Here is a 230686-nt window from a genome sequence, read left to right as displayed (position 1 = left end):
GGACAGCTTCAGGGGGCGTAGCGCTCGACGTGCGGGCTCACTAGGATCGCAAACGTGGTTTTAGGAGCACCATCACTGGATGTCGAGGGGGACCTTACGGCTCGGTGCGGGCCAGGCCTTGTCAATGAGCGCGAGGTCCTCGGTATCAAGCTGGATGTTTGCCGCTGCCGCGTTCTCGCGTGCGTGCTCAGGCGTGCAGCTCTTGGGAATGGCGACGGTATGTCCGTCGCGCACGTCCCAGGCGAGAATGACCTGGGGCACGGTGGCTTCATGCCGCTGTGCCACCGCGGTGAGCTCCGGGCTCGAGAAGAGGCCGCGACGAAGCGACCCCGCCTGCGCGAGGGGGCAGTACGCCATGAGAGCCACGTCGTGGCTGCGCATCCAGGGAAGCAGGTTAAATTCGATGCCGCGCGAGGCGGGGTGGTAGAGCACCTGGTTCACCTGGCAGTGTTGGCCGTCGGGTATGCGCCAGAGCTCCTCCATGTCGTCCACGTCGAAGTTGGAGACGCCCCATGCGCCGATCTTGCCGTGCTCGACGAGCTCCTCCATGCAGGCGACGGTCTACGTCTACGGGCCCCAGAAGGGCTTCGGACAGGGTGAGCTCAAGGAGCTCGACAACTGGATGGCCAGCTACGCCCGTATAGTAGAGCAGACCATCGGACGAGACGTCGCCTCCCTTCCGGGGTCGGGCGCAGCGGGCGGCCTCGGTGCCGCGCTTGCCGCCTTCTGTGACGCCCGAATCGTGCAAGGAGCGGACTTCGTGCTCGACGCCATTGGCCTTGCTCGGTCCATGGGTGATGCAGACCTCGTCATCACCGGGGAGGGTCGTATGGACGCGCAATCCTCCTTTGGCAAGGCTCCCGTGGGCGTTGCGCGTCTCGCCAAGCTCTACGGTGTCCCTGTGGTGGCCGTCGTGGGCAGCCGTGCGGATGACGTGGGCGCGGTCTACGAGGCCGGAATCGATCTTGTGGTTCCCTCCCTGACGGAGCCCTGTTCGCTTGACGAGTGCATCGCGCGAGTGAACAAAAGCCTGCCCATAGCGGGCGAGACGGCAATCCGGGCGTTTCTCTTGGGATGCCCCGATCCTGCATAGTCACTAAACGTTCGAGTAAAAGGAGACAGCATGAACGTTGGTTTCATCGGTCTTGGCATCATGGGCAAGCCCATGTCCCTGAACGTCCAGAAGGCCGGCAACACGGTCTACGCCTACGATTACCACATGGAGCGCGCCGAGGAGCTCATCGCCGCGGGCGGAGTTACCTGCAGCAGCGGCAAGGAGGTCGCCGAGCGCGCGGACGTCATCATCACCATGCTCCAGAACTCACCCAACGTCGAGGGTGCTCTGTTTGACGAGGGCGGTGTGGCGGAGGGCCTCAGTGCCGGCAAGGCCGTCATCGACATGAGCTCCATCGCGCCCCTCGCCAGCCGCGACTTCGCCGAGCGTCTCGAGAAGCTCGGCGTCGACTTTCTCGACGCTCCTGTTTCCGGTGGCGAGCCCAAGGCCATCGACGGCACCATCGCCGTCATGGTGGGTGGCAAGCCGGAGGTCTTTGCCAAGTACGAGGAGCTTCTCAAGACGATGTCCTCCACCGTCACCCTCGTGGGGGGCGTGGGCGCGGGCAACATCACCAAGCTCGCCAACCAGATGATCGTCGCCATCAACATCGCGGCCATCTCCGAGGCCTACTCGCTCGCCAAGAAGGCCGGCGTGGACCCCGAGAACGTCTATCAGGCCATTCGCAGCGGCCTCGCGGGCTCTACGGTCATGGACCAGAAGTCCGAGAAGATCTTCAAGGGAGACTTCACCCCGGGCTTTCGCATCGAGCTCCACATCAAGGACCTCCAGAATGCCCTCGACACCTCTCACGGCGTCAACGTGAGCGCGCCGTTCACGTCGCTTGCCATGGAGGTCATGCAGTCCCTCAAGGTCAACGGCCACGCGAAGGACGACCACTCCGGCATCGCCGAGTGGTACGAGATGGTCAACAACTTCAAGTTGCAGTAGTTGAGCGAGTCGCCGCGAGAGATGAAAACTCTCGCGGCGACTCGCTAAATCAGGCGGTATGGCGAGACCGTCCGAGACTCTTTGTCGCTCACTTCTAAAGTTCGCGCACGGCACCTATGCCTATCTCAAGACACCCATGTGGTGGATGAGCATACTCATCGCCGCTAAACGCCCGCCTTCTCGCGCATGATCGACAGAATCTCGTGGTCGGTCTCGCTCATGCCGGGGCTGCTAATGCGTGCGATGTTGCGGATGCAGTCCTCGGGTGTCTCGGCGCAGACTCCGTCCGTCGCGCGCAGGCTCACGCCGTTCACGGCAAGGAGCGCGCTCGTGAGGGCCGCCGACGTCGCCGCGCTCAGCTTGAGAGCACAACCGACCTTGCCACCGTCGCAGATCATGCCGGTGATGGTACCGGTCATGTTGCGAATCGCCCACCCGATCTGCTCGTCCGTTCCGCCCAGAAGCCAGGTTATAGCGGCGCTCGCCGCGGTCGAGGAGGCCGTGGCGCAGGCGCAGATCGCAGAGAGCTTCCCGATGCGAGCGTTTATGTACTCGTTCATCAGGTGGGCGAAGGCCAGGGCCCGCACAGTTGTCTCGCGATCGGAGCCCAGGGCGCGAGCGACCTGCGCCACGGGCAGGGTGACCGCAATGCCCTTGCTCCCGCTTCCCGCGCTGCTCATCGTCGCCCGAGGGCAGCCCTCCAGCCGCGCCTCGGTCGCGGCGGCCACCTGCAGCGTGATCTGGGCCATGAGGCCGTCTCCGAGCAATTGCTCCCGCAGGTCGCTCTGGAGCGCGCCCGCGATGCCGATTCCTGGATCTCTCTCGACGCCGTAGGCGGCAAGCTCCTCGTTCATCTCAACGCCGTCGATCATGAAGGCAAGCTCATCCTCGCTGGCCGAAGATGCCAGCGCTCTGATCTGAGAGACGCTCATCTCCTTGAGCCTCTCGACGAGAGGGTCCTGGGCAGCATTTGCTGCCTCGCGGCCACCCCCTTTTTGATGAAGTATCGTCCCGTTGGCCTGGGTCAGCACGATGTTGGTGTGCGAGCCACGGATGAGGCTCTCTCCCTCGCCGGTAGAGGTCGTAACCTTGGCACGGACGTAAAGGCCCTCCTCTTCGTCGGCGACTCTTATGGCGACGCGTCCCGCATCGACACACCCTCGCGCCGCATCGGCCCTGTCTGGTGTGATGGCTCCCATGATTTGCAGGCCTAGGCCAGGATCGGCTATGAGCGCGCCCAGCGCGGCCGCGTATTCCAGTCCCACGCGGTCGAAGCCGGCGATTCCCACGGACATGCCGTTCTTGTAGATGTTGGGACCCACCTCGACTTCTATTCGGCTGACAATCCCACCCGCGGCACGCGCCGCGTCCGCGCAGGCCATGGCCACGCTCACGGGCTCGGTGCACCCCAGGGCCGGGGTCACGTCTTGATGGAGGAGGTCGAGCATCTCGGTCTTGGTCATCATTGGTCCTGCGCCCCCCGAAGTAGCGTCTGCGTCCTGCTCAGGGTATCAGGAACGCCACGGACGCGGCGTCTAACCAGCAACGTCATAAAGAGCTTTCTCAATCGAAACAGTCCTGACATATTCAGAGCTCCCTCCGACCTATGATAGTTCGAACGGAAATCGTTCCGTTACGATGCATTGGAGGGCGACATGGCACGTGTGTACAACTTCTCCGCCGGTCCTGCCGTACTTCCCGAGGAGGTCCTCGAGAAGGCCGCAGACGAGATGCTCGACTATGCCGGGTGCGGCATGAGCGTCATGGAGATGAGTCACCGATCGTCCGCCTTCAAGGACATCATCGAGTCTGCCGAAGCTGACCTGCGCGACCTCATGGACATCCCCGATAGCTACAAGGTCCTCTTCCTGCAGGGCGGGGACTCGCTGATCTTCGCGTCCCTCTTCATGAACCTGGCGACCAACGGCAAGGCAGACTACGTCCTCACGGGCAACTGGTCCAAGAAGGCCTACGCCGAGGCGCAGATCCTGGGCGACCCCAAGGTGCTCGCCAGCTCCGCAGACAAGAACTTCACCTACATCCCCGACTGCTCCGATCTCCCCGTCCGCGATGACGCGAGCTTCGTCTACATCTGCGAGAACAACACGATCTACGGCACGACCTACCCCGAGCTGCCCGACACGAAGGGGCACCCCCTCGTGGCCGACCAGAGCTCGATGTTTCTCTCCAAGCCCGTCGACGTCACCCGCTACGGCCTCATCCATGCCGGCGCACAGAAGAACGTGGGCCCCGCCGGCGTCCAGATCGTGATCGTGCGCGAGGACCTCGTCCCCGACGACCTGCCGGGCGTCCCCACGATGCTCCGCTTCAAGACCCAGGCCGACGCCGGCTCGCTCTACAACACGCCCAACTGCTGGGGCATCTACGTCTGCGGCCTCGTCTTCAAGTGGATTCGCGAGCGTGGCGGGCTCGTGGCCCTGGAGGAGGCCAACGCCGAGAAGGCAGGCGTGCTCTACGACTTCCTCGACGCCTCCGCGCTCTTCTCGTCGCCGGTGAACCCGCGCGACCGCTCGCTCATGAACGTGCCGTTCGTGACCGGGGACAGCGCGCTCGACGCCGCGTTCGTCAGCCAGGCCGCCGCCCAGGGCCTCGTGAACCTCAAGGGACACCGCAGCGTGGGCGGCATGCGTGCCTCGCTCTACAATGCCATGCCGCGCGAGGGTGTCGAGGCGCTCGTTAGCTTCATGAAGGACTTCGAGGCGCGCCACGCACGTGACGCGCGCTAGGGGAGAGCCATGTATCGTATTCACTGCATGAACAACATCGCCCGCGTGGGCACCGAGCGCCTCGGGGCGGGATACTCCTTCGTCGACGAGGCCGACCAGGCGGACGCCTGGGTGGTGCGCAGCGCCAACCTCCACGAGCTCGCGCTCCCCGAGGGGCTCCTCGCCATCGCGCGGGCCGGCGCCGGCGTCAACAACATCCCGCTCGACGCCTGCGCCGCGCGCGGCATCGTGGTCTTCAACACGCCCGGCGCCAACGCCAACGCCGTCAAGGAGCTCGTCATCTGCGGCATGCTCCTGTCCTGCCGTGACATTCTTGGCGGGGCGGTCTGGGTCCAGGAGAACGCCGACGACCCCGAGGTGTCCAAGCGCGCCGAGAAGGCCAAGAAGCAGTTCGGAGGCCGCGAGCTCGCGGGCAAGACCGTGGGTGTCATCGGACTCGGCGCAATCGGCGCGGCCGTGGCCAACGCGGTCATCGACCTGGGCGCCGAGGTCATGGGCTACGACCCATTCCTCTCGCTCGACAGCGCCTGGGGCCTCGACCGCAGAATCGAGCATGTCACGAACCTGGACGCCCTCCTCTCCAAGAGCGACTTCGTGACGATCCACGTACCGGTGACGAACGTCACGCGAGGCATGCTCGGTGCCGACCAGATCGCCCTGATGAAGCCGGGCGCCGTGCTGCTCAACTTCGCGCGCGACGCGCTCGTGGACGAGCAGGCGCTCGCCGAGGCCCTCGGCGACGGTCGCGTGGCCCGCTACGTCAGCGACTTCGCCAACCCCGCAAGCGCCAACATGAAGAACGCCCTCGTCCTGCCGCACCTGGGTGCCTCCACGGGCGAGGCGGAGGACAACTGCGCCGTCATGGCCGCGACCGAGCTGCGTGATTACCTCGAGAACGGCAACATCGTGAACTCGGTGAACTACGGCCGGGTCGACCTGGGCCCGCTCGAGACCGGCGAGAGGGTCGCCCTGTTCCACGAGAACTCCCAGGGCGTCATCGGCGAGGTTACGCACGCAGTGGCCGCGCGCGGCCTCAACATCGAGAACATGAGCAACGTGAGCCGGGGCCCCAACGCCTACACGCTGCTCGAGGTCACCGGCAGCGTGGACGAGGACGTCATCGGCGAGCTCCGCGCGCTCGGCTCGATCAGGCGGGCGCGCGTGCTTCACGCCACGAAGTAGGCGAGGCGCGGTAGGGCACCGCTCGCATGGCGGCACCCTACCGCTCGTCCATCACTTCTCCAAGGTTTCTCGCGGATGCATAGAGTGGGGATAGATCGCGGCCGGACACGCGAATGTGGCCGGCCGCAGAGGCTCACGTGCCGATTGGAGAGGTCAGCATGAAGAATCCCTACCAGAAGCTCTTTCAGCCCATCACCATCAACAAGCTCAGGGTCAAGAACCGCATCTCGCTGGCGCCGCTCGGCATGGTGTGCATGTCCGACCCCCGCGGCGGCTTCACCCAGGAGGCGCAGGACTACTACGTCGAGCGCGCCCGTGGCGGCACGGGGCTGGTCATGAGCGGCGTCACCTTGGCCAACTACGACGAGATGCACGACTTCTCCGTCCCGTGCGCGTCCTATGACCCGGTCTGGTTCGCCAAGACCACGCGTCCCATGAACGAGCGCATCCACGCGTTCGGCGCGGTCATGTTCCTGCAGATCTCCGCCGGCTTCGGGCGCGCCGTGATGCCGCCCATGGCCAAGAAGCTCTACGCACCCTCCGACCAGGAGAACCGCTGGGACCCCAGCCTGCACCAGAGGGCCATGAGCGTCGACGAGATCCACAAGCTCGAGCACGACATGATCGCCTGCGCGGCGAGCGCCCGCCACGCCGGATTCGACGGCGTCGAGATCCACGCGGTCCACGAGGGCTACCTGCTCGACCAGTTCGCCATCGCGCTTTACAACCACCGCGACGACGAGTACGGCGGAAGCCTCGAGAACCGCCTGCGCCCCGCCGTCAACATCGTGCGCGGCATCAAGGAGGCCTGCGGCGAGGACTATCCCGTCTCCTTGCGCTACAGCCTCAAGAGCTTCGTCAAGGCGATTCGCCAGGGCGCCCTTCCCGGCGAGGAGTTCGAGGAGCAGGGCAAGGACGTCGAGGAGGGCCTCGAGGCGGCGCGCATCCTCGAGCGGGCAGGCTATGACATGTTCAACGTGGACGCGGGCACCTACGACTCCTGGTACTGGAACCACCCGCCCATGTACTTCGAGCCGGGCATGTACCGCGAGTTCGGGCGCCTCATGAAAAAGACCGTGTCGGTCCCCGTCATCCTCGCGGGTCGCATGGACGACCCCCAGATGGCCTGCGAGAGCCTCGGGCGAGACTGCGATCTCATCGGCCTGGGCCGGCCCCTTCTCGCCGACGCCTTCTGGCCCAACAAGGTTCAGACCGGAGACGTCGAGGACATCCGTCCCTGTCTCTCCTGCCAGCAGGGATGCCTCGCGCGGCTCGCGGAGGGGCTGCCCCTGTCCTGCGCCGTGAACCCCGCCTGCGGCCGCGAGCGCGACTTCGCCCTAGTCCCCACCGCCACGCCCAAGCGCGTCCTGGTGGTGGGCGGCGGCCTCGCCGGCATGGAGGCGGCCCGCGTGTGCGCCATCCGTGGGCACGAGGTCGAGCTCTGGGAGCGCTCGGAAAGCCTCGGCGGAGAGATCAGACTCGGTGACGTCCCCGACTTCAAGGCCGACGACCGCGCGCTTCTCGCCTGGTACGAGCGGCAGATGCAGGCCGAGCCCATCGAGCTCAAGATGGGCGTGGAGGCCACCAAGGAATCCGTCGAGGCCTCAGGCGCCCAGGTCGTGATCGTGGCCACCGGGGCCACGCCCGTGCGCCTCGACCTCGGCGAGAAGAACCACGTCTGCCTGGCCGATGACATCCTGGCGGGCACCCAGGAGGCGGGCCATGAGGTCATCGTCGTGGGCGGCGGGCTGGTGGGCTGCGAGACGGGCCTGTGGCTCGCCCAGCAGGGCCACCACGTCTCAATCGTCGAGGCCCAGGACAAGATCCTCTCCGCCGGCGAGGGCATGTGCTTCGCCAACTACGACATGCTCAAAGACGAGCTCGCCTTCAACGGCGTCCACGTCTACGAAGGGTCTCGGGTTGCGGCCGTCGACGATGCGAGCGTGAGGGTGGACACCCCGGCAGGCGACAAGGACCTCCCCGCCGACACCGTCATGGTCTCCGTGGGGTACCGCTCCGACACGGCCCTCTACGAGAGCCTCGAGGGCGGCTCCCAGCTCGTCTACAACATCGGTGACTCGCGCCACGTCCACAACATCATGCAGGCCATTTGGGACGGCTACCAGCTGGCCATGGACCTGTAGGCAGACGGAGAGCCAGACAGAGGGGGCGGGCCGTTTTCAGCGGCCCGCCCCCTCGTGCTCACGTACATGTTCGCAGGATCTAGTCCTCGTCCTCCATGAGGCTCTCGTAGGCCGCGGAGACGGCCTCAAACTCGTCATCGTCGTCAATGTCGACGAGCGAGAAGCTCCCGTCGTCGTGCTCGTCGTAGCCGTAGAGGTAGACGGAGTCGTCGTTGGAGGCCGGGACGAGCGCGACGTACCCGCGCTCCCCGCACTCGAAGATGCCCAGGACCTCGCAGCGCTCGGAGGTCCCGTCCTCGTAGTCGAGGGTGATGAACTCGGGTGACTCGACCTCGTCGAGGTTCTCGTCGTAGTCGTCGACGATGGGGGTTTCCTCGTCAGCCATGCTTCCTCCTCATATCAGGTTGGTCGCGCGCGCAGATGCCTGCGCGCGGTTCCGCACAGTGTACCCCGAGCGCCGCTCGCGTATCGTCTTCGCGACGAGCGGTGGGTGCCCGCCCATAGAAGAAGCTGACCTCCCTCGGCCGCATGCGGACACGTCCGCATGCTAGAGGTTGTGCGAAGGGTCCTCAAGGGGGCTCGTAGACCCGATTCATGTGCGCTACCATGGATGACTTGGACGAGGGCAGCACGAGAGAGCACCTACATCGAGAGGCGGACCGTGTCAGAGAGAACCGAGCGCATCACATCAGAGATTCGCGGCATTGCCGACGCCGACGCCGAGGAGCGTCAACGGACCGGCAGGCCGAGCGCCCCGGTAGGCTCCTCCGGCAACCCCTCCACCCGGATTCTCACGCTCGCCAACGTGATCACGTTCTGTCGCCTCGGGCTCACCATAGCCTTTCTCGTGCTCTTCTCCACGGGCCAGCATCGCCGAGCGGCCCTGGTCTGCTACGTGGTGGCCGCCGTCACCGACTTCCTGGACGGCCAGATAGCCCGCCGCACTCAGACGGTGAGCTGGCTCGGCAAGATCATGGACCCGATCATGGACCGCGTGCTGCTCTTCACGGGCGTCATCGGGCTGCTGATCGTAGGCGAGCTGCCCGTCTGGGTGCCCGCCTTCGTCATCGGTCGCGACGCCTACCTCGGCTGCGGCGGCCTCGTCCTGCAGCGCTATCGCAGGCGCCCCGTCGACGTGATCTACGTGGGCAAGACCGCCACCGCGCTGCTCATGTTCGGCTTCTGCGACCTCCTGCTCGGCTGGCCCGCGGTCAGCGGCCTCTCCCTCGTCGGGGCGAGCTGGCTTCCCGGCCTCAATGCGCAGGCCAGCGCCATGGGCATCTACTTCGTCTACGCCGGTGTCATCTGCTCCACCATCGCCGCCGTCGACTACACGCGCAAGGGCGTGGCCATCGTTCGCGCCGGGTGCCCCAAGCAGGGGAGGACGCATGACGAGTGACAAGCCCCGCATGGGCGTCCTCTACGACGAGCACGCGCTTCTCCATGCGCGCTTCTCCACGTCCGAGGAGGCGGGTCCCCGACGGGTCCTGTCATACGATGCCGAGAAGGGCCCCGCGCACGCGCGCGAGGGGGCGCTCCTGGCCGACCTGACGGGCTGCGCCTACCTTCTGGCGCACGGCCCCTCCGCTCCCGACTTCGCGCGCGCGGCCCTCGCGGGCAGGCGCCTCGCGGTCGGCGAGGCCGACTTCGAGGCCGCGCTCACCGGGGACGGGTCCCTGGTGTCGGTGCCGCTCGCCGCGCGCTGCGGCGACGAGGAGTACGTCTTGCTGGACCCCTCGCCGCACGGTGACGTCCTCGACTCCTGGCTCGGCTTTCTCCATGGCGTCGAGCAGGACGGGTTTACCCCCTACGCGAATATCACCATCGAGGACGCGACCGACATGCTCGTGCCGCTCCTGCTCGTCGGGGCCGCCGCGCGCTCGGTGCTCGCGGACTACGTGAGGGACCCCCAGGCGCTTCCTGCTCCTGGTCACGTGACGAGCCTGCAGCTCGATCGCATCGCCGCGCTCGTCACCCGCCTTGGGGCGCCCGCGCTTGACGAGGTAGCCTGCTACCTGGCCCTCGTTCCCGTGGCCTTTGCCCGCACGCTCTGGAGGAGCCTCCTGTCCTTTGGCGAGGTCGCCCCGGCCGGACTCCAGACGGTGTGCGAGCTGAGCCGGCGCGCGCTGCCCTGGGGCGAGCTGCTCTCGTCGCCCGACCGCGTGAGCCCCTCGCGCCGCGTCCTCGCCTCGTGGGGGCTCCTGCGAGACGAGGACGACTTCGTGGGCGCCCGAGGCCTCGGAGCCCAGACGCCGGTGCCCGTTCGCGCGACCGACCCGGGGCCGCGCCCCGAGGGGGGAGCTTCATGAAGTATTCCATCAACGCGCGAGGCGTGCCCGACGCCTTCGGTCCGTACTCGCAGGGCACCACGGCGGGCCGGCTCGTCTTTGCCTCCGGCCAGCTGCCCATCTCGCCCGCCGACCCCCGCGCGCTCGTGGGCGGGGGCATCGCCGCGCAGACCGAGCGCGTGATCGACCTCATCGAGTCGATCTTGGGCGAGGTGGGCTGCACGCTCGCCGACGTCGCTCAGACGACGGTCTACCTCGCGAGCCTCGAGGACATGGATACCATGAACGAGGTCTACGCGCGTCGCTTCACCACGCCCGCCCCGGCAAGGGCCGTGGTGGGCGTCCACGAGCTGCCACTCGGGGCGCTTATCGAGATGGACTGTGTCGCCTGCCGCTAAGGCGCGCTATTATGGATGGTTGAGACGACCCGAGGGGAGAGACATGCCCAACTCCAATACCGACGCGACCGAGATCTTTCGGATGCCCGCCGCCGATTCCACCGTTCCCGACCTCATGGGAGGCGCCCGTCCCGCGCATCCCACGCTGACCATCGTCAAGGGACCTCAGATAGGGGAGACCTTCGAGCTCGACGCCGCCGAGATAACGCTCGGGCGAGACCCCAAGAACAGCGTCTTCCTCAACGACATGACCGTGTCGCGCCACCATGCCCGGATGGACCTCTCCAACCTCGTGCTCGGCGCCTCCTCCATCGAGGACCTCGGCTCGCTCAACGGCACCTGGGTCGACGGCGCCATCGTGAGCAAGGCGAGCCTCAAGGACGGCTCGACCATCCAGATCGGAACCTTCCGCATGGTCTTCCACACCAACGCGCGCACGCGCAGGATCGATACCGAGGCGTAAGCGGCATGCCCGACGCCGGATACCTGACCATCGGGAAGGTCGTCAAGAAGCTGCAGCCGCAGTACCCCGACCTCTCGGTCTCCAAGGTCCGCTACCTCCAGGACGAGGGGCTCCTCAACCCCTCGCGCACCCCGAGTGGCTACCGGCTCTACTCCCAGAAGGACGTGCACCGTCTGGAGACCATTCTCTACCTGCAGAAGAACCGCTTCCTGCCCCTTTCCGTCATCAAGGAGGAGCTCGAGCACACGGACTCCGGGCAGCCGCGCGCGACGGGAGAGGAGCCGGGCGCCATCAGGCTGCCCGTCGACGACGAGGAGGTGGCGAAGAGGCTGCACCCCATCGACCGCATGCCCGAGCTCGTGGGCACCACGGTGAGCTTCGTACGCCAGCTCTCCGAGGCGGGCGTCATTGAGCTCAGGCGCTCGCCGCACGGCCGCGACCTCGTTGACGGCCGCGACTTCCCGCTGGTTCGCGTCTGCGACGAGCTGCGCCACTTTGGCATCGGGCCCAAGAATCTGCGCCAGTACGTCATCGCCGCCAACCGCGAGTCCGCCATGTTCGAGCAGGCGCTCGTCGTCTTTGCCAAGAAGGGCGGCGGCGTTGAGCTCGAGAGGACCGAAGAGACGCGCCAGCGCTTCGACCAAGCCTTCTCGCGCATGCTCGGCCTCACCAACGCCGTGCGCGACGAGCTCATCGCACGTCGCATCAAAGAACCGTTCAAGGACGCTGACGACTAGCGCCCGCCGGGCCCCGGGGCCCGCCAAAAAAGAAAGAGGGACCGCACGTGCCAGACTTCGACTTTGAGAGCCGCATTATCGACATCCCCGACTACCCCGAGCCGGGCGTCGTCTTCAAGGACATCACGCCCCTGTTCGACGACGCCGAGGCACTCGCAGCCGTGGTCGACCACATTGCCAGCCACTTCGCCAACAGGGGCGTGACCAAGGTCGTGGGTGCCGAGGCGCGCGGCTTTCTGGTGGGGGTTCCCGTGGCCTACAAGCTCGGCTGTGGGTTCGTGCCGGCGCGCAAGCCCGGGAAGCTGCCCCGCGAGGTCTACTCGCAGTCCTACGCCCTCGAGTACGGGACCGACGAGCTGCAGATCCACAAAGACGCGCTCGTCCACGACGACCGTGTGCTCGTCGTGGACGACCTCATCGCCACGGGCGGCACGGCCGTGGCCTGCGCCCAGCTGGTTGAGCAGGCCGGGGCCACGCTCGAGGGCTTCTCGTTCATCCTCGAGCTCGCCTTCCTCCATGCGCGCGAGGTCGTCGCCCGCGAGTTCGACCAGGAGATGTTCACGCTCGTCCAAGTGGACTAGACATCAGCTGGCACTCTGCTTCGCGCGCTGGCATTGTTACCATGAATTTGGTAACGTGACTATAGTATGGACGTCTTGGCGCGCTGCAAAGGGCAGCCTAGAATGGGACTCATGCCTATCGAAGGGAACTCGCTTATGACTTTCAGGCACAAGATCGTCTCCGCGGGCCTTGTCGTCGCACTCGCGGGTCCCGCAGCCTTCGCCGTGGCCCCCGCGGGCGTCGCCCTGGCCGACCCGGCCTCCGACCTCGCAAGCGCCTCGACACAGCTCGACTCCCTCGGTTCTGAGCTCGCGAGCTACCAGTCCCAGCTCTCCGACGCCACCGAGACCCTCGAGAGCACCGACTACGACATCGCCGAGAAGCAGGCCCAGATCGAGCAGACCCAGCAGGAGCTCGAGGACAAGCAGGCGGAGCTGGGCGGCAACATGCGCAGCTCCTACAAGTCCGGCTCGCAAACCACGCTCGACTTCGTCCTGGGCTCCACGAGCCCCGAGGACCTCGTGAGCCGCATCTACTACCTTGACAAGGTCTCCGAGCAGCAGGCCTCCAACATCGCCGACGTCCGCCAGATCGAGGACCAGCTCGAGCAGGAGATGGGGGAGCTCGAGGACCAGCAGGCCTCTCAGCAGGCGCAGGTCGACGCCATGCAGACGCAGGTCAGTGAGTACCAGTCCCGTGTCGCCGAGGCCACGAGCCTCTACGACTCGCTTGACGCCGAGGTCCAGGCCCAGCTCGCCGCCGAGGCGAGCTCCAACGTGGCTGCCGCGGTCGCCGCCGTCGACACCAACAACGCCGCGCTCACCGCCACGGGCGGCGCGGCGGGCACGGGGGGTTCCACTACGACGCAGACTGCTACGAGTACTGGCACGAGTTCGAATTCAGGCACCACAAATACGAACTCCAACACGAATAGCAATACAAGCGGCGGGGGAAGCTCCTCGGGTTCAGGCTCCTCCGGATCAACCGCGCCGGTTGGCGGAGGCGTTTCTACCGCCCTTGCCCAGGTCGGCAAGCCCTATGTATGGGGTGCCACAGGCCCCAGCTCTTTTGATTGCTCCGGGCTTGTCTGCTATAGCTATGGCTACGCACGCGGTCGTGACACCTACTCCATGATTGCCTCCGTTAAGGCATCCGGCGGATGGAAGTCCTCCCAGGACCAGCTGAGCTATGGTGACCTCGTCTTCACGAATGGTGGTGCCCACGTGGGCATCTACGTAGGCGGCGGCCAGATGGTCCATGCGCCCAGTCCGGGTACCAATGTCAAGGTGGGCAACATCTACGGCTTCTATGGCGGCGGGTCGTATTACTAGGGAGCACGCCCCACAGCATGAGGTCTCACGGCGCCTCTCTCGTCGCTTCCAGGTGAGCCTGGTTGGCGAGGGGGCGCTCGTGGGCCTTGTCGCAGGGGCGCTTGTCACCCTCTACCGTCTCTCCCTGTCCGGTGCCGAGAGACTGCTGCGGGGGCTCACGGGAGCGGCGGCGGGAAGCCCCCTGCTCATGGCGGCGTGGTTCGCCGTGCTCGTGGTGATTCTCGTCGTGGTCTCGCGCCTCCTGCTCTGGGAGCCGTTCACCTCGGGCTCGGGCATCCCGCAGGTCGACGCCGAGGTCATCGGGCGGATTGACATGCCCTGGCACCGCGTCATCCCGGCCAAGTTCGCCGAGGGGACGCTCCTGGCCCTCGCAGGTCTCTCCCTGGGCCGCGAGGGTCCGTCCGTACAGCTGGGGGCCATGGCGGGCAAGGCCCTCTCGCGCGGGCTCGGGCGCAAGAGGGGGGAGGAGCGCCTTCTCGTGACCTGCGGCGCGGCGGCGGGCATGTCGGCTGCCTTCCACGCCCCTCTCACGGGCGTCCTGTTTGCCCTAGAGGAGATTCACAAGCAGTTCAGCGCCCCGCTCATCATCTCGGTCATGTGCTCGGCGGTTGCGTCTGACTTTCTCGTCTCCCAGGTGCTCGGGGTTGCCCCCGTCCTGAGCCTCGCCCTGGTGAGCGACCTCCCGCACATCGACTATGCCCTCGTCATCCTCCTCGGGGTGCTCTGCGGGGCGCTTGGCGCCGCTCACAACCGCGGGATGTTTGCCTGCCAGCAGGGCTTTTCGCGCATAGGGGGCCACCTGCCGTACTCCCGCCTCGCCGTTCCCTTTGCGCTCTCGGGCGTCGCGGCCTTCGCCTGGCCCGATCTCATGTGCGGGGGAGACGCCATCCTCGAGCAGATTCTCTCGCCCCAGGCGCTCACGATCGGCGCAATCGCGGCGCTGCTGGTGGGGAAGTATGTGTTCACCACGATGAGCTTCAGCTCGGGGGCACCGGGGGGGACCCTCTTTCCCCTCGTCGTCATGGGGGCCCTCGTGGGCGGGCTGTTCTCGAGCCTTTCCACGAATCTCGTGGGCCTCTCTCCGGCCTTCTTTCCCAACTTCGTCGCCCTGGGCATCGCAGGGCTCTTTGCGGGCGTCGTGCGGGCCCCGATCACGGCCGTCGTCCTTGTCTTCGAGCTGACGGGGTCCTTCGACGCGTTGCTCGCGGTGTCGATCGTCTCCATCCTCGCCTACGTGACGGCGAACCTGCTGCGCACCGATGCCTTCTACGATCATCTACTGGCCGCGCTTCTGGGTACCGATCCTGACGACCCCCAGGTCAGCGGACTCGCAGACGGTGGCGAGAAGGTTCTCAGGACCGTCCACGTGGCCGCGGCGAGCCATCTAGAGGGCAAGCTCGTGCGCGAGGTGGCCTGGCCGGACAACGTGCGCGTCATGACGATCGAGCGCGCCGGAACGGAGATCGTGGCCACGGGGGACACGCGCCTGTACGCCCTGGACGAGCTGCTCTTCATCGTGGACGCCGATGCCGCAGAGGACGCCTCGCTCAAGCTCGGCCTCATGTGCGGGACCCATCTGAGGGAGTAGGGGCCCTTGCAACCTCTCCGTGGCTGTTTGTTGTCTTTACTTTACATAAGATATATTATCACGGTTTTATAAACCAGTATAAAGAGAGGGACTCGGAGGGTGTTAAGACTCCCCGAGGCCCTCTCCCTAGAAACCCTTACTCGAACGAGCCCCTTCAGCCCTCGACGGGCTGGCCGAGGAAGGCCGCGGCGCTGGTGGCTGCCGATGCCCCGTCTGCGGCCGCCGTGACGATCTGCCTGAGCGGCTTCTGGCGCGCGTCTCCGGCCACGAACAGACCGGGCGTCCTGGTGGCCATGCGCTCGTCCGTAATCGCATAGCCCGCGCGGTCGCGCTCGATGAGGTCGGCCACGAGCTCGGTCTCCGGCACACGCCCCACGAGGACGAACACGCCGAACGACCCTTCCTCGTAGGTCTCGACGTGCGTCTCGCCGGTCGCGTTGTCACGGAAGGTCAGCATGGTCGGAAGCTCGTTGCCCTCGACCTTGAGGATGCTCGTGAGCAGCCGGACCTCAATCTTCTCGTTCTTGTCGAGCTGCTCTATGACGGAGGCCTGCGCGCGCAGGTGGTCCTTGCGCACGATGAGCGTGACCTTGTTGGCAAATCGCGTCAGGAAGATGGCCTCCTCCGCTGCGGAGTTTCCTCCCCCGATTACGAACACCTGTTTGTTTCTGTAGAACATGCCATCGCAGGTGGCGCAGTACGAGACTCCGTGCCCGGAATAATGTTCCTCGCCCTCGAACCCGGCGAGGCGCGGATGGGCCCCGGCCGCCAGAATGACCGAGGACGCGTCGTAGGTGCCCTGGGATCCCTTGACGGCGAAGCGTCCCGTGGTCTCGTCATGGGCGATGCTGCTCACGGGATCCATCACGATGGTGGCACCGAGGTCCTCGGCTTGCGCACGCATGGCGTCCGTCAGCGTGAAGCCGTCCGTGTGAGGGGTGCCGGGATAGTTGTCCACCTCGTTCGTGAGGATCATCTGGCCGCCGAGCGCCTCGCGCTCGAGGGTCACGGTGTCGAGGAGGGCTCGCTCGGCATAGATGGCAGCCGTGAGGCCGGCGGGGCCGCCGCCCACGATGACAAGGTCGTGCCTCTGAGTGGTGCTATCGGACATGTCTGTCCCCTTTCGTCTCATGTTGTAAGTAGAGATACCCGCGCGACCCTCGTTCTAACTTCACGTGGGGCGGGCCCGCATGAGGTGGGACTCCCCCGTGGGAAGCATTCTCTTAGGGGCCTAAGGAGGCCTGACGGCTTGGGGGACCCTCGAATGCGCAAAAGGGCGACCCAAGGCACGGAGGACCGCCATAGAGTTAGGTGTCAGGCACATGGAACGAGACTGACGGAGCCTCCTACCTAGGCCTTGGACCCGTCTGCGCCTGGTGCCGGCTGGGGGACCGGCAGGATGAGGTTCAAGACGATGCCCACGAGCGTGGAGGTGGCCATGCCGGGCAGCATGTAGCCACCAAGGGGAATCGAGATGCCGGCCGTCTCCATGCCCACGCCCAAGATGATGACAACCGAGGCGATCATGAGGTTTCGATTGGCATCGAAGTCCACCTTGTTGCTGACGAGCATGCGCAGACCATTCGAGGCGATGAGGCCAAAGAGCAGCAGGCACACGCCTCCCATGACGGGGCTCGGGATGGAGCGGATGAGAGCGGCGAGCTTGGGGCAGAAGCCACCCACGAGCAGCGCGAAGCCGCCCGCATACCAGAAGATCTGCGTCGAGTAGACGCGCGTGACGCTCATGACGCCGATGTTCTCAGCATAGGTGGTCGTCGGGGGGCCGCCGAGAAAGCCCGAGATGACCGTCGAGATGCCGTCGCCCGCAAGCGAGCGAGGTAGCATCGGGCGATAGTCCTTGCCCACGATCTCGCCGACGGCGAGAAGATGACCGATGTGCTCGATGACCGTGACCAGGGCCACCGGTGCGACGAGCGCGATGGCGCCCACGTCGAAACGAGGGGCGGAGATGCTGGGAAGACCGATCCACGCCGCCTGCTCCACGGGGCCGAGGTCCACGAGTCCCAGCGAAATGGCCACCAAATAGCCGACGATAATGGCCAGGAGGATGGGGATGGTCCCGAGCACGCCGCCCATGCCCGAGAAGACAACCGCGGCGCACAGCGTGAGGGCCGCAACGAGGGCTCCTGTGGCAAAGAACACGGAGTCTCCGTCGGCCGTGCTCGTCATAAGAGCCATCTTGGCGGCGGTGGCAGAGAGCCCCACACCGATGACGATCATGACGGAGGCCACGAGCACGGGGGGCAGGACGCGCTCGAGCCAGCCGGTTCCCACGAGCCTGATGATGCCGGCTATGACGAGAAACACCACGCCGGCGACGATGACGCCCGACATGGCGGCGCCGAGGCCACGCGTGGCTCCCACCGCCAGGATGGGGCTGATAAAGGCGAAGGAGCTGCCCAGATAGCTGGGAATCTTATTGCCCGTCACCAGGAGGTAGCAGATCGTGCCTATGCCCGAGCACATGATCGCGACGTTGGGGTCGAGCCCCGTGAGAACAGGCACGAGCACCGTCGAGCCGAACATGCTCATCATGTGCTGGATGCCCAATGGGATGGCGCGCCCCACCGAGACACGCTCATCGACGCCGATGATGCGACGCTCCTTTGAACCCATGTGTCACTCCCCTTTCGAGTGAGGGTGGACAGCAAAAGGGGCCCGGACGAATCCGGGCCCCTGACGCGAAGCGTTTTCCTACGCGATGAGGAAGTAGACGAGGAAGGCGGCGGTCGCGACCCACATGAGCGGCTTGACCTTCTTGATCTGGCCGGTGACGACCGCCACGATGACGTAGGCGATGAAGCCGAAGCCGATGCCGTTGGAGATCGAGTAGGTCATGGGCACGCCGATGACGATCATGAACGCCGGGAAGCCCTGGAGCAGGTCGGACCAGTCGATCTCGACGACCTCGCTCATCATGAGGAAGCCCACGAGCACGAGGGCCCCGCACGTGGCCGCCGAGCTCACGATCGAGATGATCGGCGTAAAGAACGCCGCGAGGATGAACAGGACGCCCGTGGTGACGGAGGTGAGGCCGGTGCGACCGCCGTCGGCGGCACCGGCGGTGGACTCGACGAAGGTGGTGATCGACGAGGCACCCATCAGGCCGCCCACCGCAGCGGCGGCCGAGTCGACGATGAGGATCTGCTTGATGTCCTCGACGTTGCCGTCGTCAGTCAAAAACTCGCCCTGCTTGGCGACGGCCATGGCGGTGCCCATGGTGTCGAAGAAGTCGGACATCATGAGCGAGAACGCGAAGATGAGCAGCGTCGGGTTGGTGACGACCTTCGCGATGCCCATCACGCCGCTCTCGTCCGGGAGGAAGGGCGCGCCGACGGAGGAGAAGTCGAGGCCGGACACGATGCCGGCAGGTACCTGCGTGATGCCGAGGGGGATCCCCGCGACGACGGCGATGGCGATGGCGATGAGCAGGGCGCCCTTGACGTTCATGGAGTAGACGACGACGGTCGCGACGATGGAGATGAGACCTACGAGGAAGGTGGGGCTGAAGACGTCACCGAGGGCCACCATGGTGGAGTCGTTGGCCGTGATGATGCCGCCGTCCTTGAGCCCGATCATGGCGATGAACAGGCCCAGGCCCACCGATATGGCGTGGCGCAGGGACACGGGGATGGCATCCATGATGGCCCCGCGCAGGCCGCACAGGACGAGGACGAGGATGGCGACGCCCTCGATGAAGATGACCGCGTTGGCCGCGTGCCAGTCTCCGCCGGCGACGGCGGTCAACGTGAAGGCCACGACCGCGTTGACGCCCATGCCCGAGGCGCAGGCGAGCGGTCGGTTGGAGAACAGCCCCATGCAGATGGTCATGACGCCGGCACCGATGCAGGTGGCGGTGACGGCTGCCGTCACGGGAACCCCAGCCTGAGACAGCAAAGACGGGTTCACCGCGATGATGTACGCCATCGCAAGGAAGGTCGTCAGACCGGCGCGCAGCTCCTGTCCGACGCTTGAGCCCCTCTCCTGTGTCTTGAAGAACTTGTCCATGTAAAAGCCCATCCCTTTCTGTTGCGTACATACACTACGTTGTGCGATGTCCACGCCGGATCCCAAGGACGCCGGCGGATGAACTGAGCGAGGGCTAGACGCCGCTCGATCCGAAGCCACCGGCGCCGCGGTCCGTCTCGTCGAGCTCGTCGACCTCGACGAGACTCACGACGGGGACCCGCTGGATAACGAGCTGGGCGATCCGTTCCCCGCGCTCGACGTGGATGTCCTTCTCGTCGTCCAGGTTGACGGCGCAGACCTTGAGCTCCCCGCGATAGTGGGCGTCGATGAGGCCGGGGGTGTTGGCCATGGAGAGCCCCTCGCGCAGGGCGAGCCCGCTGCGAGGCTGGACGAAGCCCGCGTAGCCCTCGGGGATGGCGACGGCCAAGCCCGTGGGGATGAGCGCGCGCTCGTGGGGACGGAGCGTGACGTCTGCGTTGGCGCGCAGGTCGAGACCCGCGTCCCCCTCGTAGGCATAGCTCGGGAGCTCGACCGTGGGGTCGAGGCGTTTGATCGGGAGGCGAATCTCGTGGTCAGTCATTCAGGCTCCTCAGCTCCTCGCTGAACTCGTCGACGTCCTTGAAGTCGCGGTAGACGGAGGCAAAGCGGACGTAGGCGACCTTGTCCACCGAGACGAGCCGCTTGAGCACCATGCTCCCCAGGTCCACGGAGGAGATCTCGGTCGTACCCCCGTCGCGCAGGGTTGACTCGATGCCATCTATGAGAGCCGTGAGGGTCTCGACGGAGACGTCGCGCTTAACGGTGGCCGTGACGAGGCCCCTCATGAGCTTCTGACGGTCGAAGGGCTCCTTGCGACCGTCGCGCTTGATGACGAGCAGGGGCACCTCCTCGCAGCGCTCGTAGGTGGTGAAGCGAAAGCCGCAGCGCGTGCACTCGCGCCGCCGGCGGATGGCATCGTTACTTTCTGAGGGCCGCGAGTCGACGACCTTCGACTCCTCGCAACCGCATTTGGGACAGCGCATGTAACCTCCTAGGAAAACAGCACCTAGAAAATTTATCACACAACCTTCAGATAACGTCCGCGCAGTCCCCAGAGGAAACGTTTTGGAAAGAGTGCTCGGACGCTATGAGGCCATGGGTACCACGAGCTGCTGCCCGGGGACGATGGTGGCCGCGGAGAGGCTGTTCGCGTCCTCGATCCATGCGACCAGATCGGCGGTGGCGTAGCCCTCGCGCCCGTGCTGCTCCGCGATCCTCCAGAGGGAGTCTCCCGTGCGTACCGTGACGGTCTGCGAGGGAAGCTCTGAGAGCGCGTCCGCACGTCGCGCCGAGATTATCGAGTCAGAGAAAAAGGACGCCAGGCACAGGGCACCGATCACGGCGAAGCCGGCGAGCATAAAGAGCATGGAGTCTCGTCTGCTCAGCGACGGGGCCTTCACGCGCCTGGCAGAAGTATTGCCTGGGACGTGGCCCCCCTCGAGAAGAACAAGGGTACGCGGGCGCGGGCTCAGTGCGGAGGTGCCGTCGCAGACGCAGGCGGCTCCGGAGGTGTGGCAGGTCATCATGGTCCCCTTTCGTTCGGCTCACAGGGACGTTTATACCGGCGGTACCGGACAACAATTAGTCCCCATGAAAAAACAGAACGCCTGTACCCTAGTATGGAAGTACATTTGTTCGTGTCAAGAGATAAACGAACAAATGTTTGCTTCTCGGGCCAAAACAGTCTATCATGAGGACACGCGAAGAGGAGGCACTCATGGCAAGAGGAAAGCTCGGCAAGCGTCAGCTCGCGATCTACGACTTCATCCGCTCGTACACGGGCGAGCACGGATACCCGCCCTCGGTGCGCGAGATAGGGGCCGCCGTCGGCCTCGCCTCCCCCTCGACCGTGCACATGCACCTCAAGGTCCTCGAGGAGCAGGGCCTCATTCGCAGGGACTCCAAGAAGCCGCGTACCATAGAGGTCGTGGATAAGCGGGAGGGCGAGGGCGGCGATTCCGTCGCGAGCGTCTCCCAGGACGTGGACCGGGGCCTCATCACGCTCCCCCTCGTCGGACGCGTGGCGGCCGGCATGCCCATCCTCGCCGAGCAGAACGTCGAGGAGACCCTGAGCCTTCCCACCTCCATCGTGGGGGACTCCAGCTCCTTCATCCTGCGTGTGCGCGGGGAGTCCATGGTCAACGCGGGAATCTTCAATGGCGACTATATCGTGGTCAAGGAGCAGCGAGACGCCCACGACGGCGAGATCGTGGTCGCCCTCATCGACGACTCCGCCACCGTCAAGACCTTCTATCGCGAGAGGGGCCGCATTCGCCTTCAGCCCGAGAACGATCACATGGACCCCATCTACGCGGAGAACCCCACCATCCTGGGCAAGGTCACGGCGCTTATCCGCTCGATTTCGTAGGCATCGTGCCAGACGTCAAGGAGCACACGGCGGCTCACCAGCGCATCGGCATCTTCGACGTCGTCCGAGGGTTCTCGGTCGTCTCGATGGTGCTCTTCCACCTCTGCTACGACCTGAGGTTCCTTGTGGGTGCGCCGCTCGACTGGTTCGCCCCTCCCCTGCAGGACGTGTGGCGTGCGAGCATCTCCTGGACCTTCCTGTTCGTGGCTGGGTGCATGTGCCCGCTCTCGCGCTCAAACCTCAGGCGCGGCCTTCAGTACGCGGGCGTCGCGCTCGCCATCTGGGCGGTCACGACCGTGGCGGCGGTCGACACGCCCATCTCCTTCGGCATCATCTACTGCATGTCCGCCTGCACCCTCGTCGCCTGGGCGCTCGGTCGACTCCACGCGCTCCCACGAGGGCCCGCCGCAGCGGTCGTGCTGCTCGTAACGTTCTTTGCCCTGCTCGGCCTCGCCTCGGGCACCGTGGGCCTCGGGCCCGCACAGGCTGCGGTTCCCGCGGGACTCTATGCCTCGGGCTGGCTCTCCTGGCTGGGGCTGCCGGGGCCGGCCTTTGCGTCAGGCGACTACTATCCGCTTCTCCCCTATCTCATGCTCTATCTCGCCGGATGCGCCCTGGGAGGCTCTTGGGCCCAGCATGGCTATCCTGCCTGGGCGCAGAGGGCGCGCGTTTCGCCGCTCAGCTTCCTCGGACGTCGCGCGCTGACCGTCTACGTGATTCACCAGCCCGTGCTCCTGCTCATGTGCGAGCTCCTGGGCTAGCAGCCCCCGACGTCCCCGCCTCGTCGAATTGCTGGCTTCCGCGAGAGCCGCCTGAGGTTTTATGCGCCTGCGGCAGAAACCTAGCTGAAGAGGGTGCCGTTGTAGCGAACGATCGCCGCGGCCGTCTCCACGAGCGCGGCGACTATGATGGCCGTGCCCACCACCGGAAGCGCCGAGGAGCCCGTCCAAGCTGGTAGCGCGCCGGCGTCGGCACCCAGGGGCAGGGATACGACGACTCCCCCGAAACCCACGAGCAGCGGGCCGAGGCCGCTCCACCATGCGAGCTTGGGCAGGTTGCACGCAGGGGTCGTGGCACGATGGTAGCTATGGAGGGACAAAGGGTTGCGGTGACCATCATGCAGACGCCGAGCACCCCCACGAGGACGCACCCCATGAACATGCCTATGAAGTTTGACATATGCCACCAGCCCCTTTTTTCACGATCAGTATCGTGCGGGCGCATCTCGCAGAACCGCTCCATCCGCGAACAGTGACGGAGTGTCCGCGAGCGACTCCGTGCGGCCGCAAAGATTGAAAAGGGGCCACATCGACGTAAGAGTTCCGCGTATGTGCAGGTAAACAAGTCGTGGGTTCTTGTCAGTCGAGAAGTCCTGTCTTTTGCGGCCGCACGGGCGGAGGCTGGCCCCCTACCCCTTGTCTTCGATGGCGTAGGGGGCCAGGGTCTGGGCCATGCGCTCGTCGGCCTTCACGGTAGCGACGAGCCCCTCCTGCGCGTAGCGCTCGCGAATGACCTGGCAGCGCTCGTGCACCATCTTGAGGAGGAGTCCCTTGTCGAATGGGATGCTCACAGTCATCGTGACGTCGCCGGCGGAGGCCTCCTGCGCGATGCGGAAGAGCAGGTCGCGCAGCCCCTTCCCCTCGCTCGCCGACGCGGCCACGGCGCCGGGATGCGCGCGCAGGAGGTCTCGCGTGCGCTCCTCGCTCACGAGGTCGCACTTGTTGAGCACAGTCACGCGGCGTATGCTCTGCGCGCCGATGCCCTCGAGCACCCCGCGCACGGCCTTGACCTGGAGCTCGAGGCGCTCGTCGGAGGCGTCGACCACGAGCAGGATGAGGTCGGCGGCCCTAACCTCGGCGAGGGTCGACTTGAAGGACTCCACGAGCATCGTCGGCAGCTTCTGGATGAAGCCGACCGTGTCGGTGATCGTGACCTTGCGCCCCTCCTCGAGGTCCAGGGCGCGCGTCGTGGGGTCGAGCGTGGCGAAGAGCTCGTCTCGCACGTAGACGTCCGAGCCCGTGAGGCGGTTGAGCAGCGTGGACTTGCCCGCGTTGGTGTAGCCCACGAGCGCCACGCGCCAGACGCCCGAGTCCCAGCGGGTCTTGCTCTGCACGCCGCGGCGCACCTCGAGGCGATTGAGCTCTCGGCGCAGGGTCGAGATGCGGGAGCGCACGAGCCGGCGGTCCACCTCGAGTTGGCTCTCGCCCTGGCCGAAGCGGCTGCCGATGCCGCCGCGGGTCTGCTCGCCCACGAGGTGGCTCCACATGCCGCGCAGGCGGGGCAGGACGTACTGGAGCTGCGCGAGCTGGACCTGGAGGCGCCCCTCGTGGGTGGTGGCGTGGGCTCCGAAGATGTCGAGGATGAGGGCCGTGCGGTCGATGATCTTGGTCGGCTCGCCCACGATCTTCTCGAGGTTGGCCTGCTGGGAGGGGGTGAGCTCGTCGTCGAAGATGACCACGTTGGCGTCGAGGTTGCGCGCGTAGGAGCAGAGCTCCTCAACCTTGCCCTTGCCGATGAACGTCTTGGGCACGGGGGCGTCGAGGCGCTGGATCAGGGTCATGACCACGTCGGCACCGTCCGTCTGGGCCAGGCGCGCGAGCTCGGCGAGGGACTCCTCGACCGACCAGTCCGCGTGTCCCCGGTCGACGCCCACCAGGATTGCCCGTTCCCGGGCGGGTGCGGTCGAAATCGGGCTAAAGCGCCCCATGCGTGTTCTCCTTCTCCGCAAGCGAGCCCACGACGAGCGCGCAGGCCCCCTCGAGGTCCGTCTCGTCGAGGTCGATCCAGCGCACGCGGGCGTCGCGCCTGAACCAGGAGAGCTGGCGCTTGGCGTAGCGGCGCGACCTCAGCCTGACCTGGTCGAGCGCCTCGTCGAGAGTGCACCTCCCCGCGAGCGCGCCGAGCACCTCCTTATAGCCGATGGCCTGCCCCGCGGTGCTCTCGGCCGTGAGGCCCACCTGGGCGAGCCGGGCGACCTCCTCGACGAGGCCGTGCGCGACCATCTGGTCGACGCGCTCGTCAATGCGAGCGTAGAGGCGCTCGCGGGCCATGGTAAGCCCCCAGATGCGTGTGCCGTAGTGGGAAGCGCGCTCGTGGAGCCCCTCGTGGTGCCGGGCGTAGGAGACCCCCTCGTCGAGCATCTCGAGGGCCCTCACGACACGCCGGACGTTGTGAGGGTGGATGAGGGCGGCGCTGGCGGGGTCGCGCTCGGCGAGAAGGGCGTGCAGGGCGTCCGGACCGCGCTCAGCGGCCAGCGCCTCGTAGCGGGCGCGCCGAGCGTCTCCCACCTCCCCCGCGGGAAAGGCCATCTCGTCGACGACCGCGTTCAGGTAGAGGCCCGTCCCCCCGCACAACACCGGCACCCTCCCGGCACAAAGCAGGTCGTCCACGCAGGAGCGCGCCGCCTTCTGGAAGAGGCGCGCCGAGTAGCTCTGGGCGGGGTCGCAGACGTCAACCATGAGCAGGGGGCGGGTCCTGTCCGAGGCGGGGGTCTTGGCGGTGCCCACGTCCATCCCGCGGTAGACCTGCATCGCGTCGACGGAGACGATCGAGGTCTGGAGCCGCTCGGCCACAAGCCGGGCGAGCGCGCTCTTGCCCGACGCCGTGGGCCCGACGATCGCGACGACGGGACCGGCCGCGCTCATCGGGGGTCGCCGACCAGGGTCCCGCGCAGATACCACGTGCGCGCCTCGTCGACGTGCACGTCGCAGATCTTGCCCACCAGGTTGCCCGCGCCCTCGTGCGCGGGCAGGTGGAGGTGGACCGTCTGGTTCTTCTCGCTGTGGCCCACGACCACGTCATCGCCCTTCTTGGACGCGCCCTCCACGAGGACGCTCACGACGCCGTTGAGGTCGGCCTGGTTCGCGTCGCGTGCCTGAAGGGCCACCTGCTGCGCGAGCCGGTCGAAGCGCTCCTGTATGACCTCGTGCGGCGTGTCGTCGGCGATCCTGGCCGCCGGGGTCCCGGGGCGTGGCGAGTAGATGAAGGTGTAGGCCGAGGAGAACGCGGCCTCGCGCACGAGGGAGAGCGTGTCCTCGAAGTCGGCCTCGGTCTCGCCGGGAAAGCCCACGATGACGTCGGTGGAAAGGGCCAGGCCGTCCACACCGGCGTTGAGGCGCCCCACGAGGGCGAGGTACTCCTCGCGCGTGTAGGCGCGCCTCATGGCATGCAGGACGCGGTCGGAGCCGGACTGCACGGCGAGGTGCAGGTGCGGCATCACGGCATCGACCTCCGCCATGGCGCGGATCGTCTCGTCGGAGAGGTCCTTGGGGTTCGACGAGGTGAAGCGGATGCGCTCGATGCCAGTGGCCCCCACGCGCCTCAGGAGCTCGGCAAAGTGCGGCTCCCCGTAGAGGCTGCGCCCGTAGGAGTTGACGTTCTGGCCGAGCAGGGTGACCTCGCGCACGCCGTCCGCCACGAGTCGCTCGCACTCGGCCACGACGCTCTCCATGGTGCGGCTCTTCTCGCGGCCGCGCACGTAAGGGACGATACAGAAGCTGCAGAAGTTGTTGCAGCCGGTCATGATGGGCACCCAGGCGTGGAAGCTCTGGGCCCGGCGGCTCGGCAGGTCGGTCGAGAAGGGCCGGCCCTTCTCGATGGTGTCGACCTCGACCTCATGGCCGTCCTCTGCGAAGGCCTCGGCGAGAAGGTCGGGAAGGCTCGCGAGCGCGCTCGTCCCGAAGACCACGTCGGCCACCGGGATGTGCGCGCGGATGCGCTCGCCGTCGCGCTGCGCGATGCAGCCCCCGATGGCCACGACACGCCTGCCCGAGGGGGGCGTGGGCGCGCTCACCATGGCGGACGCCTGGCCGTAGAGGCGCTGGTCGGCGTTCTCGCGCACGCAGCAGGTCATGAAGACGACGACGTCGGCCTCGTCGGAGTCGGACACCGAGATGCAGCCGCACTCGTCGAGCAGCCCCGAGACGCGCTCGGAATCGTGCAGGTTCATCTGGCAGCCGAACGTCTTGACCCAGTAGGTCTTGCCGACGAGCGCGGAGGGCCGGTCCATCACGACACCAACTTCGGGGACATCTCGCCCGTCGTCTGCGCGGGCGATCCCGCGGGGGGCACGAGGCGGTGCACGTAGACCGCGATGCGAATCGCCGTGCGCGTCTCGCCCCCAATCTCGATGTCCGAGAAGGTGGGCGCGCAGGAGATGTCCACCCCCGTGGGAATCAGGAAGCCGCGCGCGATGGCGATGGCCTTCACCGCCTGGTTGACAGCGCCCGCGCCGACGCACTGGAGGTTCACGGCGACCCCGTCCTTGACGAGGCCGGCGATGGCGCCGGCGACCGAGGCCGGCGACGACTTGCTCGACACCTTGAGAAAATCCATGTTCCTCTCCTGCTGCGGCCCTGCGAGCCGCCTGTCCGTGCGTGTGGCCTGACGCGTGCCCCTCTAGTCCTTCTCCTCGAGGTCGAAGGTTACCGTGATCTTGCGGTGCCCGACCCTGACCCTGGGGTCCGAGGCGAGCGAGAGATAGTAGCGCTCGCCGAGAAGGGCGAAGTCGCGCTCCATGACGCGCGAGAACTCCTGGGCGTCGGAGCTCGAGAGCCTGAGGCCGCGACGGTCGCGCGCGAGGTCCACCGTACGGTCCTGCCCGGCCGCGGAGCCGCCCGCGTGCGTCAGACGTGCGACGACGCTGCGCAGGGGGTTTATCTGGCCGATCACGATGCGGTGCGCGGTGCGCTCCGACATCTCCAGGCCGAGGGCCGCGGCCTGCGCGCGCAGATCGCTCGCGTCAGCCGCCGCGCGCAGGCGCTCGAGGACCGGAAGGCTGGCAAGCGAGTCAATGAAGAGCAGGTCGGAGCCATCGACCGAGGGCGTCGTGCGCGCGCGAGCCGTGGCCGCGACCTCGGCGGGCGAGCCCAGGTAGACCTCGCAGGACCCCCGCTCCTCAAGGGCGAACTCGCAGCAGGTGCGCACGATGTTGTGCGGGCCGCGGACGCAGCTCTGCGCGCCCTCGTCATCGGTCCCCAGGCTGGGCCAGCTGGACTGGTCGGCTCGCTCGGGAAGCTCCGCGACGTCCGTGACCACGCGAATCGAGGAGCCCTTGCCCTCGCCCGAGGAGATCACCTCAGCCGAGACCGCGTTCTCGCGCACGGAGAAGAGGGCCATGCCCCGCCCGTGGACGCCCCAGCGATCCATGTGGACGCTCTCCAGCTTGGAGGTCACGCGCGCCTCGAACACGCGCTCCTGCATGTCCGAGGGGATACCGGAGCCGTCGTCCAGCATCGTGGTGGTGCGCAGGCCCCCCTCGCGCGCCGTCGCCACGTAGATGTGGCGCGCGCCCGCGTCGCGGGCATTGCGCAGAAGCTCGATGACCATGTCCTCGACGCAGCGGATGTCGTGCTTCGCCTGCCGACGCTCGGCCTCGGCGACGCGCAGGCGCACGTAGCCCTCCCCGAGGCTCTCCTCGACGCGAAGGGAGCGCTCCCCTCCCATCGAGGAGACGAAGCTCACGAGGTCTGAGGCGGGCTCAGCCATGCGCTACTTGGCGACGTCGACGGCGCGCGACTCGCGGATGACCACGACGCGGACCTGGCCGGGATACTGCATCTCGTCCTCGATCTGCTTGGCGATGTCATGGGCGAGGACCGTGGCCTGGGCGTCGGAGATCCTCTCCGGCTCGACCATGACGTGGAGCTCCCGGCCGGCCTGCATCGCGTAGGTGCGCTCGACGCCCTCGTGGGCGTTGGAGATCTCCTCGAGCTTCTCGAGGCGCTTGATGTAGTTCTCCGCGGACTCGCGGCGAGCGCCCGGACGCGCCGCGGAGATGGCGTCAGCGGCCTGGACCAGGACGTCGAGGACCGTGTTGGGCTCTACGTCGGCGTGGTGCGCCTCGATGGCGTGCACGATCTCGGGGCGCTCGCCGTAGCGCCGCGCGAGGTCGGCGCCGATCACGGCGTGGGGGCCCTCGACCTCGTGGTCGATGGCCTTGCCGATGTCGTGCAGAAGGCCGGCGCGCTTGGCCGGTACCTCGTCCATGCCCAGCTCGGAGGCCATGATGCCGCAGAGCACGGAGACCTGCTCGGAGTGCGCCAGGACGTTCTGCCCGAACGACGTGCGGTAGCGCAGGGCGCCCAGGGTCTTCATGAGCTCGGGGTGCAGGTCGTGGATGCCCGCATCGAAGGCCGCCTGCTCGCCCGCCTCGCGCACGCGCTCGGCGACGAGGCTCTCGGCCTTCTTGTAGAGCTCCTCGATGCGGGCCGGGTGGATGCGGCCATCGGCGATGAGGTTCTCGAGGGCGACGCGGGCGGTCTCACGGCGCACCGGGTCGAAGCTCGAGAGGACTACCGTCTCGGGCGTGTCGTCAATCACGAGGGAGACGCCGGAGATCTGCTCGAAGGTGCGGATGTTGCGCCCCTCGCGCCCGATGATACGGCCCTTAACGTCGTCGGAGGGGATGTGGACGGTGGTGACGGTAATCTCGCCGGCCTGGTCAGCGGCGCAGCGCTGGATGGCGGTGGAGATGATCTCGCGCGCGGTCTTGTCGGCCTGGGCGCGGACGGACTGCTCGGACTCGCGCAGGATCTGTGCCTCCTCGCGGACCGACTCGGCGCGAACGCGGGTCAAAAGCTCGTCATGGGCGGCGTCGCTCGAGAGCCCGGCGACGCGCTCGAGCTCGCTGCGCTGCTTGACCTCCAGCGCGTCGAGCTCCCCCTTGCGATGGTCGAGCTGGCCCTGGGTGCTCGAGAGCTGGTGCTCCCTCTGGTCGAGGGCGTCGTTTCTGTGGTCGAGCGACTCCTCGCGCTGCATGATGCGGTTCTCGAGTGCCTGAAGCTCGCCCTTGCGCTTCTTCTCCTCGCTGTCAGAGTTCTGCTTGAGCTGGAGGATCTCCTCCTTGGCCTCGAGCAGGGCCTCCTTCTTGGCCCGCTCGGCCTGGTGCGCGGCCTCGGAGGCTATGCGCTCGGCCTCGGTGTGCGCCGAGGCGACCTGCGACTCGGCGGCCTTGATCTTGGAGTTGCTGCTCCCGGAGAGGACGAAGTAGACGGCTGCCGCGCCCACCACAAGGCAGACGAGGCCGATGATGATTTCCATGTGTGCTCCTCAGATGACGTGCGTGTCTCATACGATTGGTTCAGGAGACCATGGCAAGACGCCATGGAACCCGCCATCGGAGGCGCAGCCGTGCCAGGCACCCGTCCCGTCCGGGGCAAGGCGGCTAACCATGGTGCTCAGAGAAGAAAGACATCAGCTGGCTCGCCAGCGTGAGAATGCGCTCCAATAGCCTCTCAATCCTATGGCCGCGCCGACGTTATGTCAAATGCGCAGGTGGCCGAGGACGGCCTAGCGGGCGTCGTCGAGGACCTCGCGGGCAACGTCGCAGGACATCCCCAGGGCGAAGCCCCTGCCGCACAGGAAGCGCACGAGCTTCTGGTAGTCGTTCTTGCCCGTGAGCCTGTGCCGGCGGGCGAGCCCGAGGGCGCGGGAGCGCTCGTCCGCCTCGCTGAAGAACTCGTCGGGCCATCCCTCGACCTCGTCGACCGAGATGCCCCGGAGCTCGAGCTCGCGGGAGATCTTGGCCCTCCCCCACCCGGCGAGGACCTTGGAGCGCACGAAGGCACCGGCGAAGCGAGCATCGTCGACCAGGCCGCACTCCCGCGCCCGGTCGACGAGCGCCTCGACGGTAACGCTCGCGTAGCCGTCCTGAGCGAGCTTCTGCGCGAGCTCCTGCTCGGCGTAGTCGCGCCGTCCCACGAGGTCCTCGACGCGGGCCCGGCCGCAGGAGCGGGAGAGCTGGCCCACGAGGTAGACGAGTTCGGCGCGCGAGCCGGGGGCGGCCTCGCCCGAGCGCTGGGCAGCTGAGAGGCGCCTTCCCACCGCGACGGGAACCGAGAGCTCCTCGTCGCCGCCCGTCGCGGAGCTCATCCGCACCAGGGCCCGGGGACGCCTGCGAGCGAGCCCCTGCGCGCCGCGCTCGGGGAGCACGACCTCCCAGGACGTGAGAGAGGCGCTCACCTACCGCTCGTCCCCGGCGTTGGTGCCATCGTCGGCGGCCCCGGGGTCCACGACCTCCCCCACGCGCTCGTCGCCCAGCTCGAGGCCGCAGGCCACGCGCACCTTGTGGTCGATCTCGTCTCTGAGCTCGGGGTTGGAAGCGAGGAAGTCCTTGGCCGCCTCGCGGCCCTGGCCGAGGCGCTCGGACTCGTAGGTGAACCAGGAGCCCGACTTGCTCACGATCTCGTACTCGACGGCCATGTCCAGGATCGAGCCCTCCTTGGAGATTCCCTGGCCGTACATGATGTCGAACTCCGCCTTCTTGAACGGGGGCGCCACCTTGTTCTTGACGACCTTCACGCGCACGCGGTTGCCCACGATTTCTCCGTCGACCTTGATGGAGTCGATGCGGCGGATGTCCATGCGCACCGAGGAGAAGAACTTGAGGGCGCGGCCTCCCGGGGTGGTCTCGGGGTTGCCGAACATCACGCCGATCTTCTCGCGCAGCTGGTTGATGAAGATGCAGGTGGTGTTGGACTTGGAGAGCGAGCCGGCGAGCTTGCGCAGGGCCTGGCTCATGAGGCGGGCCTGCAGGCCCACCGTGGAGTCGCCGATCTCCCCCTCGAGCTCGGCGCGCGGCGTGAGCGCGGCGACGGAGTCCACGACCACGACGTCGATGGCGCTGGAGCGCACGAGCATGTCGCAAATCTCGAGCGCCTGCTCGCCGGTGTCCGGCTGGGAGATGAGGACCTCGTCTATGTCCACGCCGATGCGCGCCGCGTAGCCCGGGTCGAGGGCGTGCTCGGCGTCGATGAAGGCCACGACGCCGCCGAGGGCCTGGGCCTCGGCGAGGATCTCGAGGGAGAGCGTGGTCTTGCCCGAGGACTCGGGCCCGTAGATCTCCACGATGCGGCCGCGCGGGACCCCCCCTATGCCGAGCGCGGCGTCGAGCGCGATGGAGCCCGTGGGGATGGCCTCGATCTCGTAGTTGGGTCCGTCGTCGCCGAAGCGCATGATCGAGCCCTTGCCGAACTTCTTCTCTATCTCCGAGGTGGTAGCCTCTATGACCTTGTCGCGCGCATCGCCGGTGGTGCGCTCGCGAATCTCCTTGGTGGTGCCCTTGGTCTTGGCCATTGCTTCTCCCTTTTGCTCGTCTCGAAGTGATGATATACGAACAACCGTTCTATGTCAACGTTCGTGAGGGAAGCTTAGCGCACGGGGCCTGCACGACGCTGACCCGGGTCTTCCCGGTGCCTGACGCGCCGCGCGAGGTCCTCTGACACGGGCCGCCGCATGCCAGCGCCAGGGTCGCGAGACGAAAGGGACGCGCGAGCACCGGCGCTCACCCGAGGCGCGAAGCCTCCACGACACCTCCACAGAGGAGCTCGACGGCGCGGGCCACGGCCGCATGGCGCACCTCGGCGCGGTCGCCGGAGAACAGGTGGGGGAACGTCCGCGTGCCGACCGGCGTGGCCAGGCCCATCCAGACGGTCCCCACGGGCTTGCCGGGCTCGGCGCCGCCGGGTCCGGCGATGCCCGTGATCGAGACGGCCACGTCGCAGCCGAGGGCGCCCCGGGCCCCCTCTGCCATCTGGGCGGCGCACTCAGGGGAGACGGCCCCCACGCCGGGCGCGTCGAGGACCTCGTCGCAGACGCCCAGAAGGTGGCGCTTGACCTCGATCGCGTAGCTCACGACGCCGCCCCTGACCACGGCCGACGAGCCGGGTACGGCCGTGAGGCACCCCGCCACGAGCCCTCCCGTGCACGACTCCGCGCAGCCCAGGGTGACGCGTGCGGCCGCCGCGCGCCGCACGAGCCCGGCGCACGCGTCAAAGAGCTCCGGGTCTTCCGCCAGAAGGGTCTTCTCGGCCATTTGCTTCTCCCTACGCCCTGAAGACGACGTGACGGGCGTTCCAGAAGTACTGGACGCCCGAGGCCACGGTGAGCGCGACCGCGACGATCATAAGCGCGTCCGCGGCACCCAGGAGCCACGTCGTGGGGGTCCCCAGGAGCAGCGACGCGGACAGGAGCGTCGCGTAGTAGCACGAGATCGACACCAGCGTGACCGCCGTCTTGGCCTTGCCCAGGTTGCCGGCGGCGATGACCTCGCCCTGGACGCCGGCGAGCATGCGCAGGGCGCTCACCAAAAACTCGCGCGCGAGGATCGCGAAGACCGCCCACACGCCCACGAGCTGCTGCTCGAGCAGGAGGAGCAGGGCCGAGAAGACCAGGAGCTTGTCGGCGATGGGGTCGAGGAACTTGCCGAAGTCGGTCACCTCCCCGCGCGAGCGCGCGAGGTGACCGTCGAGCTTGTCGGTGAGGGCGAGCGCGACGTAGAGCGCGAAGGACGCGGCGGCCAGGACAGGGTCGGACGACGTCCCGGCGTCCGCGCGCGCGGCCGTGGCGAGGACCATGAACAGCGGGATGAGCGCTACGCGCACGCAGGTGACGACGTTGGCCGCCGTCCAGATGCCTCCTCTTCGCGCCATGCTACGCCTCGCCCCCCGCGAGCTCGCCTATGAGCTCGTAGCAGAAGGAGTCCACGAGGTCGACCTCCACGACGTCGCCCACGGCAGCCTCGCCGGCCGCGAGGTGCACCGCGCCGTCCGAGTCGGGCGCCTGGAACCACGCGTGGCCGATGAGCTCGGGGCCGTCCGCGCCCTCCTCGACCCCGTCGACGATCACGCGCACGCGCTCGCCCACGTGCGACGACGTCGCGGAGAAGCCGAGCTGCTCGGTGAGGTCCACAAGTCGCTGGGTGCGCTCGAGCTTGACCCCCTCGTCCACCTGGTCGCCCATGGCCGCCGCGCGGGTGCCCTCCTCCTGCGAGTAGGAGAAGACGGAGGTGTAGTCGAACTCCTCCTCCTGGATGAAGTCGTAGAGCTCGGCCGCCTCCTCGTCCGTCTCGCCGGGAAAGCCCGCCATGCCGGTCGTGCGCAGCACCATGCCCGGGATCTCCTTGCGCAGGCGCGCGAACAGGGCCCGCAGCTCCTCGGGCGAGCCCGAGCGCCCCATGGAGGAGAGCACGCGCGCCGAGCAGTGCTGGATGGGGATGTCGATGTAGGGCAGGACCTCGTCGACGTCGCGGATCGTGGCGATGAGCTCGTCGGTCATCCCCTCGGGCTGCAGGTACAGGACGCGGATCCAGCCCCCGTACGGGCGGACGGCCCGCGCGACCCGGCGCAGGAGTCCAGCGAGGGTCTGGTCCCCCTCGAGGTCGCGGCCCCAGACGCCGGTGTCCTGCCCGATGAGCACGACCTCGCGGACGCCGCCCTCCATGAGCGAGCGCACCTCGCCAACGACGTCCTCGGCGGCGCGCGAGCGGTAGCGGCCGCGGATGTAGGGGATTGCGCAGAAGGTGCAGAAGCGGTCGCAGCCCTCGGAGATCTTGACGAAGGCGCTCGCCCCCTCGACGGTGCGCAGCACCCCCTCGTCCTGCGGCGCCACGATGACGTCCTCGAGCCCCAGGACCGAGCTCACCACGCCCACGATGCCGTCCTCGTCCTCGGCGCGTACGAAGGCGCTGACCTCGGGCAGCTCGGAGGGCAGGTCGTCGCCGTAGCGCGACGGCACGCAGCCGCACATCACGATCGGCCGCGACCTGACCCCCTCGGAGCTGGCCTCGGCGAGCTCGAGGGTGACCTCCACGGACTCCTGGGTCGCCGACGCCAGAAACGAGCAGGTGTTCACGATGGCGACATCGGCATCGGGCGCGTCCTCGGCCGCCGAGAAGCCCGCGCGCAGAAGGCGTGCGCGCATGCGGTCGGTGTCGACCTCGTTCTTGGCGCAGCCGAGCGTGACGAACAGGACGCGCGGGGCGCCCGCACTAGCGATAGTTGACGAACTGCAGCGGCTGGCCATAGTCGTGCTCCTTGACGTGTGCGATGACGGACTGGAGGACGTCGCGCGAGGCGGAGCTCACGCGCAACTTGTCCTTCTCGACGGTGACCTTGGCCTTGACCTTGAGGTCGCGGACGTCCTTGGCGATTTGCCTGGCCGTGTCCTGGCCGATCCCCTGGACGAGCGCACCCGCCTGGCGCACCGTCATGTTGCCGGCCGGCGCGGGCTCGTCCCAGCGCACGGCGGCGAGGTCGATCCCGCGGCGGGTGAGCTTGCTCGCGAGTACGTCGCGCACCTGGGAGGCCACGAACTCCGAGGGTGCCACGATCTTGAAGGCGCCGTCCGCGCGGGCGAGCTCGAGCGTGGCGCCCGTCTGCTTGAGGTCGTAGCGCTGCGTGAGCTCCCGCGACGCCTGCTGGTAGGCGTTGTCGACCTCCTGCATGTCCACGACGGACACGATGTCGAAGCTCGCTTCCTTTGCCATGCTTGCTCCCTTCGGGCGCGTCGCGCCCAGCCAGACCGGATGATGAGGGCCTTTTTCGCCTACTGCGTGGTGCGCGCGGTCGTTTGCGTCGCGGCCGTGGACGAGGAGGCCGCCGCAGTGGAGCTCGTGCCCGCCGAGGTCGGCGAGGCCCCCGTGGTGGCGTCCGTGGAGTCGCCGGTCGTCGTAGCGTCCTCGGCCTTGGGGGTCCCCTTGATCGTGAGCGACCCGATGCCCGAGGCCTTGGAGTTGAACTCCTGGGGCTCCCCGTTCACGGTGACCGTCACGGAGCCGGGGGTGCCCGTCTGCACGGTGATCGAGTCGTAGACCGTGTAGCTGGCACTCCACGGGCCGGTCACACTGTCGGCGATCTCGCTCGTGCCGTCGCAGGTGATCTCGAGCCACGAGAAGCTCCCGTCGGCCACCGTGACATCGACGACCGTCTCGGTGGGCGTCGAGGTGGCGCTGTCCGAGGCATCCGTCGTCGCGGCCTCGTCGGCGGCGTCGGTCGAGGTCGCGTCCGTCGTCGACGCGTCGTCGGTCGAGGTTGCATCCGTCGTCGACGCGTCCTGGTCGACGCTGTTCACCGCGACGTTCTGCCCGCTCGTGGCCCCCTGGTTCTTCGCGCTCACGCACGCGCCCACCGAGAGGACCAGGATGGCCGTGAGCACCGCGGTGAGCAGCACGATGATCAGGGCCAGGGCGCGGCGGGAGTCCGAGAGGAACCACCGCACGGACCCCAGGGGTCCCCGGGGGCGCGCCGGGCGTCGACCGCGACGCGCCGAGGTGCCCCCGCGTCCGGAAGGGGCGCCCCTGCGACGGACGTTGGGCCGCTCGACCTGGGCGATGTTGCGAGACGAGCGCCTGCCCGAGATCGTCGAGGCCGGCGCGTAGGGGTTCGCGGGGTCGTCGTAGCGCATGTCGTCGGTGTACTCGCTCGGCAAGACCCGCCTCGTGCTCACGTCGTCGCGGCGATAGGAGCGCGCAGAGCGCGCAGTCTCGTCGAGGTCACGACCCTCGCGAGGGCGGCGGCCCGTCTGAGCGTCCGCGCGACGCCGCTGGGTCCCCGCGCGCCGGCGGGCCGTGCTGGGGGCGCTGCGCTGCGAGGGGTCGGCCCCGTTGTAGGGGCGCGGCGCGGAGGCGCCCTCCTGGTAGATGCGGCGGACGGGCGCGCCGGCGCCCCGTGAGCCCGCGAGCGGCACCGAGGTGCGCGGGCGCGCGGGAGCCGTCGTCGCGAAGTCCCCCATGTCGCCGGCGGGTCCCCCCGCAGTGGGCAGCAGGGGCCGATACTCAACGTAGGCCTTGGGGCGCGAGCCCTCCTCGTTCACGATGTCGTAGCCGGAGATGCCCCGGCCCGCCTGGGTCTCGCGCGTGCGCCGGCGCAGCTCGTGCGAGGAGGTGCCCGTGTGGTGCTCGTAGAGCTCCTCCTGGAAGAGGTCTACGACCTCGCGCGCGTTGAGCCCGAGGTAGCGGGCGTAGCTCGAGAGCATGCCCTGGGCGTAGCCGCTCTGGGGCATGTGCTCGTAGTCGCCCTCCTCGAAGGCCACGAGGACGTCCTCGCGCAGCTTCAAGATCTTGGAGGCCTGGGAGACGGTGAGCCCGAGCTCGTGGCGACGGGCGAGCAGCATCTCGCTGAAGCGCGAGCGCGCCATGCTCACTGCACCTCCCTATAGGCTTCCTCGGCGACCCTCAGGTCCTCGAGGCCGTCCTTGTCCATGAGGACGTCACGCGGCTTGGAGCCGTTGGCGGGCCCCACCACGCCCTTCGCCTCGAGCATGTCCATGATCCTTCCCGCCCGCGCGTAGCCCACCGACAGCGCGCGCTGCAGCCCCGAGGTGGAGCCGAGCTGGGAGTCCACGACGATGTGGGCCGCCTCCCAGACGAGTGGGTCGTCGTCCTTGGGGGCCCCTGGCTCGCTCGCCCCGGGGGCGTTGGGGACCACGGCGGTGAGGATGTCCTCGTGGTAGTCGGCCGTGACCTGGTCGCGCACGAACGCGACGGTCTGCTCGATCTCCTCGTCGGAGACCCAGCAGCCCTGGGCGCGACGGGGCTTCTTGCCGCGAAGCTTGACGAGCATGTCCCCCCTGCCCAAGAGCTGCTCGGCGCCCTTCTGGTCGAGGATGATGCGAGAGTTGATCGAGTTGTCGACCGAGAGGGCCACGCGGTTGTCGATGTTGGCGCGGATGAGGCCCGTGACCACGTCGGCCGAGGGGCGCTGGGTGGCCACGATCAGGTGGATGCCGGCGGCGCGGCCCAGCTGGGCAATGCGCACGATCGAGGACTCGACGTCCTTGCCGGCCACCATCATGAGGTCCGCGAGCTCGTCGATCACGATGACGAAGTACGGCATGTGCGCAGGCGGGTTCTCCATCTCGACGTACTTGTCGCCGTCGACGTTGCCGTTGTAGGTCTTGATGTCGCGGACCTTGTAGTGCTCGAAGACCTTAAGGCGGCGCTCCATCTCGGTCACGCCCCACTGCAGGGCGCTCGCGGCCTGGCGGGGCTCCGTGACGACGGGCACGTAGAGGTGGGGCAGGCCCGCGTAGCCCGTGAACTCGACGCGCTTGGGGTCGACCATGATCAGGCGCACCTGATCGGGGGTGGCGCGCATGAGGATCGACATGATGATGGCGTTGAGCAGGACCGACTTGCCCGAGCCCGTGGTGCCAGCGACGAGCAGGTGCGGCAGGCCCGCGAGGTCGACGACGATCGGCCTTCCCTCGGAGTCGCGGCCGAAGGCGCAGTCGAGGGGCCCTCCCTTGGCGTATGGGAGCACGTCGGAGAGAAAGACCGGCTGGGGCTTCTCGTTGGGGATCTCGATGCCCACGAGAGAGGTGCCGGGGATGGGGGCAAAGATGCGAACCGACTTGGCGGCTAGGGACAGGGCGATGTCGTCCTCGAGGTTGACGATCTTGCTCACGCGCTCGCCCTCACCCATCGAGATCTTGAACGTGGTGACCGAGGGGCCGGCGATCCAGCCCTCGACCCGGGAGGTGAGCCCGAACTCCTCGAGGGTGCCCTGGAGCTTCTCCGCGGTTCGGCGGAGCTCCGCGTCGTCGGCGTAGGAGCCCTTGAACTCCGCGTTCTTGCGCAGGATCGAGAGGGGCGGCAGCTCGTAGGACTCGTCGGCGTCGCCGGGGCGCGAGACCTCGTGCGGCGGCTCGATGACGGCCGCCTTGGAGGACTTGGGGGCCTTGCGCGTCTTGGGGGCGCTGTCATCCCCCCCCGCCTTTGCGGCGCCCCCGCGCAGAAACGCCGGGAGGCTGCCCGCGTCGCCCTTGCCCCCGTCCGCGATGGGCTCGCCCACGTCGAGCAGCGTCGTGGGGGCCTCGTCGGCGGCGGGGGCGTCGTCCTGGGACAGGAGCTTGGCGCGGCCGCGCCTGAGCACCGTCGTCTTGCGGTCGCCGATGAAGGTCGTGGCACCCTCGCCCGCCTCGTCGAACAGGGAGCCCTGCGGGCGCGCGGCGACGGTCTGTCCGGGGGCGAGGGGCGTGTCCTCGTCCGCCGCGGCGTCGATGATGGCCTGGGAGCGGCGCTCCTCGGCACGCTCGTGGCGCGCTGAGGCTACGTGGGAGATCCGCGCGCGCGCGGAGGCCACGGCCCCCGAGATGGAGAAGCCGCAGATCACGACGCCGGCCACGATCACGCCCACGAGAAGCACGTTGCCCACGAGCTGCCCCACGGCCTCGAGCAGGGCCCAGGCGATGGCACCGCCCACGTAGCCGCCCGCGAGGGCTGCCGCCGCGGGTGTGAAGACGAGTGCGGGCGAGGCCACGGCCCCCGAGAGATTCAAGGAGAGCAGCGCGAGCACCGCGCAGACGATGAGGGTGAGCCCCAGGGCGATGCGGCCCGAGACGCCCTTCTCGTCACCCAGGAAGAACGTCATCGCAAAGGCGAACAGCGCGAGGGGCACGAGCAGGGCCGCGGCGCCGAAGGACAGCGCAAGGGCGTCGTGGACCGCGCTCGTCAGGGGCGCCGACGAGGGCGCCACGAGCGAGACGAGCAGGGCCACGGCCACGACGGCCAGGGTCACGCCGAGGATGTCGCTCTGCATCGGGGTGAGCGTGCGCGTGCGCGCGGCGGCCGAGCCCTTGGACCCGCCGCCGCGCGCCTTGTTGCGCGCGCGCCCCTGTGCTGCCTGTGCGGTGCGCTTGGAAGGCATCTAGACCTCCATCACGACCGGGATAATCATCGGGCGGGCGTGCGTCTTGCTCCAGAGCTGGTTGGACAGGGAGTTGCGCACGCCGCGCCTGAGCGCGTCGACGTTGGCAGCGCCGGAGCCCACGAGCTTGTCGACCTGGGCGCGCACGAGCCTCTGGCCCTCGGCGGCGAGCATCTCGTCGGTCGAGGCCGCGACGCCGCGGCTGGCAATCTCCACCGTGGCCGAGCGGCCGCGCTTGGAGAGCACGACCGTGCAGGTGACCACGCCGTCCTGGGCGAGCTTGTCGCGGTCGCGCAGGACCACGGGGTTGGCCTCGGTGACGGTGCCGCCGTCCACGTAGACGACGCCCGACTCCACGGCGTGGCCGCGACGGACCTTGTGCTTGACCATCTCGAGCGAGTCGCCGTTGTCGAGGATGAAGATGCGGTCCTCGGGGATGCCGGACGCGCGCCCCAGGGCGGCGTGGGCACGCAGGTGCTGGGCCTCGCCGTGGACCGGCATGAAGTAGCGCGGCTGCGCCATGGCGAGCATGAGCTTGAGCTCCTCGGAGGAGCCGTGGCCCGAGACGTGCACCAGGGCGCGGTTCTTGTCGTAGATGTCGCAGCCGATCTTGGAGAGCGCGTTCACGATCGCCTGGACGCTCTTCTCGTTGCCCGGGACGGGCGTGGCCGAGATGATCACGGTGTCGGACTCGTGGATCGAGAGGGACTTGTGCTCGCCGTTGGCCATGCGCGCGAGCGCCGAGAGGGGTTCGCCCTGAGACCCCGTGCACATGACGACGATCTTCTCGTCGGGGACGCGGTCGATGTCGTAGGCGTCGACGATGTCGTCGTCGGCGATGTTGAGGTAGCCGAGCTCGCGGGCCACCTTGGTGTTGGTGAGCATGGAGCGGCCCGTGACGACGACCTTGCGGCCCACGGCCACGCTCGCGTCGCAGATCTGCTGCAGGCGGTGGATGTGGCTCGAGAAGGAGGCCACGAAGACACGGCCGGGCGCGTTCTTGATGATGTGACGCAGGGCCGGGCCCACGGCGGACTCGGACGGCGTGAAGCCGGGCCTGGTGGCGTTGGTCGAGTCGGAGAGCAGGAGGTCGACCCCCTGCGCGCCGAACTGGTTGATGGCGTGGTAGTTGGGCTGCTGCCCGTCGATCGGCGTCTGGTCGAGCTTGAAGTCGCCCGTGTGCAGGACGGTGCCGGCGGGCGTGGACATGAACACGCCGAGCGCGGCCGGGATCGAGTGGGTCATCCTGAACAGGGAGATGGTGAAGGCCCCGAGGGTGATCGTGGAGCCGTCGGTGACCTCGCGGTACTTGGGCGCCTTGACGCTCGGGAACTCGGAGAGCTTGCCCTCGATCATGCCGAGAGTGAGCTTGCTCGAGAAGATGGGGACCTTACGGGTGAGGTCGGCGAGCAGGTACGGCAGGGCGCCGATGTGGTCCTCGTGACCGTGCGTGATGATGATGCCGCGAAGCTTGTCCTCGTTCTCGAGGACGTAGGTGTAGTCGGGCAGGATGAGGTCGATGCCGGGCTGGTCGTCGTCGGGGAACATGAGGCCGGCGTCGACGAGGACCATGTCGTCTCCGTACTCGAAGGCGGTCATGTTCTTTCCTATGCCGTCCAGGCCTCCCAGCGGGATGATCCTGAGCGCGGTGTCTTTCTTGGGCATTGCGGTATGGTTCCTTTCGTGGAGCGTGTGGTCAGAGCTATAAGACGGAAGGCGGAGCTGACCCGCCCCCGTATCCTTGCGAGACGAAGCGCCTGAGCGCATGTTTTTCTATTGTAGACGAGACGCGCCCGCGCGCGGGGCCTTCCACGAGACCCCCTCATGAAATCCTGCCGCCTGCCGCGCTCAACGCTCCCTCGCCCCGTCGCACGCAAAGAGGGCGGGGCCGGGCCCCTGAGGAAACCCGGCCCCGCCTGTCAGCGTCGCTGCGCGATGCGCGTCCTACGCGTCGTGGTGACGGCGCGGCTGACGCCTCTCGCCACCGTTGCCGTTCGAGCCGGACTCACCTCGGTCGCCCGGGCGACGGTGCGCGCGATGCTCGCGGCGGGGACGCTCGCCCTCGCCGGCGTGGCTCGCGCCGTTGCCGTGGTCGCTGCCGTGGCCGGAGCCCGCGGGGGCATCAGGCTTGTCGATGCGGTCGAGCGAGATCTTGCCCTTCTCGTCGACCTCGAGGACGCGGACGCGCACCTCGTCGCCGATGTTAAGGACGTCCTCGACTTTGTCCACGCGGCCCTTGGCGACGCGGCTGATGTGGAGCAGGCCGTCCTTGCCGGGCAGGAGCTCGACGAAGGCGCCGAAGGGCTGGATGCCCACGACGCGGCCGGCGTACTCCTCGCCCACCTCGGGGACCTTGACGATGGCCTTGATGCGCTCGGCCGCGGCCTCGCCCGCGCCGCCGACGCCGGCGATGAAGACGCTGCCGTCCTCCTGGATGTCGATCGTGGCGCCCGTGTCCTCCTGGATGCCGCGGATGACCTTGCCGCCGCTTCCGATGACGTCGCGAATCTTGTCCGTGGGGATCTGCAGGCTGATAATCTGGGGCGCGCACTCCTTGGGGCTCTCGCGCGGCGCGGAGATCTGATCGAGCATGGCGTCGAGGATGAACATGCGGCCCTCGTGCGCCTGGGCGAGCGCGCGGCGGAAGATCTCGGGCGTGAGGCCGGTGGCCTTGTTGTCCATCTGCATGGCCGTGATGCCCCTGGTGGTGCCGGTAACCTTGAAGTCCATGTCGCCGAGGAAGTCCTCGAGGCCCTGGATGTCGGTCAGGACGACAGTCTTGCCCTCCTCCTGGATGAGGCCCATAGCCACGCCGGAGACGGGCCTCTCGAGGGGCACGCCAGCGTCCATGAGAGCGAGCGTGGAACCGCAGGTCGATGCCATCGAGGAGGAGCCGTTGGACTCCATGACCTCGGAGACCACGCGAATCGTGTAGGGGAAGTCGTCGGCCGAGGGAATCACCGGGAGAAGGGCGCGCTCGGCGAGGTTGCCGTGGCCGATCTCGCGGCGCTTGGGCGTGCCCATGCGGCCGGTCTCGCCGGTGCAGTACGGCGGGAAGTTGTAGTGGTGGATGTAGCGCTTGCCGTCGACGGGCTCGATGGTGTCCAGGCGCTGCCACTCATTGAGCATGCCGAGGGTGGCCACCGACAAGACCTGGGTCTGGCCGCGCTGGAACAGGCCAGAGCCGTGGACGCGCGGCAGGTAGTCGGGCTTGACCATGAGGGGGCGCACCTCGTCGTTCGCACGCCCGTCCACGCGCTCGCCGGTCTGGACGACCATGAGGCGCATCGCGTGCTTCTCGAGGGCCTTGAGCTCCACGGGAATGGCACGGCTCCAGCGAGCCTGCTCGTCCTCGGTGAACTCGGCCTTGATAGCGTCCTTCAGGGCCTCGACCTTGGAGATGCGGCTGAGCTTGTCGGCGTCCTTGAGGGCGGCCTCCATCTCGGCGTAGTGGGCGAAGACGCGGTCGTGGAGCTCAGGCGTGGGCTCGTCGAGGACGTAGGAGCGCTGCTGGATGGGGCCGTTGGCCGCCTCGACCTTGGCGAAGAAAGCCTTCTCCTGCTCGCAGAAGGCCGCGATGGCCTCCTGGCCGAAGGACATGGCGGCGAGCATGTCATCCTCGGAGATCTCGTCGGCACCGGCCTCGAGCATGGAGATGAAGCTGGCCGAGCCGCCGAGCTCGAGGTCGAGGTCGGAGTGGTCGCGCTCCTCGTAGGTCGGGTTCACGATGAACTCGCGGGTGTCGCGGTCACGGCCGATGCGCACGCAGGCGAGCGGTCCCTCGAAGGGCACCCCTCCCACGGTGAGCGCCGCAGAGGCGGCCATGACGCAGATGGTGTCGACCGGGTTGACCTGGTCGGCCACGAGGGTGGTGGCCACGACCTGAACCTCGTTTCTGAACCCGGCCGGGAAGCTCGGGCGCAGCGGGCGGTCGATCATGCGGGCCGTGAGGGTGGCCTTCTCGGACGGGCGCGCCTCGCGCTTGAGGTAGCCGCCGGGGATGCGCCCCACGGCGTACATCTTCTCGATGAAGTCGACCGTGAGCGGGAAGAAGTCGTAGTCCTTGCGCTCCTTGGAGACCACCGCAGTGAGCAGGACGGTGGAGTCGCCGCTCCTGACGAGGACCGCCCCGGTGGCCTGCTTGGCCAGCTCGCCAGTCTCCAGGGCGTAGCGCTTTCCGTAGAGGTCGAACTCGTGTGTAACCTTTGCCATTTGTTTTCCCTTATCTCCGCCTGCCCCATTGCAGGCGGGCCGTCTGCGGGCGGATGCCCGCGGCGCGCCCTCGCTTGTCTCGGGCGCACAACAGAAGGGCGCCCGCAGGCGCCCTCCGAATGACCCGTTTACTGGATGTTGTCGCGGATGCCGAGGCTCTTGATGAGCGCGCGGTACGCCTCGATGTCGTTGCGCTTGATGTAGGAGAGCAGGCGACGACGCTTGCCGACCAGCATGAGGAGGCCGCGACGGGTGTGGAAGTCCTTGGGGTGGGACTTCATGTGCTCGGTGAGGCCCCTGATGCGCTCGGTGAGCAGGGCGACCTGAACCTCGGCCGAGCCGGAGTCCCCCTCGGCCTTGCCGTACTGGGCCATGAGCTCGGCCTTGCGCTCCTTGGTGACTGCCATGGTAGAACCACCTTTCACAGAGATTCGCCCCGAACTGGGATGGCCGTCAGGTGGTGGCGGGCCTCCAGGTACGGGGTATTGACCGATGAAGTGTAGCACACGGGCGAGAGGCGCGCGGAAAGCACACATGACGTGCTCGAACGAGGCGCGCGAGCCGGGGGCGCTCCGATGCCTCCTCGCCAATTTTACGCCAGGGGACCGTGCCTTCTCCCCTACCATGGAGAAAACCGAGACGAGAAGGGCAGTGACCATGAGAAGAAGAGACTTCCTAGCGGCGATGGCGCTCGCGACGGCCTCGCTTGCGACCGCGGGCTGCGAGGAGCCGCGAGACGACGCGACGGAGGCGGCCGACCTCATGGCCGGCGTCACGCGCGCCGCGGACGACTCCGCGGGCCCCGCGCAGGTGGCGACCAGCGTCGGTGCGCTCTGCGGCTTTGGCCTCGCCCTCGCCTGCGCGTCCGACGACGGCGCGAGCAACCTGCTCGTCTCCCCCCTCTCGGCCCAGATGGCCCTCACGCTCGCTGCCAACGGGGCCGCCGGGACCACGCTCTCTCAGATGGAGGAGGTGCTCGGAGGCCCGGCGGACGCGCTTGGGGCCAGCCTGGGCGCGCTCGCCACGTCTGTCGGCGACCAGCTGCGCCTGGCCAACTCCGTCTGGGTCCGCGAGGGCTACGAGGTCGAGCGGGAGTTCCTGCAGAAGAACGCCGACACGCTGGGCGCGGACGTCTACCAGGCACCCTTCGACGACGCCACCGTCCGGCAGATCAACGACTGGGTGAGCGAGGAGACCGACGCAATGGTCACCGACGTCCTCGACCAGATTCCCGTCCACGCCCAGCTCTACCTGGTGAACGCGCTCGCGCTCGACGCGAACTGGGCCGATCCCTACACCACGGACCAGATCGAGGACGGGACCTTCGCCGCGGCCGACGGTTCCGCGCAGAGCGCCTCGTACCTGCGCGCGGAGGAGGGCTCCTACCTCGAGCTCGCGGGAGCCACGGGATTCGTGAAGGCCTACGAGGGAGGGACGCTCGGCTTCGTGGGGCTGCTCCCCGCCGAGGGGCACGACCCCGCGGAGCTCCTCGACGCGCTCGACGCCACCGCCTGGTGCGCGGGGCTCGCGTCGGCCGAGGCCACGAGGGTCGTGGCCTCGCTGCCCAAGTTCTCCTACGACTGGGAGGCCGACCTCGCCGACCCCCTCGTCGGGATGGGGATGGGGGACGCCTTCGACGCCGAGCGCGCGGACTTCTCGGCTATGGCGCGCGCGAAGGACGGCAGCGGCCTCGCCCTGGGGCGCGTGCTGCACAAGACCCACGTCGACGTCAACGAGCGAGGCACCCGCGCGGGGGCCGCCACGGTCGTCGAGATGGTGGGGACCTCGGCCGAGGTCGACGCCACCGAGCCCCGGCGCGTGACGCTCGACCGGCCGTTCGCCTACGCGATCGTGGACCTGACGACGTCGGCGCCCCTCTTTTTCGGCATCGTGCGCTCGGTGGCGTAGGTTCCGGCGGCCCCCTCCCCCCTCTTTTCGGGTTTGGGTTCGCGGGACGCTCATTGGCCAGGGCACACGCGGGAGAAGTCCCTGATTACCTGCGAAAACGAAAATACGGAGCCGGGGAGGCTGCTCACCTCGAACCCAAACCCCGATCTGGGTTTGGGTTCACGTCGTGACCGGGTCCAGAGAATTTCCTCGGCTTTAAGTTGTGCACGCCCCGCGTGCCACCGATTTCTCAGCTCCGGCGAACCCAAACTCGAAAAAAATGAGTCCGCGCGCTTGACCCGTACGCAGCGGAGGGGCCTACGCTCCTCTCGCCATCAGAGAGGAGAGGGCTGGTCATGGGAGAAGGGGCTTATCGCATAGGCGAGCTCGCGCGTCTGGCCGGGACCACGGTGCGCGCGCTGCGCTTCTACGAGGAGAGGGGGCTTTTGTCCCCCGCCCGCGACGCGCAGAGCGCCTACCGCCGCTATGGGCCGGCCGAGGTCGACCGGCTCCAGGAGATCTTGCTGCTGCGGAGCCTGGGGGTGGCCGTGCGCGACGTCGCGCCGCTTCTGTCCTGCTCCCCCGAGGAGCGGCGCGCGGCCTTCTCCGCCCACCTCCTCGGCCTGCGGGCTGAGCGGGAGCGCCTCGATGCGCTCATAGAGACGGTCGAGCGCACGCTCGACCACGAGGAGGGGGGACGTCCCATGACGGACGAGGAGAAGTTCGAGGGGCTCAAGCACCAGCTGGTGGAGGACAACGAGAGGCGCTTTGGGGCCGAGGTGCGCGAGCGCTTCGGCGACGAGGCCGCCGAAAAGGGCGGGGGCAGGGTGCGCGACATGGGCCAGGAGGACTACCGGAGGTGGCGTGGGCTCGAGGGGCGGATCCTCGACGAGCTCGCATGCGCCGTGCGTGACGGGGCCGACCCCGCAGGCGAGGCCGGGGCGCGCCTCTGCGAGCTCCACCGCGACTGGCTCGGCTTCACCTGGCCCTCCTGCAGCGCCGAGGCGCACCGGGGCCTGGCCGAGTCCTACGTTGCCGACGAGCGCTTCCGCGCCTACTACGACCGGGCCGCGGACGGGGCGGCCACCTGGCTGCGCGACGCCATCCGCGCCCACGCGCGCTGAGCGCGGGGCCGCAGCACCACCCGCGGGCCCGCCGTCAGGCGCTCAGCATGAACTCGAGGGCGCGCAGGCGGGCGTCAAGGTGCGTGGCGGCCCAGACGTGGGAGCAGCCGAGCAGGAAGACGGCCGTCTCGGGGTCCACCTCGGCGGCGAGCAGCTCGTCGAAGGTGCACGCGATGAGGGCGCGTAGCCAGGCGAGCTGTCCGGCCCCCATCGGCTCGGCACCGGCCACCTCGCGCGCACAGCTCTCGCACAGGACCCCGCCCGCCGCGGCCGAGAAGAAGGTCGTCGCCTCGTCACCGCAGGCGCAGCACCGATCGAGCTCGGGGCGCCAGCCGCCGTGCGCGAGCACCTTCATCACGTAGGCGGACACGACGAGGTCGAGGTGGGCCTGGTCGCCCGCCTGCTCGCAGGCCTTGAGCGCGCGGGAGCACAGGGGGTACAGAAAGCCGTCCTCGGCCCCGCCGAAGCAGGTGAGACGTGCCGCCTCGGCCACAGCGCTCGCGGCGGACACGCGCTCGTAGTCGCCGCGCAGCTCTGCGTGGGGCTCGACGAGCGACGCCTCCGCCACCACGTCGAGCGAGCGGCCGGACGCCAGGAGGAAGTCCGTCTCGCAGAAGAGCTCGACGCGCGCGGCGAGGCGGCCGCCCGGCTTGCGGGCCCCCTTGGCGACGGCGCGGGCCTCGGCTCCCCCCTCGCACAGCAGAGTCAAGATGAGGTCCGTCTCGGCGAGCTTGGTGCGGCCGAGCACGATGGCGCGCGTGCGGTAGGTGTGCCGGCCGGCCACGTCTAGTCCTCCGAGGAGTAGCCGAGGCGGCGGATCTCGCGCTCGTCTCGGCGCCACTGCGGGGCCACGCGCACCTTGAGGTCCAGGTAGACCTTGCAGCCCAGGAGCCGCTCGATGTCACGGCGCGCCTGGACGCCCACGCGCTTGATCATCTGGCCGCCGTGGCCGACGACGATGGCCTTCTGACCCTCGCGCTCCACGAGGACGGTCACCTCGATGGAGGCGTGGCCGTCATCGGCGTACTCCAGGCCGTCGCAGAGCACGCCGACCGAGTGCGGCAGCTCCTGGCGCAGGTTGCAGAAGAGCTTCTCGCGCACGAACTCGGCCACGAGGTCCTCCGGCGTGGCGTCGACGTCCATGCCCTCGGGAAACCACCGGGGGCCCTCGGGCAGGTGGGCCGAGACGAGCTCGACGAAGGCGTCCACGTTGAAGCCCTCCCTCGCCGAGACCACGAGCTCGTCATTGAGCTCGACGAGGTCCCGCACGGCCGCGAGCTGGGCCGCCACCTGCTCGGGGCCCGCCACGTCGGCCTTTGTGAGCACGAGGAGCTTGTAGGGGGCCGACGAGGCCGCGACGTGCCTGGCGACCCAGGCGTCGCCGGTGCCCACGGGCTTGGTGGCGTCCACGAGAAGGGCCACGACGTCGGCGCCGGCGAGCTCGCCCAGGGCGGAGCGGTTGAGCTCGCTTCCGAGCGCGTCCTTGGGCTTGTGCAGGCCCGGCGTGTCGATGATCACGAGCTGGGAGTGGTCGGTGTTCACGACGGCGCGCATGCGGCGGCGCGTGGTCTGGGCGACGGGGCTCGTGATGGCGAGCTTCTCGCCCACGCAGGCGTTGAGCAGCGTGGACTTGCCGGCGTTGGGACGGCCCACCAGGGCCACGAACCCGCTCGCGAACACGACGTTCTTCTCGTTCATGCAAGACCCTCCCGGGGCCGGGCCCCGTTCTTCTCTTCTCGAGCGGACTTCCTAGGCGACGATGGCGTGGGCGAAGACGGCGAGGCCGACGACGCCGACGACGAGGCAGAGCACCCAGACCGCGGCGGCGGCGATGTCCTTGGCCCGGCCGGCGAGCGGGTGGAACTCGGGCGACACGAGGTCGACCACCGTCTCGATCGCCGTGTTGAGGAGCTCGGCCGAGATGACCGTCCCGCAGCACAGCAGTATGACGGCCCAGCTCAGAAGGTCTATCCGAAGCACGAGCCCGGCCACCACCGCGCAGGTGCCCACGGCGAGCATGACCTTGATGTTGCGCTCGGTGGACACGGCCGTGCGCAGGCCCTGCAGGGCGAACAGGAAGCTCCGCCTGAAGTCGGGATGGTCCCTGTTGGATCCGGGAATCACTCGTCGATCCCCTCCCGGTGGCGCGTGAGCACGACGCGGCCGATCGCCTTGTCCGTGCCCGCCTTGGCGAGAAGGGCCTCCTCGCGGACCTCCATCGCCTCGGCGCTGTCCTCGTCGAGGTGGTCGTAGCCGAGCAGGTGCAGAAGGCCGTGCACGAGCAGCAGGCGGAGCTCGTCGGCGGGTGTGGTCCCGAAGAGGGCCGCCTGACGCGCGATGTAGGCCGGTGCGAGCACGACGTCACCCAGCTCGCAGGGCTCGTCGGGGGCGAGCGCGGGATCGTCCGGCCGCTCGCACTCGAGCGAGATCACGTCGGTCGCGCGGTCGCAGCCGCGCCAGGAGGCGTTGAGCTCCCGGATGCGCTCCTCGCCCACGAGCGAGATCGAGACCATGCAGGGGCGCCGCACGCCCTCCTCGGCGAGCACGAGATCGCACAGGGAGCAGATCTGGTCGTCGGCGAGCGGGGACTCGACGCCCTCGTCACAGGAGAGGTCGTACTCGTTATCCACGCGCACCCCCCTTCCGGTCGGAGGTCGCCGCGACGGGCGTCGCGTCGGACTCCAGGCGCGCGTAGGCGTCCACGATCTGCGCGACGAGCGTGTGCCGGACGATGTCGTTGCGGTCGAGGTCGACGAAGGAGACGTCGTCGAGGCCCGCCAGCACGCGCCGCGCCGACTCCAGGCCTCCCTCGCCCGTCAGGTCGCGCTGGGAGGCGTCGCCCGTGATCACGAACTTGGATGAGAAGCCCAGGCGCGTGAGGAACATCTTCATCTGCTCGGGCGTCGTGTTCTGGGCCTCGTCCAGGATTACGAACGCATCGTTGAAGGTCCGCCCGCGCATGAAGGCGAGCGGCGCGACCTCGATGGCGCCGTCGTCGATGAGCGCGTTGGCCCGGTCGCGGTCGCACAGGTCGAACAGGGCGTCGTAGAGCGGGCGCACGTAGGGGTCGAGCTTGTCCTGGAGCGTTCCCGGCAGATACCCCAGGGATTCCCCCGCCTCGACCACCGGCCGGGCGAGCACGATGCGGCCCACCTCGCGCCGGCCGAGCGCGGAGACGGCCATGGCCATGGCCAGGTAGGTCTTGCCGGTGCCCGCGGGCCCCACGCCGAAGGTGACGGCGTTGTCCCGGATGGCCTCGACGTAGCGCTTCTGCCCGACCGTCTTGGGGCGGATCGCGCCGCCGCGATGCGACAGGAGGACGTCGCCCGTGCCCACGCCCGAGACCTCGGCCCCATGGCGCGCCTGGTCGACGAGCAGGTCGACGTCGTCTGCCGTGGGGGCCTGCCCCGCCTCGACGAGCTGTATGAGGCGCGAGAACACCGAGGTGACCCGCTCGACCTCGTCGACCGCCCCCGCGACCGTGATCTTGCTGCCTCGCACGTGTATGAGGACGTCGAAGCCCTCCTCGATGCGGCGCAGGAGGGAGTCGGCGGGGCCCATGAGCCTGGTCGGGTCGACTGAGTCCGGTATGGTGAGACGAACCTGGGTTGGCTCCATGCTCCTCCTGTGGCGACGCGCGAACCGTTCCGCTCCCTGTGATGATAGCCGCAAACGCGGCTCGTTTCACCTCGGGACGTCCACGGGGGTGACGTCCGGGCGCGCCTCGATGAGGCGAAGCTCGCGGGCAAGGGCGTGGGCCCGCCGCGCGCGTTCGGCGCAGAAGGCGCGCGAGCGCTCGAACTCTTCGTCCGTCTCGCCGGGAAAGCCCACGATGAGGTTGGTGCCCAGGACGACGTCGGGCAGGGTCTCGCGCGCCGTGGCCTCGGCCTCACCGGTGACGGCGCAGGTGTTCACGATCACGACGGCGGCCGCGACCGCGGCCACGAGGCGCACGCCCGCGCGCTCGAGCTCCTGGGCCATGAGGTCGAGCCCGACGCGGTTGACCCGACACCCGAGGTTGACGAGGGCCGCGCCGGGGGCTCGGCGGACGGACTCACCGGGCGGCCTTGCCGGCGCCCTTGAAGGGGTTCTTGGGCGCGCGCCAGCGCTCCTTGGCAAAGTGCTCCGCAGCGGCGTCGGCGGCGGCCGACTCGCCCTTGGCCTCGGCCGCGGACGCGTCCGCGGCGGGGCCATGCGCGTCGAGGGCGCGGTCGGCCACGAGCGCCGCGACGTCGAGCAGCTGCTTCTTGGTCAGGTCGCGCGGGGTCTGGACCTGGACGACCGCGACCAGGTTACCGCGGGCGATCATGCCCATGCGCGGCATGCCCCGGCGCTCCACCACGACCTGCTGGCCGAACTGGCAGCCCGCCGGCACCTCGACGGTGGCGCGCTCGCCCTCCATGATGCCGTCGATCGTGACCGTCGTGCCGACGACGGCCTGCAGGGAGTCGACCCCGACGGTGCAGTAGAGGTCATCGCCGCGGCGCTCGAAGCGCTCGTTGTCCGCGACCTCGACGCTCACGACGAGGTCGCCGCTCGCGTCCGCGCGCACGCCGGCCTCGCCCTTGCCCTCCACCGTGAGGGACTGCCCGGAGTGGACGCCCGCGGGGACCTGGACCTCGACCTTCTCGCGCGAGGGGGCGCGGCCCTGGCCGTCGCAGGTCTCGCAGGGGCGGTCGATGACCTGCCCCTGGCCGTGGCAGACCGGGCAGCTCACCTGCGTCTGCATCTGGCCGAAGATCGTCCTTTGGGCCTCCACGACGCGACCCGTGCCGTGGCAGCGCTCGCAGGTGCGCGCCCGCCCGCCCTCGGCCGCGCCCGTGCCGCCGCAGTCCTCGCAGGGGGCGAGCCGCTCGTAGGCAACGGTCTTGTGACAGCCCGCCGCGGCCTCCTCGAGGGTAATCGTGAGACGAATCCCCATGTCGCGCCCGCGGGTGCGGGCGGAGGCACCCTTGCCGGCGGAGCCGCCGCCGAAGAAGGAGTCGAAGATGTCCCCGAAGCCGAAGCCGCCTCCCCCGAAGATGTCAGAGACGTCCACGTAGTCCGACCCGAAGCCAGCGGGCCCGTTTGGGTCGCCGTAGCGGTCGTAATTGGAGCGCTTCTGATCGTCGGAGAGCACGGAGTACGCCTCGTTGACCTCCTTGAAGCGCTCCTCGGCGTCGGGGGCGTCGGAGACGTCCGGGTGCAGCTTGCGGGCCTTCTTCAGAAACGCGCGCTTGATCGTCTTGGCGTCGGCGTCGCGAGAGACCCCGAGCACCTCGTAGTAGTCATTCTTTGGTTCCACGTTCCCACTCCCGAATCGATCTGATCGTTTCACTGCGGGACCCCGCGCAGGCGTGCGGCCCCCGGTCCTCCCCTAGTAGAGGCCGTAGCCCCCATAGCCCCCGCGGCCGAGGCCCGAGGTGCACGAGAGCATGAGCACCAGGAACACGGCCAGCGCGAGGCCGTTGGAGGCGCCGTTGAGCACCGCGATGCCGGCGTTTCTCCACCAGCGCCCCTGGTGGCGTATGCCGCCGCGCAGCGCGAGGTACAGGCCGACCACGAGCGGCACGCCCACGATGAAGGTCATGGAGGACAGGGTCGAGGTGAGAAGGCCGAGCACGGCGAAGGGCACGGCGAAGCCGATGAGGTTGAAGCCGCTGGCCTGGGTGCGCTCCAGGCGCTCCTCGGGCACGCAGACGCGGCAGACGAAGTCGCCGGCCGACGAGCCGTTGGTGCCCGCGTTGCCCATGCCGGCGACGCGGACCTCGTCGCCGTCGTGCGAGCCCGCGGGCACGTCGACCACGACCTCGCTCGCCGTGAGGGTGCGCCCGGAGCCGCCGCAGGCGCGGCACGGGTCGGCCACGACGCGACCGGTGCCCTCGCACTCGGGGCAGGTCATGGCCATGACGCCGAACAGGCCCGTGTCGACGGTTATGCGCCCGGAGCCGCCGCAGGTGGGACAGGTCTCCGAGTGCTCCGCCTCGACCGAGCCGGAGCCATGGCAGACCTCGCAGGTGCCGTAGCGCTGGTAGGTGACGCCGCGCCGGACGCCCTTGGCCGCTGCGGCGGCGTCGACCGTGAGCTCGTAGGCCACGTCGGTGCCCGCGCGGGGGTTGTACGAGCGTGAGCGGCGCCTCGAGGCGGCCCCGCCGAAGCCCCCGCCGAACGGCCCCCACCCGAACGGGCTGGCCCCGCCGAACGGGTCCGATCCGTAGCCCTGCGGGCTCGTGGGGGCTCCGTAGCCGCCGAAGGGCGAGCCGGAGCGCATCGCGTCGTAGCGCTTGCGCTTGTCGGGGTCGGAGAGGACCGCGTAGGCCTCGGAGACCTCCTTGAAGCGCTCCTCGGCGTCGGGCTCCTTGTTCACGTCCGGGTGGAGCTTTCTCGCCCTGGTCTGGAACGCCTTGCGGATCTGGTCCTGCGAGGCGTCCTTCTCCACGCCGAGAAGCGCGTAGTAGTCCTTGTCGTTCATGGATGCCATGGGGTGGGTCTCCCGTTGTTGGTCGGCACAGACTCCACAAGTATATCCCGAGCGGCGCCCTCTCAAACGCTGGTCGCGGCCTTGCGAAAAGGCACACGCGACGGGGCGGGCCCTAGCCCTCGGACAGCTCCACCTGCCGGTAGCTCACCTTGCAGCGCGTGAGGATGTTCTTGGCGATGCGATTGTCCAGCGTGCCGTCATACTTGTCGTCGAGGTAGACGACCTCGCCGATGCCCGCCTGCACGAGGGTCTTGGCGCACTCGTGGCAGGGGAAGAGGGTGACGTAGACCGTGGCGTGCGCCATGTCCTTGAGAGAGCCGCGGTAGTTGAGGATCGCGTTGGCCTCGGCGTGGATCACGTAGTTGTGCTTGTCGTGCAGGGGGTCGTCGGTGGTGCCCCAGGGGAACTCGTCGTCGTCGAGGCCGCGGGGCGTGCCGTTGTAGCCCACCGACAGGATGCGCTGGTTGGTGTCGGCGATGCAGGCCCCGACCTGCGTCTTGGGATCCTTGCTGCGCTGACTCGCCGCGATGGCGGCCTTCATGAAGAACTCGTCCCAGCTTATGACCTCGGTGCGCTTGCCCGGCATGGCACCCTCCACTCGATACGTCTTTTGCTACAAGCCTTCAGAGCATGCCGCAACGCCGCCGCAGTTTCAAGCGACGACGCTGCGGGCGTGGCTGGCGAGCAAAACCCTTACACAAAGGCCGAGAAGGAGCCCTCCTGCCGCACCTTCCAGAAGTGGTCGAGGGGCCCTGAGCCGCGCCCCAGGTCGAGCCCTGCCGCGAGGGCGCCCGTGACATAGGCCTTGGCCGCGCGCACCGCGTCCTCGGCGCCCGCCCCACGCGCCAGGCCGCAGGCGATGGCCGAGGAGAGCGTGCAGCCCGTGCCGTGGGCGTTGGGGTTGTCCACGCGCGCGCCCTCAATCCACACCCGGGTGCCGTCGGCCAGACGCAGAAGGTCGCTCGCGTCGCCGGTGGCATGGCCGCCCTTCACGAGGACGGCGCCGGGCGTGAGGGAGGCGATCCTCTCGGCCGCGCGCTCGCAGGCGGCGCGGCGGTCGGCGGCGTCCTGGATGGAGACCCCGCTTAAGGCCTGCGCCTCGGCGAGGTTGGGGGTCACCACGTCCGCCAGGGGGAGGAGCTCCTCGACGAGGGCGCGCACGGCGGCCGAGTCCTCGAGCGCAGAGCCGCTCGTGGCCACCATCACGGGGTCGACCACGACGTTGGCCGCGCCGCGCCGGGCCAGCGCGCGGGCCACGGCGGAGCAGGCGGCGGCCTCCCCCACCATCCCCACCTTCACGGCCGCCGGGGGTATGTCATCGAAGACGGCGTCTATCTGGGCCTCGACGAACTCCGGGGCAACGGCCGCCACCCCCGCCACGCCGCAGGTGTTCTGCGCCGTGAGGGCCGTAAGCGCGCACATACCGTAGAGGCCCCAGGCGCCGATGGTCTTGAGGTCGGCCTGGACGCCCGCGCCCCCCGAGCAGTCCGACCCGGCCACGGACAGGACGGCCGGCAGCGAGAGGGACGCGTGCACAGAGACGTGCCCGGCCTGCCCGGCAGACGGGCCCGCGTCCTGCCCGGCGCTCATGCCCCCACCGCCCGGGCGAGCACGACGCGCAGGTCGCGCGCCGCCACCTCGACATTGGAGGCGGCAAACAAGGCGCTCACCACCGCGGCGCCGCACACGCCGGTGCCCGCGAGCCCGGTGGCGCTGCGCGCGTCGATGCCGCCAATGCCCACGACCGGTATGGAGACGGCCGCGCAGATGCGACGGAGCCCCTCGGTCGCGACGTCTGCAGCGTCGGGCTTGGTGGCGGTGGGGTGCAGCGCGCCCACGCCCAGGTAGTCGGCACCGTCACGCTCGGCGGCCAGGGCCTGGTCCACCGTCTGGGCCGAGACCCCCACGATGGCGTTTGGCCCCAGGGCGCGCCTAGCCTCGGCGCAGGACGTGTCACCCTGGCCCACGTGGACACCGTCGGCACCCGCCTCGCGGGCGAGCTCCATGTCGTCGTCGACCACGAAGGGGACGCCCGCGGCGCGGCAGACGCCCGCCAGCTCGCGGGCAAGGGCGAGGGCATCGGCGGGGGCAGCGCGCTTCTCGCGCAGCTGCACGAAGGTGGCGCCTCCCGCGAGTGCCGCGCGTACGCAGCTGGCGAGCGTGCGGCCGGCCAGCCAGGAGCGGTCCGTCACGGCATAGAGCAGCAGCGCGCGGCGGATGTCCTCGGCGCTCCAGCGACCGCGGTCCTGCGGGCCTGCGACCGCGAGCTCTGCAGCGGCCATGCTAGAGGACCTCCTCGACGAGGGCACCCGCGGCCAGCTCCGCGCCGGTCTGATTGTAGAGGGCGTCGAGCAGGTAGGTGCGAAAGCTCCCGTTGCCGTCGGAGGGCCCCATGCGCCCGGCCGCGACCTGGCCGGCCAGCCCCATGGAGGCCACGGCGGCGACCGCCGCCTCAAGCGGGTCGACGTGGGCCACGGCGTAGGCGACCGTCGTGGCCGAGAGCATGCAACCCGAACCCGTGATCTTGCCCATGAGGGCCACGCCGTTGCGGACGACGAAGGCCCGCTCGGCATCGGCGACCACGTCGATCGCGCCGGTCACGGCGATGGCACAGCCCGCCTTGGCCGCGAGCTCGCGCACCAGGGCGACGCTCGCGTCGAGGTTCTTCTCGCCCACCGCGTCGGCGGCGCCCACGTCCACGCCGCGCGTGGAGGAGCTGGCGCCGGCGAGCGCGCGCACCTCGCTCATGTTGCCCCGCACGACGCTCACGGGGAGCGTCCCCAGGAGCTCGACGGCTGTGCGCGTGCGCAGCGCGGAGGCGCCCGCACCCACGGGGTCGAGCACGATCGGGTGGCCCAGCTCGGCGGCGCGCGCACCCGCCGCGTGCATGCCCTCGACGCTGCGGACGTTCAGGGTCCCGATGTTGAGGTCGAGGCCCCCGCAGACGCTCGTGATGTCGGCCACGTCGGCGGGCTCGTCGCTCATGATCGGGCTCGCGCCCACGGCGAGAACCGCGTTGGCGCAGTCGTTGACCGTCACGTAGTTGGTGATGCAGTGGACGAGCGGGCCTGCGGCCCTGACCTCGTCGGCGGCCGTGCACAGGAAGGAAGGGGCGCTGCTCTTCATGGTCGCGCTCACCGCCCCTGGCCCGCGGCGGCGGGCTGGGTGGCGGTCGGGGCCGCGGCGTCTGCGGCAGCCGGCGCGCCCTCGTCCAGGCCCAGGTCGACCGTCAGGCCCTCCATGATGCGGTTCACCGTGCGCGCGGCGCACATCTTGCCGCACATCGTGCAGGTGCCCTCCGCCTCGGGAGGAGCCGTTGCCAGAACCTCTCGGGCACGCTCGGGGTCCAGGGCGCAGTCGAACATCTCGTCCCAGCTCACGCGCCTGCGGGCGTCGCTCATCTTGTCGTCTATGGCACGGGCACCGGGGATCCCCTTGGCGATGTCGCCTGCGTGCGCCGCGATGCGCGTGGCGATGAGGCCCTCGCGCACGTCGTTCACGTCGGGGAGCTTGAGGTGCTCGGCGGGCGTCACGTAGCACAGCCAGTCGGCCCCGGCAGCGGCCGCCGCGGCGCCGCCGATCGCGGCCGTGATGTGGTCGTAGCCCACCCCGACGTCGGTCACGAGGGGCCCCAGCACGTAGAAGGGGGCGTCGTGGCACAGGCGCTTCTCGAGCTTCATGTTGGCCGCGACCTCGTCGAGCGCCATGTGGCCTGGCCCCTCGACGACCACCTGCACGCCGGCGTCCCAGGCGCGCTGCGTGAGCTTGCCCAGCTCCACGAGCTCGGCCACCTCGGAGGCGTCCGTCGCATCATGGGTGCAGCCGCCGCGCATGGCGTCGCCCAAAGAGATGGTCACGTCATGGGCGGCGAGGATCGCGAGGAGGTCGTCGAAGCGCTCGTAGAAGGGGTTCTCGGCACCCGTGGTCATCATGAGGCCAAAGATAAGGCTGCCGCCGCGGCTCACGATGTTGGCGAGGCGCTTGGTCTCGAGGAAGGTATCGAGCACGCGCCGGTTGAAGCCCGCGTGAATGGTCATGAAGTCCACACCGTCTTCCGCGTGCGCCTCAACGACGCGCAGGACGTCGTCGCCCGTGAGCTCCACGAGCGGCTTGTCCAGGTAGCCGATGGCGTCGTAGAGGGGCACCGTGCCCACCATGAGCGGGGTCTGCTCGATGAGCTGGCGGCGAAACGCCCGGGTCTTGCCGGAGTTGGACAGGTCCATGATCGCATCGGCGCCGTGCTTCTCGGCGACGCTGACCTTCTCCCACTCCTGCGGCGCGTTGGCGATGTCTCCTGAGATCCCCAGGTTCACGTTGACCTTGGTGCGCAGGCCCGCGCCCACGCCGTGCGCGTGCAGGCCCAGCTCCACGTGGCGGGCGTTGGCCGGGATCGCGATGCGCCCGGCCGCCACGCCGGCGCGCACGAGCTCAGGCTCCACGCGCTCGTCGTCTGCGACCTGCCTCATCTGGGTGGTGACGGTCCCCGCACGTGCAGCGTCCATCTGCGTCATGATGTCTCCCTTCGTTGGCATTACCCATATCAGGTTCAAGGGTCGGGACATGGCGTGTCCCCTCTCAGCCGCCGCTGCACGCGCACGCGCTTCGCTGGCTCCCCTGCTATGCAGTTGTCGACGCGATGCTCACCCTAGCACTAACGGGTGCCGCACGGCCAGGCTTTCAGCTTCGAGTGCGCGAAAGTCGGTGACAGCTGCGTCCCATGCCAGGATGCCAACTGGGAAAACTCTGGCGAGAAGGTCGCTCTTCTCGTCGAATCGGACGGACTTTCGCGCACTCGAAGCCCGGCACCGCGGGGATGCTCATCGTGGTGTCCTCGTGGTCGGGCAGGTAGCCGTCACGGGCCGCCTGGGCAAGCGGGTAGCCGAGCTCAAGTTGCACTACGCCCACAAGAGCTTTGGCGCGAGCCTGCTGAGAAACCTCGTCAAGTTCTTGCCCTGGCAGCTGGGGCACATCGGGACAATTCGGGGCATCTATACCGACTTTGACACCGTCTCCGCCGCGCTCAGCTTCTCTGCCATGGCGCTCGGCCTCGTACTTCTCGTGATGGGGCTGGCAAGAAGGGACAAGCGCCACCTGGGCGACGTTCCCGCCGGAACGCAGACGCAGGTGCGCTAGACCGCGGGGTCGGAGATCGGGAAGCTCTCGGACTTGTAGCTCGCGTAGTAGCCGCCCTGCGTGGCGGTGAACTTGAGGACGCAGAAGTCGGGATCCGTCACGCCCCTGGAGTAGTACTGCCGGTCCCCCACCCGCCATATCATCCTCTTGGCGTCGGGGTCCTCCGGCACCTCGACGGTCCCCCTCAGCATGACGCCCCTGAAGAAGCGCCGGCCGCAGAAGTAGACGCAGGTCTTGGGGCTATCTCGGTACTGCCCCACCTTCGCAGACGAAGTGCTCGTCGAGAAGTACAGGGTCTTAATCCCGACCCGCTTGCGCGGCGGGAGCATGGCCCGGGTGTTGGGGAAGCCGTCCTCGTCCACCGAGCTGATAAAGGCAGCGCGCTGCTTGTCGATCAGGTTGCCGATCGTCTTCTCTGCGTCTCGTAGCATGGCGGCCTCCTGTATGGGGGGGTGAGAGTGCCTCTAGGGTAGGAGGCGGGGCCACCCGCACAGGCGCCGTCATCGCGCGGCGCGGATGCCGGCGCCGTTCGCGCCCCGAGGGGTCAACCGGACGGCCGGAGCCCAGAGCCCGCCTACGACGCGAGGTCCCAGAAGAGCCCGTAGAGCTCGTTGCCCATGAGCCAGCCGCGCTCGGTCGGTGCGAGGCGACCGTCCTCCCAGCGGACCAGGCCGCGCCCGGTCGCCGCCTCGACGGCCGTGTCGAGCGCAGAGGCTCCCACGGCCTCGCGCGCACGGCCGAGGAGGTCTGGCCCCACGCCGCAGGTCATGCGCAGGCCGAGCATGAGGTCCTCGGCCACGGCCTCCCGCGCGCTCAGCTGCTCCACGTCGAAGGTGAGCTCGGCGAAGCCTGCGGCCGCAGCGATCGCGCGGGTGGGGCTCGTCAGCGTGAGGCGCAGGCGCGCCGCGCCCTGCCGGGCCGCGGGCAGGAAGGGGCATGCGCGGCGGAGGGCCTCGTAGCTCGCCCGCCCAAGCATGCTCGCCGCGGCGGTGCCCAGCCCCAGGTACTCGACACCCGTCCAGTACGCCTCGTTGTGGCGGCAGCGCTGCCCCGGGAGGGCGTAGCTCGCGACCTCGTAGCGGCGAAGGCCTGCCGCACCAAGCACGCGCTCGGCGGCCTCCATGTCATCGGCCTCGGTGTCGTCCGAGGGCCACGGGAGCGCGCCCGTCTCGCAGAGGCGCTCCATCCTCGTGCCCGGCTCGATCATGAGGGGATAGCAGCTCACGTGCCCCACCCCGAGCCCCACGGCGGCCGCAAGGGAGCACTCCCAGCTGGCCGCGGTCTGGTACGGGATGCCGCACATGAGGTCGAGCGAGGTCGCAAGGCCCGCGTCCACGGCGGCGCGGACCCTCTCGCGGGCTAGCTCGGCGGTATGCACGCGCCCCAGGGCGCGGAGCTCGGTGTCATCGAAGGACTGCACGCCCACCGAGACCCGCGTGGCCCCGGCCGCGCGCGCGGCGGCGAGCACCTCGTCGGTGAGGGACTCGGGGTTGGCCTCGAAGGAGACCTCGGCAAGGTCCCCGCTCGCGCAGACGCACCCCACGAGCGCCCCCAGCGCCTCCGCGCCCAGCATCGTGGGCGTACCGCCCCCCAGGTAGGCGGTCTCAACGGAGCCGAGAAGCCCCACGTCTGCGGCCTGCCCCACGAGCCGCTCCAGCGAGTGCTCGTAGGCGCCCATGAGGGGGTTGGCATGGCCGCAGGCCTCGGAGGCAAAGTCGCAGTAGGCGCAGCGCCTGAGGCAGAACGGGAGGTGCAGGTAGAGGGCGGCCACGCCGCTCACAGCGTGGCCTCGACCTCGTCGGCCAGGGCAAGGTAGTCATCAACGCCCACGCAGTGCATGGCGCGCTCGCGCCAGGCGGCGGCGTCGGGGACGCCCCTCAGGTACCAGCCGGCGAGGCTGCGCGCGCGGGCGATGTGGGCCCCGGTGGCCACGAGCAGGCGCACGTGCAGGCGGAAGGCCGCCAGGCGCAGCGCGGCCGGGCGCGGCGCGGGGACCTCGCCTGCGAGCGCGGCCGCAGCGTCGCGGAACACCCAGGGGTTGCCATAGCTGCCCCGCGCGACGAAGCAGGCCGCAGCGCCCGTCTCGCGCAAAAGCGCGGCCGCACGCGGGGCGTCGAGCGCGTCTCCTGAGGCTATGACCGGCACGCCTACGGCCTCAGCCACGCGGCGGATCTGCCCGGCGTCTGACGACCCGCGATACATCTGCGAGGCAAAGCGCCCGTGCACCGCGACGGCCGCAGCGCCGGCCTCCTCCATCGCGCGGGCGAACGCGGGCCCCACGATCTTTTGTGGGGTGCGCCCTATGCGGATCTTCACCGTTACCGGGACGTCGAGCTCCTCCACGAGGGCCCCCACGATGGCGGCCGCGCGCGCGGGGTCGTCGAGCAGCGCCGAGCCCGCGCCGTTGCGCGTCACCTTGGGGACGGGGCAGGCCATGTTCACGTCCACGAGGGCCAGGCGGGCCCCCAGCCGCTCGCGCGCGGCGCGCGCGGCCTCGCGGAAGTGGTCCACGTCGGACCCAAAGAGCTGCACGGCGAGGTCGGGCTCGGCCGGATCGGGGTCCACGAGCTCCCAGGTCTTCTCGCTCGCATAGTGGATTCCCGTGACCGAGACCATCTCGGAGTAGGCAAGGGGCGCCCCTCCCGCGCGTGCCATCAGGCGATAGGCCGCGTCGCTCACGCCGGCCATGGGTGCCATGAGAAAGGGATGGGCGGCCAGGCGCTCCACGAGCGAAAGACCGCGCGCGCAGGCCGCGAAGGGGGCGAGCGCGGCCGAAAGGTCGGCCGCGGGCCCCAGTGAGGCCAGCAGCTCTGAGGTGCTCGGGGGCTCCGTCACTGGTCGTCCACCTTGAGGACGGCGAGGAAGGCCTCCTGCGGGACCTCGACCGAACCGATCTGCTTCATCCGCTTCTTGCCCTCCTTCTGCTTCTCCAGGAGCTTGCGCTTGCGCGAGATGTCGCCGCCGTAGCACTTGGCGAGCACGTCCTTGCGCCGCGCGCGCACGGTCGAGCGGCTGATGACCTTGTTGCCGATGGCGCCCTGGATGGGCACCTCGAAGAGCTGCTGCGGGATGATCTCCTTGAGCTTGTCGCACAGGGCGCGCCCCAGGTCGTAGGCCTTGTCGCGGTGCACGATGAAGCTGAGGGCGTCGACCTCCTCGCCGGCGAGCAGGATGTCAAGCTTCACGAGGTCGGAGGCGCGATACTCGTCGAACTCGTAGTCGAGCGAGGCGTAGCCCTTGGTGCGGCTCTTGAGCTGGTCGAAGAAGTCCAGGATGAGCTCGGCCAGGGGCACGTCGAAGCGCATCTCCACGGACTTCTCCGTGAGGTAGACCATGTCCTGCGTGACGCCGCGGTGCTCGACGGCGAGCTGCATCACGGCCCCCGTGAACGCGGGCGGCACGATGACCTTGGCCTTGAGGAAGGGCTCCTCGATGCGCTCGATGCGCGTGGGCTCGGGAAGGTCCTGGGGACTCCTCACCTCGACCATCTGACCGTCCGTCGTGAAGACGTGATAGTCGACCGAGGGGCTCGTGGCGATGAGGCCCAGGCCGAACTCGCGCTCGAGGCGCTCCTTGACGACCTCCATGTGCAAGAGGCCCAGGAAGCCCACGCGAAAACCGAAGCCCAGGGCCACGCTCGTCTCGGGGTCCCACGTGAGCGAGGGGTCATTCACGTGGAGCTTGTCGAGGGCGTCGCGCAGGTTCTCGTACTCCTTGTTGTCCAGGGGGAACAGTCCCGTGTAGACCATCGGCTTGGCCTCGCGATAGCCCGGCAGGGGCTCGGCGCACGGGCGCTCGGCACAGGTGAGGGTATCTCCTACGCGAACGGCGTCGGGGTCCTTAAGCCCGGTCACCACGAAGCCCACCTCGCCCACGCCAAGCTCGTCGACGGGGGTCTCGGCGGGGCGCCTCACGCCCACGCCGTCCACGAGGAAGTCCGCGTTTGCCTGCATCATCTTGAGACGCTCGCCGGCCCTGATCGAGCCGTCGAAGACGCGCACCGTGGCCACGACGCCGCGGTACTCGTCGAAGTAGGAGTCCAGGATGAGGGCCCTCAGGGGCGCGGCCGCCTCTCCGGCAGGCGGAGAGACCAGGTAGACGATGGCCTCGAGAAGGTCGTGGATGCCCGCGCCGGTCTTGCCCGAGACGCACACGGAGTCCTCGGCGTCAATGGCCAGCTCGTCCTCGATCTCCTGCTTGACCTCCTCGGGGTGCGCGCTCGGCAGGTCGATCTTGTTGATGGCGCACACGATGTCCAGATTGGCGTTCATGGCCAAGTTTGCGTTGGAGACGGTCTGGGCCTCGACGCCCTGGGTGGCGTCGACCACGAGCACCGCCCCCTCGCACGCGGCGAGCGAGCGGGAGACCTCGTAGGTGAAGTCGACGTGGCCCGGCGTGTCGATGAGGTTGAACTGGTAGGTCTGGCCGTCGTCGGCGTCGTACATCACACGCACGGCGTTGCTCTTGATCGTGATGCCGCGCTCGCGCTCGATGTCCATCATGTCGAGGAGCTGGGCGGTCATGTCGCGCTCCTCGACCGTGTGGGTGAGCTCGAGGATGCGGTCGGAGATCGTCGACTTGCCGTGGTCGATGTGCGCAACGATTGAGAAGTTGCGGATATGTGAGGTATCGTTCGTAGACATAGGGAGAATGATAGCGAACTCAGGAGCGTCATGCTATACTCGGCAAGTTGACCTCACCGTGTCTCAGCACCGAGGCCTCACATACCAGGACGCGAAAGGAACTGCACGTGGCTAACATTAAGTCTCAGAAGAAGCGCATCATCACGGCTGAGAAGGCTCGTCAGCGTAACAAGGCCGTCCGATCCGAGCTCAAGACCGCCGTCAAGGCCGTCCACGTCGCCGTTGAGGCCTCCGACGCCCAGGCCGCTCAGACCGCCGCCAACAAGGCGGGCCGCCTGCTCGACAAGGCTGCTTCCAAGGGCATCATCCACAAGAACCAGGCCTCCCAGCGCAAGAGCGGCGTCCAGAAGCTCGTCAACACCGTCAAGTAGCGGGCAGCCGCACAAGCGGAGACAAAGACGTTTGCATGAGCGGCGAATAACCTCTTTCGAGGTTATTCGCCGCTTCCTTTGGCGCGAGTTGTGCTATGGCTGCATCAATGAGAGCCGCTTCCCGTTGAGGTGCCTCGTCTAGCCCCTGGATGATGTAGGGGGGGGTGCCGACAAGTCGTGGAAGGCGCCATGGTCATGTCGATTCTCGTCCCCCTCATCTTCGCCGCTGCGTCAGTGGTCACGTTGGTGTGACCTCTTGGGCTGCTTCGTATTTCTTGCTCAGATCGCGGTCTCCCTCATTCCCCGCGCCGTCGTCGAGCTCCTGATCAGGGCAAGGTTCGACGAGCTGGGCGATCGCAGGTAGCGGGGCGGACGCCCTTGACCAGGCTGTTGTTCCGTGCGACTCGTCCTTCTCGCGCGAGTCTCATGCCCTCTGCCAGGGCATGCCCGTCAGATTCCTAAGCTCGGGCTACTGGGCAGTGGTGGCCCCGCAGATGAGCGCGACGAGAGGGACCATTACGGCATTGGAGTCAGCACCTGACTTGAGCGCCCGCTCGGCGTCCGCGCAGGCGCCGAGAAGCCCCTCGAGCTCCCCGTCGGAAAACCCGCGCGTCCAGCGAACGTGGTTTCTGACCTGCCAGTCGGCCTTCTTGAGCTCGCCCGCCAGGAGGTTGGGCTGGCCACGCGCCGCGAGCGAGCGGGCGCACACGAGCTCCGTGAGACGCGTGGTCACGAGCGACAGCAGCCCCAGGGCCGACCCGTCGAGCAGGTGATAGAGGGCCAGGGAGTGCCCGACGTCGCGCTCCGAGACCCTGTCGAGAAACTCCCAGGGCTTGACCTCGGCGACGCGGGCGACGTGCTCCTCCACGAAGGCGCGCGTGATGGCGCCCGAGCCGCCGAGAAGCGCCGCGAGCGAGCGAATCTGGGTGTCGAGCATGGTGGTGGACTCCCCCGCGCGTGCCACGAGCTCGCGCGCGGCGTCCGCATCGATCGAGACGCCGTGGGAGCAGGCGAGCTTCTGCACGTAGGGCGGCAGGTCGCGCCCCCTCTTGGCCGCGCAGGATATGACGGCCTTGGGGCCCATCTTGGCGACGGCCTTGTACAGGCGGGTCGTCTTGGCGAGGGTCGTCGCGAGAAGCGCCAGGGTGCAGCGGGGATTGGGGTCGGCGAGATAGGCGACGAGGGCCTCCGAGACCGCCTTGGGAAGCCTCTCGGCGCCCTCTATGACGACGACGCGCAGGGACCCCCCCATGGGCAGCGTGTTGAGCGACGAGACCACGGCGTCGGGGTCCAGGTTCGCCGAGGCCGTGAGTTCCTCGATGTCGAAGGCGGAGAACGCCTCGTCCACGCGGGCGCGCAGACGGGCCGCGACCTGTCTGCGCTTGAGCTCGTCGGGGCCCACCGCCAGGTACGCCGGAAGCAGCGCCGCGCCCTGTGCCATCTGTCCCCCCTCGCGAGTCGTGGGCCGTCGGTTCATGAATCACCATGGTAGCACCTCCCCGGGGGCCTCCCTCTCGCAGCTCACCCGCGGCCCCTCGGCCCCCGGCTCGACGCAGACGTCGCCGACATCCTTGGTGCACAGGAAGAGCGACCCCGACCGCTCGAGTGCCTCCACGCAGACGGGGTCGGGGTGACCGTAGGAGTTGCCCTCCCCCGCACTCGCAACCGCCACTTCCGCGTCGAGCGCGCAAGCCTGCTCCTGGGTGAGGGAGACCTCCGAGCCGTGATGGCCCACCTTGAGGAGGTCGATGTCACCCACGTCGCAGCGCGCGAGGGCCGCCCCCGTCTCGTCCTTCTCGGCGTCCCCGCTGAGCAGCGCCGTCAGGCTGCGCGTCCCGTCGTCGAAGGAGAGCGCGAGCTCGACCGAGTCCGCGTTGTGGGTGCCGTCCACGGGCCCCGTCGGCGAGACGACCCTGAGGCGAAAGCCCCCGACCGCGAGCGCGTCCCCATAGCCCACCTCCGAGACGGGCAGGTCCCACGCGCCGGTGGAGCCGCCCACCCCCTCGGCCACCACGAGCCGGTCGACCCCCACGACGGCGAGCAGGTCGTCGAGGCCGCCCACGTGGTCGTCGTGCAGGTGCGTGAGCAGCACGGCGTCGAGGTGGTAGACGTGGGCGCGCGCCAGCGCCTCGACCACGGAGGCGTCCGGCCCCGTGTCCACGAGCGCCGCGTGCGCGCCGTCGGTGACGAGGATGGCGTCGCCCTGCCCCACGTCGAGCACCCGCACGCACGCGGGCGCGAGGAGCCTCCAGCGCAAGAACCAGGCGAGGACGCAGGAGACCGCGACGCCCGTGAGGCCGACGAGCGCGCGGCGCGACGGCCGCGGCCACCAGACGAGCAGCAGCACCGAGGCGCCGGCGAGAAGGGCCAGGGCAGGGCCCTCCTCCACCTCCACGGGCACCGAGGCGAGCGGCAGCGCGGCCAGGGCCCGCAGGAGCCCCACGAACGCGCGGCCCACCGCGTCGCAGCACGCGAGCGCGACGCCCTGCGCGAGGGGAGCGCCCACCAGGCAGGCCGCCACGAGCCCCAGGGACAGAAGCACCGAGAAGAGCGGGGCGAGCAGGACGTTGGCGAGCGGTGCCACGAGCGACAGCTGCGCGAAGACCGCGCAGGTGAGGGGAAGCGTCACGGCCTGCGAGACGAGGGTCAGGGCGAGGGCGTCGACGGCCTCGGCCGACGCGCGCGCAAGGGCGGCCGAGGCCGGCGGCGAAATCCCACGCGGCGGGCGCGCGCGGCCGACGAGGAGGCGCACGAGAAAGCGCGCATAGGCCCCGAACAGGCAGATGCCGCACACGCAGGTGACGGAGAGCAGGTAGCCGAGCTGGCCCGAGACCCCCGGCTCGGCCAGCGCCAGGGCAATCCCCACCGCACTCGCCGACGAGAGCGGGTGGGCACGTCTGCCCACGAGCTCGGCGGCCGACGCCACGAGCGACATGGCCCAGGAGCGCACGGCCGAGACCGGCGCCCCGCAGAAGGCCACGAAGAGGGCGGAGACGACGAGCAGCGCCCCCGCGCGGGCGCCCGGAGCGAGGCTCGTGCGCGAGAGCAGCGACCCTACGAGCGCGCACACGAGCACGAGGTGGCCCCCGGAGACCGCCACGAGGTGCGCCACGCCGCAGGCCGCGAAGGCGTCGTCGAGCCCGCGCGAGCGCAGGGCTGCCGACGAGCCGCAGACGCTCCCCGCAAGCAGGGCCCGCGCGTCCGAGGAGGGCGCGTCGAAGCTCGCGAGCACCGCGCCCCGCAGCCCCTCGAGAGTCCCCAGCGGACCTCCCCGCGGACGGCGGGAGAGCACGCGCACGACCCGCACGTTCCCCGCGAGCCCCTGCATGCGCGAGGAGACGCCCCATGCGTCCTCCCCGTTCGCCGAGAAGCGCCCGACGCACGTGATCGTGGAGCCGAAGGCGAGCTCCTCGGGGGCGCTGAGCCAGACCGAGCCCGCTCGGCGGCCGTCCGTGAGCACCTCGGCGCGGCCCTGCCATCCCGAGGCCCCCTCGGACAGGTCCCCCGCGACCCTAAGCTCCCAGGAGGACACGGAGCCCGACGCGAGGGCGCGCCCGACGGACTCCTGACGCGCGAGCTCGAGGGAGCAGGCGAGCGCGCCGGCCGCCAGGGCGCAGGACAAGACCGCGAGGAGGGGGATGACCGCACGCGCCGGCGTGCGCGCGAGAAGGCCCAGCGCCCCGGCCACGAGCGCGCCGATGATGCCGGTCGCCCTCGCGAGCGCGACCGGGTCGGGGGCCAGACGCAGCGCGACCCGCTCGCAGGCAACGAGCGCCACGAGGGCCCAGAAGGCCGGTGGGATGGCCGGGCGCGAGGGCGCCGCGGCCCCCTCAGACACAGATCCTCCCCTCCAGCTTGGCGTACTTCTTCTCGCCGATGCCCGAGACCCGCATGAGGTCCTCGGGGGCCGTGAAGGGCCCGTGGGCTGCACGGTCCTCCACGATGGCCCTCGCGGTCGCCTCCCCCACCCCTGGAAGCTCCTGGAGCTCCTCGGCGCTCGCCGTGTTGAGGTTAACGGGGGCGGCGACGGCCGATTCCGCGACGCCGTCCGCGGAGCCGGTCGCGTCGGCCACTGGGGCGGCCTCCCCCTCGACGGGGACGTGGACCTTCTCCCCGTCCCGGAGCGCGGCGGCGAGGTTCAGGGAGGACACGTCGGCCCCCTCGGAGAGGCCCCCCGCCGCGACCAGGGCGTCGTTCACGCGCGGGGCGCCCGAAAGCTCGTAGACGCCCGGTGCGGCCACAGCCCCGTCCACGTACACGACGAGCGTCGGCTCGGGCTCGGCGGGCTCCTCCGACTCCACGGTCGCACCCGCCGGCTCCTCCGCGACCTCGTCCACGCGCTCCACCACGAGGCCGCGCTGGCCCGCTGCGACCCACGCGAGCGCGCCGACGCCGACCACGAGCAGCGCCACGAGCGCGACCGCCACGGCGGGGCGCCCCAGGATTCCATAGCGTCCTGCCAGCCTCCGTGCCCCTCTCGCGCGCACCTGTGCCACGAGCCCCACCTCCCGCTTCCAGCATGCGCCGCCGGGAGGGCCCGTGGACCGGCAACGTGAGCAGGCTCGCCGCGGACCTTCCCGCATTCTTTGGGGAGGCTGACACAAAAGAAGCGCGCCCCTGCTAGAGAGGGGCGCGCTCGAGGTACGCAATCCGCAAGGGGGATGCCGCTCGCCGGCGAAAGGGCTACCGCTCACCCTCCTTGCGAGCCCCGGCGAGCTCAGCGTGACGCGCGCGGTACTCGTCCGCCCGGGGGGGACGGTAGGAGGGGCACTGCGAGAAGTCGCGCCACTCGGCTCGCTCCACGAGCTCGTCGACCATGGCGGCGTGGTCGAAGCTCTCCCACGCCTCGAGGACATGCGCGATGCGCGCGTGGGTCTCGGGGCGACGGGGCATGAAGAGGGTGCAGCAGTCCGGCGCGGTCTGGCACGAGATGTCGTAGGTGCCGATCTCCTGCGCGCGACGTATGATCTCCTGCTTGTCCGACCCGATGAGCGGGCGCAGCACCGGCATGCTCACCGCCTCGTCGACCGCCGCGATGTTCTCGAGGGTCTGCGAGGCGACCTGCCCGAGCGACTCGCCCGTGACGAGGGCCTTCGCGCCCTCGAGGTGCGCTATGCGCTCGGCCACCTGAACCATGACGCGACGGTAGATGATAATGCGCAGGCTCTGCGGAACCGCGAGCGATATCTCGCGCTGACGCTCGCCGAACGGGACCACGTACAGCCGCCCCACCACGCCGGAGGGCGCGAGGGCGTCCACGATGTCCTGGCAGAGCCACTCGCTCGTGTCGGCCGTCATGGGCCGGCCCGAGAAGTGCACGGGGACGCACGTGGCGCCGCGCCGTCCCACCATCCAGGTGGCGACCGGAGAGTCGAAGCCGCTCGATAGGAGGGGCACGACCTTGCCCGCCGTGCCCACGGGGAGCCCGCCCACGCCCGGGGCGGAGGCGGCGTAGACGTAGGTCGACCCTTGGACCACGTGCACGACCACGGTCACGTCGGGATGGTGGACGTCGACCTTCTTGTCCGGGAAGGCCTCGCACAAAGCCGAGCCCACGAGACGGTTCATGTCTATGCTGTGGCGCTCGTAGGTCGTCGCGGAGCGTCGCGCGTGCACCTTGAAGCTCGCGAAGTCGCCAGACTCTCCGAGGGCGCGGATGGCGCAGGCGACGTAGTCGCCCTCGTCGAGCCCGCAACGATAGGCCAGGCTGACGCGCGCGACGCCGGGGACGCGACGGATGGCGGCCGCCATCTCCTCGCTCGCGTGCGCGTCTGCCGACTCGACGACCACGTAGCCCGAGATGCGGGCGATCGCGGCCACGTCAAACGCCTTGAGGGCGCGGCGCAGGTTCTTGACGAGCTGGTTCTCGAAGATTGCGCGGTTCTTGCCCTTGAGGCCGATCTCGTGGTAGTGGACGAGGCAGAGTCTCTGCGTCATGGCGCTCCTACAGGGGGATCGTGTTCGCGCCCTTGATGTCCTCGTCGAAGTCGTCCTTGACGAAGCCCAGGGTGCCGTCCTCGATCTCCTGCATGGCGACGGACACCGAGTCCCTGCCGGAGACGACGGTGGTGATGTCGTCGAAGTCCTGGATGGCCGTCACGCGCAGGTGCTGGCCGCGGACCATGTTGTTAATGTCGCAGGCGCGCTTGGATGCGAGCGAGCAGAGCAGAAAGGGGTTGTGCTCGGTCTTCTCGAGCAGGTTGTCGATCTCAGGCTTGATCACAGACATCTTTTGAGGGACCTCCGTTAGTCTCGTACGTTTCAATCACATGTGCCAGCTCCGTGGCCGCCCGCTCGAGGTCGTCGTTGACGATGCGGACGTCGTAGCTGCGGGCGAGCTCCATCTCCTTGCGGGCGTCGGCCAGTCGGCGCGACACGGACGCCTCGTCCTCGGTCCCGCGCCCGCGCAGGCGTCGCTCGAGCTCGGCCATGCTGGGCGGCTCGATGAAGACGAGAACCGCGTCGGGATGGGCCCGACGCACGCTGAGGCCACCCTGCACGTCAATCTCCAAGATGACGGAGCGACCCTGGGCGATGAGGCGGTCGGCCTCCCTTTTGAGGGTCCCGTAGCGGTGCCCGTGAACCCAGGCCCACTCCAGGAACTCCCCCGCCTGGACGCGCCGCTCGAACGCGGCATCGTCCATGAAGTAGTACGAGGACCCGTCGATCTCTCCGACGCGCGGGGGCCTCGTGGTCGCAGAAACCGTCAGGCCCAGGCATGAGAGGCGGGCGCGCACGCGCGCCACGAGCGTTCCCTTGCCCACGCCTGACGGCCCCGAGACGACGAAGAGTCGGGCTTCTCTGGTCACTTACTTGGAGAGGGCCTCGACGAGCTGCTCGCGCTGGCGGGCACCGAGGCCCTTGACGCGACGCGTGGCGGAGATTCCCAGCTCGTCCATAATCTTGGCAGCCTTGGCCTTGCCGTAGCCCGGCAGGGACTCGATGAGGGCGGAGACCTTCATGCGGCTGGCGATGGGATCGTCGGAGTCGAGGACGCCCTCGAGGGTGACCTTGCCGCTCTTGATCTTCTCGCGAAGCTCGGCGCGCGCGTGACGGGCCTGAGCGGCCTTCTCGAGGGCGGCCTTGCGCTGTTCGTCAGTAAGCTGGGGTAGAGCCATATGTTCCTCCAAACATCGAACGTCTCAATAAGCTGCCCCGCCGAGGCGGACGGCAAACTCGCAGTGCCTAGTGTGCCCATTTATCTCTGGTTTTGCAAGCCTCATCCATTAAAAGTGCAGGTCAGAGGCAAGCCTCCACAAGCCGGGAGGGACACAAACGTACCTGGCCCCGCATTTTCGCAGCTCAGGGGGGCGGTCGGCCACCTATGCCATGAGCTCTGCGCAGATGGCGTCGAAGGCCCCCGCCGGGTCTGCGGCCCCCGCGATGGGACGGCCGACGACCAGCTGGGAGGCCCCGGCGGCCAGCGCCTGCGACGGCGTGGCGACGCGCCTCTGGTCCGCAAAGGCCGAACCGGCGGGGCGCACGCCCGGGCACACGATGAGGGCCTCGGGGCCGAGCAGGGAGCGCATCCGGGCAGCCTCCTGCGGCGAGCAGACGAGGCCGTCGGCACCAGCCGAGTGCGAGAGGGCGGCGAGGCGGGAGACCTCCCGGGGCAGCGGGTCGAAGATGCCCACCTCCGCGAGGGCGCGGGCGCCCATGCTCGTGAGGACCGAGATCGCCAGGAGCCTCGTGCGCGCGCCGTCGCGCTCAAAGGCGGCCTCCTCGGCTCCCGCGCGGGCCGCGCGGATCATGGCCGACGCGCCCAGGCCGTGAATCGAGAGGAGGTCTGCGCCCGTGAGCGACGCCGCGCGGACCGCGCCCTGCACCTGGAACGGGATGTCGTAGATCTTGAGGTCCAGAAAGACGGACAGGCCGCGGGCACGCAGGTCATCCACGACGACAGGCCCCTCGGCGTAGAACAGCGTCATGCCCACCTTGACCCAGCGCGCCCGTCCGCTCAGGAGCTCGGCGAGCTCGAGGGCCCGCGCGCGGTCGCAGTCAAGGGCGACGATAACCTTGTCGCTCGCTTCCTCGTAGCTCAGCATTCGGCGGCTCCAATCAGATCGTTGATGGTGGTGACCCCCTGCTCCAGGGCCCATGCCGCCAAGCCGTCGACGAGACGCGAGGCGCAGGTGGGGTCGTAGAAGTTGGCGGTTCCCACGCTCACCGCGGTGGCGCCGGCCAAGATCATCTCGGCAGCGTCCTCCACGCCCGCGACGCCGCCCATGCCGTTTACGGGAATCGAGACGGCGTGCGCGGCCTCCCAGACCATGCGGACCGCGATGGCGTGGATGGCCGGGCCCGAGACGCCCCCCGTAGGACGGGAGAGGCGGCTCCTCCTCGTGTGGACGTCGAGGGACATGCCGCTGATCGTGTTGATGAGGCTGAGGGCGTCGGCCCCGGCGTCCTCGCAGGCGCGCGCGACCTCGGCCACGCGGACGGGGGCCAGCTTCACGAGGAGCGGGCGGCTCGTGCGCGGGCGCACGGCGCGGACGACCTCGGAGGCGTCCTCGGGCGTGCCGCCCACGAGCGCTCCCCCGCGTGCGAGGTTGGGGCAGGAGACGTTCAGCTCAAAGGCGCTCGCCCAGGGCGCGTGCTCCTCGGCGAGCTCGACGGCGGCCGCGTACTCCTCGACCGAGTGGCCCGCGACCTGGAAGATCACGCGGCACCCGCGCCCCTCAAGGTCCGCAAGGTAGGCCCCCTGGCCCTCGACCACGCCGCAGACGCCCGGGTTGGCCAGGCCGACCGTGTTCATCATGGCCGAGGGGACCTCGCACATGCGCGGGGCAGGGTTTCCCTGCCAGGGCTCGGCCGAGCACCCCTTGGTCGTGATCGCGCCGAGGCGCCCCACGTCGAAGAAGCCCTCGAACGCGGAGCCGAAGCCAAAGGTCCCCGAAGCCGTGCACACGGGGTTCTTCATCCTGACGCCGCCCAGGTCGACGGCCATGGAGACGCTTCGTGCGCCCATCACCATGCCACCTCCTCGGCGTCGAAGACGGTGCCGTCCTTGCAGGCGGAGGCATAGCCGCCCGACGCGAGGGCGACGTTGCAGGTCCCGCAGGCGCCGAACCCGCACGACATCATGCGCTCCATGGAGACCTGGCAGCCCACGTGCGCCTCGTGGGCGAGACGCGCCACGGCGGCCATCATGGGCTCGGGCCCACAGGCGTAGACCTCGTCGTAGGCGCGGCCGGCGAGAAGAGCCCGGAGCCCGTCGGTCGTGACCCCCCGCAGGCCGGCCGAGCCGTCGTCGGTCGTGAGGACCACCTCGGACGCGCCGAGGGAGCGCAGCTCGTCGGCCCCCCACAGGCGGCTCGCGTCGGTCGCCCCCACGACGGCGTCGAAGGGCACGCCCGCGTCCGCGAGCATTCCCGCGCAGGCCACGATCGGCGTGACGCCCACGCCCCCGGACACCAGCGCCGCGCGGAGCTGTCCCGGACGCACGCGCCAGGGATTGCCGCACGGCCCCACGACCGTGGCGGCGTCGCCGGGCACCATGCGGCTGAGCCGCCGCGTGGCGTCGCCGACGAGCGCGTAGATGATCTCGACCGAGCCCGCCTTCGCGTCGGCGCGCGAGAAGGACAGGGGCACGCGCAGGATCTGGCTCGCGTCGCCGGGGACCGCGACCTCGAGGAACTGCCCGGCCCGGAGCCCGGACGCGAGCTCGGGGGCGGACAGGACGATCCTGAAGAGCTTCTCGGCGACGCGCTCGTTGGAGGCGACCGCGACGTCGTGAAGGCCCGTCTGGCCGGTCGGCATGGGCCCTACCTCCCCTGCGACGTGACGACGCCGTCGGTGAGGGTGCGCCGCCCGTTGACGAAGACGTCAGTGGCCACGCCGGTAAGGGTGCATCCGAGGAAGGCCGAGTTCTTGGAGCGGCTCTCGAAGTAGTCGGGCGTGACCTCGATCGTGGCGGTCGGGTCGATGAGGGTGAGGTCGGCGGCCGAGCCCGCCTCGAGGCGCACCGGCTCCAGGCGCAGAATCTCGCGTGGTGCCACGGCCATGGCCTCGACGAGGCGAGACCAGCTCATCTTCTGCGGGCCGACGAGGTTCGTGAGCATGAGCGGCAGAGACGTCTCCAGCCCTATGGTTCCGAAGAAGGCGATCTCCCACTCGCAGTTCTTCTCGTGCGGGGCGTGGGGGGCGTGGTCGGTCACGAGGCAGTCGATGGAGCCGTCCACGAGGCCCTCGACGAGGGCGGCCGCGTCGGCCGCCGAGCGCAGGGGCGGGTTCATCTTGAGGTTCGTGTCGTAGGTGTCCGTGATGTCGTCCTCGCACAGGAACAGGTGGTGGGGGCAGACCTCGCAGGTCACAGGCAGGCCCTCGGCCTTGGCGGCCCGCACGAGCTCGAGGCCCCTGGCCGTGGAGATGTGCGCGATGTGCAGGGGACATCCCGTGAGCTTGCACAGCTCGATGTCGCGGTAGATCTCGAGCTCCTCGCCCAGGGCGGGCCAGCCGAACATGCCCAGGCGCGTCGAGGCGCGCCCCTCGTTGATGACCCCATGGGCGGTGAGGGACTCAACCTCGCAGTGGGCGATCGCGACGCGGCCGAACTGCGAGACGTACTCCATGCAGGTGCGCATCATGCCGGCGCCCTGCACGCCGTGGCCGTCGTCGGAGAAGGCCGCCGCGCCCTCGACGACCATGTCGCCGATCTCGGCGAGTGACTCGCCCTTCTCGGCGCGGGTGAGGGCCCCGATCGGGCGCACGTGGCACAGGCCCGCCTCATGGGCGCGGTCGATCTGGTAGCGAATCTCGGCGCCCGTGTCGCTCACGGGGTCGGTGTTGGGCATCGTGGCCACGTCGGTGAAGCCTCCATGCGTGGCCGCGCGGCTGCCCGTCTCGATGGTCTCCTTATACTCGAAGCCGGGGTCGCGGAAGTGCACATGCATGTCCACGAGGCCGGGCACGAGGTACTTGCCGCGGGCGTCTATGGCCTCTGCGCCAGCGGGACGCGCGAGGTCCTCCCCCACCGCCTGGATTCGTCCCTCGTCGATAAGGACGTCGCGAACGCAGTCGAGCGCCACCTGCGGGTCGACGACGTGGGCACCCCTAAGCAGAAACGCCATTGTTCTCTCCTCCCAGAAGCAGGTACATTGCGGCCATGCGCACGAGGACTCCAGCGTTCACCTGGGCGAGGATCCTCGAGCGGGCGCAGTCGGCCACGTCGGCGTTGATTTCCATGCCTCGGTTCATGGGGCCTGGGTGGCAGATAATGGCCTCGGGGCGCATCCGGTCGACGCGGCTCATGTCGAGGCCCCACAGGCGGTTGTACTCGCGCCGGGACGGGATCGCGGCGCCCTCCATGCGCTCGAGCTGCACGCGCAGCATGTAGACCACGTCCATGTCCGCGATCACGGAGTCCAGGTCGGAGGTCTGGGGCACGCCGAAGTAGTCGGGGTCGGCGATCTGGAAGGTCGGCGGGCCCACGAGCGTCACCTCGGCGCCCATCGTCTTGAGCGCGGGCACGAGCGAGCCGCACACGCGGCTGTGCGAGAGATCGCCGACGAGGGCCACCTTGAGGCCGTCTAGGTGGCCGAAGTTCTCGCGGATCGTGTAGAGGTCGAGCAGCGCCTGCGTGGGGTGCTGGTGCTTGCCGTCGCCGGCATTGATGACCACGGCGTCGGTGTGCTCGCAGATCTTGTGCGGGGTGCCGGCGAGCTTCGCGCGGCAGATGAACATGTCGACGCTCATGGCGTCGATCGTCTCGATGGTGTCGGCCAGGCTCTCTCCCTTGACGACCGAGGACGTGGCCCCTCCCATGGAGAGGCTGTCGGCCGACAGGCGCTTCTCGGCGAGCTCGAAAGAGCTCTTGGTGCGCGTCGACGGCTCGAGGAAGAGGTTCACGATCGTGCGGCCGCGCAGGGCCGGGACCTTCTTGATGGCGCGCTTGTTGACCTCGGAGAACGAGCGCGCCGTGTCGAGGATCTGCGTGATGTCGTCGGCGGTGAGGCTCGTCGTGTCGATCAGGTGCTTGACGGATAGCATCTAGCGGGCACCTCCCTCGTGCTGCTCGGTCGGCTTGGTCCAGATCTCGACCGAGGTCTTGTCGTCGAAGGGGCTCACGCACAGGCGCACGTCCTCCTCGTGGGAGGAGGGCACGTTCTTGCCCACGTAGTCCGCCCTGATGGGGAGCTCGCGGTGGCCGCGGTCAATCATGACCGCGAGCTGGACGGTCTTGGGGCGCCCGAGGTCGATGAGGGCGTCAAGCGCGGCGCGGATTGTGCGGCCGGTGTAGAGCACGTCGTCCACGAGGATGATGTCCGCCCCGTCAACGGCAAACGGGATGTCGGTCCTGAACATGACCGGCTGGATGGCGCGCGTGACGTCGTCGCGATAGAAGCTCACGTCGAGGGTGCCCACGGTCGGGCGGACCCCCTCGATCTTGACGATCTCGTCTGCGAGCAGGGGCGCGATGACAGCTCCGCGGCGCACGACGCCCACGAGCGCTAAATGGTCGGCCCCCTCGTTTCTCTCGATGATCTCGTGGGCGATGCGGGTGAGCGCGCGGCGCATAGCCTGCTCGTCCATGATCTGGGCCTTAAGCGTGGCCTGTTCCATGGGACTCCCTTCCTACAAAAAAGATGCCCTACCACTTGCGCGGCACGAGGCACCCGAGAAAGGCATATGAAGCGTCCGAGGACTGACCTTGAGGGTATCTCGTACCGACTTAAAGGTTCCAGAGCACTCTACGCCAAAGTTTCCCTGTCCACAAGGGCCAATTGTCCCTTTTGCGGCGTCCTCACGAGTTTGGATGCGCGTTGGGCATCTTCTGATGGCTCAACGGTGCCCGGCGAAGGCCCAAAGGGGACTTGCCAGCAGTTTTTTGAGCTCACCCCAAGTAGAGAGAAAATGGCCAACCCTCTGACCTGCTGCTTTCCTGGGCTCACCCCGACCAATACTCAACAGGTCGCGAAAAAACTGCTGACAAGTCCCCCTGAGCCTATTTTCGAGCTTTTTCATGGTGTCCCGACGCGCCCCTAGCCGAACTGCGCCCGATAGGCCTGGCACACCTCGACGACCGGGCCGTCCATGCGCTGGACGCCCTTCTCGATCCAGATGGCGCGCTGGCAGATGCGCTCGACCTGCTCGAGCGAGTGGGAGACGAACAGGACCGTGACCTTGCCGGACTCGATGAACTCGCGGATGCGGCGCTCGCACTTCTCCTGGAAGAAGACGTCACCCACCGAGAGGGTCTCGTCGACGATGAGGACGTCGGGCTCCGTGACCGTGGCGATGGAGAACGCGATGCGCGCGACCATGCCCGACGAGTAGTTCTTGAGCGGCATGTCCATGAAGTCCTGGAGCTCGGCGAAGTCGATGATGTCCTGGAGATGGGCGTCGATGAACCCCTTGGAGTAGCCCAGGAGGGCTCCGTTAAGGTAGATGTTCTCGAGGGCTGTGAGGTCGACGTCGAAGCCCGCCCCGAGCTCGATGAGGGGGGCGATGGAGCCCCGCACCCTGACGGAGCCCTCGGAGGGCTCGAGCACACCGGCAATGCACTTGAGCATCGTGGACTTGCCAGAGCCGTTGGTGCCCACGAGCCCCACGACCTCGCCGGGGCTCACCTTGAAGTCCACGTGGTCGAGGGCCCTGAACTCCTTGAAGAACAGCTCGTGCCTCATGAGCTTGATAAAGTACTCCTTGAGGTTGTTGAGCTGCTCACTCGCGATGTTGAAGATCATCGAGACGTCGTTGACCTCGATCGCGTACTCGGGGGAGGTTTCAGCCATGCGCGGATAACTCCTTGGATGCTAGATGTAGAGGATGAACTTGTGCTCGACCTTGCGAAAGACCAGGACGCCCGCAAGAAGGGCGACGAGCGCCCAGGCGACGGCCAGAACGATCACGATGGCGCCCGGGCTTGCCTGGTAGACGATGGCGCAGCGCATCATGTCGAGGTAGTTGTACATGGGGTTCGCCTTGACCACCGCGAGGACGAGCCACGGTACGTCGGGGCTGTTCGTCAGCAGGGAGAGGTCCCAGAAGATGGGAGTGAGGTAGGTCCAGGCCGTGAGCAGGACGCTCCACAGGTGGATCATGTCGCGGAAGAAGACCGCGAGGGCGCCGATGAGCATGCTCACGCCCATGCAGAAGACCATGAGCAGCAGAAGGGCCGGAATCATCCAGACGAGGTGCCAGGTGGGCGCAATCCGATAGAAGAGCATCACGATCACGACCGCGATGAGCGAGAAGGCGAAGTTGACCGCGGCGGAGAGGACCTTCTGGACCGGGAAGACCCAGCGGTCCACCTTGACCTTCTTGAGCAGCGGCGCGGCGTCGATGATGGAGCGCAGACCTGCGCTCGTGGACTCGTTCATGAGGCTGAAGGTGACGTTGCCCACGATGAGGTAGAGCGGATAGTTGGCGACCGAGGAGCCCTTGAGGAAGTAGCTGAACACGAAGCTCATGATGATCATCATCAGCAGGGGGTTCAAGACGCTCCAGACCACCCCCAGAACCGAGCGGCGGTACCGCAGCTTGAAGTCCTTGGTCACGAGCTGCTCGAGGATGAAGCGGTCCTTGTCGTTTCTCCTCGAGACGTGCGCGGGGCCGTCCGTGACGGTGATGTCTTGGCTCAAGATTCCTCCCGGTCGGGCCGAGCGGTGCTTTGGGTGATGCAACGTGACCTGCAAATCCTAGCACAGCGCATGGCGGGTCATGAAAACGGCAGAGCGGGGGCTCGTCCACGCGGGTGCCGCGAAGAAATCGGAAATTGCCCCTTGCGCCAATCTCGCGCATCGGTATACTGATTCCTTGCGTGGAAGCGTCTTCATTCCCCGGTGGCGCAGTGGTAGCGCAGCTGACTGTTAATCAGCGTGTCGCAGGTTCGAATCCTGCCCGGGGAGCCATTTAGAATTCATACGAACCAGCGATTTCTTTCGCTGGTTTTTTTATGCGAATCCTGCCCTGGCGAGAAGGACGAGACCCTAGGCCAGCACCTGATCTTGCCGACGGGCCCGCCTGAACGTCCTAGAGCGTCTCCGGCCGCACTGCGATGCCTACGAGGGCGGGGCCGGTGTGCACGACGAGGTCCGGGGAGAGCGCGCTCGGAAAGACGTCGGAGAGATTCGAGACGCACGAGCGCAGGCGGGCCATGAGCTCCGCGGTTCGGTCCTCTGTCTTGGTGCAGCACACCGAGCAGACCACGCTCCCGAACTTCTTTGCTCGTTCCCGCGCGAGCTCCAGCTCGCTCGCTAGGGCTCTCTCCCAGCCGCGTGCCTTCTTGAGGACGATCACGCGCCCCTGCTCGTCGCAGGAAAGGATGGGCTTGATGTTGAGAACGGTGCCCAGGCGATAGGTGGCCTCGTTGATGCGCCCGCCGCGACGGGTGTATGCGAGGTCCTTCATCGCAAAGAAGATGCGCGTCTCGGAGCTGAGGACTTCAAGACGGCCCTGCAGCTCGTCGAACGCGACGCCACCCTCGACGAGGCGAACGGCCTCCATGACCACGAAGCCGGCCCCGATGCCGACCGACCTGCTGTCCACCACCAAGGTGGGAAAATCGTCGCTCTGACGCGCGACGAGCTCGACCACCGAGCACGTCGAGGAGAGGCCGCTCGCCGTGGTCACGAACACGCCGCGCTCGTAGCCGTCGGTGCGGGCTCGCCCGAGCGCGGCACGGACGTCGTCGGGGCTGGGGAGGCTCGTCGTGGGAACCTCGCCCGGCATGCGATCGACGACGTCGTCCGTGGTGATGTCGACGCCCGAGCGATACGTCTTTTCCGCATAGCTCACCAGCAAGGAAACCTCGCGGACGTCATGGGCGGCCGCGAAGGAAGCCGGGACATCGGTTCCCGTGTCCGTGAGCACGGCAATGCGCTGATCGTTCATGAAGTCCTAGCCTTCCAGTTGACGCCTCGACGCGAGGATCACTCCTCCATGTAGTCTTTCAGACGTCCGCTGCGGCTGGGATGACGGAGCTTGGCCAGGGTCTTGCTCTCGATCTGGCGGATGCGCTCGCGAGTCACGCCGAACTCGCGCCCGACCTCCTCGAGGGTGCGCGGGTGGCCGTCCTCCAGGCCGAAACGGAACTTGATGACCTTGCGCTCGCGGTCCGCCAGGCCGTCGAGGACCTGGTCGAGCTGCTCGCGCAGCATCGAGTCGGAGGCCGCCTCGGGCGGTGCCACGGCGCTGGAGTCCTCGATGAAGTCCCCGAGCTGGGAGTCCTCCTCCTCGCCTATGGGCGTCTCGAGGGAGACCGGCTCCTGGCTGATCTTCTGGATCTCGCGCACGCGATCGGGCGACATGCCCATCTCGTCGCCGATCTCCTCGGGGGTGGGGTCGCGCCCAAGGTCCTGCAGGAGCTGGCGCTGCACGCGGATGAGCTTGTTGATGGTCTCGACCATGTGCACCGGAATGCGGATGGTGCGCGCCTGGTCGGCAATCGCGCGGGTGATGGCCTGGCGGATCCACCAGGTGGCATAGGTGGAGAACTTGAAGCCCTTGGTATAGTCGAACTTCTCGACGGCGCGGATGAGGCCGAGGTTGCCCTCCTGGATGAGGTCGAGGAAGAGCATGCCGCGTCCCACGTAGCGCTTGGCGATGGAGACCACCAGGCGCAGGTTGGCGCTGATGAGCTGCTGCTTGGCATCCAGGCCCACCTGCTCGATGCGCATGAGGCGCCGCTGCTCGGCGCGGGTGAGCTCGGCCTCGGCGGCCTCGAGCTTGCCCGTGGCGTCGCAGCCCGCCTCGATCTTCATGGCAAGGTGGACCTCCTCGGAGGCCGTGAGCAGGTCGACCTTGCCGATCTCCTTGAGGTACATCCGCACCGGGTCGCCCGTGAGCATGACGGTCGAGGTGTCCTGGCGCCGGGCACGGGCGCGCGAGGAGCGCCTGGGCTTGGTCGCCTTGGCCTTGGGGACGGCGCGCAGGGCCTCCTTGACGGCCTTGGCCTCGTTGGCGCTCTCGGACTCGCCCTCATCGTCGTCGGGGGACGCGTCGCGGGAGGACTCCTCCTCGTCGTCGTCATCCTCGTCGAAGTCCTCCTCAGTCGCATCGCCAGCGAGCGCGGGGTCCGCCGAGGGGGTCTCGCCGGTGCCCGTGACCTCGACGCCCTTGGCGCGCAGCGCATCGTAGAGGTCGGAGAGCTCGTCATCGTCGACGTCTATGTCGCGCAGGGCGACCTGTATGTCATCCTCGGTGAGGGCCGCGCTCTTCTTGGCGCTGCCCACGAGGTCCTTGACGACCTTGTTGAGCTCGTCGGAAAGCTTGATGTCCTCATTGGTCTTCTTACCTGCCACGTATCTCCCCTTCGACGCATTAGTGCTCGAGACTATACCCACAAACTACTCGGCAGAAACCGAGGAAAGCTTTCTCACCAGCTCGTTAACCCTTCTCTGGAGCCTCGTCGCCTCCTGGAAGAGGCGCTGCGACTCGTCGCCGGCCGCGTCGGGCTCCCCGCGCAGGCGTGCGCGTATCTGGCGCACGCGCCGACGGCACGAGAAGAGCTCGACCGTGTCGACGATGAGGTCGAGCTTCTCGGTGTCGCTGAGCTCCTCGGCGCTCATGACGCGCCCACCCGACAGGATGCGGGGCGCATCGTCGACCACGGCCTGCGCAGCGTCCACCGCCGCCGACGGGCTCGTGCCCGCAGGCGTCGAGAGGATCGCCCAGGCCATCGCCTCGTGGCGCTCGTCGGCCCACGAGAGGGAGGCTATGCGCTCCTCGTAGGGGCGCATAGCGTCCGGCCGCTGCGCCAGGGCGCAGAGGAGCTCGCGCTCCGAGGCGACCTGCATGCGCTCGTCGGACGAGAGCGCCGCGAGCGGCTCCCCCCTTGGGGCTGGCGCGGCGGCGTGGGGCGCGGCGTCCTCGTAGGCGTCGGCCAAGACGTAGTCGTCGGGCGCGGCCGTCCCCTCGTCCGGCGGCGCGGGCGTCGACGGGACCCGCGCGCGCGCAGGGGCCAGAGCCTGGCGCGAGCCGCTGCGGGGCCGCTCCTCCTCAAGCTCTGCGACGGGCGCCTCCCGGATGGCGCGCTTGGTCTGGTCGACGTCCATGCCCAGGGTGTCGGCCAGCCGGGTCGCGTAGTCGTCGAGCAGGACGGAGTGCTTGAGGGGCGCGAGCAGAGACGCCATGTCCTCGAGCGCGCGCACGCGCCGCCCAGGCGAGGACAGGTCGTGCGCGGCGAGGCGCTTCTCGAAGACGAAGTCCATGAGCGAGCGGGCGGACGCAAGGATGGGGCGCAGCGCCTCGGCGCCGTGGGCGGAGAGGAACTCCATCGGGTCCTGGCCGTCGGGCAGGATCACGCACAGGAGGGCCGCCGAGGTCTTGTCGAGGTAGCGCACCGCGCGCTCGGCGGCTCGCTGGCCCGCGGCGTCGCCGTCGAACAGGCAGATGATCTTGCTCACCCGCTGGCGCTCCATGAGGCGGACGTGGTCGAGCCTGAAGGCGGTGCCCAGGGCGGCCACGGCGTTGGTGAAGCCGGCCTCGTGCATCGCGATGACGTCCGTGTAGCCCTCGCAGACGATGGCGACGCCGGTGGCGGCCATCGTCTCCTTGGCGCGGTCGTAGGCGAAGAGGTGCTTGCCCTTGTTGAAGGCGGGCGTGTCGCGCGTGTTGACGTACTTGGCCACGTTGTCGCGCCTCTCGAGCACCCGCCCGCCAAAGGCGATCGTGCGCCCCAGCTCGTCGTGGATGGGAAACATCACACGGTCGAAGAAGCGGTCGGACAGCCGCCCCTGACGCTCCATGGCCACGTCGGCGCTCACGAGCTCGGACGCCGAGAAGCCCCTGCCGCGCAGATGGGCCACGAGCGAGCCGTGCCCCGGCGCGAAGCCGAGCGCCCAGCGGCGGCAGACGCCCGCGCCAAATCCGCGCCCGGCGAGGTAGCGCCGAGCGGCGTCCGGGCCGCCGCCGCGCCCGCGCATGAGCATCGTGTGGTAGTAGCTCTCGGCCTCCCCGAGGGCCTCCATGAGGCGGGTCTTCTTGGGCCCGCGGGCGCCCCCCCGCTCCTCGGTCAGCTCGATGCCCGCGCGGTCGGCCAGGTAGCGAATCGCGTCGGGGAACTCGAGGCCCTCGCGGCGCTGCACGTAGGAGAAGACGTCTCCCCCGTCGCCGCAGCCAAAGCAGTGCCACAGGCCCGTGGCTGGATTGACCTTGAACGAGGGGCTCTTCTCGCCGTGGAAGGGGCAGCAGCCCCAGAACTCCTGGCCGCGCTGCCGAAGCTCTACGGTCTCGGCCACGAGCCGCACGAAGTCGGTGGCCTGCCGGACCTTCTCCTTGTCCTCGTCGCTGATCACGCGCTCACCCCCGCAAGCTCCACGCCGCTCTCCCCCAGGCTGCGGCGCACCCAGTCCACGTTGGCGAGGACCGTGCGCGTGAGCTCGTCGACCGACGAGAAGCGCTCGGGCCCGCGCAGCCAGCGAACAAAGACCACGTAGACGTACTGCCCGTAGAGGTCCCCCGAGAATCCCAGGAGCGTGGCCTCGAGAAATGCCTGGCCCTCGGCGCCCGGCGCGAAGGTGCGCGGCACGCCCACGTTGATGGCGGCGGGCCAGGCCGTGAGCGCACCGGCCCCCCTGACCACGAATCCGGCGTACACCCCCTCGGCGGGCAGGCAGACGCTCCGGTCGACGCGCACGTTGGCCGTGGGAAAGCCCAGCCCCGTGCCCTCCCCGCGCCCATGCTCGACCTGTCCCCACACGAAGTGGCAGCGGCCGAGGAGGTCGGCGGCGTCCTCGACGGCCCCCGCCTCCACGAGAGCGCGGATGCGTGAGGCCGAGATGGGCGTACCGCCCACATCCACCAAGTCCATGCCGATGACGTCGAACCCATGCGCGCGGCCGAGCTCGGCCAGGGCGTCGACCGTCCCGGCGCCGCCCGCGCCCAGCCGGAAGTTCGAGCCCACGACGAGGGCGGAGACGCTCATGAGCCCACCGAGCACGTCACGGACGAAGCGCTCGTACGTGAGCGCGGCGAGCTCGCCGGTGAAGTCGACCGTCACGAGCAGGTCGATGCCGCACGCCATGAGCGCGCGGGCGCGATCGGACGTCCCAAGCAGGTTGCGGGGGGCCCAGGGGCCCTCGAGCACGCTGGCCGGGTCGGGCGAGAAGGTCACGACGGCAAGGCGTGCGGAGCGCCGCCGGGCCTCCTCTCGCGCACGGGCGATGAGGGTCCTGTGTCCCCGATGCAGGCCGTCGAAGGCCCCCAGGACGCACACAAAGGGCTGCTCGTCGGACTGGCCCTCACCGCTGGCGCGCGTGGCGGGCGGCTCGGCGCCCCAAAAGCTCAGACGTCCGGTCGCGGAGCCGTCGAGCAGGGAGAACGGATGCGTCCGTTCCTGCGACCCAGCGTGCCACAGGATCGACTCCCGCACGAGCTGGCGCTCGGCATGCGGGCCCAGCGCAAAGACGGGGCCCACCTGGGAGAGGTCCGGACGCACCCCCTCTATGGCCTGGGGAAAGTTGGCCTCGCATACGAGATGAGACCCCCGGCGCGCCCAGATGCCGACGAGCCCCCCGTCCCAGACCAGGCAGACGCGCTCGGAGGGCGCGGGCTCGTGCGCCCCGTGCTCGTCGGCCGCGACGCCGCAGGCGATGGGCCGGCCGCTGGAGACGGCGGCGAGCTCGTTCGCGACGAGCGGACGCCGCGCGAGGCCGAGGACGCGCGCCGGGTCGAGGCAGCGCGTACGAACGAGGCCAACGCCGCCGCTGACGAGCTCGCCGAGGCTCACGCAATCGGAAAGGCCCACCGGGCCCGCGAAGGTCCGCTCGAGCGCCCCCACGTGCGCGTAGCAGCCGAGTTCGCGCCCGAGGTCGCGCGCGATGCTGCGCACGTAGGTCCCCTTGGACACGTCGAGGTCGACGACCCAGGCGCGCTCGTCGGGCAGGACCTCCACGAGCGCGGCGCGAAAGACGCGAGCGGGGCGCGGGGCGAGCGCGGGGCGCTCCCCCGCGCGGGCGAGCGCATAGGCACGCCGGCCGCCCACCGAGATGGCTGAGTAGTCAGGCGGCACCTGAGTGCGCGTCTTTTCCAGGGAGCGGACGGCCCGCGCGGCGAGCTCGGAGTCGAGCAGGCGCTCGGGGACCTCCGCCGTTGCCGTAGCCTCCCCCTCAGCATCGTCGGTCGTGGTCTCGGATCCCAGGTCGATCCTCGCGCGATAGCCCTTGCGCTCGAGCGTGAGCTGGCCCAGCAGTCGCGTGGCCTGGCCGATGCCCACCACAAGCACGCCCGTGGCCGCCGGGTCGAGCGTGCCCGCGTGGCCCACGCGCCGCTCGCCCACGGCCCGGCGCACGCGCGCAACCACGTCGAAGCTCGTCATGCCCACCGGCTTGTCGACCGCTATGAGCGCCGAGAGCGCGCTCGGGCCACGGCTCAAGACCTCTCCTCGTCGTCGAAGAGGGCGCGGATCTTGGGCAGGACCGCCGAGAGCGCCTGGTCCACGTCGCCCTCCAGGGTGAAGCCCGCGGCGGCCCGGTGGCCCCCGCCGCCCATCTCGCGCGCGACGGCCGAGACGTCGCGGTCGGTCTTGGCCCTGAGGTTGCCGCGAACCTGGCCCCCGGGCACCTCCTTGAGGAAGAGCGCCACCTCGGAGCCCTCCACGCAGCGCACGAGGTCCACGAGGCCGTCGCACTCGGCCACCGGGACGCCCGTGGCCTTGAGGTCGGCAGCCGTGGCGTAGCTATAGGCGATCCTGCCGTGCGCGAAGGTGGTGATGCGGCCCATGACGGTCGCCGAGAGGTGCAGGTAGGAGAGGCGGTCGCTCTGGTACACGTTGAGCGCCACCTCCGAGGGGGACGCGCCCGCGTCCACGAGCGCGCTCGCGACCTCGAAGGCCTCCCCGTTGGCGTTCTGATACTGGAAGCGTCCCGTGTCCGTGACAAGGGCGCACAGGAGGTTCTGCGCCATCGTGGGGGTGAGGGGGCCTCCCAGGTGCTCGGCGTACTCGGTCACGATCACGCCGGCCGCGGCCGCGTCGGTGCGCACGACCCCGGCGTCCCAGAAGGGCTCGGACGAGGGATGGTGGTCGATCACGGCCACGCGGGCCGAGCGCTCGAGGACCGCGCGAGCGTCGGCGAGGCGCGCCGGCTGGGAGAGGTCAACGCAGACGAACAGGTCGGGATCCGGCTCGTAGTCGCGGGCGCGCACGAGGCGCCCCACGCCCGGCAAGAAGCGATAGGTGCGCGGCACCTCGTCCGCGTCGGCGAGCAGGCCGTCCACCCGCTTCTCGGGCCACCTGCGCTCGATCAGCTCGGCCAGGGCGAGGCCCGAGCCGAGGGCGTCGCCGTCCGGCGAGGTGTGCGCGCAGATGGCGATCGTCCGCGCGCCCTCGATGAGACGCGTGATGGCGTCGAAGCGCCCCGGCTGACCCTTGATTGCCCTGAGCACGCTCTTCCCCTACTCCCCGTCGTCCGTCGTGGGGGCGTCCCCGGTCGTGGCGTCGCCCACCGGGTAGCCCTCCTCGTCCTTCTCGACGCCGATGGTCGGCGGGACGTCCTCGAGCGCACGCGTGATGCGCTCGGCCTCGTCGGTCGTCGTGTCGATGCGAAAGTCCAGCTCGGGCGTCACGCGCCATCCCAGCGAGCGGCCCAGAAGTGCGCGTATGCGCCCCCTGGCGCGCGCCAGCGCGGCCGTGACCTCGTCGTAGCGCGCGGCGTCGCAGCTCACGAAGGCGCGCAGGAGGGACTTGTCAACCGAGACCTCCACGCCCGTGAGGGTCACGAGCGCGAGATCGGGATCGGATATCTCGAGCAGCAGGATGCTGGCGAGCTTCTCGCGGGCCAGCTCGTTTACCCTGCGTGAGTACTGATTCTGCTTCATGTCCGCCTACTCCGTACGGGCGACCCGCTCGATGCGATAGCCCTCGATCTGGTCGCCTGGCTTCACGTCCTGGAAGTTTTCGAGGCCGATACCGCACTCGAAGCCGGCCTTGACGCTCTTGACGTCATCCTTGAAGCGCCTGAGCGAGGCGATCCTGCCCTCGTAGACCACGATGCCGTCGCGCACGAGACGCACGGAGTCGTCGCGGGAGAGCTCGCCCTCCGACACCATGCAGCCGGCCGCGATGCCCACCTTGGGCACCTTGAAGGTGTCGCGAACCTCGGCGACGCCGGTCTGGACCTCGACCTCGGTGGGCTTGAGCATGCCGATGCGAGCCGCGTCGATGTCCTCGATGGCCTTGTAGATGACGCTGTAGCTGCGAATCTCGACGCCGTCGCGCTCGGCCGCGGCGCGGGCCTTGGCCTCCGGGCGCACACCGAAGCCGATGATGATGGCGTTTGAGGCGTCCGCGAGCGTGACGTCGGTCTCGGTGATGGCGCCGACGGCGGAGTGGATCGTGTTGATGCGGACCTCAGACTGGTCCATCTTGTCAAGCGAGTCCTGGAGCGCCTCGATCGAGCCCTGGACGTCGGCCTTGATGATGAGGTTGAGCTCCTTGACCTCCGCGTCGGCCATGGTGTCGAAGAGGTTCTCGAGCGTGACGTGCTTGACGCGGTTCTGCTCCTCGATGCGGGCCTTGAGGGCGCGCTGGTCGGCGAGGTCGCGGGCGTCACGGTCGTCCTGGAAGACGCGGAACTCGTCGCCGGCCATGGGAACGCTGGACAGGCCCAGGATCTCGACGGCATCGGAGGGGCCCGCCTGCGTGACGGAGTTGCCCTTGGGGTCGAGCATGGCGCGCACGTGCCCGTAGGCCTGCCCGGCCACGACGGCGTCACCGACGTGCAGGGTGCCGCGGGTCACGAGCATCGTGGCAACCGAGCCGCGGCCGCGGTCGAGGCGGGCCTCCAGGACGTTGCCTGAGGCGAAGGTGTTGGGGTTGGCCTTGAGCTCGAGGACGTCGGCCTGGAGCAGGACGGTCTCGAGCAGGTCGTCTATGCCGATCTTCTTCTTGGCCGAGATGTTGGCGAACATGTTCTGCCCGCCCCACTCCTCGGGGACGACGCCGTACTCGGTGAGCTCCTGGCGGACCTTGTCGGGGTTGGCGCCGGGCTTGTCGATCTTGTTGACGGCCACGATGATGGGCACGCCGGCGGCCTTGGCGTGGTTGATGGACTCGACGGTCTGCGGCATGACGCCGTCGTCGGCGGCCACGATCAAGATGACGATGTCGGTCACCTTGGCGCCGCGGGCGCGCATGGCCGTGAAGGTCTCGTGGCCCGGGGTATCGATGAAGGTGATGCGGCGTCCCTTGACGCTGACCTGAGAGGCGCCGATGGCCTGCGTGATACCGCCGGCCTCGCCCTCGGCGACGCCGGTGTGGCGGATCGCGTCAAGCAGGGACGTCTTGCCGTGGTCGACGTGACCCATGACCGTGACCACCGGGGCGCGCGGCACGAGGTCGGCCGGGTCGTCGTAGAACGTAAAGGAGTTCTCCTCTTCCTTGCTCATAACGTTGACGTCGCGGCCGAGGTCGTCGGCCACGAGCTCGATGAGCTCGTCGGACATGGACTCGGTGAGGGTGAGCGGGGTGCCCAGCAAAAAGAGGCGCTTGATGATGTCGTTGGCGGGGGCGCCGAGAAGCTCGGCGAGCTCGGAGACCGTCGCGCCCTGGGGGACCTTCACGGTGTCGAGCTGAGAGATGTCCTGGTCGTTGGCCAGGGCCTCCTCGATGCGCTGCTCCTTGGCGGCCTCCTCGGCCTGCTGCTGGCGACGCTCCTTGCGCCTCTTGCGGCGGCCTGAGGACTCGCGCGACGCCTCCTCGACGGCCACGCGCGCCTCCTCGACGACGTGGCTGTGCGGGTGGGTGTGACTGTAGGCCTCGGCCTCGCGGGCCATGCGGCTGTAGCGGTCCTCGCCGGCCCCCTCGCCGCGCCGTCCCTTCTTGCTGTGCTTGTGTCCGTTCGAGGCCTCGTCCGTTGACGGCGTCGCGCCGGGAGCCGCCGGCTGCGCCGCACCCTGTGCGGGGGCGGCGTGTCGCGAGCCGCGTCCGGACTCCGCGCGACGGGAGCGACCCTGCCCCGCGGCCTTCTTCTGCGCGGCCTCCTCGGACTGCTGCTTGAGGACCACCTCCTGCTGCGCGATCTGGTCGAGCAGGGACGTGAAGGAGGGAATGGACTTGGGCGCGGTGTCGTGCACGCGGTTCTTCTCGGCCTCCTCGGCGGCCTTCTTCTCGGCGGCGGCCCGCTCGGCCTCGACGCGCTCGCGCTCCTTCTCGGCGGCGGCGCGGCGGCGCTCCTCCTCGGCGCGCTCGCGCTCGCGGCGCTCCTCGGCGGCGATGCGCTCGGCCTCCGCCTTCTTGGCGGCCTTGGCCTCCTCGGCGGCCTTGGCCTCCTCGGCGGCCTTCTTCTGGGCCTCGATCTGGGCGGCACGGGCCTCGAGGATGGGTTCGAGCTGCTTGCGAACGATGGAGACGTAGGCGTCCTCGAGCGTCGAGGACGCCGACTTGGCCGGGATCTTCATGTCCAGGAGGTGCCCGAGCATCTCCTTGCTTGACATACCGTATTCCTTTGCGAGGTCGTGTACGCGCGTCTTTGCCATGTGGCCTACCTTCCGAACGTGCGGGCGCGAGGCCCGCGGAACTGATTCAGCGAAGCGAGGAGCCTAGATGAGCGAGTCGGGGTCGGACGAGACCTCGGCCGCCGCCAGCCGCTCGTGGACGCCGCAGAAGCGCGAGCCGGGCCGCGCCATGTTGCGGCACTGGATGCCGTTGGGGCCCACGTACTCGCAGCGATGGGAGCCCCCCTCGTCGAGACCTGCGCCGCCGTCCGTGGCATGCGGCAGATCGCGCAGGATCCCGGCGGCGAGCGACTCGTTCTTGATGTCGATGTGCAGCCCCGTCAGGCGGGCGGCGAGGCGGGCGTTCTGCCCCTCCTTGCCGATGGCCAGAGAGAGCTGGTCGTCGGGGACAATGACCGTCGCGTAGCCGTTCTCGTCGTCGATGATCACGCGAGAGACGCGCGCCGGGGAGAGCGCCGAGGCCACGCACCGGGCGGGGTCGTCGCTCCAGGCGACCACGTCGACGCGCTCGCCGCGCAGCTCGGAGACGACGGTGCGCACGCGGCTGCCCTTGGGGCCCACGCAGGCGCCCACGGGGTCGAGGCGATCGTCGTTGGAGGACACGGCGACCTTGGAGCGGATGCCCGGCTCGCGCGCGATGGAGCGGACCTCGACGATGCCGTCGTAGACCTCGGGGACCTCGAGCTCGAACAGGCGGCGCAGGAGATCCGGGTGGGTGCGCGAGACCACGATGGGCGGGCGCTGGCGCTCGCCGCGCACCACGGGCTGCGTGGAGTTGGGGTCGCGCACCTCGATGATGATCGCCTTGAGGCGCTGGTTGTGCATGTAGCGCTCGCCCGCGGGCCGCTCGTTGCGCTCGTCGGAGTAGCGGCGCTGGTCGAAGTGGGGCAGCTCCGCCTCGACGCCCTCGCGGATCTTGACGATCGTGAAGTCGGGCGTGGACTGCAGGACGGTCCCGGTGATGATGTCGCCGACGCGCTGCGAGAACTCCTCGTAGATCTGGACGCGCGCGGCGTTGCGCACGATCGCCTTGATCTCGGACTTGGCGTGCTGCGCGGCGATGCGGCTCGTGCCGGGCGGGGTCACGTCGACCTCGTCGAACTCGACGTACTCGTCGGTCTCGGGGTCGGGCTCGCCCTTGGGGACGAGCTCGTAGACGTAGACCTTGCCGGTGGCGCGGTCGATCGTGACGCGCGCGCCGAACGGCAGGTGGAGCACGTCCGCGTAGCTCTTGGCCAGCGACTGCTCGAGGCGGTCAAGCAGATAGAGCTGGTCGATATGCTTCTCCTGGCAGAGGAGCTCGAGGGCTTCCATCATCTCTGAGGCCATAGAAAATCCTTCCTTGCTTACTTACTTGCTCTGCGTTGCGCCCAAGGCTGAGAAGTCGGGCTTTATGGTGCACTTCTTTATGTCATCTAGGTCAAGGGCGACCTGCTCGCCCTCGCAGTCGAGGCTCACCGTGGTCCCCTCGATGCCCAGAAGGGCGCCCGTGTAGCGGCGGCGCCCCTCGACGGCCGTGGTGGTGAGGGAGACGCTCTGCCCTGCGAAGCGCGCGAAGTCGCGGGGGCGCGAGAGCGGGCGGGCGAGCCCCGGCGAGGAGACCTCGAGCGTGAAGGGCCCGGCGATGGGGTCGAGCTCGTCGAGGGCCTCCGAGATCCACGTGCTCTGGGCCGCGACCTCGTCGAGCGAGATCGTGGGCGCGTCCTCATCGGCGTGGTCGATGCGCACGCGCACGCACGGAGCCTTGCTCGCGCCGACGACCTCGACGTCCACGACGTCGACGCCGTGCTCGGCGGCGCGAGCCCCGAGCGCCTCGAGGATGGCCTTCTCGGCACCTTCCTTGGGCATGTCTCCCCTTTCCGCTTCATACAGAAAGGAAGCGGGGCGAGAAACTCCACCCCACTTCCTACGATTGCAGCTTCGAATGCCTGCTCACTATACGTGTTTGCGCAGCTCGCGTCAACGACCTCCGCCCGTGAGGCGCGCGGCGTCTCCACGAGACCCACACATGCGGAGGCGACAGGAACGTCAGCCCTCCGCTGTCACCTATTACTTTCTCAGCATCCGGCGCACTTCCACGTTCATCGCTCCTCCTATCCTCGGAAACCGACGTGCTCTGGACTCACGCTATGAAATCAGCACCGGTGTGTCTGTAGCAAATCTGAATTGCCGCACGTTGTCACAGGTCGGCGGGCATGACCAATCATAAGCGGTTTTACACGAAAACGACGAGCTCCACATAGGCATCCCAGCCGCCGCGCTCGTTGTAGCCGGCGGTGCAGCCATCCCCCCATGAGATCGAGGGGATGCCACCTGCGAGGTCGCTCAGGTCCCCCACCGGACCAACCTCGAGGATGGTCCCCGACGCAGCATCGCCCGCGCGCGGCTCGAACTCGGGACAGAAGCCAGCGCTCGCCAACGCTGAGGCAGCGCTGTCGGCGCGCATGCCCACGACGTTGGGCACGTCACCGTACTCGGATGCAATCGCTCCATGGGGCTGCACGGAATACGCATCATGTCGTGGCAGCAGAATCTTTGCCACGATTCCCGTAAAGATGACAAGCGTGCTGCAGAGCAGACAGGCAACGAACAGACACGGAAAGCTCATGGGAGGCCTGCATTGCGGTGACGCAGGATTGGACTCAACGGGAACGACGGGCTTCTTGGCCGGCACGTCGAATGCCGCGAGGGTCGACGCCCATGTCTCAGCCTCAGGGAGCCTCATGAACTCGGCGCGGGTGGAGACGCCCAGCTTGGCATAGCCGCGCTGCCGATAGCTGCCCATGGTGGAGGCGCTCACCCCCAGTGCCCCGGCTGCCTCGGCGGCCGTCTGGGACAAGACGACGGAGAGCAGCGCCTGGGCCTCGCGCTCCGATAGCCCTGTGTCCGCAAGAAGGCGCTCGAAGTCCGCGGGCCCGGGCGAGCTGAACCTCTGATCGACCATGGCGGCACCCCTTGTCCCACTGCAAGTTTGATGGTTGCCATGGTAACGAAGCCGGTGTCAGGAACTTTAAGAATTAGGTCTATGGCGCAGAGCAGTCCCCAGGCGCTCCGAGAGGCGCGCGGGGCGCTGCGTCGCTCGTGCGCTGTGCGGCTGCGTTGCGACTGATTCGGCGGAAGTGAGCGTGCCGAGACGCTCACTTCCCGAGATTTAGGTGCGCCGAGCGCTCACTTCCGCCGAATCGGTCGCAAGCTGCCCGGGTGGGACGGCCACTAGGGCGCGGCCGCGCCTACACCGCCACGATGTTGACGAGGCGGCCCTTGATCACGATGACCTTCTTGACGGTCTTGCCCGCGAGCTGGGCGGCCACGGCCTCCTGCGCCAGGCCAGCGACGTCGTCGTCGGGGGCGTCTGCAGGCACCGTCACGTGCGCGCGCACCTTGCCCTTGATCTGGACCGCGATCTGCACCTCGTCGGCGCGGGCGGCGTTGGCGTCGAACTCCGGCCACGCGGCGTCATAGACCGAGCCCTGCTGCCCGAGAGCCTCGTGCCAGAGCTCCTCGGCCCAGTGCGGGCAGATCGGCGCGAGCGTGCGCACGATCGCGCCGGCGACGCGGCGGCACAGCGCGGCGTCGCGCTCCCCCGGCTCGCTCACGTACTTGCTCGCGGCGTTCGTGATCTCCATGACCGCCGAGATGGCGGTGTTGAACTGGCCGCGGTCGAAGTCGCTCGTGCACTTGACGCCCAGCGCGTTCAAGCTGCGCCAGAGCGCCTTCGAGCGTGCGTCGAGCGACGCGACGTCCACGGGGCTCTCCCCGCCCGCCTGGGCGAGTTGCCAGACCACGCGCCAGGCGCGCTTGATGAAGCGGTTTGCGCCGGCGACGACCTCCTCGTCCCAGTTGAAGTCCTTCTCGGGGGGGGCGATGAACAGGATGGCCAGGCGCATGGTGTCCGCGCCGTAGGGGTCGATGACGCTCGAGGGCGGCACGACGTTGCCCTTGGACTTGGACATGGTCTCCCCGCGCTCGTCCTTCACCATGCCCTGGCACAGGAGGTTGGTGAACGGCTCGTCGGCGTCGATGAGCCCCAGGTCGCGCAGGACCTTGGTGAAGAAGCGCGAGTAGAGCAGGTGCAGGATCGCGTGCTCGATGCCGCCGATGTAGTTGTCAGCGGGCATCCAGCGGTCGACCGCCTCCTTGGAGAACGGCATCTCGTCGTTGTGCGGGTCGCAGTAGCGCAGGTAGTACCAGCTCGAGCAGGTGAACGTGTCCATGGTGTCCGTGATGCGACGGGCGGGTCGGCCGCACCGGGGGCAGGTGGTCTCGTAGAACGGGGCGTACTCTGCGAGCGTCTCGCCGGCCCCCAGGTCGAGGTCGTCGGGCAGCGTGACGGGCAGGTCCTCGTAGGGCACGGGCACGTCACCGCAGCAGTCGCAGTGGATCATGGGGATGGGGTTTCCCCAGTAGCGCTGGCGGCTGATGAGCCAGTCGCGCAGGCGGAACTGCACCGTCTTGCGGCCGAGGCCGCGCTCGGCGAGAAAGTCGATGATCTTGTCGACCGCCTCGGAGTGCTTGCCGCCCCTCATGCCCGTGAACGGCCCGGACTGCACGAGGTAGCCCTCGGCGGCCATCGCGCGGTCCCAGTCGACCGACCTCACCCGAAGCTCGCGCTCGTCCTTGAGCTCGTCGTAGAGGGGGTCGTCGGGCGCGCAGATGATCGGGGCGATCTCGAGGTCGTACTTCCGGGCGAAGTCGAAGTCGCGCTGGTCACCGCAGGGCACGCCCATGACGGCGCCCGTGCCGTAGTCCATGAGCACGTAGTCGGCGACCCAGATGGGGGCCGGCCGGCCGTTGACCGGGTTCAACACGTAGCGGCCCGTGAAGACGCCGTGCTTCTCGCGCTCGGAGCCCTGGCGGTCGACGGACGACACCTTCTCGGCGGCCGCCTTGAGCTCCGCGAAGGCCGGCTCGTACGCCGTGCCTGCCACGAGCTCTGCGGCCAGGGGGCTCTCGGGGGGCAGGAGGAAGAACGAGACGCCGAACAGCGTGTCCGGGCGCGTGGTGAAGACGCTGATCGTGCGGTCCGTGGGCGTGCGGCCGTCCGGGTCGGCCAGGGCGAAGTCTATCTCGGCGCCCTCGGAGCGGCCGATCCAGTTGGCCTGCATCGCCTTCACGCGCTCGGGCCAGCCGTCGAGCCTATCGAGGTCGTCCAGAAGCTCCTGGGAGTAGTCGGTGATCCTGAAGTACCACTGCGACAGCTCGCGCTTCTCGGGCACCGAGCCGCAGCGCCAGCAGACGCCGTCGGTGACCTGCTCGTTGGCGAGCACCGTCTGGCAGGTGGGGCACCAGTTCACGGGCGAGGTGTCGCGGTAGACGAGGCCCTTCTCCCACATCTTGAGAAAGATCCACTGGCCCCACTTGTAGTACTCGGGGTCGCAGGTGTTGAACATGCGGTCGTAGTCGTACGAGAAGCCCATGCGGCGCATGGTCCTGACGGCCTGGTCGATGTTCTGGTGCGTCCAGACGCTCGCCTGGGTGTGGTGCTTGATGGCGGCGTTCTCGGCCGGCAGGCCGAAGGCGTCGAAGCCCATGGGGTGCAGGACGTCGAAGCCGCGCATGCGGGCCTGGCGGGCCATGGCGTCGCCGATGGTGTAGTTGCGCGCGTGGCCCATGTGCAGGTCGCCCGAGGGGTACGGGAACATCTCGAGGATGTACTTCTTGGGCTTGGCGGGGTCCTCCTCGGTCTTGTAGAGGTCCTCGGCCTCCCACGTCGCCTGCCACTTGGTCTCGATGGCCTCGGCGTCGTAGGCCGGTATCTCGAAGCTCTTATCGCACCTCTCGGACATGCGCGACCCTTCTCCTTGTGCTTCCCGTCGTCTGGCACGTCATTCTAGCAGGTCTGGGTTGGGGCGGCACCGACAGGGCGCACCGGCGAGCCGCATGGGAGCCGCCCGGGTGGCCGCCCGCCTCTGTGCGGCCGCACGGGTCAAGACTCCTCGGCTGACAAAACACTCGACACGTCTACCTGCGACGATACCCGGCCTTTCACTTGAGAAGGCGTTGCCTCGGCTTTTGCGGCCGCAAACGCCGTCACGGCGGATCCGGGCCGCACGCCGAAGTGGACGCGACAAGAAGAGGGGCCCACGGCAGACGCCGCAGGCCCCGAGTCTCCCAGAGAACCGCCGCTACGAGCGGAAATTGATGCTCACCTGCTGGTTGGCGTCCTTGAGCACGACGTCGTGGGCGCCGCCCTCCACGAGCGAGGTGGACGAGACAAGCGTGATCTTGGCCTTCTCGCGCAGCTCGGGCAGGTCAAGCGCACCGCAGTTGCACATCGTGGACTTGACCTTGAGCAGAGACCCCTCGACACCCTCCTTGAGGGGGCCGGCGTAGGGCACGTAGGAGTCGACGCCCTCCACGAAGGAGAGGGACTTCTTGTCGCCGCCCAGGTCGTAGCGCTGCCAGTTGCGGGCGCGCGCGGAGCCCTCGCCCCAGTACTCCTTCATGTACTGGCCGTTGACGCTCACGCGGTTGGTGGGGCTCTCGTCGAAGCGCGCGAAGTAGCGCCCGAGCATCATGAAGTCGGCCCCCATGGCCAGGGCGAGCGTCATGTGATAGTCGTAGACGATGCCCCCGTCTGAGCAGACGGGCACGTAGGTGCCGGTCTCGTCGAAGTATTCGTCGCGCGCGCGGCAGACGTCTATGAGCGCGGAGGCCTGGCCGCGGCCGATGCCCTTCTGCTCGCGGGTGATGCAGATCGAGCCGCCCCCGATGCCCACCTTCACGAAGTCGGCTCCGCTGTCGGCCAGGAAGCGGAAGCCCTCTGCGTCGACCACGTTGCCGGCCCCCACGCGCATGGAGGTCCCGTAGCGCGCGCGGACCCAGGCGAGGGTGCGCCTCTGCCACTCGGAGTAGCCCTCGGACGAGTCGATGCAGAGCACGTCCGCACCGGCTTCCACGAGCGCGGAGACGCGCTCGGCGTAGTCGCGGGTGTTGATGCCCGCGCCCACGAGGTAGCGCTTGTGCTGGTCGAGAAGCTCGTTGGGCTGGGACTTGTGTGAGTCGTAGTCCTTGCGGAAGACGAGCGCGACGAGGCGTCGGCCAGCGCCGACGATGGGCAGGGCGTTGAGCTTCTTGTCCCAGATGAGGTCGTTGGCGGCCTTGAGCGAGGTCGCGTCATCGGCCACGACGAGCTTGTCGAAGGGCGTCATGAACTCGCGGACCCTGCGGTCGCGGGGATCGCGGGAGAGCCGGTAGTCACGTGAGGTCACGATGCCGCAGAGCCTGCCGTGGGGGGTCCCGTCCTCGGTGACGGGCATCGTGGAGTGGCCCGTGCGGCCGAGCAGCTCCACGACGTCGTCGAGGGTCATCTCGGGGGTGAGCGTGGAGTCGGAGACCACGAAGCCGGCCTTGTAGCTCTTGACCTCGCGGACCATGGCCGCCTCGTCGGCAATGCTCTGCGAGCCGTAGATGAATGAGAGGCCGCCCTGCTGGGCCAGGGCTACGGCGAGCTTGGGTCCGGAGACCGACTGCATGATGGCCGAGACCATGGGGACGTTGAGGGTGATCTGAGGCTCCTCGCCACGTGCAAAGCGCACGAGCGGCGTCTTCAGCGACACGTTGGCGGCAACGTTGTCCGCCGAGGAATATCCGGGAACGAGTAGGTACTCAGAAAAGGTGTGGGACTCCTCCTCGAAGAACGTTGCCATACGCGTGTGGCTCCTTCCGCCTGCCTGAGGCTCTTCAACTGGACTTGGTTGAAAGCCATTGTAGCATCCGCGCGGAGAAGCCGAGAAGATGCCGCGGAACGGTCACGCCGACTAGCCCTGGGCGCCGCCGGCCATGACGTCGTCCACGTTGACGGCGATGTCGTGCTTGGTGGGGACCCACTCGACCTTCTTGAAAAGGGCGACGACCGTGATGGGAACGTAGGTCATCATGAAGAGCGGGAACGTGAAGAGGTTGGTCACGATGCGCCAGTGCTTCTGGGCGTGGATGTGCTTGCGCTCGGAGACGGTCGTGATGACGGCCAGCACGAAGAAGACCACGTACATGGAGGCGAAGGTCATGACGAGCGATCCCAGGCACATGGCCAGCTCGCCCTGCGTGGCGATGAACCCGTGCGAGAGCGACCCCACGCCGAGGTAGGTGGCGTTCACGAAGAACGACAGCAGGGTCAAGATCATGCCCGGGGCTATGGTCATGAGCATGTCGTACGAGGCGAATCTCCCCTTGCCGACCCCCTTGACCAAGTCGCGACCGTACGAGAAGAACACCTGGTAGAAGCCCTTGGTCCAGCGCATGCGCTGAATCCAGGACGCCTTCAAGGTGACGGGCTGCTCGTCAAAGAACTCAGCCGGGGCGTAGCCGACCTGGATGTTGTTGGCGCAGCAGAACGACGAGAACTGGATGTCCTCGGTCAGGGTGTGGAAGTCCCAGCCGTGCATGCCGCGCACGATGCGCTCGGACACCATCCAGCCGGACCCCGAGATCGCGCAGCTCGTACCCACCATCATGCGCGCGTTGTTGAGGAACTTCGCCTCGCGCATGAACCACAGCGCGTAGGCCGAGCTAATCCAGCTGGAGTCGAAGTTCTTGGAGTTGCGGTAGCTCGTGCAGACGAGGTAGCCCGCGTCGAAGGCCTGGTTCATGATCGAGAGGTAGTCCGGCGAGACGAGGTTGTCGGCGTCCATGACGATGAAGGCCTCGTAGCGGTCGCCGTACTCGTCCAGGATGCGGTTGAAGCCGTAGTCCATGGCCCAGCTCTTGCCCTTGCGCGCCAGGTCGTTGCGGTCCCAGACGATCGCGCCGGCCTCCTCGGCGCGATCGTGCGTGTCGTCGGTGCAGGCGTCGCAGACCACGAAGACGTCCATGAGCTCGCGCGGGTAGTCCTGCGACAGGATCGAGCGCACGAGGTTGCCAATGACGAGCTCCTCGTTGTGGGCGGCGATGAAGAAGGCGTAGCGATGCTGCCTCTTGGTCGAGGGGAGCTTCACCGTGCCGCGCAGGAGCACGCGGATGATGTAGACCGCCTGATAGAAGTAGGCGAGCGTGAAGAACAGCCAGATGATCACGTTGAAGATAACGATCGGCGTGAGCCCGAACCTATTGAACTCCATCATGACCTGGGCATCCCTCGCAAGCGTCTGCTCCTTGGCGCCGCGCGAGCTGCGGGCAGACGAGCTCCCCCGCCTCCGTGCGACCCATGGAGGTTCCTTTCAGTGACCCCAGTATAGCGAGAAGGTCTTCGGGCAGGTGGTCGGCGCGCTCGATGGTCTCCCCCGTCACCGGATGGTCAAAGCGTATGTGCCAGGAGTGGAGGAACTGGCGGGCCAGGCCATGGTTGGCCCGCTCGTCGCCGTGGCCGTAGAGGGCGTCGCCCACGACCGCGTGGCCGATGTGGCGCATGTGCACGCGGATCTGGTGCGTGCGGCCCGTGTAGAGGTGGCACTCGAGCAGGCTGTAGCCCTCGTCGCGCCGCCCCGCCTCAAAGCGCTCGAGGGTGCGAAAGGTCGTGATGGCCTCGCGGGCGCCCGGCGCGTCCGTGACCGCCATGCGCAGGCGGTCACGGGTGGAGCGGGCGATGCCCGTCTCTATGGTGCCCTCGTCGTGGGCCACGTAGCCGTGGACGAGGGTGACGTAGCGCCGGTCGAGCACGCGCAGGCGGATGAGGTCCTGCAGGGCCCTCTGGGTCTGGTCGTCCTTGGCGGCCACCATGAGGCCCGAGGTGTCGCGGTCCAGGCGGTGCACGATGCCGGGGCGCTCCTCGCCCTGGAGCATCCCCAGGTGATCGTAGCCGCAATGCGCCACGAGGGCGTTGGCCAGCGTGTCGTCGGCGTGACCGGGGCTCGGGTGGCAGACGAGGCCCGCCTGCTTGGACAAGACGACCAGGTGGCCGTCCTCGAAGCGGATGTCCAGGGGGATGTACGGGTTGGGGGCCAGGGGCCCGCCTGCTGGCTCGAACACGTCCACCGCCGCGCGGACCCTATCGCCCAGAAGGACCTTCTCGGACTTGCTCGTGGCAAGCGTCTCGTTGATCGTGACCTGGCCCTCGTCCACGAGGCGGGCGCAGGCCGAGCGCGACGGCATGTCCGGTCCGGCGGCCAGAAAGACGTCGAGGCGGGACCCGTCGGCCTCGGGCCCCACGAGCAAGTTGACGACGCGGATGGGCATGGGACGCGGCTCCTCTCGAGGGACGGCAGATGACAGGTACGTGGCGCGCGAACGGCGCCCCATCGTAGCACGCGCGGGCGAGCGGCCTGCTTGCCTGCGGCCTGACCGTTGCCGAACGCCCCTTTTTTGAATGAATGGGGACTTGTCAACAGATTTGCGCGGACCACGCGAGTAGCCGTCCGACGGGCAGCTCCTCTACCAGCGCGTCTTTGGCCAGACTTCTTCCGCCTACTCGACGTGGCCGGAAGAATCTGCTGACAAGTCCACCCCCAAAGCTCCAGAGGACGGCACCTCGCTCAAAGTATGCGTGAGTCCGTATAAATGGCCTACTTTATGCAATGTTGCACGCAACTCATTTCCCCACCGCCCCGGCGCGCTCGCGAGCGCTGTCCCAGCGCGCCCACAAGACGAAGCTCGCCACGACGCCGCAGGTGATGAAGACGTCGGCCACGTTAAAGACGGCGAAGTCCACGAAGGTGGTGGCAAAGAAGTCCGTCACGCGGCCGGCAACCACGCGGTCGATCGCATTGCCCACGCCTCCCCCCGCCACGCAGGCGACCGAGGCCACGAGCGTCATCGGCGCGTCCGTGCGCCTCCAGGCAAGCCACAGGCCGCAGGCGCAGATGACCACGGCCACGAGCACGAAGAGGGGGCCGGCCCCCTCGCCCAGCGAGAAGGCCGCGCCCTCGTTGTAGACGAGCGAGAGGTCCAGCACACCCGGCACGAGCGCGCGCGGCTCCCCCACCACGAGCAGGGCGCGCATGGCCGCCTTCACGAGCTGGTCGAGCGCGACCACAGCCACCGCGAGGCCGCAGAACAAGGCCAGCCGCCGGCCGCGCGGGAGACCCGCTCCCTCCGCCCGGTCACCACTCGTCGCCGACAAGGCCCTACTCCCCGTCCGCGCAGGCGGCCACGGCATCGTGGCAGCGCGCGCACAGGCCGTCGGCGCCCAGCTCGCGCCAGTTCCAGCAGCGCGGGCACTTCTCGCCGTGGGCGGCCTCGACGACGCAGGAGAGCTCGGCTCCCCCCACGAGCTCGACCTCGGAGCACACGAACGGCTCGGCCAGGTCAACGCCCGAGGCGCGCAGGACCTCGAGGGTCTCTTCCGGCGCCGCGAGCGTGGCGCGCGCGGCCTGCGGGGTCTTCTCGGCCACCGTACCGTTGGCAAGGGCCTCCTCGTAGGACTTGGTGAAGGCGGCGCGGGCATCGACCATGGCCTCGTAGGCCGCGAGCAGGGGCTCGTAGTCCGCGGGGGACAGCGGGGCCTCGTACCAGTCGAGCAGGGCGGCGTAGGTCTGGCCGTCGCGCAGCGAGGCGGGCAGGTGGCTCATGACCTCGTCGGTCGTATAGACGAGAATGGGCTGCAGGTCGTGGACGAGCATCGAGAGGAGCTGCGCCCAGACGGTGAGCGCGCTCCTGCGCTCGAAGCCGTTCGCGGCGCCACAGTAGACGCGGTCCTTGGTGGCGTTGAGGTAGCCGTTGGAGAGGTCTCCGATCACGTAGTCGTAGAGCGTGCGAAAGACCACGTTGAAGCGGTAGCCCTCGTAGGCCGCGCTCACCTGGTCATGGACCTGGCACATCCGTGCGAGCGCGAGTCGGTCGAAGGGTAGCAGCTCGCTCGTAGCCACGCCGTCGGTGGCCGGGTCGAAGCGGCCCTCGACCTCCCCGAGCAGGAAGCGCAGGGTGTTGCGGAAGCGACGATACGCCTCGCCCACGTGGTCGAGGATCTCGTCGTCGCAGGGGACGTCGGTGGAGGTGTCGACCGACGAGACCCACAGGCGCACGATGTCGGCGCCGCGCGTGGCGCACTCCTCGTTAGGGTCGATGACGTTTCCGAGCGACTTGGACATCTTGCGGCCCTGGCCGTCTAGGGTGAAGCCCTGCGAAACCACGGAGCGGTAGGGAGCCACGCCGTAGGCGCCCACCGAGGTCATGAGCGAGCTCATGAACCAGCCGCGGTGCTGGTCGGAGCCCTCGAGGTACATGTCGGCGGGAAACTTCAGGTAGGGGCGGTGCCGGCAGACGGCCGTGTGCGAGACGCCGGAGTCCCACCAGACGTCCAGGATGTCGCGGTTGGGCTTGAGGTGGTGGCCTCCGCACGCGGGGCAGACGCAGGCGTCACCCAGGTAGCTCGCCGGGTCATCGGTGAACCAGCAGTCCGATCCGCGCTCGCGGAAGAGCTCTATCACGGCGTCCAGGGTGGCGTCGTTCATGACGGTCTCGCCGCAGTCGGCGCAGGTGAAGGCCGGGATGGGCACGCCCCAGTTGCGCTGGCGCGAGATGCACCAGTCGGGCCTCCCCTCCACCATGGAGCCTATGCGCCGGGCGGCGTGGGCCGGGTAGAACCTCACGCGGGAGAGCTCGCCCAGGGCGCGCTCGCGCAGGCCGGTCTTGTCCATCGAGACGAACCACTGGCTCGTGGCGCGAAAGATCACCGGATTCTTGCAGCGCCAGCAGTGCGGGTAGCTGTGGGTGATGTCCACTGCGGCTACCAGGGTCCCGCGTTCGGCGAGCCACGCGATGATCCGGGGGTTGGCCTCGTTGACCTCCATGCCCGACCACGGCCCGCCCGTGCCGATCTTCTCGCCCGCGAAGAAGCGCCCGTCGTCATCGACGGGCATGACCAGGTCGAGGCCCCACTTCATGCCGGCGTTGTAGTCGTCCACGCCGTGGCCGGGGGCCGTGTGGACCACGCCGGTGCCGTCGTCGAGGCTCACGTAGTCGGCGGTGATGAAGCGGCCCTCGTAGTCCGAGAAGACCGGCTGCTCGTAGGTGTTGTCCGCGAGCTCGGAGCCCGTCGCGCGCCAGGGCTCGCCGTCCGCGCCGCGCACGAGCTCCACGCCCCAGCCCGCGATCTCGCAGACGCGCTCCTTCAGGGCGTCGGCCATGATCTGGGCGCGCCCGTCGTGGAGCACGGCCACGTAGTCGAAGTCGGGCCCCAGGATGACGCCGGTGTCGGCCGGCAGCGTCCAGGGCGTGGTCGTCCAGATCACGACATCGGTGGCGCCGGCGTAGGCCTCCAGACCCCGAGGCACGCTCGTGAGCGCGAAGCGCACGTAGATCGATGGGCTCACCTCGTCGCCGTACTCGATCTCGGCCTCGGCGAGCGCCGTGTGGCAGTGCGTGCACCAGTGCACGGGCTTGCGGCCGCGATAGATCGCGCCGGAGTCGTAGATGGCCTTGAAGACCTCCACGTCCGTGGCGTCGTAGTCGTTGACGTAGGTGAGGTAGGGGTTGTCCCACTCGGCGAGAACGCCCAGGCGCTTGAAGCCCTGACGCTGGGTGTCGACCTGCTCGACGGCCATCTTGCGACAGAGTTCGCGGATCTTCTCGGTGGGAAGGGCGTTGAACTTCTTGGTGCCGAGCATGGTCTCGACCTTGTGCTCGATGGGCTGGCCGTGGCAGTCCCAGCCGGGGACGTACGGCGTCTGGAAGCCGCGCATGGACCAGTAGCGGTTGATGATGTCCTTGGAGATTTTGTTCTGCGCGTGGCCCAGGTGGATGGGGCCGTTGGCGTACGGGGGCCCGTCGTGCAGGACGAACTTCTCGTGGCCCTCGTTCTTCTTCAGCATGAGGTCGTAGACGTCGGCCTCCTCCCACGCCGCGAGGCGCGCGGGCTCGTTTCTGGCCAGGCTCGCCCGCATGGGGAAGCTCGTGCTCGGGAGGTTGGTCGTCTTCTTGTACTCGTTCGCCACGCTCGTTTCCCTTCGTCTTCGGGCACGAAAAAAGCGCCCGTCCCTCCTGCTGGGACGAAGCGCTCACGCCATGCTTCGCAGCCACCCAGCGAGCGGATATCCGCCGTACTCGGCTGGCCTGTCTCGGCGGCCACTCCGGCGACGCCTACTTGCCACGTATGGCTTTGGGGCCGCGGCTCGGGGGTGATTCTCGCCGGGACGCGACCGCGAGATCCCACCGTCCTCGCTCTCTTCTGACCGCGCGATCCCGACTACGCTCCCCGTCATCGCCTTGGTCGAAGATGGTAGCACTATCGTCGCAGGCGACGGCGCGCGTCACGCACCGGCAACGAAGCCGTCGCGCCGCGAGCGAGAAAGACGTGCAGAAACCGTGGACGCGCGCCGCACGCGCGGGGGACGTCAGCCGGACGCCGAGAAGGCGGTTGCGGCGCGCGCGGGGGACGCGCATGGTAGGAGGTTAGTTCAACCCAGAAGGAAGGGATTCGCCTGATGTCAGAGAAACTCTGCCCGCAGCGCAAGTACCTCGAGCTTCTGTCCGAGAAGTTCCCCACCGTGCAGTCCGTCTTCACCGAGATCATCAACCTCGAGGCCATCCTTAACCTGCCCAAGGGCACCGAGCACTTCGTCTCGGACGTCCACGGGGAGTACGAGGCCTTCGAGCACATCCTCAACAACGGCTCGGGCGTCATCCGCGAGCGCGTCGAGACCATCTTCGGCCTCGAGCTCACCCACGAGGAGCAGGCGGACCTCTGCACCCTCATCTACTATCCCGACCGCAAGCTGCGCCGCCTCGCCGACGAGGGGCGCCTCACCGAGGAGTGGTACGCCAGTGCCCTCATGCGCCTCGTGCGCCTGGCGCGCCACCTCTCCGGGTCCTACACGCGCTCCAAGGTGCGCAAGGCGATGCCGGTCGCCTACGCCTACATCATCGACGAGCTGCTCCACGCCTCGCCCGACGAGCAGAACGCACGCCTCGCCTACCACCAGCGCATCATCGACACGATCATCGACACGGGCAGCGCGGATGACTTCGTCACCTCCCTGTGCGCCCTCGTGAAGAGGCTCGCCGTCGACCACCTCCACCTGGTGGGCGACGTCTTCGACCGGGGGCCCCACGCCGACAAGATCCTCGACCGCCTTGGGTCCTACCACTCGATCGACCTCGAGTGGGGCAACCATGACATCGTCTGGATGGGCGCGGCGGCCGGCTCGGCCGCGTGTTTGGCCGCCGTGATCCGCAACAACATCCACTACGACAGTCTCAAGATCCTCGAGGGGCCCTACGGCGTGAGCCTGCGCGAGCTGGCCCTGTTCGCCGAGGCCACCTATCAGGACGACGACGTCATGGCCCCGGTCGAGAAGGCCATCTCGGTCATCCTCTTCAAGCTGGAGGGCCAGACCATCCGCCGACACCCCAACTGGCGGATGGACGACCGGCTGCTCCTGGACAAGGTCGACCCCGAGCGCGGCGTGGCCGTGGTCGGCGGGCACGCCTTCGAGCTGCGCACGCGCGACTTCCCCACCCTGGACCCGAGAGACCCCTACGCCCTTTCCGAGGACGAGGGGCGCGTGATGGGCCACCTCCTGGCGGCCGTGCGCGCATCCGACAAGCTGCGGGCCCACGTGGGCTTCCTCTACGAGCACGGCAGCGCCTACCTCGTGCACAACGACAACGTCCTCTTCCACGCCTGCGTCCCCATGAACGAGGACGGGACCTTCTGCTCGGTGCCCCACCAGGGCCGTCTCCTGTCCGGGCGGGCCTACTACGACTACGCCGATCGCATGGCCCGACGAGCCTGGCTCGAGCACGACCAGCCCTCCCTGGACTGGATGTGGTACCTGTGGTGCGGTCGTCTCTCGCCCCTCTCGGGACGCGTCGTCAAGACCTTTGAGCGCACCTACTTCACCGACCGCTCCACCTGGGTCGAGCCGCGCGACCCCTACTTCGCCCTCACCGACGACGCGGACGTCTGCCGGCGCATCCTCACGGAGTTTGGCGCGGACCCCGAGCGCGGCCACATCATCAACGGCCACACACCCGTCCACGCCTCGTCTGGCGAGCGCCCCGTGCGGGCAGGCGGCAGGCTCGTGGTCATCGACGGGGGCTTCTGCCAGGCCTATCACGCCACCACGGGCATCGCGGGCTACACGCTCATCGCCGACCCCACGGGCATGCGCATCAAGGCGCACCGACCCTTCGGCTCCATCGCGGACGTGCTCGACCTCAACGCCGACATCATGAGCGACGACGACCGCTTCGAGGTCGAACCGCGCCCGCTCACCATCGGCGACACCGACACTGGCACGGACATCCGCGACCAGATCTCGGACCTGCGCGCGCTTCTCGACGCCTATCGCGCAGGCGAGCTCCCCGAGCGCCGGGCCTGAGAACGAGTGAGGGCGTACCCCGACCCCGGGGAGCCGCACCCCGGGGCCGCACGTGGAGTTTCGCCCCCTGCGACCGCGCGCGGGTAATTTGGGTATGAGAGACCCAAGGGCTCGCGTACGGGCCCCTCACTCGGACTCGGCGCGACGCGAAAGGTTTCCTACCGATGGACATGAACGAGAACAAACGGCGGCGCTCGATGCTGCTCTACATTTTGATTGCGCTCGTCGCGTACCTTGCGATTAGCCAGACGATCGGCCCCAGCCTCACCTCGAAGCAGTCGCAGGAGGTCGCCTACAGCGACTTCCTCAACATGGTCGACGACAGCAAGGTCACGAAAGCCACGATAGACACGAGCGACGGCTCCATCACGTTCACCACGGGCTCCGGCGACGACGAGCAGCTCTACACCACCGTCGCCTTCCCCGGCGACGCCGACCTGACGAGCACCCTGCGCTCGCACGGCGTCACGATGGTGGCGGAGCTTCCCACCAGCGATAGCAACTCTTTGCTGCTCTACATGCTCATCTCCTACGGCCTGCCGCTGCTTCTGCTCTTTGGCCTCGGCTGGTGGTTCAACCGCCGCATGAAGAAGGCCATGGGCGACGACGGTCCCTCGATGAACTTCCGCGGGGGCGGTTTTGGCATGGGAGGCGGCCTTGGCAAGTCCAACGTCAAGGAGATCAAGGGCGAGGAGACCGGCGTCACGTTCAAGGACGTGGCCGGCCAGGACGAGGCCAAGGACTCCCTAGTCGAGATCGTGAGCTTCCTCAAGAACCCCGACAAGTACACCGAGATCGGTGCGCGCTGCCCTCGCGGCGCCCTGCTCGTGGGCCCTCCGGGCACGGGCAAGACGCTCCTGGCCAAGGCCGTGGCCGGCGAGGCCGACGTGCCCTTCTTCCAGATCGCTGGCTCCGAGTTCGTGGAGATGTTCGTGGGCCGCGGCGCCGCCAAGGTGCGCGACCTGTTCAAGCAGGCCAAGGAGAAGGCCCCCTGCATCATCTTCATCGACGAGATCGACGCCGTGGGCAAGAGGCGCGACGGCAGCCTTAACTCCAACGACGAGCGCGAGCAAACCCTGAACCAGCTACTGTCCGAGATGGACGGCTTCGACAACCACAAGGGCATCGTGGTCCTGGCGGCCACCAACCGGCCCGAGTCCCTCGACCAGGCGCTCCTGCGCGCCGGCCGCTTCGACCGCCGCATCCCGGTCGAGCTGCCCGACCTCGCGGGCCGCGAGGCCATCCTCAAGATCCACGCCACCGACGTCAAGATGGAGGGCTCGATCGAGCTCGGCGTCATCGCCCGCTCGACGCCGGGCGCCTCGGGCGCCGACCTCGCAAACATCATCAACGAGGCGGCCTTGCGCGCCGTGCGCTTCGGGCGCAGCCGTGTGACCCAGGAGGACCTCGTCGAGTCCGTCGACGTGGTCATCGCCGGCGAGAAGAAGAAGTCGACGGTCCTCTCCCCGCACGAGAAGGAGGTCGTCTCCTATCACGAGACCGGCCACGCCATCGTGGCGGCCACCCAGAAGGGTCGTGCGCCGGTCACCAAGATCACGATCGTGCCGCGCACCTCGGGCGCGCTCGGGTTCACCATGCAGGTCGAGGAGGACGAGCACTTCCTGACCACCCGCAAGGAGGCCAAGGACAAGATCGCCGTGCTGTGTGGCGGCCGTGCGGCCGAGGAGCTCATCTTCAACGAGATGACCACGGGCGCCTCAAACGACATCGAGAAGGCCACCCAGCTCGCACGCGCGATGGTCACCCAGTACGGCATGTCCGACAAGTTCGGCATGGTCGCCCTGGGCCAGCAGCGCAACCGCTACCTGGGCGGCGGCTCCGAGCTCACCTGCTCCGAGGGCACCGCGCAGGAGATCGACGCCGAGGTGCAGCGCCTCGTGGAGGAGGGCCACCGGACGGCCCTCGAGACGCTCAAGGCCAATCGCTTCAAGCTGCACGAGATCGCGCACTATCTCCAGAAGAAGGAGACCGTCACGGGCAAGGAATTCATGAACATCCTCACCCGCGACGACGGCTTCGCCCCCAAGATGCCGGAGCCGGTCGAGTAGCCGGTACGGGGCTGACCCCCACCTTTCCATCGCTCATCTTCGAGATCCCTCCCCCTGCTTGCAGGGGGAGGGATCTCTCAGAATGTCTCTCTTGGAAAGGCGGGGGTCAGCCAGCCAGGACATAGGACGTCTTGCGTCTTCGTGGGGCGGAGCCGTCGGTGCTGGGCTTGGAACAGGAACTTAGTGACGGAAGAGGTGCCAGAAGGCGACAGCGGAGCTGGCGGCGACGTTCAGGGAGTCGACGCCGTTGGCCATGGGAATGACCAGGCGCCGGTCGCAGGCGGCAAGGGCGCGCTCGGAGAGGCCCGGCCCCTCGCTGCCAAAGAGGAGCGCGCGCTTCTCGCCCAGCTCGAGGGTAGGGTCGTCGATGGGCACGGCGTCGGGGCCCAGGGCCATCGCCCAGCAGGAGAAGCCGCGCTCGCGCAGGTCGGAGAGAGTCTTGTCGGGCCAGGTGCCCTTCTCGGCGCGCGCCCAGGGGACCTGGAAGACCGTTCCCATGGAGACGCGCACGCTCCGGCGGTTGAGCGGGTCCGCGCAGCCCGGGGAGAGCACGACCGCGTCCGCGCCCAGGGCGGCGGCCGAGCGGAAGAGCGCTCCCACGTTGGTCACGTCCACGAGGTCCTCGAGCGCGGCGACGCGGCGGGCCCCGGCCACGACCTCGTCAAAGGGGCGCTCGGGCGGGCGGCGCATCGCGCACAGAAGGCCCCGCGTCACTTGGTAGCCGGTGAGGCGCGCCATCTCCTCGTCGGGCAGCACGTAGACGGGGACTTCGTCGCCCGCGCGCCCCAGCAGGTCGGCGCAGGCCGCGAGCTGTCGCTCGTTGGCGAGAAACGCGAGCGGGACGACCCCCGCCTCGAGCGCCACCTCCACGACGAGGCGCGACTCGGCCACGAGGATTCCCCGCTCGGCCTCGAGCGCGCCCCTCAGCTGCCGGTCGGTCAGGCGCGCGAACGCGTCGAGGCGCTCGTCGTCGAGTTCGGCCAACCGAAAGACTTGTGCCATATTCTTCTCCTTTGGCCTTGTGAAACTAATGCGACGCCCTCGAATCCCCCACCTAGAGTACGATAGCCCAGTGGCGCTCACGCGTCCTGGACACGTCCGACGAGCAAAGTACGAGGTGCAAAGCATGCCCAACCACATGAGCGCAGAGCGCGCGACCAAGCGTGCGAACAAATCTCACAGGAGGCGCTGGATCGCACCCGTCGTCATCGTCGGCGTCCTTCTGGCCGTCTACCTGGGGGGAGTCGCCGTCTTCAGCTTCGTCTTCATGCCCCACACGACACTTGACGGAGCCGACGTCTCCTTGAAGACCGCCTCCGCCGTGGGCTCGCAGAAGAGCGACGCCGTCGCCGCCCTCCAGACGCACGTCACCGGCAACGGCGTCGACCTCACCGTCTTCGGCTCCGACATCGATCTCACCTGCGACGGGGCAAGTTACGCCCGCTCGGCGCTCACGCAGGTCAGCGCCTGGGCGTGGCCGGTCGAGGTCACCCGCACCCACGACCTCTCCGCCGAGGCTGGCGTCAGCTTCGACCACGACAAGCTCGCCGCCCTTCTCGCCCCCGCCATGGACGAGAGCCGCCAGGCGGCCAGCGAGGACTCCGGCGACGTGATCTCCTACGACTCCTCCTCGGCCTCCTTCGCGCTTGACGATCGGGTCATCGCCCAGTACCTTGACGTCGACGCGGTCGCTGGCGTTCTGTCGACCGCCTTCGCCCAGCACGCGGCCTCCGTGGTCCTCGGTGACGAGTGCCTCTCCACGGGCGGCTCGATCGAGGACGCGGTCGCCCAGGCCAACGCCTACGTCCAGGCGGCCACCACCCTCACCCTCGCTGACCAGGACGTCTACAACGTCACCGCCGACCAGATCGCCGGGTGGGTCACGATCGCGGACGACCTCTCGGTGTCGCTCGACACCGACGCCATCGCGACCTGGTGCCACGGCGAGCTCTCCGAGCTGCTCGACACCGTGGGGGCCGAGCGCACCTACACGCGCCCCGACGGTGTCGTGGAGACCGTCAACGACGGCTCCGCGGCGTTCGGCGCGAGCGTCTACGGCTGGCTCATCGACGGCGAGACTGCGGCCGACGAGCTCGCGGCCGCCATCCAGGCCGGCCAGCCCACGACCCTCGCCCTGCCCACCCTGCAGGAGGCCGCCCAGGTGAACCCCGGAGGGCAGGACTGGGGCACCCGCTACATCGACGTGGACATCCCCGCGCAGCACATCTACTTCTACGACAACGGCACTCTCATCTGGGACGCCGACACGGTGACCGGCCAGCCCAGCCTGAACCGCGGCACCCCCACGGGCGTCTGGACCGTGACCAACCGCCTCTCCGGCAACATCAACCTCACGGGGCCCGTCAACGCCGAGACCAACGAGCCCGAGTGGGACAGCCACGTCCAGTTCTGGATGGGCGTCGTACGGAACATCGTCGGCTTCCACAACGCGCCGTGGCGCTCCACGTTCGGCGGCCAGATCTACACCTGGAACGGGAGCCACGGCTGTATTAACCTGAGCTACGCGGACGGCCAGTCGCTCTACGACCTCATTCAGGTCGGTGACGTCGTCGTCATACACAACTAACCCTTTCCGGGTTTGGGTTCGCTCGTCTACGCAATCGAGGTTGCACGGGCATGCCCTGACACCATACCTGCGCAGATTAGGCTTCCTGCTTGTAACGTAGCCTCGCAAGCGAACCCAAACCCAAAAAAATCGACCTAGAGAGATTTGCGGGAGGGCTCGTTTCTTGGGAAGCTGTCGACTCCCCTGCACCTGCTTGTCTCGACCGATAACGACAGTCATACATCTGACCTTGTCATCAGGCACGTCACTAAACTGAGGCCTCCCCGGCGAGCCTTCGTCCGCCTCGGCGAGGGACCGTGCGTAAGCTCCCTCGGGCTCATCGCATTTCAGATGGCACGTATCTGCACCGTCCACGAACTCGCCCTGCTCATGAGCGAGCTGTGCGGTACCTATACAATCGACCCGCGAGTCCCGGACGGCTTCTTCCGGCGCGAAAAACCTCTCGCCACTCTCCAGGACATCAGAGGACTTCTGCTCAGGATGGGAACAGGCTACGGAATCAAAAGGGTGCGCGCGGCTCTGCCTCTTGCCTGCCAGGACTCCTGGTCCCCCATGGAGAGCAAGCTTGCGCTACGCCTCAGGCTTCCTGCACAAGACGGTGGGTTCGAGGTCCCCTACCGCTCCCTCAACGAGGAGATCAGCCTACGCCCCATTGGCGAGGACCTCGAAGAGCGCAAAATACGCATTCCTGACATACTTATCCTCAACCCCGAGCGTCCGCGCCCAGGAGACCCCTTGGCGTCCATTGGTATCTCGCTCGACTACAACGGGCGCGTCCATCTCACGGACGAAACCGCCGCCGAGGGCTAGCGGCGGCCGCCCATGCCCATGTTGCGCATCATGGACTGCATCGCACGTCGACTCTTCTTGCCGACCGCGCCCTGCTGGGTGAGGCCGCGCATCTTTCCCATCATCTTGTTCATCTCGCCCCACTGCTTGATGAGCTGGTTGACCTCCTGAACGCTGCGCCCAGATCCGGCGGCGATGCGGCGGCGCCTCTGGCCGTTGATGGTCTTGGGGCGGACGCGCTCGCCCCTGGTCATGGAGTGGATAATGGCCTCGATGCGCACGAGCTGGTCCTCGTCGGCGGCCCCGGGGGCCTGGGCCATCGCGCGCTCCATGCCGGGAATCATGCCCGCGATCTTCTGGAGACCGCCCATCTTCTTGATCTGCTGCATCTGGGAGAGCAGGTCGTCCATCGTGAAGCCCTCGCGCAGCATGCGCTCGGCGTCGGCCACCTGCTGCTCGTCGGCGACCTTCTCGGCCTGCTCGATGATGCCCACGACGTCGCCCATGCCCAGGATTCGCTTGGCCATGCGGTCGGGGTGGAAGACCTCGAGCGAGTCGGGCTTCTCCCCCATCGAAACGAACTTGATCGGCTTGCCGGTGACCTCGCGCACGGAGAGCGCCCCGCCGCCGCGCGCGTCGCCGTCAAGCTTGGACATGATGACGCCGTCGAAGTCCACTCGAGTGGCGAACTCGCTGACCACGTTGACGATGTCCTGGCCGCCCATGGCGTCCAGGACCATGAGGATCTGGTCGGGCCGCACGGCCCTCTTGATGGCGACGGCCTCGTTCATCATCTCCTCGTCAATCTGGAGGCGACCGGCCGTGTCCACGATCACGAGGTCGTTCAGGTGGTCGACCGCCTCGCGAACGGCCTCGGAGGCCACGGCCACGGCGTCGACGCCGTCCCCGCGGTACACGCTCACGCCGATCTCGCCACCCAGGGTGGCGAGCTGGTCGGCGGCGGCGGGGCGATGCGTGTCGCAGGCCGCCAGAAGCGGGCTGTGGCCCTGGCCCTTGAGCAGGTAGGCCAGCTTGGCCGCGGCCGTCGTCTTGCCCGAGCCCTGCAGGCCCACGAGCATGATCACGTTGGGCGTGCGGTTCTGCGCAAGCGTGAGCTTGGAGTCCGTGGACCCCAGAAGGACCGTGAGCTCGTCGAGCACGATCTTGACGACGTTTTGCGCCGGGGTGAGCGAGTCCATGACCTCGGAGGTGAGGCACTTCTCCTTGCAGCGGGCCACGAACCCCTTGACCACGCGATAGTTGACGTCGGCCTCGAGCAGCGCCATGCGGATCTCGCGCATGGCGACGTTGATGTCGTCCTCGGTGAGGCGGCCCTTGCCGCGCAGCCGCCCGAAGGTGTCCTGGAGGCGGTCGGACAGTGAGTTGAACATGAGCTACATCCCTTCCTCGCCCACGAGGGCGCGGCAGAAGTCGAGCGCGTCGAAGATCTGGAGGTCGTCGAGCGACTCCCCCACCCCGATGCGGTAGATGGGCAGCCCCAACTGGCTGGAGATGGCCAGGGCGATGCCACCCCTGGCGGTCCCGTCGAGCTTGGTGACGATAAGGCCGTCGAGGTCGAGCGCGTCGTTGAACTCGCGCGCCTGGGCGAGGCCGTTTTGCCCCGTCGTGGCGTCGATCACGAGCACCACCGAGACCGGTGCCGCCGAGCGCTTGCGCGTGACGCCCACGAGCTTGGCAAGCTCGCGCATGAGGTCGGCCGAGGTGTGGAGCCTGCCGGCCGTGTCCACTAAAACGAGCTCGCTGCCGCGTCGCTCGGCCTCCTCCACGACGTCGTAGCAGACGCTCGCCGGGTCGGCCCCGCGCTCGCGCGTGATCACGTCGACGCCGGCGCGACGCCCCCAGACCTCGAGCTGCTCGATCGCGGCGGCCCGGAAGGTGTCGGCGCCCCCAATCAGGCAGCTCGTCCCCGCGTCCCTCGCGCGGCCCGCGAGCTTGCCCACGGTCGTCGTCTTGCCGGCCCCGTTGATGCCCACAAAGACCACGCAGCTCGGCAGGTCCTCGAAGGGGTCGCGCGCGGCTGCGGGAAACTCCGCCGCCAGGCGACGGGCGAGGGCGTCCTTAAGCTGATCGGCGCGGACGAGGTTCTCGCGGGCCGCCTGCTCGCGCAGGTCGTCGGTCACCGAGAGGGCCACCTCGGCACCCATGTCGCCCATCACGAGCGTGTCCTCAAGGTCCTCCCAGAAGTCCTCGTCGACCTCGCCGCCCATGTAGAAGATCTCGTTTATCGCCTCGCGCGAGCGCTTGAGGCCCTTCTTCAGGCTGTCCATCAGGCCCATCTATGCATCAACCACCTTTCCCGTCGTGCGGTCGAGCCTCTGGGAGACCACGTGGCTCACGCCGTCGGCCTGCATCGAGACGCCGTAGAGCACGTCGGCCTGCTCCATCGTGCGCCTCTGGTGCGAGATCACGATCAGCTGCGTGGTCTTCTTGAGCTCCTCGATCGCATCGAGCAGCTTGGAGAGGTTGGAGTCATCGAGCGCGGCCTCCACCTCGTCGAACACGTAGAACGGCACGGTGCGCACCCGGTAGACCGCGAAGAGCAGCGCGAGCGCCGTCAGGGACTTCTCGCCGCCGCTCATGAGCATCATCTTGGCGATGCGCTTGCCGCGCGGCTGTGCCACGATCTCGACGCCCGTCTCGGAGAGGTTGTCGGGGTCGGTCAGCTCGAGGTGCGCCTGGCCACCGGGGAACAGCAGCGAGAAGATCTCCGAGAAGCTCTGGTTGACCCGCTCGAAGATCACGACGAAGCGCCGGCGCATCTTGCGGTCGATGGCCGCCGTGATCTTCCTGAGCGAGCCATGGGCGCTCTCGAGGTCCGCCACCTGCTCGTCCAGGTAGTCGGCGCGGCACTTGAGGCGCAGGTACTCGTCCATGGCCACCTCGTTCACCGGGCCGATGGACGCGATCTGCGCCGTGAGATCGGCCACGCGACGCTCCGCGTCCTCGCGGTCGTCGGGCGCGGGCAGCGTGAGAGCCTCGTCGAGCACGGCGCCGGTCGCGCAGATGGCGTCGATGGCCCCCTGGACCTGCACCTCGAGCTTGGCGAGGTCGACCTTGACGTCGGAGGAGGCTCGCTTGGCGCCCTCGAGCCCCTCGCTGGCCTCGCTCACGGCCTGGCGCGCGTCGCCGATGGTGCGCTTGAGCGAGTCCGAGTCGGCCTCGGCGAGCGAGGCCCGGTCCCTGAGGCGGGCCGCCCAGTCGAGGGCGCGCTCGCGGATGGCGTCGTAGCGGTCGTGCAGGGGGTCGACGCGCAGCCTCACGACCTCCAGGGAGCGCGACCCGCTCTCGGTGGCCTCGATGCGCGCGGCCAGGGAGCGCAGGCGGGCGTCGAGGTCACGCAGGCGGGCGTCGAGGTTGCGGCGGCGCTCGGAGGCCATGGCCAGCTCGAGGCGGGCGTCGGACAGGGCGTGGCTCGCCTTGCCCTGGGTGCGGATGGCCTCCTCGTGCGCGTCCTTCTTCTCGGCGAGGCGGCCGGCAAGCTCGTCGGCGCGCGCGCGGGCGGCGCGGGCGGCGGCGCGGTGGGCGTCGATCTTGCCTTGGGACTCGGACCCGCGGGCCTGGGCGGCCTCGCGGGCCTTGGTGACCTGGGTGCGCTCGGAGGTCGCGTGAGCGAGCTGCGCCTCCAGCCGGCCCCGCTCGGAAGTGGCCGAGGAGAGCTCCGCTGCGAGCCGGGCGACCTCCCCCTTCGCCGCGACGCTCTGGTCGCGCACGGACGCGAGCTCGGCCTCGGCGCAGGCCGCGGAGGCGGCAGCTACGTCACGGGCGTCGATGAGCGCGGTCATGCCCTCGTCGAGCGCGCGGATGCGCCGCTTGCGCTCGAGGGCGCCCGTCTCGTTGGTGGGGGCCGACCCCACGTGGACGCGGCCGTCGGGCAGGACGGCCGCGCCGTCCGCGGTGACGTAGGTGAGCGCGGGGAGCTTCTCATGGGCCGCCACAGCCTCGGAGGCGCTCCCGACGAGCCGCACGTCGCCGAGAAGGGCGCAGATGAGCTCGTGCGCGTCGTCGGCGATGCGCAGGCGGTCGATGAGGGCTGTGCCCGGGGCGTCGGCCGCAGCCGCGGCCGCACGAGCCACCCGGCGCGAGACGATCGCGGCGCGCCCGTCGACGCCCTCCAGGCCGAGCGCGCGCTCGGCGAGCGAGCCCGCCGAGACAGCGTCCGCGACGACGAGGGCCGCGAGGTCATCTCCGAGCAGCTGCTCCACGAGCGCCTCGATAGCGGGGTCCGCGTCGATGAGGTCGGCAAGGCGGCACTCCACGTTGGCGGCCCGCTCGTCGGCGAGGGCCGCGGCGAGCGGGCTCGCCTGCTCCACGCCCGCGTCCACCGAGCACAGCGCATCGAGCGTGGCCTGGGCCGAGGAGAGCCTCCCGCGCGCCTCGGCCTCGGCGGCGCGCGCGGCCTCGAGCTCGGCGGCGCGCATCGAGATGGACGCCGCGAGCCCGTCGGCGCGCGTCCGGGCGCCCTCGAGCTCGGACGCGGCGCGCTCGGCGGCGTCTGCGCGCTCGGAGAGGGCCTCGGACGCCGTGCGCGTGGACTCCTCGAGCTGCGCCAGGCGCGAGGCGAACATCTGGTCCTCGAGCTTGGCGTTCGAGACCTGGTCCTCGAGCTTGGCGTAGGCGAGCGTCTCGCTGTCCGCCTCCGAGCTCGCGGCGCGCTCGTCGGCCGTGAGGCGCGCGAGCTCTGCGTCCAGGGCGCGGCGGCGCTCGACGGCGTCGTGCGAGGTCCGCGCGAGCTCGTCCGTGCTGCGCTTGAGGTCTGCCACGCGCACGGACAGGTCAGAGCGCTCCGCCTCGGCACCCTCTCGCTCGCGCGCGACGTCGGCGCGCTGCTTTTGGGTCACCGACAGCTGCATGCGCATGTCGGAGAGACGCGCGACCATGTTCTTGCCCTTCTCCTCGAGCAGGCGCATGTCGGAGTCCATGCGGCCGAGGATATCCTGCATGCGACGGCGCTGCTCACCGAGGTCACCCACGAACAGCCCCTTCTGCTCGAGCAGCGACTGGAGCTTCTCGAGCTCGCGCCCCTTCTCGTCGAAGCGGTATTGCGCGAGCTCGATCGCGGCGTCGACCTCCCGGCCGCGCGCGGAGAGGCGCTCGTAGTCCTCCTGCAGGCGGCGCAGATCGTCGACGGCCAGCTGGCGGGTGAGGCCGGCAAGCTCGTCTTGCAGGTCGTGCGCGCGCTTGGCCTTGTCGACCTGGCGCTCGAGGGGCTTGAGCTGGCGTCCCATCTCGCGCGCGAGCACCTTGGCCCGCGAGAGGTTCTCGTCCATGGAGGCGAGCTTGCGCTCGCTGCGCTCCTTGCGGCGGCGGTGCTTGGAGATGTCGGCCGCCTCCTCGATGAGGGCGCGACGCTCCTCCGGGTGGCTCGAGAGGATCGAGTCGAGCTTGCCCTGGCTGATGATCGAATGGGTGTCCTTGCCCAGGCCCGAGTCGTGCAGGATGTCCTGGACGTCCATGAGGCGCGAGGGCGCCCCGTTGATCAGGTACTCGGACTCCCCGGAGCGATACATCCGCCGCGTGACGCCCACCTCGGCAAAGTCGATCGGCAGGGTGTGGTCGGCGTTGTCGAGCACGAGGGTGACCTCGGCCACGCCCACGGCTCCCCGCGCCGACGAGCCCGAGAAGATCACGTCCTCCATGGCCTGGCCGCGCAGCATCTTGGCGCTCTGCTCTCCCAGGACCCACAGGATCGCGTCGGAGACGTTCGACTTGCCGGAGCCGTTGGGTCCCACGACCACGGTCAGGCCGGGGTCGAAGACCATCTGGGTACGGTCGGCGAACGACTTGAAACCCTTGAGCGTGAGGGACTTCAGATACACGGGGGAGGGCCTCCTTGGCGCTAGTTGGTGGTTGCCGCGCCCTCGAAGTCGCCCTCGTCGGCGTAGCCGAAGCGGACGAGGGCGTCCACGGCGGCGGCGCTCTCGGAGGACTTCTTCGAGGAGCCCGTGCCGCGCCCGATCCTGCGCCCCTCGACCAGGACGGCCGAGGTGAAGGTGGGGTCGTGCGCGGGGCCCTCCTCGGAGAGGAGCTTGTACTCGGGCCCGCAGTGCCAGTCGCGCTGCGAGACCTCCTGCAGGCGGGACTTGGGGCTGATCGGCTTCATGGCGAGCGACGCCGAGACCTGCGGCCCGAGCGTCGAGAGCACGAAGTCGTGCGTAACCTCGTAGCCCGCGTCCAGGTAGAGAGCCCCGACGATCGACTCGTAGACGTTCTCGAGCGCGGAGTGCATGCCGCGCGCGCCCGTGCCCAGCTCGGACTCGCCCATCACGATGAGCCGCCCCACGCCGAGCTCGTCGGCCACGCTCGAGAGCATCCTGCCCGAGACGAGCGCGATCTTGGCCTGCGTGAGCTCGCCCTCGTCCATCTCGGGAAAGCGCTCGAACAGGTCGGTGGCCATGATGGCGCCGAGCACGGAGTCCCCCAGGAACTCGAGGCGCTCGTAGGAGGCCGAGACGGGACGACCCTCCACCGCGGAGGGGTGCGTGAGGGCGGAGACAATGAGCTGCTGGTTTGTGAAATGGTGGCCGCAGATTCTCTCGGCCTCGGCCACCCTCTGGTGCATCTTCAACGAACGGCCCCCACCTACTGCGCGCTCTCGACGGCGTCGACGACCTCGCCGATCGTGGCGATCGTGCCCACGGCTTCGTCGTCGAGGGTCAAGGAGAACTCGTCCTCGAGCGCGGTCACGAACTCAAGGAGGTCAAACGAGTCGGCCCCGAGGTCCTTGAGGTTGGTGCCCTCGGTGAGCTCGACGCCGTCGGCGATGTCGAGCGTGTCCTGTGCGACGGATACGACCTTCTCGAGAATGGCGTCACGATCCATGCTGGTCCCTTCTGTGCGCGGGCAGCCCCGCGTCCGATGCTGTCTTGTCGTGTTGATTCTACTCGTCTGGGCGCGCGTCGGCCCGCTGGGGCTAGCGCGCGATCTCGCAGGCGTCCGCGATCTGCGCGCAGAGGCCGGAGCGCGCGAGGCTCGCGGCGAAGAGCGTGCCCTGGCAGACGGCCCGCGCGCTCGTGGCCCCGTGACCCTTGACGACGGGGGCGCGCAGGCCCAGAAGGATCGCGCCGCCGTACTCGTCACCTGAGAGGTCGGAGGCCATCTTCTTAAGCGGGTCCTTGAGCAGCGCCATGCCGATCTTGTGGGAGAGGGACTCCCCCATCGCGGCCTTGAGGCGACCGATCATGAACTTGCCCGTGCCCTCCACCGACTTCAGGGCGACATTGCCGGTGAAGCCGTCGGCCACGATCACGTCGAAGGTCCCGGCCAGAAGGTCGGTCCCCTCGGCGTTACCCGAGAATCCGCAGTTGCCTGCCGCGAGCGCCTCGTGGTAGGCGAGCGCCATCTCGGAGCCCTTGGTCTCCTCCGAGCCGTTGGTGAGAAGCCCCACCCGGGGCTCGTCCACGCCCAGGACCGTGCGCGCGTAGGCGCGTCCCATCTGAGCGAACTGCACGATGACGTCGGGCTTCACGTCCGCGTTGGCGCCCATGTCCAGGAACACGGTCGAGCGGCCCGAGGTCCCGGGAAACGAGAGCGACAGCGCCGGGCGCTTGATGCCACGCACGCGCCCCACGCCAAAGGTCGCGGCCGTGAGGACGGCGCCCGTGGAGCCGGCCGAGAACAGGCCGTCCGCCTCGCCGGCGCGCACGGCGGCGGCGGCACGCACGATGCTCGCGTCCCTCTTCTTGCGCACCGCGCTCGCGGGATGCTCAGACATCGCGATGACCTCCGTAGTGACCAGGGCCCGCGCACGGGCGTGAGCGGCGCAGAAGGGCTCCACGACGGAGGCGTCCCCGGCCACGAGGGCCTCGAGCTCGGGGTCCCCCTCCAGGGCCGCGGCCACGCCCTCGAGCAGGACGGCGGGCTCCTTGTCGGCACCCATGACGTCGACGCAGATGGTGGTCATGCTTCCTCCTCGCTAGGGCCCCTCGGCCCGATGGACTGCTCTTCCAGTATGACGCAAGGCCTGGCGCGGGGTACCTCTCGCAGTATGCTGCCCCTCGCCCAAGGGCGTTCGCGCGCGGGCCCCGTCCTTGACAGCAAAGAGGCCGACCCTGTGGGGGCCGGCCTCGAAGGCGCGCGTTGAGAGAGCCGCTACTCGGTGACGATAACCTCGCGGTCCTTGTAGTGACCACAGTTGGGGCACACGTGGTGCGGGAGCTTGGGGGCACCGCACTGAGGGCACACGGAACGAGCCGGGGCCTCGAGCTTGCTGTTGGCCGAGCGACGGGTGTGGGTGGCGCCGCGACCCTTTTTCTGCTTGGGTACTGCCATGTCAGACTCTCCTGTTCAGTTCACGAACCAACGCCTCGCGCTTACGCGCGGGCGGGGCCATCACCGGTCATGCGATGGAATACTATAGCACGCCTTCCGGAGAATAGCACCTCGCCCTATGTCTTGTCAGCATTTTTTCACGCCCACATCCCGCCGCGGCTGGGATGACGGAGCGAAGCTGACGCTTCCCTCCTCGATTTGAGCACACTTTTGATATTCGGTCGCGCTCGAGGAGACCATTATGAGAAAAAGCTCATAAAAGAGCCCCTTATGCATGTTTTTTCATAAAGAAGGACATCAGGCTTTAATGAGGATAAAGAAAGCGCCCCAATCCGATGAGGGAGAGAGGAGGAGGCAGCCAAAGCCCCAACAAGCCGGCAAGAAGACCACAGAGGCCGCGGCGAGAAGACCGTCTACTCCCCGGGCACCTCGTCCGCAGAGCCGCCCTCGCCCAGATCAAGCCCGGAGAGGGCCACGAAGGGGCTCGCCATGAGGCGGTCCTCCTCGCGCGCGGCCTCCAGGGCCGCGCCATGGCCGCAGTCGCCCTCGTTGAGGTTGGCGCCGCAGACGGGGCAGAGCCCCCTGCAGTCGGGCCGGCACAGCACCACGAACGGCGTCTCCATCACGAGCGCCGAGACGAGGGCGCCCGCGAGGTCGATCGTGTGGTCGTCGCCGACGAGCTCGTAGTCGGCCTCGTCCTCGTCGTCGGAGAGGTCCTCGGGCTCCTCGAAGAGGTAGTACTCGTCCACCTCCGAGGCCACGTCGAAGGCGGCCTCCTCCAGGCAGCGGTCGCACGCTCCCACGACGTGAGCCTTGAGCAGGCCCGTGACGAGGACGCCCTCGCCGGCGTTGGTGAGAACGACGTCGTAGTCCATGCCGTCGGGCAGCGAAAACTCGTGGTCGCCCAGGGCATAGCCATCCTGGTCAAGATGGCCCGCCACCGGCAGCGTGTCACCGGGATTGGAGAGGCGCTCGTCAAGCGAGATGATCAGAGGGCTCATCGGCTACCAGGGAACGTTGTTGGTGGTGTTGCGGGCGCCGGAGTTCTCGTCCAGGGTCTGGCGCACGCGCGAGACGGAGCCGGTGAGCGACTTGAGGTTCTCCTCGAGGTGCGCGAGGACCGTGTCGGCGTACTCCTCGGCGTTGTAGCGGGTGTCACGCTCGTACTGCGCGGCCTGGTCGCGCACGCCGTCGGCCTGCTGCTGGGCCAGGCGGACGACCTCCTGGTCGCCGGCGAGGATCATGGCCTGCTGCTGGGCGTCGGCGATGATGGAACTGGCCTGCTGCTGGGCGCGGTCGAGCGTCTCCTGCTCCTCCTTGAGGATGCGGCGCGCGTCCTGGAACTCCTGCGGGAACAGGCGGCGAATCTCGTCCAGGATCTCGTAGACGTCCTGGGCGTCGACGATCTTCTTCTGGCCATTGTCCATGAGGGGCGACTTGCCCTCGTTCACGATCTGCTCGAGCTCGTCGACCAAGCTCTCAATTTCCTCACCTGGCTGCATCCAGGGCTCCTCTCGCGTAGCTCAAAGGACGCATGGCTTGCGTGGCATGGCATGGCCCCATTTACATGCATAGTAGCAGATTGGACAGGGTTGCACGAAACGGCCTCGGCCGTCAACGAGAACCTCAAGCGCGCTCGGGCCCATCCTCGGCAGCGTAGTGCGCACGCAGGCGCGCGTTGACGTTGGCGGGAACCAGGATGCTCACGTCGGAGCCCATCGAGGCGATCTCGCGCACGATCGAGGACGAGACGTAGCCGTAGGTGGGGCTCGACATGACGAAGACGGACTCGAGGTCAGGGGCCATGTGACTGTTGAGGTCGGCCTGCTGCAGCTCGTACTCGAAGTCGGTCATGGCGCGCAGGCCCTTGACCACCCCGCCGGCCCCCAGCTCGTGGCAAAAGTCCACGAGAAGCCCGGAGAACGACTCGACCCCCACATCGTCCGGCAGTCCCTCGAGCGCGAGCGCCTCACGGATCATCTCCACGCGGTCAGCAAGCGAGAAGGCCGTGCCGTACCCGTTCTTGTTGGCCGAGGAGGCCACGGCCACGGTGACGCGGGGAAAGAGCCGCCGCGCGCGGCGGATGACGTCGACGTGCCCGAGCGTGACCGGGTCGAAGGTCCCCGGGACGACGACGTGCGTGATAGTGCTGCTCATTGCTTCCACCCATCTGCGTGTGAGACCAGAAGGTCAACGGTCGTGATGCCGTGCGTCTTGGAGCGCAGGCCGGACAGGCCGGGCCCCGCGAGCCCGTCCTGTCCGGCGGAGTGCTCGTAGACCACCAGGGCGCCGTCCGCGAGCTGTCCCGTCCGGGCCAGAGCCCTCACGAGCTCCGAGGCGCGCGTCGCCCCCACGGCGTAGGGCGGGTCGAGAAAGACCACGTCGAAGGGCGCACCCGCGAGCCCACGGGCCGCCAGGGCGAAGACGTCGCCGGCCAGGGAGAAAAACTCCTCGGGCCGCGCCCCCAGGGCCTGCGCGCTCGCGCGCACGCGGCGGGCGGCCGTCCGGTCGCGGTCCACGAAGGTGGCGCGCGCGGCCCCGCGCGAGACGAGCTCGAGGCCCATGGCCCCCGAGCCCGCGAAGGCGTCGAGCACCGAGGCACCCGAGAGGTCGAGCCCGGCCGCCGAGAGAATCATCGAGGCGATGGACTCCCGCGCGCGGTCCGTCGTGGGACGGGTGGTCTGCCGCCCCTCGGGCGCCGCCACGGACCTCCCGCGCCACTTGCCGCCCACGATTCTCATGCGTGCTCCAGCTCCTCGAAGTAGGCCCCGAACCGGTCGCGCACCTCGAGCGCCAGGGCGCGGTGCGCGGGCGCCGCGAGGCGCGGGTCGTCCTGGGCCAGGGCGCGGGCGTCGCCGTGGGCCGCCTCGACGAGGTCGCGATCCTGGTCGAGGTCGGAGATCTCCAGCGACACGCCACCGTGCTGGCGGTAGCCCAGGACCTCCCCCTCGTGGCGCAGGTGCAGGTCGAGCTCGGCGAGCTCTGAGCCGTCCGAGGTGGCCTCGAGCGCCGCCAGGCGCGCACGGGCGGCGCTGCCGCGCCTGGCGGCGCACGACAGAAAGACCACCCCCGCGGCGTCGCCGCGGCCCACGCGGCCCCTGAGCTGGTGCAGCGTCGCCAGCCCAAAGCGATCGGCGTCGAGCACGACCATGACCGTCGCGTTGGGCACGTCGACGCCCACCTCCACGACGGTCGTCGCCACGAGGACGTCCGTGGCGCCCGCGCGGAAGCGCTCCATGGCGCGGTCCTTCTCGGCGGCCGACATGCGCCCGTGGATGAGGTCCGAGGTCAGGTCCGGCAGCACGCGGGAGGAGAGGTCGTCCGCGGTCGCGGTGGCGGAGCGCAGCCGAGACGACGTCGAGCGCACGGACTCGGGGACGTCGTCGAGCTCCGAGCCGTCATCGGCGTCGTCGACGAGGGGGCACACCACGTAGGCCTGGTGGCCCCGGGCGCAGGCGTCGCGGATGGCGCCCCAGGCCAGGTCGAGGTTGTCGGGCGTCACGACCCTGGTGCTCACGCCGGCGCCCGCGTGCGGGCGCCTCCTGATCTGCGAGAGCTCTACATCGCCGTAGATTGACAGGGCCAGCGTGCGCGGGATGGGCGTGGCCGTCATGGCGAGCAGGTCGGCGCCCGCGCCCTTGCGCCGGAGGGCGGCGCGCTGGTCCACGCCGAAGCGATGCTGCTCGTCGATGACCACGAGCGACAGGGCCAAAAACTCGAGGTCCTCCGAGAGCAGCGCAGTCGTGCCGAAGCACACCGTGAGCTCGCCTCTCGCGAGCGCGTCGGAGCTGAGTGCGCGCTCGTCGGAGGGCGTGGACCCCGTGACGAGCGCCCAGCTCACGTGGGCGGCGTCGAGCACGGGGCCGAGCTTCTCGGCGTACTGGCGCGCGAGGACCGAGGTAGGGGCCATGACGGCGGCCTGGGTCCCCGTGTCGGCCACGGCCGCGAGCGCCACGGCGGCCACGGCGGTCTTGCCGGTGCCTACGTCGCCCAAAAGCAGGCGGTTCATCACGTGCGGAGCGGCCATGTCGGCCAGGATCTGGTCGGCGCAGGCGCGCTGCTCGGCGGTGAGCGTGAAGGGCAGCGCCGCGAGAAGCGCGGCGAGGTGCGGCCCGGACGTGACGTGCACCTGGGGAGTCGCCCCCGCGAGCTCGACCGTGCGGCGCGTGAGGAGGGCGAGCTGGAGGCAGAGCAGCTCGTCGTAGGCGAGCCTCCTGCGCGCGGCCTCGGCCGCGGCCGTCGTAGACGGGAAGTGGACCTCGCGCAGGGCGCGGGCGAGCGTCATGAGCCCGTGGGAGCACGCGAGGCGGACGGGCAGCCAGTCGCCCACGTCGCCCACGTCGGCCAGGGCCGCCGCTTCGATCCGACGCATCCAGGAGGCCGTGACGCCCTCCCCCACCGGGTGGACCGGGAGGACCCGCGCGTAGGAGCCGCGCCCGGAGGGCGAGTCCAGGACCTCGTGGAAGGGCGCCTTCATCTGCCTGAAGCCGTAGGCGAAGCTCACCTTGCCGGACAGGGCCACTACGTCGCCGACCTTGACCTGCTCGGCGATCCAGGGCTGGCGGAAGAACGTGGCCACGAGGACGCCCGTGTCGTCCATCACCGAGAGCTCCACGATCTGCATGCGCGGGCGGGGCCGCTTGAGCTCGACCTTGTCGACGGTGGCGACGATCGTGGCGTCCTGCCCCACGTCCGCGTGGCTTATGGGGACCTGATGGGTGAAGTCGAGGTAGCGGTGGGGCACGTGGAGCAGGAGGTCGCGCACGCGGAGGATCCCCAGGCGCTCGAGCGCCTGGGCGCGCTGGCCCGAGACGTAGCGCAGCCGCGAGACAGCGTCAGAGAGAGCACAGGTTCTCTGCACCCTCTCTGCGGCAGTCGCTATGGCAAGGCGCGTCCCCACGCGAGCGTCTACTCGATCGAGAAGATCACGGGGTAGAGGGGCTGCTCGCCGCGGTGCGGGTCGACCTCGAGGTCGGGCTGGGCGGCCTCGATGGCGTCCACGAGCGCCGAGAAGGCCGCATCGTCCAGGTCCTGGCCCGCGAGGATCGTGAGGGAGTCGCCCTCCTCGTCCGCCTGCATGCGGGCGATGAGCTCGAGCGTGACGCCGTCGAGGGAGTCACCCACGAGCTCGATCGAGCCGTCCTGGATGCCCATGACGTCGCCCGCGTGGATGGGCGTCCCGTCGGCGGCCGCGGAGTCGCGCACGGCGCGCGTGACCTCGCCGCCGCGCACCTCGGCGATGGCTTCGGTCATGGCCTCGACGTTGTCCTCGAGAGAGGCGTCCAGGTCCGTGGCGAACATGGCCGAGAAGCCCTGGGGCACGGTCTTGGTGGGGACCACGGCCACGCGCGCGGAGTCGCAGGCGGAGGCCGCGGCCTCCGCGGCCATGCGGATGTTGCCGTTGTCGGGCAAGACGATGACGGACTCGGCGTTGACCTCGTCGATGGCGGCGAGGATGTCGGCCGTGGAGGGGTTCATGGTCTGGCCTCCCGAGACGACCACGTCGACGCCGAGCGAGCGCAGGATGTCGGCCTCGCCCGAGCCGGCGGCCACGGCCACGAAGCCCAGGGGCTTCTTGGCCTGCGTGCTCGGCGCGCCCGCCTGGTCGGCCGCGATCTTGGCCGTGCGGTCCTGGGACTCCATGTCCATGTTGTGGATGAAGACCTCGAAGATCTGGCCGTACTGCAGCATGTAGGCGAGCACGAGGTTGGGCTCGTTGGAGTGCACGTGGACCTTAAAGTCGGGATAGGAACCCACGACGAGCTCGCAGTCGCCGAGCGTGGCCAGGTAGGAGAGGGCCTCGTCGGCGTCAAAGGGCTTCTCGGCGTGGAAGAGGAACTCGTTGCAGTAGCGGTACTGGGAGCCCTCCCAGTCGTCGTTGAGCTCGATGGCGACCTTGGAGGTGACGTCGGCCTTGGCGTCGACGGTGGTCTTGAAGTCGGTGAGCCCGTCGGACTTGCCCAGGGCGGCGTTGACGAAGGCCTCGAGGAAGGTGGCGAAGCCGAAGGCGCCCGAGTCCACGACACCGTTCTCCTTGAGGACGGGCAGGAGGTCGGGGGTGCGCGCCACGGACTCGTAGGCCTCCACGACGAGCGCGTCGAGCATCTCTCGCGTGGTGATCTTGGTCTTCTCGAGCTGGTCGGCGCGGGCGGAGACGTCCTTCAGGACCGTGAGGATCGTGCCCTCGACCGGCTTGCGAACGGCCTTGAAGGCCACCTTGACGCCACGCCTCCAGGCGTGCGCGATGTCGGCGGGCGTGGGGTCCTCCTGGCCCTTGGCGTCGCAGAGCCCCTCGGCGATGCCACGCAGAATCTGGCTCGTGATGACGCCCGAGTTGCCGCGCGCGCCCATGAGCGAGCCGTGGGTGATCGCCCGGGCGATGTCCTCGATCGAGGCGCCCTCGGGCAGGGCCTGGACCTCGCGCACGACGGTACCGAGCGTCAGGGACATGTTGGTGCCGGTGTCGCCGTCGGGGACGGGAAAGACGTTGAGCTTGTTGATGTCCTCGGCGCGGTCGGCCACGACCTGGGCTGCCGCGGGAAAGCACCTGCGGATGACGGTCGAAATCATCTTCGTAGAACCTCGGTTCCTTGGTCGATACGGGTATCTAGCGCGCGTTGCGCAGGCCCTCGATGTGGACGCGCACGTCAACGTTTGCGAGCTCGGCGATCTGCTTGAGCAGGAACCTGACGGAGCTCGTGAGGTTTCCCACGACCGAGGCCATGTTGACACCCTGTTCCACGATCACGTGAAGGTCAACGACGACGCGCCCGTCCTCGGCGGCGACGTCGATGCCCTTGCGCAGGCGGAAGGACGGCAGGAGACGCGCCACCCCGGCCTGCTCGTCGATTTCGGCCATGCCGACCACGCCGTAGCACTCGAGGGCGGCGTAGCCCGCGAGGTCGGCGATGCAGTCGTTGGACACCTTAAGCGTTCCCGGAACGACACCAGACATGTGTCTCCTCTCGCTGGAAAAGAAGAGTGATCATTCAGAATCCGATTCAGTATAACGTAAATGGATTCTGCCTCCCGGAATTCGCAGAGCGCACGCAACGGCAAACCGCCCGCCGGGCTGCCCTGGCCCACGATTCGTGAGCAACCCTCTGAGCGGCCCTCACGAACGGCCGGCCCGTGGCCCTCATGCGCCGCAAAAAAGGAGGCCGCTCGTGGCGGCCTCCCCTTGGACGTGCTCTGTGCGGCGCTAGCTGCGCGCGATCTTACCGGACTTAAGGCAGCGCGAACAGACGTTGGCCTTCCGACGGTGACCATCGACGACGACGGTGACCCGCTGGATGTTCGGCTTGAACGTGCGGTTCACCACGCGGTGAGAGTGGCTGATGGAATGACCGGCAACGGCGTGCTTGCCGCAGAACTCACAGACCTTCGACATGACTCGTACCTCCTCGGGGGCGCGGGACTCAGGCGCGCCCGCAACTTTCCAAAGCCGTATGAATATAGCACAGCGTCGGGCCTCTGCAACGAAAAAGCCCAACCCATTATGGACTTTTATGGCGCAGGGACACCATGCAGAGACGCCAAGGAACCACCGCGCAACGCGCTAGGCGATCAGAAACGCCGCGACGGCGCCCGCGCGGCAGCGCACGAGCGCGTCCGGACGGGTGACGACGTTCGACACGCCCAGGTCGCCCAGGAGCTCCATCGGCTTGTCGGCGAGGGGCCAGCGCATGCCCTCCTCGTCGACGCGGGTGCCCTGCTCCAGGGCCACGGCCGAGAAGGTCCTGCCCACGGCGCTGGGTCCGAGCTCCCAGACGTCCGCAGATGCCGGAGACACGACGCGCATCTCGTAGTCGTCCTCGACGAGTCGCGCCGCGGCCCCTCCCCGCGCGGCGAGGGCGAGCTGCCCCACGACCGCCAGGGCATGGTCGGGTCGACCTCCCGAGGCGCAGGTGAGGGTCAGCGAGAGGGACGCCTCTCTGCGCGCGGCCTCGTGGGCCGCGCAGTCCAGGGCGATCGCGAGGTCGGTCGCGTACTTCTCCGTAGGAAAGTCCACGGTCGTGGCAGCTGAGGAGCGGGCCCACGCCGCAGCATCCGCGGAGACCGAGTCCTCGTCGCCGCAGAAGACGTCCGGGGACACGCCCGCCGCGCGACAGGCGTCGGCGCCGCGGTCGGCGCAGATGACGTAGGCGGAGGCGCGGGCGAGCTCGGCCACGAGCGCCGGCGAGCTCGGGTCCGGCGAGCCGGCAACGACGAGCACGCCAAGCGGCTCGCGCGGCGACGCAGTGGCAACCGTCCGCTCGTAGTCGCGCAGACGCGCGAGCGAGATCTCGGCAAGGCCGTGCGCGAGGATGTCGGCGGGGGCAAAGTCCTCCTCACGGCGTCCGTCGTGGTCGTTGAGGAGGCCGACAACGGCGAAGCCCGCCTCGCGGGCCGTGCGCACGCCAAAGGGGGCGTCCTCGAAGACCCAGGTGGTCGTGGGGTCCGAGCCGAGCCTGCGCGCCGCCTCGAGGTAGACGTCGGGGCAGTCCTTGTCGCGGCCGCCCACGTCCTCGGTGCTCACGAGGGTCTCGAAGTAGCCCAGAAGGTCGTGGGCCCCCAGGGCGCTTCTCAGCTCGCGAACCGGGGTGGACGAGGCCACGGCCAAGGGCACGCCCGCAGCCGCGAGCTCGTCCAGGAGGGCGCGGACTCCTGGCATGGCCTCTACCTCGTGCTCGTAGACGTCACGCAGATGCGCGCAGACCTCCTCGTAAATGTCCTCGGCCGAGAGGTCCGCCCCGAGCTCGTCATGGAAGAGCGTGCAGGTGTCGCGCAGGGGAAGCATCTCCACGCGCGCGAAATCGACGTCGGGCACGTCGTAGCGCTCGGACATCCACGAGATGACGCTCCTCCACATGTCCATCGAGTCGACCAGGGTCCCGTCGCAGTCAAAGATCGCCCCGCTGATGTCCATTGCGCTCCCTCGCGTCCGCCCTGCGTGTCGTCACATGATAGCCCAGGATTTCGACTGGGCGCGCGCACGCTGGCGCCAGCCAGGACCGACCGAAAAAAAACCCGCGCCCCGAGGCGCGCGACATTGGGTACAGTATCAGACGTTTGCAAAGCGGTACCTTCGGAGGAAACATGGCTCGTTATGACTACCACTGCCCGGCCTGCGACGCAACGTTCGAGGTGGAGCACCCCATGAGCGCGCGGCCCAAGGTCGTCTGCCCCAGCTGCGGCCACGAAGCCGAGCGTCTCTTCGACCCCTCAAGCATCGTCTTCAGGGGATCGGGCTTCTACAACACCGACCAGCGCACCAAGGGCTCCCATGCCGAGAAGGTCTCGGGCGCGGCCTGCGACTCCTGTCCCAGCGCGTAGGCCCGCGGGCAAGCTGACCCAAGTCCCCTCAAAAACATTTATGTACGTCTGCACTCGCTAATAAATCCTTTGACCCCTGATGGCTCGCATCCGCCATCAGGGGTTTCTCAGTTGGAGAAAATCTCTATGTACGACTCCGGGCATACATAAAGATTTTCAAATTTGAATGGCTGGTTCCCACCAGGCGCGGGCCTATGCGAACTGGCTGCGGTAGAGCTCGGCATAGGCACCGCCGGCGGCCAGAAGCTCGCTGTGGGTACCCTGCTCGATGATGGTGCCGGACTCCATCACCAAGATGAGGTCGGCATCCACGATCGTGGAGAGGCGGTGCGCGATGACGAAGCTCGTGCGGTTCTCCATGACGGCCTCCATCGCACGCACAATGGCCTGCTCGGTGCGGGTGTCCACGCTCGAGGTGGCCTCGTCGAGGATAAGGATGGACGGGTCCGTGAGCATCGCGCGGGCGATGGTGAGCAGCTGCCGCTGGCCCTGCGAGACGTTCTCGGCGTCGTTGGAGAGCATGGTGTCGTAGCCGCGCGGCAGCGTGCGCACGAAGAAGTCCACGTGCGCGGCGCGGGCGGCGGCCTCGACCTCCTCGGTCGTCGCCCCGGGCTTCCCGTAGGCAATGTTCTCGGCGATGGTCCCCTCGAAGAGCCAGGCGTCCTGCAGCACCATGCCAAAGCGGCGGCGCAGATCCGCGCGCGTGAGCTCGCGCGTGTCCACGCCGTCGAGCGTAACGCGCCCGCCGTCGACCTCGTAGAAGCGCATGAGCAGGTTGATGAGGGTCGTCTTGCCGGCGCCCGTGGCCCCGACGATGGCGACCTTCTGCCCCGGCTCGGCCACGAAGGACACGTCGCGCATGAGCGGTTGGTCTGGCGCGTAGCCAAAGCACACGTGCTCGAAGGCCACGCGCCCGCCCGAGGACGCCGCAAGCTGGGCGGGCACCGGCGGGTCGGCCACGATCTCGTCCTCGTCGAGCAGCGCGAACACGCGCTCGGCGGCGGCCAGGGCGCCCTGCAGCATGTTCATGGTGAGCGAGAGCTGCATGAGCGGCTCGGACGCCTTGAGCACGTACTGGAAGAACGCCTGGAAGACTCCCACGGAGAGCTGGCCGGCCACGAGCATGCCGCCGGCGAGAAGCCCCACCGCGACCTGGCACAGGCGCATGAGGAAGCGGATGGCCGGCGCGATCGCGTTGGTGAGGAAGTCCGCCGAGGCGGAGACCTCGGCGAGGTCGTCGGCGGCCTGGCGAATCTCCTCGAGGCTCTGGGGCTCGCGACCGAAGGCCTTGATGACCGCGCGCCCGCTGTAGGCCTCCTCAACGCGCCCCGTAAGGGTGCCGAGCAGCGCCTGGCGCCTTGAGGCGACCTTGAGAGTCCGGACGCCCACGACCTTGGTCACCATGAACGAAACGAGCACGAAGCACGCGAAGACGCTCGCGAGCGTGAGGCTGTAGGTGCACATCACGGCCACGGAGCAGATCACGGTGACCACCGAGGTCATGATCTGGAGGAGGCCGCGCTGCAGGACCTCCGAGATCTTGTCGAGGTCGTTCGTGGCTCGGCTGATCGCGTCGCCGGGCTGGTGAGCGTCGTAGTAGGCAAGCGGAAGCCGCCCGAGCTTGAGAGAGATCCGGGAGCGCAGGGCGAGGTTGAGGCGCTCGGCGAAGCTCGCCATGACGAGCGTCTGGACGGTGTAGAACAGCCAGGAGCACGTCCAGAGGCCCAGAAACGTCAGGATCTGGGCACCGCCGTTGTGAAGCGTGACCACGAAGGGCTCGCCCGCGGAGAAGGACGCCTGGATGTTCTCCCAGAGCAGGTCCATCAGGTGGGCGCTGTAGGCCGTCGCGGCCACGCTTCCCGCCACGCTCGCAATCGAGCAGGCGGCGGCAACGACGAGCCTCCAGCGCTGGCCGGCGGCCGCCAGCCAGAGCCTGCCCACGGTCCTGCGGGAGCTCGCGGGGTCGGCCCCGCGCCTCTCGGCGCCCGCGCCCGTGGCCTCGAGGTCCCTATCGTCCGCCATGGTCGCCCTCCCCCCTGGTCTGGGAGTCGGCTATGGCTCGGTAGGTGGGGCAGCCGTCCATGAGCTCCTCGTGGGTTCCCCTGCCCACGACCGAGCCGTCCTTCAAGACGACGATCTGATTGGCGTCGTGGATCGTGCTCACGCGCTGGGCGATGATGAGCGTCGCCGCGCCGGAGAGCTCGGCCGAGAGCGCATGGCGCAGCGCCGCGTCGGTCTTGTAGTCGAGCGCGGAGAACGAGTCGTCGAAGACGTAGAGATCGGCCTCGCGCACAAGAGCCCGGGCGATGGCGAGCCGCTGGCGCTGCCCGCCCGAGAAGTTCGTCCCGCCCTGGGCCACGCGCGTGCCCAGCCCCTCCGGCAGCTCGCGGACGAAGGAGGCCTGGGCGACCTCGAGGGCGTGCCAGAGCCGCTCGTCGGAGGCCTCGTCGTTGCCGTGGCGCAGGTTCTGCGCGATCGTGCCCGAGAAGAGCCACGCCTTCTGGGGGACATAGGCGATGCGGGCTCGCAGGTCCGCCTGGGCGAGGTTGCGCACGTCGATGCCGCCGAAACGCAGGCTTCCCGCCGTAACGTCGTTGAAGCGCAGGAGCATCTTGGCGATCGTCGACTTGCCAGAGCCGGTGTTTCCGATGATGGCCGTCACCTGGCCGCGCCTGAGGGAGAAGCTGAGGTCGTGCAGGGTGTCCTCGTCGGCGTCCGAGAAGCGCAGGCTCACCTGGTCGAAGCGGGCCACCTCGTCGACCGCAGGGTCATCCGCCGGGGAGCACGAGGCGAGGTCGCGAATCTCAGGCGAGAGGCCCAGGACCTCGGAGGCGCGCGCCAGGCAGGCCAGCGCGCGCGGCACGGAGAGGAGGGCGAACTGAGCCATCATCATGAAGGACATGATGAGCATCGCGTACTCCACGAGCGCCGAGATCGAGCCGATCTGCATCGCATGGACCCCCACGCGGTCGGCGCCGAGCCACATGATCAGGGCCTCCACGGCGTTCATCAGGAAGAAGGTCATGGAGTCGGTGACCGCGAAGATGAGGTTCACGCTGATGGCGTTGGTGGCGTAGTCCGTGAAGGTCTCGTCAAGGCGGCCGCGCTCGTGGGCCTCCTTGCCAAACGCGCGTATCACGCGCACACCGGTCATCGCCTCGCGCAGGCGCACGTTCATCGCGTCTATGAAGCCCTGGAGACGCGTGAAGATGGGCGCGGAGTGGAGCACGGCCGCCACCGAAATCGCGAGCGAGGCAAACGTCACGACGAGCAGGACCCGTCCCATGACGGCGTCGGTCGAGAAGCCCAAGATGATTGAGATCGCGCACATCAGGGGCACCGGAACGATCATGAGTATGGTCATGAGCAGCGTCTGCTGTATGACGTTGACGTCGGAGAGCGTGCGCGTGATCATGGACCCCGTACCGAAGCGGTTGAAGTCGGAGCCCGAGAAGGCCAGCGAGGACTCGTAGACGCCCATGCGCAGGTCACGGCCCACCTTGGCGCACAGCTGCGAGGCCAGGTAGGTCGACGAGATGTAGCCTCCCGAGCCCACGAGCGCCGCGATGAGCATGGCCACGCCGTGGCGCATGAGCGCGTTGACGTCGTGCGTGGTAACGGCCACGTTGATGATGGCCGAGAGCTGGGTGGGAACGTAGAGCATGCCCGCCGTGTCGCACAGGAGCATGAGCAGCGTGCCCGCGACAAGCGCCTTGTAGGGAGAAAGGAGGCTCAGCAGAAGCCGCATCGACGTGCGCTTGCTGTAGCCTCCTGCTGCGCTCCCCTGCTCCTCATCAGCTGAAGACGCCCTCGTCAGGACCGCGTCTTCCGTCGGTGCACCGCTGCCCATCGCTTCCCTTCTCGCCCCGTGTGTGTGGGCAATCTAGCCTGAACTCGAAGTGCTGTCAAGGACGCGGAGGGGGGCGAGAAGGAGGACCGGAAACTCTGAGGGGCGTATGCGGCTTTTTTTGACTTCCATGTGACGAAAGTGCCCCGCTCTGAGCATGCAAGCTCGAACCCGCGGGGCGCTTGCGGCGTCTTCATCTGCCTCTCACCGGAAAGCCCCGGCGACCCCGCGCCCCAGTGGACATGCATAAAAAAGGAGACCCACCTGTGTGGGCCTCCTCTCAGCTCTCTATAAGTAAATAGGGCTTAGATCTTGTGTACGTGGGACGCCTGGAGCTTGCCGTTCTGACCGGTCGTGATCTCGAACTCGACGGCCTGGCCCTCGTCCAGAGTCTTGAAGCCGTCCATCTCGACCTCAGAGTAGTGGACGAACAGATCGTCACCATCCTCACGAGAGATGAAGCCGTAGCCCTTGTCCGGATTGAACCACTTAACAGTACCCTGAGCCATGTCGTGCCTTTCTTTCTTTGTCCCGCAGGACAAAAAGCTGCGCTCGCGCGCGATACCCGTGGCCGAAAGGCCACAAGAGACATAATACCCCGAAAGCCTATCTATAGCTAGAACAATCCGCTGGGAGCCAATTTAGTACCAGTCAGGGAAACTACTTCTGGGCGAGAAGACTCATCACTCGCAGGAGCTTGGACGCATAGGACGGGTCGCTCGCCCATTTTCCGCTGCCAAGATCCTCGACCAGGGGCGCGCAGCCACGAGTGACATACTGAAAGCGCGGGTCCACACAGGTGTTGTTGGGCTCGGCCGTGGAAGCATATGCCTTGAGATGCTGAGCCTGGGCACGAAGCCCCATGCGCACGCCGTCGCTCCCGTACGAGCTAAAGTCGGCACTCGAGCCGCCGTCGTCGAGAGCTCCGAGCCCACCGAAGTTGCACTGCGCCACCTTGACGGAGCCCCCGAATTGCAAGTTACCCGTCTCGACCATAGCCTGGGCAAAGAGGACCTCAGCACGAACCCCCTCGGAGTTGGCCTCCTCCAGAAGGATTGTGCAGAACTGTTTGATGGTCGAGGCGCCGTACTGCGTGTAGACAGACGAGGGATACGTGGCTCCCATGCTCTTGTAGTAAGAGACCATCTGGGAGATCGTCGTGGTCGAGGCCCCCATAATGGGTGTTTTAGCTGTGGATGTCGTGTCTATTGCATACCACGCCACGCCCTCCTGCTTCCAACCAAGGGTCTTAAGCGTTGCATACTCATTAGAATCCATAGTGTAATGATGAGTCCCGATGGTGGCATTGGGATTGTAGAGACGGTAGATCGCAACGGACTGGGAATCATCCGAATACCATGCAATACCCTCCTGCTTCCAACCATAAGACGCAAGCGTCGCATACTCATTGGCATCTTTTGTGTAGTGGTGATCGCCACTGTTGGGATTGTAGAGACGGTAGACGGGCGTATTAGACGACTCAGGCGAAGTCCACGCCACCCCCTCCTGCTTCCAACCGTAAGACGCGAGCGTCGCATACTCGTTGGAATCCGTTGTGTAATGATGGTCCCCGTCATTGGGGTTATAAAGACGATAGACAGCACAGTCTTGTTCCATCGCCTGTGCAACTGTCAGTGGAATCGCAAAAAACAGGGCTGAAGCTGCAAGGATAACCGCCGTAGTCTGAGCAATACGTCGCATGAGCATACATATTCTTCCATGTGTGTACGATTCCAACGGCGAAACTAGCCGACCGACATTCCGTACCAAGCCACGCCCTCCTGCTTCCAGCCAAGAATCTTAAGCGTCGCATACTCGTTTGAGTCCATGGTGTAGTGGTGAGTGCCAACGGTCTCGTTGGGATTAAACAGACGGTAGACGGTAACACCATGAGCATCATCGGAGTACCAAGCCACACCTTCTTGTTTCCAACCTATAGTCCCGAGCGTCTGGTACTCGTGAACGTCCATTGTATAGTGATGATCGCCGCTGTTGGGATTGTAAAGGCGATAGACAGGCGTGGTAGAAGAGTCAGGCGAAATCCACGCCACCCCTTCCTGCTTCCAGCCGATACTCCCAAGCGTGGAGTATTCGTTGGAGTCCATGGTGTAGTGATGGTCTCCGCTGTTGGGATTATAGAGACGGTAGACCGCACCCTCAACCTGACTCAGACCATAGTAGCTTGCTATGCCCGTCGCATCGGCAGCACCCAGGCGCTGGAGCTTTGAATCGCTGCTCAAATAAGCATAGTAGTCGCTCCCATTATTGATAAAGGCGTGCTCGACAATGATGGCAGGGAGATTCGACTCGCGTGCATAGCGAATGATACCGTAGTAGTCTCCGATGGTGCCATCCGGGTAGTCATACTGGGTGTAATGGCGATCGTTTGGCCTTACCTTGGTGCCGCGATTTGAGAGCCCGAGTTTCTCGAGCTCAGCAAGGATTTGATTACCTAGGGCCTCCCCAACCACATGGGTTTCATAATTATAGTCAGCAGAGTAGGGGACCCAGACTTCAGCTCCGTAGGCGGTGCCTGACGAGCCTCCCTCGCTGGTCGAGTTCAGGTGAAGGCTCACGAGGACGTCGGCACCTGCGTCGACCGCTCGCTGAACGCGCACCTTGAGCTCCGTGCTGCTGCTAAGCGCCTCGCTCTGGCTCACGGTGAGGACAACGCTCACGTTCTGATAGGTCTCGAGCTCTGCTTTGCAGTACTGAGCAATCTTCCAAGTGCACGACGCCTCGGTGGTACCGTTGACTCCCACGGCACCAGAGCTCACCGCCACATGGCCCGGATCAAGGGCGACCACGAGGTTCTTGGAGGAGACGGACCTCATGCTCATCGTAGTCACAGTCGCAGAGGTTTCTGCCGCAGAGGATGAGATGCCCTCCTCAATGGAGTCGAGCTGTATGGTCTCGCCGTCCTCGTCGGCCGAGTAGACCTCAAGCGTCGGCTCGGAGTCATCGCTGGTAGGCTCAACTTCGAGAGACATTGCCGCTATGGCCGAGGTCGCCGTAAAGGACCGATACGAGCCATCACAGTCAGAGAAGTCTACGAGACTCTGACCGTCTTCCGTGACGAGAGAGAGGCTGGACACCACGTACTCCCCCACGGTCGCGGGCGCGAAGGTAAACAGCAGGGAGACGTCCGTCGAGCCAGCCAAATCAAGGGTGAGGTCCTCAGCGGTATCGCTGTTGTGCACCTGCAACGAGGCGTCCTGAAAGGTTAGCCCCTCCTTCAGGGAAACGACGATGTTTTGAGTGTCTCCCGCCGTCAGCGTGGAGCAGTCTATGTAGAGAAAGTCGATAACGTCCGAGGAAGCGAGAAGCTCGTCCGCAAAAGCTCTGGCCGGGGCCGGGAGGGCAAGCCCGGCGGCAACAACCGAGGCAGACAGGAGGGCATTTCTGCGCGTAATGTTAGGTGACAATGGAGACATAGATGAAACCTCCGTGAGGGCAAGATGCTAATGAGCTACGTTTCATGCTCACGCTCTGAGCATGTGGCCTGCATGAACCTACCATAGTTCCCGCATGCCCATCGACCCACGGTGAAAAGTCCACACTACGTAACGGGCGGGAGCGAGAATACCAACGGCAGGGGAAGCGGTAAGCGTGAGGTTTACTCCCGAGGAACGGGAGCCAATCTGAGCATACGCAGTCTTCCTGAGGGACTAAGAGGCTATTCGCTCGGCACTGTCCTCTGTGCTCGACACCGAGCGTACGCTATTCGACACGAGAAGACCGCCCCCCAGACGCCAGTTGCGCAAACACCGTTCGTCTAAGGGCAGCCTCATGCAAAGCTGCCCGTCTACTTTTTTAACCATACCCAACCGCCTGTTTCGAGGGCGTTTTACCCTCGAAACAGGCGGTTGGGTATGGTCGAAGTTCCAGCACTCGCCACAGGGGCCTCGGGACCCCTTGCGGGTCGTCTACATGAGGCTTTCCTGGGCCAGGGGCGTCGTGCGCAGTGCCAGAGGCTCCGCCGCCTGTGCGGAGACGGTAACCTGATACGTGAGGGTAACGGTCTCACCGGCACGCGCGTGGATATGGGCGTTTATGACCTGCAGGCCGTAGACCTCGTGGTCGCTGGGGGCAACGTCTCCCACCAGGCCCCCTTCGCTCACCGAGAAGTTCGAGATGGACCCCCCAGCCGGTGCGTAGAGATACACGTAGTCGAGCATGTCAGAGACGTTTCGCTTGTTCTCGTTTCCACCCGAGATGTACGTGGGGGCCTCCGCCGCCTCCGCCGAGGTGATGGTGTTGGCCACCGTCGTGGTCACGTTGTAGGTGGTGGTCCCGTCGGCGTTGTTGGTCCCCTCGCCCAAGTCCGTCTTCGCCGACGTGTACCAGCTGATCTTGCTGATCGTATCGTCGTCGAGGTAGACGCCCAGAACGGGAGCGGAGGGGTCGCTCGCGAGGGCGCCGGAGAGACCCAGCGTGCCCATCACGCTCTCCTCGTCGTCGGAAGCCATCCAGACCTGAAGGCGTCCCTGGTCGCCGGCCTGCTCGACTGCCTTCCAGAGGTCCTTCATGTCCGCGTTGCCCAGATTGTCCATGACGTTCTGGAAGGCGAGGGCGGCCACGGACGAGAAGTAGGCGTCTTGGGCATCGCCGTCGTTTCCGAACTTCCAGTAGGTGTCGCTGAGCAGGACCGTGGCCGCGTTGGTGCCGTCGACCGTCGTGCCGTCGGGGGCCTCGAAGCCGCCCGTCAGGGCCAAAAGGCTCTGGAGAAAGACCGGGTCTATGGCGATCACGCCGTCGACCGTGCCATAGCCCGCCTGCTCCCAGTACTCGCGAGAGAGCTCGCCCACGCGCGTGAAGTCGGGGGTGAAGTTCACCTGCGCCGGGTCGGTGTGGATGGTGGCGCAGATGTAGCTGATCTCGTCGTCGGTGGCCGAGACCCTGAAGTTGTCACCGTGCAGGATCGTCTGGAAGTCGTCGCCCATGGAGATCTTGCCGTTGGTGACGGTGAGGGTGCCCCACGATCCCGGAAGGCCGCCGGTGGAGCGCAGCTCCGCGTTGTTCTGCGCGATGACGAGGTAGGTCCTCGTCTGGCCGTCCGCACCGAGCATCTGCGGGAGCACGTCCAAGATCGGCTGCATCTTGTCGATGGCGCCCTGGGCCTTGCTCAGGGGCTCCTGAATCTTGGTGAGAATGTCCGCGAGCTGGGGGATGTGCGCCTCGGGCAGGCCGGCGATCGTGTCCGCCGAGCTCTTGATCACCGGCGAGGCGTCGGACAGGGAGGTCGAGAGCGCCTGGACAAGCCCCACGTTGACGGTGCCGTCCTGCAACAGGTCGGAGAGCTTCATGCCCGAGATGCTCTTGGTGACCGGCACCAGAGCCTCGTTCACCAGGTCGGAGGCAGCGTCACCCAGGGTCTGGGCGGACCTGATGTCCTCCCCCACCACCGGGACGAGGGTGGCGAGGTTCCACAGGGGCGTATGGACCTCGGCGTCTATGGATGCCGTCTTCTCCACGATGGTGTCGACCGAGCTGGAGAGCGCGTCGGCGTCACCGTTCTTGAGGCTGTCCGTGAGCGTGGAGGTCTGTCCCATGATCTCCGACGCCTGCGCCTTGACCGACATCGCGGAGCGGTAGAGGAGAAACCCCGCTGTGCCGCCCGCTACAAGAATCACGGCGAGCACGACACCCACCACGATGGCAACGGTACGCCCGGTGTGACGCCCGCGCGGACCCGAGCCGCGCCGGGCGGCGGCGTAGGCGGCCACGTCAGAGCGAGAGTAGGCAGACGAGGACGAGGAGCTCCGCGGGGTGCTCTGAGCGTGATCATCCTGGGGGGCGAAGTGCGATGCCATAAGTTCTACCTTTATTCTCTCGACTCGTTTTGCAGGTTCCTCTACCTACGGTGATATTCTAGAGCCCATAGTACGCGCTGTCGACGTCGAGGTTCGGGTTGGTGTACGGGTCTCCCTCGACAAAGACCTCGGGCCAGCGCCGCACGAACAGCGCCTGCTCCCGCTTCCAGCGCATGAGCTTGCCCGGGTCTGCGACCTCCCTGCCCCGCGATACGAACTCGTAGTGGTAGAGCTCCGCATACGGCGTGAAGGTCACGAGCCTCCCCGTCGCACGAACGCGGAAGCAGAAGTCCACGTCGTTGAAGCCCACGGCGAAGTCCTCGTCGTAGCCGCCGACCTCCTCGAAGACCTCCCTGCGCATCATCTGGCAGGCCCCGGTGACCGCCGAGAAGTTTCCCGGGCGCACGGCACGGGAGAGATAGCCCTCTCGCTGGGGCGGGAAGTCCTGGTTGGGATGGGCCACCGCGCCATGGGGGCCCACGAGCATTCCCGCGTGCTGCGTCAGACCGTCCCTGAAGTAGAGCTTGGCCCCCACGACGCCGACCTCGGGACGCTGCAGGTACCCGAGCATCTCCTCCACGAAGTCGGTCGAGATGACCTCGGTGTCGTTGTTCAGGAGCAGCAGATAGGAGCCGCGCGCGGCGGCGGCGCCCGCGTTGACGAGGCGCGAGTAGTTGAACTCCCCCGCCTGGCTCGAGGCGTCGATCACGCGCACGATCCCAGAATGCGAGGCCTGGACGTCATGATAGTAGGCGCGCGTCTCGGGCAGCTCGCTGTTGTTCTCCACCACGACGACCTCCAGGGCGTCGTAGGCCGAGTGCTCAAGGAGCGAGCCCATGCAGGAGCGTAGCAGGTCCACGTGGTCGCGCGAGGGAATGACGACGCTCACGAGCGGGTGCGGGTCCGGCAGCTCGTAGCGCACCCGATAGACGAAGGGGCGCTCGGTAAGAGCGACCTCGGCGCCGATGCCACGCGACTCCAGGTGACGAGCGAGCGCGAGGCGCCCCGCCTCCTCGGCGTACGGCTTGCTCTGCGCGTGGTCCCCGCTCGTGGAGCCCTCGTGCTCGCGCCAGTGGTACAGGACGCGGGCAACATGGGCAAAGCGGGCTCCGCGCGCGAGAGCGCGCAGGACGAGGTCGTAGTCCTGGGCCCCCTCGACGTCGTCTGGGGAAACGCCCATCTCGTCCACGAGGCCGCGGCGGACGCACAGGAGGTGCGTCACGCAGTTGTGGCTGTAGAGCAGGTCCACGTTCAGGCGCGTCTTGAAGATGGGCTGGCGATAGGCCCCCCGCTGCGAGAAGAGGTCCTCGTCACAGAAGAGCACGTCGGGGCGCTCGGGAACGTTGAGGGCGTCCACGTAGCGAAAGAGGGCGTCCGGCTCCAGAAGGTCATCGTGGTCCAAGAAGGCCACGTAGTCCCCCCGCGCGGCGGCGATGCCCGCGTTGGTGTTCCCCACGATGCCCCTCGGCGCGCTGGTGTCCAGGACGCGCACGCGCTCGTCGGGCACGCCGGCGCTTTTGGCGGCCGCGCGGACCACGCCGTCTTGCGGCGTGGAGTCCAGGAGCAGCAGCTCCCACCTCCCGTAGCTCTGCGCGCGCACGGACGAGACGAGCTCGCCCAGATAGCCCGCGTCCGAGCGGTAACAGGGGACCACCAGACTCACGAGAGGCTCATAGGCAAGGCGCGCGTGCGCCTGGGCCTCGAGGTCACCGCCCTTGGCGCGATGCTCCTCGAACCAGCGCACGTAGTGCGCGTCGTCGGCGCGGGCGTCACGCATGTGGAGCCACGTCTCGTGCTCCTTGTCTGTCCAGAAGCGCTCGTCCGAGGAGCAGAAGCCCCCACGCGCGAGGCCGCTCTGGTCACGGGCGCGCAGGACGAAGCAGCGGAGCCCCTCGGGAAGCTCGACCGAGAAGAAGCTCCTGTTCACGGGCACGCCCGCGGGCGTGGGCACGTGCAACTGCCGCTCGAAGGGAAGGACCCTCCCCTCAAGGGGGCGGCCCTGATCATCAAGGAGCTCCAGGGCGGGGTCCGTCTCGTCGGAGCCCTGCCACGTGACGCTCACCCGCCAGACGTCGACGCCGTCACCGGCCAGAAGGCGATCCAGAGAAGGTCGCAGGCGGTCGTGGAGCCAGCTGTCCTGGACGCCGCGCAGCCGGGGGGGCAGGTCCTTGCGCAGGCGGTAGACGAGGCTCGACTCCCAGCGTGCCCGGGCGCAGTTCACGTCGAAGGAGCCGCGCTCCTCCCCCACCGCGAGCATGACCCGCAGGCGCGCCCGAGCAAGAAACGGCAGGACGACGACCCAGGCGCCGTCCTCGTAGGGATAGAGCTCCGCGGGAATCGGGCTGCCCGCGAGCGAGGCCTCGGCCGACGCCTCCGCGGCGGGAGCGCCGCCCGCTCCCTCCAGGTCAACGATGCAGTAGAGGCGACCGTCCGCTCGGCAGCACGCGCGACGTCTGATGCGCATGGGACCCCCTACCCTCTGAGCAGGCGCCTGAGCGCCGCCTTGCGCCCGTGCTGCTGCGCGTAGTAGTCCAGGGCGAGCCTCTTTCTGGCCACGTTCCCCAGGTCCGTGCGATAGCAGGCCGCAAGGGCCATGCGCCTCGTGGCCGGGGCGAGGTCCAGGCGAGCGACCTCCCCCGCGCCCCAGTGGCGGCCCAGGACCCCGGTGAGCGCCTCGGCGACAGCGCGGTAGCTCGTATCGTCCAGCTTGATCGCGTCGTAGAGCGCGAAGTCCATCGAGAAGGCCACCATCTCGGCAGGATACTGTGCCAGGAAGCCGCCCTCGTCCCAGTCGGAGAGGATGCGGTCGAGAATCTTCACGTGCTCGAGCATCTTGGCACCAAAGTCGTCCTTGAGCTGGTCCATGAGAGAGCCCGCGCGCGAGACGCGGTAGTCGTAGAGCTTGGCCGAGCTCAGAGCAGTCCTCTTTGCCCGGGGGTAGATGGCAAAGTCGAAGACCTGGTCCTCGCCAAAGCGCAGCGTCTCGTCGAAGAGGATCTTGTGGTCCACGAGAAAGTCCGTGCGACATGCCGTGCGCCACGCGAAGGGACGCGACTTCTCCTTGAAGAGGATGTTCGGGGTGAACCCCTCGAAGACGGCGTCGCGCGGGCTCAAGACGTCGACGAGCCAGGGGTAGCCCGCCTCCTCGGGGTAGCACGTGGCCCCAAAGGTCAGGACGTCCGCGCCCGTCTCGTCGAGCGAGCGCACCATCTCCTCGCAGGCCGTGGGATGGAAGCGGTCGTCGGAGTCGAGGAAGCAGACGTAGTCCGTGCGCGCGGCCGCGATGCCGGCGTTTCTGGCCGAGGAGAGGCCCCCGTTGGCCTTGTCGATGATCTTGATGCGCCCGTCACGCGCAGCCCACCTGATCAGCCCGTCGTGGGAGCCGTCCGTGGAGCCGTCGTTGACGCAGATGACGTCGATGTCCTCGAGCGTCTGCGCCTCGAGCGATCCCAGGCACCAGTCGAGGTAGTCCTCGACGTTGTAGACCGGGATGATCACGGAGATGCGGCTCACGCGGCGCCCCCCTGCTCGTTGGTCCTGCGAACGGAATGGCAGAAGGTCTTGTAGGCCATGACCTTGAGCACGAGGGACGCTCCGCCCAGGCTGAGGTAGTGCCTGAACGTGTTGAGCTTCCCCGGGGCGGTGAACTTCGAGCGCGAGGCGTCGAATTCCGCGGGATCGGCGACGAGCGCCCTGAGGTCGGCCTCGGCCCACGGCTCGAAGAGGCCCATGTCCACCTTGTCGGCGGCAAGGGCCTCGGAGAACTCCCGCGCCGCGCGCGTAATGAACTCCTCGCGCAGATCGTCGCTCAGACGGTCGTAGTTCCACATGTAGCTGTCGAACTTCATGCGCTCGAGGATACCCGTGAGAGCCTCCCGGTCCTCGCCGCGCGCGTTGACAAACGCCTCCATGGAGGCGTACTCGTCGCACACGCAGAACACCTTGGCCGCCGAGTTGACCGAGGACTTCTCGTTGTCCTGACGGTAGGACAAGATGGGGTCCGCAATGAACGTGGCACGCTGGGCCGAGGCCCAGACCTTGAAGTTGAAACCCGCGTCCTGGTAGGACGCCCCCGGCGTCTCGAGGAAGCGGATGCCCCTCTCCACCAGAAGCGAGCGACGGTAGAGGGCCGACCAGATGGACGGCTTGCGGAAGAATATCGCGGGATCCTCGAGCGGCCGCAGGGTGCGCCCGGCCTGCGCAGCGTCCACGATGTGGAAGAGCTCGCGGCGCTGTGCGGGCTCGGACCAGAAGAGCCAGAAGTCCGCCTTGACCACGTCGGAGTCGTTCTCCTGGGCAGCCGCGACCAGCTTCTGGAGGGCCTGGGGCTCGTAGAAGTCATCGGACTCCAGGATGGCGACGTAGGTGCCGCGCGCGGCGTCGAGCCCCAGGTTCATGGAGGCCCCGTAGCCGGAGTTGGGCTTGTCGATGACGCGGAAGCGCTCATCGGCGTCGAGGTAGCGCTGAATGATCGCGCGCGAGTCGTCCGTGGAGCCGTCGTTGATGCAGATGACCTCGAAGTCCGCAAACGTCTGCGCGACCAGCGAGTCGAGGCACTGGGCCAGATAGCGCTCCACGTTACAGATGGGAACGAGGACGGAGATGCGCGGGCGCGCGGCGCGCGGCTCCGAGACGCTAAGGGCTGTGGGGGCTTCTACCACGTTCGATCCAACCTACTCGAGGGTGAGACGCTCCTCATCATAGCGCACGGGCCCGGAGCAGATGAATGCCTCGGACCCGTGCACGACAAGAGCGTCGAGAGGTGCCGCCGGCTACTCCGCGAGCAGGCGGTCGAGGTACTCGTCCAGCTCGACCTGCCAGTCGCGCGGCGTGAGGCCGGTGGCCTCCAGCTTGGAGAGATCCAGGGCGGAGTGGACCGGGCGCGGGGCGACGGGGCCCTCGGCGCCGGCGTAGTAGGCGGCCGTGGAGACGGGGGCCACGGCCGACCCGTTGGCGTTGACGCGCTCGAAGACGTGCGCGGCGACGTCCGCCCAAGAGCGAACCTCACCCTCCCCCGTGGCGTCGTAGGTGCCGAAGGGCGCCGGCGCGGACGGCTCCAGATCTCCCGCGCGGTAGCCCAGCAGGTGCAGAATGGCCTCGGCCATCTGGTCGGCGAAGGTGAGGCGTCCCAGCTGGTCATCGACCACGCGCACCTCGGAGAGGGCGTCCGAGGGGTCGGCCACGCGGTCCGAGAGGGCACGCATGGTCTTGACGAAGTTGTGACCGTCTCCTATGACCCAGCTCGAGCGCACCACGTAGTGGGTGGGGCACCCCGCCACGGCGAGGTCGCCCGCCGCCTTGGACTGCCCGTAGACGGACAGCGGCGAGAGGGGCTCGGACTCGTCGTGCAGCTCGCGCGTCCCGTCGAAGACGTAGTCGGAGGAGACGTGCACGAGCGTGACGCCATGCTCGGCGCAGGTGCGGGCCAAAAGGGCCGGCCCCGTGGCGTTGGCCGCCCAGCAGATCCTGCGCCCCTCGGGCGTCTCGGCGCGGTCCACGGCGGTGTAGGCGCCGCAGTTGATCACGGTCCCGTAACCCGACCAGTCAACGCCCGCGTAGGCGGCGGGATCACTCATGTCGAAGGTGTCGATGTCGCAGTAGTCGAAGCCGGGCAGGCCGCGCCCCTCGGCGGCCGCGCGCACGGCGCGCCCCAGCTGGCCGTTGCAGCCGGTCACGAGGGTGCGCCGGGGGGTCATGGGCAGGGCCTCGGCCAGCGGGGGGTGGTGGAGGTCGGCCTCGGACAGTGTGGCCTCGGCAAGGGGGATGGGCCACTCGATGCCAAGCTCGGGGTCGGCCAGGCTCACGAAGGTGTAGGTCCTTTTGAGCTCGGCCGACCAGTGGGCGTTCACGAGATAGGTGTACGCGGTTCCGTCCTCCAGGGCCTGGTAGGCGTTGCCCACCCCGCGCGGCACGTAGATGGCCTTGGAGGGGTCGAGCGTGCAGGTGAGGACCTCCCCGAAGCTCGCCCCGGGCCTGAGGTCGACCCACGCGCCAAAAACCGAGCCCGCGGCGACCGAGATGAGCTTGTCCCAGGGCTCGGCGTGGATGCCCCGGGTCACGCCCCTGCAGTCGTTAAAGCTTATGTTGTTCTGGACGAAGCGCACGTCCGGCAGGCCAAGCGCGCGCATCTTCTCGCGCTGCCAGTTCTCCTTGAACCACCCGCGCGCGTCCCCGTGCACGCTCAGGTCGAAGACGAGCACGCCGGGGATGTTGGTCTCCTTCGCCGCGAGGTCCTTCTCGAATTCCATCGACATGCTCCCGTGACTTCCTTCCATCTACTGCCCCTGCTTGGCGTACTTGGCCTCGGTCGCCTCCTTGGCGCCCTCCCACCAGTCGCGATGGTCGGCGTACCAGGCTATGGTCTGGTCCAGACCCTCAGAGAAGTCCGTGTGGACGGGCTCCCATCCGAGCTCGTCGTGGAGCTTCGACCAGTCGATGGCGTAGCGGCGGTCGTGGCCGGGGCGGTCGCGCACCCAGTCGAAGTCGTCGGGGGACCTGCCCATGCGCTCGAGGATGGCGCGCAGGACGTCCAGGTTGGAGCGCTCCCCGTCCGCGCCGATGAGGTAGGTCTCGCCGATCCGTCCGCGCGTGAGGATCTCCCAGACCGCACGGGAGTGGTCCTCGGTGTGGATCCAGTCGCGGACGTTGGCCCCGTCGCCGTAGAGCTTGGGGCGGACCCCGCATAGGACGTTGGTGACCTGGCGCGGGATGAACTTCTCCACGTGCTGATAGGGTCCGTAGTTGTTGGAGCAGTTGGAAATCGTGGCGCGCACGCCGTAGGTGCGGTGCCAGGCGCGCACGAGCAGGTCCGAGCTGGCCTTGGTGGAGCTGTACGGGCTGGACGGACGGTAGGGGCTCTCGGGCGTGAAGCGTGCCGGGTCGTCAAGCGCGAGGTCACCGTAGACCTCGTCGGTCGAGACGTGGTGGTAGCGCACGTCGTGGGCGCGGCAGGCCTCGAGCAGCTGGTAGGTGCCCTCGACGTTGGTGCGCACGAAGGGCGAGGGGTCCAGGATCGAGTTGTCGTTGTGCGACTCCGCCGCGAAGTGCACGATGGCGTCGTGGCCCGGGACCACGCGCCCCAGGAGCTCGGCGTCGCAGACGTCGCCCACCACGAGCTCGACGCGGTCGGCGGGAAGCCCCGCTATGTTGCCCGGGTTGCCCGCGTAGGTGAGCTTGTCGAGCACCGTCACGTGAGTCTTGGGGTGCTCGCGCACCACGTGGTGGACGAAGTTGGACCCGATGAAGCCGCAGCCCCCGGTCACGATGATGTTGGTGGGCTCGAAGGCCTCTTCCATGCTGCTCTCCCTCTCCTGATTGCTAGTCTCGGTAGCACCGGTCGGGCACGATGCCGCCCTCGGCCACGATGCGCAGGTGCCTGCCGTAGTTGCTCTTTCCGTAGCGCTCCGCGCAGGCTAGGAGGCGCTCGCGGGAGACCCAGCCGTTCTCGTAGGCAATCTCCTCGGGCACGCTCACCGGCAGGTCCTGGGCGGTCTCCACGGTCCTCACGAACTGGGAGGCCTCGTAGAGCGACTCCATGGTCCCCGTGTCCAGCCACGCGTAGCCGCGCCCCAGGGTGACCACGTCCAACGAGCCGTCGGACAGGTACCTTCGGTTGAGGTCGGTGATCTCGTACTCGCCGCGCTCCGAGGGGCGCACCTCGGCCGCGTAGTCGCAGACGCGGGCGTCGTAGAAGTACAGGCCGGTGACCGCGTAGTTGCTCCTGGGACGGGCTGGCTTCTCCTCGATGGAGACGGCGTTGTAGCTCTCGTCGAACTCCACGACGCCAAAGCGCTCCGGGTCGTCCACGCGGTAGCCGAAGACGGTGGCGCGCCCGGAGGACTCGGCCGCCTCGGCGGCGCGCCTGAGGTGGCGCGAGAGGCCGTTGCCGTAGAAGATGTTGTCGCCCAGGACCAGGGCGCAGGGCTCGCCGCCCACGAAGTCGCGCCCGATGACGAAGGCCTGGGCGAGCCCGTTGGGCTCGGGCTGCTCGGCGTAGGAGAGCTCGATGCCGAAGTCCGATCCGTCGCCCAGGAGGCGCTCGAAGTTGGGCAGATCGGCCGGGGTGCTTATGACCAGGATGTCACGTATGCCCGCGAGCATGAGGGTGGACAGCGGGTAGTAGACCATCGGCTTGTCGTAGACCGGCAGCAGCTGCTTGCTCGTGACCGTGGTCAGCGGGTAGAGCCGGGTGCCGGAGCCCCCGGCCAGGATGATGCCCTTCATGGGTTGAGCCTCCCGTGTACTCTTGCGTAGCGTTCGTATAGTATAGGTATCGCTCTCTACGATAGCCCATGCGATGAAGTGTAGACGCAGGGGACCCTTTAGAAGACTCCGCACGAGACGAAGACCATATTTCGACGAAGCTGCAAGTTCTCAAAAGACCTCTCGACGCGTCCGAGAGGATCGATGCTTCATTTACCAGGAGGTACCCTATGCAACAAAAACGCAGAAGCTTGACCTTGGGCATCCTGTTCTCCGTCCTCGCATTCCTCTGTTCCTTTCTCTGGGCCTCTCCCGCCTCGGCCGACGTTATCGAGGACCAGTACGGGACGGTAATCGACAGGACGGACTTCTTTGACATGGGCGTATCGGATAGTGCGCCATCGGTTATGTCCCTCATGTCCACAAGGTCCGTGAGCAGCATCGAGCCCATGGAGCTTTCCGCAGAGATGCTCTCTCACTGCAAGTACGAAAGCGGCCAGAACTACGATCAGGGCCTGAGCTATGGGGATGGCTATCACGCACTGGGCTACTTCCAGTTCGACAACCGCCATACGCTTGGATCGTTTCTTGAGGCCGTCTATAACTACAACCCCACGACATACAGTTGCCTCAAGGTGATCGGAGACAACTACGATTGGGATGTCACGGGGGAGACCCGCAGCAACGGTGCCTACACGCAGCTGGGCAATGACCTCAACACGGCATGGCACGCGGCCTATGCTGCCAATCCCACCGAGTTCTCGCAGCTCCAGAACTACTGGGCCTACGTCCAGTACTACAGCGGCTCCACGGGAGTTCGGGGCAGCATGATCGCCATGGGCATCGACATCGACTCGCGTCCTGATTGCATAAAAGGCCTCTGCTGGGGCCTGAGCAGCCTGTTTGGTCCTGGAGGCGGAGCCAGCTATGTGAAGCAGGGATACTACTACGGTGGCAACTGGTTCATCAAGAACTCAGGGGTCAACGATTCGATGAGCGACGTGCAGTTTGTCACAACCCTTTGTAATTTCGTGGTGGATAACGTCAGGGCTCGCTACCACGCGCAATCGCAGTATTGGGCCGGCTGGGAGAATCGCTATCGCAACGAACTTGCAGACTGTCTCGGCTTTCTTTCCGAGAGCTCGGAGGTATGGACGCGCCTCTACGGCCAGGACCAGCTTGGGACCATGGAGGAAATCTCGCAGGCAGGGTTCTCCAGATCTTCCACGGTCATCATAGCCACGCAGGAAACGTACTGGGACGCCCTTTCCGCCGCGTCGCTCGCCGGTGCCTATGACGCACCGATTCTCCTTTGCAGCCAGGATTCTCTGCCTCAGGAAGCAGCAGATGAGATAGCTCGACTCGGGGCCACGACCGCCTACATCGTGGGCGGCCCCGTTGCCGTGTCGAGCTCCGTCGACTCCCAGATACGGGCGGCGGGCTGCCCGACCGTGGAGCGCGTCTACGGGCAGGACCAGCAGGGCACCGCGCGGGCGGTGGCCGAGAAGCTCTCCTCTGCCCGATCTTCGACCTGCATTATCGCAACTTCGAACGGATTTCAGGACGCGCTGTCCTCTGGCCCTTACTCCTACGTAAAGGGAGCGCCCATCTTCCTCGCCGAGACGTCCACCAACGCCTTGTCCCAGGAGACGCTCAAAGCCATCTCGTCTGGCGGTTACACCCGTGTCATCATTGCCGGCGGCCCCGTTGCAGTGTCATCGAGCGTCGAGGCCCAGCTCTCTTCGCTTGGCCTTACCGGCAGCGCGGTTAAGCGGGTCTATGGGCAGACGGGATATGAGACGAGCGCCGCACTGGCCGAGTTTTCCCTGAGCGAGGGCATGAGCGCGTCGGGCATGGGAGTGGCCACTGGCGAGACCTACTGGGATGCCCTGACCGGGTCCGCGCTCTGCGGTAGGAACAACTCCGTCCTCGTACTTGCAAGCGATGCGAACACCTCTGCCATCGATGGCTTCATAAGCACGCACGCTGCATCGATTGGAGAGGGTAACGTCTTTGGTGGGAATATCGCCGTCTCCTCCTCGGTGTGGAAGAAGCTCATACTCGCGACTTCCTAGAAATCGCCACTGAGCTTCTGACTCTCTAAGGCGAGGGGGCCGAGGATTTCCTCGGCCCCCTCGTGTCTCTACGTAAGAAATCCTAGTACAGATAGTTTCTCAGAAGGATAATCCAGCTGGCTTCAGAAACGGCAATGGGACCGCCCAGCACGTACCCCTTGTCCACCTCATTTTTCTGAGATGCGACGAAGTCCGTCAAACAGACGCGATTCGTATCGCTTGTGATCACGAGGACGGAGTTGTTCCTGCCGCAGAGTGCTCCACCCGTAAGGGCGTCATAGAACGTAACGCCTGTTGCAACGGCCATATTGGTGCTGACCATGCCCTACGCAAGCTCCCACTCGGCAATGGCCTGGCTCGTCTCGTATTCCGTTTGACCGTACACTCGTTGAACAGATGAAATGCCGGACTTTTTTAGCTGTACTTCCACCCCACTGTCAACCGCAACGGGACCACCCACAATGACCGCCTTCGAGAATCCCATGTTTCTTATCATCTGAAGCGTGGCCTCAGCAAGCGCGTTTGTGCCTGAGTCGCACAGGAAGATGGGTACCTTATATGCGTATGCATAGGGAGAGATGCTTAGGGCATCCTGGAATTTCCATGACGTGGCGATTATGCACGTGTCAGCATGGTCTTTACCGAGCTTCTCGGCCACCGCCCGCGCGGTGCCCTGCTGGTCCTGCCCGTAGACGCGCTCCACGGTCGGGCAGCCCGCCGCCCGTATCTGGGAGTCGACGGAGCTCGACACGGCAACGGGGCCGCCCACGACGTAGGCGGTCGTGGCCCCGAGCTCCTGCAGCGCCACTCTTGCCTGTGAGGAGAGCGAACTGGACGAAGTAAGAAGAAGAGGACAGTCCAACGACCCCGCCAATGAGCTGGCGCAAAGCGTATCCCAGAATGTATCCTGCGTAGCAACGACAACGGAGCTTGAGGAGGACCAGCCCGTCTCGGCAATACGCTGCATGGTGTCAAGCTGATCCTGACCGTAAAGGCGACTCCATGTCGTTTGGTTCGCATAGTCACTGCTCAGACCAACAAAGTCAAAATTAATGTCAACGCTGCCGCTGATGCCGTCGACGCTCCCCCTGCTAGTAGCCTGCCACATGTCGTAGCGTCCACCATAGTCGCAGGTGACGTTATACTGGGCAACCCAACGAGTCCAGTTACTCAGGCTCGTATCCGTAAGGTAATTGTTCCACCAGTACAGGTTCGCGTAGACCCCCGCCTGATATCCCGCGCTCTCTACGCGCTCGCAAAATGCCCTCGCAATCGCGTTTAGATCGGCTCCCAAGATGCTGTTGTCTTCCAGGTCGAGGTAGACGGGATAGGTTGGGCTGTGCCCCTTGAGCAGGCTAAGGATATAGTCTGCCTCCTTTACTGCGCCCTCCACGCTCGTGGCGTAGGAATAGATGTAGGCCCCGTAGGGAATGCCGAGGCTATCGCATTCTGTGGCGTTCTGATCCCAGCAGTAATCCTTGCCCCACCGCTTTGCGCTGCTTGAGTATCCCGCAAATGCTGCGGCGCGGATAATCACATAGTCAGTTCCATCTTGCTGAGCGGAGCTCCAGTCAACCTCCTTTTGCCACTCGCTCACGTCAATACCACGTAGCGGGGCTCCTGGAATAGGGTTACCAACGCTATTACACCAGTTTCCGTCGCTGTCTTTGCTCCAAGCGGTCGTAAGGCTTTGAGGTGAGAGGCGAGTCATCAGCGCGACGTCATCAATGGGCTGGCCGTCCTCGTAGCGCCAGCTATTTGCGACGTACTCGTCTTCCGTGTCCTCAGTCGTCTCGTCTGCGGCCGCCGTTGTGGGAACGGCACCCACCATGACGGCTCCGGCGCCCACCATGAGACCCAGGACGTCTCTTCGCGTGACGGCATGTCCTGAACGCTTGGAGGAACTCGACGCGGGCGATTTGCTTTTAAGAACCATTTCTTACTCCCTATGTGTTTAAGCTACGTTTAAGTCGCATTTATCAAGCGAGAGTATTTTAGCCGAGCATTCATCTGAGCCATAATAGAGGCATATTGCTGTAAAAGTAACGTACTGGTGGTGACATGAGTTCCATAGAGTCTGAAGGCGTTTCGGATGGATCGGGCGGCGAGAGCATCTCCTGTCCCGCCGACTTTGATAAGCTCCTCGCCGAGCATACTCCCGAAGCGGCTATTCCCCTCCTTGCACAACGCTACTGGGATAAGCCAAGTGAGCTCATACGCATTGCAAACAGCGCTCGCTCCCTGCGCACGACACGTTCAGAGATAAGAACCGTCGCCATTTTCTTTCACGCCCTAGGAATCGGGGGCGGGGAAAGGGTCACGCGTGACCTCACGAACCTGTGGCTTAACATGGGGCTCAACGTCATTCTTCTCACTAATGTCAAACCTGGAGAGGACGACTTTGAGCTTCCCGAGGGGGTGAAGAGGATCGTTCTACCCACCTTCGTCGGAATGACTAAGGACGGCTATGCACCTAGGTGCAAGAGGCTACTGGACACCCTGCAAGAGAACGCGGTTGATACCCTCGTGTTCACTCATTGGTTCTCGGACACGCTTGCCTTTGACATTATTGCCGCAAGAAGCTTAGGCATCTCAACATTCCTTTACATTCAGAGCTCGTTCACGATGTTCTTCCTTGACTCCGATATGCCAGCCAGGTACGCGGATATTCCCCTCCAATACGAGCTTGCAAGCGGCATCATCTGCCTCAGCGAGATGGACCGTCTTTTCTGGAGTAACTTCAATAGTAACGTGATGGTAACTAATAACCCAATCACCCTTGAGCCCCCCGACGAGGCAGCGGCTCTCCAAGGGCACACCATCATATGGCCTGCTCGTCTTCATGTGGACAAATGCCCAGAACGCGTCATTCCCATTATGTTCGAACTCGTCAGACGGGTTCCCGATGCGCAGCTTCTGCTCATCGGACCCGAAGATCAAGAAATCGCCGACAGGATGCGGGCAGCCCTTGTGGACACACCCCTTGAGGACCATATCGTCTTCTGTGGACCCCAAAGAGAACAGGACATGGCTGCCTTCTATCAGTCCGCAGACGCCTTTCTTCTGACCTCCGAAAGGGAGGGCTGGTCTTTGGCGCTCGGTGAGGCCCTCGCAACCGGACTCCCCTGTGTCATCTATGACCTTCCCTATCTCACGCTTGTTGCGGGAAATAAAGGAGTCGTCAGGGTTGCCCAAGGAGATTCCGAAGCGGCTGCCAATGCGCTTGCCCGCATCCTCACGGACAAGACGTACGCCCGTGGCCTGGGAACGGCGGGAAGAGCCTTCGTGGAAGGCATCATTTCCTACGACTACGAGGGCTTCTGGCACTCTTGCTTTGTCAGCTCTCTCGAACCCTATCGCCCAGCCCCGAGCAGCTCGCTCAACGCTACCATGTGGTCTGAGCTTCTCTGTGCCTATCGCTCCCATCTCGAAAACCTTGAACAAAGTCATCGTCAGGCCATCCTGAGGCAACAAACAAAGGTTGCTCAGCTTGAGGCTAAGGTCATCTCGCTCGAGGCGCAGACAGACGACCTAAGAAGCGCCTTTCGCAAGGTCACTGGATCAACCTCCCTCAAGGTGGGTCTTGTGTTCACATATGTTCCCCGCATCATAAAGGGAGCCTTTCTACGCCACAGAGCCACAAGGTTCTCTTAGGGTTTCTACGTATTTCACGTAGGATTCTAGGAAACTCCCCGAGGTCGCTATCATTGCTTGGACGCATCTTCTCCATTGAAGGAAGGCACATGAGACTAGTAGCAAGCGGAACCTGCAGAGGAAGCGGCAAGGTTTTCGTTCGCTTTGAGGCACACGATCTACCCGACTCCCGCAGCGTGTCAATCAAGGCCCAGACGAGCGGCACGGCAGCGGTTCCTTGCTCCATTCATGAGGTTCCCTCATTCCAAGAGCACGAGAGCCGTCAGTTCGTGGCCGCCTTCCCCATGCTCGACACCAGAAGCTGCCAGGTGACCCTAAGCGAGGAGGGCGAGGCAGGCTCCATTCTCTCATCTCAGTCCTACGCACTATCCTTCTCTGCGGCAAAGTGGGAGTCACGCCTCAACTATCGACTGCGCAAGTCGCTCTGCGAGGAAATCCGCGATTTCGATCGCGTCGACATGTATGACAGCGCCACCATGGAGTTCTGGGACTGCATCGAAGACGGGCCAGACTTCATCTTGCGGGGCATGCTGCGCGAGCCGTATCGCACCGACAACAAGGCGTCTCTGCGGTGTCTCACGTCGACCCTTGAGCAAATTCCCGTCAACCCCATCATTATGGGTGACGCATGCGTAAAGGTGCCCTTTTCCGATACAAAGCATCGTCGCGAGCTGCAGTTTTCTATTCGCGTTCCAGCGATTCTCCAGCGCCTCGTCTTTGACATAACCGACGAGAATCATCCCGCCTTCTCCAGCTTCGAGGTGCTGGATCGCCCCGTCCTCAGGGAGCTGAGGGACACCACCAGAAAGCACACCGAGAGTGCTCAGTTCAACCCCGACTACAATTGGTGGTTTGCCCAGAAGAAGGCGAGCATAGGCACCATTGCCAAGGAGTCAAGAATCGAGCTTCGCGACAGCCCGCGCTTTAGCATCGTGGTTCCCCTTTTCAAGACTCCGCTAAGGCTCTTTAATGAGATGGTCGAATCAGTCCTCTTCCAGAGCTATCAGAGCTGGGAACTCGTACTCGTGAACGCCAGCCCCGAGGACGAGAAGCTCTCAACCGAGGTACGAACGCGTGTAGAGTCGGACGAGCGCATCCGCCTTGTCACGCTCGAGCAGAACCTCGGCATCTCCGAGAACACCAATAGGGGAATCGAGGTGGTAACAGGTGACTTCGTCTGTTTCTTCGACCATGACGACGTCCTGGAGCCCGACATCCTCTTCGAGTACGCTCATGCCCTCAATGAGCGCAGGGACACGGATGTGCTCTACTGCGACGAGGACAAGCTATTGCCTGACGGAACGTACACGCAGCCCTTCTTCAAGCCCGACTTTGATATAGACCTCCTCAGGAACAACAACTACATCTGCCACCTCATGACCATTCGCAGATCCCTGCTAGAAACGCTCGAGCCCAACAGACCTGAGTTCGATGGTGCTCAGGACCACAACATGGTTCTTCAAGCCGTCGAGAAGGCCCGTCACGTGCACCACGTGCCCAAGGTCCTCTACCACTGGCGTATGACAAAGGGATCGACGGCCGAGAATGCCGGGAGCAAGTCCTATGCGACCAAGGCGGGCATCAGGGCCGTCCAAGCCCACCTTGGCCGGATGGGACTGCGCGCCAAGGTCTCCCCGTCCCGTCGTCCCTTCACCTATCGCGTCATCTATGACGTTCCCGAAGAGCGCCCCCTCGTCTCCATTATCATTCCCTCAAAGGATTACACGGACGTTCTCGATGTCTGCCTGCAGTCCATTCTCTCCACGTCTACCTATGAGAACTATGAGATCGTCGTCATAGAGAACAACAGCGAGATTCCCGAGACCTTCTCCTACTATGAGCGCATCCAGCAGGAACATCCCGACAAGATAAGAGTCGAACACTGGCCCGGTGAGTTTAATTTCTCCAAGCTCATGAACTTTGGGGTGCAGAAGGCTCGAGGGGAATACCTGCTCCTACTTAACAACGACACCGAGGTCATAACCCCGGACTGGATTGAGGTCATGCTCGGCCTCTGCTCCCGCGAAGACGTGGGCATAGTGGGCGTACGCCTGCTCTACCGCGACAGCACCATCCAACATGCCGGGCTCACCATCAGCTCCTCTGCCGCAGGAATGCTCGGACATGCACTTCCGCGCAACAACTGGGGCTACTTCGCCCTCCTTGACGCCCAGAGGGAGCTGAGCGCGGTCACGGCAGCCTGCATGATGACCAAACGAAGCGTCTTTGACGAGGCAGGGGGGTACACCGAGGAACTGCAGGTGGCCTTTAACGACGTCGACTACTGCCTCAAGGTCAGAGATGCCGAGAGGCTCGTCGTGTATACCCCGGAGGTGGAGCTCTACCACTACGAGTCCCTCTCGCGGGGCGATGAGAACAACGTGGAGAAGAAGGTGCGCTTCCACCGCGAGGTCTCGTACCTCAACTACCGATGGGCACGGTACTTCGTAGAGGGAGATCCCTACTTCAATCCCAATTTCACCAAGGGAGAACCGGGAAGCTGGTACTACCAGATCTAGTGAAGTATTGGAAGGACTCACTGCCTCCATACAAGCGCTCGTCCGGAACGAAAGCAGAACCCCCGCCAAAGCAGCGTCATCCCAATCCGGACGAGCGTGGGAGCTATTAGAACATAACTATAAAGGTTGCGGCGAACGTAGCCACTTCAGTCCCAAGCACAATAGAGGTGAACGCTCTTTTATTTTGTTTAAATCTACAGGTTCGACGACTGCATAAGCCCACAAGCAGAAGGGGGGCAAGGAGAGGAAGCGCATAGCGCGACTGGACCCCATTAATCGTCGACAGGGCAACAGGCGTAAAGGAGACATAGAGCGCCGAAACTATCAGCAGATATGCACAAGCAACGCCTATTGCCACGGCAATCTTGATCCTCACCGTGGCATATGCTGCATCTTCCCCTTCCCTATCGTAGAGCGTTACAAAAAGCAGCAGGCCCATCTCACAAATGGGCGCCACCAGATAGTATGAAGAAGCTGCGAGCAGATAGGGGAATCCAACGAACATATTCATCGACCCCTCGGTGCTAGCAGGCAAAAAGCGAAGGATTGTGAAGCTCACGACCATCTCCGCATAATCCAGGGGACTGGAAAGCACATGCGCAATCTGCAGGGCAGAGTTCACATCCGAACCTCCGCGTACATCTCCCCCACCAGCTCCGCCTATAACGAGGGGAACTAAGAACGACCCGAGCAAGGTCAGGGCAGTCAAGACGACGGAGAGGTGATACCACCGCATGCTCGTCTTGCGCAAGGGAAGTGTCATGAAAATAAGGGCGAGAGGGAAGAGGACTGCCTTTACAAGTGCGCCCAGAAAAAACGCGAGAAGCATTTTGGAAATATCCGAGAAACCAGCGGGATCCTTACTCTGGATTAAGGATACATACTTGGAAAAAGAATACGTGATGAGTGCAAAGCACCAGGGATCGTAGGCGAAGTTGCATGCCATCAGAAAAGGAGTTGGCAAGAGCGCTATAGACAGCACAATGAGCTTTCCGCCCCTTAGCTGCTTTATCGCACAATAGAAAACTGCACAATAGAACAGGAGATTACCCAACCTGCCAAAAAAGTATTGTCCAAGGCTGGGAAGATGGATAAGCCTCGCCAACCAGAGCCCTATGGCATTGGGAATGTATCCCACACCCGAGGGAGTGAGATAAGAACTCCCCCCAAGTGTTTCCGTCCCCTGTGTCCTCACGATTGGCTCTGTACGCTCACTCTCCAGCAGCGCTTCGTTAGCGGACACCACCGAGGAGTAATCTTGTTTGGGGTTCCATACTGCTGCTATATCGCCGCTCTTTAGCAGGTTGAGTTTTACCACTGCGTCAGCTTGAGTCATAATGCCATCCGCACCGGTGTATTGAGCGCCCTGCACATATGAGAGAGCCTGCGCTTTGTCAAAATGAATCTGACCATCCCAGCTAATCTCAGCAATTACTGGCATGCAAATGCAAAAAATCAACCCAAAGGGCAGAGCAATGTAAAGAAAGGCAAGCTCAATTTTTTGGAAGCATCTCTTACGATTCAGAAAAAGAAGGGTCACGCTTACAAACAGGGCAACCACGAAAAGCGTGGGCCTTAGATCCACGCCCTGATAGAAGGCCCTCTGTACCACAACAAAAAGACCAAGAGCTCCCGCAACTCCAGCTACGGCCGCGCTCAGTCTTTTGACTAGCTCCCGTCGAAGTAATGGGTCTTCCTTATGCAAGACCTTTGTATCCCCAGCTTCCAAAAGGAGCCGGTAAATTACGCTAACACCCAGGGACAGCAGCGCAAAGAAAATAATCCGGCGCTTTGACCAATCATCAGGATTCAAAATATCTGATGCGGGGGATCCAAAAATAGTCCCCATTTCAAGAAGAATGGCTGCAAGGACACAGCCCCCGCCCCTTAGCGCAATCCTTTTGAGTTTATCGCTCTGCTCGTGCATGCCCCTCCCCAATACTCACGTATTCCACGTTGGCACCTGAGCCGCAGCTATATTATCAGAGACCAATCCTATAGAGCCTCATGTCTCCCCTCGCGAGCACCACGGTAAACCCTGGTGTCTCGTCGCTAACGGACTCGAAGCCAAGCCATTGCTCTGGATAGTACGACCAGAAGTGGCGCCGTGCGTCTGATGCTTCCTCCCCTTGGTCCAGCAAGAGCAGATAGGTTGCCCCTGACCTCTCCACGGCGTCTTGCACGGATTGGTCCATTGCGAACTTGTCGAGCGATTCCCTCATGAGGCGGCTGTCTGCAGATTCGGAGCGCTCGTTTGAGGGCAAGTCGAACCTACGGTAGTACACGTTGGCGCCGTACAGTCCATAGAGAAAGGCGCTGCCGTCATTGGGCGAATTGAGGATAAGGGACCCTTCGGGAACAGCCAAAAGCGCCTCCTGCGAGAAAGCGATCTCGTCGGAGCTCAGTACGTTTGGAGCGCTCGTGTCATTCTGGGCATTGATGCGCTCCTCCTGGGAGCCAAATGACGTCTGGACGCTGAGGTGGTCCCCCAGTTCGTAGCTGGGCAAAAAGATGGCGGCACTGAGAGCTGCGACGAGCGCAAGGGAACAGGGCCTAAGAGATGGGTCCAGCTCGGCTGGCCTCGCGAGTGAGCGCCGCTCTAGGGGTCTTGCAGCCCATTCGAACACAACCGACATCCCCCAGGCCGCAAGGGGAATGGCCATAAGTGCCGCGTTGGCTGCCAGACGATGGGGATCCGTATACCAAAAGCCCGCGAGCAGGCGCTTGATCAGACCCTCCGAGCTCATCGCGACGACGAAGCTCACGCAGGAGAACCCAAAGGGGGCCACGAGCCACCTCGCGCCCGCCTTACGCGTCAGCGAGGCGGCCCCCGCAAGAACCAAGAAGGCAAGCACTGGCTGCGCCGTGTGCTCAAAGAAGGCGAGCGAGAGGGCGTCGGCCACAGCTTGAGGGATCGAAACGGTAGCCGGCCAGTTGAACAACACCACCGAGCGCAGGAACGGAAGCTTGTAGCACACGCACCAGATGAAGGCCACCCCAAGAGCAACCGTACACGCGAGCCCACAAGAAAACGCGGGTGACCTACCGGCCGCCCTCGAGAGCCTGTATCCCTGCCACACGCAAAAGGGGGCAAGAAGCACCGCCATGGTGAAGACGGCGCCGGAATGCGAGAGGACGAGCGCAACGCACCCCACAAAAAAGAGCGTCCCCCAACCCATCCTCCCACCTGCACCCAGGCCATCCTCAAACATCCTCATGAAGCAAACGGTTGGCAGAAAGAGGATGACGTTTCCCAGAAGGTTGGGATAGAGCGGTCCAAAGGAGAGGAAGTCCCAGGGAAACGTCGTAAACGCGAGCGTGACCATGGCCCCGGCCCAGAGGGCGCTGTGCCTCTGGGCCCCAAAAAGACGGCGCAGCAATAAAAACGTGCTCACAGGGAATACGGTACCCACGAGCGCCGCATTAGTCGCGTTGACGGCAAGCGTAAGCGGTGCCCCCAGAGTTCCCGCGACAAGAGCCACAAGAGCGTGCCACAGCGCGGGGTAGAAGCCTCCCCCCATGACGAAGGGCGACATGGTTTGATCTGCAGGCACCTGGGGATAGGGGGACGGGCTGAAGGGGGAGTAGTTACCGCTGCTCAGAAAGCTCCTGGCCTCTCCCAGATGGGCTCCGTTGTCATATTCCTGAAGAAACGACGCGGGCCCGTCGAGGTTTCCCACAAAGACAATTGCGACGGCCACCACGCCAAAGGCCACATAGGCCACCAGGGCGCACCAATCCGAACCATAAAGCATCTTGGACCAAGACGAGCGCCGCCCCGGCGCGATCCCCGTGGCGCGATCCTTGTGCACGCCCCGGGACATGAGCCATGCGCCCGCACCAACCAGAAGAAGTGGCAAGGCCACTGTGGACACGGAGGCTTGAATGCCAAGCGACGCGAGCGAGGTGCACCAGACGCCATAAAAGGACAGGCTGATAAGGGGCCCAAGGCACAGCGCCTCTATGCGAGGGAGCCGCGTCGCCAGCAAGACGAGAAAACCTGGTAGATACAGCAGGACAACCGTCAGGAGGTAGGCGACAAAAAACAGGGTCCACACGAGAAATCCTCACCTTACTGCCAGATTATTCTAGGCTCATGGACACCAAGCCAGCGACTACCAGACACCTTACTTTACTCTAAGCTCAAGATCCTCGCTTTGGGATTCAGCGCCCTTGCAGGCCCAAGGGTACCCAGCATATGCAGCCTATTCTCCCTTAGGGGGGCGCTCTGCCAGGTCCTCCCACACCCGCATCAGCGACTGTGCCGTGGCCTCCCACGAGAAGAGATCTTCGGCCCGCCTCCCGCAGTTGATCCGCTGCTCAGCGACAGCATTTGGATGGTCAAAAAGCCTGGCGATTGCCCTGGTAACACCAGCCGACGAGGCGGACTCCAGGATCGTGCCGTAGCTCTCGTCTGGGATAAGCTCTCGCGCACCCCCAACGTCAGTCACGATCGAGGGACACCCGCAGGCCGAGGCCTCAAGCAGTGTCGTAGAAAATCCCTCAGAGCGCGTCGGAAGGCACATAACGTCCGCCTGCTGCAGGAGCGCAGAGACGTCAGGGGACTCAAGCCTACCCACCCAGCGCAGTCCCTCTCCCTGGGCCATCCTTACCCCATCTGCCATAGGGCCGTCACCGGCCAGGACAAAAACAACTCCGCGAGCCCTCAGCTCGAGTGACCTGCTCGCCTCTATTAGGGCGGCAATGCCCTTCTCGGGGATAAGCCTTCCCACGCTGGCTACGACGAAGCTGTCCTCGAGGTCGAGCTCTCCCCTGAAATCCCTCACCGAGGAACTCTCCCGATAGGCTCGCGCGTCAATCGAGTTGCCTATGACACCCTTAGCCTCAATGCCAAATTTCTTGAGCCATTCGACGCTCTTGGAGGAAATGCCATAGTAGGCCGGATCGTAGCGTCTTTTCCCCCAAGCCGTGACACCACGCTCATAGACTCTTACAAACGGATCAAGAACGGGATTGCTAAACGAAAGGTATGCGGAACCATGGTCAAGTAGCACGGGCCTCACTCCTACTGAGCGCGCCAGCTTCATGCCATAGAGGGAGTGCGGGTAGAAGCGAGCGTTAGCGAGCACCCCATCCCAGCGACGCACGCGGATCTGGGCGTCCAGGTCGCGAAACACCCGATTGTGCACATGCAGGGGGAATCTTCCGCCTATGAGGGGAGCACACGGAAGTCGGATGACCTCCACTCCCCTCTCGCATGTGATTCCCGCGCCCACACCGTTGGTGTCGTTGGTCACCACCGTGACGTCAGCGCCCTGAGCCACGAGAGCCTGGGCGAGATGCTCCGTGAAGGTCTCGATACCCCCTAGGTGCGGAGGATATTGAGCCGAGAAGAGAGCGTATGACTTCTTCTGTGGCACTCCTAGCCTTCCTGCTTCCAAACGTTACCATCGCCAAAGTCCAGAAGACGCGGTAGATGCGTGTGACGGTCATCGGATTTGGGAAGGGTCTGCCAGTCCCCGTACGCAAGCTCCAGATAGCGCTTCGCCTGTCCGGGAGCAGGGAATTCATAACCCTCGAAGCTCACAGAAGAAGTTGGGAAGAGAATTTCCGGAGAAAGGGGGGGGCCAAGATGTCCAAGAGAGGTTCATCACGAGGTTCGAAAGCCTATCCTCGTCGCGAATCACAGAGTGCTCGTAGCTCCGCAGAAGCTCGGAGCGATCTTGTACGCCAAGCCCCACGAACCCATGAGCAATCTGACATCCCAGGCGCTCAGCAGCACCTAGAAGGCCCTTGTGGGGCACCGTTATGATCCCAGAGTGATAAAGATATGAAAGGCGCTGCCATTTGCGCGCGTTGTCGATCTGATCGGAGAGCTCCTTGGGATCGAACGCCGCGCGGTCCCAGCAGAACACGTCGACGAATATGCCCTGGGGGCATCCTGCCTCGCGCGTCTCGTCCGTCTCGAAGCGCGTACCATCCTTGTATACCTTGGCGAAGAAGCCTGCATAGCCCGGCGTGTTCTCAAAGGTGTGCAGAGAGTAGCCCGTGGGCAGACCCTTGGCTGCCAGCTCGAGGAAGCGATCATAGTCAGCGCGAGGCATGGCTATGTCTATGTCGTCATCCCAGGGGATGAAGCCCCCGTGGCGAACCGCCCCCAACACGGTCCCGGAGTCGAGGAGCCACATGATGCCCCGCTCGCGGCAGAAGTCTCGTATGACAAGGAGTATCTCAAGCTCGGTGTCCTGAAGTTTCTTGAGCGCGGTCTCTTGGTTCACTTCGCTTCCCCTCCGTCAGAACTCCGCTTCTCTGATGTCACAAAATGACCCTTGAGTTGAATGAGCAGACAGACCATCATGAACACAGTTCCCGCAATGCAGGAAAGTGCGTTGGTGAGCGTGACGCCATTCATACCCCACGCGCCCACGCTCGGCGCCATCACCAAAAGCGAGACCACAAGCGCAATCAGGCTCCCCACGAATGTGCACCGGAAGTTTCTAAGCGAGATAAGCAGGTCGTTCGAGAACCACATGATCCCTGTGATTGCCGCACATAGCACCAGGGGTTGGAGAAGGTAGACGTAGCCGACAATGCTCTCTCCGTAGACCAACCTCAGGAGCGGGGCACCCAGAAACTCGAGCCCTAGAGCACAGACGAGGGCCACTGTCGCAATACCTCCCAGCGTGGTGATCAGAAGCCGCATAAACTGTGCGCGATCGCGCTTGTCATACGCTTCGGAGAGATAGCCGAGGAGTGGGTTGTAAATGTATGAGGCTCCCATCTGAATAATAGCGACGGGCGCGGCAACCGAGGCATAGATACCTAGGGCGGAGTCTCCCATGCTAGTCGAGAGATACTGACGTGGAAGGGAAGGCGCCGCCGAGGCGGCTACGCCAGCAATGACAATGGGCGCACAGCGGACGAGAAGGCGTGCAGCCCTCTTTTTGGTAATGCCCAGCGTAACGGGCACAAGCAAATTGGTACGAGGGTAATCGTAAAATACACCGATTAGAACTGTTGTCACCATCATCAGGAAAATAGTAGCCTCGAGGCTTTGGGTAAGTGGGTACGCAAGGATGAATACCGCGAGCGAGGAGACTCCTTGAGCGAAGAGGGACTTTCCGATGTAATCCATACGGTGGAACTGCTGGTCGCTCGCATGGAAGACGTCAATGACAAGACCTGACAGTTTGTAGAGCGCATAGAGCAAAATCGCGGGGAGCGCATTAGGACGGCAGGTAGCCACGGCGTAGCCCATGGTCAGAACCAGTGCTCCGAGGCAGGTGATAAGCCTGAACGCAAGGTACTCCCCGACGGTGTGCTCGCCACGCACGTCAGAGATCTGATATGTGTAAGTCCGATATTGAGCAAGGGGGGCAAAGATGCCATACACCGACATGGCCAGCGAGTAGATGCCCGCAGAGTCATACGTCGTCGAAAGCCTTACGATGAGGACGGTGATGGCCCACTGACAGACAAGATTGGAAAGCGACCCCACCGAATTCCAAAGCATGTTCTGTCGAATTGACAGAGACTCCTTCTTCTCATCGCCCATGTGCACTCCGCAAGATTGCTATCCCCTCTTTGAACACTTGAATATCAAATCATACGGTATGGACTGCGGCCATCAGGCATGGCTGGCATCGCCCGCCGAAAAAGCATCACTTTCGCCAACCTCTAGCGGGAACGATACACAGTCTTTGCGAGCAAGAACGCGAGGGGGGCACAGAGCGTGGCCAAGGGCTTATTAGGAAGTCCCCGATAGGCCTCGTCGAAGCAGCCTGCAAAGTAAGCTCCCACCAGGTAGAGGCTGGTGTTCTCCGCTTTGAGGCGGAAGGTGTCCGAATAGTCCAGGAACAGGCGCTTCAGACGCATGTAGCCCCGGGGGTTCTCGCGCGTAACCTGGCGCACGTGCGATGTGTAGCCGTCGGGTAGGTACTCGCAGATCCAGATAATCTTGTCGAGCACGGCGAGCTCGTAGTGCTGATCGATCTGATGGTAGACGTACGTCTCACCGATGAACTTCTCGCTCGGCTCTACGACGTAGGGAAACGCCCGCAACAGTTCCGTTCGGTAGATTGGGGCCGTATCCCCCCTGTGATGCCACTTGTAGTAGAGATCCCACATGGTCGTCCTTGTGAGCCCCTTGGGAAACCAGGTGCCCATGGGCTCCTTTACGGAACGCCCCCTCATGGCGATGACGCCCGCAAGGGAGGAATCCTCACGACATCTGCCCCACAGCTCGAGGACATCCTGTACGGCCGAGGAAACGAGCGTATCATCCGAGTCAACGCAGAAGAACAGTTCCGTCGCACAGGCGGCTACGCCCGTGTTGTGGGCCCGCTGCTTGCCACCGTTCTCCTGGTGGAGGTACGTGATTTCCAGTCTGCCCTCTTCAATGAATCCGGAGATAACGGATGCCGTATCGTCGGTGGATCCGTCATCAACGACCAGCCAGCAGAAGTCCTGGCTGGTCTGAGCGAGAAGGCTTTGGTAGAGCTCCCCGATGATGTAGCCCCGATTGTACGTTGGGGTGAAAATCGTCATGGTCTTTGCCATCAAGCGCCCCTCGTATGATTCCGTCCTTTTTTAGGCCGTACGTTCTCCTCGATAGTACGCCTCAAAATCATGGCGGACACGGTCCTTCTCCGGGGGCAGTTCCATGTAGTCACCATAGTGCTTCTGAAGCACCTCATGATAGGCACGAGGCACCGTGAAACGCTCCCCCTCGAACTCGAGCTCCACCACATCATCCCACCATGACGATGGGAAGACGTCGGTCTCAAAACAATCGGGCCACGACAGCTGGCCCACCGCGTCTCCCGTGGACGGTGCACCCTCTACGAGTCCAATCATGCGTTGCGCCCAGTGTTCACTATCCCTGCCCACGAGTCGAAGAGCCGCGCCCGCCGCCGATGCAAAGGGATAGAGAATTTTTTGTCTGGAGCCCACGGCGTTACCGCAGACGACTAGCTCATTCATCTTCTTGTATCGATGGTGCTGCGAGAATAGCTGCGCGGATGCCTGGGCATCATCGGGGCAGTGCACGAGACAGAACACGTCCAGCCAGATACCCAGAGCATATTCTCGCTTGATGTTCTTCTCGTACGCAAGTGTGGATTCGTCCACGACCTTGACAAAAGGATAGAAATTCGGAAGCTCAGCGGGAAGCAGAATTCGATACTTCTTTTCTGTGTCAAGATAGGGTGACTCATGCGCTAGCGCCAGGAGCTGCTTGTAGTCATCTCGAAGCATGGAGACGTCAACGTCGTCATCCCAGGGGATGAAGCCCTTATGGCGCACAGCACCCAAAAGGGTCCCGTAGTCCAAGAAATAACGCAGCCCATGAGCGTTACAGTAGCGTGCAAACGCCCTTAAAACCCCAAGAAGCAAGGGCTGAATCTCTTCGGAAGGTATGGGTCTCACGCTGAAGCACTCCCTATTGGACTAATCGAATTAGTTACCTACTAAACTAGTTAACCTTACTCCTACGCACCCTTCCTTATTGTTAGCTCCATCCTCTTGTTGTGTTCATTTTTAAGATTACTTCATTATTCTTGAACACTTCTTTCAGATTACCTAAACTCTCTTCAGAAACATGAAGGGAGCCGGAACGAATCTTACCAAGAAGCAGTTCTCTGTTCTTGACGTCCTGCGCGCTTCGCCCGAAGCGCGCCAACGCAGTATTGCGAAGTGGGCGGCGCTCTCACTCGGGAGCGTGAGCGCCGCCATAGGCGAGCTCGAGGGCATGGGGCTCGTCGCCGCGGGCCGCCTCACGCCGGCGGGACTGGAGGCCCTGCTTCCCTACAAGGTGGACAACGCCGTCATACTGGCGGCGGGGCTCTCCTCTCGCTTTGCGCCTATCTCCTACGAGAAGCCCAAGGGGCTGCTCAAGGTACGCGGGGAGATTCTCATCGAGAGGCAGATCGAGCAGCTGCAGACTGCCGGGATCACAAGCATCACCCTAGTGGTGGGCTACATGAAGGAGTACTTCTTCTACCTCGAGGACAAGTACGGCGTCTCAATCGTGGTGAACGAGAAATACGCCTCGCACAACAACAACGCATCGCTATGGTGCGTGCGCAATCGGCTCCTCAACACCTACGTATGCTCCTCCGATGACTACTTCACCCAAAACCCTTTTGAGCCCTATGTCTGGAAGGCTTACTACGCGGCCCAGTGGTCCGAGGGCCAAACGGATGAATGGTGCATGGAGGCAGGCGCCCGCGGTCAGATTGTCTCCGTCAGCATGGGCGGCAGAGGCTCCTGGTATATGACCGGCCATGCCTACTTTGACCGAGCGTTCTCCAAGCGCTTCACCAAGATTCTCGATGCGGAGTGCAATCTTCCTGAGACCTTCGACAAGCTCTGGGAGGCTCTTCTCGCCGAGCACCTCACCGAGCTCGACATGGTCGTGCGCCCCTATCCGGAAGGGACCATCAACGAGTTTGACTCCCTCGACGAGCTGTGCGTATTTGACCCTCACTTCCTGCAGAACGTCGACTCCGATATCTTCGACAACATCGAAGGCGTACTCGGCTGCTCCAAGGACGAGATTCATGACGTCTACCCTCTCAAACAGGGCCTAACGAACCTCTCATGCCACTTCGCGACCGGCGAGGGGGAATACGTCTACCGCCATCCCGGTGTGGGCACGGAGCTCCTCATAGATCGAAGGGGCGAGGTCGCAGCACTCAAGACGGCAAAAAACCTGGGACTTGACGACACGTTCATCTACGAGGACCCGACGCGGGGGTGGAAGATCTCTCGGTTCGTCCCCCATGCCAGGGGCCTCGACTCGAAAGATTCCTCTCAGGTTGCCCACGCCATGAGAATGGCGCGCTCGCTCCACGAGAGCGGCGCCAAAGTCGAGAATCACTTCGACTTCTACGAGGAGGCCAAGCGCTACGAGGGTCTCCTCCTGGAGAGGGGTCCCATCGATATCCCCGGCTACGCGGAGATGGCGGCCAAGGTCGACCGACTCGAGAGATGCGTCAAGGCGGACAACGCGCCGACCTGTCTCAACCACAACGACTTCTTCGAGCTCAACTTCCTCATCGACGAGGACGACACGTACTACCTCATCGACTGGGAGTACGCCGGCATGAGCGACTACGCGAACGACTTCGGCACGTTCTGCGTCTGCTGCCAGCTCGACGAGGACGAGGTCCTCGCAGCGCTGGCTGACTACTTCGGGCGCGCCCCCACGGCCGCCGAGACCCGTCACAACCTCGCGCACGTCCAGCTGGCCGGCTGGTGCTGGTACCTCTGGTCCCTCCTCAAGGAGGCCGAGGGCGACTTCGTGGGCGAGTGGCTCTACATCTACTTCCGCTACGCCGAGCGCTATCTGGACAAGGTCCTTGCCCTGTACGAGGAGGCATGTCTTGAGTCAATCCCCCGAGAAGACGTCGTCGCAAGATTTTAATCTGTACAAAAGAAAAGAGCCTCTTGTGACCCTAACAAGAACTGAGTTTGACGTCCTGCGTATCTTCACGATGAATGAGCCTGTACTCCATGCCCCGCAGGTGGCACACGCAACGGACCTCCCGCCTGAGATGGTTGAAGAAACTCTAGACACCCTCACGCACGACGGATTTATCTCGAGTGGACGCGTCACCCAAAAGGGAGCCGAAGCGCTTGAGCCATATCGTGTGGATAGCGCCGTCATACTGGCAACAGACCTCTACCCTCGCTTTGCGCCTATCTCCTACGAGGAGCCCAAGGGACTGCTCAAGGTGCGCGGGGAGATTCTTATCGAGAGGCAGATCGAGCAGCTGCAGGCCGCCGGGATTACGAATATCACCATCGCCGTAGGATACAAGCAAGAGTGCTTCTTCTATTTGAGCGCAAAATATGAGGTAAAGCTGCTCGTCAACCATGAGTATGCCGAAAGGGACAATGGCTGGACCCTCTGGCTTGCGCGGGAGCTGCTGGGCAACACCTATCTCTGCCCATCAGATGACTACTTCGCCGCCAACCCCTTTGAACGCTACGTGTATAAGGCATATCATGCCTCTGTCTATGTCGAAGGATCCACTGATGAGTGGTGCCTCGGCACCGATGGGGGCGAACGAATCGTCTCAGCAAGCATAGGTGGGCATGACTCATGGGTGACGCAGGGGCATGCCTACTTTGATCGGGCCTTTTCAGAACGCTTTATTCCCCTTCTTGGCCAAGCCCTTATGCAGTCCGAGAACGAAAGCAAACCGTGGGAGTCTATTTATGCCGAGAACCTCTCTTCGCTTGATATGGAAATCAGACGTTACTCCTCGGACATCATCCATGAGTTCAACTCACTCGAGGAGCTCGAGGAGTTTGAGCCAGGGTTTGTCTCTCATGTAAGCTCCCCTATTCTCGACAACATCACACAGGTGCTCAGCTGCTTTCGGGCTGACATCCATGGTTTCCTCCCCGTAAGCCAGGGTCTCACGAACCTCTCGTTCCGCTTTTCGGTCAACGGCCAGGAGTACGTCTACCGTCATCCAGGAATAGGCACGGATAAGTTCATCGACCGAGATGCCGAAACGCAAGCGAACACGGTCGCTCACCGTCTTGGCGTAGACCGGACATTTCTATACGAAGATTCCAAACAGGGCTGGAAGATCTGTCGGTTCGTGCGCAACGCTCGGAATCTGGACCCCCTCGATCCCACTCAGGTGAAGCGTGCCATGGAGCTCTGCCGCAGCTTTCACGAGTCGGGAGCTCGCATCAATGCAACATTTGACTTCTTTGGAAACGGGGTCAGCTACGAGAGCCTTCTCGAGGGCCATGGTGCCATCAACATCTCTGGCTATTACGAGCTGCGCGAAAAGGTCGCCCGAATCAGCGCGCATGCATCAGGTGATGGCTACCCTCCCTGCTTTAGTCACAACGACTATCTCCCCCTCAACTTCCTCATCGACGAGCAAAACGGAATGGATGTCATCGATTGGGAGTTTGCGGGCATGTCCGATCCGGGCAATGACTTCGCCACCTTCGTCATATGCAGCCAATACGACGAAGGTAAAGCCGAGGAGGCTCTCTCCTACTACTTTGGAGGAACGCCTACCTTCCTTGAGCGTCGACACTTCTGGGCAATGGTCGTCCTTGGTGGATGGTGCTGGTACGTCTGGGCTCTCGAGAAGGACGCCGAGGGGGCTGGCGTGGGCGAGTGGGAGAGCATCTACAAAAGCTACGCGGTTGATTACGTCGACCGTGTACTGACCTGGTACGAAGAGGGGGAGTAAGCCATGCCTTACGGAATAGGAGCAGCTCTTACCTGGGCCCTTGACACGGTAATTCTAAGCATCGCTCTTTCAAGCTCGGTATTCTCATCCTCCGCGCAAGCCGTTGCGCTCGCCGCCTTTACGAGCACATTCCTGCACGATGCTTGTTCCGCACTTTTCACCCTTGCCTACATGCTTCTCAAAAGAAAGGCCTCCCAAACGCTCAGGGCGCTGCGCACGCGCGAGGGGCTTGTCATCCTTGGCGCGGCTCTCATCGGCGGACCCATAGGCATGACAGGCTACGTGATAGCCATCGACAACATCGGGGCCTCTTATACGGCGGCGATATCCTCCTTCTTTCCCGCCTTTGGAGCTCTCCTCGCCACCGTGTTCCTCAAAGAGCGCATGAAGTCCTATCAGTGGGCGGGTCTCCTCGCCTGCATTCTCGGCGTAGCCTATCTAGGCTACTCCCCTGCCCCCAACATACCAGGGGACTGGACCACGGGCATCGTGGGTGCCCTGATATGCGTCTTTGGCTGGGGGTCCGAAGCAGTCATCATAGACTGGGGACTCCACAACGCAAGCATTGACGACGAGTGCGCCATGCAGATTCGTCAGACAACCTCCTCGCTGGCCTATGCACTCGTCATTCTTCCACTGCTCGGAGGATGGGGGCGCGCTCTTGATATCGTCTTCAGCTCGGCTCTGCCTGTCATTGCGCTAGCAGCCCTTGCAGGCACCGTTTCGTATCTTCTTTATTACAAGGCAATCGCACGAATCGGAGCGTCGCGGGCCATGGCGCTCAACATCACCTACTCAGCCTGGGCCATCCCCTTCTCGCTTCTCCTCCTGGGAGTACCCCCCGAGCCACGAGGAGTCGTCTGTGCGCTGGTCATCATCCTCGGAGCCATCACGGCAGCAACGGATTTCAAAGCGCTTCTGGGAAAGAAACCAGACTAGCAGCGATTACGTGTCGCCACACCCGTCGAGTCGTCTATAAAGTGGACTCTGTGGTCACCAGTGCCCCGATCTTCACCTGGTCCGTGCCCATGCCAGATATGAGCTTCTCCAGGTAGCGAGGGCGTTCGCTAATCATGGTCAGACCTATCTAAAAAATTAATGCAATCCCTTGCGGTTTTCTACGATAGATATTCTATCGGTAGCGACATGCTCCCTCAAGTGCTGTCTAACTTTTATGCATGACATAGCACAAAAATCAGCTAGCGCGAGAGCGAACGTCCGCTGTGCCGCGGCACTGGTACAATTCATCCGCTTGCTTTGTCGTTCCCACCCATAAAAGGAGCCCCTCGCATGCTCGACGCGCTCGCTCAGCTCTTCTCGCTGGTCGTACAACCCTGCTACGACCTCACGGGAAGCTGGTGGATGGCCATCCTGCTGTTCACCGTCATTATTAAGATCGTGCTCATGCCACTTTCCCTGTGGTGCCAGTGGAACAGCATCGTGATGGTACGGCTCATGCCGGATCTCAATCGGGCTAAGGTCAAGTATTTCGGTGACACAGAGACCATAGGCGAGAAGCAAAACGAGCTCAATAAGAAGTATCACTACCACCCGCTTCTCTCGCTCATCCCCCTTGCCGCCCAGATACTCATCCTCTTCGGACTCGTCGAGGTCATCCATGGCATCACCGACGGCGGCGCGCCCGGCACCGAGTTCTTGGGTCTGATTCCCGTGGAGGACGGGGGGCTCTCGTGGGTCATGCCCCTTCTGGCAGCACTCTCTGCCGTGGTCATGGGCGTGGCGCAGAATCACATCAACCCTCTCCAGCGCGAGCAGAGCCGCGCGGAGAAGAACTCCACCAACGGCCTCTCCATCCTGCTCTCGCTCGTCCTGGGAATCTACGTGGCGGCTGGAATGGCCTTCTACTGGGTCTGCTCCAACCTCATGTCCATCGCGGTGCAGGCCCTGTGCAACCTCCTCATAAGACCCGAGCGCCACGTTGACTACGACGATCTGCATGCCAGCCAGGCCGCACTCGCCGAGCTCAACGCGCTCTCGCCACGCCGGGGTCCCTGGTGGCGTCCGGACCCGCTCGCCCGCCGGGAGAAGGCCGACTACAAGCGCTTCTTCGAGACGGTGGACAAACACCTCGTGGTCTACTCAGAGTCAAGCGGTTTCTACAAGTACTTTCAGGGCGCTCTCGAATGGCTCCTGGCAAACTCTGACGTGCGCATACATTACATAACCGGCGACCCAAACGACCAGATCTTCGGAATTGCCGAGGAGAACCCCCGCATCTTCCCCTACTACATCGGCGAGAAACGCCTCATCACCCTCATGATGAAGCTGGACGCCGACGTGGTCCTCACGACGCTCGAGGACCTGGACAACTTCTACCTCAAGCGCTCCTACGTGAGGAAGGACACAAAGTACGTCTTCACCTTCCACCACATGACGAGCACGCACCTCACGGCACTTGAGAAGTCTTACGACAACCACGACTCCCTGCTGTGCGTGGGCCCCCACCAGGTCAGGGAGATACGCAGAGCCGAAGAACTTCGGAATCTGAGGCCCAAGGAACTCGTGGAGTGCGGATACGACCTCCTCGATCGCGAGATCGCCGAATATGCCCAGCGCGCGCGCCCAAAGAGCAAACGCCCCATCGTGCTCCTCGCGCCCTCCTGGCAGGACGACTGCATTCTCGACTCCTGCGCCGACGAGGTCATCAGACCCCTCCTTGGACATGGTTACCACGTCATCGTGCGACCTCACCCCGAGTACGTGAAACGCTATCGCGCTCGCTGGGAGTCCCTAGTCGCACGCTACTCCTCCCATACGGACGAGGAGCTCACCTTCGAGCAGGACTTCAGCACGAGCGACTCCATCTTCGACGCCGACGTCCTGATCACGGACTGGTCGTCTATCTTCTGCGAGTTCTCCTTTACTACCCTGAAACCTTGCATCTGTATTAACACCCCCATGAAGGTCGGCAACCCCAACTGGGAGAGGCTCGGCATCGAGCCGACCGACATCACCCTTAGAGACGAGGTGGGCGTCTCGCTCGACCCCAAGCGACTCGACCAGCTGCCTCAGATGGTCGAGGACATGCTGAAGGACCCTCGAAAATGGAACGAGCGCATCATGCGGGCGCGCTCGAAAACTGTCTTCAACCCCGGTCGGGGCGCGGAGATAGCTGGTCACTATCTGCTCGATTCGATCCTTTCGCAGCAGACCAAAAGAGAGGGGGCGAGCATCCATGAGGCTCGCTAGACGTGTGCTGCTCGCAGGGGTCGACCTCCTGTTTGGCACGGCGATGGTCGCGCTCGCGCTCGTGGCGACCACCGAGCCCGCCTGGGGGTACGTCGACCCCTCGGTCATGACCTACACCATTCAGGCGCTCGCCGGGGTCGCCGTGGCGCTCTCCGCGCTCCTGGGCGTGGTGTGGCGGCGCGTTCGGAGCGTGCTGCTGCGCGTCCTCAGGATCGACGAGAACGCCGACAAGGTCGTCGAGCCTGCGGTGCGGGAAGTCGCCGCCAGCGACCCGCGACGCGAGGAGCTTCTCGCCGAGGCCGGTCGCCACGCCGCGCGCGATGCGACATCTCTTGGGCACCCGCGCCCCCAGAGGCTCGCCTGGAAGGCGCGCTTGGTCTTTTCCCTCGTGGCGAGCGTGCTGCTCGTCTTCACGGTGGGAGTGGTGGCCCCGCTGGAGATTGTGGCGGGAAGCTCGAGCAGCCTCTTCTTTGGCGTGGGCAACGTGGCGGGCCCCGTGGCGGTCTTTGCCGTCTGCTGCGTAATCGGCCTCTCTCTGCTCATGAGCCTCTTGCGCGGGCGCGCCTTTGACGTGGCCTTTGCCGTGGTGGTGGCCCTGGGCATCTCCTCCTACGTGCAGGTCATGCTGCTCAACGGTGGGCTCCCCCCTGCGGACGGCAACGTGGTGGACTGGTCCGCCTATACCAAGGCCACGCTGGTGAGCGGCCTTGCGTGGGTTGCTATCGTGGCGCTCTGCGTGCTGGTCTCGCTACGCAAGTCGCTCGCGTTCAAGGGCGCGGCGAGCTTTGCCGCCGTGACCCTCGTGGCGGCACAGGGGATCGGGCTGGGGATGCTCCTGTCCCAGCCCGCGGCCGACGGCAGCACCATGGGCTCCAGCAAGCCCTACGTCACCATGCAGGGCATGATGGACGTCTCCGAGAAGAGCAACGTCATCGTCTTCGTACTGGACACGTTTGACACGCGCTACCTCGATGAGGCCTTTGCGGAGGATCCCGGAGCGCTGGACCAGATGGAGGGCTTCACCTACTACCGCAACTCGGTGGGCCGGATGATTCCCACGCGCTACGCCATGGCGGGCCTCCTCACGGGCCGCTCGCTCTCCCCGGATGACAAAGCCTTCTCTAACACCCTGATTAGAAGCTGGTACGCAGAGGACAACCTGCTCGACGAGGCGGGGCGCCTGGGCTACTCCGTGGGCGTCTACGGCTCCGACCTCACCAACGGCATGACCGCGCTCTCCCAGAAGACCGTCAACGTCCACTCCATCCCCGACTTCACGGGCAACTTCTGGGACACGATAGCCATCCTGGGCCGGTGCTCCCTCTACCGGGACCTCCCCTGGGTCCTCAAGCCCGGGTTCTGGTTCTACACAGACGAGATCAACGACGCCATCATGCCCTCTGACGACAACCTCGACAACAAGCCCTGGCTTCTGGACGACGCGGAGTACTATCAGGAGCTCCGGGCGCGAGGGCTCGTGGTCGAGGACGGCGGGCAGAGCGGAGACTTGCATGTCATTCACATGACCGGTGCTCACTATCCCTTCACCATGGACGAGAACGCCGAGCGCGTGGGAGAGGACCAGACCTCGCCCGAGCAACAACGCAGGGGCTCTCTCAAGATCGTGAGCGAGTACCTGCGGCAGCTCAAGGAGCTGGGCGTCTACGACCAGTCCACCATCGTGATCACCGCAGACCATGGCGAGTGGTACCTGACTGACGAGATCGACCACGTGACGAGCCCCATACTTCTGGTCAAGCCTGCCGGTGCCCCGCGCGCGCCCGTGCAGGTGTCCGAAGTGCCCACGGGCCACGCCGACCTCTCCGCGACCCTGGTCGGCGCCATGGGCGGAGACCCCTCCACCTGGGGCACCCCCGTCTACGACGTGCCCGACGAGCCCCGCACGCGCTACTACAACGCGACCTCGGTCCTCGTGGACCAGAACTACACCTACGACTCCATCAGGCGATGGGAGATAACTGGCGACGTCCTCGACTGGAGCAACTGGCACGAGACAGGTGTGACCTGGCCCATCGTGAGCGACTAGGGGCTGGACGCAACGACGCTGTCTTTGCCCGGGAGATGACAGGGGTGGGACGCCCGGATTCCGCGCGCCCCACCCCCGTTCACACTAAAAAAATTATGTTATCCGTTGAACTCAAACGTCAGAATGCTTAAACTCCCTTCAGAATGCTTGGACGAAGGGAACTCTCATGGGACTATCTCGCAACGAGTTCAACGTGCTCGTCGCCCTGTTGGGCGAGTCCGCGCACACGCAGCGCGACCTTGCGGACAAGACGGGGCTCTCGCTCGGGCTCGTGAACAAGACGTATCGCGCGCTGTCGGACCGAAGCCTTGCAGACGGCTTCCGCGTCACGTCTGACGGGCTGGCCGCGCTTGCGCCCTACAAGGTCGACAACGCGGTCATCATGGCCGCAGGCCTCTCCACGCGCTTCGCTCCCCTCTCGTACGAGAGGCCCAAGGGCGTGCTCAAGGTGCGCGGCGAGGTCCTGATCGAGCGCCAGATACGCCAGCTCCAGGCCGCCGGCATCGCCGACATCACCGTGGTGGTCGGCTACATGAAGGAGGCCTTCTTCTACCTGGAGGACCTCCTGGGCGTGAAGATACGCGTGAACGAGGAGTACGCCGCGCGCAACAACAACTCGACGCTCATGCTTGTGCGCGAGCAGCTGGGCAACACCTACGTCTGCTCCTCGGACGACTACTTCACCCAGAACGTGTTCGAGCCCTACGTGTACGAGGCCTACTACTCCGGGACCTACTTCGCGGGACCGACCGACGAGTACTGCATGGGCACGGGCACGAACGGGCGCATCGTCAACGTCACCGTGGGCGGCTCCGACAGCTACGGGATGCTCGGGCACGTCTACTTCGACCGGAGCTTCTCCCGGCGCTTCGTTGAGATACTCGAGCAGGAGTACGACCGACCCGAGACCGCGCAGAAGCTCTGGGAGGACATCTACGTCGACCATCTCAAGGACCTCTCTATGGTGCTGCGCCCCTACGAGCCGGGCGTCATCTACGAGTTCGACTCCCTGGCCGACCTCAAGGAGTTCGACCACGACTTCCTGCAGAACGTGGACTCCGAAATCCTCGACAACATCTGCCGCACGCTCGACTGCACCCGCGACGACGTGGAGGGCATCGTCCCCATCAAGGAGGGGCTGACCAACCTCTCCTTCCGCTTCACGGTGGGCTCGACCCCCTACGTGTACCGCCACCCCGGCGCCGGAACCGAGGAGATCATCAACCGCAGGAGCGAGGCGTACTCGCAGTCGGTCGCAAAGAGGCTCGGCATCGACGACACCTTCATCTACCAGGACCCCGACAAGGGCTGGAAGATATCGCGCTTCGTGGACGGCTGCGAGCCGTTCGACTACCACGACCAGGGCCAGGTGGCCCACGCCATGGAGCTCATCAGGCGTCTTCATGCGAGCGGCGAGTCCTCCGAGTGGACGTTTGCCATCTACGAGGAGGCACAGGGGCTCGTCCGCATGCTCGGCCAGCGTCGCTACCCCTCGTTTCCCGACTTCGAGAAGCTCAAGGGACGGGCCGAGCGCCTGAGCGCGTGCGTCCGCGCCGACGGCGTCGCGGCGTGCCTGTGCCACAACGACTTCTACGGTCCCAACTTCCTGGTGCGGGGCGACGAGATGTACCTCATCGACTGGGAGTATTCCGCCATGTCGGACTATGCCTCCGACCTGGGGACCTTCATCTGCTGCTCCGACTACGACCGCGCCGAGGCGGACCAGGCGATCGCGCGGTACTTTGGCCGGGAGCCCACGGCGCAGGAGTACCGGCACTGCCTCGCCTACGTGGGGCTCTCCGCCTACTACTGGTTCGTGTGGGCCCTCTACAAGGAGTCCAAGGGAGACCCCGTGGGCGAGTGGCTGTACCTGTGGTACCGAGCCACGAAGGAGTACTCGACCGCAGCCCTGGAGCTGTATTCGCAGATGGCCCACGTGTCCTAGTCCTGTCTGTCCGAGCGAGGGGAACTCACGCATGGAGATAATCGGAACCGTCGTCGTGTACGTCATCATGGCGTGCGCGCTGGTCGGGGCGCTCGCCTCGGTCATTAGGCCGGAGAGTGAGCTGGGGCAGCAGTTCGTGGAGGGCATCGACTCGATTGGCCCCATATTCCTGCCCGTGGCCGGCATCATGGCTTCGGCCCCCTACCTGACGGCGTTCGTCTCCTCGGTCTTTGGCCCCGCCTACGCGGCGCTCGGCGCGGACCCGGCCATGGCGGCGACCACCTTCATTGCCGTTGACATGGGCGGCTACCAACTGGCCGACGCCCTCGCCCAGACACGCGAGGGCTGGATCATGGCGATGATGACCGGCTACATGGCCGGCGCGACCATCGTCTTCACCGTCCCCGTGGCCCTCAAGATGCTCGAGAAGCGCGACCGGAAGTATCTGGCCCTCGGCGTCATGAGCGGGCTTCTTGCCATTCCGGTAGGCGTGCTGGTCTCGAGCGTCATCATCGCCCTCTCCCACCCGCTGATCCGCGAGATGGTCTCCACGAACGCGCCGGCGACCTACCAGCTCGCGCTCAGCTTCGCGCAGATAGCCCACAACCTCGTCCCCCTAATCATCATCTGCGGCGCCCTGGCCCTGGGCCTGAAGTTCAAGCCCGATGCCATGATCAAGGGGTTCATCGTGTTCGGGCGCGTGATGGAGTCCGCCTTCAAGATCGTGTTCGTGCTCGTGGTCATCGAGTACTTCACCGGCTTCTTCACCACGGCGTTCGGCTCGTTCGGGTTCGAGCCCATCATCGCCGACGAGACCGACATCTTCCGTGCGCTCGAGGTCTCCGGCGCGATCGCCATGATGCTGTGCGGCGCCTTCCCCATGGTGTATCTCATCAGGCGCTACCTGGCACGCCCGCTCGCCAAGGTAGGCGGCCTCGTGGGGCTCTCCTCGGACGCCACGGCGGGGCTGCTCGCCGGCTCGGCAAACGTCTTGGCCCTGCTCTCCATGGTCAAGGACCTCAAGGCCCGCGACAAGGTGATCACCCTGGCCTTTGCCGTGTGCTCCGCGTTCCTCTTTGGCGACCACCTCTCGTTCACGGCGAACTTCCAGCCCTCGCTCATCGTCCCGGTGCTGGTGGGAAAGCTCGTCGCGGGAGTCTGCGCCGTGGCGTTCGCCAACCTGCTCGCCGTCAGGAAGGCCGAGGAGCTGGAGGCGGCGGACGAGGTCGTGGAGTAGGCGCGAGAGGCAACCCCCTGGCGGCTTTCCGTCAGCAGAATTGGCTATAGTAGGTGGGATTGACTCGCGACTTCCCGAGGAGTTCCCCGACCCCATGAACGTACTTGCGATAATCCCGGCGTACAACGAGCAGGAGTCGATCGTGCCCACGGTCGAGGAGTTCGTCTCTGCCCGCACCGGCTGCGACTACCTCATCGTGAACGACGGTTCCTCCGACGCCACCGAGGCCGTCTGCCGCGAGCATGGCTACAACCTCGTGAGCCACCCCACCAACCTCGGTCTCACAGGGGGCTTCCAGACCGGCGTCAAGTATGCCCTGGCCCACGGCTACGACGCGGTCATCCAGTTCGACGCAGACGGACAGCACGTTCCCGACCACGTGGCCCAGATGGTCGACGAGATGGACCGCGCGGGCGCGGACATCGTCATAGGCTCAAGGTTCGTGGACGAGCAGAAGTCCCTCTCGGCGCGCATGATCGGGTCCCGCCTGCTCACGGTGATCATTCGCCTGACCACCGGCCAGACCCTCACCGACCCCACGTCGGGCATGCGCCTGTACAACCGGAGGATGATGCAGGAGTTCGCGCGGCGCTTCGACTTTGGGCCCGAGCCCGACTCCGTGGCCTACCTCATGCGCCACGGGGCAAAGGTGCGCGAGGTCCAAGTGCAGATGCGCGAGCGTCAGGCCGGCGAGAGCTACCTCGGCCTCGCGCGCTCCGTCTCCTACATGGCGCGCGCCTGCACGTCCATCCTCCTCGCACAGTGGTTCAGGTGATCTCACATGACCGGTCTGCTTAGAGTCTCCCTCTTCGTCTTCTCCGTCCTCGTCCTGGTCGTTGTCATACGCAGAATCAGGAAGGCCGGGCTCGAGATCGTGGACTCCATCTTCTGGCTGGGGCTCTCCCTTGCGCTGCTTTTGGTCGCGGTCTTTCCCGGCATTGCCTATGCGGCCTCTGACCTGCTGGGATTTGGCTCTCCCTCGAACTTCATCTTCTTCTGCGGCATCATCGTTCTGCTCGTGCGCACGCTCACGCAGGATCAGAAGATCACGACGCTCAAAAAGAAGCTCACCACCCTCACGCAGACCGAGGCGCTGCGCGAGGCGGACGAGCGCGGGGGACGCGAGAACCGCCGGAGACGCTAGGCTCCCAGGCTCTCCAGCACTTCGCCAAGGGCTATGACCAGCTGCGCGTTGTCCTTCTCACTCAGGTCGCCTATGTGCGCCACCCTAAAGCATCGCTCGCCGAGCACACCGCCGCAGGGGTTCACGAAGAGCCCCTCCTCCGCGAGCGCTCTGACCGTCTCGCCCGCCACCGGCTTGGGCAAGATCACGCGCGTCAGGGCGTTCGACATCGGAAAGCTCGGCGCCCCCACGTTCAGCTCAGCGATGCGGCCGCGAAAGTCCCTGGCTAAAGTGCGGGTGCGCGCGACCTCCGTGTCAATCCCACCTGAGGCATCGATACGCCGCAGCCGCTCGAGCAGCTCGTAGACGATTCCCACGGCAGGGGTGAAGGGGGTCTGGCCCCTCGTGCCGTTGACGAGGTAGTCGGCGAAGTCGAAGTAGAGGGTCGGCGACGTGATGCGCGCCACGCGCTCCTCCAGCATGCGCGGCGAGAGCAGCACGAGGGAGATCCCCGGGGCGAGCGCGAGCGCCTTCTGCGAGCTCACGATGAGTGCGTCTATGCAGGAGGCGGCCATGTCGATCCTGTCTGCGGCAAACGAGCTGATAGCGTCCACGACGAGTGTCATCTGGTTACGCTGGCAAAAGTCTGAGAGCATGGGCAGGTCGTAGAGCTGCCCGGTCGAGGTCTCGTGGAGGTTGACCAGAAGGGCCGTGTGCCCCGCGCCCTCGAAGGCGGCTAGGCGTTCCTGCGTGAGCGCCTCCTCAGAATCCAGCTCGAGGTCGTCGTGGGCTATCCCGTGGCGCTCGCACAGCGCCGAGAAGCGTCTGCCGAAGCCGCCGCCCACGATCACGAGGGCCCGGTCGGACGCGTCGAGGCAGTTCGTGACCGTGGCCTCCATGGCACCGGTTCCGCTCGCCGTGAGGAGCACCATCCGCGAGCCCTGGGGGGCGTGCGCGAACTCCAGGACGAATCGCTCGCATTCCAGGACCACGTCAGAGAAGGCCTGGTTTCTGAAGTAGGGCACCTGACGCCCCGCACACGCGAGGGTCTGGGGGGACATCTGGGTGGGACCCACCGTGAAGAGGACCTCTGGACGCAGCGCGGTCTTGTCGGTCTTGTCGGTCCCTTGGGTCATGGCGTTCATCGCCCCTCACCGCCCGCCGTGTGGTCGAGGATGCGCTGGTAGTCCTCGATTGTGTCGACCTCGCCCCAGAAGGAGCCCTCCGCGTCCAGGACCCTGACGGGAGCCATCTCCTTGAAGCTGTAGAACGCGTCCTCCCACCACATGTCGAACTTCCCGTTCCAGATCAGGTAGTCGAGCTGGGCGATAAAGGAGGGGAGCATCTCGCTGGCCACCTTGGCTATGCCCACGTACTCGCAGGTGCGCTCGGAGACGTCGAGCCCCTTGCCGTTGCCCACGAGCATGCCCTGGTCGTTGGTCCTGAAGAAGTAGTCACCCACCTTGGTGCGCGACGAGTCACCGAACATCACGAGTCCGTCGGGGCAGAGCATGAGACGGTCGACGAGGTCCTCGCCAAAGTAGACATCCGCGTTGGCCAGAAGCACGTCCTGGCCCCTCTCCTGGGCGTGGACGAGGGCCTCGCGCGCGAACCACAGCGAGCCGATCGAGTTGGTAACGCGGTAGAAGGGGTTCTCGTAGAAGCGGACGGGCCAGTCTCGGAGCTGCACCTTGACGCTCTCCTTGCGATAGCCCACCACGACGTTGATCTTGAAGTCGCGCTCGCTGAGCTGCCGGCACGTGTGCCCGATGATTGTCTCGCCGTCCTGGTCGTCTATGCCGAGGGTGCTCTTGGGCTTGCGCGTGTGGGCCGAGAGTCGGCTGCCCACGCCCGCCGCCATGAGTATCGCCTGATACTTCTTCATCTGCGTCTCCATCCTTCGGATTGCCCCGGGGCCCGACGAGGGCGCACGGCGCGCGGGCGCGCGGCCCGAAAATCCATGCCTTCCAGCATACGCTATGTTCAATATATTTAGATTATGAAGTAATTTGAACACAGGGGTGCGGGGCAGAGCTTGCGGCCCACGGGAGGGTGGACCGTACCCTACTCCGTCCCCTGCGTGCCCACGATGCGGTACAGGCGCATGCGCCCCTGCGACAGGAGCACCTCGAAGCCGGGAGTCTCGTCGGTGACCGACTCGATGCCGATCCACTGTGCGGGCTCATAGGGCGGGAACTGTCCGCCCAGGTCCCCGTACTGGTCCAGGATCATGAGGTACTGGACGTCGTCCTGCGCGAGGGCCGAGGCGACGTCCGGTCGCGAGAGGCCGCAGAGCTTGGAGAGCGCCAGGCGAAGCGACCTGCTCTGACGGGTCTCTCCCCCCGTGCCGTAGCCGGACATGTAGCGATAGTAGGCGTTGAGACCGTTCACGCCATAGGCGTAGACGGAGCCGTCGTAGGGCTCGTTGAGCACCACCGCGTCGGGGCCCACGAGGGCGAGGACCTGGTCCACGAACGCGCTCTTCTCGGCGTTGTATCCTGCGCGCCCCCCGGCGTAGTTCTTGTTGACCATCTGCTGTGAGATCGCCGCCAGCTCGTCGGCATCGTCGTCCGCACCGGCCTGCGCGGTGCACGGCGCGGCCGCGGCGGCGGCTCCAAAGACGCCCACGACGAACAGGGCCGCGAGGACGATGGACACCACGCGCTGGGGGGCGATGCGGAACCTGCCCGCGAGGAGGCGGTCGGTCAGCGCCGAGACCACCCGTCCCGCGCCGTCGGCAGTCACCTGCAGCCCCAGGGACGCGAGCGGCACCGCGTAGATGGCCGTCATCGCCGCCACGCGGTAGGGGTCGGTGTACCAGAATCCCGCGAGGAGGTGCTTGAGCGGGACGTCGTCGCCCGAGACGGCGACCACGAACAGCACCGCGGAGAAGGCGAAGGAGGCGACCAGCCATCGGTTGCAGGGACGCACGCAGCCCGCGACGACCCCCAGGAGCAGCAGGAGGGCGAGCGCGCTCTGCGACTTGCCTCCCACGAAGGACGCGTCGAGAACGCCCTCGACGGCATCGTGGAGCCCCATCATGGGCTGCCAGAAGTACTGGACCACCGCCTGCATGAAGGGCGCCTGGTACAGCGTCACCCAGACGAGCGCCGCCAGGCCCAGGAAGAGCGCGACGTAGCCGAGCGCCCTGCGACCGCCGATGGCGGGCGCGTGGTGCTCCCAGAGCCGCCAGGCCAGGTAGGGCACCAGGAGGATGGCCACGGAGAAGACGGCGTTGGGCTGCGTCAGGAAGAGCGTCACCCCGCCGCACAGGGAGACGGACGCGGCGATGAGACGGGTGCGCGCGGAGCGAGACGGACCGATCGCAGCCATGAGCGCCGCGGCCTCGGCCGGAAGCAGCGCGAAGGACATGAGGTTGGGGTAGAGCGTCCAGCGCACGATCATGTTCCAGGGAAAGGAGGCGAAGGCGAGGCAGCACAGGGCCCCGTACGCGACGACGCGCTGGCGCCGGGGAAACGCGACCCGCAGCAGGGCGTAGGCGCTGGAGGGGTAGACGAGGGCCACGATCACCACGTTGGTCGCGTTGGCCGCGAGCGTGACCGGAACCCCCAGGGCGTCGACGAGCATGACCGCGACGAGGTGCCACGCCACCGGGTAGTAGGATCCCGTGGAGCTCGCGAAGGGGTCGATGCCCGCGGCGACGCCAGGGTAGTACGTCGTCGTGAGGGTCGACCAGACATGCGACTCGGACATGCTGCGCACGAGGTTGAAGTGGGCGACGTTGTCCCAGGCCTGAATGAACGAGGCGGGCCCGTCGAGGTTGGAGACGAGCATCACGCACGTCACGGCGACGCCCATGACCACGTAGAGGCAGAAAATGGGCAGCTCGTGGGCTCCGGAGACGAACAGCTCGGGGGCCTTCGCCGCTGTCGCGCCGACGCGGCGGTCGGGGTCGCGGCGGCGATGCGCGAGGACCGCGAGCAGCACGAGGGATGCTCCGAGCGGCGGAAGCGCGACGGTCGCGGTCGTGGCGGGAACGCCCACCCACGCGAGGATCATGCCCATGACTCCGTAGGCGGCTATCGAGAGCAGGGGCGCCAGGGCGAACGAAGGGGCGACGGAGACACGCAGCGCCCTGAGGACGACGAAGCCGGGGGCGAACAGCAGGGCGCACGCCAGGGCGCAGGCGCCCCAGAACTCAATCCACATGGCCTCGTCTCCTTGACACGTCCCCGCACGAATCGTCGACTGCCAAGCATACGCCATACGGGCGGCCTTCTGGGTGGCGTCGCTCCTTGCGCTCTTTGCCCTTCTCGCTCACTTCGCGTTCCCCTTTCTCGCCGCTTCCCCCCGCCTCGCTGCGGTATTGGGGCGCTTTTTTTTGATATTCAGAGCCCCTCAAGGCCGTTCTCGAGAAAACACTCGGACTCCTGACCTGGAAAAACGCGTCACATCGTTGGCCCGCAGACCTCCGAGCATCAAAAAAGTGCCCCAATCCCCGATAGGATGCGAATCAATCGTAGGTAAGACCAAGCAGTACGCTTGAGACACTCCTCGGACGCCCGGGCCCTCTCCGAGACCGCTCACGTCTTGAAACTGCCCTCTTGCCGAGTCAGGGGCACCGCCCACCCATAAGGAGCTGCTGCGTAAGGCTTCGGGAAGCCGGCCGTCAAACAGGGGCAATTCATCCTGCGCTACTATGCTCAGTCCCATCCGCATTACAAATGAAGACCCGCCCTTCACAACAAATTGGCCTCCAGACTAGATGCTGAAACTAAAATGACTATAGTATAAGGAGACGAGATGGGTAAACGAAGAGATCTGATAAGGGCCCTCACGTCGAATGGCTTTCAGTCAGCAGGCGGCGCGCCAACCACGAGAAGTTCACTCACCCCGACGCAGGGAGCGTGATGGTGCCTCGCCATCAAGAAATTCCAGATCTTCTCGTCAACAGAATTCTACGTGAGGCATACCTCAGATGACCACAGCGAAGGGAGCTGCGATGCTATTCGGTGCCTATGAGTTCGAGATAGTTATGAACGAGGATGGCTATCTTGCACTCCCTTATGACTTAGGGGGTGGAACGCAGGGGAAGGACTTCGACGAGCTCTGCAGGATGGTCGTCGATTGGCTCAAACTCACCCTCGAGGACCACGATATGCATCACAAGCCCCTTCCCGCACCGACCTATGGCAATGACCCCAGATACGGCGGAACGAACATGATTTTCGCCGTCCAGGCTGGTCGTGAAACCGTAGAGAGAGTCACGGCAAGCACGGCAGCGCGGATGCTTGGAGTCACCCCCGGCCGCGTCACCCAACTCATGTCCTCCTATCAGCTCGAGGGATGGCGCGAGGGGCGCAACACCTACGTCACCCTGGCATCCGTCGAGGCACGCCTTCAGGAGAGAGCACGAGATTCTCTTGATCGCTCCCAAAAGGAGGCAACAGTCTAGACGTGCGTCAAGGCGCCGCTCGCCAGCATGCACGCCTCCACCACCCCCCCCTCGCCGTCTAATCTTAGGATTGGAGAAGTTTTTGATGCTCGAGGTTCTGCAAGCCGGCAGGGCGTTGCGTTCTCCCCGCTCAGGAGCTTGGGCATCTCTTGAAAGCCTCTTCAAGATGGCCGGGGCATCAAAAAAATCTCCCCAATCCTCGAAGGGCCAAACTGCGCCGATAAGCACTCATCTGGCGAGTCACGTTATGCGCGAACCCGTGAGCCTGCCATGCTGCACGAAACGCGGCCTTCAGGGGATGCTTCCGTGCAGGATGACAGGCTCGCTGAATCCGCCGTAGTGACAGCGGAAGCCCGAATTCTACGAGAAGAGCTCCGCATCAAGCGAGGCAAGCTCGCTCGGAACGTCGGCGGGGTCGCAGGCGAACGACTCGGCGACGGCCGTCGCCTGCGCGCGACGCAGGCCGGCCAGGTCAGCGTCGCCCTGGCGCTCGTAGGCCGTGCCCAGGCGGTCCAGCGCGTAGCAGACGTAGGCGGCCACCGAGTCGCCCATGCCGGAGAGCACCATCATCGTCACGAGCGAGTCGGGCGCAAGAGAGAGCGCCGTCTCGTGGTCAAGCTCTAGGAGGTCGCCGATCTGCTGTTCGACGGCCTCGACGCCCGCCGCGCGTCCGGCCTCCTCGCCCAAGGCACGTCGAAACGCGTCCGTGATACCCTCGACGAAGTCCCCCACAATCTCCAGGATGTAGTCCCTCTGAAGCATGCCGCGAGCCCCTTTTCTGCCGACGTCTTCCGACGCACCATGCTACTCGCTTCTGAGCGCCTCGACGGGATCGCGACGGCTAGCCGCCGAGCTCGGGATCAGGCCCGCGACGAGCGTGAGCACGATCGAGATCACTATGAGCCCCACGGCAGACTCCCACGGCAGGCTCATGATGTTGGGAACACCGTGGGCGGACAGCGCCCAGGCGTTTATCGGCACCGACGCAACGAGCACGACGGCGATCGCGAACACGCCCGAGATGAGCCCCTCGATGAAGGTCTCCGCGTTGAATACGTTGGCGATGTTGAGCTTGGACGCGCCGATCGCGCGCAGGACGCCGATCTCCTTCTTGCGCTCGAGCACGCTGATGTAGGTGATGATGCCAATCATGATGGAGCTCACCACGAGCGAGATGCTCACGAAGGCAATCAGGACGAGCGAGATCATGTTCACGATGTCGGTGACGGAGCCCATGATGACGCCCACGTAGTCCGTGTAGCCCACGACCGAGTCATCGTTGCCGGCGGCGCGCTGCCGGTCGTTGTAGCCGTCGATGATGTCGAGCACGCGCTCCTTGGCGGCAAAGTCCTTGGGGTAGATCATGATGGCAGCCGGGTCGGACTCCGTGGCGTAGCCGAGCGTCGTGAGGTTGTTGTCGTAGGTGAGCTGGCTCGCGTTGGCGTAGCTCTGCATGAGGGATGAGAGGTCCTCGGCGTCCATGTTGAAGCTGATCGCGCCCGCGAGCTTGGAGGCGTCCACCGAGAAGGCGCTCTGCAGGCCGGACAGGCTCGTGGCCATCTGGTCGGCGTACTGCGTCATCACCTGGGTGAGCGACACCTGCAGCTGCGCGGATACGGTGGCGCTCACCTGGGACGACATGCTCTGCAGAAAGCTCTGCAAGTAGGGGGGGAGGCTGTCGGACACATAGGAGCGCGCAATCTGCTCCACGCGCTCGCGCACGGGTGGCCCGGCCACGACGTCGATCTGGGCCAGGAGGCCCTGCGCGTCTTCGGTCGCGAGGTACTGCTCGAAGTAGTCCGCAATCTTTTGAACAAACTCGGGGTCGGACGGGTCGAGCGCGTCGGTGGCGTTCGTGCCCCACCAGCCCACGAAGTTCTGGATGAGCTGGCCGCCGAGCTGGGTGGTCTGCTCGAGCTGGTCGGTGGTGAGGGGCGGGTCGGAGATGGCGTCGTCCACGATGGCCGAGAAGTCCGGCGACGGGACTCCGGCCACGAGCGACTCGACGTCGATCGAGGAGGTCACGCCCGAGAGGTCCACGCTCACGCCGGACAGGTCGATCGAGGAGGGGTCGATGCCGCTGGCCAGCCCGCTGGTGTCGAACGAGAAGGCCGAGCGCAGGGCGTTCTCGTCGATCGAGAAGAGGCTCGAGAGGTCGATGCCCTGCTTGGCCTCGTCCTGCAGGGTCGAGAAGCTCTTCGCCGTGAAGACGTCCGTGTCCGGGTCCGCGAGCTGCTGCTGGACGATCGCGGAGTCGGCGGAACGCTCCATGAGCTCCTTGGTGAGCCCGGAGGTGTAGGCCACGCCGGTCGTGAGGGCCTTGGCGTCACCGCCCCCGTTGGGGCGCACCACGCCAACGATGTGCAGGTCAAGACCAGAGTCCACGACACTGCGCATGAACTCGTCGTCATCGGACATGTCGGTCCAGCCACCGGTATCGTCGTTTTTGCGGTAGGTGTCCGACGGGCTCAGCACCTTGAAGCTCAAGTCGAGCGCGTCATCGTAGGTGAAGTCGACGTCGGGACTTTCCACGTCCACGTCTCCCGCCGTGGCGCTCATCGCCGAGGAGACCATCTCCTGGAGGTCCGCAGGGTCGAGCACGCCGAGGCCGTAGAGCGTGTAGTCGCTGATCTCGCCGCTCGAGGAGAGCACGAGCACGCACTCGTCGGGCTCCGTGGCCCAGCGCCCGGCCACGACGTCGTACTGCTCGTCAAGAAGAGCCTGGTCGTCGATCATCTCGTTGAAGACCGACCCCGCGCTCATGCCGGCCGTCACCGTACTCGAGGCGCCCATCGTCATGGCCTGGGAGAGCGAGTCGGGGCTGAGCTGGGTGACCTTGTCGGTCGTGTCGGAGGCGTAGACGAGCGGCGTGATGCCGTAGTCGTACTGGATCGCGTTGACGTTTTCCTCGATGCCCGAGGTCCCCGAGTCGAGATAGGCCTTGAGGCTCGCGAGGTCGTTGGAGCGCACGGACGCGAACATGTCCGTGAGCATGTTGAACTCGGGGATGGTCCCGGAGGAGTCGACGGTTGCGTCGGAGGTCGCCGCGTCGGAGGAATCCGTGGGCTCCGAGGAGGCGCCCGTCATCGCCGAGGCGTCGCCGGTCAGCATGCTCGTGAGGTCGTAGCTCTGCTTGGTGATGGACAGGGGGTAGCTCGAGAGCGTGTCCTCCTCCACCTTGGCGATGTAGTTGTTCACACCGTTCGACAGGGCGAGGATGGCGGCGATGCCGATGATGCCGATCGAGCCCGCGAAGGCCGTCATGATCGTGCGGCCCTTCTTGGTCATGAGGTTGTTGAACGACAGGCCGATCGCCGTGAGGAAGCTCATCGAGGTCCGGCGAGCGACCTTGGCGTCACGACGCGGCGCGGCCTCTACGTCGAACGGGTCGGAGTCCGCCGTGACGTGGCCGTCGGCGAGCTCCACGATGCGCGTCGCGTAGCGGTGGGCGAGCTCGGGGTTGTGCGTGACCATGATGACCAGGCGGTCCCGGGCGACCTCCTTGAGCAGGTCCATGACCTGCACGGACGTGGTCGAGTCGAGGGCGCCCGTGGGCTCGTCGGCGAGCAGGATCTCGGGGTCGTTGATGAGGGCGCGCGCGATGGCCACGCGCTGCATCTGACCTCCGGAGAGCTGGCCGGGCCTCTTGCTCACGTGATCGGCGAGGCCCACGCGCTCGAGCGCGGCCAGGGCGCGCTCGCGCCGCTCGGAGCGGCCCACGCCCGAGAGGGTGAGGGCGAGCTCCACGTTGGAGAGAATCGTCTGGTGCGGAATCAGGTTGTAGCTCTGGAAGACGAAGCCGATTCGGTTGTTGCGGTAGGCGTCCCAGTCGCGGTCGTGGTACTTCTTCGTGGAGATGCCGTCGATGAGCAGGTCGCCCTCGTCGAAGTGGTCGAGGCCGCCCACGATGTTGAGCATGGTCGTCTTGCCCGAGCCCGAGGGCCCCAGGACGGCGACGAACTCGTTGTCCCTAAACCCCACCGAGACGTGGTCGAGGGCCACCTGCGTGAACGAGGCCGTCTTATAGCGCTTGCAGATGTCGTTGAGCTCGAGCATGGGTCCTCCAGACCGGCGAGACTACCTGTCTACGGTATCCGAATGCGAGCCCTGGCACGACGTGGGGCAAAACTATTCCAGCGTCCGTTCAAATACGGAGCCAGGCGTGGTGTGCTCGAGGGTCCTGACCGCTGTTCGTAGTCGAAGGGCCACCGTTCGTTCACGATTTGATCTACTTTTTGATGGAAAATGAGTTCAAGCCAGAGCTCGGTCCCTTCTCGCTTCGCATGGGCCCTGTTGGACGTTAGCGAGAAGGGACCGAGCATCAAAAAAAGCGCCCCAATCCGAGAGAGGGGAAGAGGGGGCCCGCGACACGCGGAGACGCGGGACCCTCGGCGAGGTCCCCGCCCCCTATCCGACCATCTCGAGGACCTGCGAGAGGCCCTTCTTGCCAAAGCTCACCTGCTCGGTGCCGTCGGGCTGGCGCACCACCAGGCACGGGACGCTCATGACGTCGTAGCGGTCCTTGAGGTCGCCGAAGTGGTTGATGTCATAGACGCGGGCCGTGACGTGGGGGCTATCGGCCGCGATGCGCTGGGCCGCCACCACGACCTCCGGGCACATCGTGCAGGAGAGCCCCACGAGCACCCTGACGTCGACGTCACTGTCCACGGCCGCGATGGCCGCGCGGTCGGCGTCGTCAATCGGCTGGCCGGGGCCGGACACGTTGTAGAGCCCCAGGACGAAGCTCGTGAACTCGTGGCCGCCGGGGACGCCGTGGAACTCCAGGCCGGAGGGCATGCCATCCGCGCGACACACCTCAACGAAGGGCAGCTCGGAGGCATCGTCGGCAGACGTGTCGGCCTTCTCGACGGAGAGGAGGTCGGTGAGGGAGGCCAGCTCGCCCATGTACTCGGAGAGCTCCGCGGAGACGGGCCGCTCGTCGAGGTGCAGGCGCAGCACGAGCGGAGACGCCATGCGCGAGAAGACTGCGTCCAGCTGGGCGAGCATGGACTCGTCGAAGAGCCCCGTCGCGTCGGCGGCGCGCTCGACGCCCTCTGCGGCCGGTGCCGGCGTGGGCGCCCCGGCGACGGGGCGCGAGGTGGGCTGGGAGGGCGTGAGCCCCGCGCGCTCCTGGGCCGCCTTGAGGTAGCGCTCCATCTCGGTCGCGGTCGTGGCGGCCTGGCCCACGGCGGTGGCCACCTGGCGCAGCGGCTTCACGCAGACGTCGCCGGCGGCGAACAGCCCGTCAGCGGAGGTGGCCTGGTGGGAGTCGGTCAGGACGTAGCCGTGCTCGTCGACGTCGGCGACGCCGGACACGAGCTGGGTGGCCGGGGCGTAGCCCACGAAGACGAACACGCCGAAGGTGTCGCCCGCGACGGCCTCGTAGGTGGTGGTCTCGCCGGTGCTGCGATCGCGGTAGACGATCCGCCTCAGCGCGGTGTCGCCCGAGACCTCCACGACCTCGGCATTGCACACCACGTCGATCTTGTCGCTGCGCCGGGCCGCCTCGGCGGCGGCGGGGGCGCAGGTGAAGTCGTCACCACGCACGAGGATGGTCACGTGGCTCGCGTACTTGGTGAGAAAGACGCCCTCCTCGGCGGCCGCGAAGCCGCCGCCCACGACGAAGACCTGCTTGCCCGTGAAGAACTCGCCGTCGCAGGTGGCGCAGTAGGCGACGCCGTGGCCCTTGAACTCCTCCTCGCCCCTGAAGCCCACCTCGCGAGGTGACGCCCCGGTGGCGAGAAGCACCGCGAAGCAGAAGAGCTCGCCCTTGGTCGTCCGGACGCGTTTAATGTCGTCGGAGAGGTCGAGGCCCGTGACCTCGGCGAAGAGGAACTCGGCGCCAAAGGCCTCGGCCTGACGGCGCATCGTCTCGGTGAGCTCCCTGCCGCTCGTGGAGAAGACACCGGGGTAGTTGACCACCTCGTCGGTGATGGTGATCTGGCCGCCGAACTGGTCCTTCTCGACCACGAGCACCCGATAGCGGGCGCGGGCCAGGTAGAGCGCCGCCGTGAGGCCGGACGGGCCGCCACCGACGATGACGGCGTCGTAGAGGTTCTTCTCGTCGATCTTGTCTGACATAATTTCTCCTTTGCGAGGCAACGAGGGCCTCAAAAAAGGGGCCGTGACCGACGTGCGGCCGCGGCCCCGAGGCAGCGCGTGCGAGGTGCAAGTGCGAAAAACCCTACAGCTGGCCCACGAGGTCCAGGGAGGGCTTGAGGGTCTCGGCGCCCGGCTGCCACTTGGCGGGGCACACCTGGTCGCCGTGCTCGGCCACGAACTTGGCAGCCTGCAGGAGGCGCAGGAGCTCCTTGGCGTTGCGGCCGATGCCGCCGGCGGTCACCTCGTAGACCTGAATCTTACCCTCGGGGTCCACGAGGAAGGCGCCGCGCTCAGCGGTGCCGTCGGCGTCGATGAGGACCTCGAAGTCCTTGGTCAGGACGTGCGCCGGATCGGCGAGCATGGGATAGGTGACCTTGCCCACGCGCTCGGAGTCGTCGTGCCAGGCCTTGTGGACGAAGTGGGTGTCCGTGGAGACCGAGTAGATCTCGCAGCCCTCCTTCTGGAAGGCCTCGTGCTCCTCGGCGAGCTCCTCGAGCTCCGTGGGGCACACAAAGCTGAAGTCAGCAGGATAGAAGAAGAACAGGGCCCACTTGCCCAGCACGTCGTCCTTGCTGACCTCCTTGAACTTGCCGTCCTGGTAGGCCTGGACCTTGAAGTCGCCGATCTCCTTGCCGATGAGGGACATCTCTTGCTCCTTTTTCTCGTTGTGGCCGCGGCGTGTCGGGCTCTCCGCGGTTGCAATTATTAGTACTGAATCCTATTATTGATAAGGAATCGCGTTAGTCAAGCACTTTCTCGGGTTTTTTGGCAAAATAAGGAGAAGGGAACGTCTGAGGGGGCGTTTCTCGAAAGGGAGGGAGGAACCATGCAGCAGAGACGCAACACGCACCAGCGACAGCTCGTGCTCGAGGCGGTGCAGGGCCGCTGCGATCACCCCACCGCCGATGACATCTACCTTGAGGTGCGGGCGCGCGACCAGCGCATCAGCCGTGCGACCGTCTATCGCAACCTTCACCTGCTCGCCGAGGACGGACAGATCACCTCGGTGCGGGTGCCCGGAGGCGAGCGCTTCGACCGGCGCCGTGACGACCACACGCACGTGGTCTGCCGCGTGTGCGGCGCCGTCGCGGACGCACCTTTGCCCTACCTCGACGAGCTCGACGAGGACGCCGCACGGGCCACGGGCTACGAGGTGACCTCGCACGAGATTCTCTTCGAGGGAATCTGCCCGACGTGCCAGAAGTCGCTGCGAGACCAGGCGTCCGACGAGGGGCACGAGGCCAGGGGCGCCTGAGCAAGGGAAACGCAGAAGTCAGGGGGGCGCTCCAGGAGCGCCCCCCTACGACTAGCGGGCGAGCTGGTCGGCAACGTACGCCGCGCGACCGGCCTGAACGAGAAGCTCCTGGGAGGCCTCGCCGAGACCGAGCGCAGAAAGCGCATTGGCCAGGAACACGTCGACGACATCGTCCGTGACGCCCACGTTGAGCGCGCGCCAGGCATCCACGCCCACGCCGCGTACCGCCGCAAAGAGCAGCGCCACCTGGGCCACGCCGGGCGCGGGGAACACCGCCGTGCCCTGACGCACGCCGCGGTGGTCGGCCACGTGCTCGCTGCGCAGGCGCGCGCGCTCGGCGAGCGCAGCGAGCTCGTCGGCGTCCTGCGAGGCCGTGGCGCCGTAAAGCCCCTCGATGAGCTCACCGAACGCGTGGCCGCACGGCACGAATCCGGGATCGGCCGCCATGGCAGACGTCATCGTGTCTCCCAGGCCGCAGAGCTCGGCGGCAAGGAGAGAGCGCGCCCGCTCGACCTCGCTCGTCTCGGTCGCGCTGGTGACTGCCGTAACGGGACCGTGCTTTACCTGCGCATTGCTCTCGCTCATGCGCACTCCTTTCGGTTGGGTTCTCCGCCAGTCTACAAGACGAGGCCGCGCGAGTCCCCTGGGCCTCGAAAATGCCACCAATGAAACAGCGGGTCTACCACCTGGAGGAATCCTCCTCCTAAAAGAGCCCTTCGAGCGACCCCCCTCCCGCAAGAAAAGGGGCCGATTATAAGTTGTCGAATCTGATACCTATAATTTGCACACACGGAACCCCTATAATCTTCCACAGCGCGCGAGGCCCAAGGCCGCGAGCACGACGAGCGGCAGAAAGGACGGACGCAATGGGCGAGATACACCTAGGAATAGGGTTCGCGACGGGCCGGAGGAACTTCAGGAAGGTCCTCTCGGCCTACATACACACGTGGAGGACCACTAAGTGCGACCTGCCGGCAGGCACGGAGGTCAGACTCCACCTCTTCGTGGCCTACGACGTCGAGTATCGACACACCAAGTCTACCGACTACACGAACCTGCCCCAGGACCTCGTGGACGCCTTCGACAGCATCACCTTCGTCGGCGCAAAGAACTCCTACGGGCCCCTCGAGCGGCTGAGGGGCAGCGGGGACCTCACCCGCGCCGAGCTGAGGAGCGTCTTTGGAGCTGGATACGCGGGGAAGCGAAACGCCGCGCTCTTCGCCGCCCTGGAGAGCCGGATGGACTACTTCCTCTTCCTCGACGACGACGAGTACCCCATGGCCGTGGCGAAGACGCACGAGACCTGCATCTGGTGCGGGCAGCGCGTGCTGACCACCCACCTCAGAGAGATCGGCGAGGCGGACTACACCAACGGCCTGCACTGCGGCTACGTCTCCCCGATCCCGCAGATCAGCTTCGACGGCACCCTGGGCGAGGGGGACTTTCGGCGCTTCGTCGAGGCGATCAGCAACGACATCGTCAGCTGGGACAGCATCCGGTCCCTCATGGAGTCGGACGGTGTGACGTACGCCACACCGGAGCTGCTGATCTCGCGAGAGTCCCAAAACGTGCCCCTTGTAGGCGGCTGCAGGTTCATCTCGGGCGCAAACCTCTGCATCAACCTGCGCGACCCACACCGGACGCTCCCCTTCTTCAACCCGCCGGGCGCCCGCGGGGAGGACACCTTCCTGTCCACCCTGCTCGAGGACCGAACGGTGCGCCGGATACCGACGTACACGTTTCACGACGGCTTTGCGATCTACCAGCACCTGCTTGACGGCGTCCTGCCCATACACCTCTCCGAGATCCAGGCGGGCTCACCGTCGATAAACACGCGCTTCCTGAACGCGTGCGTGGGGTGGGTCCGCTACAAGCCCCTGCTCACCTACCTGACCGCGCCGCAGGACTACGAGAAGAAGATGCGCTCGATGCACGAGGCGCTCGACCAGACGCTGCCCGCCCTGGCAGAGTACTTCCAGGATCGCCGCTTCTTCTCCATCACCACGGAGCTGGACAAGTACGCCAAGAACGTGGAGAAGCACGCACGCCGCTTCGAGCTCTCCCAGAGCACCTGGCAAAAGATCGTGGACCACCTCTGATGGGTTCGCATGCGAGGAGCGGAGCCGCCTTCGAGCTGTGCGCCGGGGGCGTCCCCGTGGAGGTGGAGCGCACGCGCGTCCGCCGGCTCAACCTGCGCGTGCGACCGGACGGCACGGCGCACCTGAGCGTTCCCACGCGTGTGAGCCCGGCCGAGGCGCAGCTCTTCTTGGACGCCCACGCCGCCTGGCTGCGCGAGCGCGTCGAGGCACGCCTGGCCCCGGAGCCCAACGACGCCCTGGTAGCCCTGTGGGGCGCGCTTGCGGACCTGCCGGACGCGACGACCCCCGACGAGCTCTGGCGCCGTGAGCTCTCAGGCGCTCTGCCTGCGGTCGTGCGGCGCATGGAGGAGGCCACGGGCCTCTGTGCGAGCGGCTGGCAGCTGCGCGCCATGACGAGCCGCTGGGGCTCGTGCACGCCCACGAACGGGCGCATCCGCCTCAACGTGCGCCTAGCCGCCTACCCGCCGACCTGCCTCGACTACGTGGTTGCTCACGAACTCACGCACCTGGCCGAGCCCAGCCACAACGCCCGCTTCCACGAGCTTCTCGCCCGTGCCTATCCCGACGAGCGCGCCGCACGCGCCCTCCTGCGGCAGAGCGCGCGCACGCTGGCCACGGCATCACTGGAAGACATGCGCGTCTGACCTGCTGTTTGTTCTACGAACGGTCGCATCTTATCCGCAGGCGGCATCATTTTGTGCATCTGGCGAGCCGAACGCACTCGCAACAAAGCCGCGCGAGGGTGAGTTCCATCGTCACCCTCGCGAAGGGCAAAAAGATGGTCTATCTCACCCTCATCTCTTTCTGCGGCGCCGAGGCGCCTCGCGGCGCATGGTGGTGGACAAGGACCTCTCGACTTCCGGACTGACGACGGCCACCCGCGCATACACCTACCGGGCCCTCGGACACGTTCCGGGGGTCCTTTTTTGTATGCGCCTACCGCCTCTACCTCTTTGAGGACCAGATTCCCACGGCCTGGTACAACCTGCGCGCTGACATGGCCGACAAGTCCGAGCCCATGCGCCTGCCCAACGGGCAGGCGGCCACAGTCGACGACATCTCCCCCGTCTTCGCCCGCGCCCGTACAGGAGATGTATCGCGTCTACCGCCCGAGCCCCCTGTGTCGCGCCTACAACCTCGAGCGCGCCCTCGGCACGCCGGCGAAGATCTACTACCAGTTCGAGGGCAACAACACCTCGGGCTCATACAAGCTCCACTCGGCCCTGGCGCAGGCCTACCACGCGCACGCCCAGGGCCTCACCAACATCACCACCGAGACGGGTGCGGGACAGTGGGGCACCGCTCTGGCCGAGGCGGCCAAGCGCTTCGCCAAGCTGGAGACCATCCTGCCCGCGCCCGAGAGCGCCCACGCGATCTTTGTCGCCATGCGCGGGGGCGAGAGGTGCCGCGAGGCGGGCGAGGCCGAGACGATCCTATTCGGCCTCACGGGAACCGGCTACTTCGGCATGGTGGCTTACGACGCGTTCAACCGCGGCGAGCTCGAGGACCACGTTCCCACCGACGATGAGATCGAGGCTGGCTTCGCCACGATCCCGCACGTCGCAGGGTTGCAGTAGGAGAGACGGGTCCGAGGGCCGCGACGACGCGAGGCGACCCGTCGAGTTAGCATCTGCGGAGAAAAACACGCCTGAGGCGGTCGTTTTTCTCCGCAGATGCTACGTCGATGAATACGCTGCGGAAGCGTGCCACCGCCCAAAAAGAGGACCCACCGGCAAGAGCATCGCCGGTGGGTCCCGGTTACGCGCTTGCCGGCGCGCTACCTTGCCAGCTGAGTGCCCGTGAGGTCAGAGGCCGCCGCACCGCGCTCGCCAGCCGCGGCGCAGTTCTTGCGGCCGAGCTCGCTCCACTCGGGCTCCTCGTCGGGCATCGAGCCGACCCTCTTGGTGAAGAGCTCCTTCAGGCAGCTGTAGGCCACGATGAGGCCGAGCGCCACAAGCAGGATCGCAAAGACGAGCTGCAGCCCGGAGGTGGCGACGACGCCCGCCCCGCCCGCCGCGAGCGCCCTGGCGCAGTTCACGATGCTCATCACGAGCGAGGTGAACGTCGAGCACAGCAGAAGCGCCACCGGCGCGTAGAGCATGAAGCCCCTACGACCGGTGCACTTGCAGAACACGGCGAGCGTGATCATGCACATGCCGCCGAGCAGCTGGTTTGACGCGCCAAACAGTGGCCAGATCGCGAGGTAGCCGCCAAAGGCCAGGGCCACGCCCGGGATCAGCGTGACCACGGTGGCAAACCACGGGTTGCCGAGCGCCCTCATGGCACCGGTTCGCTCCCCCTTGGCAGAAGAGGTGGCCAGGGCATCGTTGGTGGAGGCGAAGAACTCGGAGAAGGACGTGCGAGCGATGCGCGCCACGGCGTCGAGCGAGGTGAGCGCAAGCGCGGAGACGTTCATGGTCATGAAGACGGTCGCGACTGCGGACGGGACGCCGAACGAGGTCATGCCGCGCGCGACGCCCGAGGCGAAGATCTGGAACGGGGTCGAGGCCACGCCATTGTTGAGGGCGCCGGTGCCGGCGGTGTTCATGTCAGAGAACATGATACCGGCTACGACGATGGCGAGGATGCCCACGAACGACTCGAGCACCATGGCGCCAAAGCCCACGGGTAGCGCGTCCTTCTCGCTGGCGACCTGCTTGGAGGAGGTGCCGGAGGACACGAGACTGTGGAATCCGGAAAGGGCGCCGCAGGCCACGGAGACGAACAGGACCGGGAAGAGGTAGTTGCCCTTGGAGGCCAGGGCGTCGAAGGCCTCGGACGAGACGACCATGGGCACCGTGATGGTGGCCTGCCCGTTGGCGCCCATGACGAAGATGCCGGCCATGGCGCAAACGATCATGGCGACCATCATGATCGTGGTGAGGTAGTCGCGCGGCTGCTTGAGCGTCTGGATGGGCATGCCGGCGGCAAAGACCACGTAGACGGTCACGATGGCGATCCAGGCGTTCATGCCGAGCGCGAGCGGAAACGCCATGCCGAGCGCGAACATGGCCACGATCAGGGCCACGGCAAGGACGAACTGGGGCGCGCCCGAGAGCTGGAAGTGACGGCACGCCCACCCGAAGAGGATGGCCACGAAGGTGAAGAGGATCGAGATGGTGCCCGCCGCGCCGGCCGCGTAGTTGGCCGACGCGCTCGCGGCGGCGGACTGTGCGAAGGTCCCGCAGACCATCGAGGTGAAGGCCGCAATCACGATGATGCAGAAGAGCCAGCTGAACAGCAGGAACAGGCGTCGACCGGTGCGTCCGATGTACTTCTCGACGAGCTGGGCGAGCGACTTTCCGTTGTTCCTCATGCTGGCATACAGGGCACCGAAGTCGTGCACGGCCCCGAAGAAGATGCCTCCCACGAGGACCCACAGGACCACGGGCAGCCAGCCGAACATCATGGCCACGATGGTGCCCGTGACGGGGCCCGCCCCGCAGATAGACGAGAACTGATGCGAGAAGACCGTGAAGCACGAGGCCGGCGAGAAGTCCTTGCCGTCCTCCATGCGACGCGCGGGGGTGAGCACGTCGGCGTCTATCCCCCACATGCGGGCGAGCCACCGGCCGTAGACCAGGTAGCCCGCGAGCAGCACCGCAGCCGCGACGAGCATCAGCACGATTCCGTTCATTCTCTCCTCCTTGTGGAGCCCGCAACAAAAAGGCGGAGGCCGTCGGGATAATCCCGGACGGCCTCCGCCACATTAGCCGCCCGCATTACCCGGGTCGGCTCTGCCAACCCGCGTCAGATAATGATGCTGCTAATAATGGATAGCTGACGTGCGTGCATGATGTTGTGAGACTTCCTCTTGGGGCGCATATGCGCCGTTATGTGACGCAATCCATGATGCTCCGCTCACCCACACGCGACGCGCACATTCTCGTTCTGATAATGAGGTGGAAATACTTTCTTCTCGCGCCTCATGAACATGAAACCGCATAGATGCGGCCCCATTGGGGGATAAGCAAGGGGAAAAGTCAGCGCTCACCTCTTATCATGAGGAGGTCCCTTGGACATCACATCCCGCCAGGGCGTTCCCCCCGAGGTCGCAGGCACGAGCGACCCCTCCTCTATCTTCCCGAACCCGCAGGTCGTCTCGTCCGTCCCTGCCGCGGACGGGCCCTTCCCCATCGAGGGGCGCCTGCGCAAGGCGCCCCTGCGCATCCCCGACAACTACGCGGGGTGCACAGGCTTCACGCTGTTCGGGCGGCGCATTCGCTCGCTCCTCTACTCGACCGACGTTGCGGTGATCAGAAACTCCAACGCGGATGCGATCTTTGCCGTCTATCCCTTCACGGCCCAGCCCTCCATCACGCAGGCGCTGCTCACGGTCTCCGAGGCCCCGCTCTTCGTGGGCGTGGGCGGCGGGACCACCACGGGCCGGCGCGCCGCCGAGCTCGCCGCCGTCTCGGAGATGCAGGGCGCCGCCGGCGTCGTGCTCAACTCCCCCGCCTCGCCAGAGATGGTATCGCAGGTCGTCTCCACCGTGGACATCCCCGTAATCGCCACCATCACCGCCTTCAACGACGAGGCCTCCGAGAAGGTCTACGCCGGCGCGCGCATCATCAACGTGGCGGCGGGCAGGCACACGGCCGAGGTCATCCGCGAGCTCAGGGCCACCTTCCCCGACCTTGCGATCATCGCCACGGGAGGTCGCAGCGACGAGGCCGCCGCCGCGACGGTGGCGGCCGGGGCCAACGCCCTCATCTGGTCCCCGCCGAGCATCGGCGAGCTCCAGAGAGACATGATGGTGCGCTACCGCGAACGCGCCGAAGCCGAGGCCTCCCAAGCCAAGGCGAGCACCGCCGAGGAACCTCCTGTCGTGGTACCCGACCTCACGGACATGCCCATCGCCGACGTCCCCACTGGCGTGGTCACCACGGTGCCCCCCGAGTCCGAGGCTCCCTCGCACGGAAACGCCAAGGAGTTCGTGAGCCCCTTCCGCGGGCGTCTGCCCCGCCTGCCCTTCTTTGGCCGCAGGAACGCAGGCAAGTAGGCGGGCACAACGGCGGGGCGCTCCACGGGGCGTATTCGGCGGTTTTCTCGCCAGAAGTGCGTCGAGTGCGTCGCGCGGTGATATGAGCCTGGCCGCGCGGGGCACTCGACGTATTTTATGGCTGGCAAGGGCCTCACGGGGCACATGCGTTGTTTTTCTCGCTAGGAAAGCCGCAAATGCCCCGGCAGCCAATCGAGTTTTAGCCGAGCGGGGCACTTGCCACGTTTTGCAATTGATAAGTGCCGCATTTGCCCCGCACGATTCTTCTCGTCACTCTTGCGCGGGGCACTTACCGCGTTTCGAAGCCGACAGGCGCCTCATGTGCCCCGCGGCGCTTTTCTCGTCACTATCAAGCGGGGCGGATGCGGCGTTCTGAGAACTCAGAAGCCGCATCCGCCCCGCTCATGAGAAGGCAATCCCTATGCAACGCCCGCCGCCCCACGCGCGCGGAGGAGCGCCTTCCAGTCCGGCATCGCATGCTCTCGCCCCTGTGCCAGCGGCGAGTCTGCGCAGGGTATCCCATAAAGTTCGAGGAGGGCGACGAGCTCCTCGGGACGACGTACCTCGTCCATGCCAAATCTCAGCAGGGGAAGCTGATAAAGGCTGATGAGAGCCTCGCGACGACGCTCGCGGCTGAGCGTCCAGAGTGCTCCTCTTCCTCGCGTCATCTTCTTATCGCGATACTTCTTGATGCCATCGAACTCGCCGAGGACTATACGCCCGTTGGAGAGGGCCCAGACGAAGTCGACGCGGAACGGGCTGCAGGCGTCCAGCGGATTGGCAATCTCAACCTGCAGCTCGGGCACCATGATGTTCTTCTCGATCATGAGGGAGCGTGCGATCGACTCGCCACCACTCTCGGAGCGCCCGTCCGCGTGCGAGAGCGTCTCAAGGGCCTGGGCAACGCCGCGGCGTCCCCTACCCGCGTCGCCAAAGTAGCGCTCGAGCGACTCGCGCCCTCCCGAACGTCCTCGAAGCGCGTAGTCCGCCACGACCATGCCCTCGCTGAAGCTCAGGCGCCGCAGGCAGTCCAGGGTCGTGCGCGCGAGCGGCGTCACCCGCACGCCGGACCGCACGACCGGCCCCTCGCCCGAATAGACACCCCATTCGACATCGCGATACGTGACAAGTTCCGTGTCGCGCAAGCGCGTGACCCGACTGCTCGCCACCTCGAGAGGCGCCTGGAGCTCATAGCTCACGTCGGCACCGAACGCGAGCGCGGCCGACGTTCCGCAGAAGACCCAGTCGGGATTTTTCCGCTGGAGGGAACGCATGACATGAAGCGTTCTCTCTGACTGATCGAGATCTTCCCAGTAGGTACCCCTCGCATAGAGTCCTCTGGCCACACGCGTGAGAGGGCCCTCCTCTCCCGCGCGACGACTCAGGGCGTCAGTCTGGCGTCGCGTGTCGGCGGCCACGCAGCGCCCCTGCTCCTGAGCCTCGTCGAGCACCCCATCCAGCTCCTCGCTCATTGCTCTACTCATCGCGCGCCTCCTCTTCGTGGAAACAGTGTCGCGCAATAAGGTGCGCACGGAGGCTGTGCAGCGGTGCTCACGCCGACGCCCTGCGGGGCAGTCGCGGCACTTTGTTGGCTCCGGGTGTCACAAGCGCCCCGCACGCGACCGAGCAGTCAGAAGAGCGGGGCGCATGCGGCGTTTTTCTCGACAGAAGCGCCGCATGCGCCCCGCCTGGCAAGAAACGCGACCGATGCGACCGCGTGCGTCAGACTCCGGGCAGACTCGCAGACGGCGCGATCGCGCCCGCAGGCGGCTCTCGCCAGAGCCCACAAAACAAGAAGAGAATTGGCGAGGGGGAGAAATTCCGGCGCGCTCACGTCATACTGTACGGGGCACACGCAACGCGAGGGGGAGGCTGCATGAGGGAGCTCGAGGATCGCATTCGTCAGGACGGGATTGTGCGCGAGGGAAACGTCCTCAAGGTGGACAACTTCCTTAACCACCAATGCGACGTGGGCCTGTACGACCGCATGGGGGCAGAGTGGGCCCGCCTGTTCGCCGGGCAGCGCGTGGACAAGATCCTCACCATCGAGTCCTCGGGTATCGGCATCGCCTGCGTCGCCGCACGCCACTTCGGGGACGTCCCCGTGGTCTTCGCGCGCAAGACCGAGTCCAAGAACCTCGACGGCGACCAGTATCGCACACAAATCAAAAGCTACACCAAGAAGCGCATCTACGAGGTCATCGTCGCCAAGCGCTTCCTGGTCCCCGGCGAGCACGTCCTTGTCATCGACGACTTTCTGGCCATGGGATGCGCCATGGACGGGTTGCTCCAGATCTGCGAGGGTGCCGGCGTGATCGTGGAGGGCATCGGCATTGCCGTCGAGAAGGGCTTCCAGCCGGGTGGCGCGAGCCTGCGCGAGCAGGGCTATCGGGTGGAGTCGCTCGCACGGGTGAGCTCGATGGACGCGCGCACGGGAGAGATCGAGTTCGCGTAGCGCGCGTCGGGGACCTCCATGTCGCCGGCGACGGTGCAGCTGGCAAGAAGCTCCTCGCGGGACATGCCGGCCGTGAGGTCGCGCTGGGCCGTGAAGCAGAACTCCACCTCCACCAGCGGCTCGTTGAGGTGACGCTAATCGAGCGTGCAGGGCGTGGGCACGAAGCGCGGCGCCACCTGCGCGCCGTAGAGCGGGCAGTCCTAGTCGAGCATGCGCTGTGTCTCCGGTGAGGTGAGCGACACCTTGTAGCCGCCCAGAGCCTCGCACTTGCGGGCCATGACCGCGTCCTGCACGGCGTAGGCGGTGGCGTCGTCGCAGACGACGCCCTCCCAATCCGACTCGTCAAGCGGCTCGTTCTTAAGGCCGTGGAGGTCGCGCCGATAGGCCTCGTAGAGCGCGTAGACCAGCTGCCGCTGGCGTTCGTCGAGCGTGACGGTGTCGTGCGTTGGGGAGGTGCTTTCTTCGCGTGCGTCTGTCATGGCGTTCCCTTCGTTGAGCGTGGGTCACGCGACCGGCCGGCCGCGCGCGTGGTACCCGCATAAAAAAGGACCGGGGCGATGGAATTGACCCAACGGCCCCGGTCCCAAGAGCCGCCCGCAGAAAGCGGGCTGGCTCGATATGCCAACCCGCTAGCTGATAATCGCGGCAATAACCTGCGTGTTGCTGAACAGGCGTCTCATGTAACGGCGTTCCTTACGTAAAGCTGACCACAAGCGCTCTCGCCCCTGGTGACGAGCATCATGCCACGTTTTTGTCGCCTGTCAAGAGAATTCCCACGTGCGCGTGGAGGGACCGGCCCCGCCAGCCACCCACGCCCCGCCAGCATGAAGTTTCCCTTGACATCTGAACATGTGCTCATATAATCGTACTCAAGAAACATATGAGTACATGTTCAGATGTTCGGATACGCATCAACAAGGGAGGTCGCATGTCCACCTGCTTCGAGGTCGGAGAGACCCCCGGCGAGATGCCCGACGAGGAGCGCCTCTACGACCTCGCAGACCTCTTCAGGGTGTTCAGCGACACGACCCGCATCAAGATCCTCTTCGCCCTCATGGGCCGCGAGCTCTGCGTGGCCTGTATTGCCGAGGAGACGGGGACCACCCAGAGCGCCGTCTCGCACCAGCTGCGCACGCTCAAGCAGGCTCATCTGGTGAAGTTCGTGCGCGACGGGCGCAACGTGGTCTACTCGCTCGCCGACGACCACGTCTACACCATGCTCAGCCAGGGGCTCACCCACGTCTGCGAGTAACGCTTATAAATGGGGCGCGTCCGCGTGCCCCTGAGGAAGGGAAGGCGCCATGCGCAAGGTCTACAAGCTCGACGAGATCGACTGCCCCACCTGTGCCCAGAAGCTCCAGGACGCCCTCGCCAAGGTCGACGGCGTCCAGTCCGTCTCCGTCAACTTCCTGGCGCAGAAGCTCACCCTCGAGGCAGAAGACGACGGCTTCGACGCCGTCCTCGGTCGCGTCGTGAAGCTCGCCGCCGACCTCGAGCCCGACTGCGAGATCGCCCGCTAGACTCGCTCGTCTCGGGTCACGGGCCACGGGTCACGGGCTCGACACGTCCTCGGCCGCCCGCAGCACGGGCGGCCCCTCTCACCCCTATCATATGCAGAGATGTTCATATGAGCATGTTTGGAGGAAGTTCCATGAGCAAGAAGCAGAAGCGGTGGCTGCGGCGCATCCTGGTCGCGCTCGCGCTCTTCTTCGTCATCCTGGTCGCTGACGAGGGCGGCCTGCTCAGGTCCGCCTTTGGGGCCACCGGCAGCGTCTACGCGAGCTTCGCGCTCTACCTCGTCCCCTACCTCATCGCCGGACACGACGTGCTCCTCAAGGCCGGCAAGAACATCGTCCACGGGCAGGTCTTCGACGAGAGCTTCCTCATGTCCGTCGCGACCATAGGGGCGTTCGCGATGGTGGCCTTTCCCGAGGCGGAGCCCCACATGGCCGAGGGTGCGGCCGTCATGCTCTTCTACCAGGTCGGCGAGCTGTTCCAGAGCTACGCCGTGGGGCAGAGCCGCAAGTCCATCGCGCAGATGATGGACATCGCGCCCGAGTACGCAAACATCGAGCGCGACGGCGAGCTCGTCCAGGTGGACCCCGGCGAGGTGGGCGTGGGCACCGTGATCGTCATCAAGCCCGGCGAGCGCGTGCCCATCGACGGCGTCGTGGTCGAGGGTGCCACCCAGCTCGACACCGCCGCCCTCACCGGCGAGTCGATCCCGCGCCACGTCGAGGCGGGGGCCGAGGTCATCTCGGGCTGCGTCAACATGGACGGGCTCATCCGCGTCCGCACGACCAAGCCGTTCGGCGAGTCCACCGTGAGCCGCATCCTCGAGCTCGTGGAGAACGCGAGCGAGAAGAAGGCCCGCACCGAGAACTTCATCACGCGCTTCGCGCGCTGGTACACGCCCGCGGTCGTCGCAGCGGCGGGCCTTCTCGCCGTGGTCCCGCCGCTGGCCGGCATGGGCCCCTGGTCCGACTGGATCCTGCGCGGCCTGACCTTTCTGGTGGTGAGCTGTCCGTGCGCCCTCGTGATCTCGGTGCCGCTCAGCTTCTTTGGGGGCATCGGCGGGGCGTCCAGGATTGGCGTGCTCGTCAAGGGCTCCAACTACCTCGAGACGCTCGCCGCCGTGGACACCGTGGTCTTCGACAAGACCGGTACGCTCACCAACGGCTCCTTCAACGTCGTGGCCATCCACCCCGAGGAGGACATCGACCCCGACTACGTGCTCTCCTTCGCCGCCTACGCCGAGGCTTTCTCGGATCACCCGATTGCTCTGTCCGTCAAGGAGGCCTACTCGGGCAGGATCGACCAGGCCCGCGTGGCCGACGTGCGAGAGGAGTCCGGTCACGGCGTCCAGGCGCACGTGGACGAGCACGTCGTCCTCGTGGGCAACGACTCCCTCATGGCCGAGCACGGGGCGGGCTGGCACGACTGCGACCTCACCGGGACGATCCTGCACGTCTCGGTCGACGGGCGCTACGTCGGCCACATCGTGATCGCCGACGTGGTCAAGGACGACGCGGGCCAGGCCATCCGCGACCTGCACGCCGCGGGCGTCAAGCGCTGCGTCATGCTAAGCGGGGACCGCGAGGAGGTCGCGGGAGCCGTGTCCGAGCGCCTGGGCCTCGACGAGTTCCACGCCCAGCTCCTGCCGGCCGACAAGGTCGCCGCCGTCGAGGAGCTACTCGAGCGAGAGGGCACGCGCGGCAAGCTCGCCTTCGTGGGCGACGGCATCAACGACGCGCCCGTGCTCACCCGCGCCGACGTGGGGATCGCCATGGGGGCGATGGGCTCCGACGCCGCGATCGAGGCCGCCGACGTGGTCCTCATGGACGACAAGCCCTCCCAGATCGCCCGCGCCATCGGCGTGGCCCGCAAGACCATGCGCATCGTCTGGCAGAACATCGTCTTCGCGCTCGGCGTGAAGCTCGTCATCCTGGTGCTCGCCGCCGTGGGCGTCGCGAACATGTGGCTCGCCGTCTTCGGCGACGTGGGCGTGGCGATCGTCGCCATCCTGAACGCCATGCGCGCGATGCGCGTCCGGTAGCGGGGCAGCCATCACACAGGGGAGCCCCGCATTTGCCCCGGAGCTCCCCTGCCACTTCCCAAGACCCAGATGGTTCCCTACCGGATACGCATGACCTTATCGCCCACGTCCACCATTCCTGCAGAGATAATCTCGAGGTGCTTATCCCCTAAATCAGACACCGTTACGACGGTCTCCGAGCTCTTCCCTGACATCTCAAGTGCGGACAGGTCGACCTCAAGGATAAGGTCACCGGCTGTGACCTTATCGCCCACGTCAACATGGGCTACAAAGGGAGCTCCATCGAGCTCAACCGTATCGATTCCCACGTGAACCATAATCTCTCTGTCTGCATCTGATTTGATACCAATGGCATGCAGTGTCTTGAAAACCACTTCGATGCTTCCTGTCACGGGCGAGAAAATCTTTCCCTCGCTGGGGAGAAACACTGCCCCTTCACCCATCATCCCTTGGGCAAAGACGGAATCAGAGCAATTCGAAAGCGGGCGAATCTCGCCTTTGACCGGACTGACAACGAAATCGCTTGTTGCGTCTCTCAGAAAGTTGAGAAGTCCCATTCCTTACTCCATTCCCAGTGTTTCTCGCATCTGGGTAGCATACAGAGAGGCTTTATTGCCGTAGACGATTTGTATCCCCCCGCTGACCCTAATCACACCATTGGCACCGAGCTTCTTGGTAAACACTTCGTCTTCCTGAATTAGAGAGGGGTCTTCTAACACGAGACGCAGACGAGTGAAACAAGCATCGGCGCTGTCTATGTTGTCAGGGCCACCAACTGCCTCGATAATCCGAGGGATCATCTCGGCTATATCACCCGTCGGCGAGACCTCGGCCGAATCAGGCTCCTGTTCCTCAACTTCACGTCCGGGAGTCCTCAGGTTTCTATGAATGATAAGGAATTTAAAAAGAAAATAGTAAGCCGCAAAGTAAATCGGACCAAGGATAAGAATCACCTGCCAGTTCGAACCCTTGGAGGCACCCATAATCCCATTGAAGATAAGGGAGAGAAATGGTCCACCAAACGCAGTTGAACCTGCAACATTGAAATTAAGTAAAAAGGCGAGCGCATAGGCAAGACCCGCCATCAGTGCGTGGACTACAAAGAGGATTGGAGCAACGAACAGAAACGAGTACTCAAGCGGTTCGGTAATCCCCGTGAAGAAGCACGGGATAACCGCTGCGATCATGAGAGCCGCAACTTTCTTCTTGTTCTGCGGGAGCGCAGTATGGTAAAACGCGAGAGCAGCACCTGTAAGGCCGAACATGGCAAAAATAACTTTCCCATTCATTACAAAGCGAGAAATATCGATGTCGAAATCTGCACTTGGGGAACTAACGATGGCGCTGTAGATATTCGCCGCACCCGTCACGAGATTCCCATCAATGGTGGCTGTTCCACCAAGAGAGGTAAACATGAACGGAAGGTAGACGAAGTGATGCAGGCCGAACGGCAGCAGAAGACGCTCGGCAGCACCGTAGACAAAGCTACCCAACGCACCGGAGCCCAAAATGAAGTCGCTCAGCGCGCTCAGAACAGACTGAATGGGCGGGAAAATGAATGACATCACAATCCCACACAGACTACAAAACACGATTGTTGCCGCTGGTATGAACCGTGTACCGTTAAAGATGGAGAGTACGGGTGGTAGCTCAATCTTATACCAGCGATTATGAATCCAAGCCACAAGCGCGCCCACAAGCAAACCGCCGATAACACCTGTGTCCAGAGTAACTATCCCGAGGATGGACGACTGACCGGTCGCAAGGTTTTTGGGATCAATCGTCCCCAACACTGTGAGGAACGTGCCCATTACCGTGTTCATGGTCATGTAACCAATGAAGCCACAGAGAGCAGCTGTGGCCTTCTCAGACTTTGCAAAGCCATATGCGACGCATATGGCAAAAAGCGCGGGGATGTTGTTCATAACGACATTGCCAGCGACCTTGCAGAGCGAGAAGAACATGCTAGGCACAATTGACCCTAGCCAGGGGACAGCTTTGATGAGAGCTGCATTGGTGAAAGCACTCCCTAGGCCCACAAGAATACCGGCGATTGGCAAAATCAGCACCGGTGTCATAAGAACCTTGCCCAGCCGTTGGAACTTTCCTAGCACCTCTTTTTTATCCATGATTTTCCTCTCCACTGTAAAGACCATATCCGACACACCAACCAATTCATGAACCTGGCCGATATGTCCGATACCGCCATATCCCATACGCCCCTCTAATTTCCGCGATATCCCGACGTTACTTAAGCTCGGGCCAGTAGTCCTTGTTTGCCTCAATGAGCTTGTCTAGAACCTCGCGGGCGTCCTTAGCGTCGTTCACTAGACGGTTAAGCGTAAGCGCCTGGAGGGCCTTCTCGTAGGAATGCTCAAGGTAAGCCTCCATCGCAAGCCGCTCGTAGGAGTACTGGGTGGTCATGAGTCCGTAGTAGAAGGGTTCAATCTTGCCGACAGCATAGGGCTGAGGGCCGTTTACCCCGACGCTCGCTGCGACCTCAACCATCGCATCGTTGGGAAAACCCTCAATGATACCGTCGTTTTTGACCATCACGATAAAAGTCTGGCGGGTATTGCGGTAGATAGCCGAGGACACCTCAACGATCATATCGCCGTGTGCGTCATTCTGCACGACCGAGGACCCCTTCGCAGAACCCACCTGAGCAACACGGCGGCACTCGGCAAAGACACGCTTCTCGCGGCTGTTAATCACCTCGTCACTTCTCGTATAGGCGGGGTCGAGGTGCGCCAACTTGTACTTTGGATACAGATAGTATTGAAGGTAGGTATTGGGCAGGTAGTCAGGGAAGTCATGGAGCATGTCAGCAACCATAGCGTAGGTATCAAGCCAAGACTGGTCGCGCTGTTCGGCGTCAGCTGGCTTGAAGCCATGCTCGCGGACGTGATCACGTATGACAGGCACGAGATCCCTTCCGGCCTTATCGTAAATATGCGTGAACCATCCAAAGTGGTTGAGTCCAAAGTAGACGGGCTCAAACTCGCGTGAGTCGCAGCCGAGAAGTCGCCCGTAGGAACGCAGGAGATTGACTGGCTGATCGCAAATATTAAGAATATGATGCTCATCAGGAAACACGCGGGCAAGACCGTAGGCTACAAGTGCCGCAGGGTTGGTATAGTTGATAATCCATGCTTCGGGGCTTTGTGCCCGGACATCATTGACAATCTCAATCATATCGGTCATAGAGCGAATTCCATAGGCCATACCACCGGCACCGACAGTCTCCTGGCCAATGAGTCCCATAGACAACGGAATCTTTTCGTCGGTGGAGCGCATGTCATAACCACCAGTGCGAATCTGGCACAGGACAAAGTCAACGTCCTCGTAGACACGGCTTTTGTCGGTGGTGTAGTCGAACGCGACGTCCGGAGCCTCCTCTCGGAACAAGATCTTTCCGAACTCTCCTATAACTGCTTGTCTATCAGCATCGGTGTCGTACATGACAACGCGCTTAAGCGGAAGGATGTCTTGGTGCTTGGTCAATGACTTAAGGATGCCGGGACACCACGTTGAACCGCCTCCGACAATAACCACATTAAGCTTTTCTTTCATAGTAACCACGGTCCTCTCTTCTCAAGCTCCGATAATGTCTAGGACCAGAGCACGCCATCTAGAAGAGATTGCGCGTTCTGAATCCACATAACTACAATTTATGGAGTTTGAGTCCAACAGCATCATGTGATGCGATCTTTGGGAGGTGTTACCATTTCTGCTTGAGTACACATCTGTGTGTACCCATACACACCAACACTGAATTGTCGTGAGGTTAAGTATGAAATTTTATGAAGCTGTCACGGAGAATGCGAGTCGACTCAATTCCCTTGAGGAAGCCATGCTTCATTACATCATCGCATGCGGTAAGGACATTACCCAAGTGACAGCAAAAGACCTTGCTGCGCATTTCTATGCAACACCTAATACCATAACGCGCCTTGCTCACAAGCTTGGTTTCACCGGTTTTAGTGAGCTTAAGACTTCATATCTCGTATTGCTTGAAAGAAGAAACTTCGTCATAGAAGAGACTTCGCTTGACACAATGATTGTACGAACGCGTGAATTGTTGAATGACCATCTCCTCGACGAGACGGTAGACGCCATCGATCAAGCAAGTCAAATCGCCTTTTTTGCTTCGGGACTATCGGTTCTCCCCTGCACAGACTTAAGTCGAAAGCTTGAAGCGCTCGGAAAACAGACGGAAGTCTTCAATGAGCGTCACGTAATGATGCATATGGCAAAATCTCTCAATAGCACAGACGTACTCTTCGCCGTAAGCGTAAGCGGACAGACGAAAGTTTCCATTGACTCAACTTCGATAGCTAAGTCACGCGGTGTAAAAATCATTACTCTTACCGGACTATCAAAGAACCCGCTTGCTGAACTTGCCGACATAGCCCTCTACGCAGTTGATAAAAACATCACCTACGATGAAATGGATCTCAGCAGCCGACTCACATTCTTCTACATAATGGAAATAATTTTTGAGCGTTACTTCTCCCTCCTCTCATCAAGAAGCAACAAGGACGCCCCCTCCTAAACCACGATTCAGTCTCTTCTACTGACAACGGGGGGTACGCCTATGCCAGAAACAAGTGGCTTCGAAATATAAAAGTAAAATGACAACTTGCAATTACGGGTAAGATTTATTCAGAAGAACTAGGCTTTTAGCATAAGGAGAAACCCATGCGCTTTATAGCACGTTAGCTCGTTGCGGCAATCGCGTGCGTCGTCGCCGTCTGGCTTGTGCCGGGCCTTTCGGTCGTCGGCGGAAACGGAGTGGCATCGCTTTTCTTCGCCCTCGTGCTGGCCTTCTTCAGCTCCATGATCAGACCGTTCTTGCAGCTCGTCTCCGCGCCGATCACGCTGCTGACGCTCGGCCTGTTTCACCTGGTCGTCGATGCCGTCGTGCTCGAGCTCGCGAGCTTCCTGTCGCATAGCATCTTCCGCACCGGCATCGCCATCTACTCGCTCGGCTCGTCCCCATTCGAGCCCCGACGCCGGTGCTCCTTTTCCGACCATGCCCAACCGCCGCTTTTGCGGCGATTCTGGCCTCGAATCGGCCCGTTGGGCATGGTCGGAAAAGGAGCCACCCCCTCGCACGGGGTTCGCAGGCCCTACCAGATGCCGAGAAGGTGCTGCATGCCCAGGCTCACGGCCGCGATGGCGACCCAGCAGCAGAACCCCATGAGGATGGGCTTGCCGCCGGTGCGCACGATCCTGACGATATCGGTGTTGAGGCCAATGGCTGCCATGGCCATGACGATCAGGAACTTGGAGAGCCCCTTGATCGGCGCGGTCACCTCCGCAGGCAGCGAGAAGACCGTGGTCACGATGCTCGCCAGCACGAAGAGCAGCACGAAGGTCGGAAAGGCGCGCCGCAGGCTGAAGCTCCCCTCGGCCTCCCCGCCCTCCTTGTGCGCGCGGTGCGCGTTCCAGAAGGCAAGCCCCAGCGTGATGGGGATTATCGCGAGCGTGCGCGTGAGCTTGACGATGGTGGCGGCGTCGAGCGTGTTGGCCCCCGGGTGCATGCCGTCCCAGGCCGTGGCCGCTGCGGTGACCGACGAGGTGTCGTTGACGGCGGTCCCCGCAAAAAACCCGAAGCCCTCGTTGGTGAGGCCGAGCATCCCGCCAAGCGTGGGGAACACGAGGGCGGCGATGACGTTGAACAGGAAGATGACCGATATGGCCTGTGCGACCTCCTCGTCGTCGGCCCCGATCACGGGGGCGGTTGCCGCAATGGCCGATCCCCCACAGATCGAGGAGCCCACGCCCACGAGGGTGGAGATCCTGCCGGGCACCTTGAGCGCACGGCTCATCGCGAAGGCGACCACGAGCGCGGTGGTTATCGTCGAGAGGATGATGGGCAGGGAGGTGGCACCCACTCGCGCGATCTGTTGGAGGTTGAGACCAAAACCCAGAAGGACGACCGCCGCCTGCAACACGATCTTGGAGGTATAGGCGAGGCCGGCCTCGAGCGGCGCGCGACGCTCTCCCTTGACGAAGAGCGCGAGCAGCATGCCCGTGAGGATGGCGAACACCGGCCCCCCGATGACCTCGAAGCGTCTGCCCAGCAGCGTGGCCAGAACGGCTATCGCCGCGCAGAGGGCGAGCCCCGCGCTACGTGACTTCATCTTTTCAAGCATGCAATCTCCTGTCTTGGTTTTTGCGACAGTCCGGGGGAATCGCGCGAGGGACCTCACCCTGAGGGACTTTCCCGCCGTCGCCGAACTCGCGCTCACGTTCTCGGGGCGCTAGCGCGTCCCGTGCGACGCGCGGCGCTCCTGCGGGAGGCCGGGGCGCCGGCCGTTGGCGAACCCAAGCCCGAAGACCGCGAGCAAAACCGCCGCCACGGCGTTGCCCCAGCCAAAGAAGTTGAACGGGAGGGAGGCCATCGTGGATACCCCGGTGATCCCTGCCATGAAGATGGCCGTGTCGACCCAGGGGACGAGGACGACCGCCTGCGTCGAGACGCTCATGCAGCTCGAGAGCAAGTCGAGGTCGTCCATGCCGGCGTCGCGAAACTTGCTTCGGAACAGGTCGCTCGACATGAGCACGCCCAGGTAGGCGTTGGTGGTGAGCGCGACCACCATGAACGCGGCGAGCACGGCGGACACCACCAGCCCCACGCGACTCCTGACCCGGGAGAAGAGACCCTCGGCGATGACGTCGACCGCCTTGATCTGGATCATGACGGCACCGTAGCAGGTGGCCACGATGGCGAGAAGCGCCGCGTTGACCTGTGCCGTGATGCCGCCGCGCTCGACGAGGGTCACGAACACGTCGCTGAAGCCGGACGGGTCGAGTCCCGTGACCGCCTTGAGGTCGAAGCCGCTGAACAGGGCCTCGAGCCCCGCCGTGGGCGCCCAGCCGTTGAAGACGGCGCCGAACGCGAGCGCCACGAGCGAGGAGACCACCAGCGTGAGGACGATGGGCCTCTTCCTGAACGTCATGACGAAGACGAGGACCATGGGCAGGATCACGACGGGGTTCACGTTGAAGACCCGAGAGATCTCCGAGCGGATCAGCTCGCTCGTCTCCAGGCTCGCCGAGCCCGCGCCGCCCCACAGCCCCAGGACCAGGTAGGCAATGGTGCTCACGACCAGCACGGGGACGCAGTAGCGCGAGATGCGCCGGATCATGGAGGTGACGTCGGAGTGCGCGAGGTTGGCCCCCATGGACGTGGCGATGGAGACCATGACGACGCCCACCGTGCCGGCCGTGCCCCAGCTGGTGCCCACCAAGACGGACACGGCGGCGCAGATCAGAAACGAGAGCACGACGATGAACCGCGGATTGATGATGCCCACGAGGTAGTAGATGAGGGCCGGGATCGACCCCGAGAACAGCATGGATGCCACGAACATGCCGATGGCCAGCAGGATGAGGATGACCTCCATGAGGCTGCCCAGACGCTCGGTCACGGCCTGCATCATCTGCGCGTACGAGAGTACCCGCAGCGCCAGCCCACGAGCATGACCCACACGGTCGCAAGGACCATCATGGGGACCGTGTCCACCGCAAAGCGCACGCCCACGACCAGCATGGCGAGAAGAAAGACCACGGTCGACAGTGCCTCGGCCAGGTTGGGCCGCCTCGTCTGGTCCGGGGCACCCTGCGGCTCCGCCTCGGCCTGCTGGTCCGGCTCCTCCCCCGTCATCGGAGCCCCTCCGCCTCGCGCGCGAGGCGCTCCTCCACGAGCTCGGCGAGGACGTCTCCCAGCTCGTGGCCCGCAGCGCGCATCATCTGCGGGAAGCGCGAGTAGTACGTGAGCCCGGGCGTGGAGTTGACCTCGTTGAAGACGACCTCGTCGTCGGGCGTGACGAAGAGGTCCACGCGCGCGAAGCCCTCGCAGCCCAGAGCCTCGTAGACCGTGGTCGCGGCCGTGTGGACGCGCTCGAGCACGGCGTCGGGAAGCTCGGCCGGGCAGCGCAGCTCGGTGTTGGCGCCGGGGTCGTCCTCGAGGTGGATGCGGAAGAAGCCGTCGCCGGAGATCACGATCTGGTCGACGGCGCCCATCCGGGTGCCGCGCACGGCGTCGCCGACGACGGCGCAGCCCACCTCCATGCCCACGATGGCCTCCTCGACGCAGGCCTTCTCGTCGAGCGCGAGGGCGGCGTCGAGGGCCGCTGCGTACTCCGCCTCGTCGGAGGCCTTGGAGACGCCGATCGAGGAGCCCCCGCGCGCCGGCTTGACGAAGACGGGGAACCCGCCGCAGGCCCCGGGGACGGCCTGGCGGGCCTGGTCCGAGGAGCCGCGGTAGAGGACCGCGCAGCGCGGCGAGCGCACGCCGGCAGCGGCGGCCAGGCGGTGCGCCGCGTCCTTGTCCATGCACACGGCCGAGGCCATGACGCCGCAGCCCACGTAGGGCACGCCCGCCACCTCGAGGGCGCCCTGGACCGTGCCGTCCTCGCCGCCCTGCCCGTGCAGGACCGGCAGGGCCACGTCGACGCCAAGGGGCCGCGCGCCCCTCTCGCCCTGCGCGACCAGGCCCTCTCCGGGCGCAAGCGCGACCGGCTCGCAGTCGTGGCCGGCCCACGCGTCGCCGGCGAGCTTGGTGGGGTCGCCGGAGTAGCGCAGCCACCGCCCGTCGCGCGTGATGCCCACGAGCGTGAGGTCGAAGCGTCCGGAGAGGCACGCCACGACGTTCTCCGCCGACGTGCAGGATATGTCGTGCTCGGTTGAGGTCCCCCCGAAGAGGATCGCCACGTTGGTCATGCTCGGCCCTTCATGGTGCGCCGCTGGTTGTCAGTCCCTCATTATAGGGGCGGGGCGGGGCGCGCGACGCCACGAGGGGCCGCTCGCGGCAGGCGGGAAACGCTACGCGCGCACGAGCACGCGCTCGATGGCACCGAGGTACATCGTGTGGTAGTCGTGATAGTCCTGGTCGCCGTAGCACTTCTCGTCGATCGTGGGATCCACGAAGGTCTCCGGAGAGAGCAAGGTCGCGCCGACCTTGCGGCACACGAGCGTGAGCGCGGCCTCCTCGAACGTGGTCGTGCCGTCCACGAAGTGCGGCGTGAGGCCGGCCTTTGCCACCTTGTCCTCGTCGCGTCCCGAGACCGCGCCCAGGTAGGCGAGGGTCCGATGCCGAGAGTCGTCGTAGAACGAGAGCGTGAAGCGCTCGCTCGCGTCCACGAACTCCTTGGTGAAGCGCGACTTCCTGATGTAGCAGGTCGCCGTCGGCGCGCCCCAGATGACGCCTAGGGCACCCCAGCTCGCGGTCATCGTGTTGAAGCGGCTCTCGTCACCGGCGGTGATGAGCATCCACCCCTCGCCGATCTTCTCGAAGGGGTTGAGCGTGAGCTCCTTGGTCGAAATCTCCCTGAGTGCCATGAGAAGGGCTCCTCTCGTTGACCTGCGCCCGCTGTCTGCGCCTAGCTTACACCTCGCGTCTCGCGCGAGGCGGAGGGGCGGCGTATAGTTGACACAACCGACAAGCACGGCCGACACGACCGGCACGCGAGAGGGGAACCCCATGTCACCCGAGCGCAAGACGCTTAAGATCGTTTGCTTTCTGTCCGCTGCGGCCGCGATCGCGTGCGTCGTGGCGGGATGCCTCGCGCTCGTCAGCGCGGATGCGCGCCCGCAGCCCCTGGGAATCGTGGGCGGCGTGCTCGCCCTGCTCGCGGGCGTGGCTGCGTGGGCTCTGTGCGTCCTGGGAATCCGTGGCGCCAACAGGCCCAGCTCCGCGGGCGGCGCGCGGGCGGCCGGCATAGTCGCCGCCGTGGTGGGCTGCGCGGCCGCGGTCGCGGGTGTGCTGAGCGGATCTGCAGGGATTGCGGTCGCGGTGACGTCGGCGCTCGCGGGCATGCTTGCCATCGCAGGCACCGTCTACGCCCACCGGGTCCTCGAGCAGTCCCGGCGCTAGACCGCACGCAGCCGCGCAGGCGTGGCCCTACGGCCCCGCTCCCCTACCCCTACGACCAGACCGTCATCGCCAGCGTGCCCGCCACGATGAGCGCGAGGCCCACCGCCGCCGGCCGCGAGAGCCTCTCGCCAAATGCGAGACGCGCGAACGCCACCGAGACCAGGATGGACAGCTTGTCGATCTGCACGACCACGCTAACCTGACCCGACTGCACGGCGTAGTAGTAGAAGAGCCACGAGGCCCCCGTGGCCACGCCCGAGGCGGCCAGAAACCCCAGCTCGCCCCGGTCGATCGCCCGCGCGAGAGGGAGCTTTCCGCGCGCGACAACGATCGCCCAGGCCATCACGGCCACCACGCACGTCCGCACGGCCGTGGCCAGGCTCGAGTTCACGCCCTCGACTCCCACCTTGGCGAGCACGGAGGTCAGGGCCGCGAAGACGGCCGAGAGCGCGGCGAGCCAGACCCAGCGCCGAGCCCCCGGCTCCCCCTCGGGGACGCGCTCCTCGGAGCGTCGCTCGACCATGAGGAAGGTCCCCGCGAGGATCACGGCCGTCCCCACGAGCTTGACGGCCAGGTGGCTCGTCTCGCCAAAGAGCACGATCGCGAGCAGGGCCGCCAGGGCCGTAGAGGACTTGTCGATGGGCACGACCTTGTTGACGTCCCCCTCGGAGAGGGCGGCGAAGTAGCAGATCCAGCTCGCCCCCGTGGCAAGGCCCGACAGGCCCAAGAAGACGTAGGAACGCGCGGAGACGGCCACCAGCTCCGCGCCCACGTCCCCCACCGCGACCGCCGCCATGACCCACGAGAAGGCGAGCACCACGAGGGTGCGCACCGCCGTGGCCACGTCGGAGTCGGTGCGGCGGATGCCGCACTTGGCCAGGATCGCGGTCGCACCCGCGAAGAGCGCCGACGCGAGCGCCGCAAGAACCCAACTCATCGCACGCCTCCCCCTGAGCCGCTGCGCGAACGTTTCCATTCTAGGCCCGTTTCCCGCACCCGACCCGCCGGGTCTAGAATGCCGAGAAACCCACGCGAGGAGGAACCCATGGCGCTTCCCGTCTTTGACCTGCACTGCGACACCGCCGACCGTCTGGCCTGGCAGAGCCTTCCCGCGGACCTGCGCGCCTCCTGCGGCAGCGACTTCTACGGCCCCGGCGACGAGGGAGACCCCGCCGGCTGCCGCGACCTCGCCTCCAACCGCGGCCACGTCTCCCTCGAGAAGATTGGCGCCGTTGCCTGGGCCCAGTGCTTCGCGTGCTTTATGCCCGACCAGCTCTCGCCCACCGACGCCGTGCGCTTCTGTGACCACGTGATGGGCTACCTGCGCGCGCAGGTAGCGGCCAACGAGGGGCGCGTGGCGCTCGCCGGGAGGGCCGACCGGATTCGCGGCGTGCTCGCAGGCGGGAGGGTCGCGGCCGTCCTCACACTGGAGAACGCGCGGCTCTTTGCCGCCGACCTGGGCCTCGTGGAGAGGCTCGCGGGCGAGGGCCTGCTCATGGCCTCCCTCAGCTGGAACGCGGCCGGGCCCCTGGCGAGCGGCCACGACACGCACGGCCACCTCACGTCCCTGGGCGTCTCGGCGCTCGCCGAGATGGAGCGCGCGGGCGTGGTCCTGGACGTCTCCCACCTCAACGACGAGTGCTTCGACGACGTGGTCGCGCGCTCCGGACGCCCCTTCGTCGCGAGCCACTCGAACGCCCGCGCCGTCTGCGGCCACCCGCGCAACCTCACCGACCGCCAGTTCCTGCAGATTCGCGAGCGCGGGGGCGTGGTGGGCCTCAACTACTGCCGCGGCTTCATCGTCGAGGGCTGCTGGGACCAGGACCCCGCGCGCGTCACCTTCGAGGACGTGGCCGCCCACGTGGAGCACTGGCTCGACCTGGGCGGCGAGGACGTCGTCGCCCTGGGCGGGGACTACGACGGGTCCGACGTCCCCGCCTTTCTCGACGGGGCGGACACCATGCCCGCCTTCCAGGGGCTGCTCGTGGAGCGCTTTGGCGAGACGGTCGCGGCCAAGCTCTGCGGGGAGAACGCGCTGGCGTTCTTCGAGCGCGCGGCACACGGGGCGTAGGCCCCGGTTTCGCGCGGCGGCGCGGAGGCCCTATCATGGGTGGCGCAGAGAGAGTCTAGCCGGAGGTCGCATGTTCAAGCTCAGGAGGTACCTCGCGGGCCACTACGTGGAGTGCGTGCTCGCGCCGCTGTTCAAGATGCTGGAGGCCCTGCTCCAGCTGCTCGTCCCCCTCGTGATGGCGCAGGTCATCGACGTGGGCATCGCGCGGGCGGACCGCCCCTTCATCTTGTGGCACGGCGGGCTGCTCGTGGCCATGGGCGTCATCGCCTGGGTGGTCGCCGCGCTCGCGCAGTACTTCTGCTCCAAGCTCGCGGCCTCCTTTGGCACGGCCCTGCGCGACGACCTCTTCCGCCACGTCATGTCCCTCTCGCGCGAGGACGTCGACCGGCTGGGCCGGGCGAGCCTCACCACGCGGGTCACCAACGACTCCCAGCAGGTCCAGGACGGCCTCAACATGTTCTTCCGCCTGGTCCTGCGCTCCCCCTTCGTGACCGTGGGCAGCGTCATCGCGGCCTTCTTTGTGAACGGCATCGAGGGGACCGCGCTGCTCGTGGCCGTGCTGGTCTCGTTCGCGCTCGTCCTTGGCTTCATGCGCGTGGCCACCGCGCGCTATCGCCAGATCCAGGGCGGCCTCGACGACGTCTTGCTCAGGACCACCGAGAACCTCGAGGGCACGCGCGTGCTGCGGGCCTTTCGCCGCGAGGCGGCGGAGTCGGAGTCCTTCTCGGGCGCGGCCGACGCCGTCCGCCGCACGCAGGTCTCGACCGGCGATCTCTCGGCCTTGGTGAGCCCGCTCACCTACACCGCCATCAACTGCGGGCTCATCGCCCTTCTGTGGCTGGGCGGCGTCCAGGTCAACGTGGGCGGCCTCACCCAAGGCCAGCTCGTGGCCCTGGTGAGCTACGTGACCCAGGCGCTCGTGGAGCTCGTTAAGCTCGCCAACCTCATCATCCTGCTCTCCAAGGCCTCCGCCTGCGCGCGGCGCATCAACGAGGTCTTCGCGACCTCCCCCTCGCAGGCGGACGGCACCAAGAGCGCCGCGCTCGCTGCGGGCGCGCCCGCCGTGGCCTTCGACGACGTGAGCTTCTCCTACCCGGGCGCCGGCGGCCACGCTCTCACGCACGTGAGCTTCGAGGTCGCGCGCGGGGGCACCCTGGGCGTCATCGGCGGCACGGGCTCGGGCAAGTCCACCCTCGCGAGCCTCCTCATGCGCTTCTACGACGCCACCGAGGGAGTCGTGCGCGTGGGAGGCACCGACGTGCGCCACCTGACCCGGCAAAGCCTGCGCCAGGTGGTCTCGCTCGTGGAGCAGGGGGCGACGCTCTTCTCGGGGACCATCGCCTCCAACCTGCGCTGGGGCCGCGCGGACGCGAGCGAGCAGGACCTCGCGGACAGCGTCGCCACCGCGCAGGCCCAAGACGTCGTGGACGCCAAGGAGGACGGCCTCGAGGGGTCGGTCGAGCAGTTCGGCCGCAACTTCTCCGGCGGCCAGCGCCAGCGCCTCGCCGTCGCCCGCACCCTCGTGCGCGCACCCGAGGTCCTCATCCTCGACGACGCCTCGTCCGCCCTCGACTTCGCCACCGACGCCCGCCTACGCCGCGCTATCCATCGCGACCTAGGAGGCGCGACCGTGATCACCATCTCCCAGCGCGTCGCCTCCGTACGCCACGCCGACCAGATCCTGGTGCTCGACGGCGGGCGCGCGTGCGGCCTGGGCACGCACGAGGAGCTCCTCGCCGGCTGCGCGGTGTACCGGGAGATCTGCGACTCCCAGCTCACGGGAGAGGAGGCCCGGCGATGACCAGTCCACGCACGAGGCCGGCGGACGGCACCGTCCGGCGCATCCTGGCGCTCTTCGCGCCGCACAGGGCGTCTTTGATCGCGACGGGCGCGCTCACGGTGGCCGTCGTCGTGGGGACGCTCTCTTTGCCCGTCCTGTCCGGCGAGGCCATCGACTGCGTCGTGGGGCCCGGCCAAGTTGACTTCGAGGGCCTGCGCCACGTGCTCGCCCTCATCGCGGCGCTTCTGGGAGCCACGGCGCTCTGCCAGTGGAGCCTCACCGCGCTCACCAACCGGCTGGCCTTTGGGGCGGTCTGCGACCTGCGCGAGCGAGCCTTCGACCACCTCCAGGAGCTGCCGCTCTCCTACATAGACTCCCATGGCCACGGCGACCTGGCCAGCCGCATCGTCACCGACGCGGACCAGCTCAACAACGGCCTGCTCATGGGCTTCCAGCAGCTACCCGTGGGCGTGCTGACGATCGTGGTCACCCTGGTCTTCATGTTCCGCCTGAACGTGCAGGTCGCCCTCGTGGTGGCGCTGCTCACCCCCCTCTCGATCGTGGTGGCGCGCTGGATGGCCCAGCACAGCTCCAAGCACTTCTCGGGGCAGACGCAGCTGCGCGGCGAGCTCACGGCGCTCACGGAGGAGATGATCGGCGGGATCTCGGCGGTCGAGACCTTCGAGACGGCTCAGGGCGTCTGCGCCGACTTCGCCCGCACGGACGCGAAGCTGGGCGAGGAGAGCTTCAAGGCCGTGTTCTTCTCCTCGCTGGCCAACCCCACGATGCGCTTCACCAACGCGCTGGTCTACGCCGCCATCGGCGTCTTTGGGGCCTTCGTGGCCCTGGGCGGGGGCATCACCGTGGGCGGGCTCTCGGCCTTTCTGGGCTACGCGGACCAGTACGCCAAGCCGTTCAATGACATCTCCGGTGTGGCAACCGAGCTGCAGAACTCCGTCGCCTGCGCCCGGCGCCTCTTCAACCTCATCGACGTTGCCGCGGAGGAGCCCGATGCGCCGGACGCGCTCGAGCTCGAGAGCCCGCGCGGCGAGGTGAGCCTGGATCACGTGGCCTTTGGCTACGAGCCCGGCCGGCCCGTCCTCACCGATGTGAACCTGCACGTGGACCCCGGTAGGCGGATCGCCCTGGTGGGGGCCACCGGATGCGGAAAGACCACCCTCATCAACCTGCTCATGCGCTTCTACGACGTGGACGCGGGGGCCGTGCTCGTGGACGGGCGCGACGTGCGCGCCTACACCCGCGCCAGCCTGCGGGCCGGGTGGGGCATGGTCTTGCAGGACACCTGGGTGAGGCGGGCCACCGTGCGCGAGAACGTCGCGATCGGGAGGCCCGACGCCACCGACGAGGAGATTCGCGCGGCGGCGCGGGAGGCCTATGCCGAGGAGTTCATCTTGCGGCTGCCGCAGGGCTACGACACGCTACTCGACGGCTCGGCCTCCTTGTCAGCCGGGCAGAGGCAGCTTCTGTGCATAGCGCGCGTCATGGTGGCCCAACCGTCGATGCTCATCCTCGACGAGGCCACCTCGAACATCGACACCCGCACCGAGCTCTTGGTCCAGCGCGCCTTCGGGCGGCTCATGGAGGGCCGCACGAGCTTCATCGTGGCCCACCGCCTCTCCACCGTGCGCGACGCGGACCTCATCTGCGTGATCAGCGACGGGCGCATCGCCGAGCGCGGCACCCACGACGAGCTTCTCGCTGCGAGCGGGCTCTACCGCAACATCTACGAGTCGCAGTTCGCGGCGGTGGAGTAGAGGGGCGGCGTGGCGGGGTGGCCATGGACTTCTTCGGTGGGCACGCGAATGGCCCTGGGCGCATCGCTCGCAGGTGGGCGACCAGCAGGGTCACCACGGCGGCCTCTCCCCCATCCCCGTGAAAAAGACCAAATTCAGGGTTGCACTCAGGGTTCCTTCCTTGCTAAGATACTCCCTGCGCTGCGACCCCACGTAGCGAGTAACACTTCGGGCGTTTAGCTCAGGGGGAGAGCGCTTCCCTGACACGGAAGAGGTCATAAGTTCAAATCTTATAACGCCCACCATCAAAGATGCAGGTCAGAGGCTTAAAGCTTCTGGCCTGTTTTGTTTTGCCGCAAATCCCGCCGCAAAATTGCCGCAAAAGCTCAGAGTTTCCCTCTAAGACAAGGAAAGGAGACCCGCTTTCGCGAGCCTCCTCATAGCTCAAACGCGCTTCCTTTGTAGCCGTGGAATCGTGCTCCTAACCTTCTATAGGCAACCCCTCAGAGGTGACCCCTGCGCTGCCCATGTAGGCGTCCGACGCCTCGGACACGTCCTTGGCTGCGCTGGCAACCACCTGCCCGAAAGCCTTGGCGTAAGCCCCGCTCTCGTCATCGAGCATCGAGCTGCACGTCTCGGTGAGCGAGGAGATGGCTCCCTCGCATTTGGCAATGTAACCCGCCGCGTCGTCGTGCATGTCGATTCCCTGCCTGTTGGCGTTGGCATAAATCATGCGGGCTAGCGTGTAGTTGCCGTCCTTCTGCTTTGCCTCCCTGACAAGTTGGGCTGCCTCGGCCTGTGTGAGGTCGATGAGGGAGAGGAACTGCATCGTCTCTGGGCTAACGTCGCGGGGGCGTGGCACGAACGACGCGCTGCGCTGCTTGGCGTACTCGTCCATCGCTCTCTGGGCGGTCTCCCTGAACGCCGCCTTGGCGTCCGAAATCTGCCTGTCGTAGGCGTCGTTGTTCTGCCTGAACCCCTCCGTGCCCACAATGCGGTCGCGCAGGTTCTTGCGGTTGCCCTCCTTGAAGCGCCGCGCCTTCTCAATCTTCGCCTGCGCGTCTGCGGCGGCGGTGCTGATTGCCGTCATGGTCTCGTTGACCGACTTCCTGTAGCTCATTGCGTGCTCCAATCTTGTTCTCTGTCTATTTACCGGCGGGGAAGAAGTCGCTGAGGCCACCGAAAAGCTCGCGGTTCACCTTACGACCACTCGCGGCTCGCTCCATGCGCTCCACCTCGTCCGTGAGCTGCACGCAGCTGTTGATGATTGAGTTCGCCGCGCTGAGGCGGACGCTGTGCGATGCCGTCTTGTCGTGCATGATTTCGCAGACGGTCTCCACGGCCTCTGAGAACCTCTCCTGCATGGACTTCACCCCCGCATCTAACAGCTCATGTCTTGCGGCTGCGTACAGCTCGACGAACTCGGGGTCTGACTTGTAGGCGCGCAAAGTGGACTCTCCCATGCCTGCGGCCTTTGCCGCCTCCTTCGTGGTGGGGTAAGCCACCAGAGCGGCCACGGCCTTCTCGTAGTTCCTATTGGACATATAGACTTCCTTTCTGTGAAATGGCGCCAGAAAGCGCCCTTGAACGCTAAAACGGGCAGTCGGCCATGTCGGGTTCCTCGCCCGTCAGTGCGCGGTACTCATCGGGCGGAATCCTGGAGCGGGGGTCATAGAAGGTGTGACTACCCGCTCGCTCGTGGGCATCGTCCACCCTCTCCGAGATGCGCAGCAGGTAGGCTCTCCAGTCCCGTATGGGGTTGCCTTCCGCGTCGACCCAACCTCTGGATTCGAGCCTGCCCCACTCGTCGCGGTACGGCTCCCCCAGCCCGTTCTTCTCGATGAACCTATTCCACTCTTCCTCGGAGGGGAAAGGAGACGGCGTTTTGCCAAAAACGCCCCCTTCTAATCTGTTCTTATGGATACGTTCTATTGGTTCTAATGGGGCAACGACTTTGTTGCGCTTTAACCCCGGATTCGTTGCGCAATCAGTCGAAAACGTTGCGCATTCCTCGCGGTTCCGTTGCGCTTCGCCTCTTTCGCCTCCTCCCATAAAGGGCAACGGATTCGTTGCACATTCCCTCGGTAGGTTGACTGTGTAGACCGCCGCCCGCCCCCTGTGGCCCTCGCTGACCCTTGTGATTACGGGCACGGGGGAGCCGTCCTTGCCCCTGAACGTCTTTCGTGTGAGTGAAGTGAGCTTGTTACGTACGTTGCTTTCGGAAAGTCCGCACTCGGCGGCAATCTCGCTCACCGGTCGCCAAACCTCCCCGCCTGCGTCTTTCTGGTAGCGCATCAGGGAGATGAGCACGACAAGCTCTTTTCCGCTCACGTTGGCCTCTGTCAAGGCGGCGAGCATTCCTGCCCATACTCGCGTGAATGGCTCGCTCTCGCCGCTCATAGCCGTTACCTCAACCCATGAGGCCGTCGTAGGCGTGTGTGCGGCGCTCGATGAGCGTACGGCACGCGGGCACCTGTGCCACAAGCAAGCGGGCTAGGGCGGGGACGTGGTTGTTGTTCACCTTGGTGGTGCGCCCGTGGCTGTCGGTGAACTCACACCTGCGAACCTTCTCGGCAAGCTCCTGCATACCGAACTTCCGCCCTTGGGAGGAATAGCCTTGTGCCGTCTTGACCATGTAGGACCAGGCGCCCTCGTTCTCGGAGACCCACTCGGTGGCCTCTCGCGCGAATCTCTCGCGCCTGTCGGCTATCATCTGTGAGGAGGTGGCTCCGAACCCCTCGCCCTTGGCCTCTGCGACGGCTGCAACCATCGCGGGGGCCGTTCCCTCCCTAGCTGGCATCGGTCATCGCCTCGCTTAGGCCGAGTCTTTCAAGGACATCCACCGTGTTGAAGCGGTAGCGATTTCCTACCCTTACGCAGGGAAGCTTTCCAGAGCCTGCCATTCGTTGAATATGCCTCTCGCTAACCCCTGCGAGTGCCGCAACGGTTGGCGTGTCGATAAGGGCGGGGAGACTGCCTGCTCCGTCTCGCACCTGCTCGATAGTGAACCGTGAGTTGTGCGGGGTTCTAAGTCCCACCGTGATTGTGCTCATGTCTTCCTCCTAGGTCGATTTACCGCCTATCTCGTACCGGTACGACACACATGGTATCGCAGATAAACCGCAGGTAGATTGGTACATAAACCGACTGAGTAGGAAGAAATCCCGCGTTATTTTTCGGGTCTCCGAGAGGTTTTAGGCACTCGGAAACACGACCCGAAAAAATGGGCGAGAGGTTTTTCGCCCCGTCGCCCATTTGACCTGATGAGATATTTTTTTATCGACACAAAAGCGTCACAAAACGACCGCTACGCGCTCTGTCCTTCGTCTGCAACATGAGTGGCCCGCTTCGTGACTGCCGCGTTGAAGGCTGTAACTGCATCTCGCAGCTCATTTCCGGCCTCTATGACTCGCGCATCGTTTCTGCTTTTCCTTGCCTTATACATGCGCCTCCACGCCTCAGCAACTTCAAGGAAGGCCACCAAATCAGCCTGGGCCGCCTGTGTGTGCCTCTCGTCTAGCACCGTTAACGCGGCCACGTCGCAGAGCGATTCCACTTCGTCATGGAGGAGGTAATAGCAAACGTTCGATAGGATACAGTCCATGCCCTTTATGTAGGCTTCTTCCGCCGTATCCTTGGTAAGCTCGTCAAGCACTACCTTTCGCGCTGTCTCCTCGGGTATGCCATAGCGTTTTGCAATCAATGTAGCGAGATATGCGACAAGCTTCTCTGCCTTGTCTCTGTTGAGTGATGAGGGGTCGTCGCTCCAATTCTTGACTGTCTCCGGTGACTTAAAGCCTACTCCTTGGGCGACCTCTGCTTGTCCTACGCCCGATAGAAGCTCGGTGCGGATTGCCTCAATGCGTCCCGGTTCCACCTCACCAAGTGGCTTATTGTCGTTGGGAACGGGCAAGCTGCGTTCCTTCAACTCTTCAATGAGATTGCTCATTTGTCATCGGTCCCCGTCTTCAATGTGAGAATAGTTGCGTCCTTCGGCTTGCGCTCCATTGCCTCGCTCACGGTCTCAGCTGCCCTGCGTTTGGCGTCTGGGTCTGCGCTTGCGTAGATGTTCAATGTCATAGCTGCGTTGGTGTGCCCCAAGATGCTAGAAACGCTCTTTACGTCCACGCCCTCGGAAATCGCCGCCGTGGCGAACGTGTGCCTCAGGTCGTGGAACGTGGGGACCCTGCCTTGGGTGCCCACTAGGCCGAGTGATGCAGCAATGGCCTTCCAAGCCTCCCAGAGGGCGTGTGGAGCTAGGTTTGTACCGTCCACCCTGCCCAGTACGTACAGGTCATTTGAAAAGGGGATTCCGGCTTCTAGACACTTCCTGACCATCTCGGTGCGCTGTGCTTTAAGTGCCTCGATGATTGAATCAGATACCGGAATATCTCGCCTGCTACCCCCTGTCTTAGGCTCCTTCACATAGGTTTTGCCGCCATCCCTGCCTATTACGGTGCGAACCCTGATTACGCCCGATTCGAGGTCAACGTTCTTCCATTGGAGGCCGCAAATCTCGCCTTCTCTCATACCAGTGAAGAGGGCGAGCCTGATTCCGAGATTCACGGGGCTGGGTGCCGCTATGTCCAGAAACGAGACAAGCCGTGCTCTCTGGGCGGCGTCCAATGCGTTTGGCTCCTTCTTTGGAATCTTGGGGAGCTTCACGGTGCGTAGGGGATTCTTGACTATGCGCCCCGTATCTTCCGCGTGGGTCATTGCCGCTTTAAGGAGGTTGAAAGCCTTTCGCACGGTGGAAGCTGCATAACCGCTTGAAACCAACGAGTTGACCCATGCCTGGGCGCTCTCGGCGTTCAATTCTTCGAGCCTTAGGGAACCAAGCTCCCCGTCAATGTGCTTCAACATCGCGTGATAGACGGTCACGGTTGACCTCTCGATTGACTCGGAAGCCTCTAGGGTATCGACGTAGCGCGTCACGTAGTCTATTACGGTTTCCGCTGGTGCGAGGATACTCGCGCTTACGGCCTCTGCCTCCATGTCATCGCGCCACTTGTCTAATTCCTTGCTTGCCTCGCGCTTGCCCTTAGCATCGAGGGACTTCTCCCTCTTGCGCCACTTCCCGCTCTCGTCCTTGTAGGAGAGGACGCCAATCCAACCCCTGCCCTTGCGCTCCCTTAGGTAGGCTGATGAGTAGAACATCGTTCCTCCTTGCCGCAAAATTAGCCGCAATAACGCCGCAAAATATCTACTTCGTTATTGTACGTTATTTACGGCACATACGGAATATGACGTATAAATGCAGGTAGAAAGTTCGTAACTGTCGCGTTGATATTTCCTGTTCGGCAACATAAAAAGACTGACACGGAAGAGGTCGCAAGTTCAAATCTTGCAACGCCCACCATAAATGACGAGGTCGGAGGCTATGTGGCTCCGACCTCTTTTGGTAGGCCACTAGTAAGCCACCAAACAGGCCACTAGAGCATTTCATGATGCCAACGAATCGGGTGAACGGTGCACCATAGGCTTCCTTATCGGTGCTGCGGGTAACAAGTACCTCCAGTGTCTTCTCCCTTGCGATATCATAAACACAATTGACCAACTGAGGGAAGACTACATGGGCGAGAACGTATCCAAGAAAAGGCGCGAGGAGCTGGTCGGCGGCATCGAGCAGATCAGGGACTACATCAACTCCACCGCCACGCAGGACGGGAACGCGGGGCGGCTGCTCGCCTACCTCAACGCCCTCGAGAAGGACGTGAAAGGCAGGAAGTTCGGGCTGGTCTTCGAGCAGCACCGCGAGGAGATTGACCACGTGCTCGAGGGAAGCGTCTCCGTGCTCACGGAGGACGAGTCGCTCGCCATCGACAACGGTGGCCAGTGGAACGCCCTCATCGAGGGGGACAACCTCGCCTCGCTCGACGCGCTCTCCCGGGTCCTGCGCGGCAAGGTCGACCTCATCTAAATCGATCCTCCCTACAACACCGGCAACAGGGACTTCATCTACGACGACGCCTACGTCGACAAGAACGACACCTTCCCGCACTCCAAGTGGCTCTCGTTCATGGAACCCCGCCTCGAGGTCGCCCATGCTCTTCTCAAGCGTTCGGGTGTCATCTTCGTGAGCAACGACGACCGCGAGAACGCGGAGCTCAAGCTCCTCATGGACGAAGTCTTTGGTTCGAGCTGCTTTGCCGGGAATATCTCTTGGCAAAAGACGTACTCTCCCCGAAACGACAAGAAGGGGGGCTTTCCGACTGAGATCGAGCATATCCTCGTTTACGGTAAGGAGCCCGATTGGCTCCCTGGCCGTCTTGAGCGAAGTGAGGAGATGAACGGGAGATATGGCAGTCCCGATGGAGACGATATCTCGTGGAAGGCAGGAGACTCCACGGCGCCCGGTGCCTCGTCTCACCATGGGATGGTCTATGCCATACAGCAGCCTGTTACCGGGAAGCTCCTCTACCCATCAAATGGTCGCCACTGGACCTTGGGCCAGGATGAGATGTACTCCAACATGTGTGGATGGGGCGACTATGAGCTTCGGACTCTCGACGATGCCGAGAGACGTGCCAAGGTATGCAACTGTGCCCCCGATGAGATAGGTGATGCGAAGGGCATCATGCTCAGAGACGTGTCTGACGAATCAAAGCGGTTCGCAGCGGAACGTTATGACGCAGGCAACTGGCCAGACCTCTATTTTACGAACAAGGGGAAGGGGGGAATGGGCCACAAGATCCATCTTGATAGTGTCGGGGGGAAGCTCCCGACAAATCTATGGCTCTGGAAGGATGTCGGCCACACCGATGAGGCAAAGAAGGAGCTCAAGGCACTCTTCGGTGGTCAGGCACCCTTCGACACACCCAAGCCGACACGCCTCATCAGGCGGGTGCTCGAGATCGGTGCGGGCAGGGACGCCCTGGTCCTCGACTTCTTCGCGGGCTCCGGCACCACGGGCCAGGCGGTGACGGAGCTCAACGCCGCGGACGGCGGCACGCGCCGATGCATCCTGTGCACCGACGACGAGAACGGCATCTGCTCCGAGATCACCTACCCGCGCTGGAGGACGGTCATCACCGGCAAAAGAGGTGACGGCAGCGGGTACTCCGAGGGTCTCCCCGGGTCCCTGCGCTATTACCGCGTGGGCTTCGTCCCCCTCGACGAGGACGACTATTACGGGCTCGCCGAGGGGCTCCTGCGTCACACCAGGGAGCTCGTGGAGCTCGAGAACGGGGTCGACTTCGACGCGGACCCGGCGCTCGCCATCGTGCTCTCAGACGAGGAGGCGGACGCCTTCTTCTCGGGCGGCATCGCCTCGTGCGAGGTCCTCTACCTCGGCCACGATGTGCTGCTCACGGCAGAGCAGCAGGCCGCGCTCGATGCGCGCGACGTCGAGGTGCGGACCGTTCCCGCCTACTTCTATCGAGAGCTGGGTGAGTGACGTGGAGCTCAAGCCGTTCCAGATCGACGCGGAGTCCCGGCTCCTGGACGCCCTCGAGGGCGACGGGCGGGACGTCGTCTTCAAGAGCTGCACGGGCTCGGGCAAGACCATCGTCCTCACCGACCTCATGCAGCGCTTCTGCGAGACCCATCCCGGCACGGTCTGGATCTGGTTCACCCCGGGTAAGGGGGACCTGGCCGGCCAGAGCAAGGACAAGGCGGACCGCTACGTCCACGGTGCCCAGACCAAGCTCCTCGTCGACGTACTCAACTCCGGCTTTGCCGACGGGGACCTGTGCTTCGTCAACTGGGAGAAGCTCCATGGCAGGCACAACGTGGCCATGGTCGACGCTGAGCGGCTCAACTTCGTGGAGCGGCTCGACGCCGCCCACGAGGAGGGCCTCTCCTTCTACGTGGTCATCGACGAGAGCCACACCAACGACACGGTCAAGACCAAGGAGCTCGTGGGCTACGTCGACCCCGTCAGGGTGATCCGCTCTTCGGCCACGCCCAGGGGCTACAAGGACGCGACCCTCGTGGAGGTCGACGAGGACGACGTCATCGAGCAAGGGCTCATCAAGAAGGCCATCGTAATCAACCAGGATGTGCCCGTCGACGTCACGGTCCCCAACGAGATCGACGCCCTCCTGGAGTACGGCCTCAGGAAGAGGGCCGAGCTCCAGTCGCGCTACGCGGCGCTCGACGTGCCCGTGAACCCCCTCGTCATCGTCCAGCTCGCCGACAACGACCCCCAGCAGAGGGAGCGCGTCGAGCTCGTGCTCGACGACGACTACGGCATCACCTACGACAACGGCCTCTTGGCCTCATGGCTCTCCGACGACCACAGGAACTGCGACGGCATCGACGAGCCCGGCGCCAAGCCCCAGGTCGTCCTCATCAAGCAGGCCGTGGCCACCGGCTGGGACTGTCCCCGCGCCCAGGTGCTCGTGAAGCTCCGCGAGAACATGGGGGAGACCTTCCAGATCCAGACCATCGGGCGCATCCGCCGCATGCCGCAGGCGAGGCACTACGGCGACGACCTGCTCGACATCTGCTACATCTACACGCTCGACTCGAAGTTCATCGACGAGGCGCGTGCCGCAGCCGGGGGAGACCTGCTCGACGCGAGGACGCTCCGCCTCAGGTCGGGCCTGCGGGAGTTCACGCTTGTGTCCGAGCAGCGCGCGGCAGGGGCCTCGGACAGGCTCGACTACCGGGCCCTCGGCAGGACCCTCGCCGCCACGCTCTCGGGAGACCTCGGCCTCTCGGACGACCCGGTCGCCAACCGGAGGCTCTTCGAGCGGGCAGGCTGGGACTTCCGCTCCGACATCCTCGACATGACCCAGGAGGGCGAGGTCGAGCACCTGAGCAGCGACGAGATCGGGGACCTCACGACCATCACCTTCAGGGTGAGGAGGCCCACCAAGAAGCTCCACGTCGAGTACTCGCGCGAGACGTGGAAGATGGCGCAGTCGCTGCGGGTCGAGAGGAGCCAGATGACCCCCATCCTGCAGAGGCTCTTCCTCGCATCGGCGAAGGGGAGGGGCAGGCTGCTCGCCCTCGACCAGGAGGGGTACTACAGCTTCGTCCTCAACAACAAGGGGAGGCTCTCCGAGACGATGACGAGGGCGCTCTCGTCGGTGGGTGCCGTGGGCGTCATCCCGGGCGTGGACGTCGCCGGTGTCACGGAGAGGCCGTTCCATCTGCCGGACACGGTGCTGTTCACCTACGACTCCAGGGCCAAGGACCAGTCCGTCATGGAGAAAAACGTCTACGAGGGCTACCTCGCCTCCGCCCAGAGGCGCTCGACCGGGGAGCGGCTGTTCGAGCGGTTCTGCGAGGAGAGCGCTTGCGTCAAGTGGTTCTACAAGAATGGCGACAAGGGAGTCGAGTACCTCTCCATCCTCTTTGACGACAACTCAGGGCGCTCGCGTGCGTTCTATCCCGACTATGTGGTGGAGACGGAAGGTGGGCAGGTCTGGGTCATCGAGGTCAAGGGAGGCCAATCGGCCTCCGGGCAGGACCAGAACATCGACGAGTTCGCGCCGATGAAGTTCGAAGCGATGAGACGCTACCTCGACAGGCACTCAGGACTTAGAGGTGGATTCGTACGCTACGACCAGGAGAGCGCGCAGCTCCTCATCGCAACCGAGACGTACTCGGACGAACTCAAGGACGGCTGCTGGGTACCGTTGAAGAAGGCTCTTTGACTGTGATTGGAGCTCTGCCTTGGGAACCACGGATGACTACATCAGACGTTGCGATGATGTGATTGCCAGGGGAGATGCTTCCGAGGCCAATTGTCTTGCCGCGTAGATCGTTTCCGCCTTCACTCCTGCCATCCCGCACATCAGCAGTTACAGGGGGTCCACTCTTAGCGGCCATGGTCCGCATACCGTTGCGAACCTTCAAGCGCTGCGCGGCAAGCTGCGGGTCTACCGTGACCAGAAAGAGGAAACAACCTACGGACGATTCGGCGTGACGGCGCTGACAGAGAACATCCATCGCCTAGAGGAATCTCTTTCGTCCGGACTGCCAAAGGACGAGATGAAGCCAACTGTCGACGAGATCGACAGGACGTACGTCGACGTGGTAAAGGGGTATGTCAACGGTGTTTCCGGATGGGGCCTTGGGCCGAGTGAGCTGACTCAGGAAAACTGCGTGGCCCAGGTCAGCATGCGAGTCAACAAGCTCAAGGCCTATCGAGATTCCGAAATCAGAAAGCAACTGGTTGCCGCTGCACAGGGGACTGCTGTCAGCGTCAGCCAGCAGGTCAGCAACTCCAACGAAGTTAGTATCGCGGTAACGCTTAGCCAGACCGTCGAGCGTATCGATGAAGTCGAAGGGCTAAGCGACAAGGAGAGATACGCCCTGAAAGGCATGTTGGTCGAGGCTGATCAGTCCACCCATAAAGGCAAAGACGAGACCGGGAAGAAGGTTGGGAAAGTGAGCACCCCCGTCCTGCATCAGCGCGTGGGTGACTCGATGCGGCTCGCCTCGGAACTGGAGAAGCCGTCCGTGGTGCACCACCCTGTCGATGACGGCCGCGGCCATCTGGTCGTCGCCGAAGACCGAGCCCCACCGGCTGAACTCGAGGTTTGTCGTGAAGACGACGGACTGCCTCTCGTAGGCGTTCGAGACCACCTGGAAGAGGAGCCTCGCGCCGTCCGTGTCGAGCGGCAGGAACCCAAGCTCGTCGATGACGAGGAGCCCTGCCCTGCCCACCTGGTTGGGCTCACGGTCGAGCCTCCCGTCGTCACGGGCACGGCGGAGCCTCATGACGAGGGACGATGCGGTGAAGAACCTGGCCTCGACGTCGGACTGGCAGCACGCCATGCAGAGCGCCGAGGCCATGCGCGTCTTCCCGTTATGGAAAGTTTTCCATAACGGGAATTATGCGGGCAAACGGATTATGTTGAGGAATGGGCCGTCGCCGCAGGTCGAGCGATCGCGACAGCCCTGTTCCTTTGCATAACCCAGGAATCCCCCTACGTTGTATCCGTCTGCTTTCACGACAACGACAGGAGGATCAACGGCAGATCACACCGAACTGGAGGCTCTGGCCTCCGCCGTCCTCGCGGAGATGGCACGGCTTCGCTATTCCGAGACCACGGTCACCGGGTTCAGGAGGATGTTCAATGCGTACGTCAGGCACGCGAACGGTTGCGGCATCGAGGGGTTCACGGAGATGGATGCGGTCGCCTACCTGAACTCGAGGTTCGGCGTGGCTCTCGAACACCTCTATCAGTCAAATCCCGGCGGCACGTATCTGAAGGCCTGGCTGAGGGCCATGCGCACGCTCATGGAGTACGAGGGGTGCGGCTGCATCTGCAAGCGCATGCCGGGCGACCTCGGGAGGACCGAGCTTCCACCGGGACTCCAGGGGCTGCTGGACTCGTTCGACGAGACGAGCAGACGCAACGGCCTGTCGGAATCGACCGTCTACTCTCGCAACGGTCGCATCAAGCACTTCCTGCTCTTCCTCGCGTCGGGGGGCGGCGTGGATGCCTCCTGCATCAGGGACTCGTCTGCCCATGACTACATCCTCACGAAGGCGTCGAACCACGCCAAGTCGGTCAAGTCCGTACTCACCGCCATCAGGTGCTTCTACCGGCATCTCTGCCTCGAGGGCCTGGTGGCGGGCGATCTGACCGGTACGGTCCCGAGCCCCAGGCCCTGCTACGTACCCGAGCTCCCGGTGGTCCGGGAGAGGGAGGACGTGGAGGCCCTCATGTCGAGCATAGACAGGGGCAACCCCGTCGGGCGCCGGGACTACGCGATGCTGCTCATGGTCGCGAGACTGGGACTTCGCGCATTCGACATCAAGTCGATACGCGTGTCCGGCCTCGACTGGGAGACGCGGACCATGTCGATCGTGCGGCACAAGACGGGAAACCCGCTCGAGCTCCCCCTGCTCGACGACGTCGGACGGGCGGTCATCGACTACCTCAGGCACGGACGGCCGGAGGGTGCGGGATGCCCGGAGCTATTCGTCCGACAGGTCGCGCCGTTCGAGCCGTTCACGGACACGAGCAACCTCACGTACATACTGAGCAAGCGCGCGAGGGCCGCCGGGGTGAAGGTCCCGGGCGACCGCAGAACGCTGCACTCGCTTCGACACGCTCTGGCGAGACGCCTCCTCGAACGGCAGGTCCCGCTGGAGGACATCTCACGGATACTGGGACACGTCAGCAAGCGCACCACCAGCATCTACCTGCGCATGGATGTCGAATCGCTCGCCATGTGCCCTCTCGACCCAGAGGCGGTGGCACGATGACGGCGTTCGCTGACGTCACCGCGTCGTACATGGCCGAGAAACGCGCGGTCGGCTTCAGGCTGGAGAAGGGTGATGCCGCCATGCGCCGCATCGCCGCGCTGCGCTCCGAGTTGGGCTGCAGGCAGGACGAGCTGCCCAGGGAACTCGTCGAAGCGTGGACGGCCCGACGCCCCGGCGAGGCGGAGGCCACGAGGCTCCGCAGGATGGGCCAGATACGCGGTCTGGGCGAGTACATGGCGCGCATGGGTTACGATGCCTGGGTCATGCCGGGCAGACAGGGATACGCGGACCGCGGATCGTACGATCCTTACATCTTCACCGACGGCGAGCTCGCGTCTTTGTTCGAGGAGGCCGACGAGCTCTCAGGATCCGATCCCGCATGTCGACGGGCCCAGATGGCGCCGATCATAAGGCTCCTCTGCTCGTCGGGGCTGCGTTCCGGGGAGGCATGCGCCCTCGGCAAGGCGGACGTCGACCTCGATGCGGGCGCTCTCACCGTCAGGCATGCGAAGAACGACAGGGGCAGGTTCGCTCCCATCCACCGC

The 230686-nt window shown here is 65.9% G+C and carries 199 protein-coding genes, 2 tRNA genes and 3 pseudogenes (1 of these 204 only partly in view); 61 read left to right on the top strand and 143 right to left on the bottom strand.

What is annotated here, in order from left to right; genetic code table 11:
• Nucleotides 1-72: 72 nt before the first annotated feature.
• Complete coding sequence (locus INP52_RS04830) at nt 73-549, bottom strand: aldo/keto reductase (protein WP_194369529.1); 477 nt, start codon at nt 547-549, stop codon at nt 73-75.
• On the opposite strand from INP52_RS04830, the gene INP52_RS04825 reads away from it, so the two are divergent.
• Together INP52_RS04825 and garR are read left to right on the top strand one after the other, a co-directional pair.
• Nucleotides 548-1093 carry a glycerate kinase gene (locus INP52_RS04825; protein WP_228478252.1) on the top strand — a complete coding sequence of 182 codons (546 nt, stop codon included), beginning with the start codon at nt 548-550 and terminating at the stop codon, nt 1091-1093. The two genes, INP52_RS04830 and INP52_RS04825, sit on opposite strands and share 2 nt — an antisense overlap.
• A gap of 30 nt (nt 1094-1123) precedes the next feature.
• Nucleotides 1124-2005, top strand: coding sequence for a 2-hydroxy-3-oxopropionate reductase (gene garR / locus INP52_RS04820; protein ID WP_194369526.1), 882 nt, complete (start codon nt 1124-1126; stop codon nt 2003-2005).
• Between the two features lie 164 nt (nt 2006-2169).
• Here the strand turns inward: garR and INP52_RS04815 are convergent, their stop codons facing one another.
• Nucleotides 2170-3468: an L-cysteine desulfidase family protein gene (locus INP52_RS04815; RefSeq protein ID WP_228478251.1), complete on the bottom strand. Its 1299-nt coding sequence runs from the start codon at nt 3466-3468 to the stop codon at nt 2170-2172.
• 192 nt (nt 3469-3660) lie between these two features.
• Here INP52_RS04815 and serC point away from each other — a divergent pair, with 192 nt between their 5' ends.
• From serC to INP52_RS04800, 3 genes are all read left to right on the top strand, one after another.
• Nucleotides 3661-4752: a 3-phosphoserine/phosphohydroxythreonine transaminase gene (gene serC / locus INP52_RS04810; RefSeq protein ID WP_194369522.1), complete on the top strand. Its 1092-nt coding sequence runs from the start codon at nt 3661-3663 to the stop codon at nt 4750-4752.
• 9 nt (nt 4753-4761) lie between these two features.
• Nucleotides 4762-5934 (top strand): 3-phosphoglycerate dehydrogenase family protein, encoded by a 1173-nt coding sequence (locus INP52_RS04805; RefSeq protein WP_194369520.1) that lies wholly within the window; start codon nt 4762-4764, stop codon nt 5932-5934.
• A gap of 158 nt (nt 5935-6092) precedes the next feature.
• Entirely contained in the window at nt 6093-8078 is a 1986-nt protein-coding gene (locus tag INP52_RS04800; RefSeq protein ID WP_194369518.1) for an oxidoreductase, read from the top strand.
• A 79-nt stretch (nt 8079-8157) separates the two neighbouring features.
• On the opposite strand, the gene INP52_RS04795 is transcribed toward INP52_RS04800, so the two are convergent.
• A complete protein-coding gene (locus INP52_RS04795; RefSeq protein ID WP_194369516.1) occupies nt 8158-8463 on the bottom strand; it encodes a DUF1292 domain-containing protein in 306 nt (101 codons plus the stop codon).
• 276 nt (nt 8464-8739) lie between these two features.
• On the opposite strand from INP52_RS04795, the gene INP52_RS04790 reads away from it, so the two are divergent.
• From INP52_RS04790 to INP52_RS04755, 8 genes are all read left to right on the top strand, one after another.
• Complete coding sequence (locus tag INP52_RS04790) at nt 8740-9477, top strand: CDP-alcohol phosphatidyltransferase family protein (RefSeq protein ID WP_228478250.1); 738 nt, start codon at nt 8740-8742, stop codon at nt 9475-9477.
• A complete protein-coding gene (locus INP52_RS04785) occupies nt 9467-10387 on the top strand; it encodes an aminomethyl transferase family protein (protein WP_194369513.1) in 921 nt (306 codons plus the stop codon). Before INP52_RS04790 ends, INP52_RS04785 begins: the two co-directional genes overlap by 11 nt.
• On the top strand, nt 10384-10764 hold the full coding sequence (locus INP52_RS04780; RefSeq protein WP_194369511.1) for a Rid family detoxifying hydrolase: 381 nt from the start codon (nt 10384-10386) through the stop codon (nt 10762-10764). The genes INP52_RS04785 and INP52_RS04780 overlap by 4 nt, the downstream gene beginning before the upstream one ends.
• A 43-nt stretch (nt 10765-10807) precedes the next feature.
• The gene (locus INP52_RS04775) at nt 10808-11227 is read left to right on the top strand and encodes an FHA domain-containing protein (RefSeq protein WP_194372801.1); all 420 of its coding nucleotides are present in this window, start codon (nt 10808-10810) and stop codon (nt 11225-11227) included.
• Between the two features lie 5 nt (nt 11228-11232).
• Nucleotides 11233-11964, top strand: coding sequence for a transcriptional regulator FtsR (ftsR, locus tag INP52_RS04770; protein WP_194372800.1), 732 nt, complete (start codon nt 11233-11235; stop codon nt 11962-11964).
• Nucleotides 11965-12011: 47 nt separating this feature from the next.
• Nucleotides 12012-12545 carry an adenine phosphoribosyltransferase gene (locus INP52_RS04765; RefSeq protein ID WP_194372799.1) on the top strand — a complete coding sequence of 178 codons (534 nt, stop codon included), beginning with the start codon at nt 12012-12014 and terminating at the stop codon, nt 12543-12545.
• A 135-nt stretch (nt 12546-12680) separates the two neighbouring features.
• The gene (locus tag INP52_RS04760) at nt 12681-13856 is read left to right on the top strand and encodes a C40 family peptidase (RefSeq protein WP_194372798.1); all 1176 of its coding nucleotides are present in this window, start codon (nt 12681-12683) and stop codon (nt 13854-13856) included.
• A 79-nt stretch (nt 13857-13935) separates the two neighbouring features.
• Nucleotides 13936-15444 (top strand): ClC family H(+)/Cl(-) exchange transporter, encoded by a 1509-nt coding sequence (locus tag INP52_RS04755; RefSeq protein ID WP_228478422.1) that lies wholly within the window; start codon nt 13936-13938, stop codon nt 15442-15444.
• 154 nt (nt 15445-15598) lie between these two features.
• Here the strand turns inward: INP52_RS04755 and INP52_RS04750 are convergent, their stop codons facing one another.
• The 6 genes from INP52_RS04750 to yneA all read right to left on the bottom strand — a co-directional run bounded on the left by INP52_RS04750 (nt 15599) and on the right by yneA (nt 20840).
• Nucleotides 15599-16555, bottom strand: coding sequence for an NAD(P)/FAD-dependent oxidoreductase (locus tag INP52_RS04750; RefSeq protein WP_194372796.1), 957 nt, complete (start codon nt 16553-16555; stop codon nt 15599-15601).
• A 239-nt stretch (nt 16556-16794) separates the two neighbouring features.
• Nucleotides 16795-18081 (bottom strand): uracil-xanthine permease family protein, encoded by a 1287-nt coding sequence (locus INP52_RS04745; RefSeq protein ID WP_194372795.1) that lies wholly within the window; start codon nt 18079-18081, stop codon nt 16795-16797.
• 78 nt (nt 18082-18159) lie between these two features.
• On the bottom strand, nt 18160-19473 hold the full coding sequence (locus INP52_RS04740; protein ID WP_194372794.1) for an NCS2 family permease: 1314 nt from the start codon (nt 19471-19473) through the stop codon (nt 18160-18162).
• A gap of 94 nt (nt 19474-19567) precedes the next feature.
• Complete coding sequence (gene dut / locus INP52_RS04735; RefSeq protein ID WP_194372793.1) at nt 19568-20014, bottom strand: dUTP diphosphatase; 447 nt, start codon at nt 20012-20014, stop codon at nt 19568-19570.
• A complete protein-coding gene (nrdR, locus tag INP52_RS04730; RefSeq protein ID WP_194372792.1) occupies nt 20007-20456 on the bottom strand; it encodes a transcriptional regulator NrdR in 450 nt (149 codons plus the stop codon). The genes dut and nrdR overlap by 8 nt, the downstream gene beginning before the upstream one ends.
• 102 nt (nt 20457-20558) lie before the next feature.
• Nucleotides 20559-20840, bottom strand: coding sequence for a cell division suppressor protein YneA (gene yneA / locus INP52_RS04725; RefSeq protein ID WP_194372791.1), 282 nt, complete (start codon nt 20838-20840; stop codon nt 20559-20561).
• Between the two features lie 350 nt (nt 20841-21190).
• Here yneA and lexA point away from each other — a divergent pair, with 350 nt between their 5' ends.
• Both lexA and INP52_RS04715 read left to right on the top strand, forming a co-directional pair.
• Entirely contained in the window at nt 21191-21841 is a 651-nt protein-coding gene (lexA, locus tag INP52_RS04720) for a transcriptional repressor LexA (RefSeq protein WP_194372790.1), read from the top strand.
• Between the two features lie 5 nt (nt 21842-21846).
• Complete coding sequence (locus tag INP52_RS04715) at nt 21847-22602, top strand: heparan-alpha-glucosaminide N-acetyltransferase (protein WP_228478421.1); 756 nt, start codon at nt 21847-21849, stop codon at nt 22600-22602.
• A gap of 80 nt (nt 22603-22682) precedes the next feature.
• On the opposite strand, the gene INP52_RS04710 is transcribed toward INP52_RS04715, so the two are convergent.
• The 18 genes from INP52_RS04710 to rpsO form a co-directional block, all read right to left on the bottom strand.
• Nucleotides 22683-22940 carry a hypothetical protein gene (locus INP52_RS04710; protein ID WP_194372789.1) on the bottom strand — a complete coding sequence of 86 codons (258 nt, stop codon included), beginning with the start codon at nt 22938-22940 and terminating at the stop codon, nt 22683-22685.
• A 309-nt stretch (nt 22941-23249) separates the two neighbouring features.
• Nucleotides 23250-24548, bottom strand: coding sequence for a GTPase HflX (gene hflX / locus INP52_RS04705; RefSeq protein ID WP_194372788.1), 1299 nt, complete (start codon nt 24546-24548; stop codon nt 23250-23252).
• Nucleotides 24535-25485 (bottom strand): tRNA (adenosine(37)-N6)-dimethylallyltransferase MiaA, encoded by a 951-nt coding sequence (miaA, locus tag INP52_RS04700; protein ID WP_194372787.1) that lies wholly within the window; start codon nt 25483-25485, stop codon nt 24535-24537. Before miaA ends, hflX begins: the two co-directional genes overlap by 14 nt.
• The gene (miaB, locus tag INP52_RS04695) at nt 25482-26849 is read right to left on the bottom strand and encodes a tRNA (N6-isopentenyl adenosine(37)-C2)-methylthiotransferase MiaB (protein WP_194372786.1); all 1368 of its coding nucleotides are present in this window, start codon (nt 26847-26849) and stop codon (nt 25482-25484) included. Before miaB ends, miaA begins: the two co-directional genes overlap by 4 nt.
• Nucleotides 26849-27175, bottom strand: coding sequence for a stage V sporulation protein S (locus INP52_RS04690; protein ID WP_194372785.1), 327 nt, complete (start codon nt 27173-27175; stop codon nt 26849-26851). The genes miaB and INP52_RS04690 overlap by 1 nt, the downstream gene beginning before the upstream one ends.
• A gap of 63 nt (nt 27176-27238) precedes the next feature.
• On the bottom strand, nt 27239-28327 hold the full coding sequence (locus INP52_RS04685) for an ATP-binding protein (protein ID WP_194372784.1): 1089 nt from the start codon (nt 28325-28327) through the stop codon (nt 27239-27241).
• 3 nt (nt 28328-28330) lie between these two features.
• Nucleotides 28331-29881 carry a ribonuclease Y gene (gene rny, locus INP52_RS04680; RefSeq protein ID WP_194372783.1) on the bottom strand — a complete coding sequence of 517 codons (1551 nt, stop codon included), beginning with the start codon at nt 29879-29881 and terminating at the stop codon, nt 28331-28333.
• Nucleotides 29882-30130: 249 nt separating this feature from the next.
• Nucleotides 30131-30802, bottom strand: coding sequence for a regulatory protein RecX (locus tag INP52_RS04675; protein WP_194372782.1), 672 nt, complete (start codon nt 30800-30802; stop codon nt 30131-30133).
• The gene (gene recA, locus INP52_RS04670) at nt 30803-31915 is read right to left on the bottom strand and encodes a recombinase RecA (protein ID WP_194372781.1); all 1113 of its coding nucleotides are present in this window, start codon (nt 31913-31915) and stop codon (nt 30803-30805) included.
• A gap of 208 nt (nt 31916-32123) precedes the next feature.
• Nucleotides 32124-32654, bottom strand: coding sequence for a CinA family protein (locus tag INP52_RS04665; protein WP_194372780.1), 531 nt, complete (start codon nt 32652-32654; stop codon nt 32124-32126).
• Nucleotides 32655-32664: 10 nt separating this feature from the next.
• Nucleotides 32665-33270, bottom strand: a complete 606-nt coding sequence (pgsA, locus tag INP52_RS04660; protein ID WP_194372779.1) for a CDP-diacylglycerol--glycerol-3-phosphate 3-phosphatidyltransferase — start codon at nt 33268-33270, stop codon at nt 32665-32667.
• A gap of 1 nt (nt 33271) precedes the next feature.
• Entirely contained in the window at nt 33272-34642 is a 1371-nt protein-coding gene (rimO, locus tag INP52_RS04655; protein WP_194372778.1) for a 30S ribosomal protein S12 methylthiotransferase RimO, read from the bottom strand.
• Nucleotides 34608-35105, bottom strand: coding sequence for a YajQ family cyclic di-GMP-binding protein (locus INP52_RS04650; RefSeq protein WP_194372777.1), 498 nt, complete (start codon nt 35103-35105; stop codon nt 34608-34610). The genes rimO and INP52_RS04650 overlap by 35 nt, the downstream gene beginning before the upstream one ends.
• A gap of 59 nt (nt 35106-35164) precedes the next feature.
• Complete coding sequence (locus tag INP52_RS04645; protein WP_194372871.1) at nt 35165-36754, bottom strand: helix-turn-helix domain-containing protein; 1590 nt, start codon at nt 36752-36754, stop codon at nt 35165-35167.
• Nucleotides 36755-36756: 2 nt separating this feature from the next.
• The gene (locus INP52_RS04640; RefSeq protein WP_194372776.1) at nt 36757-39264 is read right to left on the bottom strand and encodes a DNA translocase FtsK; all 2508 of its coding nucleotides are present in this window, start codon (nt 39262-39264) and stop codon (nt 36757-36759) included.
• Nucleotides 39265-40929 (bottom strand): ribonuclease J, encoded by a 1665-nt coding sequence (locus INP52_RS04635; RefSeq protein WP_194372775.1) that lies wholly within the window; start codon nt 40927-40929, stop codon nt 39265-39267.
• A gap of 279 nt (nt 40930-41208) precedes the next feature.
• On the bottom strand, nt 41209-43476 hold the full coding sequence (locus tag INP52_RS04630) for a polyribonucleotide nucleotidyltransferase (protein WP_194372774.1): 2268 nt from the start codon (nt 43474-43476) through the stop codon (nt 41209-41211).
• A 128-nt stretch (nt 43477-43604) separates the two neighbouring features.
• Nucleotides 43605-43883, bottom strand: a complete 279-nt coding sequence (rpsO, locus tag INP52_RS04625; RefSeq protein WP_194372773.1) for a 30S ribosomal protein S15 — start codon at nt 43881-43883, stop codon at nt 43605-43607.
• A 250-nt stretch (nt 43884-44133) separates the two neighbouring features.
• Here rpsO and INP52_RS04620 point away from each other — a divergent pair, with 250 nt between their 5' ends.
• Complete coding sequence (locus INP52_RS04620) at nt 44134-45384, top strand: serpin family protein (RefSeq protein ID WP_194372772.1); 1251 nt, start codon at nt 44134-44136, stop codon at nt 45382-45384.
• Between the two features lie 335 nt (nt 45385-45719).
• Nucleotides 45720-46487 (top strand): MerR family transcriptional regulator, encoded by a 768-nt coding sequence (locus INP52_RS04615; protein WP_194372771.1) that lies wholly within the window; start codon nt 45720-45722, stop codon nt 46485-46487.
• 34 nt (nt 46488-46521) lie between these two features.
• On the opposite strand, the gene recO is transcribed toward INP52_RS04615, so the two are convergent.
• The 13 genes from recO to thiC form a co-directional block, all read right to left on the bottom strand.
• Entirely contained in the window at nt 46522-47271 is a 750-nt protein-coding gene (gene recO / locus INP52_RS04610; RefSeq protein WP_194372770.1) for a DNA repair protein RecO, read from the bottom strand.
• 2 nt (nt 47272-47273) lie between these two features.
• Nucleotides 47274-48185 (bottom strand): GTPase Era, encoded by a 912-nt coding sequence (era, locus tag INP52_RS04605; RefSeq protein ID WP_194372769.1) that lies wholly within the window; start codon nt 48183-48185, stop codon nt 47274-47276.
• Between the two features lie 51 nt (nt 48186-48236).
• Nucleotides 48237-48611 carry a diacylglycerol kinase family protein gene (locus tag INP52_RS04600; protein WP_194372768.1) on the bottom strand — a complete coding sequence of 125 codons (375 nt, stop codon included), beginning with the start codon at nt 48609-48611 and terminating at the stop codon, nt 48237-48239.
• Entirely contained in the window at nt 48608-49117 is a 510-nt protein-coding gene (ybeY, locus tag INP52_RS04595) for an rRNA maturation RNase YbeY (RefSeq protein ID WP_194372767.1), read from the bottom strand. The genes INP52_RS04600 and ybeY overlap by 4 nt, the downstream gene beginning before the upstream one ends.
• Nucleotides 49110-50105 (bottom strand): PhoH family protein, encoded by a 996-nt coding sequence (locus INP52_RS04590; protein WP_194372766.1) that lies wholly within the window; start codon nt 50103-50105, stop codon nt 49110-49112. The genes ybeY and INP52_RS04590 overlap by 8 nt, the downstream gene beginning before the upstream one ends.
• A gap of 66 nt (nt 50106-50171) precedes the next feature.
• Complete coding sequence (locus INP52_RS04585) at nt 50172-50606, bottom strand: hypothetical protein (protein ID WP_228478420.1); 435 nt, start codon at nt 50604-50606, stop codon at nt 50172-50174.
• Nucleotides 50542-51771, bottom strand: a complete 1230-nt coding sequence (gene dnaJ, locus INP52_RS04580) for a molecular chaperone DnaJ (protein ID WP_194372765.1) — start codon at nt 51769-51771, stop codon at nt 50542-50544. The genes INP52_RS04585 and dnaJ overlap by 65 nt, the downstream gene beginning before the upstream one ends.
• Before the next feature lie 72 nt (nt 51772-51843).
• Complete coding sequence (locus tag INP52_RS04575; protein WP_194372764.1) at nt 51844-52947, bottom strand: DnaJ domain-containing protein; 1104 nt, start codon at nt 52945-52947, stop codon at nt 51844-51846.
• Nucleotides 52948-53059: 112 nt separating this feature from the next.
• Nucleotides 53060-53533, bottom strand: coding sequence for a deoxycytidylate deaminase (locus INP52_RS04570; RefSeq protein WP_194372763.1), 474 nt, complete (start codon nt 53531-53533; stop codon nt 53060-53062).
• A 107-nt stretch (nt 53534-53640) separates the two neighbouring features.
• A complete protein-coding gene (thiD, locus tag INP52_RS04565) occupies nt 53641-54537 on the bottom strand; it encodes a bifunctional hydroxymethylpyrimidine kinase/phosphomethylpyrimidine kinase (protein WP_194372762.1) in 897 nt (298 codons plus the stop codon).
• Complete coding sequence (gene thiE, locus INP52_RS04560) at nt 54534-55229, bottom strand: thiamine phosphate synthase (protein ID WP_194372761.1); 696 nt, start codon at nt 55227-55229, stop codon at nt 54534-54536. Before thiE ends, thiD begins: the two co-directional genes overlap by 4 nt.
• A 1-nt stretch (nt 55230) precedes the next feature.
• Entirely contained in the window at nt 55231-56073 is an 843-nt protein-coding gene (thiM, locus tag INP52_RS04555) for a hydroxyethylthiazole kinase (RefSeq protein ID WP_194372760.1), read from the bottom strand.
• An 8-nt stretch (nt 56074-56081) separates the two neighbouring features.
• Complete coding sequence (thiC, locus tag INP52_RS04550) at nt 56082-57458, bottom strand: phosphomethylpyrimidine synthase ThiC (protein ID WP_194372759.1); 1377 nt, start codon at nt 57456-57458, stop codon at nt 56082-56084.
• Between the two features lie 322 nt (nt 57459-57780).
• Between thiC and INP52_RS04545 the strand changes: the two genes are divergently transcribed.
• Nucleotides 57781-58080, top strand: coding sequence for a hypothetical protein (locus INP52_RS04545; protein WP_194372758.1), 300 nt, complete (start codon nt 57781-57783; stop codon nt 58078-58080).
• Here INP52_RS04545 and INP52_RS04540 read toward each other — a convergent pair.
• The 4 genes from INP52_RS04540 to lepA form a co-directional block, all read right to left on the bottom strand.
• Entirely contained in the window at nt 58077-58511 is a 435-nt protein-coding gene (locus INP52_RS04540) for a pyridoxamine 5'-phosphate oxidase family protein (protein WP_194372757.1), read from the bottom strand. The genes INP52_RS04545 and INP52_RS04540 overlap by 4 nt on opposite strands.
• Nucleotides 58512-58654: 143 nt before the next feature.
• The gene (locus INP52_RS04535) at nt 58655-59860 is read right to left on the bottom strand and encodes a coproporphyrinogen-III oxidase family protein (protein ID WP_194372756.1); all 1206 of its coding nucleotides are present in this window, start codon (nt 59858-59860) and stop codon (nt 58655-58657) included.
• Nucleotides 59857-60915, bottom strand: coding sequence for a tRNA dihydrouridine synthase (locus INP52_RS04530; protein WP_228478419.1), 1059 nt, complete (start codon nt 60913-60915; stop codon nt 59857-59859). Before INP52_RS04530 ends, INP52_RS04535 begins: the two co-directional genes overlap by 4 nt.
• On the bottom strand, nt 60912-62723 hold the full coding sequence (lepA, locus tag INP52_RS04525) for a translation elongation factor 4 (protein ID WP_194372755.1): 1812 nt from the start codon (nt 62721-62723) through the stop codon (nt 60912-60914). The genes INP52_RS04530 and lepA overlap by 4 nt, the downstream gene beginning before the upstream one ends.
• A 107-nt stretch (nt 62724-62830) precedes the next feature.
• Here lepA and rpsT point away from each other — a divergent pair, with 107 nt between their 5' ends.
• On the top strand, nt 62831-63094 hold the full coding sequence (gene rpsT / locus INP52_RS04520) for a 30S ribosomal protein S20 (protein WP_194372754.1): 264 nt from the start codon (nt 62831-62833) through the stop codon (nt 63092-63094).
• Nucleotides 63095-63563: 469 nt separating this feature from the next.
• Here rpsT and holA read toward each other — a convergent pair whose 3' ends face one another.
• The 15 genes from holA to INP52_RS04445 form a co-directional block, all read right to left on the bottom strand.
• Complete coding sequence (gene holA, locus INP52_RS04515) at nt 63564-64535, bottom strand: DNA polymerase III subunit delta (protein ID WP_194372753.1); 972 nt, start codon at nt 64533-64535, stop codon at nt 63564-63566.
• 39 nt (nt 64536-64574) lie between these two features.
• A complete protein-coding gene (locus INP52_RS04510; protein ID WP_194372752.1) occupies nt 64575-66932 on the bottom strand; it encodes a ComEC/Rec2 family competence protein in 2358 nt (785 codons plus the stop codon).
• Entirely contained in the window at nt 66925-67590 is a 666-nt protein-coding gene (locus INP52_RS04505) for a helix-hairpin-helix domain-containing protein (protein WP_194372751.1), read from the bottom strand. The genes INP52_RS04510 and INP52_RS04505 overlap by 8 nt, the downstream gene beginning before the upstream one ends.
• A 187-nt stretch (nt 67591-67777) precedes the next feature.
• Nucleotides 67778-69031: a tRNA uracil 4-sulfurtransferase ThiI gene (thiI, locus tag INP52_RS04500; RefSeq protein ID WP_194372750.1), complete on the bottom strand. Its 1254-nt coding sequence runs from the start codon at nt 69029-69031 to the stop codon at nt 67778-67780.
• Nucleotides 69032-69038: 7 nt separating this feature from the next.
• Complete coding sequence (locus INP52_RS04495; protein ID WP_194372749.1) at nt 69039-69323, bottom strand: DNA-directed RNA polymerase subunit omega; 285 nt, start codon at nt 69321-69323, stop codon at nt 69039-69041.
• On the bottom strand, nt 69304-69903 hold the full coding sequence (gene gmk, locus INP52_RS04490) for a guanylate kinase (RefSeq protein ID WP_194372748.1): 600 nt from the start codon (nt 69901-69903) through the stop codon (nt 69304-69306). Before gmk ends, INP52_RS04495 begins: the two co-directional genes overlap by 20 nt.
• Entirely contained in the window at nt 69904-70212 is a 309-nt protein-coding gene (gene mihF / locus INP52_RS04485; protein ID WP_194372747.1) for an integration host factor, actinobacterial type, read from the bottom strand. It abuts the gene before it with no gap.
• Between the two features lie 204 nt (nt 70213-70416).
• Nucleotides 70417-71139, bottom strand: a complete 723-nt coding sequence (gene pyrF / locus INP52_RS04480) for an orotidine-5'-phosphate decarboxylase (protein WP_194372746.1) — start codon at nt 71137-71139, stop codon at nt 70417-70419.
• Nucleotides 71133-72068: a dihydroorotate dehydrogenase gene (locus tag INP52_RS04475; protein WP_408647697.1), complete on the bottom strand. Its 936-nt coding sequence runs from the start codon at nt 72066-72068 to the stop codon at nt 71133-71135. Before INP52_RS04475 ends, pyrF begins: the two co-directional genes overlap by 7 nt.
• Nucleotides 72062-72853: a dihydroorotate dehydrogenase electron transfer subunit gene (locus INP52_RS04470; RefSeq protein ID WP_194372745.1), complete on the bottom strand. Its 792-nt coding sequence runs from the start codon at nt 72851-72853 to the stop codon at nt 72062-72064. The genes INP52_RS04475 and INP52_RS04470 overlap by 7 nt, the downstream gene beginning before the upstream one ends.
• Nucleotides 72854-72858: 5 nt before the next feature.
• Entirely contained in the window at nt 72859-74163 is a 1305-nt protein-coding gene (locus tag INP52_RS04465; RefSeq protein WP_194372744.1) for a dihydroorotase, read from the bottom strand.
• A complete protein-coding gene (locus tag INP52_RS04460; RefSeq protein ID WP_194372743.1) occupies nt 74147-75082 on the bottom strand; it encodes an aspartate carbamoyltransferase catalytic subunit in 936 nt (311 codons plus the stop codon). Before INP52_RS04460 ends, INP52_RS04465 begins: the two co-directional genes overlap by 17 nt.
• Nucleotides 75083-75655: a bifunctional pyr operon transcriptional regulator/uracil phosphoribosyltransferase PyrR gene (pyrR, locus tag INP52_RS04455; RefSeq protein WP_194372742.1), complete on the bottom strand. Its 573-nt coding sequence runs from the start codon at nt 75653-75655 to the stop codon at nt 75083-75085.
• 419 nt (nt 75656-76074) lie between these two features.
• Nucleotides 76075-76827: an ABC transporter ATP-binding protein gene (locus tag INP52_RS04450; RefSeq protein ID WP_194372741.1), complete on the bottom strand. Its 753-nt coding sequence runs from the start codon at nt 76825-76827 to the stop codon at nt 76075-76077.
• A 21-nt stretch (nt 76828-76848) separates the two neighbouring features.
• Nucleotides 76849-77676: an ABC transporter permease gene (locus tag INP52_RS04445; protein ID WP_228478418.1), complete on the bottom strand. Its 828-nt coding sequence runs from the start codon at nt 77674-77676 to the stop codon at nt 76849-76851.
• Between the two features lie 195 nt (nt 77677-77871).
• On the opposite strand from INP52_RS04445, the gene INP52_RS04440 reads away from it, so the two are divergent.
• Nucleotides 77872-77946: transfer RNA gene (locus tag INP52_RS04440), tRNA-Asn, on the top strand.
• Between the two features lie 121 nt (nt 77947-78067).
• Here INP52_RS04440 and INP52_RS04435 read toward each other — a convergent pair.
• The 16 genes from INP52_RS04435 to ileS all read right to left on the bottom strand — a co-directional run bounded on the left by INP52_RS04435 (nt 78068) and on the right by ileS (nt 102297).
• Complete coding sequence (locus tag INP52_RS04435; protein ID WP_194372740.1) at nt 78068-78928, bottom strand: DegV family protein; 861 nt, start codon at nt 78926-78928, stop codon at nt 78068-78070.
• Between the two features lie 38 nt (nt 78929-78966).
• The gene (gene rpoD, locus INP52_RS04430) at nt 78967-80337 is read right to left on the bottom strand and encodes an RNA polymerase sigma factor RpoD (RefSeq protein ID WP_194372739.1); all 1371 of its coding nucleotides are present in this window, start codon (nt 80335-80337) and stop codon (nt 78967-78969) included.
• Nucleotides 80338-80382: 45 nt separating this feature from the next.
• Nucleotides 80383-82332 (bottom strand): DNA primase, encoded by a 1950-nt coding sequence (gene dnaG / locus INP52_RS04425; protein WP_194372738.1) that lies wholly within the window; start codon nt 82330-82332, stop codon nt 80383-80385.
• Nucleotides 82329-84410, bottom strand: a complete 2082-nt coding sequence (truB, locus tag INP52_RS04420; RefSeq protein WP_194372737.1) for a tRNA pseudouridine(55) synthase TruB — start codon at nt 84408-84410, stop codon at nt 82329-82331. The genes dnaG and truB overlap by 4 nt, the downstream gene beginning before the upstream one ends.
• Entirely contained in the window at nt 84407-85420 is a 1014-nt protein-coding gene (locus tag INP52_RS04415) for a DHH family phosphoesterase (RefSeq protein ID WP_194372736.1), read from the bottom strand. The genes truB and INP52_RS04415 overlap by 4 nt, the downstream gene beginning before the upstream one ends.
• Nucleotides 85421-85429: 9 nt before the next feature.
• Nucleotides 85430-85852: a 30S ribosome-binding factor RbfA gene (rbfA, locus tag INP52_RS04410; protein WP_194372735.1), complete on the bottom strand. Its 423-nt coding sequence runs from the start codon at nt 85850-85852 to the stop codon at nt 85430-85432.
• Between the two features lie 6 nt (nt 85853-85858).
• Entirely contained in the window at nt 85859-88510 is a 2652-nt protein-coding gene (infB, locus tag INP52_RS04405; protein ID WP_194372734.1) for a translation initiation factor IF-2, read from the bottom strand.
• A gap of 63 nt (nt 88511-88573) precedes the next feature.
• Complete coding sequence (gene nusA, locus INP52_RS04400; protein WP_194372733.1) at nt 88574-89818, bottom strand: transcription termination factor NusA; 1245 nt, start codon at nt 89816-89818, stop codon at nt 88574-88576.
• A gap of 21 nt (nt 89819-89839) precedes the next feature.
• Nucleotides 89840-90337, bottom strand: coding sequence for a ribosome maturation factor RimP (locus INP52_RS04395; protein WP_194372732.1), 498 nt, complete (start codon nt 90335-90337; stop codon nt 89840-89842).
• Nucleotides 90338-90704: 367 nt separating this feature from the next.
• Nucleotides 90705-91433 (bottom strand): helix-turn-helix transcriptional regulator, encoded by a 729-nt coding sequence (locus INP52_RS04390; RefSeq protein ID WP_194372731.1) that lies wholly within the window; start codon nt 91431-91433, stop codon nt 90705-90707.
• A gap of 286 nt (nt 91434-91719) precedes the next feature.
• Nucleotides 91720-94275 (bottom strand): leucine--tRNA ligase, encoded by a 2556-nt coding sequence (gene leuS / locus INP52_RS04385; protein ID WP_194372730.1) that lies wholly within the window; start codon nt 94273-94275, stop codon nt 91720-91722.
• Nucleotides 94276-94614: 339 nt separating this feature from the next.
• Nucleotides 94615-96138: an IMP dehydrogenase gene (locus INP52_RS04380; RefSeq protein WP_194372729.1), complete on the bottom strand. Its 1524-nt coding sequence runs from the start codon at nt 96136-96138 to the stop codon at nt 94615-94617.
• Between the two features lie 111 nt (nt 96139-96249).
• Nucleotides 96250-97548: a glycosyltransferase family 2 protein gene (locus tag INP52_RS04375; protein ID WP_194372867.1), complete on the bottom strand. Its 1299-nt coding sequence runs from the start codon at nt 97546-97548 to the stop codon at nt 96250-96252.
• Nucleotides 97535-98602 carry an RluA family pseudouridine synthase gene (locus INP52_RS04370; protein WP_194372728.1) on the bottom strand — a complete coding sequence of 356 codons (1068 nt, stop codon included), beginning with the start codon at nt 98600-98602 and terminating at the stop codon, nt 97535-97537. The genes INP52_RS04375 and INP52_RS04370 overlap by 14 nt, the downstream gene beginning before the upstream one ends.
• A gap of 352 nt (nt 98603-98954) precedes the next feature.
• A complete protein-coding gene (lspA, locus tag INP52_RS04365) occupies nt 98955-99485 on the bottom strand; it encodes a signal peptidase II (protein ID WP_228478417.1) in 531 nt (176 codons plus the stop codon).
• A gap of 4 nt (nt 99486-99489) precedes the next feature.
• A complete protein-coding gene (gene ileS, locus INP52_RS04360; RefSeq protein ID WP_194372726.1) occupies nt 99490-102297 on the bottom strand; it encodes an isoleucine--tRNA ligase in 2808 nt (935 codons plus the stop codon).
• 489 nt (nt 102298-102786) lie between these two features.
• Between ileS and INP52_RS04355 the strand changes: the two genes are divergently transcribed.
• Together INP52_RS04355 and ftsH are read left to right on the top strand one after the other, a co-directional pair.
• Nucleotides 102787-104685, top strand: a complete 1899-nt coding sequence (locus INP52_RS04355) for a fructose-1,6-bisphosphatase (protein ID WP_194372725.1) — start codon at nt 102787-102789, stop codon at nt 104683-104685.
• Nucleotides 104686-104849: 164 nt separating this feature from the next.
• On the top strand, nt 104850-106754 hold the full coding sequence (gene ftsH / locus INP52_RS04350; protein ID WP_194372724.1) for an ATP-dependent zinc metalloprotease FtsH: 1905 nt from the start codon (nt 104850-104852) through the stop codon (nt 106752-106754).
• Nucleotides 106755-106934: 180 nt separating this feature from the next.
• Here the strand turns inward: ftsH and INP52_RS04345 are convergent, their stop codons facing one another.
• A complete protein-coding gene (locus INP52_RS04345; protein ID WP_194372723.1) occupies nt 106935-107756 on the bottom strand; it encodes a TrmH family RNA methyltransferase in 822 nt (273 codons plus the stop codon).
• 124 nt (nt 107757-107880) lie between these two features.
• On the opposite strand from INP52_RS04345, the gene INP52_RS04340 reads away from it, so the two are divergent.
• Nucleotides 107881-109341, top strand: coding sequence for a L,D-transpeptidase family protein (locus INP52_RS04340; RefSeq protein WP_194372722.1), 1461 nt, complete (start codon nt 107881-107883; stop codon nt 109339-109341).
• A gap of 330 nt (nt 109342-109671) precedes the next feature.
• Complete coding sequence (locus INP52_RS04335; protein ID WP_194372720.1) at nt 109672-110151, top strand: hypothetical protein; 480 nt, start codon at nt 109672-109674, stop codon at nt 110149-110151.
• Here INP52_RS04335 and ffh read toward each other — a convergent pair.
• From ffh to INP52_RS04255, 16 genes are all read right to left on the bottom strand, one after another.
• Nucleotides 110148-111521 carry a signal recognition particle protein gene (gene ffh / locus INP52_RS04330; protein WP_194372718.1) on the bottom strand — a complete coding sequence of 458 codons (1374 nt, stop codon included), beginning with the start codon at nt 111519-111521 and terminating at the stop codon, nt 110148-110150. The two genes, INP52_RS04335 and ffh, sit on opposite strands and share 4 nt — an antisense overlap.
• A gap of 3 nt (nt 111522-111524) precedes the next feature.
• On the bottom strand, nt 111525-112427 hold the full coding sequence (ftsY, locus tag INP52_RS04325) for a signal recognition particle-docking protein FtsY (RefSeq protein WP_194372716.1): 903 nt from the start codon (nt 112425-112427) through the stop codon (nt 111525-111527).
• Nucleotides 112428-115967 (bottom strand): chromosome segregation protein SMC, encoded by a 3540-nt coding sequence (gene smc / locus INP52_RS04320; RefSeq protein ID WP_194372714.1) that lies wholly within the window; start codon nt 115965-115967, stop codon nt 112428-112430.
• Between the two features lie 20 nt (nt 115968-115987).
• Complete coding sequence (gene rnc, locus INP52_RS04315; RefSeq protein ID WP_194372712.1) at nt 115988-116716, bottom strand: ribonuclease III; 729 nt, start codon at nt 116714-116716, stop codon at nt 115988-115990.
• A 14-nt stretch (nt 116717-116730) separates the two neighbouring features.
• Nucleotides 116731-116970 (bottom strand): phosphopantetheine-binding protein, encoded by a 240-nt coding sequence (locus tag INP52_RS04310; RefSeq protein ID WP_194372710.1) that lies wholly within the window; start codon nt 116968-116970, stop codon nt 116731-116733.
• A 91-nt stretch (nt 116971-117061) separates the two neighbouring features.
• Nucleotides 117062-118051, bottom strand: a complete 990-nt coding sequence (plsX, locus tag INP52_RS04305) for a phosphate acyltransferase PlsX (protein ID WP_194372708.1) — start codon at nt 118049-118051, stop codon at nt 117062-117064.
• 188 nt (nt 118052-118239) lie between these two features.
• A complete protein-coding gene (gene rpmF / locus INP52_RS04300; protein ID WP_194372706.1) occupies nt 118240-118419 on the bottom strand; it encodes a 50S ribosomal protein L32 in 180 nt (59 codons plus the stop codon).
• Between the two features lie 413 nt (nt 118420-118832).
• Nucleotides 118833-119420, bottom strand: a complete 588-nt coding sequence (locus INP52_RS04295; protein WP_194372704.1) for a YceD family protein — start codon at nt 119418-119420, stop codon at nt 118833-118835.
• A 3-nt stretch (nt 119421-119423) separates the two neighbouring features.
• Nucleotides 119424-119921 (bottom strand): ATPase, encoded by a 498-nt coding sequence (locus INP52_RS04290; protein ID WP_194372702.1) that lies wholly within the window; start codon nt 119919-119921, stop codon nt 119424-119426.
• A gap of 124 nt (nt 119922-120045) precedes the next feature.
• Nucleotides 120046-120576: a pantetheine-phosphate adenylyltransferase gene (gene coaD / locus INP52_RS04285; RefSeq protein ID WP_194372700.1), complete on the bottom strand. Its 531-nt coding sequence runs from the start codon at nt 120574-120576 to the stop codon at nt 120046-120048.
• The gene (gene rsmD / locus INP52_RS04280) at nt 120573-121160 is read right to left on the bottom strand and encodes a 16S rRNA (guanine(966)-N(2))-methyltransferase RsmD (protein WP_194372698.1); all 588 of its coding nucleotides are present in this window, start codon (nt 121158-121160) and stop codon (nt 120573-120575) included. The genes coaD and rsmD overlap by 4 nt, the downstream gene beginning before the upstream one ends.
• Nucleotides 121157-123319, bottom strand: a complete 2163-nt coding sequence (gene recG / locus INP52_RS04275; RefSeq protein ID WP_194372696.1) for an ATP-dependent DNA helicase RecG — start codon at nt 123317-123319, stop codon at nt 121157-121159. The genes rsmD and recG overlap by 4 nt, the downstream gene beginning before the upstream one ends.
• Before the next feature lie 8 nt (nt 123320-123327).
• Nucleotides 123328-124989, bottom strand: coding sequence for a DAK2 domain-containing protein (locus INP52_RS04270; protein WP_194372694.1), 1662 nt, complete (start codon nt 124987-124989; stop codon nt 123328-123330).
• A gap of 37 nt (nt 124990-125026) precedes the next feature.
• A complete protein-coding gene (locus INP52_RS04265) occupies nt 125027-125374 on the bottom strand; it encodes an Asp23/Gls24 family envelope stress response protein (RefSeq protein ID WP_194372692.1) in 348 nt (115 codons plus the stop codon).
• Between the two features lie 246 nt (nt 125375-125620).
• A complete protein-coding gene (rpmB, locus tag INP52_RS04260; protein WP_072371255.1) occupies nt 125621-125809 on the bottom strand; it encodes a 50S ribosomal protein L28 in 189 nt (62 codons plus the stop codon).
• Nucleotides 125810-125977: 168 nt separating this feature from the next.
• Nucleotides 125978-127327, bottom strand: a complete 1350-nt coding sequence (locus INP52_RS04255) for a thiamine diphosphokinase (protein ID WP_194372690.1) — start codon at nt 127325-127327, stop codon at nt 125978-125980.
• Between the two features lie 170 nt (nt 127328-127497).
• Here INP52_RS04255 and INP52_RS04250 point away from each other — a divergent pair, with 170 nt between their 5' ends.
• On the top strand, nt 127498-127734 hold the full coding sequence (locus INP52_RS04250) for an FmdB family zinc ribbon protein (RefSeq protein ID WP_194372688.1): 237 nt from the start codon (nt 127498-127500) through the stop codon (nt 127732-127734).
• Between the two features lie 192 nt (nt 127735-127926).
• Here the strand turns inward: INP52_RS04250 and INP52_RS04245 are convergent, their stop codons facing one another.
• The 13 genes and pseudogenes from INP52_RS04245 to rfbA form a co-directional block, all read right to left on the bottom strand.
• The gene (locus tag INP52_RS04245) at nt 127927-129756 is read right to left on the bottom strand and encodes an ABC transporter ATP-binding protein (protein WP_194372686.1); all 1830 of its coding nucleotides are present in this window, start codon (nt 129754-129756) and stop codon (nt 127927-127929) included.
• Nucleotides 129743-131482 (bottom strand): ABC transporter ATP-binding protein, encoded by a 1740-nt coding sequence (locus tag INP52_RS04240; RefSeq protein ID WP_194372866.1) that lies wholly within the window; start codon nt 131480-131482, stop codon nt 129743-129745. Before INP52_RS04240 ends, INP52_RS04245 begins: the two co-directional genes overlap by 14 nt.
• 404 nt (nt 131483-131886) lie before the next feature.
• Nucleotides 131887-132090: a cold-shock protein gene (locus tag INP52_RS04235; protein WP_194372684.1), complete on the bottom strand. Its 204-nt coding sequence runs from the start codon at nt 132088-132090 to the stop codon at nt 131887-131889.
• 151 nt (nt 132091-132241) lie between these two features.
• Nucleotides 132242-132805: a glucosaminidase domain-containing protein gene (locus INP52_RS09995; RefSeq protein WP_194372682.1), complete on the bottom strand. Its 564-nt coding sequence runs from the start codon at nt 132803-132805 to the stop codon at nt 132242-132244.
• A gap of 45 nt (nt 132806-132850) precedes the next feature.
• Nucleotides 132851-133198, bottom strand: a pseudogene (locus INP52_RS09990) (hypothetical protein); the annotation flags it as partial.
• Nucleotides 133199-133326: 128 nt separating this feature from the next.
• Nucleotides 133327-135015, bottom strand: a complete 1689-nt coding sequence (locus INP52_RS04225; RefSeq protein WP_194372681.1) for an N-acetylmuramoyl-L-alanine amidase — start codon at nt 135013-135015, stop codon at nt 133327-133329.
• 492 nt (nt 135016-135507) lie between these two features.
• On the bottom strand, nt 135508-137394 hold the full coding sequence (locus INP52_RS04220; protein WP_194372680.1) for a DUF4012 domain-containing protein: 1887 nt from the start codon (nt 137392-137394) through the stop codon (nt 135508-135510).
• Between the two features lie 58 nt (nt 137395-137452).
• On the bottom strand, nt 137453-139858 hold the full coding sequence (locus tag INP52_RS04215; RefSeq protein ID WP_194372679.1) for a glycosyltransferase family 2 protein: 2406 nt from the start codon (nt 139856-139858) through the stop codon (nt 137453-137455).
• Between the two features lie 8 nt (nt 139859-139866).
• Complete coding sequence (locus tag INP52_RS04210; protein WP_194372678.1) at nt 139867-140907, bottom strand: glycosyltransferase family 2 protein; 1041 nt, start codon at nt 140905-140907, stop codon at nt 139867-139869.
• Nucleotides 140904-142055, bottom strand: a complete 1152-nt coding sequence (locus tag INP52_RS04205; protein WP_194372677.1) for a glycosyltransferase family 2 protein — start codon at nt 142053-142055, stop codon at nt 140904-140906. Before INP52_RS04205 ends, INP52_RS04210 begins: the two co-directional genes overlap by 4 nt.
• 111 nt (nt 142056-142166) lie before the next feature.
• Complete coding sequence (locus tag INP52_RS04200; protein ID WP_194372676.1) at nt 142167-143648, bottom strand: sugar nucleotide-binding protein; 1482 nt, start codon at nt 143646-143648, stop codon at nt 142167-142169.
• A gap of 21 nt (nt 143649-143669) precedes the next feature.
• Nucleotides 143670-144689 carry a dTDP-glucose 4,6-dehydratase gene (gene rfbB, locus INP52_RS04195; RefSeq protein WP_194372674.1) on the bottom strand — a complete coding sequence of 340 codons (1020 nt, stop codon included), beginning with the start codon at nt 144687-144689 and terminating at the stop codon, nt 143670-143672.
• A 22-nt stretch (nt 144690-144711) separates the two neighbouring features.
• On the bottom strand, nt 144712-145617 hold the full coding sequence (gene rfbA / locus INP52_RS04190) for a glucose-1-phosphate thymidylyltransferase RfbA (RefSeq protein WP_194372672.1): 906 nt from the start codon (nt 145615-145617) through the stop codon (nt 144712-144714).
• A gap of 236 nt (nt 145618-145853) precedes the next feature.
• On the opposite strand from rfbA, the gene INP52_RS04185 reads away from it, so the two are divergent.
• The gene (locus tag INP52_RS04185; RefSeq protein ID WP_194372670.1) at nt 145854-147671 is read left to right on the top strand and encodes a cell wall-binding repeat-containing protein; all 1818 of its coding nucleotides are present in this window, start codon (nt 145854-145856) and stop codon (nt 147669-147671) included.
• 82 nt (nt 147672-147753) lie between these two features.
• Here the strand turns inward: INP52_RS04185 and INP52_RS04180 are convergent, their stop codons facing one another.
• Complete coding sequence (locus INP52_RS04180; RefSeq protein WP_194372668.1) at nt 147754-147993, bottom strand: cell wall-binding repeat-containing protein; 240 nt, start codon at nt 147991-147993, stop codon at nt 147754-147756.
• 3 nt (nt 147994-147996) lie between these two features.
• Nucleotides 147997-149607: a cell wall-binding repeat-containing protein gene (locus tag INP52_RS04175; protein WP_194372666.1), complete on the bottom strand. Its 1611-nt coding sequence runs from the start codon at nt 149605-149607 to the stop codon at nt 147997-147999.
• Nucleotides 149608-149732: 125 nt separating this feature from the next.
• On the opposite strand from INP52_RS04175, the gene INP52_RS04170 reads away from it, so the two are divergent.
• Together INP52_RS04170 and INP52_RS04165 are read left to right on the top strand one after the other, a co-directional pair.
• Nucleotides 149733-151325, top strand: coding sequence for a glycosyltransferase family 4 protein (locus INP52_RS04170; RefSeq protein WP_194372664.1), 1593 nt, complete (start codon nt 149733-149735; stop codon nt 151323-151325).
• 89 nt (nt 151326-151414) lie between these two features.
• Nucleotides 151415-153844, top strand: a complete 2430-nt coding sequence (locus tag INP52_RS04165) for a glycosyltransferase family 2 protein (protein WP_194372662.1) — start codon at nt 151415-151417, stop codon at nt 153842-153844.
• A gap of 106 nt (nt 153845-153950) precedes the next feature.
• Here INP52_RS04165 and INP52_RS04160 read toward each other — a convergent pair whose 3' ends face one another.
• The 7 genes from INP52_RS04160 to INP52_RS04130 form a co-directional block, all read right to left on the bottom strand.
• Nucleotides 153951-155771, bottom strand: coding sequence for a DUF2142 domain-containing protein (locus tag INP52_RS04160; protein WP_194372660.1), 1821 nt, complete (start codon nt 155769-155771; stop codon nt 153951-153953).
• Nucleotides 155772-155826: 55 nt separating this feature from the next.
• Complete coding sequence (locus INP52_RS10085; protein ID WP_332307371.1) at nt 155827-157902, bottom strand: DUF6541 family protein; 2076 nt, start codon at nt 157900-157902, stop codon at nt 155827-155829.
• Nucleotides 157903-158049: 147 nt separating this feature from the next.
• Complete coding sequence (locus INP52_RS04150; protein WP_194372656.1) at nt 158050-159225, bottom strand: glycosyltransferase family 4 protein; 1176 nt, start codon at nt 159223-159225, stop codon at nt 158050-158052.
• A gap of 147 nt (nt 159226-159372) precedes the next feature.
• Complete coding sequence (locus tag INP52_RS04145) at nt 159373-160083, bottom strand: LicD family protein (RefSeq protein ID WP_228478416.1); 711 nt, start codon at nt 160081-160083, stop codon at nt 159373-159375.
• Nucleotides 160080-161360: a lipopolysaccharide biosynthesis protein gene (locus INP52_RS04140; RefSeq protein ID WP_194372654.1), complete on the bottom strand. Its 1281-nt coding sequence runs from the start codon at nt 161358-161360 to the stop codon at nt 160080-160082. Before INP52_RS04140 ends, INP52_RS04145 begins: the two co-directional genes overlap by 4 nt.
• Before the next feature lie 122 nt (nt 161361-161482).
• Nucleotides 161483-162364, bottom strand: coding sequence for a glycosyltransferase family 2 protein (locus INP52_RS04135; RefSeq protein WP_194372652.1), 882 nt, complete (start codon nt 162362-162364; stop codon nt 161483-161485).
• A gap of 30 nt (nt 162365-162394) precedes the next feature.
• Entirely contained in the window at nt 162395-163231 is an 837-nt protein-coding gene (locus tag INP52_RS04130) for a LicD family protein (protein WP_194372650.1), read from the bottom strand.
• Nucleotides 163232-163403: 172 nt separating this feature from the next.
• On the opposite strand from INP52_RS04130, the gene INP52_RS04125 reads away from it, so the two are divergent.
• The 9 genes from INP52_RS04125 (at nt 163404) to INP52_RS04085 (ending at nt 176614) form a co-directional block, all read left to right on the top strand.
• A complete protein-coding gene (locus tag INP52_RS04125) occupies nt 163404-165230 on the top strand; it encodes a phosphotransferase (RefSeq protein WP_194372648.1) in 1827 nt (608 codons plus the stop codon).
• Nucleotides 165190-167031, top strand: a complete 1842-nt coding sequence (locus tag INP52_RS04120) for a phosphotransferase (RefSeq protein WP_228478415.1) — start codon at nt 165190-165192, stop codon at nt 167029-167031. The genes INP52_RS04125 and INP52_RS04120 overlap by 41 nt, the downstream gene beginning before the upstream one ends.
• A 3-nt stretch (nt 167032-167034) precedes the next feature.
• Complete coding sequence (locus INP52_RS04115) at nt 167035-167970, top strand: DMT family transporter (RefSeq protein ID WP_194372646.1); 936 nt, start codon at nt 167035-167037, stop codon at nt 167968-167970.
• A 351-nt stretch (nt 167971-168321) separates the two neighbouring features.
• Nucleotides 168322-170241: a YidC/Oxa1 family membrane protein insertase gene (locus INP52_RS04110; protein ID WP_194372644.1), complete on the top strand. Its 1920-nt coding sequence runs from the start codon at nt 168322-168324 to the stop codon at nt 170239-170241.
• Complete coding sequence (locus INP52_RS04105) at nt 170228-172288, top strand: alkaline phosphatase family protein (RefSeq protein WP_194372642.1); 2061 nt, start codon at nt 170228-170230, stop codon at nt 172286-172288. The genes INP52_RS04110 and INP52_RS04105 overlap by 14 nt, the downstream gene beginning before the upstream one ends.
• Before the next feature lie 166 nt (nt 172289-172454).
• Nucleotides 172455-174233 carry a phosphotransferase gene (locus tag INP52_RS04100; RefSeq protein WP_194372641.1) on the top strand — a complete coding sequence of 593 codons (1779 nt, stop codon included), beginning with the start codon at nt 172455-172457 and terminating at the stop codon, nt 174231-174233.
• A 31-nt stretch (nt 174234-174264) separates the two neighbouring features.
• Complete coding sequence (eutH, locus tag INP52_RS04095; protein ID WP_194372640.1) at nt 174265-175470, top strand: ethanolamine utilization protein EutH; 1206 nt, start codon at nt 174265-174267, stop codon at nt 175468-175470.
• A gap of 94 nt (nt 175471-175564) precedes the next feature.
• Nucleotides 175565-176245, top strand: a complete 681-nt coding sequence (locus INP52_RS04090; RefSeq protein ID WP_194372639.1) for a glycosyltransferase family 2 protein — start codon at nt 175565-175567, stop codon at nt 176243-176245.
• A gap of 6 nt (nt 176246-176251) precedes the next feature.
• Complete coding sequence (locus tag INP52_RS04085) at nt 176252-176614, top strand: DUF2304 domain-containing protein (protein WP_194372638.1); 363 nt, start codon at nt 176252-176254, stop codon at nt 176612-176614.
• Here INP52_RS04085 and INP52_RS04080 read toward each other — a convergent pair.
• The 3 genes from INP52_RS04080 to INP52_RS04070 all read right to left on the bottom strand — a co-directional run bounded on the left by INP52_RS04080 (nt 176611) and on the right by INP52_RS04070 (nt 180763).
• Nucleotides 176611-177729, bottom strand: coding sequence for a pyridoxal-phosphate-dependent aminotransferase family protein (locus INP52_RS04080; protein ID WP_194372637.1), 1119 nt, complete (start codon nt 177727-177729; stop codon nt 176611-176613). The genes INP52_RS04085 and INP52_RS04080 overlap by 4 nt on opposite strands.
• Before the next feature lie 5 nt (nt 177730-177734).
• Nucleotides 177735-178478, bottom strand: coding sequence for a phosphocholine cytidylyltransferase family protein (locus INP52_RS04075; protein WP_194372636.1), 744 nt, complete (start codon nt 178476-178478; stop codon nt 177735-177737).
• A 179-nt stretch (nt 178479-178657) separates the two neighbouring features.
• Nucleotides 178658-180763, bottom strand: a complete 2106-nt coding sequence (locus INP52_RS04070; RefSeq protein WP_194372635.1) for a DUF6541 family protein — start codon at nt 180761-180763, stop codon at nt 178658-178660.
• 698 nt (nt 180764-181461) lie between these two features.
• On the opposite strand from INP52_RS04070, the gene INP52_RS10135 reads away from it, so the two are divergent.
• Together INP52_RS10135 and INP52_RS04065 are read left to right on the top strand one after the other, a co-directional pair.
• Nucleotides 181462-181536: a hypothetical protein gene (locus INP52_RS10135; RefSeq protein WP_408647699.1), complete on the top strand. Its 75-nt coding sequence runs from the start codon at nt 181462-181464 to the stop codon at nt 181534-181536.
• Complete coding sequence (locus INP52_RS04065) at nt 181533-182009, top strand: MerR family transcriptional regulator (protein WP_194372633.1); 477 nt, start codon at nt 181533-181535, stop codon at nt 182007-182009. Before INP52_RS10135 ends, INP52_RS04065 begins: the two co-directional genes overlap by 4 nt.
• Before the next feature lie 360 nt (nt 182010-182369).
• Here the strand turns inward: INP52_RS04065 and INP52_RS04060 are convergent, their stop codons facing one another.
• From INP52_RS04060 to ahpC, 4 genes are all read right to left on the bottom strand, one after another.
• Complete coding sequence (locus INP52_RS04060) at nt 182370-182771, bottom strand: hypothetical protein (protein WP_194372631.1); 402 nt, start codon at nt 182769-182771, stop codon at nt 182370-182372.
• A gap of 42 nt (nt 182772-182813) precedes the next feature.
• A complete protein-coding gene (locus tag INP52_RS04055) occupies nt 182814-186065 on the bottom strand; it encodes an ABC transporter ATP-binding protein/permease (RefSeq protein WP_194372629.1) in 3252 nt (1083 codons plus the stop codon).
• A 351-nt stretch (nt 186066-186416) separates the two neighbouring features.
• Nucleotides 186417-188090, bottom strand: coding sequence for an FAD-dependent oxidoreductase (locus INP52_RS04050; RefSeq protein ID WP_194372627.1), 1674 nt, complete (start codon nt 188088-188090; stop codon nt 186417-186419).
• A 103-nt stretch (nt 188091-188193) separates the two neighbouring features.
• Complete coding sequence (gene ahpC / locus INP52_RS04045; protein WP_194372625.1) at nt 188194-188757, bottom strand: alkyl hydroperoxide reductase subunit C; 564 nt, start codon at nt 188755-188757, stop codon at nt 188194-188196.
• Nucleotides 188758-188937: 180 nt separating this feature from the next.
• On the opposite strand from ahpC, the gene INP52_RS04040 reads away from it, so the two are divergent.
• Nucleotides 188938-189366: a Fur family transcriptional regulator gene (locus tag INP52_RS04040; protein ID WP_194372623.1), complete on the top strand. Its 429-nt coding sequence runs from the start codon at nt 188938-188940 to the stop codon at nt 189364-189366.
• Between the two features lie 51 nt (nt 189367-189417).
• Here INP52_RS04040 and INP52_RS04035 read toward each other — a convergent pair whose 3' ends face one another.
• Nucleotides 189418-189951: a hypothetical protein gene (locus tag INP52_RS04035; RefSeq protein ID WP_194372621.1), complete on the bottom strand. Its 534-nt coding sequence runs from the start codon at nt 189949-189951 to the stop codon at nt 189418-189420.
• A 281-nt stretch (nt 189952-190232) separates the two neighbouring features.
• Here INP52_RS04035 and INP52_RS04030 point away from each other — a divergent pair, with 281 nt between their 5' ends.
• The 3 genes from INP52_RS04030 to INP52_RS04020 all read left to right on the top strand — a co-directional run bounded on the left by INP52_RS04030 (nt 190233) and on the right by INP52_RS04020 (nt 193042).
• Complete coding sequence (locus INP52_RS04030) at nt 190233-191465, top strand: hypothetical protein (RefSeq protein WP_194372619.1); 1233 nt, start codon at nt 190233-190235, stop codon at nt 191463-191465.
• Nucleotides 191465-192109 (top strand): M48 family metallopeptidase, encoded by a 645-nt coding sequence (locus INP52_RS04025; RefSeq protein ID WP_194372617.1) that lies wholly within the window; start codon nt 191465-191467, stop codon nt 192107-192109. Before INP52_RS04030 ends, INP52_RS04025 begins: the two co-directional genes overlap by 1 nt.
• A 447-nt stretch (nt 192110-192556) precedes the next feature.
• On the top strand, nt 192557-193042 hold the full coding sequence (locus tag INP52_RS04020) for a pyridoxal-phosphate dependent enzyme (protein ID WP_228478414.1): 486 nt from the start codon (nt 192557-192559) through the stop codon (nt 193040-193042).
• Nucleotides 193043-193242: 200 nt separating this feature from the next.
• On the opposite strand, the gene INP52_RS04015 is transcribed toward INP52_RS04020, so the two are convergent.
• The gene (locus INP52_RS04015; RefSeq protein ID WP_194372615.1) at nt 193243-195102 is read right to left on the bottom strand and encodes a carbon starvation CstA family protein; all 1860 of its coding nucleotides are present in this window, start codon (nt 195100-195102) and stop codon (nt 193243-193245) included.
• Nucleotides 195103-195480: 378 nt separating this feature from the next.
• Here INP52_RS04015 and INP52_RS04010 point away from each other — a divergent pair, with 378 nt between their 5' ends.
• The gene (locus INP52_RS04010; RefSeq protein ID WP_194372613.1) at nt 195481-196467 is read left to right on the top strand and encodes a hypothetical protein; all 987 of its coding nucleotides are present in this window, start codon (nt 195481-195483) and stop codon (nt 196465-196467) included.
• Nucleotides 196468-196886: 419 nt separating this feature from the next.
• Here the strand turns inward: INP52_RS04010 and INP52_RS04005 are convergent, their stop codons facing one another.
• Nucleotides 196887-197951 carry a hypothetical protein gene (locus tag INP52_RS04005; RefSeq protein WP_194372612.1) on the bottom strand — a complete coding sequence of 355 codons (1065 nt, stop codon included), beginning with the start codon at nt 197949-197951 and terminating at the stop codon, nt 196887-196889.
• Between the two features lie 392 nt (nt 197952-198343).
• Here INP52_RS04005 and INP52_RS04000 point away from each other — a divergent pair, with 392 nt between their 5' ends.
• Nucleotides 198344-198922 carry a xanthine phosphoribosyltransferase gene (locus INP52_RS04000; RefSeq protein WP_194372610.1) on the top strand — a complete coding sequence of 193 codons (579 nt, stop codon included), beginning with the start codon at nt 198344-198346 and terminating at the stop codon, nt 198920-198922.
• Here the strand turns inward: INP52_RS04000 and INP52_RS03995 are convergent.
• Nucleotides 198853-199035 carry a hypothetical protein gene (locus INP52_RS03995; protein ID WP_194372608.1) on the bottom strand — a complete coding sequence of 61 codons (183 nt, stop codon included), beginning with the start codon at nt 199033-199035 and terminating at the stop codon, nt 198853-198855. The genes INP52_RS04000 and INP52_RS03995 overlap by 70 nt on opposite strands.
• 87 nt (nt 199036-199122) lie before the next feature.
• Entirely contained in the window at nt 199123-199401 is a 279-nt protein-coding gene (locus INP52_RS03990; RefSeq protein ID WP_194372606.1) for a hypothetical protein, read from the bottom strand.
• A 449-nt stretch (nt 199402-199850) separates the two neighbouring features.
• Here INP52_RS03990 and INP52_RS03985 point away from each other — a divergent pair, with 449 nt between their 5' ends.
• From INP52_RS03985 to INP52_RS03975, 3 genes are all read left to right on the top strand, one after another.
• A complete protein-coding gene (locus tag INP52_RS03985) occupies nt 199851-200174 on the top strand; it encodes an ArsR/SmtB family transcription factor (RefSeq protein ID WP_228478413.1) in 324 nt (107 codons plus the stop codon).
• A 49-nt stretch (nt 200175-200223) separates the two neighbouring features.
• Nucleotides 200224-200442, top strand: coding sequence for a heavy-metal-associated domain-containing protein (locus INP52_RS03980; RefSeq protein WP_194372602.1), 219 nt, complete (start codon nt 200224-200226; stop codon nt 200440-200442).
• A 131-nt stretch (nt 200443-200573) separates the two neighbouring features.
• Entirely contained in the window at nt 200574-202478 is a 1905-nt protein-coding gene (locus INP52_RS03975; RefSeq protein ID WP_194372600.1) for a heavy metal translocating P-type ATPase, read from the top strand.
• Between the two features lie 77 nt (nt 202479-202555).
• Here the strand turns inward: INP52_RS03975 and INP52_RS03970 are convergent, their stop codons facing one another.
• Genes INP52_RS03970 through INP52_RS03960 form a run of 3 tightly spaced genes read right to left on the bottom strand, consistent with a single transcriptional unit; the run spans nt 202556 to nt 206051 of the window.
• Complete coding sequence (locus INP52_RS03970) at nt 202556-203035, bottom strand: PTS sugar transporter subunit IIA (protein WP_194372598.1); 480 nt, start codon at nt 203033-203035, stop codon at nt 202556-202558.
• A gap of 3 nt (nt 203036-203038) precedes the next feature.
• Nucleotides 203039-204694 (bottom strand): PTS transporter subunit EIIC, encoded by a 1656-nt coding sequence (locus INP52_RS03965; protein WP_228478412.1) that lies wholly within the window; start codon nt 204692-204694, stop codon nt 203039-203041.
• Nucleotides 204695-204725: 31 nt separating this feature from the next.
• Nucleotides 204726-206051 (bottom strand): family 4 glycosyl hydrolase, encoded by a 1326-nt coding sequence (locus INP52_RS03960; RefSeq protein ID WP_194372862.1) that lies wholly within the window; start codon nt 206049-206051, stop codon nt 204726-204728.
• Nucleotides 206052-206331: 280 nt separating this feature from the next.
• On the opposite strand from INP52_RS03960, the gene INP52_RS03955 reads away from it, so the two are divergent.
• Together INP52_RS03955 and INP52_RS09985 are read left to right on the top strand one after the other, a co-directional pair.
• The gene (locus tag INP52_RS03955; RefSeq protein ID WP_232364359.1) at nt 206332-207033 is read left to right on the top strand and encodes a MurR/RpiR family transcriptional regulator; all 702 of its coding nucleotides are present in this window, start codon (nt 206332-206334) and stop codon (nt 207031-207033) included.
• A gap of 206 nt (nt 207034-207239) precedes the next feature.
• Nucleotides 207240-207380 (top strand): annotated as a pseudogene (locus tag INP52_RS09985) (phage holin family protein); the annotation flags it as partial.
• A 230-nt stretch (nt 207381-207610) separates the two neighbouring features.
• Here INP52_RS09985 and INP52_RS03945 read toward each other — a convergent pair.
• From INP52_RS03945 to INP52_RS03925, 5 genes are all read right to left on the bottom strand, one after another.
• Nucleotides 207611-208639: a YeiH family protein gene (locus INP52_RS03945; protein ID WP_194372594.1), complete on the bottom strand. Its 1029-nt coding sequence runs from the start codon at nt 208637-208639 to the stop codon at nt 207611-207613.
• A 108-nt stretch (nt 208640-208747) separates the two neighbouring features.
• Entirely contained in the window at nt 208748-209917 is a 1170-nt protein-coding gene (locus INP52_RS03940) for a Na+/H+ antiporter NhaC family protein (protein ID WP_194372592.1), read from the bottom strand.
• Nucleotides 209918-209925: 8 nt separating this feature from the next.
• Nucleotides 209926-210153, bottom strand: a complete 228-nt coding sequence (locus INP52_RS03935) for a hypothetical protein (RefSeq protein ID WP_194372590.1) — start codon at nt 210151-210153, stop codon at nt 209926-209928.
• Nucleotides 210150-211211 (bottom strand): D-alanine--D-alanine ligase, encoded by a 1062-nt coding sequence (locus INP52_RS03930; protein ID WP_194372588.1) that lies wholly within the window; start codon nt 211209-211211, stop codon nt 210150-210152. Before INP52_RS03930 ends, INP52_RS03935 begins: the two co-directional genes overlap by 4 nt.
• 102 nt (nt 211212-211313) lie before the next feature.
• Nucleotides 211314-211829, bottom strand: coding sequence for a flavin reductase family protein (locus INP52_RS03925; RefSeq protein WP_194372585.1), 516 nt, complete (start codon nt 211827-211829; stop codon nt 211314-211316).
• 142 nt (nt 211830-211971) lie between these two features.
• Here INP52_RS03925 and INP52_RS03920 point away from each other — a divergent pair, with 142 nt between their 5' ends.
• Nucleotides 211972-212364: a hypothetical protein gene (locus INP52_RS03920; RefSeq protein ID WP_194372583.1), complete on the top strand. Its 393-nt coding sequence runs from the start codon at nt 211972-211974 to the stop codon at nt 212362-212364.
• A 49-nt stretch (nt 212365-212413) separates the two neighbouring features.
• Here INP52_RS03920 and INP52_RS03915 read toward each other — a convergent pair whose 3' ends face one another.
• Nucleotides 212414-213301: an EamA family transporter gene (locus tag INP52_RS03915; RefSeq protein WP_194372581.1), complete on the bottom strand. Its 888-nt coding sequence runs from the start codon at nt 213299-213301 to the stop codon at nt 212414-212416.
• Nucleotides 213302-213409: 108 nt separating this feature from the next.
• On the opposite strand from INP52_RS03915, the gene INP52_RS03910 reads away from it, so the two are divergent.
• From INP52_RS03910 to INP52_RS03895, 4 genes are all read left to right on the top strand, one after another.
• Nucleotides 213410-214435 carry a dipeptidase gene (locus INP52_RS03910; protein ID WP_194372579.1) on the top strand — a complete coding sequence of 342 codons (1026 nt, stop codon included), beginning with the start codon at nt 213410-213412 and terminating at the stop codon, nt 214433-214435.
• A gap of 70 nt (nt 214436-214505) precedes the next feature.
• Nucleotides 214506-216236, top strand: a complete 1731-nt coding sequence (locus INP52_RS03905; protein WP_194372577.1) for an ABC transporter ATP-binding protein — start codon at nt 214506-214508, stop codon at nt 216234-216236.
• A complete protein-coding gene (locus INP52_RS03900; RefSeq protein WP_194372575.1) occupies nt 216233-217990 on the top strand; it encodes an ABC transporter ATP-binding protein in 1758 nt (585 codons plus the stop codon). The genes INP52_RS03905 and INP52_RS03900 overlap by 4 nt, the downstream gene beginning before the upstream one ends.
• 209 nt (nt 217991-218199) lie before the next feature.
• A tRNA-Val gene (locus INP52_RS03895) sits at nt 218200-218274 on the top strand.
• 176 nt (nt 218275-218450) lie between these two features.
• Here the strand turns inward: INP52_RS03895 and INP52_RS03890 are convergent.
• From INP52_RS03890 to INP52_RS03860, 7 genes are all read right to left on the bottom strand, one after another.
• Nucleotides 218451-219089: a hypothetical protein gene (locus INP52_RS03890; RefSeq protein ID WP_194372573.1), complete on the bottom strand. Its 639-nt coding sequence runs from the start codon at nt 219087-219089 to the stop codon at nt 218451-218453.
• A 25-nt stretch (nt 219090-219114) separates the two neighbouring features.
• The gene (locus INP52_RS03885; RefSeq protein ID WP_194372571.1) at nt 219115-219513 is read right to left on the bottom strand and encodes a hypothetical protein; all 399 of its coding nucleotides are present in this window, start codon (nt 219511-219513) and stop codon (nt 219115-219117) included.
• Nucleotides 219514-219559: 46 nt separating this feature from the next.
• Nucleotides 219560-220369, bottom strand: a complete 810-nt coding sequence (locus INP52_RS03880; protein WP_194372569.1) for a helix-turn-helix domain-containing protein — start codon at nt 220367-220369, stop codon at nt 219560-219562.
• Nucleotides 220370-220379: 10 nt separating this feature from the next.
• Nucleotides 220380-220769: a hypothetical protein gene (locus INP52_RS03875; RefSeq protein WP_194372567.1), complete on the bottom strand. Its 390-nt coding sequence runs from the start codon at nt 220767-220769 to the stop codon at nt 220380-220382.
• Nucleotides 220759-221022, bottom strand: coding sequence for a helix-turn-helix domain-containing protein (locus INP52_RS03870; RefSeq protein WP_194372565.1), 264 nt, complete (start codon nt 221020-221022; stop codon nt 220759-220761). The genes INP52_RS03875 and INP52_RS03870 overlap by 11 nt, the downstream gene beginning before the upstream one ends.
• A gap of 254 nt (nt 221023-221276) precedes the next feature.
• Nucleotides 221277-221918 carry a hypothetical protein gene (locus INP52_RS03865; RefSeq protein WP_194372563.1) on the bottom strand — a complete coding sequence of 214 codons (642 nt, stop codon included), beginning with the start codon at nt 221916-221918 and terminating at the stop codon, nt 221277-221279.
• On the bottom strand, nt 221915-223126 hold the full coding sequence (locus tag INP52_RS03860) for a tyrosine-type recombinase/integrase (RefSeq protein ID WP_194372561.1): 1212 nt from the start codon (nt 223124-223126) through the stop codon (nt 221915-221917). Before INP52_RS03860 ends, INP52_RS03865 begins: the two co-directional genes overlap by 4 nt.
• A gap of 415 nt (nt 223127-223541) precedes the next feature.
• On the opposite strand from INP52_RS03860, the gene INP52_RS03855 reads away from it, so the two are divergent.
• From INP52_RS03855 to INP52_RS03845, 4 genes and pseudogenes are all read left to right on the top strand, one after another.
• Nucleotides 223542-223889 (top strand): hypothetical protein, encoded by a 348-nt coding sequence (locus tag INP52_RS03855; RefSeq protein ID WP_194372559.1) that lies wholly within the window; start codon nt 223542-223544, stop codon nt 223887-223889.
• Nucleotides 223890-224231, top strand: a pseudogene (locus tag INP52_RS10130) (DNA methyltransferase); the annotation flags it as partial.
• Between the two features lie 417 nt (nt 224232-224648).
• Nucleotides 224649-225365 carry a DNA methyltransferase gene (locus INP52_RS10080; protein WP_332307370.1) on the top strand — a complete coding sequence of 239 codons (717 nt, stop codon included), beginning with the start codon at nt 224649-224651 and terminating at the stop codon, nt 225363-225365.
• The gene (locus INP52_RS03845) at nt 225358-227574 is read left to right on the top strand and encodes a DEAD/DEAH box helicase family protein (RefSeq protein WP_194372557.1); all 2217 of its coding nucleotides are present in this window, start codon (nt 225358-225360) and stop codon (nt 227572-227574) included. The genes INP52_RS10080 and INP52_RS03845 overlap by 8 nt, the downstream gene beginning before the upstream one ends.
• A 637-nt stretch (nt 227575-228211) precedes the next feature.
• Here INP52_RS03845 and INP52_RS03840 read toward each other — a convergent pair.
• On the bottom strand, nt 228212-228718 hold the full coding sequence (locus INP52_RS03840) for an ATP-binding protein (protein ID WP_269747175.1): 507 nt from the start codon (nt 228716-228718) through the stop codon (nt 228212-228214).
• Between the two features lie 277 nt (nt 228719-228995).
• Between INP52_RS03840 and INP52_RS03835 the strand changes: the two genes are divergently transcribed.
• Both INP52_RS03835 and INP52_RS10075 read left to right on the top strand, forming a co-directional pair.
• A complete protein-coding gene (locus INP52_RS03835) occupies nt 228996-230141 on the top strand; it encodes a site-specific integrase (RefSeq protein ID WP_194372555.1) in 1146 nt (381 codons plus the stop codon).
• Nucleotides 230138-230686: the 5' portion of a tyrosine-type recombinase/integrase gene (locus INP52_RS10075; RefSeq protein ID WP_332307369.1), read on the top strand. The gene runs 240 nt beyond the window's last position; only the first 549 of its 789 coding nucleotides appear in the window; the start codon lies at nt 230138-230140; its stop codon lies off the right edge, out of view. The genes INP52_RS03835 and INP52_RS10075 overlap by 4 nt, the downstream gene beginning before the upstream one ends.

Origin of the sequence: Thermophilibacter immobilis (genome assembly GCF_015277515.1) — a bacterium.
GTDB lineage: Bacteria > Actinomycetota > Coriobacteriia > Coriobacteriales > Atopobiaceae > Thermophilibacter > Thermophilibacter immobilis.
This window is presented reverse-complemented; position numbering and strand designations above follow the sequence as displayed.

What these genes read in the sequence shown, in the direction of transcription:
- INP52_RS04065 (WP_194372633.1), top strand. Translation starts at nt 181,533, where the DNA reads ATGACCACAGCGAAGGGAGCTGCGATGCTATTCGGTGCCTATGAGTTC.
- INP52_RS04040 (WP_194372623.1), top strand. Translation starts at nt 188,938, where the DNA reads ATGCAGCAGAGACGCAACACGCACCAGCGACAGCTCGTGCTCGAGGCG.
- INP52_RS04465 (WP_194372744.1), bottom strand. Translation starts at nt 74,163, where the DNA reads ATGGCGTTTCTGCTTAGGGGTGCCCACGTCGTCGACCCGCAGGTGGCG.
- rfbA (WP_194372672.1), bottom strand. Translation starts at nt 145,617, where the DNA reads ATGAAGGGCATCATCCTGGCCGGGGGCTCCGGCACCCGGCTCTACCCG.
- INP52_RS04265 (WP_194372692.1), bottom strand. Translation starts at nt 125,374, where the DNA reads ATGTCTGGTGTCGTTCCGGGAACGCTTAAGGTGTCCAACGACTGCATC.
- INP52_RS04235 (WP_194372684.1), bottom strand. Translation starts at nt 132,090, where the DNA reads ATGGCTCAGGGTACTGTTAAGTGGTTCAATCCGGACAAGGGCTACGGC.
- mihF (WP_194372747.1), bottom strand. Translation starts at nt 70,212, where the DNA reads ATGGCTCTACCCCAGCTTACTGACGAACAGCGCAAGGCCGCCCTCGAG.
- INP52_RS04630 (WP_194372774.1), bottom strand. Translation starts at nt 43,476, where the DNA reads ATGGCAAAGGTTACACACGAGTTCGACCTCTACGGAAAGCGCTACGCC.
- INP52_RS04125 (WP_194372648.1), top strand. Translation starts at nt 163,404, where the DNA reads ATGAAGGGAGCCGGAACGAATCTTACCAAGAAGCAGTTCTCTGTTCTT.
- INP52_RS03960 (WP_194372862.1), bottom strand. Translation starts at nt 206,051, where the DNA reads ATGAAAGAAAAGCTTAATGTGGTTATTGTCGGAGGCGGTTCAACGTGG.
- garR (WP_194369526.1), top strand. Translation starts at nt 1,124, where the DNA reads ATGAACGTTGGTTTCATCGGTCTTGGCATCATGGGCAAGCCCATGTCC.
- INP52_RS04370 (WP_194372728.1), bottom strand. Translation starts at nt 98,602, where the DNA reads ATGCCCATCCGCGTCGTCAACTTGCTCGTGGGGCCCGAGGCCGACGGG.
- INP52_RS03935 (WP_194372590.1), bottom strand. Translation starts at nt 210,153, where the DNA reads ATGACGGGGGAGGAGCCGGACCAGCAGGCCGAGGCGGAGCCGCAGGGT.
- INP52_RS04375 (WP_194372867.1), bottom strand. Translation starts at nt 97,548, where the DNA reads ATGGAGTTCAATAGGTTCGGGCTCACGCCGATCGTTATCTTCAACGTG.
- nrdR (WP_194372792.1), bottom strand. Translation starts at nt 20,456, where the DNA reads ATGCGCTGTCCCAAATGCGGTTGCGAGGAGTCGAAGGTCGTCGACTCG.
- INP52_RS04785 (WP_194369513.1), top strand. Translation starts at nt 9,467, where the DNA reads ATGACGAGTGACAAGCCCCGCATGGGCGTCCTCTACGACGAGCACGCG.
- INP52_RS04645 (WP_194372871.1), bottom strand. Translation starts at nt 36,754, where the DNA reads ATGGCGCGCTCGCGCTTCAGCGAGATGCTGCTCGCCCGTCGCCACGAG.
- lepA (WP_194372755.1), bottom strand. Translation starts at nt 62,723, where the DNA reads ATGTCTACGAACGATACCTCACATATCCGCAACTTCTCAATCGTTGCG.
- INP52_RS04795 (WP_194369516.1), bottom strand. Translation starts at nt 8,463, where the DNA reads ATGGCTGACGAGGAAACCCCCATCGTCGACGACTACGACGAGAACCTC.
- thiC (WP_194372759.1), bottom strand. Translation starts at nt 57,458, where the DNA reads ATGACGCAGATGGACGCTGCACGTGCGGGGACCGTCACCACCCAGATG.
- INP52_RS04780 (WP_194369511.1), top strand. Translation starts at nt 10,384, where the DNA reads ATGAAGTATTCCATCAACGCGCGAGGCGTGCCCGACGCCTTCGGTCCG.
- hflX (WP_194372788.1), bottom strand. Translation starts at nt 24,548, where the DNA reads ATGGGGCGCTTTAGCCCGATTTCGACCGCACCCGCCCGGGAACGGGCA.
- INP52_RS03855 (WP_194372559.1), top strand. Translation starts at nt 223,542, where the DNA reads ATGGGCGAGAACGTATCCAAGAAAAGGCGCGAGGAGCTGGTCGGCGGC.
- INP52_RS04575 (WP_194372764.1), bottom strand. Translation starts at nt 52,947, where the DNA reads ATGGCATCCATGAACGACAAGGACTACTACGCGCTTCTCGGCGTGGAG.
- INP52_RS04015 (WP_194372615.1), bottom strand. Translation starts at nt 195,102, where the DNA reads ATGAACGGAATCGTGCTGATGCTCGTCGCGGCTGCGGTGCTGCTCGCG.
- INP52_RS04355 (WP_194372725.1), top strand. Translation starts at nt 102,787, where the DNA reads ATGTCAGAGAAACTCTGCCCGCAGCGCAAGTACCTCGAGCTTCTGTCC.
- plsX (WP_194372708.1), bottom strand. Translation starts at nt 118,051, where the DNA reads ATGACCACCATCTGCGTCGACGTCATGGGTGCCGACAAGGAGCCCGCC.
- INP52_RS04100 (WP_194372641.1), top strand. Translation starts at nt 172,455, where the DNA reads ATGGGACTATCTCGCAACGAGTTCAACGTGCTCGTCGCCCTGTTGGGC.
- INP52_RS04105 (WP_194372642.1), top strand. Translation starts at nt 170,228, where the DNA reads ATGAGGCTCGCTAGACGTGTGCTGCTCGCAGGGGTCGACCTCCTGTTT.
- INP52_RS03860 (WP_194372561.1), bottom strand. Translation starts at nt 223,126, where the DNA reads ATGTTCTACTCATCAGCCTACCTAAGGGAGCGCAAGGGCAGGGGTTGG.
- INP52_RS03905 (WP_194372577.1), top strand. Translation starts at nt 214,506, where the DNA reads ATGTTCAAGCTCAGGAGGTACCTCGCGGGCCACTACGTGGAGTGCGTG.
- INP52_RS04395 (WP_194372732.1), bottom strand. Translation starts at nt 90,337, where the DNA reads ATGCCCAAGGAAGGTGCCGAGAAGGCCATCCTCGAGGCGCTCGGGGCT.
- INP52_RS04180 (WP_194372668.1), bottom strand. Translation starts at nt 147,993, where the DNA reads ATGGTCAGCACCAATATGGCCGTTGCAACAGGCGTTACGTTCTATGAC.
- INP52_RS04250 (WP_194372688.1), top strand. Translation starts at nt 127,498, where the DNA reads ATGGCTCGTTATGACTACCACTGCCCGGCCTGCGACGCAACGTTCGAG.
- INP52_RS03910 (WP_194372579.1), top strand. Translation starts at nt 213,410, where the DNA reads ATGGCGCTTCCCGTCTTTGACCTGCACTGCGACACCGCCGACCGTCTG.
- INP52_RS04570 (WP_194372763.1), bottom strand. Translation starts at nt 53,533, where the DNA reads ATGCCGGGCAAGCGCACCGAGGTCATAAGCTGGGACGAGTTCTTCATG.
- rpmB (WP_072371255.1), bottom strand. Translation starts at nt 125,809, where the DNA reads ATGTCGAAGGTCTGTGAGTTCTGCGGCAAGCACGCCGTTGCCGGTCAT.
- era (WP_194372769.1), bottom strand. Translation starts at nt 48,185, where the DNA reads ATGAACGAGAAGAACGTCGTGTTCGCGAGCGGGTTCGTGGCCCTGGTG.
- pgsA (WP_194372779.1), bottom strand. Translation starts at nt 33,270, where the DNA reads ATGGCGCGAAGAGGAGGCATCTGGACGGCGGCCAACGTCGTCACCTGC.
- rimO (WP_194372778.1), bottom strand. Translation starts at nt 34,642, where the DNA reads ATGGCCAGCCGCTGCAGTTCGTCAACTATCGCTAGTGCGGGCGCCCCG.
- thiE (WP_194372761.1), bottom strand. Translation starts at nt 55,229, where the DNA reads ATGGCCGCTGCAGAGCTCGCGGTCGCAGGCCCGCAGGACCGCGGTCGC.
- INP52_RS04495 (WP_194372749.1), bottom strand. Translation starts at nt 69,323, where the DNA reads ATGTCTGTGATCAAGCCTGAGATCGACAACCTGCTCGAGAAGACCGAG.
- INP52_RS03945 (WP_194372594.1), bottom strand. Translation starts at nt 208,639, where the DNA reads ATGCTTGAAAAGATGAAGTCACGTAGCGCGGGGCTCGCCCTCTGCGCG.
- INP52_RS04055 (WP_194372629.1), bottom strand. Translation starts at nt 186,065, where the DNA reads ATGCTCGAGCTCAACGACATCTGCAAGCGCTATAAGACGGCCTCGTTC.
- INP52_RS04140 (WP_194372654.1), bottom strand. Translation starts at nt 161,360, where the DNA reads ATGGGCGATGAGAAGAAGGAGTCTCTGTCAATTCGACAGAACATGCTT.
- INP52_RS04635 (WP_194372775.1), bottom strand. Translation starts at nt 40,929, where the DNA reads ATGCCCAAGAAAGACACCGCGCTCAGGATCATCCCGCTGGGAGGCCTG.
- INP52_RS04460 (WP_194372743.1), bottom strand. Translation starts at nt 75,082, where the DNA reads ATGCTATCCGTCAAGCACCTGATCGACACGACGAGCCTCACCGCCGAC.
- INP52_RS04245 (WP_194372686.1), bottom strand. Translation starts at nt 129,756, where the DNA reads ATGGCGGACGATAGGGACCTCGAGGCCACGGGCGCGGGCGCCGAGAGG.
- INP52_RS04470 (WP_194372745.1), bottom strand. Translation starts at nt 72,853, where the DNA reads ATGCCGACCGGCCAGACGGGCCTTCACGACGTCGCGGTCGCCTCCAAC.
- INP52_RS03970 (WP_194372598.1), bottom strand. Translation starts at nt 203,035, where the DNA reads ATGGGACTTCTCAACTTTCTGAGAGACGCAACAAGCGATTTCGTTGTC.
- INP52_RS04380 (WP_194372729.1), bottom strand. Translation starts at nt 96,138, where the DNA reads ATGGCAACGTTCTTCGAGGAGGAGTCCCACACCTTTTCTGAGTACCTA.
- INP52_RS04310 (WP_194372710.1), bottom strand. Translation starts at nt 116,970, where the DNA reads ATGGATCGTGACGCCATTCTCGAGAAGGTCGTATCCGTCGCACAGGAC.
- pyrR (WP_194372742.1), bottom strand. Translation starts at nt 75,655, where the DNA reads ATGGAACAGGCCACGCTTAAGGCCCAGATCATGGACGAGCAGGCTATG.
- INP52_RS04665 (WP_194372780.1), bottom strand. Translation starts at nt 32,654, where the DNA reads ATGGCCGAGAAGACCCTTCTGGCGGAAGACCCGGAGCTCTTTGACGCG.
- INP52_RS04615 (WP_194372771.1), top strand. Translation starts at nt 45,720, where the DNA reads ATGGGAGAAGGGGCTTATCGCATAGGCGAGCTCGCGCGTCTGGCCGGG.
- INP52_RS04800 (WP_194369518.1), top strand. Translation starts at nt 6,093, where the DNA reads ATGAAGAATCCCTACCAGAAGCTCTTTCAGCCCATCACCATCAACAAG.
- INP52_RS04135 (WP_194372652.1), bottom strand. Translation starts at nt 162,364, where the DNA reads ATGGCAAAGACCATGACGATTTTCACCCCAACGTACAATCGGGGCTAC.
- rny (WP_194372783.1), bottom strand. Translation starts at nt 29,881, where the DNA reads ATGGAAATCATCATCGGCCTCGTCTGCCTTGTGGTGGGCGCGGCAGCC.
- INP52_RS03965 (WP_228478412.1), bottom strand. Translation starts at nt 204,694, where the DNA reads ATGGGATATGGCGGTATCGGACATATCGGCCAGGTTCATGAATTGGTT.
- ftsY (WP_194372716.1), bottom strand. Translation starts at nt 112,427, where the DNA reads ATGGGCCTGATGGACAGCCTGAAGAAGGGCCTCAAGCGCTCGCGCGAG.
- INP52_RS04025 (WP_194372617.1), top strand. Translation starts at nt 191,465, where the DNA reads ATGGGTTCGCATGCGAGGAGCGGAGCCGCCTTCGAGCTGTGCGCCGGG.
- INP52_RS04160 (WP_194372660.1), bottom strand. Translation starts at nt 155,771, where the DNA reads ATGCACGAGCAGAGCGATAAACTCAAAAGGATTGCGCTAAGGGGCGGG.
- rpmF (WP_194372706.1), bottom strand. Translation starts at nt 118,419, where the DNA reads ATGGCAGTACCCAAGCAGAAAAAGGGTCGCGGCGCCACCCACACCCGT.
- INP52_RS04590 (WP_194372766.1), bottom strand. Translation starts at nt 50,105, where the DNA reads ATGGAGCCAACCCAGGTTCGTCTCACCATACCGGACTCAGTCGACCCG.
- recA (WP_194372781.1), bottom strand. Translation starts at nt 31,915, where the DNA reads ATGGCCAAGACCAAGGGCACCACCAAGGAGATTCGCGAGCGCACCACC.
- INP52_RS04270 (WP_194372694.1), bottom strand. Translation starts at nt 124,989, where the DNA reads ATGATTTCGACCGTCATCCGCAGGTGCTTTCCCGCGGCAGCCCAGGTC.
- INP52_RS03955 (WP_232364359.1), top strand. Translation starts at nt 206,332, where the DNA reads ATGCTTCATTACATCATCGCATGCGGTAAGGACATTACCCAAGTGACA.
- INP52_RS03890 (WP_194372573.1), bottom strand. Translation starts at nt 219,089, where the DNA reads ATGAGCTACAGGAAGTCGGTCAACGAGACCATGACGGCAATCAGCACC.
- ffh (WP_194372718.1), bottom strand. Translation starts at nt 111,521, where the DNA reads ATGTTCAACTCACTGTCCGACCGCCTCCAGGACACCTTCGGGCGGCTG.
- INP52_RS04070 (WP_194372635.1), bottom strand. Translation starts at nt 180,763, where the DNA reads ATGTGGATTGAGTTCTGGGGCGCCTGCGCCCTGGCGTGCGCCCTGCTG.
- INP52_RS03880 (WP_194372569.1), bottom strand. Translation starts at nt 220,369, where the DNA reads ATGAGCGGCGAGAGCGAGCCATTCACGCGAGTATGGGCAGGAATGCTC.
- ftsR (WP_194372800.1), top strand. Translation starts at nt 11,233, where the DNA reads ATGCCCGACGCCGGATACCTGACCATCGGGAAGGTCGTCAAGAAGCTG.
- pyrF (WP_194372746.1), bottom strand. Translation starts at nt 71,139, where the DNA reads ATGCTGAGCTACGAGGAAGCGAGCGACAAGGTTATCGTCGCCCTTGAC.
- INP52_RS04335 (WP_194372720.1), top strand. Translation starts at nt 109,672, where the DNA reads ATGGCACGTATCTGCACCGTCCACGAACTCGCCCTGCTCATGAGCGAG.
- INP52_RS03920 (WP_194372583.1), top strand. Translation starts at nt 211,972, where the DNA reads ATGTCACCCGAGCGCAAGACGCTTAAGATCGTTTGCTTTCTGTCCGCT.
- INP52_RS04750 (WP_194372796.1), bottom strand. Translation starts at nt 16,555, where the DNA reads ATGTCCGATAGCACCACTCAGAGGCACGACCTTGTCATCGTGGGCGGC.
- INP52_RS04050 (WP_194372627.1), bottom strand. Translation starts at nt 188,090, where the DNA reads ATGTCAGACAAGATCGACGAGAAGAACCTCTACGACGCCGTCATCGTC.
- INP52_RS04175 (WP_194372666.1), bottom strand. Translation starts at nt 149,607, where the DNA reads ATGGTTCTTAAAAGCAAATCGCCCGCGTCGAGTTCCTCCAAGCGTTCA.
- INP52_RS04815 (WP_228478251.1), bottom strand. Translation starts at nt 3,468, where the DNA reads ATGACCAAGACCGAGATGCTCGACCTCCTCCATCAAGACGTGACCCCG.
- INP52_RS03915 (WP_194372581.1), bottom strand. Translation starts at nt 213,301, where the DNA reads ATGAGTTGGGTTCTTGCGGCGCTCGCGTCGGCGCTCTTCGCGGGTGCG.
- INP52_RS04080 (WP_194372637.1), bottom strand. Translation starts at nt 177,729, where the DNA reads ATGACCCAAGGGACCGACAAGACCGACAAGACCGCGCTGCGTCCAGAG.
- INP52_RS04295 (WP_194372704.1), bottom strand. Translation starts at nt 119,420, where the DNA reads ATGAGCCCTCTGATCATCTCGCTTGACGAGCGCCTCTCCAATCCCGGT.
- INP52_RS04200 (WP_194372676.1), bottom strand. Translation starts at nt 143,648, where the DNA reads ATGTCGATGGAATTCGAGAAGGACCTCGCGGCGAAGGAGACCAACATC.
- INP52_RS04005 (WP_194372612.1), bottom strand. Translation starts at nt 197,951, where the DNA reads ATGAGTAGAGCAATGAGCGAGGAGCTGGATGGGGTGCTCGACGAGGCT.
- INP52_RS04215 (WP_194372679.1), bottom strand. Translation starts at nt 139,858, where the DNA reads ATGCGCATCAGACGTCGCGCGTGCTGCCGAGCGGACGGTCGCCTCTAC.
- rsmD (WP_194372698.1), bottom strand. Translation starts at nt 121,160, where the DNA reads ATGAGAATCGTGGGCGGCAAGTGGCGCGGGAGGTCCGTGGCGGCGCCC.
- thiI (WP_194372750.1), bottom strand. Translation starts at nt 69,031, where the DNA reads ATGACGCAGAGACTCTGCCTCGTCCACTACCACGAGATCGGCCTCAAG.
- INP52_RS03870 (WP_194372565.1), bottom strand. Translation starts at nt 221,022, where the DNA reads ATGAGCACAATCACGGTGGGACTTAGAACCCCGCACAACTCACGGTTC.
- INP52_RS04255 (WP_194372690.1), bottom strand. Translation starts at nt 127,327, where the DNA reads ATGGACATCAGCGGGGCGATCTTTGACTGCGACGGGACCCTGGTCGAC.
- INP52_RS04540 (WP_194372757.1), bottom strand. Translation starts at nt 58,511, where the DNA reads ATGCTACGAGACGCAGAGAAGACGATCGGCAACCTGATCGACAAGCAG.
- INP52_RS04220 (WP_194372680.1), bottom strand. Translation starts at nt 137,394, where the DNA reads ATGGCATCGCACTTCGCCCCCCAGGATGATCACGCTCAGAGCACCCCG.
- thiM (WP_194372760.1), bottom strand. Translation starts at nt 56,073, where the DNA reads ATGAAGAGCAGCGCCCCTTCCTTCCTGTGCACGGCCGCCGACGAGGTC.
- INP52_RS04170 (WP_194372664.1), top strand. Translation starts at nt 149,733, where the DNA reads ATGAGTTCCATAGAGTCTGAAGGCGTTTCGGATGGATCGGGCGGCGAG.
- INP52_RS04090 (WP_194372639.1), top strand. Translation starts at nt 175,565, where the DNA reads ATGAACGTACTTGCGATAATCCCGGCGTACAACGAGCAGGAGTCGATC.
- INP52_RS04650 (WP_194372777.1), bottom strand. Translation starts at nt 35,105, where the DNA reads ATGGCAAAGGAAGCGAGCTTCGACATCGTGTCCGTCGTGGACATGCAG.
- INP52_RS03835 (WP_194372555.1), top strand. Translation starts at nt 228,996, where the DNA reads ATGTTCAATGCGTACGTCAGGCACGCGAACGGTTGCGGCATCGAGGGG.
- INP52_RS04640 (WP_194372776.1), bottom strand. Translation starts at nt 39,264, where the DNA reads ATGCCTTCCAAGCGCACCGCACAGGCAGCACAGGGGCGCGCGCGCAAC.
- holA (WP_194372753.1), bottom strand. Translation starts at nt 64,535, where the DNA reads ATGGCACAGGGCGCGGCGCTGCTTCCGGCGTACCTGGCGGTGGGCCCC.
- INP52_RS03985 (WP_228478413.1), top strand. Translation starts at nt 199,851, where the DNA reads ATGTCCACCTGCTTCGAGGTCGGAGAGACCCCCGGCGAGATGCCCGAC.
- ahpC (WP_194372625.1), bottom strand. Translation starts at nt 188,757, where the DNA reads ATGTCCCTCATCGGCAAGGAGATCGGCGACTTCAAGGTCCAGGCCTAC.
- INP52_RS03865 (WP_194372563.1), bottom strand. Translation starts at nt 221,918, where the DNA reads ATGAGCAATCTCATTGAAGAGTTGAAGGAACGCAGCTTGCCCGTTCCC.
- INP52_RS04345 (WP_194372723.1), bottom strand. Translation starts at nt 107,756, where the DNA reads ATGGCACAAGTCTTTCGGTTGGCCGAACTCGACGACGAGCGCCTCGAC.
- INP52_RS04805 (WP_194369520.1), top strand. Translation starts at nt 4,762, where the DNA reads ATGTATCGTATTCACTGCATGAACAACATCGCCCGCGTGGGCACCGAG.
- INP52_RS03900 (WP_194372575.1), top strand. Translation starts at nt 216,233, where the DNA reads ATGACCAGTCCACGCACGAGGCCGGCGGACGGCACCGTCCGGCGCATC.
- INP52_RS04165 (WP_194372662.1), top strand. Translation starts at nt 151,415, where the DNA reads ATGAGACTAGTAGCAAGCGGAACCTGCAGAGGAAGCGGCAAGGTTTTC.
- INP52_RS04450 (WP_194372741.1), bottom strand. Translation starts at nt 76,827, where the DNA reads ATGGCTGAAACCTCCCCCGAGTACGCGATCGAGGTCAACGACGTCTCG.
- INP52_RS04760 (WP_194372798.1), top strand. Translation starts at nt 12,681, where the DNA reads ATGACTTTCAGGCACAAGATCGTCTCCGCGGGCCTTGTCGTCGCACTC.
- INP52_RS03975 (WP_194372600.1), top strand. Translation starts at nt 200,574, where the DNA reads ATGAGCAAGAAGCAGAAGCGGTGGCTGCGGCGCATCCTGGTCGCGCTC.
- INP52_RS04020 (WP_228478414.1), top strand. Translation starts at nt 192,557, where the DNA reads ATGTATCGCGTCTACCGCCCGAGCCCCCTGTGTCGCGCCTACAACCTC.
- rbfA (WP_194372735.1), bottom strand. Translation starts at nt 85,852, where the DNA reads ATGAAGCAGAATCAGTACTCACGCAGGGTAAACGAGCTGGCCCGCGAG.
- rfbB (WP_194372674.1), bottom strand. Translation starts at nt 144,689, where the DNA reads ATGGAAGAGGCCTTCGAGCCCACCAACATCATCGTGACCGGGGGCTGC.
- INP52_RS04620 (WP_194372772.1), top strand. Translation starts at nt 44,134, where the DNA reads ATGAGAAGAAGAGACTTCCTAGCGGCGATGGCGCTCGCGACGGCCTCG.
- miaA (WP_194372787.1), bottom strand. Translation starts at nt 25,485, where the DNA reads ATGAGCGCGGCCGGTCCCGTCGTCGCGATCGTCGGGCCCACGGCGTCG.
- INP52_RS03925 (WP_194372585.1), bottom strand. Translation starts at nt 211,829, where the DNA reads ATGGCACTCAGGGAGATTTCGACCAAGGAGCTCACGCTCAACCCCTTC.
- INP52_RS04115 (WP_194372646.1), top strand. Translation starts at nt 167,035, where the DNA reads ATGCCTTACGGAATAGGAGCAGCTCTTACCTGGGCCCTTGACACGGTA.
- INP52_RS04390 (WP_194372731.1), bottom strand. Translation starts at nt 91,433, where the DNA reads ATGGTCGATCAGAGGTTCAGCTCGCCCGGGCCCGCGGACTTCGAGCGC.
- lexA (WP_194372790.1), top strand. Translation starts at nt 21,191, where the DNA reads ATGGCAAGAGGAAAGCTCGGCAAGCGTCAGCTCGCGATCTACGACTTC.
- INP52_RS04075 (WP_194372636.1), bottom strand. Translation starts at nt 178,478, where the DNA reads ATGAAGAAGTATCAGGCGATACTCATGGCGGCGGGCGTGGGCAGCCGA.
- eutH (WP_194372640.1), top strand. Translation starts at nt 174,265, where the DNA reads ATGGAGATAATCGGAACCGTCGTCGTGTACGTCATCATGGCGTGCGCG.
- INP52_RS03885 (WP_194372571.1), bottom strand. Translation starts at nt 219,513, where the DNA reads ATGTCCAATAGGAACTACGAGAAGGCCGTGGCCGCTCTGGTGGCTTAC.
- INP52_RS04825 (WP_228478252.1), top strand. Translation starts at nt 548, where the DNA reads ATGCAGGCGACGGTCTACGTCTACGGGCCCCAGAAGGGCTTCGGACAG.
- INP52_RS04775 (WP_194372801.1), top strand. Translation starts at nt 10,808, where the DNA reads ATGCCCAACTCCAATACCGACGCGACCGAGATCTTTCGGATGCCCGCC.
- INP52_RS03930 (WP_194372588.1), bottom strand. Translation starts at nt 211,211, where the DNA reads ATGACCAACGTGGCGATCCTCTTCGGGGGGACCTCAACCGAGCACGAC.
- miaB (WP_194372786.1), bottom strand. Translation starts at nt 26,849, where the DNA reads ATGGACCGGCCCTCCGCGCTCGTCGGCAAGACCTACTGGGTCAAGACG.
- INP52_RS03980 (WP_194372602.1), top strand. Translation starts at nt 200,224, where the DNA reads ATGCGCAAGGTCTACAAGCTCGACGAGATCGACTGCCCCACCTGTGCC.
- INP52_RS04110 (WP_194372644.1), top strand. Translation starts at nt 168,322, where the DNA reads ATGCTCGACGCGCTCGCTCAGCTCTTCTCGCTGGTCGTACAACCCTGC.
- INP52_RS04035 (WP_194372621.1), bottom strand. Translation starts at nt 189,951, where the DNA reads ATGAGCGAGAGCAATGCGCAGGTAAAGCACGGTCCCGTTACGGCAGTC.
- dut (WP_194372793.1), bottom strand. Translation starts at nt 20,014, where the DNA reads ATGACTGACCACGAGATTCGCCTCCCGATCAAACGCCTCGACCCCACG.
- INP52_RS04685 (WP_194372784.1), bottom strand. Translation starts at nt 28,327, where the DNA reads ATGGCTGAGCCCGCCTCAGACCTCGTGAGCTTCGTCTCCTCGATGGGA.
- infB (WP_194372734.1), bottom strand. Translation starts at nt 88,510, where the DNA reads ATGGCAAAGACGCGCGTACACGACCTCGCAAAGGAATACGGTATGTCA.
- INP52_RS04740 (WP_194372794.1), bottom strand. Translation starts at nt 19,473, where the DNA reads ATGGACAAGTTCTTCAAGACACAGGAGAGGGGCTCAAGCGTCGGACAG.
- INP52_RS04475 (WP_408647697.1), bottom strand. Translation starts at nt 72,068, where the DNA reads ATGGTGATGGGCGCACGAAGCGTCTCCATGGCCGTCGACCTGGGCGGC.
- INP52_RS04290 (WP_194372702.1), bottom strand. Translation starts at nt 119,921, where the DNA reads ATGCAGCCAGGTGAGGAAATTGAGAGCTTGGTCGACGAGCTCGAGCAG.
- INP52_RS04340 (WP_194372722.1), top strand. Translation starts at nt 107,881, where the DNA reads ATGCCCAACCACATGAGCGCAGAGCGCGCGACCAAGCGTGCGAACAAA.
- INP52_RS04435 (WP_194372740.1), bottom strand. Translation starts at nt 78,928, where the DNA reads ATGAACGATCAGCGCATTGCCGTGCTCACGGACACGGGAACCGATGTC.
- rpsO (WP_194372773.1), bottom strand. Translation starts at nt 43,883, where the DNA reads ATGGCAGTCACCAAGGAGCGCAAGGCCGAGCTCATGGCCCAGTACGGC.
- INP52_RS04225 (WP_194372681.1), bottom strand. Translation starts at nt 135,015, where the DNA reads ATGTCTCCATTGTCACCTAACATTACGCGCAGAAATGCCCTCCTGTCT.
- INP52_RS04000 (WP_194372610.1), top strand. Translation starts at nt 198,344, where the DNA reads ATGAGGGAGCTCGAGGATCGCATTCGTCAGGACGGGATTGTGCGCGAG.
- thiD (WP_194372762.1), bottom strand. Translation starts at nt 54,537, where the DNA reads ATGAGCGCCGGGCAGGACGCGGGCCCGTCTGCCGGGCAGGCCGGGCAC.
- serC (WP_194369522.1), top strand. Translation starts at nt 3,661, where the DNA reads ATGGCACGTGTGTACAACTTCTCCGCCGGTCCTGCCGTACTTCCCGAG.
- INP52_RS04240 (WP_194372866.1), bottom strand. Translation starts at nt 131,482, where the DNA reads ATGCGGCTTCTGCTGAGCCTCCTTTCTCCCTACAAGGCGCTTGTCGCG.
- INP52_RS03840 (WP_269747175.1), bottom strand. Translation starts at nt 228,718, where the DNA reads ATGGCCTCGGCGCTCTGCATGGCGTGCTGCCAGTCCGACGTCGAGGCC.
- INP52_RS03875 (WP_194372567.1), bottom strand. Translation starts at nt 220,769, where the DNA reads ATGCCAGCTAGGGAGGGAACGGCCCCCGCGATGGTTGCAGCCGTCGCA.
- INP52_RS04060 (WP_194372631.1), bottom strand. Translation starts at nt 182,771, where the DNA reads ATGCTTCAGAGGGACTACATCCTGGAGATTGTGGGGGACTTCGTCGAG.
- yneA (WP_194372791.1), bottom strand. Translation starts at nt 20,840, where the DNA reads ATGCTCTTTATGCTCGCCGGCTTCGCCGTGATCGGTGCCCTGTGCCTG.
- INP52_RS04745 (WP_194372795.1), bottom strand. Translation starts at nt 18,081, where the DNA reads ATGGGTTCAAAGGAGCGTCGCATCATCGGCGTCGATGAGCGTGTCTCG.
- leuS (WP_194372730.1), bottom strand. Translation starts at nt 94,275, where the DNA reads ATGTCCGAGAGGTGCGATAAGAGCTTCGAGATACCGGCCTACGACGCC.
- INP52_RS04690 (WP_194372785.1), bottom strand. Translation starts at nt 27,175, where the DNA reads ATGGATTTTCTCAAGGTGTCGAGCAAGTCGTCGCCGGCCTCGGTCGCC.
- INP52_RS04030 (WP_194372619.1), top strand. Translation starts at nt 190,233, where the DNA reads ATGGGCGAGATACACCTAGGAATAGGGTTCGCGACGGGCCGGAGGAAC.
- INP52_RS03990 (WP_194372606.1), bottom strand. Translation starts at nt 199,401, where the DNA reads ATGACAGACGCACGCGAAGAAAGCACCTCCCCAACGCACGACACCGTC.
- coaD (WP_194372700.1), bottom strand. Translation starts at nt 120,576, where the DNA reads ATGAGCAGCACTATCACGCACGTCGTCGTCCCGGGGACCTTCGACCCG.
- INP52_RS04830 (WP_194369529.1), bottom strand. Translation starts at nt 549, where the DNA reads ATGGAGGAGCTCGTCGAGCACGGCAAGATCGGCGCATGGGGCGTCTCC.
- ftsH (WP_194372724.1), top strand. Translation starts at nt 104,850, where the DNA reads ATGGACATGAACGAGAACAAACGGCGGCGCTCGATGCTGCTCTACATT.
- INP52_RS04085 (WP_194372638.1), top strand. Translation starts at nt 176,252, where the DNA reads ATGACCGGTCTGCTTAGAGTCTCCCTCTTCGTCTTCTCCGTCCTCGTC.
- nusA (WP_194372733.1), bottom strand. Translation starts at nt 89,818, where the DNA reads ATGGCCTCAGAGATGATGGAAGCCCTCGAGCTCCTCTGCCAGGAGAAG.
- INP52_RS10080 (WP_332307370.1), top strand. Translation starts at nt 224,649, where the DNA reads ATGGGCCACAAGATCCATCTTGATAGTGTCGGGGGGAAGCTCCCGACA.